Raw genomic sequence first — 222,429 nt, forward strand, 5'->3', positions numbered from 1 at the left:
GGCAGGTATTTTTCCTTCTGTGCCGGCGTTGCCCAGCGGTTGATCTGGTTGACGCAGAGATTCGAGTGGGCGCCGTAGGAAAGGCCGACCGATGCCGAGGCACGCGAAATCTCCTCGACCGCGATCACGTGGGCGAGATAGCCCATGCCGCTGCCGCCGAAATCGGGATCGGCGGTTATGCCGAGCAGGCCAAGAGCGCCGAGTTCTCCCCATAGATGCGCCGGGAATTCGTTCTCGCGATCGATGTCGGCGGCTATCGGCGCGATTCTGTCCTGGGCGAAGCGCCGCACAAGGTCGCGCAGCGCCTCGATGTCCTCGTCATGCCCGAAGCTGAGCGTGTTCGTGTACATGTCGTTCCTCCTGCCGCATGCCTCTCGAAAGCCGACTTCGATTTTCGGAAAGGATCCCGCGCGAAATCAAAATGCTACAGCATCCTTTGCACATCCGAAGGGACGCGCGACGCTGTAGTATCGGTAGCCATCTTCGCGCCGACCAGGCGCATTGTCATCGAAAGGTATGTCTGCGTGACCTCGGCGATCGACAATCGCTCGCCCGGCCGGAACCAGACGATGACGCCGGTCATCATCTGGATCAGAGCCATGGCCGTCAGGCCGGTGTCCTCGATGCTGAAAATACCCGCCTCGGCGCCATCGCGCAGGATCGAACGAAGTTCCTTTTCGTAGGCCGTGCGCATGCGCAGGATCTGTGTCAGCCTGTCGGGCGACAGGCTGCGCAATTCCATGTTCGACACATGCGTGGCATGGCGGCGCTCGATATGAAAGGCGATGTGGTTGCGCACATAGGCGGCAAGCTGCCGCGCCGGATCCGCGCCAGCCGGCCTGGAGTGCTCCCAGGCTTCGCGAAGCCCTTGCATATGTTCGCGCATCAGCGTGAACAGCAGGCCTTCCTTGGTCGGGAAATAGCGGTAGAGCGCGGCGGCCTGCACGCCGACCTCGGCGGCCAGCTGGCGCATCGACATTGCATCATAGCCGTAACGCGCAATCAGGGTGACCGCCGCTTCGCGGATAGCCGCCTCGGTTCGGCCGCCGTCTGATCCCGTGGTGCGTGCCATTGTCACCTCACTGGCAACGTAATAAAACGAACGTTCAATTAATTCAAGTGGCGGAAATCGGTCTGTGCTATGATTCTGAAGTCTCCAGGGGTGGTCCAGGTCTCCAATTCGTCCACATCGATCCGCGAGACAGATGCGCACGGCGGGCCTTGCCGCAGCCGTTCAATCATGGCCGCAATCGCCGCGTCGCCGCCGGTGAGCCATGCCGTCACCGAGCCGTCTCTTTCGTTGCGCACCCAGCCCAATAGCCCGAGCCTTGTCGCTTCACCGCGTGCCCACGCCCTGTAGCCGACCCCTTGGACCGTGCCGAATATGTGCGCCTGCACTGCCCTTTTCCGGTCATTCATGGCTCGCTCCGTTGCATTGAGTCTGGCGCGGCATCGAACGAAGGCAACGGCTTGACAGAGTGACCGCGATGAAATCGACCGGCTTCTGTCTATTTTTGGTCGAGGCGCGGGTGCTGTTCAAGCTCGGCCGTCGCTCCCGCCATGGCGCCAATCGCCCGGGACCTCCAGGTGGAAGCCGCCTATGTTGCGAGAATCATCCGCACATTTTCTGCCGCCGGCCTGACCGAGATGTGCACCGGTCCCGCGCCACTCCGGCCGCGCGTTCTTTCGCTCACCGCGCGCGGCCAGGCCGCGCTTGCGGCACTTGATGCGGCCACGGATCGTGATCTCGCCCGCCTGACCGCTGGCTTGAATGACAGGGAAGCCGCGGAATTTTCGGATGTGCTGGCGCGTGCCGCGCATCTGCTCGGCGCCGCGATGGCTCCCGAGCGCCGCGGAGTGCCCTAGTTTCCGCGCGCCGCTGCCAAGGCGCCAGGCAATTCCTCGGCGAAGATGTCCAGTTCGTGGACGAGACCGACACTGACCCGGATGCAGCGGTCGAGCCGTGGCGCCATCGGCTTGCGGATGAAGACGTCGCGCGACAACAGCCCCTGCAGCACTTTCAGGGCGAAAGCACCGTCATGGCCGCAGTCGATGGTGACGAAATTGGTCGCCGAGGCCAGCGGCTTCAATCCGTTCTGTTCGGCGATATCAGCAATGCGCCGACGTCCGGCGGCGACCCGGGCCACCACCGTCTCGAGATAGGCTTGGTCGGCGAGAGCCTCGACGCCGGCGATCTGCGCCATGCGGCTGACACCATAGTGGTTGCGGATCTTCTCGAAGTCGCTGATCACTTGCGTCTCCGCGACGGCATAGCCGCAGCGTATGCCGGCAAGTCCATAGGCCTTCGAAAAGGTTCGCATGCGGATGACGTTCGGCCGCGAGATGTCGATCGGCGGCAGGGCCGAGGCTGGTCCCAATTCGCCATAAGCCTCGTCGAGCACCAGCATGGTGGTTTCCGGCAAGGCTTCGATGAAGCGGATGACCTCGTCGGCTTCCCACCAACTGCCCATCGGATTGTCCGGGTTGGACAGATAGACCAGCGGCGCCTTCTCCCTGACGACTGCCGCGAGCAGACTGTCCAGGCTTTCCCTGTCATTCTCGTAAGGGACGGTCACCAGCCGGCCGCCGACACCGGCAATGTGGAAGTTGAAGGTTGGATAGGCGCCGAGCGAGGTGATCACCGCATCGCCGGGCGCCACGTACATGCGCGCCACCAGGCTGAGCAGACCGTCAATGCCTTCGCCGACCACCACGTTCTCGACAGCCACATAGTGATGCTCGGCGACCGCGACCTTCAGATCGTAATTGTCCGGGTCGCAATACATCCACTGGTCGCGCGCGACACTCTCCATGCGGGCGATGACGCGCGGCGAAGGACCAAAACTGCTCTCATTGGCGCCGATGCGGGCACGGAAAGCGCGCCGGCGCTCACGCTCCTGCGCTTCGGGACCGACAAACGGCACGGTCGACGGAAGCGCGGCGATGAGTGGTGAGAGGGCAGGGCGTTGAGGCATGTCCGGAAGCTCGCTTGGAAGGGGGCTTCTTGCTAACGTGCGCCACCGGTCGGTGCAAGCTGCGCGATAGAGCATCGCTATAAATACAAAAAGCCCGGCGGTTGCCCGCCGGGTTTCGATTTCAACAAGCCGAAATGTCTTAGAACGAGCACTGGAAGCGGAGAATGCCGCCGATATTGCTCTTCTTCTCGGCGCCGTCCCAGGCCCGCGTCAGATCATCGCTAACGACGATCTGATAGTCGATCTCGGCCGTGACCGTAAAGCCGGGGACCACGTCATGAGCCGGTGGCGTTCAACCACGATGGTACCGGCGAAAGCGCTGTCAGGCTACTATCCCCCAGCGTTGTTGCGCAAATGACACCAATTCGGCCTCACTCAGAAAGCTCTCGTTAACCATCGGACCCGCCGCAACCGGCTTTCCAACCGAATCCGACGACCGGCCCGCGGAATCAAGAGAAGGTCGCCAGTCAGTCGCCAGCGATTTGCCGCATAACCGCCGCATAGGGGACGCCTCTGGGCCGGCGCGCTGTTATTTTTCCATATAATGGCGCAGGCTTGTTGATTGTGCCGGCGCTTTTCTTTATCCAGCGGCGCAACGGAGAGGTGGCCGAGTGGTCGAAGGCGCTCCCCTGCTAAGGGAGTAGAGGTCAAAAGCTTCTCGTGGGTTCGAATCCCATCCTCTCCGCCACCCTACGCCCTGCGGAGTTCTGCAGACCGAGCCTCGCTAACCGGCCCCCAGATCATCTGTCCGGAATAAAAAAGAAAACGGCTCGTCTGGCTGCTTTTCGTCGGCCTTCGCTCACGATTCTGACTGGAGGTCAGAAGATGAACATCAAGAGCCTTCTTCTCGGCTCCGCTGCGGCCCTGATCGCGGTTTCCGGTGCGCGCCCGACGCAACGCGACCATCAATCGAAAGATGGCCGCTCTCAGCAAACTGCTGCGCAAGGCTTACAAGATGGGAGATATTCCACAGCCTGCCCGAGTTTCGCCGCCAGAAGGTGCCGACGACCAGGTCGTGCCGCACATCCTGGGCCACACCTGCGCTTCGCGTCTTGTCCAGGGCGGCATCGACATCCGCAGCGTGCAGATGTGGCTTGGGCACCAGCCCTTGTCGATGACCATGCGCTACGCGCATTCGGCCACCAATGATCTCGATGGCTGCGTTGTCGTGCTGGAGAAGCCTCGCGGCGAGCAAGCGGCCGGCAGCGCGGAAAGCTCGCTGTTTTCGTCGCCGGTGACGACGCCGTCGGCGAAGCGGAGCAGACGGATGTGGGCGCTTCGGCGAAGGCGTCGCCAAAAGCGACCCGCAAAAGCTCTAAGGCCAAGTAGTTCCGACAGTTTGCCTTTGCTGCCGTAACAGCCCCGGGATCTGATCTGGTCTTGGGGCTTATTGCCTCTCGGCGCGATCGAGAAAAGCAGCAACGGTGCTGGGCAGGCTGCCGGTCTCGAGGAAAGGCGCGTGGCCTTGGCCCTCGACCGTGATCGCTTCGAGGTTGGGGTGGCGCTTCTTCATTTCTTCAAGCGTCTCGACGGACAAAAGTCTGGAGTTGGCGCCGCGTATGACAAGCATAGGCATGGCGGCCAGCGCCTCGAACTGCCTCCACAGATCCGGCAGTTTCTTGCTGAGGTCGAGGACGGCCAGCGTTTCAACCAGCCTCGGGTCGAAATCCGGCATCAGCCCCTGATCCGTCTCGCGATAGAGCGCTGACGCCATCCGCTCCCAATCCGCCGAAGCGAGGGCGGGAAAGTCGCCGCCATGGGTGTCGCGCTGGGCGTTGACAGTCTCGGCACGACTCTTCGGTTTTGGCGCGGGATCGAGATAGGTGCGGATGTGGGCAAGGCCGGCGGGTTCGATCACTGGCCCAATGTCGTTGAGCACGATGGCTTTCAGCGCCGCCGGCTGCATCGCGCCAAGCACATGGATGATCAGCCCGCCGCGCGAGGTGCCGATGAAGTCCGCCTGTTGGATGCCGAGCGCCGTCAGCCCGGCAAGGATGTCCCCCGCCTCGACGCCGACATTATAGTGACTGACATCGGGATCGTAGGCCGACTGCCCGCGTCCGCGGTAGTCGAAGGCGATGACCTTGCGTGCTAGGGCGGATCGCGTTGAGAGATAGAGCGCCAGCCCGTGAAAATCCCGCGCATTACGTGTCAGGCCAGGCAAGCAGACGACCGGCCAATGAGCGGAATTCGCTTCGCCATAGACGCGCGCGTGAAGTCTCAGCCCATCTGGCGCGGCATAGAAGAAGTCGGAGAAACCTGGGTCGCTCGACACGGGACGGACTCCTTAGCCGAAGGATCGTCCACGTCTGCTATAGGCGGAGCGCAGGAGGGTCAAATGGGAAAGGCTCCTCCTTGTCGTCACGAGGAAGAGCAAGAGCCTCAGCTGCGCCCGTTCACGAGATCGCCGACGATGTCGTACTTGCCGGAGATACGCATCTTGTAGACCTCGTAGTTCTCCATTACGCGCTGCACGTAACTTCTTGTTTCCGTGTAGGGAATCCGTTCGATCCAGTCCACCACCGCATCGATGTCCTTGCCGCGCGGGTCACCATATTTCGCCACCCACTGGCCGGCCCGGCTCGGGCCGGCATTGTAGCCCGCGAAGGTCAATACGTACGAGCCGTTGAAGCGATCAAGCTGTTCGCCGAGGAAGGCCGAACCAAGCGTTGCATTATAGGCGGCGTCGGTTGTCAGCCTGTTCTGCGAAAACTGCAATCCAGCCTTCTTCGCCAATTGCCTGGCGGTTGCCGGCATCAGCTGCAGCAGCCCGCGCGCGCCGGCACTGGATATGGCGCCAATATTGAATTCGCTTTCCTGGCGGGCGATCGCGTAGGCCAGCGCCTTGCCGGAACCGGAAATATTGGCCGAATCAGGGATGACACCGAGCGGATGCGACAGCGCTCCGACGTCGATGCCCCGCGCGCCGGCGATCTTGCCGATCTTCAGCGCCATGAAATGGTTGTCCTGCTTTTCCGCCAGGACGGCGAGCAGTGCCAGTTCACCCGGGCTGGTCAACTGCCCGGCAAGGTCGCGGTAGAGCGTTTCGGCATAGCGGTCGTAGCCCGCCTCCTGCAGGCGCTTGATGGCGGAGACGGCTTCGTGGCCGGCAAAGCTCTGCCGGTCGGCGGCACTTGGCTGGGGATAGAAGATGTTGAGTGCCTGCCGGCCGACACGTTCGGCGGCGAGCTGGCCGTAAAACGTGGTGCCGTAGGTCGCCGCACGTCCAAAATAGTCCTTGGCATAGCCGGGGCCCCCGACTTCCGCGGCGCGGCCGAGCCAGTAGTAGGCGCGCGACAGGGTCATCGGTCCCTGGGCAAGGTCGGCGATGCGCGTGAAATGCATCGCCGCGAGCTTGGGATCGTTCAGGCCGCGCAGCGCGTACCAGCCGGCATGGAACTCGGCTTCCGCGGCATTGGCCGCGCTTTCGGCGGCATGCGTGGCGACTATCTTGTATGCCGTCTTCATATCGCCCTGGTCGACCAGTTCGCGCGAGAGCACCCGGCGTTCGACCCACCAGGCATCCGGATCGACCAGGGAGTCACGGTCCGCCGGCGCCTTCATGACAACCGCCGCGGCGCCCGCAAAATCCTGCTGCTTGCGCAGATACTCGGCCTGCGCGAAGAAATAGCCGGCCGAATGCTGCGCGGCCGGCACGGCCTTCAGCAGTTTGGCGGCATTCTTGTCGCCCCTGTCGGCCGCCGCCCAGGCGTCGGCAAGCTGCTGGGCGCCGGCGAGGCCGGCGACACGCAAGGCGGAATTCACCCGGTCGGCATAGAACATGCGCTCCATGCGAAAACGGTGATCGGCGGCAGGAACAACGCTGCCGAACTCCTTGATCAGAGCCGTCTCGTCCTTGGCTTCCAGGATCGCGGTGCGCCAGAACGGCGACAGCACCGATCGCGCCGCCTTGGCGTTGCCGGACGACACATAGGCGCGCGCGAGAACCATCACGCCTTCGAATGTCTGCGGCTGGCTGCCGTCGAATGCCTTGACGACGACGTCGGCCGCCGGGTTTTCGCGGTAGAGCGCGCGCTCGCTGTTCTTGCGCAAGGCAACGGTGCCAGGCCAGTTGGGCAGCATCTTCGCGGCCGCCGCGATGTCGCCGCTCGGAACCTTGTCTCCGCCGTAAAGCGCGATCGCCCAGGCCAATATGTGCTGGTCGAGCGATTGTGCGGGCAGTGCATCACGCACGCCGCGCGCGCCGGAAATATCGGCGGCCGCCAGCGCATCCAGCCCACTTTTCAACAGCGCGACGCTGGGTGAGGGTGCCTGTCGCGCCTTGTCCTGTACACCAGGCACCGGGATGGCCGAGGTGACCCGCACATCGACGCTGCCGCTGATCGCCACGCCGGGCATCAGCGCGGCGACGGCGCCAAGCAGCGCGAAGAGATGAGGCCGACTGGTCGGCATGATGACGTGTCTTTCCTTAATCCAGCATTTTACCGGCGGCGAAGAAGCCTTGAAGCCTAAACTTAGGTCGTGAAGGGCTCGTAAACAAAGGGTTATCGAGGCCGTTGGAATTACGCTTGCTGGCACCATGGCAATGCTTGCCGCGCAACAATGTCGAGACTATGGTGCGCGGCTTCGCTTTCGGTTAGAAGGCGCGCACCACGAAACGCCGATGCATGGCGCCCAAAAGTGGATACCGGTTTTGGGGTAACGACATGCATAACCAACAAAGTGCATGGCGCCCAAAAGTGGATACCGGTTTTGGGGTAACGACATGCGTGAACCAAGAAGTCCCAAGGAGTTGGACGACATGCTGAGAGGCTCGCTTACCGCGCTCGTGACACCGTTCGAGAAGAGCGGGCGTTTCGACGAGAAAGCCTTTCGCGTGTTCGTCGACTGGCAGCTTGGCGAGGGCACGACGGGCTTGGTTCCTGTCGGCACGACCGGCGAATCCCCGACGCTGTCGCATGACGAGCACCGCCATGTCGTCAAGGTCTGCGTCGAGGTGGCCAAGGGCCGCGCCCCGGTTGTTGCCGGCGCCGGTTCCAACAACACCGAGGAAGCCGTCGGGCTCGTGCAGTATGCCGAAAAGGCCGGCGCCGATGCCGCCCTGGTCGTCACGCCCTATTACAACAAGCCGACACAGCGCGGCCTCTACGAGCATTTCGCCGCCGTCGCCAGGGCGACCAAGCTGCCGATCATCATCTACAACATCCCGCCGCGCTCGGTCATCGACATGACGCCGGAGACGATGGGCCGGCTGGTACACGACTTCAAGAACATCGTCGGCGTCAAGGACGCTACCGGCAAGGTCGAGCGAGTGTCCGAGCAACGGATGACCTGCGGCAAGGATTTTATCCAGCTTTCGGGCGAGGACGCTTCCGCGCTGGGTTTCAACGCGCATGGTGGCGTCGGCTGCATCTCGGTGACCTCGAACGTCGCGCCACGGCTCTGCGCCGAATTCCAGGCAGCAACGCTTTCGGGCGACAGTGCGAAGGCGTTGGAGCTGCAGGACCGTCTATTGCCGCTGCACAAGGCAATCTTCATCGAGCCCGGTGTATCCGGTGCGAAATATGCACTGTCGAAGCTTGGCAAGGTCGAGAACGTGCTGCGTTCGCCGCTGGTGACTGTCGAGCCGGCAACGGCCGAGAGGATCGATGCGGCCATGAAGCACGCCGGCTTGATCAATTAGCGAGCCCGTTTGGGAAGTCTGCTCCCACGGTGATCTGAAGGCGCCACCTGCGCTTCCGGTGCTCCCGTACTATATGTACGCTCCGCTCCGGTTCTCGGTAGCGCCATCATCTGGCTCGCGGGAGCGAGTTTCGAAACGGACTCTAGACCTCATGAACCAAGTCAGAAAAGCCGATCCCAACAACAAGACCGTTGCCGAAAACCGCAAGGCGCGGTTTTCGTATGAGGTGCTCGACACGATCGAGGCCGGCCTTGTGCTGACCGGAACCGAGGTCAAGTCGCTGCGTCAGGGCCAGGCCAACATCCAGGACAGCTATGCCTCGGTCGAAGGCGGCGAGATCTGGCTGATCAATTCCTATCTGCCGGAATATCTGCAGGCCAACCGTTTCAACCACGAGCCGCGCCGCCGCCGCAAACTGCTGCTCAACAAGCGCGAAATGGCCAAGCTGTCGCAGAGCGTGGACCGCGAAGGCATGACGCTGGTGCCGCTGAAAATCTATTTCAACGATCAGGGACGCGCCAAGCTGCTGCTTGCCGTCGGCCGCGGCAAGAAACTGCACGACAAGCGTGAGACCGAAAAGCAACGCGACTGGTCGCGCGAAAAAGGCCGGCTGCTGAAGGAACGCGGGTGATCGGGAGATAGCCCGGAAAGCCAACGGTCGGGTTTTCAACCTCGAACACCGGCAAGTCCAACAGGGGATGGTCTTGAAGAAGCGGATTGTTCTCTGGGGCGTGGCCACTCTTGCCCTGGGATGTGTCATTGCTTTGGGGGGAGTGGCCTATTTCCGCACCTACTCTCCCGACCGCGACCGATATCCGCTCAGAGGCATCGACGTCTCCCATCATCAAGGCCGGATCGACTGGCGGCGCGTTGCCGCGGATGATGTGGCTTTCGTCGTCATCAAGGCGACTGAAGGCGGCGACCATGTCGACGACGCCTTCGGCGGCAATCTGCGCGAGGCCCGCGCCGCCGGCCTCGCCGTCGGCGCCTATCATTTCTTCACCTTCTGCCGGCCGGGCGCCGACCAGGCGAGGAATTTCATCTCGGTGGTGCCGCACGATCAGCCGCTGCTGCCGCCCGTGGTCGACATCGAGTTCGGCGGCAACTGTCCGCGGCGACCGTCGCCCAAACAGTTGAATGCCGAACTTCAGGCCTTCCTCGGACCTGTCGAGGCGGCATTCGGCAAGCCGGTGATCGTCTATCTGACGGATGAAGCCGAGGCCGCTTATGGCGGGCAAATCGCCGCTCGCCCACTCTGGCTACGCTCACTGCTCATGGAACCGGACCGTCGTGACTGGATCTACTGGCAGTACCACAACAGGGGGCGCGTGAACGGCATCGAGGGGGACGTCGATCTGAACGTTTTGCAGGGCGGGCCGGAGAAGTTGGCGGCGCTGCTCGCCTCCACACCTTAATGAACAGGCCCGATCTGATGCCGGTCCGGTTCTTCGGCAGCCTGCCATGCCCCTGAAACCATTCACGATCCAGCTAAGGTCGAGACAGCCAGATTTTCCCGGTGTCGACCCATCGCCGAATAGCCCATCCCGGCGGCCATGATGGCGATGGCCACGCATTGGATAGCCAGCGGGGTCTCGCCAAGCACGACCATGCCGACCATCACGGTGGCCACCGGCACACCTGGGAGGAATAGCGATGCGGCTTGTGAGCCCAATCGGTCGACAATGTAAGTGTAGAGGAACATTGCGGCAGCGCCCGCGAGAAGACCTTGAATGAAGATCTGGCTGGCGATTTCGGCGCCTGCGGCGGCATGGAGGCCGCTTGGCGCAAAGACATAGAGAAGTGGCAGCGGTAGGCAGGACAAAAGCACGACGCTCGCGGTCGCCGTGACCGGGTCGACACGCCATCGCTGCACAAGGACGGCGTATGTGGAAAACATCGCGCCCGATCCGATAAACAGCAGGTCCCCGAACAGGACATCGCTGGCGCCGGTGCGCGCCGGCGCTATGAACAGCAACAAGCCGGCGATGATCGTGACGACACCAATGATTCGCCGACGCGACGCGCTTTCCCTGAACAGCGACAATAGGAACGAAAAGAACACGATCGAGGCCGGGCAGAGCGCCGCGGCATGGGCGGCGGGCGCGTGGGTCAGGCCCCAGTTGATGATCAGCGGATAGGGCAATCCGGCCAGTGCCGCCAACGTCAGTCCACGCCGCCAGCCCAGCGCCTTCATGGTCGCCAGGCCGCGCCTCCAGACGATCGGCAGGAACACCGCGCCGGCACCGGCAAAGCGCAGGCCGGCCATGTCGGTGGCCGTCAGATGCTCCCTGAGGCTGAAGCGGGCGGCGACGAACTGCGCTGCATAGATGGCGATCATGACAAGACCGGCGATCACCGCCAGTCTTGTGTCTCCGATGTCTCGTCCGTCGGCCATGTCAGTTCCGCCGCATGTTCATGCCGCCAGGACGAGACAGCCCCGACCTTGCGATGAAGCGGAGCCTATTGTCGAAAGGGCCGCGACAAAATACGCTGTTTTTCACAATTTGAAGTGTAATTCACGCAAATAGGATGACTTGAACGTGAATCCTGAATCAGTCGACCTAGACGCCGTCGACCGCGGTCTTCTGCGACTGTTGCAGGAAGATGGACGCCGCACCACGCTCGACCTGGCAGCGCGCGTCGGCCTGTCACCGACCGGTGCCAGCCAGCGCGTGAAACGCCTGTTTCGCGACGGCTTCATCACCGCCGTCAGGGCGGTGCTCAATCCGGCAAAGATTGGCCGCGGCATGCTTGTCTTCATCGAGGTGCGGCTCGATCACGCGGCGCCGCATATCTTTGACCGCTTCGCCGAGGCGGTGGCAAAGGCGCCCGAGGTACTGGAATGCCACATGGTCGTCGGCGGCTTCGACTATCTCGTGAAGGCCCGCATTGCCGAGATGGCCGACTATCAGGACTTTCTCAAACGCGTCATCCTGCCGCTGCCGGGGGTGAAGGAGACACATACCTATGCCTCGATCGGCGACGTGAAGCCGGATGCCTTGCTGCCGGTGTGAGCAGGCACCGCGGACCGCACGGTATCCGAGAGCTCAGTTCTTCAGGAATGCCGCGATCTCGCCAAACACCCTGACGAACATGTCTTCGGTCAACACACCCGTATTGGTGTTGTAACGCGAGCAATGGTAGCTCGAAAACAGCATGATGCCGCCGGCTTCCAACTGGCCGCCATGTTTGAACGGATAGGCGGCGACGCGCCCGCCCAGTGCCCGCACGGTCGACTGGTGCGCGATCGATCCCAGCGCCAGCACGGCGCGCAGGTTGGGAAAGCGAGCGATGGTCGGCACCAGGAATGTCCGGCAGGTGGCGATCTCGGCACCGACCGGCTTGTTCTCCGGCGGCACGCAGCGCACCGCGTTGGTGATCGCCGTGCCGACGAGCTCCAGCCCGTCATCGGGCCGCGCCTTGAACTCGCCGCGTGCGAAGTCGTGGGCAATCAGTGTCGAATAGAGCAGGTCGCCGGCATAGTCGCCGGTGAAGGGGCGCCCGGTGCGGTTGGCGCCCCGCAGGCCAGGCGCCAGACCGACGATCAGAAGCTGGACGGTATCTTCGCCGCCCAGTGGCAGGAAGGTCGGCACCGGGGCGTTGAACCATGACGGCTCGCGCTGCCGCCATTCGGCGATGAAATCATGCAGCCGCGGGCAGAGCGGGCAATCGCGGCTGGGTTCGGAAAGCGAGAGGGCGGTCAAGTCGACCGGCCTCAGTAGTCGTCCTCGTCGACTTCAGCCGGTTCGGGCCGCCGTGCCGGCCGTTCGGAGGGGTCGCGGCCAACTTCGTTCTTCAGCGACGCCAGGTCGATGAAATGGTCGGCCTGCCGGCGCAGGTCGTCTGAGATCATCGGAGGTTGAGAGGACATGGTCGAGACGATCGACACCTTGCGGCCACGCCGTTGCAGCGCTTCGACCAGCGTTCGGAAATCGCCGTCTCCGGAGAATATGACATAGTGGTCGACGACATCGGCGAGTTCCAGCGCATCGACGGTGAGCTCGATGTCCATGTTGCCCTTGATCTTGCGGCGGCCGGTCGAGTCGGTGAATTCCTTGGCGGGCTTGGTGACCACCTTGAAGCCGTTATAGTCGAGCCAGTCGATCAGCGGCCGGATCGAGGAGTATTCCTGGTCCTCGACCAGCGCGGTGTAATAATAGGCGCGCAACAGGTAACCGCGCTTGTGGAAGCTCGCCAGGAGCTTGCGATAGTCGATGTCGAACCCGAGCGCGCGCGATGTGGCGTAGAGATTGGCGCCGTCGATGAACAGGGCGATTTTTTCACGAGGGTCGAACATGGAAATAGTCCTTTTCGAAAAAACGGCCGTCTAAACGAAATGCGGTAGCGACTTTCGGTCAGGCTCATAATAAACCGGCCGACCTTGGACCCACCGAGATAACGCCAGTTTGGTGGCAATCCAAGGGCATGTGGCGCACTGCAAGCAATTGTGATCGTGGCGCCGAACCCTGGACCCGGCTGGCTTTGCCAGATCGGGAGTTCGATGTTGAGATTGAGTGCCCTGTGGGCCCGCATCGCCATGATGCTTGTATTTTGGCCGCGTTCGGGTTAAGGACCGCGCCTGTTTTCCATCAAATCCAGGCATGAAAGGGGCAGTCCATGGCCCGCGTAACCGTTGAAGATTGCATCGACAAGGTCGATAACCGCTTCGAGCTGGTGCTTCTGGCCGGCCACCGCGCCCGTCAGATCAGCCAGGGCGCGCAGATCACCGTCCCGCGCGACAACGACAAGAACCCGGTCATCGCACTGCGCGAGATCGCCGACGAGACGCTGTCGCCCGACGATCTCAAGGAAGATCTGATCCATTCGCTGCAGAAGCATGTCGAGGTCGACGAGCCTGAAGTCGATGGCGAAGTGATCGCCGATCAGACCGGCGGCGCCGTTGCGGCCGCCGAAACCGACGACGCCGAGGAGAACGTCACCTTCGACCGGATGACCGAGGAAGATCTCCTGGCTGGCATCGAAGGCCTGGTGCCCCCGGAAAAGAGCGACGACTACTAAGTCGGCCGTCCGTTCCGGCGGTCGCTGAATCTTCCGGCACTTCCGTCCCGGCGGTTTCGTGGCTATCTATGACATGCGCCGTACAACAGTGCGGCGCATGATTCATTTCATCGCCGAGAGATTTAGCCCATGATGCGTCAGTATGAGCTTGTCGAGCGCGTCCAGCGCTACAAGCCTGACGTCAACGAGGCGTTGCTCAACAAGGCCTATGTCTACGCCATGCAGAAGCATGGCCACCAGAAGCGCGCTTCCGGCGATCCCTATTTCTCGCATCCGCTCGAAGTCGCCGCCATCCTCACCGAGATGCACATGGACGAGGCGACCATCGCCGTCGCCCTGCTGCACGACACCATCGAGGACACGACGGCGACGCGGGCCGAGATCGACGATCTGTTCGGTCCCGAAATGGGCAAGCTGGTCGAGGGCCTGACCAAGCTCAAGAAGCTCGACCTCGTCTCGAAGAAAGCCGAGCAGGCGGAGAACCTGCGCAAGCTTTTGCTGGCGATCTCGGAAGATGTTCGCGTGCTGCTGGTCAAGCTCGCCGACCGTTTGCACAACATGCGCACCCTTGATCACATGCCCGAGGCCAAACGCCTGCGCATCGCCGAGGAGACGATGGATATCTACGCGCCGCTGGCCGGGCGCATGGGCATGCAAGGCATGCGCGAGGAGCTGGAAGAGATCGCCTTCCGCTTCATCAATCCGGAAGCCTACCGGGCCGTCACCGCCCGGCTCGCCGAGATATTCGAGCGCAACAAGGGCGTGCTGACCGACATTGAAAAGGCACTGTCGGCCTTGTTCGAGAAGCACGCCATCAACGCCGGCGTGAAGAGCCGGCAGAAGAAGCCATGGTCGGTGTTCCGCAAGATGGAGGCCAAGGCGCTGTCCTTCGAGCAACTGTCCGACATTTTCGGCTTCCGTGTTGTCGTCGACAGCGTCGAGGACTGCTATCGCGCGCTGGGTGCCATCCACACCACTTGGTCAATGGTGCCCGGCCGTTTCAAGGATTACATCTCGACCCCAAAGCAGAACGACTACCGTTCGATCCACACCACCATCGTCGGCCCTTCGCGCCAGCGCGTCGAGCTGCAGATCCGCACCCGCGAGATGAACAAGATCGCCGAATACGGCGTCGCCGCCCATTCGATCTACAAGGACACCGGCGGCAAGACGAACGGCGCCGGCCATGCGATCTCGAAGGAGACCAACGCCTACGCTTGGCTGCGTCGTACCATCGAGCAGTTGGCCGAGGGCGACAATCCCGAGGATTTTCTCGAGAACACCAAGCTTGAGCTGTTCCAGGACCAGGTGTTCTGCTTCACGCCGAAAGGCATGCTGATTGCCTTGCCGCGGGGCGCCACGCCGATCGATTTCGCCTATGCGGTCCACACCGATGTCGGCGACACCTGCGTCGGCGCCAAGGTCAATGGCCGCATCATGCCGCTGATGACGGAACTGAAGAATGGCGACGAGGTCGAGATCATCCGCTCCAAGGCGCAGGTGCCGCCAGCCGCATGGGAATCGGTCGTCGTCACCGGCAAGGCGCGCGCCGCCATCCGCCGCGCCACCAAGAATGCGATCCGCAAGCAGTATTCTGGCCTTGGCGCGCGTATTCTGGAGCGTGCCTTCGAACGAGCCGGCAAGACCTTCACCAGGGAAAGCCTCAAGCCCGTGCTGCACAGGCTCGCACGCAAGGACATCGAGGATGTGCTGGCATCCGTGGGCCGCGGCGAACTGGCCTCGACCGATGTCATGAAGGCCGTGTTCCCCGACTACAAGGACGAGCGCGTCACGCCGGCGGCGCCCAAGCAGCGCGAGGAAGGCTGGTCGAAGATCCGCAATGCCGCAGGCATGCTGTTCCAGATACCTGGCCGGGCCGCGCGCAAGGACAAGGACCAACCAGGCGCCGGCGCCGTGCCGATCCGCGGCGTGCGCGGGGACCTGCCGGTGCGCTTCGCGCCGGAAGGCGCGGTCCCTGGCGATCGTATCGTCGGCATCGTCCAGCCGGGCACCGGCATCACCATCTACCCGATCCAGTCTCCGGCGCTGCAGGCCTTCGACGATCAACCGGAGCGCTGGATCGACGTGCGCTGGGACATCGACGAGCGCACCAAGGAGCGGTTCCCCGCGCGCGTCTCGGTCACCGCCATCAACGCGCCGGGTTCGCTTGCCGATATCGCCCAGGTCGTCGCCTCCAACGACGCCAACATCCATACGCTGTCGATGGTGCGCACCGCGCCCGATTTCACCGAAATGCTGATCGATCTCGAAGTCTGGGACCTGAAGCATCTCAACCGGCTGCTGTCGCAGCTCAAGGACAATTCGAGCGTCAGCGATGCGCGGCGCGTCAATGGCTAGCGATAGCCGACCATGGGGGACGAGATGAATACCGACGAAGTGCTGGACATATTCCGTGAGGCTGGCGCTGTTCTGGAGGGTCATTTTATCCTGACGTCGGGCCTGCGCAGTCCAGTCTTCCTGCAGAAGGCACGCGTCTTCATGCATGCCGACAAGACCGAGCGGCTTTGCAAGGCGCTGGCCAAGAAGATTCGCGCCGCCGTGCCAGGCAAGATCGACTATGTCGTCGGGCCGGCGATCGGCGGCCTGATCCCTGCCTACGAAACCTCGCGCCACCTTGGCGTGCCAGCGATCTGGGTGGAGCGGGAGGGGGGCGAGTTCCGCCTGCGCCGCTTCGAGATCGATCGAGGCGCCCGCGTCGTCATCGTCGAGGACATCGTCACCACCGGTCTGTCGATCCGCGAAACCATCGATTGCCTGCGCGACGTTGGCGCAGAGGTGTTCGCGGCCGCCTGCATCATCGACCGTTCGGCCGGCAAGACCCATGTCGGCGTGCCGTTGATCGCGCTTGCCGAATATGAAGTTCCAGCCTATCCGCCGGACAGGTTGCCGCCGGAGCTTGCCGCCATCCCGGCCATCAAGCCGGGCAGCCGCAACATCTGACGAGGAGATCGAAATGATCGCCGGCATCGACCATTTCGTGCTGACGGTCCGCTCGGTTGAAGCGACCTGCGACTTCTACCGGAGCGTGCTTGGCATGCGGCGCCTGGATCAGCCGAACCGGCCGACAGCGCTTTTGTTCGGTTCGCAGAAGATCAACCTGCACGAAGTCGGCCGCACTTTCGAGCCAAAGGCAAGGACGCCGACGCCGGGTTCTGGCGATTTCTGCCTCGTGTCGGCGGTGCCTCTCGCCGAAATCCAGGCCGGCCTCGCGGCCGAAGGCGTTGCCATCGAAGTCGGTCCGGTCGAGCGCGTCGGCGCGCAAGGAGCTATGATGTCGGTCTATTTCCGCGATCCCGACGACAATCTGGTCGAGGTCAGCGAATATCTGAAGTAGGCGCCGCGCCGGAAGGATATCGTCTCGACCCCGGATGGCGACCTTGTCGAAGTCGGCTGGAACCCCTGGCGCATATCGGTCATCCGGCTGCGACAATTAGCCGAAACCACTTCTCAAATTCGCCGCGATTATCCGATGTGGAGGAGATGGATCCGAGCAAAAACCTGGCGCTGCGGACGCTGAGCGTAAGGCCTTCGGTTGTCGTTGGGCTTGCGGATGGCTATATCAAAGTCGCGATTGCCTTCTGGCGACCGTAAAGCGCAAGATGTGGCAGTCGAAACCTGGCTGGAAACAGCCGGCGTGTAAGCTGTGAATTGTCTGGAATAGGAATAGAGTGCTTTTTCGTCGCCGCAAGCCTGATGGCCTTTTCGAGCGGGTGCGTACCTATCTGTGGCCGCGCCGTTCGTTTTCGCGCTCGCTTCAATATTTCTCCAAGCGCATTCTGCGGCTGAAGGCCACCCCGCATGCGGTGGCCGCGGGTGTCGCGGCGGGTGTCTTTGCTTCGTTCTTCCCCGTCGGTTTCCACTTCATCATTGCCGCCGTTCTGTGTTGGGTGATCGCCGGCAATCTGGTGGCCGCCGCTCTCGGAGCCGTATTCTTCGGCAATCCGCTTACTTTTCCGCTCTTGTGGGGCGCATCCTGGGAAACCGGCAAGCTCATCCTGCACGATCGCTTGCCGACACACGGTCCGCCGGCGCATCTGGGCGAGATGCTGCACACGCTTTCCTTCGCCAAACTATGGCATCCCGTACTGGAGCCGATGCTGATCGGCGCGGTGCCGCTCGGGCTGGTGTTCGGCCTGGTGTTCTACGGCATCACGCGCTGGGGCATGAATGTCTTCCGCGAACAGAGGCGCAAGCGGCTGGCCGAGCGCGCGAGACGCCGTGAGCATTCGCCTCATTCCGGCGGAAGCGTCGGTTCTGCCGCCCAATGATCATCGGCATTGGCAGCGACCTGATCGACATCACACGCATCGAGAAATCGCTTGAGCGTCACGGCCAGCGCTTCATCCAGAGGATCTACACCGAGGTGGAACAGGCGCGTTCGGAGAACCGGCGCGCCCGCGCGGCTTCCTACGCCAAGCGCTTTGCCGCCAAGGAGGCATGCGCCAAGGCACTGGGCACTGGTCTGGCACAAGGGGTCTTCTGGCGTGACATGGGTGTCGTCAACCTGCCAAGCGGTGCGCCGACGATGGCGCTGACCGGCGGGGCGCTGGCGCGGCTGGAAGAGATCGTGCCTCGAGGCCATCGGGCAGCGATCCACCTCACCATCACGGATGATTTCCCGCTCGCTCAAGCCTTTGTGATCATAGAGGCGCTACCGGTCGAAGAAGCGCCACATTGATTGCATCTGACGACCGGCATGGACGTTGCCCAGCGCGCGCCGAGACTCTATACCATCCAACGCACAATCGAGGACGACATGAGCGTGGCTGAAAAATCTCAGAAGAAATCCGGCGGGCTTGGCGAAACCGTCAGCGTCATCGTCCAGGCGCTTTTGCTCGCCCTGGTCATTCGCACGCTGCTGTTCCAGCCGTTCTCGATCCCGTCGGGCTCGATGCGGCCGACGCTTCTGGAAGGCGACTATCTGTTCGTGACCAAATGGTCCTACGGCTATTCACGCTATTCGCTGCCTTTTGGACCGGACATTTTCTCGGGCCGCATCTGGGGCTCAGTGCCCAAGCGTGGCGACGTGGTGGTGTTCAAGTTCCCACCGGATCCATCCGTCGACTATATCAAGCGCGTCATCGGCCTGCCCGGCGACAAGATCCAGATGAAGGATGGCCAAGTCTTCATCAATGGCGTCGGCGTGCCGCGCGTCAAGACCGGCCAGATCGACAATCCCGACATCACGGAAAAGGATTATCCGATCGACGTCTATCGCGAGACGCTGCCCGATGGTGTCAGCTACGACACGCTCGACCTGTCGCCGAACTCGATTGGTGACAACACCCGCGAATTCGACGTGCCCCCCGGCCACTATTTCATGATGGGCGACAACAGGGACAATTCCGCCGACAGCCGCTTCACCGTCGGTTATGTTCCAGCCGAGAACCTGGTCGGCCGCGCCAACCTTGTCTTCTTCTCGATCGCCGGCAAGGCAAGCCCGCTCGAAATCTGGAAATGGCCGTCGCTGATGCGCGCTTCGCGCCTGTTCCACTTCGTCAACTGATGGCGTTGAAGCGCCCGACAGGCGAGACTCTGGCCGGTTTGGTGATGGCCAAGACCGGGCATGTTTTCAGGGATATCCGCTTACTTGAGACGGCCTTGACGCATTCCAGCGCGGTCAAGGCGGCAAGCAACAATCAGCGTCTTGAATTCCTAGGCGACCGCGTGCTTGGTCTTGTCGTCGCCGATATGCTTTTCGAGAAATTCCCCGATGCACCGGAAGGCGAAATCGCGCCCCGTTTCAATGCGCTGGTCGATGCAAAAACATGCTCGGAAGTCGGCATCGAGATGCAGCTGGAGAATCTGGTTCGGGCCGACGCCGCCTTGAAGACGCGATCGCGCGGCTACGGCGGAAACTATCTGGCTGATGCCGTCGAAGCCCTAATCGCGGCAGTTTACATCGATGGTGGTATCGACGCCGCGCGGCGGTTCGTTCTGCGTTATTGGGAGCCACGTTCGAGCACGGTTGTGACGAAGCCACTTAATCCGAAATCCGATTTGCAGGAATGGATTGCCAAGTCGAGTGACGCGCGACCCGAATATGTGATCGAAAAACGCGAAGGGCCCGACCATCAGCCGGTCTTCACTATTTCTTTGCAGGTTAGCGGCTTTGCACCTTCCATCGGTACCGGCGGCTCCCGCAGAGCGGCCGAAGAAGCGGCGGCTTCGGCATTTCTCGTGCGCGAAGGCGTGTGGGCCAATAAAGGGAGCGCGGCATGACCGCAGAAGATACTGCAGCCGCTCCCGTCACGCACTCCGGCTTCGTTGCGCTGATCGGCGCGCCCAATGCGGGCAAGTCGACGCTGGTCAACCAGCTGGTCGGCGCCAAGGTCTCGATCGTCACCCATAAGGTGCAGACGACACGTGCCATCGTGCGCGGCATCGCCACGCACGACAACGCGCAGATCGTCTTTGTCGACACACCGGGCATCTTCAAACCCAAGCGGCGGCTCGACACCGCGATGGTGACCACCGCGTGGGGCGGCGCCAAGGACGCCGACATCGTGCTGCTGCTGATCGACGCCGAGCGCGGCATCAGGGGCGATGCAGACGCCATCCTCGAACGGCTGAAGGACGTGCGCCAACCGATGGTGCTGATTCTCAACAAGGTCGATCGGGTCAAGCACGAGGCGCTGCTGGCCCTGTCCGCGGCAGCGAACGAGAAAGTGCCGTTCCAGCGCACCTTCATGGTCTCCGCGCTGACCGGTTCCGGCTGCAAGGACCTCCTCGACTATCTGGCGCAGGCGCTGCCGGCCGGTCCCTGGTACTATCCGGAAGACCAGATTTCGGACCTGCCGATGCGCCAGCTGGCAGCCGAGATCACCCGCGAAAAACTCTATCTCAGGCTGCATCAGGAACTGCCCTATTCCTCGCACATCGAAACCGAGAAATGGGAAGAGAAACAGGACGGCTCGGTGCGCATCGACCAGACCATCTTTGTCGAGCGCGACAGCCAGAAGAAGATCGTGCTTGGCCACAAGGGCGAGACCATCCGCGCCATCGGCCAGGCCGCGCGGATGGAAATATCAGGCATACTGGAACAGAAGGTCCACCTGTTCCTGTTCGTGAAAGTGCGCGAGAACTGGGGCGATGACCCCGAGCGCTACCGCGAGATGGGGCTGGAGTTCCCCCGCTAGGCCGAAAAATCCTGGCACGTCATCGGCGCGGTGCTGGCCGACCACAAGCATTGGGCGTGAGGCCAACGCATGTCGCCCGGAAGTGTCCTCGGTTCCGGGACAACGACATGCATAAAATCGGAAGCTTACAGCAGGTCGGCGAATCCGATTCGCCGCTACGAGCTGTAGAGCACGCCGCGGCTTTACGGGAACCGCTCCCCGGGTGCCGGAAAGCAGCTAAGGCGAAGCGCCGGTTCCTCCACGCGGCCCGCCATGGCGCGAGACCAACTCAGATTCTTGGCAAGCCGCCAACGAAGCGGCGACGCGCCATGAGGCCGGCTTTCAGCGCGGTGATCTGGAGCCGCTGATGGTGTTGTTTTCGCGCCGACAGCGATACGAGGACAGAAATCGTAGATTTATCGAGCTATCTTAGATTTATATTTTTAAAGACCGTAATGCACCGAATTGACCGGCAAATGTAGAAGGATAAATCTAATTATTACAAAAATATGACGAAGTTCCATTTGTGCCATTTAAAAAACTCAAGCCAGCATCGCCTAGTGTTATTTGTGCAACACGGATTTAATCTGTGGCGAGAATCCAGCGCATTTATGGAATTGTCATTGAAGGTGGACGATTGGTGGGTATGTTCGCCGCGAAAAGGGGACGCGGTGCGGGCCTTTTTCATTGTGGGGGTGAGGCGGGAAAACATATCCGCCAGCCACAATTCAGAAGCCATTTTTCAAACTTGACTGGAGAGGTCAGAAAATGAACATCAAGAGCCTCCTTCTCGGCTCAGCCGCGGCTTTGATCGCGGTGTCCGGCGCGCGCGCCGCGGACGCGGTTGTCGTCGCCGAACCGGAACCGGCCGAATACGTCAAGATCTGCGACGTCTACGGCGCCGGCTACTTCTACATCCCGGGCACCGAGACCTGCCTGCGCATCGGCGGGTATGTCCGTTACGACATCGGCGTCGGCGATGCCGGTTCGTTCGATGGCGTCAACCACGTTCCGGATCACCAGGACGGCAGTACACATTCGACCTACTACAAGAACACCCGCTTCACACTGAAGACCTGGACGGGGCAGGAAACCGAACTCGGTACCCTGAAAACCTACACGGAGACCCGCTTCAACTACGGCAACAGCTCCGGCGACTACATTAATCAAGGCGCCTCCAACGCCGACGATTGGCAGGGCCGTAACAAGTCTCTCTCGCTGCGCTTCGCCTGGATTCAGCTCGGCGGTCTGCGCGTCGGTAAGGACGATACGGCTTTCGATACGTTCATCGGCTATGCCGGCAACGTCATCCAAGATACGATCGTCCCCTATGGCGGACAGGAGAGCAATGTCGTTCAATACTACTTCGACGCGGGCAACGGCTTCTCGGGGCTGGTGTCGCTCGAAGAAGGCGCTGGCAAAACCGGCACCATCGACAGCTATGTCCCGCATGTCGTCGGCGGCTTGAAGTACAAGGCCGACTGGGGCGCGATCACCGGTGTTGTCGCCTATGACAGCAATTATGAGGAAGTGGCCGGCAAGGTTCGTCTGGACGTCAACGTCACCAAGGAACTGTCGCTGTTCGTCATGGGCGGCTACGGCACCGATGACAACCTCACCGATCCAACCAACTTCATCAACGCCAAAGGTCGCGGCTTCTACAAGCAGTGGGGCGGCAACTGGGCAGTCTGGGGCGGCGGCACCTACAAGTTCAACGCCAAGACTTCGTTCAACGCCCAGGTCTCTTATGACGACTGGAAGAACCTCGGCATCGCCGCCAACATCGCTTATACTGTTGTGCCCGGATTCACGGTCACGGCCGAAGTCGATTACCAGAACGTCGGCAATGACACCCCGGCCAACTCCGTTTGGGCTGGCGCGACTAAGAAAAGCAACGTTGGCGGCATCCTCCGCTTCCAGCGCTCCTTCTAAGGCTTGGACTGACCTCGGCAACCGCCCGCGGCACATCGCTGCGGGCGGCTTTTTTGCCTCGTTGCGAGAGCCGGCACAGGCGCCAGACCCATACCTTGATTTCGCCACCCGTTCGGTGAAAAGCTTCTAGTATGGAATGGCGCGACGAGGGAATCATTCTCGGCACCCGCAGGCATGGCGAAACCAGCGCCATTCTCGAGGTGATGACGCGCGCCCATGGCCGCCATCTCGGCCTCGTGCGCGGCGGCCGCTCCCGCAAGCAGCAGCCCGTTCTCCAGCCAGGCAATCGTGTCGATCTCTTGTGGCGCGCGCGCCTTGACGAGCACCTGGGCACCTTCCAGGCCGAAGCGATCGAGATGAACGCCGCCCGGCTGATGGACAGTGCCATTGCCGTCTACGGCCTGCAGACGATGGCGGCGCATCTGCGCCTGCTGCCCGAGCGCGATGCCCATGGCGGCCTCTACGAGGCGCTTTCGGTGATGATCGTGCACCTCGACGACGCGGATGCCGCCGGCGAACTGGTGGCGCGTTTCGAGCTTCTGATTCTCGATGAACTCGGCTTTGGCCTCGATCTCAGCCAATGCGCCGCCACCGGCACAAGGCAGGATCTGGCCTATGTCTCGCCTAAGTCCGGGCGCGCGGTGTCGCGTGAAGCCGGGGCGCCATGGCACGACAAGATGCTGGTGCTGCCCGCCTTCCTGCAGCGTGGCTCCGGCCAGCGCGCCAATCAGGCGGCGATCGCGGACGCCTTCCGCCTGACCGGCTTCTTCTTCACCCGCCACGTCTACGAGCCGCGCGGCATCGATCAGCCCGACGCGCGCGCCGGCTTTCTGGCCGCACTGCGCAAGCACCACGCAACGCAGAGGCCCATCGCCGGAGAGAGCGCGGCCAGGGAAATCATCCGGTGAGCGAAGTCGAACTCTATCCGGGCCGCCGCTCGGCCTCGGCACCATTCCTCATGCCGACGTCCTGAAATACCCCGGCCTGGAATTGCCGCAGCGAATCGTCGACGGCAAATACCCGGCCCCCCGATCTCCCTCCGGCTCAGCTCGCGTTGACCGAGGTATCGGAAGGTCGCGCCGTGTTCCGCGGCGGCCGAATGAACGCCACCTCAACCCGCTGGGCGGCGTTCACGGCGGCTGGGCGGCGACGCTGCTCGATTCAGCGTTGGCTTGCGGGGTGCGGACCCTGCTAGAGAACGGCGAGGCTTACACGACTGCAGAGTTCAAGGTGACTTAACGCGGCCGATCACGCCCAGGACCGGTGAGGTTGTCTGCGAAGGCAAGGTGGTTCACAAAGGCCGCACGCTTGCCGTTTCGGAAGCGACGCTGAAGGATGCCGACGGCAAGCTGCTGGCTTTCGGTACCGAGACATGTTCGATATTTCCAGCCGCCAATCTGGCGGCACGTTGAATTTTCAGCCGTTTAGCCGCCGTAATTGAATGTCAGTGAGATGAAGCGTCAGTGAAAACTGGCCTGGTTTGGGGGAACCGCCATGTTTGAGAGCCTGATCGGCCTCGTCGCCATCATTGCCTTGTTCGTCATCATTTCGCGTCAGCAGGGCCGCATCGGCCTGATCGAGCGCGAGCTTGGCGCACTGCGCAGCCTCGTGCTTTCGGGCGCGGTATCGCCCACGGTCAAGCCATCGGAACTGGAAGTGGCGCAGGGCACGGCCGACACGGCTCCGGTGGCCGCGCCTGCCGACATCGCCCCGGCAGCAATCGGCGAGCCGGCACCCGCACTACAGGCCACGGAGTCGGAAATTCCGGCAGGAGAGAGTGTGCCCGGCCCTTGGAGCGCGCCCGAGATCACACCGAAAACGCCAGAGGTCGCGCCGGCCGCGGTCGCCAAAGCCGCTCGCCAGTCCGACGTCGAGACCGCGCTCGGCACGCGTTGGGCGGTCTGGGTCGGCGGCATTGCGCTGGCTCTGGGCGGCTTGTTTCTGATCCGCTACACCATCGAGGCCGGCATTTTCGGGCCCGGCGTGCGGCTCACCATGGCGGCGGTGCTCGGGTTGGTGCTGGTCGCCGGCGGCGAGTTCATTCGCCGCACCGGCTTCAAGGTACCGGTGCAAGGTATTGCGGGCGCCTATATTCCGGCGATCCTGACCGCGGCCGGCGCCTTCATCCTGTTCGGCACCGTCTATGCCGCCCATGGCGTTTACGGTTTTATCGGCCCGGCGCTTGCCTTTACGCTGCTCGGTGCGATCGGCATTGCCACCATCGCCGCCGCTCTCGTCCATGGCCAGGCGCTGGCCGGCATCGGTCTCGTCGGCGCCATGGTGACGCCGGTGCTGATCGCTTCGCAGGCGCCCAATCCGTGGGCGTTGTTCGGCTATCTCGCCATCGTGCTCGCCGCCACTGGCGTAATCGCCCGCATGCGCGACTGGAATGCGCTGATGGCGGCCGCTTTTTTCGGCACAGGCGTCTGGACCATCCTCTACATGACCGACGCACCGGGCGCGAACCTCTCCGCCATCTTGCTCATCGACGCCGTGACGCTGGCTGTGCTCGCCCTTGTCTGGCTGAGCAGTCGTGGCGGCCAGACCGGACAAGCAGGGACTTTCGACTGGCCCTCCATCGTGCCTGGACTGTTCGTCGCCTTCTCGGCGCTTGGCCTCTCGGTTGACCCGGTCTTCGCCGCTGCCGGTGATGCTTTGCCGGGCGCGGTGCTGCTTATCGTGATGGTAGCGGTCGCCCTCTACCGCCCACTGGCGCTGCCACTACTTTACGCCGCTGGACTGGTGACGGTGCTTATCTATCTCGGCATCATCCCGCCAACGTCTATCGCTTCCGACTTTTCGGGCGGCGCTTTGGGTGTTGATGGAGCCCCCGTGGCCAGCGCCAACGCGCTAAGCTTGCGTATCGGTATTGGCCTCGGTCTGGTTTTCGTCGCCGCTGGTTTGTGGGCCGCGCGCCGCTTCGTCGCCACGGCGCAGATCCGAGCAGCCTCTTGGGCTGCATGGGGTGTCATCGTGCCGCTGGTCATCCTGCTGGCGCTCTGGTTCACCTTCGGCAATCTCGACCGCGACTTTGTCTATGCCGCCGTCGCGGCCCTGCTGGTCCTGGCCTTCGCCGCCGGCGGCGAGTGGATCGCGCGGGCTGAGGAACCGTCGCTCAAGGGCGGAGCCGCAGTGTCGTTTGTTTTGGGCGGCGCGGCAGTCGCCGGCCTCCTGATGCTGCATATGGCTTTTGATTCCGGTTGGACCACCAGCCTGCTTGGTGCCGCCGCGATCGTGCCGGCGCTCGCCACGCGCTGGCGCTTCTATCCTGTGCTCGGCTGGATTTCGGTCGCCGCTGTCATCGTGGTGCTTGGCCGCGCCGCCTTCGATCCGACGATCGTCGGCGCCGAATTCCTGTCGACGACACCGGTCTTCAACTGGTTGCTGCCGGGCTACGGCGTGCCGGCGCTCGCCTTCGGCTTCGCGGCCTGGCAACTCGCCCGAACCACCGATGGCCGTCCACGCCTGGCCATGGAAGCGGCGGCGGCACTGTTTGCGCTGCTGACGCTCGCCATGCTGGTGCGTCACGCAATGCATGGCGGCGCCATCAACAGCGATGCGCCGACGCTCGCCGAACAGGCGATCTACACGCTGATCGCCATCGGTGCCGGCGCCATCCTGATCGCCATCGACAGGCGCTCGCCAAGCTCGGTGCTGCGTTATGGTTCGATGGCGGTGGGCGTGCTTTCGGCCGCCTTCATCGTCATCCAGCATTTCCTGGTGCTCAATCCGTTGTTCACTGACGAATCGACCGGCCGGATCCCGGTCTTCAACCTCTTGTTCCTCGCCTATCTCCTGCCGGCCGTCGCCGCCGGTGGTCTGGCGCTCTATAGCAGGGGCAAGCGGCCGAAATGGTATTCGGCCATGCTGGCGCTGATGGCGGCGCTGCTTGCCTTCGCCTATGCCACGCTTTCGGTCAGGCGCCTGTTCAAGGGCGAGTTCATCGGCATGTGGAGCGGCCTTGGGCAGTTGGAGACCTATACCTATTCGGCGCTCTGGCTGGTTATCGGCGTGGCGCTGCTCACGGCTGGCGTCTGGCTGAAATCGCAGGTGCTGCGCATCGCCTCCGCCGCGCTGATCGCGGTGGCCGTCCTGAAGGTCTTCCTGTTCGACATGTCGGAACTGGAAGGGGTGCTCAGGGCGCTTTCCTTCATCGGGCTCGGCGCCGTTCTGATCGGCATCGGTCTGTTCTACCAGCGGCTGCTGACGCGGGCGGCAAAGGAGAAATTGCTGGCCGGCGAACAATAATAGCCGGAATTCAACGCTGTGCGGGAATAAACCGCCATCCGCCGGCGTTATCTCAGTGCTTGGGTGACCGGAGCGGTGGACCGCTTCGCGCTGGCTGCTTGCGCCGTGCCGGGAAGGCGCGTTCTATCGGGATCAACAAGGGCGACCTCAGAACCAGCGGTCATGGACGAAAAAAAGGCAGCAATCCTTGGCGAAATACCGCGCCTGCGCCGCTACGCACGCTCGCTTCTGCGCGGCCGTGATGCTGCCGACGACCTCGTTCAGGACTGCCTCGAGCGTGCGCTGTTGCGGCTCGACAACTGGCAGACGGGAGAAAGCCCCAGGAGGTGGCTGTTTACGATCATGCATCATTTGTTCATCGACCAGATGCGCAAGGTGAACCGCCGCGGCGAAGCGGCGATGCTGCCGCTGGAGGCGGGCGAGGCGGTTGCCCAGCCGCCCGAACAGTTGGATGGCATCGCTTCGCGCGAGATCATGGACGCGTTGCAGGCGCTCAGCCCCGATCGCCGCGCGGCCATTGTCATGGTTGCCATAGAAGGCTTTTCCTATGCCGAGGCTGCCAACATTCTGGGCGTTCCCGCCGGCACGCTGATGTCGCGCATCGCGCGGGGGCGTGAGGAATTGCGCGGGCTGCTGGAAGACACAGCGCGCCGCCGCGCCATAAGGATCGTCGAGAAATGATCCGCCGCGATTTTTCCGAACGGGACATCCATATGGCGCTCGACGGCGAACTGCCGGCCGATGAGCGCGCCGCCTACGATGCCTGGCTCGACGCCAATCCCGAGATGAAGGCCAGGAGCGCCCGCTTCACCGCCGACCGGGAGGCGTTGCGCTCGGCCTTTGCCGGCGTGCTGGACGAGGTGGTGCCAGTGCGCTTGCGCAAGGTGGTCCTCGGTGAAGCGCCTGTTAAGCTTGCTGCGCCACGCTCACGCTGGTGGCTTGCCGCCGCCGCGGCCGTCCTTCTCGCCACGGGCGGATTTGGCGGCTACTTTGCGGGTATCGGAGGGATCGGGCAGGAGGATCCGGCGGAGGATCAGCTCGCCGAACAGGCGATCGCCGCCCATGTCATCTATGCCGCCGAGAAGCGGCACGCGGTGGAAGTGCCGGCCAGCGACAAGGATCATCTGCAGACTTGGCTCTCCAACCGGGTCGGCCTGAAACTGGTGGCACCGGACCTGAGCGCGAACGGCTTTCAGCTGGTTGGCGGCCGGTTGTTGCCGGCGGGGGAAAGCAAGGCCGCGATGCTGCTCTACGAAGACGATAAGGGCGAGCGCATATCCCTCTTCGTGACGGCGGAATCGACCGAGAATGCCAAGGGCACCTATGCTTCGGCGCAGGACGGTCCGCAGGCCGTCTACTGGCTAGATAAGGGCTATGGCTGTGCCGTCGTTGGTTCGCTGCCGCGCGAGCAGTTGGCGGCCGTGGCCAAGAGCGCGTATGGCCAGCTTCTGGCCGGTCTGTCCAGCTGAGCCGGCTGCGATCTTGCGCGGTCGGCTGGCATGAAAACAGCGGTTCCGTTCAAAGCTTGCCGGCTTCCCTGCCGTCGCGGAAGCTGTCACAATTCGGCCCTAATCAAGGAGCGATAGCGCTTGGTGAATACCGGCGCTTCGGCCGGTGTCTGCGACGCTTTTCGACCGGGGCCGTTGCCGCAACGCAATCGAGGTTTTCTCAAGCCGCATGCCTGCCGAGATCCGCACGGCCCGCGCGTCTGACGTCGATGACCTCGCCGCCATCGAGAAAGCTGTATTCTCGAGCGACCGCATTTCCCGCCGCTCCTTCCGCCTGTTCATCGAGCGCGAGACCGCCGAGACGCTGGTCGCCGAAATCGATGGCCGCGTCGGCGGTTATGCGATCGTGCTGTTTCGCAAGGGCAGTGGGGTGGCACGGCTCTATTCGATCGCCGTTGGACCGTTTTTCGGCGGGCTCGGCATAGGTCGTCAATTGCTGGCTGCGGCCGAAGAGACAGCCTTCGAACACGACCGCATGATGCTGCGTCTCGAAGTGCGCGAGGACAATGGCCGTGCCATCAGCATCTATGAACAGGCCGGCTACCGCAAGATTGGCCGCGAGCCCGGGTACTACGAGGACGGCGCGACGGCACTGCGCTATGAAAAAACCCTGCGCGGCGACCTTCCGGTCGCCACCAGGGTGCCATTCTATCAGCAGACCTGCGAGTTCACCTGCGGCCCATGCTGCCTGATGATGGCCATGGCCAATTTCGATCGTGGCTTCGTGCCCGACCCCGTGATGGAAATCCGACTCTGGCGCGAGGCGACGACCGTCTTCATGATGTCAGGACCGGGCGGCTGCGAACCATTCGGCCTGGCTGTCTCGGGCTACGAAAGCGGGCTTGCGGCGGAGATTTACGTTTCGTTCTACGGCGCATTGTTCCTGCAGTCGGTGCGCAGCGAGGACAAGCGCCGGGTCATGGAACTGGCACAGGTCGACTTTCGCCGCCGCGCGGAACTTTACGGCATCCCGGTGAATTACCGTCCATTCACCATCGACGATATCAGGGCGGCTCTCGCCGGGGGCAAACTGGTGCTGGTGCTGATCAGCGGCTTCCTGATGTTCGGCAAGAAGGTGCCGCACTGGGTGCTGGCCATCGGCGATGATGGCGATCATATTCTGATCCACGATCCGTGGGTCGAGGATGAAAGGCAGGAAACCATCCTTGATGCCGCCAACATTCCCGTGCCTTACGGCATCTTCATGAACATGGCGCAGTTCGGCCGCGACGGACTGCGTGCCGCCATCACTTTGGGAAAGAGATAATGACCTGGGTCATTCTTACCGGCAGGCAGGGCGATCTCGACCAGGTGGCGACGCCGCACAAGATCATCACCAATCGCGACTATCTCGCGCATCCCTCGCTGTTTCGCGGTCAACGGCCTAAGGTCATCAACCTGTCGAACAACTACGGCTATCAGAGCCGTGGCTACTATGCCTCGCTGCTGGCGAGTTCGCGCGGCCACAAGGTCATCCCGACGGTCGAGACGATGATCGACCTGTCGGAGCGCAAGCTCTACGAGCACGCCTTGCCGGAACTGGAACTGGCGCTCAACAAATGCCGCAAGGATCTCGGCGGCGTATTTCCGGCGAAGGTCTGCATCTTCTTCGGCATCGGCCCGTCCAAGGTCTGGGACCGTTTCGCCAAGCTGTTGTTCGACTGGTTCCGGGCGCCGGCGCTCGAAGTCCATATCAAGGACAGCGCCGAATGGGCTTCGATCCGCAAGATCGGCTTCCACCCCCTGGCTCGGATGACGGAGGACGAGGAAAAAAGCTTCATCCAGTGCCTGGAGACCTACACCAACCGCGAGTGGCGCGACACCAAGGGCCGCACGCCGGCGCGTTACACCTTCGCCACGTTGGTCGATCCGCATGAGGAATTGCCGCCCTCGGAAATCTCTTCGCTGCGCTACTGGGCCAAGATCGCCGAAAAGATGGGGGTCGAAATCGAGCCGATCACCAGAAAGGATCTGGCCAAGCTCGCGAATTACGATGCACTGTTCATCCGCGAGACCACCTCGATCTCCAACCACACTTACCGCTTCGCTCGCCGCGCCCAGCAGGAAGGCATGCCGGTCATCGACGACCCGCTGTCCATGATCCGCTGCACCAACAAGGTCTATCTCAACGAACTGATGGCCTCCAACAAGGTGCCGGTGCCGCCGACGGTGATGATCGCCGGCACCTCTGACCTCGAACTGGCCGCACAGACGCTGGGTTTTCCTCTCGTGTTGAAGATCCCGGATTCGTCCTTTTCTCGCGGCGTCAAGAAATGCGAGAACCTGGAGGAGCTGACGCGGCTCGCGACCGAATGGCTGGAGGAATCCGACCTTCTCATCGCGCAGAAATTCATCCCGACCGAATATGACTGGCGTGTCGGCGTGCTCGGTGGCCAGCCGCTGTTTGCCGTGCACTATCTGATGGCCAAGAAACATTGGCAGATCGTCAACCACAAGGCCAATGGCAAGCCCGACCAGGGCGGCATCAAGACCTTCACGCTGAAGGAGACGCCGGCCCATGTCGTCGAGACCGCCGTCAAGGCGGCGCGTTGCATCGGCGACGGCCTCTACGGCGTCGACCTCAAGGAGACCAAGGACGGTGTCTTCGTCATCGAGGTCAACGACAATCCAAACCTCGATCACGGCTGGGAGGATTCCGGCGAGAAGGACGAGGTCTGGGTGCGGCTGACGCAGTGGTTCCTGGAGCGGCTCGACAGGCCTGGGCGGTAATTCATCCGAGGGGAATATGCAGTTCATCGTCATCGAGGATTTCACCGGCAGCGACCGCAAGGAAATCTACCGCCGGTTCCGCGACCGCGGCCGGCTGAAGCCGGAGGAGCTTGTCGTGCATCACAGCTGGATCGCGGCTGATATGAGCCGCTGTTTCCTGCTGGTGGAGAGCGATGACGTTACGTCGCTGCAGCGCTGGGTCATCGAATGGGCTGATCTGGTCGAGTTCGAGATCGTGCCCGTGGCGACTAGCAAGGATATGGTGGCGGCCTTGAGCGGGCACCTCTGACCATCACCCTCCCGGTTTAGCGCAGCGCCGGCGAGCCAACCGCGTGCTGGCATTCGTTGACCAGCCAATCGCGGAACGCGGCCACGACATCGCGCCTTGCGCTTCGCTCTGGAACCGTCAGGCAATAGGGCTGACGCAATGCAATCGCGCCGACGGCCGGCCGGACCAGCCTGCCATCCTCCACCGCTTCGGCACAATAAATCCCTTGCGCCAGCGCCACGCCCAACCCCGAAATGGCGAGGTCTAGGGCCGCGCGCGACGAATTGGCCGAAAGGCCGCGCCGTGCCGCTCGGCCAGGGTGAGCACCCGCGGCCTCGAACCAGTTGGGCCAGGACGGAAACGATGCGCCTGTCGGCCCCCAGTCGGTGTGGATGAGCGGCAGCCCGGCGAGCGGCTCGCCACCCGCCTTGGTGATGCCGGCAAGCCCTGGCGCGCAGACGGGATAGACGGCGTCCCGGGCGATCTCCTCGGTCGGGTGCTCGCGATAATGCGGACCATAGGAAAGCCTGATGTCGATCAACTCGCGGTCGAACGACACCGGGTCGTCATCGCCCCGGAGCGATATGTCAGCGGCGCCGTGGCTTGCGACAAAGCCGGCGAGGCGGCGCGAGAGCCAGCCCATGGCCATGGATGGCGGCACCGACACCACCAGGCGCGGGCGGAATGCATCGGCGCCCAGTTCGCGCGAGACACTGCCGATCTCCTGGAAGGCCACCGTCAGCCGAGGCAGCATTTCCACGCCGGCCTCGGTGAGGACAACGCGGCGGTTGACCCGATGAAACAGCTTGCGCCCCATCTGCTCCTCCACGGTGCGGATAAGCTGGCTGACGGCGGCGGCCGAAACCGAAAGCTCTTCCGCCGCCGCGGCAAAGCTGCCGGTGCGCGCCGCGGCCTCGAAAGCCTGAAGTCCTTTCAGGGATGGGGATGTGACCATGATCGCTGATAGCTAAGGTAAGCTTATCCAAATCGCAGGAATCGTCGTTTCTGGAAAGCTTTTTCGTCGACTAGAATGGCTTCATCAATCTTCAGCCTGGATCGAAGCCAATGGACCATCGCGACATCATTGCGTCATTAACACCGGAAGAGCGCAACCGCCTGACGGCCAAGTCCGATGTTGCGGGCATGGTCCAGCTTTGCGCTCACTTGGGTGCGATTATCTTCATTGGATCGTTGATCGCGGCCGAGGTCCCATTCTGGCCGTTGCTGATGCTGCCGCAAGGCATCCTGATCGTCTTCCTGTTCACGCTGCTGCACGAGACGGCGCACCGGACGGCTTTCGAAACACAGTGGCTGAACGACGGCGTGGCGCGGCTGTGCAGCCTGGCGATCGCGCTGCCGGCCGATTGGTTCCGCTACTTCCATTTCGCCCACCACCGGTACACGCAGGATCCCGAAAACGACCCCGAGCTTGCCTTCCCGAAGCCCGAGACCCTGCGGCAATACATTGTCCACGTCTCGGGGCTTCCGGTGTGGTGGGGCCATCTCAAGACACTCTACGCCAATGCGATTGGCGGTAGTCAGGAGAACTATGTACCGCCGAAAGGCCGACGCAAGGTGCGGACCGAGGCGCGCGCCATGATTGCCTTCTACGCTGTCCTCATTCTGCTCGCCGTGTATTTCCGGCTCACCGTGCTTTTCTATGTCTGGATCGTTCCCGCTCTGCTCGGACAGCCATTCCTGCGCCTCTATCTGCTGGCCGAGCACGGCCGTTGTCCGTTCGTGGCCAACATGCTGGAAAACACCAGGACGACGCTGACCAGCTGGGCGGTGCGCAAGCTAGCCTGGAACATGCCGTTCCATGCCGAGCATCATGCCTATCCCGGCATTCCGTTTCACCAATTGCCGCTGTTTCATGCGCTGATCGAGCGGCATCTCAAGGTGGTCGAGCCCGGCTATGTCAGCTTCCATGAGAAATACCTGGAAACGCTGCGCTGACCTTGCGCTGACGCCATCAGCCGGTCTGACTGCGTGTCGCACGCGACTTCAGCAGGCGCTGGATGTCGGCCGGCTTCGACGGCACGCCGATCAAATAGCCTTGCGCCTCGATACAGCCATTGTCGCGCAGCATGTCGAGTTGCGCCTCGGTCTCGACGCCTTCGGCCGTGACGACGATGCCAAGCTCGGCACCCAACCCGATGATGGTCCGAACGATCGCCGCCGTGTCGCGGTTGCCCATGTCGCGAATGAATGATCGGTCGATCTTGATCTTGTCGACCGGAAAACGCCTGAGGTAGCCGAGCGAGGAATAGCCGGTGCCGAAATCGTCCAGGGCGATGCGGATGCCGAGCTCACGCAACTGGCGCAGCGTTTTCAGCACGGCCCTGCTTTCGTCCATCAGCACGGTTTCGGTGATCTCCAGCTCCAGCCGTCCAGCCGGAACGCCGGAAAATGCCAGCGCCGAGATCACGCCGCGGGCAAACCCGTTGCTTTTGAGCTGCACGGCCGAGACATTGACCGCAATACGCAAGCCGGGTGGCCAGCTTGCGGCCTCTGCGCAGGCTTTCCTCAGCGCCCACTCGCCGAGCGGCACGATCAGCCCGGTCTCTTCGGCGACCGGAATGAAATCGTCCGGCGCGACAGTGCCACGCCCTGGCGAATGCCAGCGCATCAAGGCTTCCGCGCCGGTGATCTCGCCGGAAGCGATGTTCATGATGGGCTGGAAATGCAGATCGAACTCCTGGCGCGGCAGTGCTGCCTCGAGGTCTACTTCAAGCGCCCTGCGGGCCTGCACGACAGCATCCATTCCGGGCTCGAAGAAGCGATAGAGGTTGCGTCCTTCGCTCTTCGCCCGGTAGAGCGCCGTATCCGCGTTTTTCAGCAGCGTGTCGGCGTCCTTGCCGTCGCCGGGGAAAACGGCAATGCCCATGCTAATGCCGACATGCATGTCCCGGCTCTTGTCTCTAAATGGTTTTGCGATTGCGTCGACGATGCGCTTCGCCAGTTTTTCGGTATCGCCAATGCCCTTGAAATGGAACTGCATGACGACGAATTCGTCGCCGCCGAAGCGGGCGACGATGTCTGTTTCGTTGCGGACGCAATGCCGCAGCCTCTCGGCGACGCTTCTCAGCAGCCAGTCGCCCGCGGGGTGTCCCCAGGTGTCGTTGACCGCCTTGAAGCGGTCGAGATCGAGCGAGAAGATCGCCAACGGCTTGGCTGCCGCGTCCTCCAGCGCAAGATCCAGCCGTTCGCGAAACATCGAGCGGTTGGGCAGTCCGGTCAGCGTGTCGTGATGCGCAAGATGGGTCATGCGCTCTTCGGTCCGGCGGCGCTCGGTCACGTCGTCGAAAGTCACCACCCAGCCGCCGCCGCTCATCGGCCTGCGTGTGACCAGAACCGTCCTGCCGTCGGTCAGATGCCGGTAGGCCGAATGCGTCTTTGCCGCCGCCAGACAGGCTTCGGTTTTGGCGACTTCGCTGTCGACGTCGATCTTCATGTAGATGCCGAGTTCCAGCAATCGTTCGAGCGCGTTGCGGTGCGTCGTTCCAAGCGGGAAGTCCTCCGCGGAGACGTTATAGAGCTCCAGAAAACGTCTGTTGCGCACAATCATCTTGCCGTCGGCGTCGTACATCAGCAGGCCTTGCGACATGTTGGCGAGTGCCGCGTCGAAACGGCGATGCTGCTCCTTGAGATCCTGCTCGGCGCGCCGTTGTTCGGTTATGTCCTCGTAGATCGAGACCCATCCACCCAGGGCCAACGGACGGTGCGAGATGTTGATGATGCGGCCATCCGACAGAGTCTCTTCATAAGTCGAAGGTTTTGCCTGGTCGATATAGGGCTTGCGGATGGCGTAGAGTTCTTCGGCGCTTTGCGAGGCAACGCCGATATCGACGCTGTGCCGCAGGATGTCGACGAAGCAGATGCCCGGCCGTACCACTTTGGCGTCGAGGCGGAAGATGTTGAGATAGTTGCCGTTGCAGATGATCATGCGTTCGTCGGCATCGAACATGCACAGGCCATGCGACATGTTTTCGACAGCAGCTGAAAAGCGTTCGTTCTGCTCGCGCAGCTCATCTTGCATGCGGCGCTGATGTTCCATGCCTCCGGCCGCCCGTTCCGGGACGACCGAACCACCTTTGACATCCAAGACGGGCATGAGGCGCCCCTGCGATGCTTGATCGAACACCACACTGTTGACGCTTCCGGTTAATTTAGCGTTTTCTACCCAAGCGCGGATGTCGGAACGTGATGCCGCGACTTCTCGATCTCCGAAAACCGCTTCAGGAACGCATTCTGCGCTGAGGTCACCGAGCGTGGCGCGAAGTCGAAGCGCTCGGCGGAAAAACCGCGCGGCCGGCCGAAGAACTCGGTCGCCTCGGCGGTCGAAAACCCGGCAAGCAGCGTCGCCTCGAAATAGGCGGCGATCTGGTCGGCGCGCTTGATCTCCTTGCGCAGGATGGCAGCCGGTTCCGGCGGCAGCGAGAAGCGCAGATGGATGGCGCGCTGCAGGCGCACTTCGCAGTCCCTGTAGCTGCCGCCCATCACCGACTTGAATGGCGAGATCATGTCGCCGATGACATATTCGGGCGCATCGTGCAGCAGCGCAGCCAATTGGTCGTCGGCCGAAGCCCGGGGCGCCAGCTCGTTGAACAGTGCCTCGACCAGCAGTGAATGCTGGGCAACCGAAAAAGCGTGCTCGCCGCTGGTCTGGCCGTTCCAGCGGGCGACGCGGGCAAGCCCATGGGCGATGTCCGAGATCTCGATATCGAGCGGCGAAGGGTCGAGCAGGTCGAGCCGGCGGCCGGACAGCATACGCTGCCAGGCCCGTGGCGGCGCACCGGCGCGGTCCGCCGCCATTAGGCTTCCTCCACGCCGGGCGTTTCTTGCGGAAAGCCGAATTTGGCCCAACTGGGGATGGTGAGCGTCACCGGTATGTCACCCGCCAGGATCGGCTGGCCGGCATCAAGCGCCGCCTTCACCCTGTCGATGCGGGCGATGGCGAGCCCTGTCACGGTAGCACTCGAGCCGAGCGTGCCGACCGGCCGCCCACCGACAGTTAGCTCGGCACCCGCAGCGGGCAGGGGAAGCCCAGCCTCGACAATCAGCACGCGCCGCCGGGCGGTGCCTCGATGCTGCATGCGCGAGACGACCTCTTGGCCGACATAGCAGCCCTTCTTGAAACCGACACCGCCCATTTCGTCGAGCAGAACGTCATGCGGGAACGCATCGCCAAGTGCATAATCCGCCCCGCTCTCGGCGACGCCGTGGCCAATGCGGAAGGCCTGCCACGCGCCAATGTCGCCAGCGTCTGGGGCGCCGGCATCGAAGCGCGTGACGCCTTCGTCGCCAAAGCGCCTGTCGGCAAGCGCGGTTGAATCGCTTTCTGAGGCGATTGACTCTTTTCCCCAGGCAACTGTGACAACTGCCTGCCCCAACTTGGCAATCTCAACCTTGGCGCGAAGTTTGTAGAGCATCAGCCGGCGAATGAAATCGTCTGAAATGTCGGCACGGCATTCGATGCGAAAGGCGTTTTCGCCTGCCCGCGAGATCAGGAAGTCGAACAGGATCTTGCCTTGCGGCGTCAAAAGCGCGCCCGGCTTTGCCTCGCCATTGCCAAGCGTATCGAGATCGGTAGTCAGGATGTTCTGCAGAAAATGCTCGGCATCCGGGCCGGAGACGGTGATGAGCGCGCGATCTTTCAGCAGGGCAAAGGGCATGGGGCGGATTAAAAGCCTGATCTTGCAAAACGGTTGGCCATTACGTAAGCCGCTGACACTCCCCCCGCAAGAGAGCATCACCATGACCTACGACCTCATCCTGACAGGCGGCACAGTGGTCAATCATGACGGCGAAGGACTGCGCGACATTGGTGTGAGGGGCGGGCGCATCGCCGCGATCGGCGATCTGCGCCAAGCATCGGCTGGCGAGACGATCGACTGCCGGGGCCTGCATATCCTGCCCGGTGTCGTCGACAGCCAGGTGCATTTCCGTGAGCCGGGACTGGAACACAAGGAAGACCTGGAAACGGGATCGCGGGCCGCGGTGCTGGGCGGTGTCACCGCCGTGTTCGAAATGCCCAACACCAATCCGCTGACTACCAGCGAGGCAACGCTTGCCGACAAGGTCCGGCGCGGCAGCGGCCGCATGCATTGCGACTTCGCCTTCTGGGTTGGCGGTACCCGCGACAACGCCAGGGACGTCGGCGAGCTCGAACGTTTGCCGGGGGCCGCGGGAATAAAGGTCTTCATGGGGTCGTCCACCGGTGACCTGTTGGTCGAGGATGATGAAGGCGTCGCCTCCATCCTGCGAAACACGCGCCGCCGCGCCGCTTTTCATTCGGAAGACGAGTTCCGGCTGCGCGAGCGCGTTGGCGAGCGCATCGAGGGCGATCCGTCATCGCATCCGGTCTGGCGTGATGAGATCGCGGCTTTGCGCTGCACCGAGCGGCTGGTGCGCATCGCGCGCGACGTTCGTGCCCGCATCCATGTCCTGCACATCTCGACCGCCGAGGAGATCTTGTTCCTCGAACAGCACAAGGATGTTGCGACCTGTGAAGTCACGCCGCACCATCTGACGCTGAGCGCCGACGACTATGCGCGGCTTGGCACGCTGATCCAGATGAACCCGCCGGTGCGGGACAAACGCCATCGCGACGTCGTCTGGCATGGCATGGCGCAAGGCATCGTCGACGTGCTCGGCTCCGACCACGCGCCGCACACGCTGGCCGAGAAGGCAAAACCCTATCCGGCCTCGCCCTCGGGCATGACCGGCGTGCAGACGCTGGTGCCGATCATGCTCGACCATGTCAACGCCGGCCGGCTGACCCTGCAGCGCTTCGTCGATCTCTCCAGCCATGGCCCGCAGCGCATCTTCGGCATGGCCAGAAAAGGCCGCATCGCCGCCGGCTATGACGCCGACTTCACCATTGTCGACATGAAGCGGCGCGAGATCATCACCAACGCGCAAGCCGGCTCGAAAGCCGGTTGGACCCCCTATGACGGCAAGCAGGTCACTGGCTGGCCGGTCGGCACGGTCATTCGCGGTCAGCGCATTATGTGGGACGGTGAAATCGCGACGCCAGGCCAGGGCACGGCGGTGGAGTTTTCCGAGGCGTTGCCGGGTTAGCCACCTGTGGCTGTGCGTCACGTCTTTGATTTTTAAGCGTTCCGCACTATGTTCAAGGCATAATGCAGACACATGTCGCACCTATGATTGACCCCGCCGAGTTTCCAGAGCTGCAAGCGCTCTTGTGGAATCGCGATGTCGCGCGACTGATCCCGGCCAACGAAGCATTTGCGTTGTACGAGCGCAATTGGCGCTTTGTCGATCAGACACGGCTTACGACGCGCGAGAAATTGCTTATCCAGAATCTCGCCAGGGAATTCGGTCACGGTATCCTTCTGACTGCCGGCTGAATTGTCCTCCCGTGCTGTTTTTCGCCTCGTATCTGCAACATTAAACCGGACACGTCGCGAGCGAAGGCCATGAAGGAAGTCAGAAAGCCTGAGCACAGGATTATCTCTGAAGCCCTCGCGCTTATGGACCGCGATTTCCTGACCGCGGCCCAATGCTGGTTCGGTGGCGGGACAGCGATAGTGTTGAAACTGGGCGAGTATCGTCGGTCGTTGGATGTCGATTTCCTATGCGCGGATGCCGACGGGTATCGGCAATTGCGAACGTCAGCAGTCGAACGCGGGGTGAGGGCATTCTTTCCTGAACCAGTTGAGGCCATGCGAGATTTTCGTATTGATCAGTATGGCTTGAGGACCGTGGTGCGGTTGAAGGGGCAATTGATCAAGTTCGAAATTGTTCGTGAAGCCCGCATCTCGTTGCAAGGTCATTTCGATGACGATCTAAATGTACCTTCTTTGCTTCTCTCGGACATGTTCGCCGAGAAGTTATTGGCGAATGCCGACCGATGCCAAGACCGTGCTGTCGGCTATCGCGACGCTATTGATCTCGGAATGTTGGTCGGTGCCTATGGGCAGATCCCGAGTGACGCCTTAGCGAAAGCCCAGACTGCATATGGACAGGATATCCAACGCAAGGTTGCGTGGGTGGTCAACAAGCTTCGGGATGGAGAAGAGTTGAGTTACGCAGCCGAGATTCTGCAGATGGACGCTGATAAGGCTAGCGGTGCTATTTCGATTCTTCGAAACGAAAGCATTCGCATTTGGCCGGATGCCGCCATCAGTACAAAACCTGCCGACCCGCTCAAATAGCAACATCGTCTACGATGCTGTTCGCATCCTGGCGCAAACCAGGCAGGGCACCTTCAGTCGCCGGCGACGAAAAAGGTCCACTGCCCGGCTGGCGTGATGCCGACGCGATAGAAGATGTAGGCTCCGAACTGCTTCATGTCGTCGAAATCGCCGGCGGTGACGATCTTGAACAGCTCGACCCGTTGCTTGGAGTCGAGTTTGTCCAGCGGCAGCGCGAAGAAATACGGCCAGACATAGAGGTCCTGTGGCGTGCCCGCATCCACATGGACGTAGCCTGCGGAAAGCACCTCCTCCAGAATGGCCAGGATCTCCTGACCGTCAGGGTCGCCGGACATCCCCTTGAGGAAGGTGATGGCGTCGCCTTCGATGTCGGCCAGCGACAGCTGGGTCATGCTATCGCCCTTGCCGATCAAGGGCCTGAGCTTCTCGATGTCGCCGCTCTTGCAGGCCTCGATGATCAGGTCATGCATGCGCCGCACGGGCTCGGGCAGCTTGCCAAGATCATAGACGACTTCCGGCGGAGGCGCCTCGGGATCGACGCGCGGCCTGTTACTGCCGCCATCCGATGGGCTGTCCGGCTCAGCGGCGTCGGGACCGGCCGGCTGGCTGGCCGAAGGCGGCGTTCCCACCGGGTCAGGCATGGGAATCGCGCTTCCGGGCGGCGAAACATCGTCGTCCGACGGTGTGGCTGGCGCGGGGAGCTCTTCGCGTTTAATCTCGCTCAGTGCATGGGCCGGACTGCTAGCCAGGCAAGTCGTGAAGGCAACCGCGGCACAGCAAGCAGCGAGGCGGATGTAGAGGACCAAGCCCTTCGGCTTGCCTGACACCGGAAAATTCACTGCCCGTATCTCCCTACTTCCGGGCATGACGCCCGAACGGCATTCGATCGTCAGAGAACCTGATATCGGTTCAGTGCCGCAGCCGCTCAGGTTCGAAGGCGCCTGCGATCACCTTCTCGCGCATGCGGTCGAGCAGGGCAAGGGCCGAGGTTTCGCCGTTGGCGCGCAACATTTCACCGAATGCCGTCTCAAGGGCCGCCTCGGCGATAATTTCAGGCTCGATGCCGGCCGAGAGGCCTTCCGCCCAGGCTTCGCTGTGGCTCTCAACCGCCGTCAGGCGCTTCTCTTCCCTGACCAGCGCGTCGATGTCGTTGGCAGCATGTTCCATAAGCGATGTCCACCCTTCCAAGCGGCAACCCATCAGTGTGGATCAGGCTTGATCTGTTCCATTCATACGCAGCTGCAAGTAAGTAACTGTAAATACGACATTTTTTTGATCACTATTTACAGGGACCAACTGTATTTGGCGAAGCTGCGTTTCAACCCGGATCGAACTTAGCCGATTAGGCTGGCCTGCGGGGCGAAAACCTTCAGTTTGAGTTAATTGCGCATTCGCGCGATAACGTTTGATTAACGCTGTTGCAAAAGTGCAACATCAGAATTGCACCAAGGTAAGGCGGGCACAAGCCGGATATATCGAGATCCCTGGCGACGGGCCTGATATCTGTTGATGAATGCTCAGTTGCCATACCGCGAGGCGATATCGCGCGACAGCGTCTCGCCTTCTTTCATGTAACGGCTGATGGCTTCAGTGGCCGAAGCGGTGCACTGGGTGTAAGTGCCGCCGAAAGAACGGTAGCCGCGATTGAAGCTGGCGATGAAGCGGGCGCGGCGCTCTGGGTCCGGGTTTTCCGAATCGAGCAGTTTTTCCATCTCACCACGCCACTGGTCGCCCTTCTCCCCGCACAGATTGCGCAGGAAATGCAGCGACCCAAGAACTTCCGCCAATCGCATCAGCCCCGGCTCGAACGGCGACTCGGCGCTGAAGGCAGTCCGCGCCGGGACGACCGCGCTGACGGCAAGGCAAATGGCAAGGAGCATTGACGGACGGTTCATAAACCTTCTCTACCCGACGGCTTAGGCCTTGTGGTCTGCCTGATGGCCTGAGACGTCGTGGCTGGCGAGACAACATAAACCTTGTGACGAAACAATTTGTCGCCTGCAAGGCGGTTTTTCAGTGCTGCGTCAGCGGGCTTGAACGGGACCGAGGAGTTCCTCGGCCACCGCGAACACCGAGCCGGCGAGCGGCAGCAGCGTCATCTCCTTGAGTGTATAGAAGGCGGCTGTCTCGGCGTCGTCGCTGGCCTCGGCCTCGCCACCGGCATAGGCGGCGCCGAAGACCGTGAGGAGATAATCGACCGGGTGGCTGTCTAGCCTGCCGTCGATGTGGATTTCCCGAAGCGGGCGAAAGCCGTCGGCGAGCAAACCGGTCTCTTCCATCAGTTCACGCCGTGCCGCGTCCTCCAGCGTCTCACCGGCTTCGACCTTACCACCGGGAAAGGCGTAGAGCCCTTGCGAGGGCGGACGCGCCCGCTTGACCAAGAGTACGGTGTCGCCGCGCACGACGGCTACCGAGACGGCCGGAAGTACCTTGCGTGCTGTGTTCATCGATCCCTGATCAACTCATTCGAGACAGGTCTTTTGTGGATCGACAGCATGGGCAAGCTTTAGCGGTTGCGCAACGCCGGTTCGATCGCCACTTTCAACACCGAGCTATTCGAAAGACACAATCGATCATGTGCGGACGTTTTGCCTTGACCGCCACGCCGGAGCAGACCGCTGCCTCGCTGGGCCTTGCGGAACTGGAGGATTTCCCGGCACGCTACAACATCGCACCGACACAGCCGGTCCTGATGGTGACCGCTGGCGTGCCTCGAGCCCCCGGCTCCAATCTGCCGGACAGGCAACCGATGCTGGTGCGCTGGGGCCTGATTCCAGCTTGGGTGAAGGACACCAGGGAGTTTCCGCTGCTGTTCAACGCGCGCTCCGAGGGTGCGATCGAGAAGGCCTCGTTCAAGGCCGCCATGCGCCATCGCCGCGCGCTGGTGCCGGCATCCGGTTTTTACGAATGGCGGCAGACCGGAGGCAAGAAGGGACAACCCTATTGGATCCGGCCCAGGCATGGCGGGTTGATCGCCTTTGCAGGCCTTATCGAAACCTATTCCGAGCCCGGTGGCTCGGAGATGGATACCGGCGTTATCCTGACCGTCAACGCCAACGCCGATATCGCCCATGTCCATGACCGCATGCCGGTGGTGGTCGATATTTCTGACTTTGCCCGTTGGCTGGATTGCCGCACGCTCGAACCGCGCGATGTCGTCAATTTGCTGCGGCCGGCGCGGTCCGATTTCTTCGAGGCGATTCCTGTCTCCGACCTCGTCAACAAGGTTGCCAACACCGGACCAGAGATTCAAGAGAGGGGCGAAATCGGGCCGGAACTCGAGAAGGTGAGGCGCCAGAAACCTGGCGCGGACGACAGTCAGATGACGCTGCTCTAGCGAAACCTATCTAGGTCTATGTTCAGGACGCCTGTTCGCGCGCCCATCGCCGGCGATTGCGCCAGCCGCGTCATTTCAGGCGGCGCGGGGCGATACGATCTTCTGCGCCGGCTTGTTCTTCTTCGCGGTGTGGAGAAGGGCGGCGACGATGGCGGCCGGGCCGATCGCGCGATAGTGGTTGGCCAGCGCCGGTTGCTTGGCGCGGTTGGCTTCCTGCTTGCTTCGAGGCATGTTTCTCTTCCCTGGTAACGTTTCCGTGTCTGCGTTTGCTGGTTGATTCCGACCAAATCGTGACGCGTGGTGATCTAGCCGGCGAATGTTTCATGACTGTGCCGACATGTTTAATAAAATGTTTCACTGACTGATTCCGTCTGATCGGGCGATGCTTTTGCTAGCCCTCGCTACCTTTTTCCCGGGATCAGCGACTTGACGGCAACACTGCTCAGGGCGATAAAGCCGCCGATGAAAACGTCTATCGCCATTTGTGGCATTTGCATTATTGGCTAGCCTCGCGCTGGTCCGGACGTTTTCGCCTCATCTTCCCCAGATTGGACAAACGCCCCGGCCAGCAGGCTGGAACCTGATTGGCGCCTCGGCGCTGGGCTGGCTCCATCCAGACAAGAAGTTCTGAACGGGAAGCATGGAATGTCTGACGCATCAAAGGGCCTGCGCCTCTACAACACGCTGACGCGCATGAAAGAGGGTTTCGTGCCGATCGATCCGCTTGACGTGCGCATGTATGTCTGCGGCCCGACCGTTTACGACTTCGCCCATATCGGCAACGCCAGGCCGGTGATCGTGTTCGACGTGCTGTTTCGCTTACTGCGCCATCTCTACGGCGAGACGCACGTCACCTATGTGCGCAACATCACCGACGTCGACGACAAGATTAACGCGCGGGCGCTCCGCGATTTCGGCGGCGAGATCGCTTCGGGAACCCTTTCGCTCAATGAAGCGATCCGACGGGTGACCGAAAAAACGGCCGGCCAGTTCCACAGGGATGTCGCCACGCTTGGCTGCATTGAGCCGACGGTCGAACCGCGCGCCACCGAATTCGTCGAACCCCGCGCCGACGGCAAGGCTGATATGATCACCTTGATCAAAAGCCTGATCGGACGCGGCCATGCCTATGTCGCGGCAGGCGAAGTTCTGTTCGATACGGCGTCGATGCCGGACTATGGTCAATTGTCGAGGCGCAATCTCGACGAGCAGCAGGCCGGTGCCCGCATCGCCGTCGACGCCCACAAGAAGAACCCCGGCGATTTCGTGCTGTGGAAACTGTCATCGCCGGAAGAGCCCGGTTGGCAAAGTCCATGGGGCAGGGGCCGCCCCGGCTGGCATATCGAATGCTCGGCCATGTCGGCCGCCTATCTCGGCGAGGTCTTCGACATCCATGGCGGCGGCCTCGATCTGATCTTCCCGCACCATGAGAACGAGATCGCCCAGTCGCGCTGCGCCCACGGGACCGATGTCATGGCCAATGTGTGGATGCACAATGGCTTCCTGCAGGTCGAGGGCCAGAAAATGTCGAAGAGCCTCGGCAATTTCTATTCGATCCATGAGTTGCTCGAGACCGAGACCTTCGGCGGCCGCAAATGGCCTGGCGAGGTGCTGCGGTTGGCTATGCTGATGACGCACTACCGCGAGCCGATCGATTTTTCCGTGCGCAAGCTTGAGGAGGCGGAGAATACGCTTCGCAAATGGAAACGGGCGTCGGACCTGGCGCCGGCTGCGGGAGGCCAGGTGCCGGCGGAGGTCGTGGAGGCGCTGTCGGATGATCTTGCGACATACGCGGCCTTCCAGCAACTGACCGAGCTTGCCGGCGAGGCGACCGACTTCAGCGGCGCTGGCGAGAATGGCGCTGCGGCTTCCTTGAAAACCTCGCTCGCATTCCTCGGTTTCGACGTCGGCGCGGCCAAGGTCGACGAGGCCGCGATTGCGGGAACCATCGCCAGGCGCCTGCAGTTCATCGCCGCCAAGAACTGGGCCGAGGCCGACCGCATCCGCGACGAACTCCTGTCGCAAGGCGTGCAGTTGAAAGACGGCAAGGATCCGGCCACCGGAGAACGCGTGACGACGTGGGAGGTAAAGCGGTGAGGGTGGCGCCAGGCACCCCCCCTCTGCCCTGCCGGGCATCTCCCCCTCATGGGGGGAGATTGGCCGGCATTTGGGCTTTCGCCAATCGCCAATGTCACAGATTGTGCGCGACCGGCAAAGCTGCTGATCTACCCCATGAGGGGGAGATGCCCGGCAGGGCAGAGAGGGGGCTCGCGATGACCCATCATCGGGTATCTCCCTTCAATCGCGGCAACACGCGCAAGATGCGCAAGTCAATGACCGAAGCCGAGCTAAAGCTCTTGAAAGAGATCAGGGCCCTTCGTCTCATGGGATTGGCTTTCAGACGTCAGATGCCAATCGCCGGCTGCATCGTCGATTTCGCCTTTCCGAACAAAAAGCTGGTGGTCGAATTGGACGGTTCTCAGCATGCCCAAGTCTCAGTCTCGGAATCGGATGCTGCAAGAACAGCGAGGCTCGAAGCACTCGGCTGGACCATTCTGCGCTTCTGGAACGACGACGTGATCCGCGATATCGACAATGTCTGCCAGCACATCGTCAACTCGGCCGGCATGGCCAACGTGCCGGAACCAGCAACGGAGGAGCTCGTTCCATGATCGACCATCTCGGCATCACGGTTTCCGATTTCGATGCCTCCAAGGCCTTCTATGACAGGGCGATGGCGCCGCTGGGTGGCTCGTTGCTTTATATGGTGCCGCAGGAATACACCGGCGGCGCCAAGGTCGGCGGCTATGGCCGCGACCGGCCGGTGTTCTGGTTGAGCGCGGCCGGGGAAAAGCCCCGAGATCATCAGCACGTCGCCTTCACCGCGCGCAACCGCGCCGAGGTCGACGCCTTCCATGCCGCCGCCCTTGCAGCCGGCGGCAAGGACAATGGCGGACCGGGCCTGCGCCCGCACTATCACCCCAACTATTACGGCGCTTTCGTCCTCGACCCCGACGGCAACAATGTCGAGGCGGTCTGCCATGATCCGGAGTGAAAACCGATGAGCCTCGACAACCGGCCGGTCTACACAGGCGGCTGCCAGTGCGGTGCGGTGCGCTTCCGCCTCGAAGGTGCGCTCGGCGACGCCTCGGTCTGCCACTGCCGCATGTGCCAGAAGGCCAGCGGCAATTTCTACCTGCCGCTGGTTTCGGTGCGCGGCGCCAAGGTCAACTGGACGCGCGGCGAACCGAAGCGGTTCCGTTCCTCCAATGCCGTATGGCGCGGCTTCTGCGCCGAATGCGGCACGCCGCTGACCTTCGAGGCGCCCGACGGCATGGCTCTGGCGATCGCCGCCTTCGATGATCCGGCTGGCATCGCGCCGACCATCCAGTGGGGCACGGAAGCGAAACTGCCCTATGTGGATTCCATTCCGCGATTGCCGGGCGAGGACACGATGGCGGATATCGGCTCCGCTCCTTATCTCGCCGAACTCATCTCCTATCAGCATCCCGACCACGACACCGACCAATGGCCGCCGGAGGAAAGACCATGACCGAAACTGTCCGAACCGGCGGCTGCCAATGCGGCGCCGTGCGCTTCCGCATCAAGGGGGTGCTGGGACGCGCATCCATCTGCCATTGTCGCATGTGCCAGAAACAGTTCGGCTCCTTCTTCGGCGCGCTTGTGACGGTACCCAAGGATGGCGTCGAATGGACCCATGAAGAACCAAGTTATTTCCAATCTTCGGTCAACATCGATCGCGGCTTCTGCGCCCGTTGCGGCACGCCGCTGACCTATCGGCAGCCAGGCGGGCTCGAGATCGCCATCGGCGCCTTCGACGACCGCTCGGATCTGGCGCCGAGGATCCAGGTCAACTATGCGGCACGGCTGCCTTGGGTCGAGACGATCTTCGACCAACCTGTCCACCAGGATCCCGATTATTACGCGCGGCAGGAGCAGATCATCTCCTTCCAACACCCCGATCACGAACACGGCCAACTGGCCGCAACAGGGTCTGAAAATATGAGCTTGCGCACCCTCTACCCGGAAATCGAACCGTTCGACTCGGGGATGCTCGATGTCGGCGACGGCCATATGGTCTATTGGGAGCGGTCGGGCACCAAGGGCGCCAAGCCGGCCGTGTTCCTGCATGGTGGACCGGGCGGCACCATCTCGCCAAAACACCGGCGCCTGTTTGACCCCAACCTTTACGATGTCATCCTGTTCGATCAGCGCGGCTGCGGAAAATCGACGCCGAACGCTTCGCTGGAGGCCAACACGACATGGCATCTCGTTGCCGACATCGAGCGACTGCGCGAAATGGCCGGCTTCGAAGATTGGCTGGTGTTCGGCGGTTCCTGGGGCTCGACGCTGGCGCTCGCCTATGCAGAGACACACCCTGATCGAGCCAGCGAACTGGTGGTGCGCGGCATCTACACGCTGACCCGCGCCGAGCTCGAATGGTATTATCAATTCGGCGTCTCGGAGATGTTCCCCGACAAATGGGAGCGTTTCCTGGCACCGATCCCGCAGGCCGAGCGCGGCGACATGATGGCCGCCTACCGCAAGCGGCTGGTCGGGTCCGACCGAAAGGCGCGGATCGAGGCCGCCCGCGCGTGGAGCCTGTGGGAAGGCGAGACGATCACCCTGCTTCCTGAACCCGAAACGAGCGGTCCGTTTGGCGAGGACGACTATGCGGTAGCCTTCGCCCGCATCGAAAACCACTACTTCGTCCATGCCGGCTGGCTCGAGGAGGGACAGTTGCTGCGCGATGCCGGGAAGCTCAAGGACATCCCCGGCACCATCGTCCACGGCCGCTACGACATGCCGTGCCCGGCGCGCTACGCCTGGGCGCTGCACAAGGCGTGGCCGAAGGCGGACTTTCATCTGATCGAAGGCGCCGGTCATGCCTATTCGGAGCCCGGCATTCTCGACCGGCTGATCCGCGCGACGGACAAGTTTGCGGGCAAATGACGATGAACCGCGAGCGCCTCTATCTCTTCGACACCACGCTCCGCGACGGCCAGCAGACGCCGGGCATCGACTTTTCGGTCGAGGACAAGATCGCGATTGCCAAACTGCTCGACGAGTTCGGCTTCGACTATGTCGAAGGTGGTTATCCCGGCGCCAATCCGACCGACACTGCATTCTTCCAGCAGAAGCGCACGGCACGCGCAAAATTCGTTGCGTTCGGCATGACCAAGCGGGCTGGGGTCTCAGCCTCTAACGATCCGGGGCTGGCGGCGCTTGTCCAATCGAAATCGGACGCCATCTGCTTCGTCGCCAAGAGCTGGGACTACCATGTTCGCGTGGCGCTCGGTTGCACCAACGAGGAGAACCTCGACTCCATAAAAGTTTCCGTCGAGGCGTCGGTCGCTTCGGACAAGGAAGCGATGGTCGATTGCGAGCATTTCTTCGACGGCTTCAAGGCCAATCCGGACTATGCGCTCGCTTGTGCGAAAACGGCCTACGATGCCGGCGCGCGCTGGGTGGTGCTTTGCGACACGAATGGCGGCACGCAGCCCTCGGAAGTCCGGGCAATCGTCAAGAAGGTCATCGCCGCGGGCATTCTGGGCAAGCATCTCGGCATTCATGCCCATGACGACACCGGCCAGGCGGTGGCCAATTCCCTTGCCGCAGTCGAGGCCGGCGTGCGCCAGATCCAGGGCACGCTGAATGGCATCGGCGAACGTTGCGGCAACGCCAATCTGATCTCGATCGTACCCACACTGGCGCTGAAGCCGGCTTTCGCCGACCGCTTCGAGACGGGAATTTCACCCGAAGCACTGACCGGAATTTCGCGCCTGTCGCGCGCCTTCGACGAATTGTTGAACCGCGCCCCGGAAGCGCAGGCGCCCTATGTCGGCTCGTCCGCCTTTGCCACCAAGGCGGGTATCCACGCTTCGGCGCTGGCCAAGGAGCCGGCGACCTATGAGCATGTGGAACCGCAAGCCGTGGGCAACCGCCGCCGCGTCATGGTCTCCGACCAGGGCGGCAAGGCCAATTTCCTCGCCGAGTTGAAGCGGCGCGGCATCGATGTGCCGAAGGAGGACCATCGGCTCGACGCCCTGATATCGGTGGTCAAGGAGCGCGAGGCCTCGGGCTATGCGTACGAGGGCGCCGACGCCTCCTTCGAACTCCTGGCGCGCAAGATGCTGCACGGCCTGCCGGAATTCTTCCACGTCACCTCGTTCCGCTGCATGATCGAACGCCGCTTCGATGCCAATGGGCAGTTGAAGACGGTGTCGGAAGCGGTGGTCAAGGTGCTGGTCGAGGGCGAGGAGAAGATGTCGGTGGCCGAGGGCCATGGTCCCGTCAACGCGCTCGACATTGCGCTCCGCAAGGATCTCGGCAGATACCAGAACGAGATCGCGGATCTCGAACTTGCCGACTTTAAGGTGCGCATCCTCAATGGCGGCACCGAGGCCATTACCCGCGTGCTCATCGAATCGCATGACTCGACCGGCGCGCGCTGGTGGACCGTCGGGGTCTCGGAAAACATCATCGATGCCTCGTTTCAGGCGCTAATGGATTCGATCGTCTACAAGCTGATGAAGAATCGCGAGATGGCGGGGTTGGTGGCGGCCGAGTAAGTTTGAACCATCAGCGAAAGTCCATTGATCCATCAGAACTTTGCGATGGTCTTGCCAAGATTACTGGGTCATAGCGTTGGGCCATGGCCACTGAAGCAATTACCCCCGATGCAGATGGAAAGGCCCGCCGCGGCTTCCTCCTGGCGCTTGGTGCTTATCTCTTGTGGGGGTTGCTGCCCTTCTACATGAAGGCAGTGGCGCATCTGCCGCTTGCCGAAGTGATTGCACACCGCATCGTCTGGTCGGTGCCGATTGCCGCGGCGGTCCTGGTCTGGACCGGCCGCACGGCCGACTTCAAGGTGGCGATCCGCTCGCCCCGCACCATCGCCATGGCGGCGCTGACGGCGGCACTGATCTCGGTCAACTGGGGCATCTATGTCTGGGCGATCGCCGTCGACCGCACCGTCGAGACAGCGCTCGGCTATTATATCAACCCACTGGTAAACGTCGTGGTCGGCGCGCTGCTGCTCGGCGAGCGGCTCGACCGGTTGCAGATCGCGGCGGTGGTGCTTGCCGCGGTCGCCGTCGCCGTGCTGACCGTCGACGGCGGCAAGCTGCCCTGGGTGTCGCTGGCATTGGCGTTTTCCTTCGCCGCCTACGGCTTCTTCCGCAAGACGTTGCCGATCGGCCCCAGCCAGGGTTTCCTGCTCGAAGTGCTTTTGCTGTCGGTACCGGCGCTGGGCTATATCGTCTTCCTGATCGCCACCGGACAGGACCATTTCGTCTCCAGCAATGGCACCGACACCGCGCTGCTCATCGGCTGCGGGCCGGTGACGGCCGTGCCGCTGCTGCTGTTCGCCTTCGGCGCCAAGCTGCTGCGCCTCTCGACCATCGGCATCATGCAGTACATAGCGCCGACCATGGTGTTTCTGATTGCCGTGCTGATCTTCGACGAGCCGTTCGGCACTACGCAGGCCGTCGCCTTTGCCCTTATCTGGGCGGCCCTTGCGGTCTATTCCTGGTCCATGCTGGCGACGGCGCGCCGGGCTACATCTGTCCGAGCCGCCTGACGAAAAGATAGGTCACGCCCGCGATCAGCAGCGACACGGCCGTGACCACCCAAAAACCCAATGGGGTGTTGACCAGCGGCAAACCACCGACATTCATGCCGAACAGGCCTGAGATGATGGTCATCGGCAACAGCACCGCCGTCATCACCGAGAGCACATAAAGCAGCCTGTTAGACTGCGTCGTCAGCTTGGCCATCAGTTCGTCCTGCAGCAGCCGCGTGCGCGCCTGCAACTGCTCGCCGTCATAGTGCAGCGTCTGGGCGCGATGCGAAAGCCGGGCCGCCATGTCGTTGATCGAATCCGGCAGGTCGTTGCGGTGCGAATGGTCGAGATGGCGAAACAGATTGGTCAGCGTCGCCATCTGTCGGTGGATGACCACCAAGTGCCGTCGTGCATCGACCAACGCCTGCCGCTCATTGTGCCATGCGTCGCAGACGATACGGTCCTCGATGCCATCGAGACTGTCGCTGAGTGCCGCGAGTTCCGCCGCCATTCCGTCGAACGACTGGCCGACGACAGCCTCGATCAACTCGGCCGGCGAGCGGAACTTGCGCGATCCGTTTTCGATCGCCTTGCGGATGTTGTCGACCGATTGCAGCGGTTGCTTGCGGGCGCCGACAAGCATCGTGTCGTTGAGGGCGAAGCGGAAATGACCAAGCCCGCCGGCTTCCGCCGAATAGTCATGGCGCAGGTCCGGCAGATCGCCATAGAGCCAGTCATCCTCGAGGTCGATGTGGCAGCCATGGCTGGCGGTCAGGAAAGCTTCGCGCACCGGCGCCGGCAATGCCTGATCGGCGCCGATCTCGCGGCGGGCGCGCATGTCGGACAGCTGGTAGCTGCGCCATGTCCAATGCGCGGCGGCGGCATCCCTGGTGCGAACCCCTTCGGTGGTAAAGTGGTAGATGAAGAACAGCCCGTGCTCATCGGGCAGGTAAGGCGACAGGTCAATGCCTTCGGAGGGGATGGCGATGTTCATGGCGGCTTCGCCGGTCTCTGATGCGGTCGGGGTCGCGGGGGTGGTCAAGCGCGATTTCTAGCATGGCATCCCGGATTTAGTGTGACTGTTTCGTGACGGCGTGCCCTAAAGGACGCAGGTGATCCCGCCATCCACCAGCAGCGTCTGTCCGCTCACGAAACTGGCGGCGTCGGACGCCAGGAACACGGCAGCGCCCGCGAGTTCCCTCACTTCGCCCCAGCGCCGCATCGGCGTGCGGCCGGTCAGCCAGGCGGAGAATGTCTCGTCGGCGACCAGCGCGGCGTTGAGCTCGGTCTTGAAATAGCCCGGCGCGATGGCGTTGACGCGCACGCCGTACTGGCCCCATTCGCCGGCCATCGACTTGGTCAGCATGGTGATGGCGCCCTTGCTCGCCGCGTAGGGCGCGATCGAGGGGCGTGCGAGCACGCTCTGCACCGAGGAGACATTGATGATCGACCCCCTTTGGCGCGCGATCATGCCCTTTACGACGGCCCTGCTCACCTTGAACGCGCCGTCCAGGTTGGTGCCATCAGCGCGTCCCAGTCGGCGTCGCTGAAGGTCTCCAACGGCGCCCGTCGCTGGATGCCGGCATTGTTGACCAGGATGTCGATCGGTGCGGTGCCGGTTTCCGCCGCTGCGATCGCCAAGTCGACCGACTGCGTGTCGGTCACGTCGATCACCGCTTCCGTGATCGAGTGGCCCGCGGCGCGCAGCTTGTCCGCGGCCGCTTTCAGATCGTCGGCCTTGCGGCCGCCGATCGTGACGCGCGCGCCGGCGCTCGCAAGCGCCTCCGCGAAGGCGAGGCCCAGGCCACGGCTGGCGCCGGTGATGAAGGCATGCTTGCCTTCGAGGCCGAACAGTTGGCCGAGATAGTCGGTCGAATGCAATTTGCACCTTCATCGATTGCGATTTATCGCCGTCAGTCGAAGGCTCGTTCGGCCCTTGGCAAGCGGCAGCGCCAGCGTGCCGCGTGGCTTGATGAGATGGAAGGCGCTTGTCGGCCTGGCGGTCTGGCTGACGACCACGATTGTCGCGGTCGTCGGCCTCAGCGCTTCGGCCCAAACCCCGGATAGGGATTGAGTGGTACGATCGCGGCAATGTCCATCATGCCGGCCTTGACCAGGGGCAAGGTGGCGAGATGGCCGCGCACATCGGCATCGCTGCCGACTTCGAACATGATGCCGCTGCCGGGAATGTCGCCGCGGTTCCAGATCTGGCGCACCGCGCCTTCGGCATAGAGGGTGCGACGCTGCTCGGCCTCGCCAGGCAGAAGGGGTGCGAAATCGGCATCGGTGAACTTTTCGGTGTTGCGGGTGAGAAGGGCAAGGAATTGCATTTCGATCTCCTGTTTGTCGGCGGTTGACCACAGGAGATATCGCGCCGGATAGTCAGACTGTCCAAGACTGATTAGGCTAAAGTTGAGACCCAAAAGGGCTTAACGTCGGAGGCAAAAATGTTCGACCTGCGCCAGATCAGATATTTCGTCACCGTCGCCGAAACCGGCAATGTGGGTCGAGCCGCCGAGCTGCTGCATATTTCGCAATCGCCGCTCAGTCGGCAGATCATGCAGCTGGAACAACAGCTTGGCGTCACTCTGTTCGAGCGGGCAAAGCAACGGGTTCATCTCAATGCCGAGGGCCGCGCCTTCCTGACCGAAGCCCGTGCGTTGCTGTCGAACGCGCGGCGGCTGGAGGAGCTTGGCCGCAACCTGGCCAGCGGTTCTGTCGGGCGCCTTGCCATCGGCTATGTCGAGGGTGCGGTCCATGCTGGGCTTGTCGCCGGCATGCTGCGTCAGTTCCGCCGCGACCGGCCGGATTTTCATCTGCAGTTGAGAAGCCTTCGCTCGGCGGCGCAGATGGAGGGACTTCGGCAACGGTCGCTCGATCTTGGTTTGACGTATGCCCCGGCAGCGGCCGACGATCCCGATATCGTCAGCGTGCCGCTGCGCCACGAGCCGCTGGTGCTTGCCATTCCTGAGGACGATCCGCTCGCCGATGTGGCTGATATCCAGCCGCGCCATCTCGACGGCCGCGTCTGGATCACCGTCGTGCGGCAGCCCGACGACACCAATCGTGGCCAGTTCCTCGCCGCTTGCGCCGAGGCTGGCTTCGTGCCCGACATTGCCTATGAAACAGCGGACCCGCTGACCTCGCTCGGGCTTGTCGGCGCCGGCCTTGGTCTCGCCACCGTGCAGGCGAGCCTGCGCACGGCCGCGCCGCCCTCCATCGTGTTCCGCGACATGCCATGGTTCGGCCGCATGGTTTCCATCCACCTCGCCTGGCGGCGGCAGGACCAGCGTGCGGTGATCGCCGATCTGCGGCAGGCTGCTCGGAGGGAGTAGGGGAAAGTGTACGCTCCGACACTGCAACCTACTACTCTATTCCCGTACTTTACATCTTGTCGATCACCGACTGGACGCCCTCGGTCGGCGCGTCGACCGAGGAGCCGGCGACCATGATGGCGGCGACGATTGCCTCGGGGTCGTTGACGACCAGCGGCTTCACACGCTGCGCGGTATGAATGAAGCCTTCCGCCGCCATGTGATCTAGTAGCGCAGTCATCGGATCCCAGAATCCGTTGACATTGCCGAAGACGATCGGTTTGCGGTGATGGCCAAGCTGCGCCCAGGTCATGATCTCCACGATCTCCTCGACTGTGCCGATGCCACCAGGCAGCGCCACAAAGGCGTCGGATTTCTCGAACATCTTGTGTTTGCGCTCGTGCATGTTGTCGGTGATCGACAACTCGTCGAGCCGGTCAAGCGCGGTTTCGGTTGCTTCCTTGTTGATGAGGAAGCGCGGAATGATGCCCGTCACCTTGCCGCCGGCCTTGAGCGCGCCTTCGGCGACGGCGCCCATAACGCCTTTGGTGCCGCCGCCATAGACCAGCCGCAGGCCTGCCCTTGCAATTGAGCGTCCAAGCAGATGGCCGGCCTTGACATAGATTTCATCGCGGCCCGGAGATGAGCCGCAATAGACGCAAACGGATCGAATCGTGTTCATGCCGATGATTGGTGATTGGGTCTGAAAGCGCGGTCAAGCCCTAGGGTTGAGAAGGCCGGGCTTTTTCTTGTCGGTCATGGCAAAACACGCTAGACCGGCGTTAGGTGGCTAAGGGGCAGGGAAATACATGGCAATCAATCCATTGAAGGCGTTCTTGTTCGCGGCGGGTGGGACCGTCGCGGCCGCGGGAACCGCCTATGTATCGGGCGCACTCGACCCGTATCTTCATCGCACACCGCCGGCGGAAGTCGCGGCGTTGACGCCGCCCGCGGCGCCGAAGCCGGCCGATCCTGGCACGGAAGGGCGCCTGCCGGCTCAGGCGGTGCCGGCCGCGCCGGGCGCGGCACCTCAGGCGACGGCCCCGGCAGCACCTGCAACGGACGCTGCGGCTCCGCCCGCAACCGATGCGGCGGCGCCTGCGGCGCCCGCGACGGCGGGTCCGATCGCGCCGACTTTCGATGTCGTGCGGGTCGAGAGCAACGGCTCGATCGTCGTTGCCGGCAACGCGGCGCCCAACTCGAAGGTCGAAATTCTCAACGGCGCGACGGTGATCGGCTCCACGGTTGCTGGTCCCGATGGTGCCTTTGTCATCGTGCTCGAAGATCCGCTGAAGCCCGGCGACTATACAATCGCCCTGCGTTCGACGGTCGGCGCGGTGGTGACCGCCTCGGCGCAGACCGCAGTCGTCTCGGTGCCGGCGAATGCGGCTGGCCAGGTGCTGGCCATGGTCGAGGAGCCGGGCAAGCCGGCCGAACTGCTCACCGTTCCGGCATCTGAGCCAAAGCCAGCCCCGGCAACCGGCGACCAGGCTGCCGCTCCTGCTGCTGAAGCGCCCGCCGCGCCGGCGACGGCCACGCCAGCCGTGGCTGCAGCAAAACCTGCTCCGGCGGCACCGGCCGCGCCCGCGGCAGCCGTGGCCGAACCAAAGATCGTGGTCGAGGCAGTCGAGATCGACGGCAACAAGATCTTTGTCGCCGGCCTCGCAGATCCAGGCCGCAAGGTGCGCGCCTACGCCAACGACATCCTGCTCGGCGACGCGCAGACCTCGTCGGACGGCCATTTCCTGGTCGAGGCGACGCGCGATATTCCGGTCGGCAGCTATACCATCCATGTTGACGGCCTCGACGCCGACGGCGTGAAGGTGGTGGCCCGCGCCGCAGTGCCCTTCGAGCGCGAGCCGGGCGAGGCGGTCGCCGCCGTTGCCCCCGCCGAGACCAAGCCCGCCGAGGCCAAGGCCGCGGCGCCCGCTGTTGCCGCCGCTGCTCCGGGCGAGACCGCGCCGGCTCCCGCCGCGCCAGCCACCGAGGCCCCGGCTAAGGTCGCGGCAGCCACGCCGCCGAGCGACGTGCCCGAAATCGTGTCGCCCAAGCTCGAACATGCCGACAGCGCGGTCATCATTCGGCGCAACGATACACTGTGGCGGATCTCGCGGCGCGTCTATGGTCACGGCATGCGCTACTCCACCATATACCTCGCCAACCAGGACCAGATCAGGAATCCGAACCGCATCTGGCCGGGGCAGGTGTTCAAGGTTCCGGAAAAGTCGAAGGAAGGCGAAGCCGCCGACCTCAAGGCCATGGGCGAGCAGGCGACGACCGCGCCGATGAAGACGGAATAGGGATAGACCGGCAATTCCGGCAATCTACCCATCGGCCTAGCTTGCCCTGTCATCGTTCATCGTCTATCGCCGATGAACGATGACAGAATGCGTTCCCTTACCAGACCATGCCGCCTCGGCACTGCCTGGCTGCATGCCGGACAGCCGTGCTGTCGCGGCGCGGTTCGCTGCACTTTCGCATCCGGCGCGGATCGAGATACTGAGGCATCTGTCGGCCAGCAATTCCTGCTGCTGCCGTGAGGTCGTCGACCGTTTCGCTCTGGCCCAGTCGACGATCTCCCAGCATCTGAAAATACTGGTCGAGGCGGGCCTTGTCCGGTTCGAGCCCGCCCGTCAGCGATCGCGCTATGCGGTCGATCGCGCGGCACTGGCCGACGTGTCGGCATCGCTGGCCGCGCTCATCAATTCCTGCTGCTCCGGCCGCTGACCCTCTCACCTAAAGGCAAGAAAAGTGGCCGAAAAAACCGTCTCCGCCGACACATCCACACTCACGACACTGCGCAATCTCTGGCCCTATATGTGGCCGGCCGACCGCGCCGATCTCAGGGCACGGGTGACGTGGGCGACGCTGCTGCTTGTCGTCGCCAAGGTGACGCTGGTCGCCGGTCCCTATTTCTTCAAATGGGCGACCGATGCGCTGGCGGGCGGCTTCAAAACGCCACCGCCGCTGCCATCGTTCATGCTTGCCCCGGTGATGCTGGTCATTGCCTATAATGTGCTGAGGCTCGTCCAGCTCGGCTTCAACCAGCTCCGCGATGCGCTGTTTGCCCGGGTCGGCCAGCATGCGGTTCGCCAGCTTGCCTTCCGCACCTTCGTGCACATGCATCAGCTGTCGCTACGCTTCCACCTGGAGCGCCGCACCGGCGGCCTGTCGCGCATCATCGAGCGCGGCACCAAGGGCATCGAGACGATCGTCCGCTTCATCATGCTCAACACCGCGCCGACGATCCTCGAATTCGGGCTGACCGCCGGCATATTCGGCTTCACCTATGGCTGGAAATATGTGGCCGTGGTGGCGGTCACCGTCTGCCTCTACGTCTGGTTCACGGTAAAGGCCAGCGATTGGCGCATCTCGATCCGCCGCGACATGAATGACAGCGACACCGACGCCAATACCAAGGCGATCGACTCGCTGCTCAACTTCGAAACGGTCAAGTATTTCACCAATGAGCGCATGGAGGCCGAGCGCTTCGACCGTTCGATGGCGCGTTACGAGGTCGCCGCAACCAAAACCTGGACCTCGCTCGGCTGGCTGAACTTCGGCCAGGGCTTCATCTTCGGCGTCGGCACGGTCGTCGTCATGTGCATGTCGGCGCTGGAGGTGCAGGCCGGCACCCAGAGCGTCGGCGATTTCGTTTTCATCAATGCCATGCTGGTACAGCTTTCCGTGCCGCTCAATTTCATCGGCTTTATCTATCGCGAAATCCGCCAGGGCCTCACCGACATCGAGCACATGTTCGACCTCCTCGACGTGCCGCAGGAGATCGTCGACAAGCCCAACGCCAAGCCGCTGGCCGTCAGCGCCGGCAAGGTCGAGTTCCGCGACGTCCACTTTTCCTATGATCCGAACCGCAAGATCCTGAAGGGCGTCTCCTTCGAGGTGCCGGCCGGCAAGACCGTTGCCATTGTCGGGCCGTCGGGTGCGGGCAAGTCGACCATCTCGCGGTTGCTGTTCCGCTTCTACGACGTGCAGGGTGGCCAGGTTCTGATCGACGGCCAGGACGTGAGGGACGTGACGCAGGACAGCCTGCGCGCGGTGCTCGGCATGGTGCCGCAGGACACGGTGCTGTTCAACGACACCATCGCCTACAACATCCGCTACGGCCGTGTCGGCGCGGGCGAGGAAGAGGTGCGCAAGGCCGCCGAACTCGCCCAGATCGGGCCGTTTATCGAGAAGCTGCCCGACGGCTACAAGTCGATGGTCGGCGAGCGCGGGCTGAAACTTTCCGGCGGCGAGAAGCAGCGCGTGGCGATCGCCCGCACCATCCTGAAGGCACCGCCGATCCTGATGCTCGACGAAGCGACTTCCGCACTGGACAGTCATACAGAGCAGGAGATCCAGGCCGCGCTCGACCTCGTCAGCAAGGGCCGCACCACCATCGTCATCGCTCACCGCCTGTCGACGGTGATTGCCGCCGACGAAATCATCGTGCTGAAGGACGGTCAGATAGCCGAGCGCGGCACCCATGTCGACCTGATGCGAAAGCACGGCCTCTATGCCTCGATGTGGGACCGCCAGCGCGAGGCGACCGAAGCCGAGGAGCGGCTGCGCATTGCCCGCGAAAGCGACGAACTGGGTGTCGTCGTGCGCCGGCGCACATCGGAGATGTCGTAGCTCAAGAAACCTCTTGACCTCAACTTGGGTTGAGATTGTAGACCGTCGCCCGAGAGTCGCAAAACAGCATCGTCGAGGACGGAATCAAATGGATATGAGCACTACGAATCAGGATGTTAGCGGCGGCAGCGTGTTCAGGGTCGACAAGTTCGTGGTGCCCGCCAATGCCCGCGACGAGATCCTCGCAAAGGTGAAGATGACGCATGAGTTGCTGCGTCTGCAGCAAGGCTTCGTCCAAGACTTTCTGCTCGAGCAATTCTCAGGACCGGGCGAGTTCAACCTCGTCACGATCGTCGAATGGGAAAGCCAGGCTGCCGTCGACAATGTGGTGCCGATCGTCAGGGCGGCGCACGAGCGCATGGCCTTCAACCCGCAGGAGACGATCGCCCGGCTCGGAGTGCGAGCTGATATCGCCAATTATCAGCGCGTGGCCGGACTCTAGCCAGGCCAGCCCACGCCCGGCGCCGGCGCTTCGACGCCGAGCACCTGGCCGGTGCGGGCGTCGCTTGTCATATGCTCGAAGCCGCGCCACTCGGCGGCGGTGATGAACAGCGTTTTCCTGTTCGCACCGCCCAGCATGCAGGCAAAGCAGCCGCGATCGGCGGTGACGGTCTGCAAGACGTCACCGCCTTCGCGCACCCGCACGCAGTGCTTGTTGGGAACATCGGCATACCAGACCGCCCCGTCGGCATCGAGGCAGATGCCGTCGGGATATCCGTCGAGCTCGGCCCAAATGCGTCTGTTGGACAAGGAACCGTCGGCGGCAACGTCAAACGCGGTCAGCCGGCTGGCATGGGATTCGGCAATGATCAGCGTCTCGTTGTCCGGGGTCAACGCCATGCCGTTGGCGAAGGCGATAGTGTCCGCCACTTGCCTGATCGCGCCATCCGGTGTGACCAGCACGATGGTGCCGGGACCGAAATGCTGGCCGGCCGCCGGCGCCGGCCCGCCGCCATTGACGTAGATGTTGCCGCGCCCATCGACGACGATCTCGTTCCATGGGCTTTTCGACAAGCCACGCAGATCGGCGTGGGTGACCAGCGAGCCATCGCCATCCTGCCGCAACAGCAAGCCCTCGCGGCCTGAGACAACCAGCAGACGACCATCCGGTAGCCAGTCGATGGAGTAGGGCAGGACAGCCGAAACCGTGAGCATGACCTCGCTGCCCCCGTGCGCATTGACGGCAATAATCTCGCCGGTTCCCCAATTGCAGACCCACAGGCGCCCGTCATGCCAGCGCGGCGATTCGCCGAAGGCGAGGCCTTCCGTGACGATATGCGGTTTGTTGGCGGATGGTGTTCGCATGATCAGGAGCCTCCGTTGCGCGCGTCATCGGCCCTTGGCGATGAGGCGCTTCTCCCCAAGGACGGGCGAGATGAAAGTCTCCCGACAGCGGGCCGGTGTATTTTCGTGCGGGAAGAGCACTCCATCGGCTCACGTTGACGCCGAAGGTGCCGGTCTGCGCGAGGGCGGCGTCGGCGCAGATAGGTTTCTCGGCCTTTCTGGCGGCTCGGCGCAGTCAAAGGACAGCTTCGGCAGCTATGGCACAGGCATGCAATTCGTCTCGACTTCACGAACACCGAGCATAGGGCCATCCCCGGTCATAGGCGATCCGTGCCTGTTCATCCGCGCCGGCGATTGTCGCGTTGCGGGCAGGGGGTGTTTCGGCTATTGAGGCCGGACCTGAAACAGGGACCGCCCCCAGCCCATGAGCCTTGTCGACACGGTCAAGAACGCATTCGTACCGATCCATCGCGAAGGCTACCCCTTCATCGCGGCGTTTGGCGCGGCGACGCTTTTCCTCGGCTATTTCTCCTCGATCCTGTTCTGGATCGGCCTGATCCTGACCGCCTGGTGCGTTTATTTCTTCCGTGACCCCGAGCGCGTCACGCCTGTTGACGACCGCCTGGTGGTAAGCCCCGCCGATGGCATCGTCTCGGCGGTGGGACCTGCCGTGCCACCGCGCGAGCTTGGCCTCGGCAATGTCGAGATGACCCGCATCTCCGTGTTCATGAACGTCTTTTCCTGCCACGTGAACCGCTCTCCGGTGCGCGGCCGCATCGCCAGGATCGAACATCGGCCGGGAAAATTTCTCAATGCCGAACTGGACAAGGCGAGCACGGAAAACGAGCGCAACGGCCTTGTCATAGAGAGCCCCAACGGCACGGTGGCCGCAGTCCAGATCGCCGGCCTGGTGGCGCGCCGCATTGTCTGCTGGACCGAGGCCGGCGCTTCGATCGGCACCGGCGAGCGTTTCGGCCTGATCCGTTTCGGCTCGCGCGTCGACGTGTTCCTGCCCTTGACAGCCACGCCGCGCGTTGCCGTTGGCCAGACGGCGGTCGGCGGCGAAACCGTGCTCGCCGAATTCGGCGGTGTCGCCGGCACGCCCCTCGTGCGGATTTCCTGACGGTGGGCACGCAGTATAAAAAATTCGAGGCCCATGCCAGCGGCGGTCCGCGTATCCGCGAGATACCGATGCGCATGGTGCTGCCCAACCTGGTCACCGTGCTTGCCATCTGCGCCGGCCTGTCCGGCATCCGCTTCGCCTTCGAAAACCGTTTTGAGACCGCGGTGGTGATGGTGCTGCTCGCCGCCTTCCTCGACGGAATAGACGGGCGCCTTGCGCGCATGCTGAAGGCGACGTCCAAATTCGGCGCGCAGATGGATTCGCTGGCCGACATCGTCAATTTCGGCGTCGCGCCGGCATTGGTGCTCTATGCCTTCCTGCTCGATAGAGCCGGCTCGCCGGGCTGGATCGCGGCGCTTCTGTTCGCCATCGCTTGCGGGCTCAGGCTTGCCCGCTTCAACGTGCTCGACGACGAGAAGGCCGAACGTCCCATATGGCAGAGTGAATATTTCGTCGGTGTGCCGGCGCCTGCAGGCGCCGTGCTGGTCATGCTGCCGCTTTATCTCTATTTCCTGCGGCTTGGGCTGGAGCCTAGCCGTCCGGCCGCCTTCGTCGCAACCGGCTTCACCATCCTGGTGGCCTTCCTGCTGGTAAGCCGCTTGCCGGTCTATTCAGGCAAGAGCGTCAAGATTCCCGGGGACAGGGTGCTGCCGATCATCCTCGCCGTCGTCCTCTACATTCTCTTGCTGATGACCTATCCCTGGTACACGCTGACGGCATCGGTCGCGGGCTACCTGGTCTTTCTCCCATTCAGCGTGCGCGCCTACTCCAAGCGTGCCAAACTGGAAGGCGAGAAGGTGCCGCCTTCGGACATAGGTTAGAAAGTCGGCCGAAGTCCCTGATCCGACTTAGGCAGCCACGCCAAGCCCAAGCCGGTCGATCGCCAGCTTGCGCGTCGAGACATAGTCGGTCTTGCCGGAGCCGAGTACCGGGATCTCCTCGACCTTTACGATGTCGTTGGGCACCATCAGTTCGGCCGCGCCAGCCTTTTTGCCGAACTGTCGCAACTCCTCGGCACTGGCATCGTCGGCGGTGGTGACCAGCACGATGCGCTCGCCCCGCCTCTTGTCCGGCACCGCCACCGCCGCATGGCGTTCTTCCGGCCAAAGCGACTGCACCAGCATCTCGACCGCGCCCAGCGACACCATCTCGCCAGCGATCTTGGCGAAGCGCTTGGCGCGACCGCGAATGCTGATGAAGCCTTCGCGGTCGACGGCGACGATATCGCCGGTGTCGTGCCAGCCGGTCAGCGGCTGTAGCTCGCCGGGGCGGTCCGCGGTCATGTAGCCCATCATCATGTTAGGCCCGTCGAGCCACAACTGGCCGGCATCGTTGATCCCTTCGACCGGCTCCAGTTTCATGCGAATGGCCGGCAGAAGCCGGCCGACCGTGCCGTCGCGGCCGTGGATCGCGGTGTTGACGGCAACCACGGGCGCCGCCTCGGTCAGTCCGAAGCCCTCGATGATCTCGGCCTGGAAGCGTTCGCGATAGACGCGGCGAGTATCCGGCTTCACCGCCTCGGCGCCGGCGACGACGAAGCGCAGACTGGAGAAATCCCCGTCCTTGGCGGTGCGCGCATAGTTGGCGAGGAACGTGTCGGTGCCGAACATGATGGTCGGTTTCACCTTGCGCGCGATCTCGGGTATGAGCTTGTAGTGGAGAGGCGAGGGATAGAGGAACAGCTTTACCCCGGTGACAAGCGGCAGGATGGTGCCGCCTGTCAGGCCGAACGAATGGAACACTGGCAGCACGTTGAGCAGGATGTCCGCCGGCGAAATGGTGATCCGCGCCTCGGCCTGCATGGCATTGGCGAGGAGGTTCTTTTGAGACAGAACAACGGCCTTCGGCGTACCTTCGGAGCCGGAGGTGAACAGGATCACGCCGGGCTTGGCCGCGTCCTGCCGCTGCAGCGCCAGGCGCCACAGCAAGGCGGCTGCAAGCTTGTCCAGCGTGGTGACGCTTTCGCGTACATCTTCCAGCCACAGCAGCCTGGCGCCGCCCTTTTCGACCGCAGCGACGATATCGGCGAGATCGGCCTTCTCGACGAAGGCACGTGAAGAGACAACGGTGCGGATGACAGCGGTGCGGACAGCCGCGGTGACGCTTGCCGGCCCGGCCGTGTAGTTGATCATCGCCGCCACACGGCCCGCCGAGAGCAGGCCGACGAGCGACAGCACGACGCCGTTGGCGTTGGGCAGCATCACCCCCACAGCTTCGCCCGGCGCCGTCACCGCCTCGAAGCGCCTGCCCAGCACCCGCGCGCCGATGAACATCTTGCGGTAGCTCAGCGCCCCGGAAATGACGTCCTCGATGATCGGATGCGAAGCGCCGACTCTGGTTGCGGCGTCACGCATGGCCAGGAACAGGCCGCGGTCGAGGTCGGTGCCAAAAAGGCGGGCCTCCGCGACGCGGTCGAACAGCGCATTGGTGTTGGAAGCCTGGTCCGGATTGCGCGCCACCAGTTCGGCGATCGTCATCGGCTCCAGGACACTGACCGACAGCCGTGGAAACCAGTGACGCGGTGCCTTGTCCGCCGGCGTCAGCGACACCGGCAGGTTGCGGGCGCCGGCGACGAAGATCGGCACGATGCGGGCGTCGGCCTGCATGGCGATGCGGGTGACCGCGCGAAACAGCCGAAACGTCTTGACGTCGGGCTCGACCGCGTCCGGCAGATAAACGGCCAGCCGGCCCTTGCCCTTCAGCACGCGCACCAGTCGGCGGCTGACGAAGACATGTTCGGCGTTGAAGGCAATGGTGCGGCCGAGTTCGCGCCAGGGTTCGAGCCAAGGCGAACGGGCCGAGACCCCGTCGAGTATATGCAGCGTGTCGTCGGGCAGCAGCGACAGCATCATCGCCGGCTCGAAGCGCGACTGGTGCGAGATGACATAGATGACCGGCACCTGCGCCTTGCGAGCGATTTTGATGCGATTGTCGCTGATCCGGTAGGCGAGCTTGAACGGTGCGTAGAGCAGCGCCTGGGTGAAGCGCAGGCCCAGGCGGAATTTTTCTATCACGCCGATCAGCAACCAGGCCACAACCAGACCCGCAAGCAGCGCCAGTGTCAGGATCATGCCGCGTCTCTCCCAACGATTTTGTCATTGCGGCTCTTGTGCGACCGCTTCGGGGCAGAGCCTAGCGGAAGTCGAGGCAAGGTCAATGCGGAAGGGGCGCCCTTACGCCGCGTTCAGCCGCCCGCTGATGAAACGGAACTCCTGCGTCTTGCCGCCGTAGCCATAGGCCGCTGCCGGAACCTCATGGACGAAAGTATAGCTCTCCTCGTGCACGCCGCCTAGCAGGCGGCCAAAGGCGTCGAAGATCGCCTTGAGATAGGCCTCCAGTTCGAGCTTTGTGTTAGTGCCGTCGACCACCTTGATATCGAGCCAGAACGTGTTGGTGCCGTGCTCGGCGAGCGACTTGCCGCCGGCGAACCAGTGCTGCGGATCGAGATAGGACACCGCAACGGCTGTGATCGTGGGATCCTTGCGCAACTGCGTGGCGGTGATCTCGGTTATTTCCCTAGCGATGCTGGCTGACAAGGTGGCGTCAGGCTTGCCGGTGACCCTGACATTGATGATTGGCATCTTCTTCTCCTTGGTTTGTAGCGGCGTCGTCGCCGTTGAAAAGACCATGCCACCATCTGTTGATCAAAAAAACTGAATTGTTTTCAACTGATAATTCGATAAAGTCGAATTATGGAAACGCTCGATCCCGACCTGCTTAGAACCTTCCTTGCTTTCGTCGACAGCGGTTCGCTGGCGCAGGCGGCGGCCAATGTCGGCCGCTCACCCTCGGCGGTGACGGCGCAGATGCAGCGCTTGGAAGAGGTGGTCGGTGAGCCACTTCTGGCGCTGCGGGGCAGGGGGCGCGGCCTGACGCCGGCGGGCGAGGATCTTGTCGGGCACGCCAGGCGTATTCTTGCCGTGCATCGCGAGGCTTGGCTGGTGCTGAAGGGAGCACGGGCTGCCGGGCGCGTCGCCATCGGCACGACACAGGATTTCGCCGATAGCGGCCTGCCGGACCTGCTGCGTGCCTTCGCCTCCAGCCATCCCCGCGTCAGGATGGAACTGCGTGTCGGCCGCTCCGCCGAACTGGCGCAGGCGTTACAAGCTGGCAGCCTCGATCTGGCGATCGTCATGCGCCAGGCTGCCGTGCCGGACGAGGTCGGCGTGTTGCGCGAGCCGATGATATGGCTGTGTTCCAACAAGGGACTGGCCTCGCGGCAGGAAGAAGTGCCGCTGGCGCTGCTCGACCCCTATTGCGGGTTTCGCGAGGCGGCGCTCGCCGCGCTCGACGCCGCCGGCCGCCCCTATCGCATCGCTGCCGGCAGCGCCAGCCTGGCCGGGCTGCGCACCGCGGTAAATGCCGGTGTTGCGCTGACCTTGCGAACCCCGCGCTTTGCCCATTCCGGCATCGTCGAAGCGCCCCGCGAACTTGGCTTGCCGCCGGCTCCGACGGCTGAGTTCGCGATCCGGCTGCGCGCCGGTGCCGATGCGTCCGCGGGCGATCTGGCGACATTGCTCGGCGGAAGCCTCGCTTTGTCCGGACCGCTTGGTTAATTGACGAGGCGTGAAGCTCCGCCGCCGGTCTAGGGCATGGAAACCGACTTGCGGTCGGCCGGTCTATGCGAACAAAAAGCCGTTGCAAAGAAAAAGCCGACCTTGCGGTCGGCTTGGAGTAGGACGGGCCGAGGGGTTTGGGGGACTTGGGGGGGTGGCCCGTCGCATCAACAATGTCTGAGCAGGATGATGGTTCCGTGACTTGGAAAATTTTTTACGAACTATTTGAAGACGCTTGCCGGGAGCGTGCCTTCAGCCAGTCGCGGCCGGCATGGGCAAAGACGGCGCCGAGCACGATGGCACCGCCGACCATGCTGGCCATAGGCGGGATTTCGGCCAGGAACAGAAATGCAAACAGGATCGCGAACGGCACTTCGGCCGAACCGAGCAGGCCGGATTCAGGCGCCGGGATCAGCCGCGAGCCTTCCGTCCACAGGATGGAAGCCAGCGCGAAGGACGCGCCGAAGGTGGCAAGCAGGATAGCGTCCCTTGATGAGACCGCCAGGGGATCGGTGACGAACCATCCGAGTATAAACAGCAGGAACGCCGAAACCGCGCCGGCCCACACCACGGGCGTGTCACGGAATGCGCGAACCATGATCATGTACAGCGCGCTGCCGGCCGTCATCAGCAGCGCCAGCCCGTCGCCGAACAAATTGCCAGTGGCAAAACCCGACCACACCATGATGGCGACCCCGCACAGCGACACCGCCGCCGCCACCATCGTCTGCAGCCGGAACGGCTCGCGCACCAGCATCCAGGCCAGTACGGCGGCAATGAAGGGCGACGTCGCGTAGATGACCGCGACATTGGCGACAAAAGTGAACTTGAAAGCGGAAATGAAGGCGATGCTGGCCAGTGCGCCTTCGACGGCCAGCAGCCAGCCGCGCCAGCCAAGCCGCAGCGGTTCACGGTTGCCGGCACGGCGGCGGCGCCACAATACGTAGAGGCTGATCAGGATCGCGCCGACAAAGCCACGCCAGCAGGTGATCGTCAGCGGATCGGCATGGATCGACTTGGTCAGCACGCCGGTCAGCCCGAATACAGCTGCCGAGGATGAGACCAGCAGGATACCCAGCGTGCGTTCGGTGGTTTCCGCGCTGGCCGTGATCTCAGTCATGTTGGCAGCCTACCTTGCCTCGTCCTGACATCGTGGTGTCGTGAGTAATGGCCATCCACGTCAAAGCCGCTTGCGGAAATGTTCACCGCCGACGATCAGCAGGCCAGCGGCGACAATAAGCGCGGCACCCAGAAAGACCTCGCGGCGCGGCACGTCGCCCCAGATCGCGAAGCCGAGCGCGAACGCCCACAATAGTGAGGTGTATTCGAGTGGCGCCAGGATCGATGCCGGCGTGCGCTTCATGCCCTCGAAGAGAAGGTATTGCGCGAGGCCGCCGAGCGCACCGACGCTGGCAAGAAGCAGCAATTGAGCCGGGTCCGGCGTATGCCACCACAACAGCGCCGGCACCGCCGAAAAAACCAGGAAATAGAAATTGTTGAGGAGGAGCTGGATCGTTGAGCGCTCGGCAAGCGCCGTCTTGCGCAGAAGCACGATGGCGATGCCCCACAGGAAAGCCGCCGTCAGTACCAGCAACACGGGCACGGACAGGCCAAGATGGGCGGGATCGCAGGCGACAAAGACGCCGGCAAAGCCGATCAGAACGGCCAGCCAGCGCAGAAGGGGCACCTTTTCGCCGAGCAGGACCACCGATAGCACAGTGACTATGATCGGAGCCGCGTAATAGACGGTGGTCAGTTCGGCGAGTTGCAAGCTGCGGGCGGCATTGTAGTAACAGAGCCAAGCGGCGAGCGTGAAGGCGCTGCGCACCAGCATCGGCCGCACGATCGGCGAACGCACCGTGTCGGCGAACAGCGGCCGCCCGCCGATCACCGCGCAGGCGCCAAGAATGGTGATGCTGCGGAAGAACATGATCTGCCAGACGGTCATGCTGGTGACCAGCAGTTTGATCGAGGCGTCCTGTGTCGAAAACAGCAAATAGGCGGCGCCCGTCAGCAGGATTCCGGCGAAGACCCTTTCGCGTGTATCGAGAATGGCGATATCGGCCATAGGCGTGCGCCTGCTTGAGTGAAGGCGGCCCCAGCCCCTGTCGGCTCCGCACCTGCCAGCTATACGGGCGAAATCCCGCATGGCGCTGCTCCAGCACCGCGTTGCTTTTGGGGCAGGCGGCAGTGGCGCGAAATGCAGCTTGTCCCGGATGCGGCTTCTGGCGCGGCACGGCCGATTGGTTTAGCATCATCTCATAAAGCCGGAGACGAAGGCAGGCGCGCAGAACGCCGGGGGACGGACAGCGAATTGGCGCTCAGCTCATGCCAGATGTAGCATGTACAGGCGCGGCTTGACGGCCGCCTCTGCCAGAGCGGATATTGCGGGGAGAAGGCTGATGCAGAAACTGCAGTCGCAAGGCGTCCATCACATCACGCTGGTGGGTGCCGGTCGCCAGACCTCGATCGATTTCTGGGAAGGTGTGCTGGGCATGCCTTTCATCTTCGAGCAGCCCAATCTCGACAAGCCGAGCGAAAGCCATCTTTATTTCGATCCGGGCGACGGCCGGCTGATCACCATCTTCACCGACGAGACCCGCACGGCCGTGCAGCGCCGAACCCCGACCGACCCGGGCTGCGTGCATCACATCGCCTTTGCGGTGTCCCGCGTCACTTTCCTGCAGGCTGTCGCCCGGCTCGACGAGCGCGCCATCAAGCACAGTGGCGTCAAGGATCGCGGCTTCATGGATTCAATCTATTTCGAGGATCCGCTCGGCCTTCTGATCGAGCTTGCCTCTTATCGTTTCGAGCCGCCTGCAGGGTTCACCCATGCCGATGTTCTGATGGAGGCGCATAAGCTTCGCGTCACGCGTGGCGACTACAACATCGCCGAGGTGCACCTGGCTGATGCGATCCAGGCGCTGGTGGAACGCGCGCGCGCGACATTGTCGGCGGACCGGGCGCCCAAAAATCCATACTGAAGGCTGAACAGGCAAGGGAGGAACACGTGGCAAAAGCAGTGACGAAGAGCGCAGGGAAACCGGCCGCCAAACCAGCGGCAAAAGCGACCGCAAAACCGGCGACCAAGATGGCGTCAAAGCCAGCCGCCGGCAAGGCCGCGGCCAAGGCCAAGGCGAAACCGGCAAGGAAATCGGCGCTGACCATCAGCATGCTGAAGCCGAGCGTCAACAACATGACCGTTCGCGTCTTTGCCCGCGCCGCCGGACTCGACCATGCGGAGACCGATGCGTGGGGGCACACGCGCTCGCCCGAATACATGGCGCGCAATCCGGCCCACCTGACGCCGATGATCGAGGACAAGGGCCTGCCGCGCGGCGTGCTGTGGGAGAGCTGCGCCATCATGCAATATCTATCCAACAAGCATGGGCTGGAGAAATTCTACCCCAAGGCGCCAGCCAAGCGGGCGATGATAGACAGCGCCATGTTCTATCTGATCGGCACGCTCTATCCCTATGTCGCGCGCGCCACCTATCCCGCGCTCGGCTTCCCGCAATATGCCGGCGAAGTCGGTCATAGCGACGCCCACCCCGACAGGAAATCGGAAGCGCAGAGGGCCGCGGTCGCCGCCATTGCCGAACCGCTCGAGGTCTTCCACTCCTTCTTCCGCGACGGCAAGCCGTTCATCGGCGGCAAGAACCCGTCGATCGCCGACATCCGTCTTGCGGCGACGCTCGAATTCCTCGCTGTCATCGACTACGCCCTGCCCAAATGGGCGAAGGAATACGTGGCGGCGATGGAGAAGAAGCTCGGCAAGGCCTATGCTGGTCCGGCCGGCGACGTGCGCGGCTACATCGCCCATGTGAGATCGCAGGCTAAGGCGTGAGTTCAGCCAGTCGATGGGGCGATGAGCTGCGGAAGCGGCCGCGGGACTGATCTCACCGGCGACGTCGCGGTTCCCCGCCAGCTTGAAGTTGGCGGGGCTTGCGTTAGTCTGGACGCGGATGCAGTCGAATTTTTCTCTCGACCGGCTTGAACGCTGGAGTGGTGGCGTGGCCGCCGCGGCCCTGGCGGCAACGCCCGAAGACTTGTCGGCCCGCTTCAGCGCGGCGGCAAGGGTGCTGCTTGGCTCGGATCGTGTCTATGTTGGCTTCTATCGTCGCGACATAACATCCCTGACCATCGACGATGCCGGACCCGATCGCTGGAACCGCGACTATGATGCGCGCGTCTATCGCCAGGATCCGTTCTTTCAGAGGTTCGCCAGCACCAGACGGGATTTCCTGCTGCCGTTGTCGGCTCTCAGCCAAGGCGATTTCGAGCGCACGCCGTATTATCGCGAATTCTACGGGCCCTCCGGCAGCTTCGATGAAATAACCGGTGTGTTCAACCTCGACGGACTGACCGCCGGCTATGTGACCTTTTTGCGCCGCGACGGCGCGCCGCGTTTTGGCGAGCATGATCTGGCTGTGGCCGGCGCTGCTTGCAGCGCGACAAAGCTCATTCTGCAAAGGCTGCTTCATTTGTGCCGTCTTCGGGACAAGGCTTCCGCAATCGAAGCCGCGGGGTCGCAACTCAGCGCCCGGGAAAGGCAGATCGCGCGGCTCCTGATCGAGGGTGGCAGCGCCAAGACGATTTCGCGAAACCTGTCGATTTCACCCGGCACCGTGCGCAACCACATCAAGCAGGTCTACCGCAAGCTCGGTGTGCACTCCCAAGTCGAGTTGCTGGCCGCCGGCTGGAAGGCCAACTGACGGTTCGCCAGCCTCACTGTCCCGTCACGACGCGTGTCCACATACGGTTTTGCAGTCGCAGCAGCTTTGCGTCGTTGTTCTCGACCACGAACAGCTTGGCCTTTACATCATCGGACGGGAAAACGCCGGGATCCTTTGCGACGGCCTGATCCATCAGCGGCAGGGATTCCGGGATGGCATTGGCATAGGAAACATAACTGGAATTGGCCGCTGCGATATCGGGCCGCAAGTTGAAATCGATCCAGGCCTGGGCATTCTCCGGATGCGGCGCATCCTTCGGCACGGCCATCGTATCGAAGTTTATCAGCGTGCCTTCCCTTGGAATGGAATATGCAATCTCCAGCTTCTTCGCGGATTCCGCCGCACGGGTCTTGGCCTGCAATATGTCGCCCGACCAGCCCAGCACGACACAGATGTCGCCATTCGCCAGGTCGTTGATGTATTTCGACGAGTGGAAGTAACGGATATAGGGCCGCACCTTGCCCATCAGCTCTTCGACCTTGGCGAGGTCGTCCGGACTGCTCGACCTGGGATCGATGTGGAGATAGTTCATAGCCATAGGAATGATCTCCGCCGGAGCATCGATCATGGCGACGCCGCAATCGGAGAATTTCTTGACGACGTCGACGTCGAAGACCATGGCGAAGGATCCTGTCGGCGCATCCGGCATGCGTTGTTTGACGGCAGCGACATTGTAGCCGATCCCATCTGTGACGGCCATGTAAGGCACGGCGTACAGGTTCTGCGGATCCGCGCCCGCGATCAGCGACAAGGCTTGCGGATCGATTTTCGAGTGGTTTGAAAGCTTCGATCTGTCGAGCCTCAGGAAAGCGCCTGCCTTCACCTGGTTCTTCAGGAACGGAAAGGCCGAGGGATAGACCACGTCATATCCCGAGCCGCCGGTGAGCAGTTTCGTCTCAAGGACCTCGTTGCCGTCATAGACATCGTAGCGGACCTTGATACCTGTCTCCTTCTCGAATTTCTCAGCCGTGTCCGGCGCGATGTAGTCGGACCAGTTGTAGACGTTGACCACCTTCTCATCGTCCGCCCGGGCGACGCCGAAGCAGATAACGCAGGCAAGCGCGGCGGTCACGATTGGGAAGAGCAGAGCGCGCATGGGTATCTCCTTTTGCCGGGCGGGCCAATGCGGCGCACCGTTCTGATTTCGCTTCGGCACCCTTGCCGCTCAACGCCGTTGCGGCGCATAAACGGGTAAGGTGATACAGGCGACATTGCCGCCTCCGAGCAGAATTTCGCGGGAGTTCTCGATGCCGACGATCTTGTGGTCGGGAAACAGCGTGGCGAGCTGTTGCTTTGCCTTCCGGTCGAGATCGCAGCCGAATTCTGGCACGACCACGACGCTGTTGCCCGGATAATAGTTGATGTAACTCGCCGCGATCCGGTTGCCGGTCGGCCGCGCCCAGGTCGAATCGACCCGGTCCACGCTCTCGCTTTCTTCCATCGTCATCTCGATCGGCAGGGGATGGTGCAGCCGATGAACCTCAAGGCGACTGCCACGCGCGTCACGGGTCGAACGGAGCACCTCTTCGGCTTCGCGTACTATCTCATATTGCGGATCATCCCGCTCGTCGGTCCAGCTCAGCGCCACAACGCCCGGACGAACGAAGCAGCAGAGGTCGTCGACATGGCCATCCGTCTCGTCGAAAGCAAAACCGCGCGGCAGCCAGATGATTTTGTCGACGCCGAGATACTCGCCCAGCTGTTCTTCCACCTTCGCCTTTCCGAGATGGCCATTACGATTGCGATTGAGCAGGCACTGCTCGGTCGTGATGAGCGTACCTTGGCCATCGCATTGCAGTCCGCCGCCTTCGGCGATCAGCGGTGCGCGATAACGGTCCATCCTCTCGATATCGAGGATCTTTCGCGCCACGAGGTCGTCGAGATCCCAAGGCGAGTAGAGGCCGCCGTCGAAACCGCCATAGGCGTTGAAGATCCAATCGACGCCGCGCACTTCGCCTCGATCACTGACGACGAAATTAGGGCCACTGTCGCGCAGCCAGGAATCATTGGTGGACATTTCCACCACGCGCACCTGGCTGGGCAACCGCGCTCTTGCGTTTTGCCACTGGCGGCTGGACGCCGCCACCGTCACCGGCTCGCTTTGCGCGATCGCCGCAGCGACATTGGCGAACAGCTTCTGCGCGGGCTTGGCGCCCAGCCGCCAGGTGTCCGGTCGTTCAGGCCAGATCAGCCAACAGGCCGATTTGGGCTCGAATTCGCCAGGCGCGCGAAACCCATCCTGCCTCGGTGTGGTCGAGAGCGTATGTGACATTGTGGACCGCCGGAAATGGAATGACGAAGCCTTGCCCGATCAGACGGTTTTGGGGCCTTGTCCGTCAATGTCCCATTTGGGACAGCTTGATCACCGCGCCCGCCACCGGGCCTGCACCGGCGCCAGGCCCTGGTTGCCGGAGGCTCGATGTCATGTCGCTTACTGGGTTGCCTGGTAAAGCTCCGAAGCGGCCTGCTTCAGCGCGCGCCGTCCGTCGGGTTCGAGATACATCATGTGCCCACCTTCGACGACGTCGAGGCGGATCGGCCTGGCGCCAGCGAGCGACGGGATCTGGCTGACCAGATAACGCGATGCCAGATAGGGAGTGACGAGATCGGTGTAGCCGTTGACGATGACGACGCCCAGCGCGGGATTCAAGGACCGCGCCCGTTGCAGATCATCCATCACGCCGGCATAGCCCTGGCGCGAGGCGCTCGTCCCATAGTCCCAGTTGTGGCTGATGTCGCCGTTCAGCAAGCGGTAGCTGGCATCGGTGCGAAAGTTCAGCTGGTCGCGCGCGTAAGCGACAAAGGCCGAGGTCAGCGCCGGCACACTACGGTCCAGCACCGGGTCGGGGCCAGCGATACGGGCGCTCTGGGGAGCGATGTCCGCCGTCGCGATCATGCCGTCATAAGGGCTGAGCACCTTGCCCGTGGCACGGCCAAACTCCCGTGCGAAGAGCGAGGTCGGAACGCGGGCGAAGTTGCGGTGAACGAGGTCGAGAGGCAGGCCGGTGATCTCGGCCACGCGATCGCCCGCCAGCCGTCCGCCTTGCTCCAGCCCACTGGTGAGCGCACTGAGGTACTCGCCAAGTGCATAATGCTCGACCTCGGCGAGCTTTTTCCGCAATGTGTCGCCGTTGACGCCTTCACTGCGCAGGCGAACCGCGGCGAGGGAGGGTAGTTCGAGAGCCCAATGCAGCGGCTCGAATTCGTCGGGCTGCACCAGGGTGAATTCCAGCGCTGGCGAGATCAGCACGATGCCGCTCGGGCTGATGCCGATGTCTTCCTGCAGCGTCCTGGCAAGCAGTGCCGCCCGGAATCCGCCATAGCTCTCACCGGCGAGGAACAGCGGAGATCCCATGCGGCCGTTTTGGGCGAGATAGAGCCTGATGAAGGCGCCGATCGAACTGGCGTCCTGGCTGACGCCCCAGAAGTCGTGCGTATCCTGGCCGGGCGCCTCGCGGCTGTAGCCGGTTCCCACCGGGTCGACGAAGACGAGGTCGGTCATGTCGAGCCAACTGTCGGGATTGTCGATGAGTTTTTGCGGCGCGGGGAGGAATTCCCCGCCGGCTCCGGTCGCCACGATGCGCGGTCCGAGCGCGCCGAGATGCAGATAGGCTGAAGCGGCGCCCGGGCCGCCGTTGAACACGAAGGTGATTGGCCGCGGTGCTTCCGTCGCCACGCTCTCCCGCGGCTTCAGCGTATAGGCAACATAGAAGATCTCCGCCGTAACCTCGCCCTTGCCGGAGAGCAGCGGAAGCGTGCCGGCCTTTGCTTGATACTGCAGGCTGCGTCCGCCAATCGTGATCGAATGGTCGGTGATCTCAGGTGACGGCAGCAGTGAAAGCACGCCGCCCGCGGGTGCCGGCCGCTCCGTCGTTTCGGCCAGGAGAGGCCGCGCGAAGCCGGCAAGCATGAAGAGGACAAGGGAGACGAGTTTCAGCTTGGAACGCATGAGACCTCCGCGGAAGGGACTCCCGCATAGCTATGGCCGAGGCGAATGAAGTCAAAGGGAACAGACGATGACGCGCCCAGTGCTGTTCCGCCAAAACCAGTTCCTGACAGCCTGGGTCGTCATGTTCGGATTGCCTCACACGTCTCGCAGGACCATGCTATCACAGCAGAAAGCCGTTCTCGGAGGAACGAAAATGGACGCAACCGAGCTCAAGGCCATGCAGGCGCCGCTGAAGCAGGCCTACCGCGACGACGCCACGCAAGCACTGATCACGCTAAGGGCAAAGGGCTCGATCGACGAACAGTCGGTGGCCTGCAAGGTGGAGACGGGCAGGGCGTTGGCAATCGCCGGCCTTCATCCGGCAACAGGCGGCTCGGGGCTCGAACTGTGCTCCGGTGACATGCTGCTCGAGGCGCTGGTGGCGTGCGCCGGGGTGACGCTGAAGGCGGTGGCGACGGCGCTCGAATTCAAGCTCGGCGCCGCTACCCTTGAAGCCGAAGGCGACCTTGATTTTCGCGGCACGCTTGGTGTCGCCAAGGATGCGCCGGTTGGCTTTCGCGCCATTCGGCTCAATTTCAATCTCGACACGGCGGAGCCACGGGAGCGCATCGATTCGCTGCTGAAGCTGACCGAGCGCTATTGCGTGGTGTTCCAGACCATCAACCAGAAGCCGGAACTGACGGTGAGCGCGCGGTGATGAATCACAAGGCCCGCGGCAGCGGTCGCGGGCCTTGTGATACCTGATGCTTACTGAGCTGCCGGCTCTTCGGCGTCGCCTTCGTCGGTGAAGGGCGAGGCGCTCGGCACGCACTGCACGGACCAGCCGGCGGGTGTCGGCTGCTTCTGATACTCGGTGATGGCGGCGGTGCACTGTTCGCGCTTGTCGAAGGTGCTGGGCAGCACGACCATGCCGCCCTGCGGGCCGGCGATTACCAGATACCAGACCAATGCTGCGGTCGTAGCCATGGAGTTTTCCTTGTTCTGCCCAGCTCGGGCTCTCGTTGCGGGAGTCGTTCGATCCTAACAACTCCTCGGAAATGACGAAAGCATGACCGCCCAGCGGCCTTCTCCCCCAGATCACAGCCGCGTGATGATCCGTCGGGTTTTCTAGCCGGCGTGTTGCCCTCCACTATGGTTCAGTTGGTCGCAAAACAATAGAACAGGCCGTCGCCGCCTGTGCCTTTCAGCGCCTCCTGGCTGCAGCCGCCACGCGAGGCATGCGAGGAATTCCACGACTTCGCCGCCGCCGAATCATCGAGACCGGTGCGGTCGTGATGGCCCATCATCGCCGCCCCATCGGAGCCGCTCATCGTCCAGTCGCCGCAGGTCTGGTCGGCGATCCTGGTGCCGTCGGGCTTGGAGCCGGTCAGCATGTCGTGCCGGTTGGGCGTATCGCCGCGGCCGTTGACCGTTTCACCCTTCTCGTTCAGCGCGGTCTGCTTGGTGATGCCGTTGGCGTCGCCGTGCAGCGAGGCGACATCATCGGCGATCTTGGTGCCCTTGGCGTTGAACCAGGGACCCTTGCCGATGCGATCGCGCGCATCCTCCGCGCTGGTCGAGAGATAGGCGTGCCATGTCTTGCCGGTGACGCCGGCGGCTTCCGCCAGCGACGCGCAATGGGCATCCGCGCCCTTCAGCCCGCCGAGATCGGCCCCCTTGCCGGAGCCGACGCTGGTGACGAAGAAACTCATCTTGGCATCTTGGGAAACGGCCACACCGACCGTAGCTCCAAGAGCGGTGGTAAGGGCGGTGGCGGCAACGATGGCGAGTCTTGGCATGTCGGTCCTCCGGTTTCGAATGTCCTACGTCGGAAGAACGTAGCCGAAGGCTGTTTTAATCCGTTTCGAACCGGCTTTTATTCCGGTTGCCGGTAGGCGACGAAGCGGTTGTGCTTGGCCTGGAAGATCAGCCCGGTCTCTTTGAGGTCCGGGCTGGCCAGCGGCACGATGCGTTTGGCGATCTCGGAGGGGTGCGGCAATGTCTCGGGATCCTCACCGGGCACGGCTTGCGCGCGCATCGCGGTGCGGGTGGGGCCGGGATCGGCTGCATTGACGCGCAGCGGCAGGCTTTGCGTCTCATGCGCCCAGGAGCGCATCATGGTCTCCACCGCCGCCTTGGATGCCGCGTAAGGCGCCCAGAAGGCGCGCGCCGAATGCGCCACGTTGGACGACAGGATAATCGCCCGGCCGGCATCCGAAAGCCGGAGCAGCGGGTCGACCGAGCGGATCAGCCGCCAGGTCGAGGTGACGTTGATGGTCATCACCTTTTCGAAGATCTTGGCCTCGACATGGCCGATCGGCGAGATGACGCCAAGCACGCCGGCATTGGCGACGAGGATGTCGAGCTTGCCCCAGCGCTCGTGGATGGCGCCGCCCAGCCGGTCGATGCCGGCCATGTCGGCGAGATCAAGCGGTACCAATGTCGCCTGGCCGCCGGCCGTCTTGATCTGGTCGTCGAGTTCTTCCAGCCCGCCGACGGTGCGGGCAACCGCGATGACATGCGCGCCGGCGGCAGCCAATTCCCTGGCGATGAAATAGCCAATGCCGCGCGAGGCGCCGGTGACGACCGCAACGCGGCCGGTAAGGTCGAGGGTCATGCGATGGCTTCCGGAACTCTGGCTAAGGCTGATGACAGTCCGGCAATTCTACGCCCCGCTTGTCGCCAGCAGCGACAGCGTGCGCACATTGTCGTGGCCTTCGAAGTCGAGCAGGCGGGTCGGATACTGGCCGGTGAAGCACGCGTCGCAGAACTGCGGCTGCTCATCGTCGCGGCTCGCCTCGCCGACGGCGCGGTAGAGCCCGTTGATCGACAGGAAACCGAGCGAATCGACCCGAATGAACTCGGCCATCTCTTCCACCGACATGCGCGAAGCCAGCAGCTTCGACTTCTCCGGCGTGTCGACGCCATAGAAGCATGATGCGCTGGTCGGCGGCGAGGCGATGCGCATGTGCACTTCCTTGGCGCCGGCGTCCCGCACCATCTGCACGATCTTCTGGCTGGTGGTGCCGCGCACGATGCTGTCGTCGACCAGCACCACGCGCTTGCCCTCGATCATGCGGCGATTGGCGTTGTGCTTGAGCTTGACGCCCATATGGCGGATCGAATCGCCGGGCTGGATGAAGGTGCGGCCGACATAGTGGTTGCGGATGATGCCGAGTTCGAAGGGAATGCCCGCCGCCTGGCTGAATCCGATTGCCGCCGGCGTGCCCGAGTCCGGCACCGGTACGACGATATCGGCGTCGACCGGATTTTCCTGCGCCAGTTCCGCGCCGATGCGCTTGCGCACCTCATAGACATTGCGGCCCTCGACCGAGGAGTCGGGTCGGGCGAAATAGACATATTCGAAGATGCAGAAGCGAGTCTTCTGCGGTTCGAACGGGAACAGGCTCTCAATGCCCTTGGAGGTGACGACGACCATCTCGCCGGGCTTCAGGTCGCGCACGAAACGCGCGCCGATAATGTCGAGCGCACAGGTCTCGGAGGCCAGGATCCAGGCGCCGTCGAGATCGCCCAGCACCAGCGGGCGGATGCCGAGCGGATCGCGGCAGCCGATCATCTTCTTGGCCGTCATCGCCACCAGCGAGAAGGCGCCCTCGACCTGGCGCACCGCGTCGATGAAGCGCGAGTTGAGGTCGCGCTCCTTGCTGGTCGCGACCAGATGCAAAAGCGTCTCGGTGTCGGAGGTGGAGGAGAAGATCGCGCCTTGTTTCTGCAGCGCGCGCTGTACCGTCATGGCGTTGGTGAGGTTGCCGTTATGGGCGACGGCAAAGCCGCCATCGGCCAATTCGGCGAAGAAGGGTTGGATGTTGCGCATGCCGGCGCCGCCGGTGGTCGCGTAGCGCGTATGGCCGATGGCGCGGTTGCCTTGCAGGCTGTCGATGACGCGCTGCTTGGTGAAGGTGTCGCCGATCAGGCCGACATGGCGTTCGACATGGAATTGGGTGCCGTCATAGGAGACGATGCCGGCCGCTTCCTGACCTCGATGCTGCAGCGCATGCAGGCCGAGTGTGACGATGGCCGCCGCGTCCTGCCGGCCAAAGATGCCGAACACGCCGCACTCGTCATGGAAATGATCGTCAGCCTCGGCGGAAAGCACGTCGTCTGCGTCTGCCATCTTAAGCTCCGCTAAAATCGCCATATAAGGCGGTCGCGCGTCGAAAGCAACGCACTGCATGCGATCGTTCACATGGATCGATCGTCAGACGCCGCGTTCGGACCTCAGTTGGCGGGCGCTGGCGCCGGCTTGGCGGTGTTGTCGGCAGGACCGGCGTCGTTGTCATCGGGCGCTGGCGCATTGGCGTCGTCGCCGCCGGCTGGTGCATCCGCCGCCGGTGCGTCGGGCGCGACGGGCGTCTCGACGGCCGGCTGATTCGGATTGAGCTTCTTGAGGATGGCGTTTTCCGGGTCCTCTGGCAGCAGGCTCTCGAGCTTGGCGCCGATCTGTTCCAGCAGCGGCCGCGACTTGGCTTCCGTGACCCAGGCCGGGGCCTTGGCGCCGGCCAGCCAGTTGAAGAACAGCAACGCCACCGCGACGACCAGGACGCCGCGCGCGGCGCCGTAGAGGAAGCCGAGCGTGCGGTCGAGGGCGCCGATGCGCGAATCGATGATCCAGTCGGCAAGCTTCATGGTGATGACCGAAACCACGATCAGCGCGATGATGAAGACCACGCCTGCGGCCGCCGCCATGGCGATCTTCTCATTGTCGACATAGGGCTTCAGGTAGGGCAGGACCGGTTTGTAGAAGAAGAAGGCCGCCGCCGCCGCCGCCGCCCAGGAGACGACCGAAAGCACCTCGCGCGAAAAGCCGCGAACCATGGCGAGCATCGCCGAGACCAGGGTGAAGCCGACGAGAATTCCGTCAAGCAGCGTAATCGGCATGTCTTTGGCCCCACTCCGATCTCTTGTTCACGACTCGACGAGCCGCGTCATTCTTCATCGTCGGCACGGCCCCGCCGTGAGCCGGCTATGCGCGCCACGAGGTCGGCAAGCTCGGTCGGTTGGAAAGCGCCGGCCCCGATCCCCCCAGCAAGTTCCTCGCTGCCCAAGGGCAGAACCGCGCTACCAAAACCCAGCTTTTCGGCTTCCTTGAGACGCTGCTGCGCATGCGCCACCGGCCTCACCGCGCCCGAAAGGCTGATTTCGCCGAAATAGACGCAATCGGCGGGGAGGGCAAGACCAGTGAGCGAGGAAACCAGTGCGGCTGCGACCGCGAGATCGGCTGCCGGCTCGCTGATGCGGTAGCCGCCGGCGACGTTGAGGTAGACGTCATGCTGCCCGAAACGGACACCGCAATGCGCTTCCAGCACTGCCAGGATCATCGACAGCCGCGCGCCGTCCCAGCCGACCACCGCCCGGCGCGGCGTGCCAAGCGAGGAGGCCGCGACCAGTGCCTGGATTTCGACCAGAACCGGCCTGGTGCCTTCCATGCCGGCGAAAACCGCTGCTCCCGGCGATTTCGCGTGCCGTTCGCCAAGGAAAAGCTCGGATGGATTGGAAACCTCGCGCAGACCTTTGTCCGACATTTCGAAGACCCCGATCTCGTCGGTCGGTCCGAAGCGGTTCTTCACCGTGCGCAGGATGCGGAAGTGGTGGCCGCCTTCGCCCTCGAAATAGAGCACGCCGTCAACCATGTGCTCGACCACGCGCGGACCCGCGATCTGGCCTTCCTTGGTGACATGGCCGACCAGCACGATGGCGGCACCCGTGGATTTCGCGTAGCGGATCATCGCCTGGGCGGCGGCGCGCACCTGTGTCACGGTGCCTGGCGCCGAATCGGCCAAGTCGGTCCACAGCGTCTGGATCGAATCGAGGATGACCAGATCGGGCCGCTTGCCGTCGGCGATCGTGGCAAGGATATCCTCGACATTGGTCTCGGCCGCGAGTTCGACCGGGGCCGAGGCGACGCCGAGCCTCTGCGCACGCAGCCTGATCTGGGCAACTGCCTCTTCGCCCGAGACATAGACGATGCGATGGCCCTTGGAGGCAAGGGCGGCCGCGGCCTGGGTGAGCAGCGTCGATTTGCCGATACCGGGATCGCCGCCGACCAGAAGTGCCGAGCCCCGAACGAAACCGCCACCAGTGGCGCGGTCGAGTTCACCGATGCCTGAGATGATACGCGGCGCGTCCTCGATATCGCCCGAAAGCGTTGTCAGCACCACCGCGCGGCCCTTGCGGGCGTTGCGCGAGTTGGCAGGGCCCGAGCCGATGCCGCCAGATGTGCCTTCCTCGACCAGCGTGTTCCACTCGCCGCAGGCATCGCATTTGCCGGCCCAGCGCTGATGCACCGAACCGCAATTCTGGCAGATGAACTGGACGCGGGATTTGACCACGCTTTACCTTCCCGCCCGCCGGCGGGCGCCGCGCGCGACAGCCAATCTCCCCCCGTGTAGAGGAGATGTCCGGCAGGACAGAGGGCGGCGCAGAGCGTCGAGAGCCGTTGCTATTGGCGAGGTCGCTGGCAAGAGGCTACTCAAACCTTTCAGCGATATGGTGCTCTTCCGCGAGATCGGAGAAGCGGGTGAATTCGCCGTGGAAGGCGAGCGTGACAGAGCCAGTCGGCCCATGGCGCTGCTTGGCCACGATCACCTCGGCCTTGCCGCGCATCTCGTTCATGTCGTTTTCCCATTTGACGTATTCCTCGGTGCCGAGCTTCGGCTCGCGGTTCTTGAGGTAATATTCCTCGCGATAGACGAACATGACGACGTCGGCGTCCTGCTCGATCGAACCGGATTCGCGCAGGTCGGAGAGCTGCGGGCGCTTGTCGTCGCGGCTTTCGACCTGACGCGAGAGCTGCGACAGCGCGATGATCGGCACGGCCAGCTCCTTGGCCAGAGCCTTCAGGCCCGTGGTGATCTCGGTGATTTCCTGCACGCGGTTCTGCGAAGACTTGGCGGATGAACCCTGCATCAGCTGAATATAGTCGATGACGATCAGGTCTAGGCCGCGCTGGCGCTTCAGACGACGCGCACGGGCAGACAACTGGGCAATGGAAATACCGCCGGTCTGGTCGATGAACAGCGGGATCTTCTGCATGGTCTGAGAACAGGCGACCAGCTTTTCGAAGTCCATTTCGCTGATTTCGCCGCGGCGGATCTTGGAGGACGAGATTTCCGTCTGTTCGGAAATGATGCGGGTTGCGAGCTGTTCGGACGACATTTCGAGCGAGAAAAAACCGACCACGCCGCCATTGGCCGCCTTGAATGAGCCATCGGCCTGCTGCGCCGGCTCATACATCTCGGCGATGTTGAAGGCGATGTTGGTGGCGAGTGATGTCTTGCCCATGCCTGGACGGCCGGCGATGATGATCAGATCGGACGACTGCAGGCCGCCCATGCGGCGGTCGAGATCGCGCATGCCGGTGGCGAGGCCCGATAGACCGCCGTCACGCATATAGGCGGCGTTGGCCATGTCGACCGCGGTCTTGACCGCGTCGGTGAAGCTCTCGAAGCCGCCGTCATAGCGCCCGGTCTCGGCCAGCTCGAACAGGCGGCGCTCCGCGTCCTCGATCTGTTCGGAAGGCGACATGTCGACAGGGGCGTCATAAGCGATGTTGACCATGTCCTCGCCGACGGTGATCAGCGCCCGGCGCGTCGCCAGATCATAAATGGCGCGGCCGTAGTCGGTGGCGTTGACGACGGTGACGGCTTCCACCGCCAGCCGCACCACATACTGCGCCACCGTCATGTCGCCGACCTTTTCGTCGGCGGGCAGGAAGGTCTTGAGCGTGATCGGCGTCGCCGCCTTGCCCATCCGGATCAGCTCGGCCGCGACATCGAAGATCTTGCGGTGCAGGGGTTCGTAGAAATGGCCGGACTTCAGGAAGTCGGACACCCGGTAGAAGGCGTCGTTGTTGACGAGTATAGCGCCAAGCAGCGCCTGCTCGGCCTCGATGTTGTTGGGCGATTCGCGATAGAGCGGTTGCTCCGCCACGCTGAATTTTCGTGCTGCCTCTGCCATGATGTCCCCGATTTCAATCCCCGTCTGTCGATATCAGAACTGGACAAGTCAGTGCTGACTTATCTGCAACAGCCCGTGAAGAAGCGGCTTTGGTACGCGCGATTCACAGCCAAAATTTTTCGGTGGAAAGAATCGCAATTGACTCGAATCGAGAGTTGCGAGCTTAGCGTTTTTCGCAGGAGAACAAAACAGGAAAGTGAGCGCTGCTGACACCGCATTGCAAGGCTGTCGCGTCTCTTTCATCCTCATGCCATTGCATCGCCCCAATCCGCCCGCCGCGCCACCTTGAACGCGTCACCGTCGCGCTTGGTGAAGAGCCTTTCGCTGGCGCTGCCGTTTGCCTCGCAAAGCTTGAGCACGACCTTGCCGGAACCGGATTTCGGCGGCGCGACGACCCGCGCGGCGCGGAAGGCAGCCGGCTGGCGCGAAGCGGCGACATAGATGAATTTCTCATCTTCCCACGGTACTTCCGCCTCTTTGGCCAGGCGGTGCAGGCGCGAGCGGGCGACGCGGCGGGAAAAGTGGCACCAGTCCGGCGGTTTGAGCGGGCAGGGCGCCTCGTGCGGACAGGGCGCCAGCACATGCGCGCCGGCCGCGATCAATTGTGCGCGTACAGCTAGAATGCGCAGCCAGCCCGCCGGCGTGCCCGGCTCGACGATCAACAGCGTGTCCCTGGTGAGTTGCCATAGCCGGTCGACCATTTTGGGCAGGGACGCCGGCGCGATCTCGTCCAGCACATAGGCGCATGTGACGAGGTCGGCGGACTGGAGGTCGGCAATGTCCGTCGTGACATCGCCGGCCCGCCAGACGGTCCGCGCCGTAATCGCATCGGCGGCAAGCGTCTCACCGACCTTGCGTACCGCGGCACTCGCCTCAAGCAGCGTGGCCAGTTCCAGTTCAGGCCAGAGATCACTGGTGGCCCAAAGCACGGTGCCGGGGCCGGCGCCGACGTCGAGCAAGGTCGCGGGTGCGAAATCCGGCCGGGCTTCGGCGAGCGCATCGAGGCTGGCGCGGACCGCGGCGTAGGTCGCCGGCATCCGCGTCGCCAGATAGGCCTTGACCGCCATGTCCTGCGCCATATGCAGCCGACCGTCGCGCAATTCGGCGCGGTAGCGGTCGGACAGGGTTTTCGCCGCCTGTTTCAGGTCCGGCAGCGGCACCTTTTCCAAAAGGCGATCGACAGCCTGCCGAAGAGCGGCCGGCAGCTCCACGGCTATGCCCCTCTCGGTGCAAGCAGGATGATCGAGGCGCCAGCCATGCAGAGCGCCGCGCCGGCAAGGTCCCAGCGATCGGGCCGCACGCCCTCGGCCAGCCACAACCAGGCGAGCGAGGCAGCGATGTAGATACCGCCATACGCGGCAAAGGCGCGGCCGGCCGCATTGGTGCCGACCAACGCCAGAAGCCAGGCGAACACAATCAGAGAGGCAAAGCCAGGCAGCAGCCAGAGCGGCGACTTCTCCAGCCGCCACCACGCCCACACCGAAAAGCAGCCGGCGATCTCGGCAAGCGCCGCGGCTGTGTAGAGGAGATAGGTCATGAAAAAGGCCTCGCGACGATCACGAGGCCTTTTTCGGGGCAGGAGCCTGCAATGGCAAGCGCCAATAATGCGTCCCGTCAGCGCTGCCCCTATTCCGCCACCTTGCGTCGGCGGGCGGGCTTGGCGGACTTCTCGACAGGAGCCGCCTCGCGGCGGCCCATGTCACGCAACTCCAGCGCCTTCTCGCATTTGCCCATATAGTCGCGCGTCATAGGCAGCGTGTCGTTCTTCTTGGTGATCTGGAACTGGAAAATCACCAAGTCCTGCCAACGGAAGGCAGCTTCCGAGGCGGCCAGATAGAACTCCCACATGCGGCAGAAACGTTCGTCATAGATCGCCTTTGCCTTGTCCCGGTTGGCGGCGAAGCGCTGGCCCCAATGCTTCAGCGTGTCGGCATAATGAAGCCGCAGAATCTCGACGTCGGTGACCACGAGGCCGGACTTTTCGATCGCCGGCAGCACCTCGGACATTGCCGGGATGTAACCGCCCGGGAAAATATACTTGCGGATGAAGGCGCTGGTCGCCCAAGGCACGCCGGAGCGGCCGATCGTGTGCAAAAGCATGACGCCATCAGGCTTCAGCAATGTTGCCGCCTTGTCGAAGAAGGTGCGGTAATGGTTGACCCCGACATGCTCGAACATGCCGACCGAGACAATGCGGTCGAAGCGTTCGTTGAGCTCGCGATAGTCCTTCAATTCGAAATGGACGTGGTTTTCCAGCCCTTGCGCATGGGCCCGGTCGGTGGCGACGCCATGCTGTTCCGTCGACAGCGTCACGCCCTGCACGTCGACATCGAAGGCCTTGGCCAGATAGAGGCCGAGCCCGCCCCAGCCAGAGCCGATGTCGAGCACCGTCTGGCCGGCCTTCAGCCTGAGCTTGGCGGCGATATGACGTTTCTTTGCGGCCTGCGCCTCGTCGAGCGTCATGTCCGGCTGCTCGAAATAGGCACAGGAATACTGCATGTCCTCATCGAGGAAGAGCCGGTAAAGCTCGCCCGACAGATCGTAGTGGCGTTGCACGTTGCGGCGCGAGCGCGCGGCGGTGTTGATCTGCTGTAGGCGGCGGAAGGCGTGGCGAAGGCCCTCAATGGCTTTCGACCATGTCGCGTCGATGCCGCCGCTGCCCATGTTCTGGAAGGCAATGCGCATCAGTCCGAGCACGCCGCCTTCCAGAATGTCCAGCTCGCCGTCCATGTAGGATTCAGGCACCGCCAGCATCGGATCGAAGGTGATGGCGCGCTCGGCATGGCGGGTCTTGATGTGCATGTGCACCAACTCGCCGCTGCCGTCGCCGAAGATGAATGTCGTGCCTTTCGGCCCGGTTACCTTGAGACTGCCCGTGCGCACAAGGCGGTCGAGAACGCGCTTCAACAGAATATTCATGGTCCGGTGTCCCCTCACGGTCAGACAGGCTGTCCTACTCTGCATCAATATATAGGGTTTCGAAAAGTTCCTTTTGGCACAAAAATGCCCGGGCGAGAGGCCCGGGCATTGGTCCAGAAATGACTGGAAATCGACAGCATGATCGGAGCGCCGGTCCGGCGCTCGGAGCGCATGTGATCAGGCGTTTTCTTCGCCGCCTTCGAACTCGGCATTCGGATCGAAGAAGTTTTCCGGCCGCGCATTGTCGTTGATGTCGTCGCCATAAATGGCTTCGGCGGTGGTCAGCGTCTCGCCCTTGGACTGGCGCTCGGCTTCGTCAGCCGTGCGGGCGATGTTGAGGGTGATGGTGACTTCGACTTCCGGATGCAGCGCGATCGCCACATTGGTGACACCGATGGTCTTGATTGGCTGGTTGAGCTGGATCTGGTTGCGGTTGACCGTGAAGCCTTCCGCGATCAGCAGGTCGGCGATGTCGCGCGTCGACACCGAACCGTAGAGCTGACCGGTTTCACCAGCCGAGCGAACGGCGATGAAGCTCTTGCCGTCGAGCTTTTCGGCAACCTCTGCGGCTTCCGACTTGCGCTCGAGGTTGCGGGCTTCGAGCTGGGCGCGCTGGCCTTCGAACTTCTTTTTGTTGGCTTCGTTGGCGCGCAACGCCTTGCCCTGCGGCAGCAGGAAGTTGCGGGCAAAACCGTCCTTGACCTTGACGGTATCGCCCATCTGGCCGAGGCGGGAGACGCGTTCGAGAAGGATGACGTCCATGATTATGTTCCTTTTGGTTGGGCGTCCGCCCACAAGGCCAACGCCGAATTCTCTGGAACAGGTCAGGAAGCAAAAGGGCGTTGCCGCCGGTGTCGCTGTCCTGCCTGTCGCGGCAGTTAGAGGTTTTGACCCCAACTCGGGATTTGATGCTAACCGGTCATGCCCGTCATGGCCGGTGACAGGAACGGGCGGCGAACCGCCCGTTCGGAAGACTTAGCGAACCACGTAGGGCAGCAGGCCGAGGAAACGGGCGCGCTTGATCGCCTTGGCGAGCTCGCGCTGCTTCTTCTGGCTGACGGCGGTGATGCGCGACGGCACGATCTTGCCGCGCTCGGAAATGTAGCGCTGCAAAAGACGCACGTCCTTGTAGTCGATCTTCGGGGCATTGGCGCCGGAGAACGGGCAGGTCTTGCGGCGGCGATGGAAAGGGCGCCGGGTCGGGATCTGGTTGATGTCGACCATTATTCTGCACCCCCTTCAAAACCTTCGCGCGGACGGCGCGGACCACGGTCGCCGCCTTCGCGATCGCCGAACGAACGCGGGCCACGATCGCCGCGGTCGCCGAAGCTGCGGGCCGGCCGATCGCCACGGTCGCGATCGCCGAAGCCACCGCGCTCGGAGCGCTCTTCGCGCTTCTGCATCATGGCCGAAGGGCCTTCCTCATGCGCCTCGACCTTGATGGTCAGGAAACGCAGCACGTCCTCGGACAGGCCCATCTGGCGCTCCATCTCGTTGAGCGCTGCCGGCGGGCAGGTGAGGTCCATCAGCGTGTAGTATGCCTTCCGGTTCTTGTTGACCCGGTAGGTGAGGGACTTCAGTCCCCAGTTCTCGACCCGGCCGACGGACCCGCCATTCGCTGAGATGACACCCTTGTACTGTTCGACAAGCGCATCGACCTGCTGCTGCGAGAGGTCCTGCCGGGCAAGAAACACATGTTCGTAAAGAGCCATTATGGTTCAGTGCCTTTCTTCGTTTCTCTCCCGGTTCCCGGCGGCAAAAGCCTCTGCAACTTCTCTGACCCGCATGTGCCTCAAAGGCGCGGGGAAGAAAGGAGCATGACGAGACGGTCGAGAGCGGAGACACGGGAGGCGGAAGCGCTTCTGGCTTCACACGAAGGTTTTCAAAAAACCTCCGGCCCTCCGTTCAGCCCCCAGCTGGGACCGGCAGATTGGCGGCGTCTATAAAGCAATCCGCTGATAAAGCAAGGCCAAGCGCCATTCCCTGATGTCGCAGGCCGCAAGGACGAGGTGGCAGCGCCGGCAAGGCCTGGCGATTTCCCGGCAACCGGCCCTTAACCACAATGTCAGGTTGTGCAGGGTTGAGCCACGCCGTCAACGGTCGATTCATCATGCAAGGCGCAAAAGCCCGATAACCGCGCATATCGAGCGGCAAGCATTTGCGGGGTAAGGATGCTTCTCAACAGATTCTGGCGCTCGAAGAGCGGCAATTTCGCGCTTCTGATGGGATTGGGGCTGCCGGCCATTCTGTCGGCCGTGGCCTTCGCGACCGACGTCTCGACCATGATGCGGGCAAAGAGCAACCTGCAGAATGCACTCGATGCGGCAAATCTTGCCTCTTCCCATCTTGGCGATCTGGACATTACCCGCACCGATGCTTTCGACCGCTATTTCCAGGCCAACATCGCCGGGCATGGTGAACTCGTCAACGCCAAGGCGACCCTGGCCGTCGACCGGGGCGTCAATTTCATCAAGACCAAGGCGGTGGCCTCGGCCGACGTCGGCTTGAATTTCGCTTTCCTGTTTGGTCAGAGCAAGCACATCGTGGTCGATGCCTCGGCGGTCGAATCGAACAATCAGCTCGAAGTCGTGCTGGTGCTGGACAATACCGGTTCTATGGCAGGCGTCCGCATTGCCGCGCTGAGAACAGCGACGAAATCGTTGCTGGACACGCTTGAAGCGACAAAGTCGCCGACGCGCGAGGTCCGCGCCTCGCTGGTTCCTTTCGTCACGGCCGTCAACGTCAATGGCGACGAATTCGATCCGTCATGGGTCGACATGGACGGTAAATCCTCAACCAATGGCGTCAATTTCCCAGTCGTAGATGGCAAGCGGCCCAATCATATGGCGCTGTTCAAGCAGCTCAAGGAGAATGGATGGACCGAGCCCGGATGGAACGGCACAGGATGGAAGGGCTGCGTCGAGGCGCGACCGGGCGCTTACAATATTTCGGACACCCCACCCGATCCGGCCAAACCCGACTCTCTGTTCGTTCCGTATTTTGCACCGGACGACCCGGAAGATGCCCAGATGCCGTCAGCGTCCTATGGCAATTCGGCTAAATATTACAATAACTCCTATCTGGACGACGTCAGCGACAAGGCCAAGCTCGCCAAGCAGAAAGGCAACCTCCTGCGTATCGATTTCAGTGATCTTCTTGGCGATGTGTTGGCGCCTGGAAATTCCGCCAAGGAAAAGATCGCCAAATATGTCGCGCCCGCCAGGGAACTCATCACCGAGACCGGCTCCGCCATCACCGTAGGCCCGAACCGTGCGTGTCCGACACCGGTGGTTCCCCTGACCGGCGATTTCGACAAACTGCGCAAGGCAGCCAGTCAGATGACTGAGTGGAACGGCTCGGGGACCAATGTTTCCGAAGGCCTGTCATGGGGCATGCGCGTGCTCTCGCCTGGCGCGCCGTACACCGACGGCGCGCCGTGGAAAACACCAGGCGTTAGCAAGATCGTGCTGCTGCTCACCGACGGCGAGAATGTCGTTTATGGCGCCAGCGAACAGCCAACCAAATCCGACTACACATCTTATGGCTATCTCGCGGGTGGCCGTTTCGGATCGGACAACCAGACGGCAGCGGCGCGCAACGTCGACGGGTGGACCAAGAGCGTCTGCACTCAATTGAAGGATGAGGGCGTGCAAATCTACACCATGGTGCTACAATCCGACACCGCCGCCAACCGCACCCTTTACAGCGCCTGCGCCTCGACCCCCAGCGACTATTATGCCGTCAACGATCCGGCCAAGCTGCCGAACGTGTTTCTGCAGATCGCCAACAAATTTTCGAAGCTGCAACTGACGAACTGAGTTGGCTGATCCGAAGGCGGGCGGCAGGGAAATCAATTGCGCGCCGATCGGTTCAACTCGTATGGGCGACGACCTTGTCGACCGTTTCGGGGAAGAAGTCGGGCGCGGCATGGCGCTTGCCGAACATCATGTCATACTGGATCAGCTGGAAATCGCGGATCGCCGGGTCGATCTCCTTCTGACGCGACCAGTCGGGCGTGGCCGCGCCGGCCGGGGTGAGCAGCAGGTTGCGGTCGACAACGCGATAGCGCTCCCGCATCTCGCCCAGGAAGCCGGTGTAGTAAGGATGGGTGATGCCGGCGGCGGTGAGGATATGATAGGGCAGGAACGCGGGGCTGACCGTGCCCAGGTTCTCGACCGGGCCCGAGCGGTTCGACCAGATGATCAGCGGTGTCGCGTGATGTTCGAGGGCGGCTTCCGGCGTCGGTTCCTTGCGCGGTGCGACGTTGTCCTTCAGGAAGCCGGTCTCGACATAGACCGGTCCGAGCGGCGGCAGGTGGTCACCGAAAAACGCGACAATCGTCGGCCGCTCGCGCGTCTTGGCCCATTCGATCAGCCGTTCAAGGCCGCGGTCCGCGTCGGCTGAACCTTCGGCGTAAGAGAGCAGCGAGTCGCGCGCCCACTGGCTGATCGGCGCTTGCACCGAATGGGTCGGGTTCGAATAACGGTTCGGTTCATAGGGGCCGTGGTTCTGCAGGCTAACGGCGAAGAAGAACACCGGGTCCTCGCTGGCGTCCGCTCCGCGTATGATCTCGTCGGTCATCGCCGCGTCGGATGCCAGCGGTCCGCGCTTTTCCATGGGCGGCAGCGTCTCTTCCGATTTGAAGTCGTTGAAACCGAAATCGGCATAGACCGCCCCGCGGTTCCAGAACCAGTTCGTGCCTGGATGGATGGCGCGTGCCCTATAGCCTTCGCTCTTCAAGAAGGTCGCCATCGACGGCGTCGGGGTGCGGACATATTGCTGGTAGGGGATGCTGCCGGCCGGCAGGAAAGCATTGGAAAAGCCGGTCAGCGCTTCGAATTCGATGTTGGCGGTCATGCCGCCGAATTCGGGCGAGAACATCGAGCCCGAGCGGAGCGCCCGCACATTGGGCATCGGATCGGGGTTAATGGTGACTCCGGGCAGCTTGGTTGGATCCCAGAAGGATTCGCTCATGACGATGATGATGTCCGGCTTCTGGGCCGGCACCGAGGCGGTCACCTCGGGCCGCTCGATCGCCGCGATCGCCTTGTCGGAATAGCCCGGCGGTGCCGAGACATGCGCCATCGGCACGTTGAGCGCGAAGGCGAGCGCGAAGCCGTTGGAGGCGTAGTTTTCCTTCTGGTCCCACATGATCGGGATGATCTGCAGCCGGTCCCTGGTCCACGAGAAGGTGGCGTAATCCATGATCGAGACGAAGAAGGCGAGCAGCGGCACCGCCAACGTCAGCCGGGCAAGGCGGCCCTTGCGGCTGAGGGCCGGAATCTTGCGGCGCCATAGCCGCCAGCCATAGACGAGCAGGGACAGGCCGGCGACGATGCCCGCGACCATGGCCAGCGCCGTCATTGGCCGCTCACGCACCAAGAGCGGCAACAGGGCGAAGATCTGGCGGGCGTAGAGGAAATCCGTCGGGTAGAGCGGATCGCCGAGATAATGCGACTTCTGGTGGCCGACAAAGGCCAGCGACAGGGTCAGCGGCGCAACGATCATCAGGCTCTGATGACTGCGGCCGAGCACCGCGTCGAGACCGATCAGGACCAGCGCGAAGACGACGATGGTTGTCCAGCCCGGCTTGAACGGCTGCAGGAAGAAGGAAACGGTGCCGGCGATATCACCGCGCACGATCAATTCGATGGCGAACACTAGGACGGCCGAGATCACTAGGCTGATCAGCCCGTAGCGGACAACAGGCCATCTACGACCCGGCAGATAGCCGGTGGACGGATCGTCTTCCAGGAACTGCGGCGCCGCGTTGCCGGCACGTTTGAAACTCTTTGCCACTTTAACTTCCCGCCCGAAGACAACCCACGTCATTCGATTGTCATATAATTGTCACGCAAAGCTAGCGCCTGTGGCGGAAATAAGAAGAGCCAGCGAACGATTCGTGAGCGGTTTTCATCAGGTGTGATCGCCAAAAAGCCTTTCGGAACAGGCACTCACACATGGATAGGCCCATTGGCATGGGCTGAAGTGGCTTGACTTGGCGGCCTGCCTTGCGTCACAGGCAGGAAAAATTCGTAGTATCAGGCAAGCAAAACCAGTCAGGGGAGCCCTCGCATGGCCGTTGCATTCACCTTTCCGGGACAGGGTAGCCAGGCTGTCGGCATGGGCAAGGATCTTGCCGATGCCTTTCCGGAGGCACGCAGGATTTTCCAGGAAGTCGATGACGCGCTCGGCGAAAACCTGTCGAAGCTGATCTGGGAGGGTCCCGAAGAGACGTTGACGCTGACGGCCAATGCGCAGCCGGCGCTGATGGCGGTGTCGCTGGCGGCGATCAGGGCGCTGGAAACGCGCGGTTTCTCGCTGAAGGACAAGATCGCTTATGTCGCCGGCCATTCGCTGGGCGAATATTCGGCACTCGCCGCCGCCGGCTTCGTTTCCGTTGCCGATGCCGCCCGTCTGCTGCGCATCCGCGGCAACGCCATGCAGGCAGCGGTGCCGGCCGGCGAGGGCGCCATGGCGGCGATCATCGGGTTGGAGCAGGCCGATGTCGAAGCCGCCTGCGTTGAGGCCGCCCTGGGGGCTGGCAAGGGGGCCGTCTGCCAGGTGGCGAACGACAATGGCGGCGGCCAACTGGTCATATCGGGGGCGAAGGCGGCGGTTGAACTGGCAGCGAAACTGTGCACCGCAAAAGGCGCCAAACGGGCGCTGATGCTGCAGGTTTCGGCGCCCTTCCATTCCGCGCTGATGACGCCGGCGGCCAATGTCATGCGTGAGGCACTTGCCGGCGTGACAACGACCGCGCCCATCGTTCCCGTGGTGTCCAACGTATCGGTGCAGCCGTCCACCGATCCTGACGGGATCGCCGGGCGCCTGGTCGAGCAGGTGACCGGTCGCGTCCGCTGGCGCGAAACGGTGGAATGGTTCGGCGCCAACGGCGTCACCACGCTTTACGAGATCGGTGCCGGCAAGGTGCTTTCAGGATTGGCTCGTCGCATCAACCGCGACATCGCCACCGCCTCCGTGGGTTCCGCAGCCGAGGTGGAGGCGGCTGTGGCTGCGCTGTGACTTGAATTCTTCGCCGCCGACATCTTCTTTGACGACTTTTTGGAGATATCGGATTGGGGATTACCGCGTAATCTGCGATGTACAGGACAGGCGGCTGGTCATTCTGGTGGTAACGATTGGCCATCGGGGTGATGTTTATCGATAACCGTCCGTACGATTTGAGAAGAGGACAAGAGATGTTCGAACTGACCGGCCGCAAGGCGCTTGTCACCGGCGCATCGGGGGGCATCGGCGAGGCGATCGCCAGGGTGTTGCATGCGCAAGGCGCGACCGTCGGCCTGCACGGCACGCGTGTCGAGAAACTGGAGACGCTGGCCTCCGAACTGGGCGACCGGGTCAAGCTGTTCCCGGCCAACCTGTCGAACCGCGACGAGGTCAAGGCACTCGGCCAGAAGGCGGAGGCCGATCTGGAGGGCGTCGACATCCTGGTCAACAATGCCGGCATCACCAAGGACGGCCTGTTCGTGCGCATGTCGGACGCCGACTGGGATACGGTGCTGGAGGTCAATCTCACCGCCGTTTTCCGGCTGACCCGTGAACTCACTCACCCGATGATGCGCCGCCGCCATGGCCGCATCATCAACATCACTTCGGTGGTCGGGGTGACCGGCAATCCCGGCCAGGCGAATTACTGCGCCTCCAAGGCCGGCATGATCGGCTTGTCCAAATCGCTGGCGCAGGAGATCGCCACCCGCAACATCACCGTCAACTGCGTCGCGCCGGGCTTCATCGAATCGGCAATGACCGACAAGCTCAATGACAAGCAGAAAGAGGCGATCATGGCGGCGATCCCCACCAGGCGCATGGGCACCAGTGCCGAAGTGGCATCCGCCGTTGCCTATCTGGCTTCGAATGAGGCAGCCTACGTAACCGGGCAGACCATTCATGTGAATGGCGGTATGGCGATGATCTGAGCGAGGTCCGAGAGCAACACCGACGGGCTGTGAAAACCCACCATTTCGGCTTGGACCTCGGCTATTTTTCGTGTAATGCGGCCCGCAACCCGGCGGTTCGGGCAAAACCGGTCCGTGGCCGTTGCGTTTCCGGCAGGACCATCTTTCAGCTTGATTAGCGGCATTCCGCCCGCTAACGAAGACAGACAAACAAAAGACGAGGATGCCCCAAATGAGTGACACCGCAGAGCGCGTCAAGAAGATCGTCATCGAGCACCTTGGCGTCGATGCCGACAAAGTGACGGAGCAGGCGAGCTTCATCGATGATCTGGGCGCTGACAGCCTCGACACAGTTGAACTCGTCATGGCGTTCGAAGAAGAATTCGGCGTCGAGATCCCCGATGACGCGGCCGAGACCATCCTGACGGTCGGCGATGCGGTGAAGTACATCGACAAGGCTTCGGCCTGACGCTTTTCGCAGTCGTCACCGGGGAGGACCTGCGATGAGGCGTGTCGTCGTCACGGGCCTTGGCCTGGTTTCGCCGTTCGGTATGGGCTTCGAGCACGGCTGGAAGGAACTGCTGACCGGCCGCAGCGCTGCCAAGCGCGTCACCGAGTTCGAGGTGGACGATCTTGCCTGCAAGATCGCCCACGTCATTCCGCGCGGCGACGGCTCCAACGGCACGCTCAATCCCGAAGCCATTCTTGAGCCGAAGGAACTTCGCAAGATCGGCGACTTCATCCTGTACGGGATCGCGGCCGCCGATGAGGCGCTGAAGGATTCGGGCTGGCAACCTTCAACCGAGGAGGAGCGTTGCGCCACCGGTGTGCTGATCGGCTCCGGTATCGGCGGTCTTGAGGGCATCGCCGAGAACGCGATCATCCTCAAGGAACGCGGCCCGCGCCGCATCAGCCCGTTCTTCATTCCCGGAAACATCATCAATCTCGTTTCGGGCCAGGTTTCGATCCGGCACGGGTTGAAAGGCCCCAACCACGCTGTCGTCACCGCTTGCTCGACCGGTGCGCACGCCATTGGAGACGCCGCCCGGCTGATCATCTTCGGCGATGCCGACATCATGCTGGCTGGCGGCGCCGAATCGCCGGTGACCCGGCTGTCGCTCGCCGGCTTCGCCGCGTGCCGGGCGCTGTCGACCGAGCGCAACGATACCCCGCAAACGGCCTCTCGGCCCTATGACCGCGACCGTGACGGCTTCGTCATGGGCGAGGGCGCCGGCGTACTCGTGCTGGAGGAGCTCGAGCATGCCAAGGCGCGTGGCGCCAAGATCTATGCCGAGGTGACCGGCTACGGTCTGACCGGCGACGCCTATCACATCACCGCACCGGCTGAAGATGGCGACGGCGCTTTCCGTTGCATGACGGCGGCGTTGAACCGGGCAAAGCTTACGCCGGCCGATGTCGACTACATCAATGCGCACGGCACCTCGACCATGGCCGATACGATCGAACTCGGCGCTGTCGAGCGGCTGGTCGGCGATGCGGCGTCGAAGATCTCGATGTCGTCGACCAAATCGTCGATCGGCCATTTGCTGGGAGCGGCAGGCGCGGCCGAGGCGATCTTTTCGATCCTCGCCATCCGCGACAATATCGCACCGGCGACCATCAACCTCGACAATCCAGAACGCGAAACCGCGATCGACCTGGTGCCGAACAAGCCACGCGCCCGCCAGATCGACGTGGCACTGTCCAATTCCTTCGGCTTTGGCGGCACCAACGCCTCGCTCGTCTTCCAGCGGTATAATGGCTGACGGTCCGGTTGCCGGACAATGCTTTGGCGTGTCGTGAATTTTGCCATATTCACCCCTACTCTGCCGCAGGGGATTCGTTGAGAGATCGAACGGTAGGGCGACATGAACACTAATCCGTCGGGCAACGGAGAATTCGGGCAAAGGCCGGCGAACACCGGGCCAATCGTGCCGAAGACGGCCAGCGAAGCCTTGCGGCCGGAAGCCGGAACACCGCCGCCGAAACGCTCGCGCGCTTCGCGCAGCCAGGTCGTCGTGTTCATGAACTTCGTCCTCTCCGCGGTGATGCTGATGGTTCTGGCGGCGGGCGTGGCCCTCTATTTCGGCAAGCAGGAATTTACCGAACCCGGCCCATCCGCTAATGGCGACACTTTCCTTGTCAAGCCCAGCACCGGGGTCCAGGACATTGCCGACCAGCTCGAGCGCCGCGGACTGATCAGCGACGCCCGCGTGTTCCGCCTCGGCGTGCGTGCCTTCGGCAACGATTCCGCGCTCAAGGCCGGTGAGTACGAGATCAAGCCCAGGGCATCCATGCGCGACATCATGGAACTGCTGAAGAGCGGCAAGTCGGTGATGTATTCGCTGACTATTCCCGAGGGGCTGACGGTCGAGCAGGCCTTGCAGCGCATCGCCGACGAACCCGCTTTGAGCGGCGATATGCCGGCGAAGACGCCCCCCGAGGGCAGCCTTGCCACCGACACGCTACGCTTCACGCGTGGCGCAACGCGTCAGCAGATGGTCGACAAGCTGCTCGCCGATCAGAAGAAACTGGTCGATGAGGTGTGGCAGCGGCGCGCGCCGGATCTGCCCCTGGCCAGTGTCGAGGACTTTGTCACCCTGGCCTCGATCGTCGAGAAGGAAACCGGCAAGGGCGATGAACGCTCACGCGTGGCCGCCGTCTTCCTGAACCGGTTGGCCAAGGGCATGCGTCTACAGTCCGATCCGACCATCATCTACGGTCTGTTTGGCGGCAAGGGCAAGCCGGCGGATCGCCCGATCTATCAGTCCGACATCCAGAAGCAGACGCCTTACAACACCTATGTGATCAGCGGCTTGCCGCCGACACCGATCGCCAATCCGGGCCGCGCGGCCCTTGAGGCCGTGGCCAATCCGTCGAAGACCGAAGATCTCTATTTTGTCGCCGACGGCACGGGCGGTCACGTCTTTGCCTCGACACTGAACGAGCATAATGAAAACGTCGCCCGCTATCGCGCGCTGCAGAAGAAGCAGGCCGATGAGGCAGCCAAGGCTGCTGCTGCCGCCGGTACCGGCGGCAGTGCCGACAAGCCTGCTGACGACAAGCCTGCTGACGACAAGCCTGCTGACGACAGGCCTGCCATTGACAGCGGCACCGATGGCGACAATGGCGATGCGGGCGGTGATGCGGGCGCGGCCCAGTAAGGCTAAGAAAAGCGTTGCCTGGAAGGCGGCGGCCTGACATTTGAAGGAACGCCAGGCGTCCGATTTCGACGTATTCGCGGAGTGATCATTTTAAGCCGCACTTGTCCCTCCGGAAAACCGGTTTCGGGGTGAGGCGCCAGGGATGTGCAGGCGACATGAATTTGCAGAGCATGACCGGTTTTGCGCGCGCCGTCGCCGAGCATGACGGCACCTCCATTGCCTGGGAAGTCAAATCCGTCAACGGCAAGAGCGTTGAGGTGCGGTTGCGGCTGCCTCAGGGGTTCGAGCGGTTGGAGCCTGTGCTTCGGCAAACGCTGCAGAAGCGTTTCGCGCGCGGCAACTTCCAGGCGACGCTGACCATCGGCCGTGCCGCCGGCGCCCAGACGCAACCAGTCGTCAACGAGGTGTTTCTGAAAGATCTCGCCGGCCTGGCCAAGCGATTGCAGGAACAGTTCGGCGTTGCGCCCGCGACGGCTGACGGATTGCTGTCGCTGCGTGGTGTGCTCGACGTTCCCGAAACCATCGAAACCGACGAGGCGCGGGCCGCGCTCGACACCGCCATCATGGCCGCGCTCGACGTGGCGCTGAACGGCCTGGAACAGGCCCGGCAGGGCGAAGGTGCCGCACTGGCCCTGCTGTTGTCAGGTCATATCGACACCATCGAGACACTGACGCTGCGCGCGGAAGCGGACCCGTCGCGCGAGACGGTGGCGATCCGCGAACGCATCGCCGAGCAGGTCAGGCTGTTGATGGACGCATCCGCCAATCTGGATGCAAGCCGATTGCACATGGAGGCGGCGTTTCTTGCCACCAAGGCCGATATTCGCGAAGAAATCGACCGGCTGAAAACGCACGTCGCGTCTGGCCGGGCCTTGCTCGAGGGCGGCGGCGCCGTTGGCCGCAAGCTCGATTTTCTGGCACAAGAATTTAACCGTGAATCGAATACGCTGTGTTCGAAGTCGAATGCCGCCGCCGTCACCGCGATCGGGCTGGAACTGAAGGCGGTCGTCGACCAGTTTCGTGAACAGGTCCAGAATCTGGAGTAGCCGATGGTTGCCAAGGAACCGATGGTTGCCAGGGATTTGGGATCCCGCATCCGCCGCCGGGGCTTGATGCTCGTCCTGTCGTCACCATCGGGTGCCGGCAAGTCGACGATCGCGCGCAACCTTCTGGAGAGCGATTCCAGCCTCGAACTGTCGGTCTCGGTCACCACAAGGCCTCGCCGCGGCTCGGAAATCGAGGGCGTTCACTACCATTTCCGCACGATGCGCGAATTCGAGCGGCTGCGTGATTCCGACGCGCTGCTCGAGTGGGCCGAGGTGCATGGGAATTGCTATGCGACGCCGCGCGAGCCTGCCGAACTGGCGCTGGCGCAGGGACGCGACATGCTGTTCGACATCGACTGGCAGGGCGCCCAGCAGCTCAAGGAGAAGATGCGCGCCGACATCGTCTCGATCTTCATCCTGCCTCCGTCGATGAAGGAATTGAAGGCTCGGCTGAAGCGCCGCGCCGAGGATCAGGAAGCAGTGATCGAGACGCGGCTCAAGAACGCCCGCAACGAGATCGAGCACTGGAAGGAATATGACTTCGTCATCGTCAACGACGATCTAGACCGTGCTTTCGCTGAAGTGCGCGGCATCGTCGTGGCCGAGCGGCTGCGCCGCGACCGCCGGCCGGGTCTTTTCGATTTCGTATCGGGCTTGCTCGACGAGAAGACGGATTGACCGCTTTTTCCTTCTCTCCAGACAGCCCTGCGTGAGCGGGGAGGAGAGAGCTAGACCGCATTGGTCAACCGCACGAACTCCTCGACGCTAAGCGTTTCGGCGCGTCGTGTCGGGTCTATCCCCACTCGTTCGAGCAAGGCCTCGCCGCCAAGGCTTTTCACGCTTTGCCGCAACATCTTTCGGCGTTGGCCGAAGGCGGCTTCCGTGACCCGACCGAGTTTCTTCACATCGCCGGGCAGGGGTGTCGCGCGGGGTTCGAGATGCACCACCGAAGAGGTGACCTTGGGCGGTGGCGTGAAGGCCTGAGGCGGCACGTCGAAGGCGATCCTGGCCTGCGTGCGCCAGCCGGCGAGCACACTCAGCCTGCCATAGGCGTCGCTGTCGGGCGCTGCGACGATGCGCTGGGCGACCTCGCGCTGGAACATCAAAGTCATCGAGGCGTAGAAGGGCGGCCAGTCCGTGACCGTCAGCCATCGAACCAACAGTTCCGTGCCGATGTTGTACGGCAGATTGGCCACGATCCGCACCTGCCCACTATCTCCAGCCGCCGCCGCGACGAGAGCGGCGAAGTCGGTCTTCAGCGCGTCGCCCGAAATCACCTCCAGCCGGCCGGGGTAATGAGCCGAGATTTCGGCAAGCGCTGCCAGGCAGCGTTCGTCGCGTTCTATGGCGACGACCCGGCGGGCGCCGTTGGAAAGCACCGCCCTCGTCAGTCCTCCGGGCCCAGGCCCGACCTCGATCACCGTGGCATTTGTCAGGTCGCCGGCGCTGCGCGCGATCTTGCCTGTCAAATTGAGGTCGAGCAGGAAGTTCTGCCCAAGCGCCTTTTTCGCCTGCAGTCCATGACGCTCGATGACGTCGCGCAGCGGCGGCAGCCCATCGATGCTCATCAGGCCCCGGCCTTCGCGTCGGTGTCGGCGAGTTTTCTGGCGAGCTTCAGCGCCGCGATCAGGCTGTCGGGCCGCGCAATGCCCTTGCCGGCGATTTCGAAGGCGGTGCCGTGGTCGGGCGAGGTGCGGATGAAGGGCAGCCCCAGCGTGACGTTGACCGCGTCGTCGAAGGCCAGCGCCTTGGCCGGGATCAAGGCCTGATCGTGATACATGCAAAGTGCCGCGTCGTAGCCTGCTCGCGCCCGGGCATGGAACAGCGTGTCGGCGGGCAGGGGGCCGAAAGCATCGATGCCTTCGGCGCGCAGGATGTCGACCGCCGGGCGCACGACATGCTCGTCTTCCGTGCCCATGGAGCCGCCTTCGCCGGCATGCGGATTGAGGCCGGCAATGGCGAGCCTCGGCTTGGCGATACCGAAGCGGCTGGCAAGGCCGGCCGCGGTGATGCGCGCGGTAGCGACGATCAATTCGGTGCTCAGGGCCTTCGGCACCTCGGCCAGGGCGATGTGGATGGTGACGGGAACCGTGCGCAGGTCCGGGCCTGCCAGCATCATAACCGGCATCGCCTCGACGCCGCTGTGCCGAGCCGCGAGATGCGCCAGATATTCGGTGTGGCCGGGAAAAAGGAAGCCCGCATCGTAGAGCGGCTTCTTGGCAATCGGGCAGGTCACGACGGCGGCGGCCTCACCGGCAAGGCAGGCGGCGACCGCTCGGTCGATCGCTTCGACGATGCCGGCCGCATTGGCCGGGTCCGGCCGGCCGGGGCTGTCGATGAAGCGGGCCGTCAGCGGGACGATCGGCAAGGCGTGGCCAAAGACCTCGGTCGCCTGCACCGGCGTCACCTCCTCGACGGGCAGCAAAACGCCGAGGTGGCGCGCGCGTGTGGCGACCGCAGCCGGGTCGGCCAGCAGATAGAAGGGGGGCAAGCCGACATCGTCACGCGCAAGGAAGGCGGCGATGGCTATTTCAGGGCCGATACCGGATGGGTCGCCGACACTCAACGCCAGCGCGGTCATCGCGCTACCCACGTCAGCGCTTGACGATGCGGGCTTTGGCCTTCAGCTCGTCGACATATTTCTTGCTGAGATCGTCTGCGGCCTTGTCGTTGGAACCTTCGCTCTGGAACACCATCTGGGCGGTCTTGTCGTCGGACACTTCGCGCGAAGAGCAAATGCCGATGAATTCGACGCCGCGTTCGGTCTCGCGCGTAACGGTGGCGCCGCCGACCTTGGTCGCTTTGATCTGCTCGGCCCAGTCTGGCGGCAGTTGCGGTGCCAGAATCCGGCCGAGATCACGAACCGTGACGTCGATAAGGCCCTTGGCGAACTCGCGCGTCGTGTTGCAGCCGTTGAAGCGAGCGCGCATGGCGTCGGCCTCGCGCTTGCGCTTGGCCAGCGTCGCGCTGCGTTCGGCCGCGGGCACGACGAAGATGACCTGCTGCAGCATGTATTCCATGGCGCTCGGCTTGGCGCCGCCCTTGTCGAGCATGCGTCGCACCGCGTCCTGTTCGGTCACGCTGCCGCCTTCGCCGGAACGGTAGCGCGCGCTCAGGGCCTGATTCCAGGCCATCTGGGCGCGGATGAACTCCTTGAAATGATCCTTGCCGACACCGGATTTTTCCATGACGCCGTCGAGTTGGCCGAGCTGCATTTTGTTGTTGGTGGCAAAGCGCTGATAAGCGGCCTCGACCTGGGCATCGTTGATGCGGATGCCAAGCCGCCTGGCCTCGGCGAGGCGCAGCGTTTGGTCGATCATTTCCTGGCCAGCATCACCCTTTTTGCGCTGCAGCTTCAGGAAGGCGGCACGATGGGCGATATCACCGGTAGTGATCGGTATGTCGTTGACGACGTATTTGATCTCGCTGGCGAAAGCCGGCGGCGTCATGACGGTCATCGACACGGATGTCGCCGCCACAAGCAACGCGAACCCTGCTGAAAAGAGGTATTTCCTCATCCTTGGCATCCCAATTCTATTCCCGGCTCCGCCCGTTCCGTCCCCTTCCGGATGCGCGAATCCGTGCCAGCCCTATGCGGCGAAACGATGTCGCCGCCTATTGGATGGTGTCGACTCCGTTGCTCGACGAGCCGAAGTCGCCGAGGGTACGGAACGAGAGGTTGAATCCGATGCTCTGCGTCACTTCCCTGGTGTTCAGGTCACGCGACTGCGCGTACGTCATCAGATAGGTGAAGCAGGAATCGTTGTAGGCGAAGCCCACCCCGTCCTTGACCAGCAGGCCCTCCTGCAAATCGTAGGTTCCTGTCCCGAACACGCGCCAGTTCTCGGCAAGATGCGTGGATGCGCCGAGCGTGACCTCGTGACGGTCGCTGGTGAAACCGTAGAGCGGCTGGGCCTGGATGAAGGCATACTTGGCGCTCAACGACACCGGCAGGCCGGAATAGGCCGCTTTCAGCTCGGCGCGGCGGATCTCGAAGCTCTGTTCGTCGAACCGGCCGCTCACCGATGCCGCGAATCCATTGGGGCTGGTTATGCCAAACAGGCCGACATAGTCGGACTTGGTGGTCTCAAGGCCTGAATTTGCTCCGACATTGACGAGGTCGGGTGCCGCGAAGGAGTTCTCGCCGCCAATCTGATAGGATTGGCCGAAGATGGCATTGGTGCCCCAGCCATTGATGTAGGAGCCGGAATAGCGCAGCCCGACATTGGCACGCGAGCCACCCTCGATACGGTCATAACCGGAGAACTTGTCGCGCTCGAACAGCGTGGTCGCATCGAAAACCATGCTCTGCGCGTCTTCGTTCGGAACGGAGAGGCCGCCGACATACTGTTCGTTCGGACGCAGGAACACCTGCGCCATCGGCTCGACAACGTGGCTCGACCCGCTGGCCAGCGAGAACAACAGGGGCCAGCTCATCTCGAGCCCGGCAGTCGCCATGTAGCGGGCAAAGGACGAGCGCATGTCTTCGCTGGTATTTATCACAGGGTTGGCGGCCATCTCCTGAATGGCCGCGAGCGAAGCTGATGAAGCTCGGACGTAGTCAACGTCGCCCTGGAATGCCAGCAGCGGTGTCAACACCAGCCCGTCATCGGTGACGAAGCTCCGTTTCCACTCCGCCTCAGCGGTGAGGCGGCCGGACTCGCCTTCGATACCGCGCACGCGCTGCGCAAACGTAGAAGAGTCGTATGGCGTGTTGAAAGCCTCGTCGAGATCTTCGCGGCGGATGACGCGCGTATTGACGTTGAGCGACAACTGGCCGCCGGCGACCGATGTGTCGGGGATATAGGCATAGTCGAGCGAGGGCAGCACCCAGGGCTGCTGACCGCTTCGCGCGGCGGGATTGTCGTTGGGCGTATCTTCCTGGACCTCGAAATGCATGGCGCGCACGTCGAAATAATTTCGATCATTGAGGCCCGTGAGGTAGACCGAGGACTGATGGACGTACGAATTGTACTTGGCGATGTTGTAGGTATTCGAGAAGTTCTTGTCGGTCTGCAGCAACACGTCCCAGCCGAAATTCCAGCGTTCGTTGATGGCGAACTGCCCTTGCGTGCCCATCATGCCGCGGAACTTGTTCGGATCGCCCACCGCACCGGAATCGATATTGTGGCCAGCGGTCGAGGGGAACGCGGCGCCGTCGAGGAAGTCGTCCGGATTCTGCTGCTGGATCCCGGCGACCTTAAATGTGTATTCGCCGTTGTTGAAGCGCTGGCGCCATTCGGCTTCGCCAAGGAAGCCCTGCTTGGTGTAACCGCTTCCGGTCACAGTCAGATCATATGTCGGCGAAAGGGCGAAATAATAGGGAACCTTGACGCTGTACCCCAGATGGCTGTTGTAGCCGATGCTGGGGATCAGGAAGCCGCTCTTGCGCTTCACTGTGGGATCGGCGATCTCGAACGCCGGCAGGTAGGCCAGTGGAAAGCCGAAGAACTCGAAATTCGCGTTCTCGAAGCGAACAGTCTTCTTCTCACCGTTCCAGATGATCTTCCTGGCTTTGACGCGCCATGTCGGCGCCTTGTCGGGCTTGTCCTCGCAAGGTTCGCAGGCGGTGTAGACGCCATTGTGGAAGGTGGTCAGCACACCGCCCATGCGTTCGGCGCTTTCGGCGGCGAAATAGGCCTTGTCGACCGTTTCAACGCGCAGCGCGTTGACGAAACCGTCGGCGAAATCGTCGGTGATGTCGATGTGCTGCGAATTGATCTTGGTGCCGTCGCTGTTGACGATCTCGACATTGCCGCTGGCAACCATCCGCTTGGTGTTGCGGTTGTAGACGACCTTCTGGGCGACGAGACGGTTGCCGCCATAGTCGATCTGCACGCCGCCGACGGCGGTCACGGTCTGGTTGTCGTTGTTGTATTCCAGCGTGTCAGCGGCCAGCAGCATCTGCGAACCGGATGGAACGGTGGTCGCCAAGTTGCCGACCTCCTGCGCGAAGGCCGGCAGCGGGACGCCGCAGGCAAGCAGGCACGCCAAGGCGCTCGCCGCATAAAGGCGCGCCAAATGGGCCTGCCTGTCGCTGGGCAAAAACGCCTCCCTCACTAGCCGTCTTCCTTGTATAGCAGGAAAGTCACCCCGAAGAACATAGCTACCACGACCGGCACCCAGGCGGCTATGGCTGTCGGCACGAACCCCGCCACGCCGAACGCCTTCACCAGCACCGAAACGACATAAAGCAGAAACCCGGCAACGACGCCACCCAGAATCATCGTTGCCGATTGTCCCATCCTCGCAAACCGCATTGAAACTGTTGCAGCAATCAGCGTCATGGCGACGAGCAGGAACGGCAACGCCACCAGCGAATCAAACTGCATGGCAAAGGCATTTGCCTTGAGGCCGAAGGAACGGGCAACCTCGATTTTTCCGGGCAGGTCATAGAAGGGAATTGTCTCCGGGCGCGCCAGCCGCTCCTGCACGAATTCCGGCTTCAGATTGGTCGGCACACGATCGCTCGCGACGGGCTGGATGGTGCCGTTCCTGAAGGTCTTTACATCCTGCAATTCCCAATAGCCGTCGCGCAGGTAGGCCCGTGCGGCGTCCTTGCGCTCGACGATGTTGCCTTGCTGGTCGAGGATGAAAAACACGGCATCGGCCATCTCCAGGCCCTGGTCGAGGATGGCCCGCGCGCCGATGATCGTGTCGCCGGAACTGGTTTTCTGGCGAATCCAGGGCGCGGCATCGGCTGAAACGGTATTGGACTTGCCGGAGCGCAGCTCGGTCTCGATCTGTTCGGACAAGGAGAAAGCGTGGGCGGCAAGCGGGTTGATGATCCCGACCGACACGACGCCGAACAGCAATGCGCCGATGCAGCACGGCAAAAGGAACTGCCAGGCGGAAACGCCCGCGGACCGCGCGATGACGAGTTCGTAACGTCGGTTGAGCGAAACCAGCGTCGCCATCGCCGAGAACAAGCCAACAAACGGCACCGTCTGCAGCATGATCATGGGCATTCGAAGGCCTGAAATGGCCATCGCCGTCCCATAGGTGAAGCCCGGCAGGCCAGTGGTGCGGCCCGACAATTCCGTGAAATCGATCAGGAATACCAGCGCCAGAAGGCCGATGAAGAACCAGATCGTGATCGCCACGTAACGGAAGAAGAAGTAACGGCCCAGCGTCCAGCCCATCAGCCGACTCCCTGGCCCGAGGTGTCGCGCCTGGACAAACGCGCCTTGAGGGCATTCCACCCTTCACCGATGCGGCCGGCCAGGTTTGTCATCCAGTCCGCCCAGGCAACCGGCAGTTCCATGGTCCTGTTCGACACGATGAACCAGATCGCCACCGCGGAAGCCGCGATCGGTATGCCATAGACCACATAGGAATATTGCGGCACCTCGTCGGCCTTGCTCGCGGCGAAGAATCCCAGCCAGCGTACGAACAGCGATATCGCGATGGCGGTGATCAGCGGATTGACGCGCGCCTCGCGATGCGAGCGCGCGTCTCCCGCGACCGCGAGCGCGATCAGTGCGAAAACCATGGAGTATGTCCATTCCGAAAACCGCTGGTCGACCTCCGCCCGGTACTCCTGCGGACTTTGCTGGTAGTTCTTGTCGTTGGGGCTTGGATTGAGCAGGTACTGGGTGGTCTGGTCCTTTGGCAGGAGCGTTACCTGGTTGGCCGCCGACATAAAGGCCGACATGTCGAAGGCATAGGACGTGAACCGGATGACACTGAGGTCGCCTGTCAGCGTCTTGCGATGGATGACGCCGTCATTCATCATCAACACCTTTTCGCCGCCCCGCTCGATGATGCTGCCGGTCTTGGCATAATAGACGAGATTGACGCCTTCCTCACGGGAATCGGCGACGAAGATGCCACCCAGCCGGTTGTCGGGAAGCCGCTCGCCAATCTGCAGGAACAGTCCTTCCTCGATCTTGCGGAAGGTGCCTTCCTGAATGATCAGCGACAAAAGGTCGGCGCGCGACTCCGCCACCAGGGCGCGGTTCTTTTGTCGTGCATAGGGGTCGATGCCGTTGTCCACGGCGAACGAAAAGACGCTCGCGGCCAGCGCCAGCAGCATGATCGGCCGCACGATGGTCCAGCGCGAGGCACCCGATGCATTGACCACCGCGAGTTCCGAATCCGAATTCATCACGCTGAGTGTCTGCGCGACCGCCACCACGAGCGCGAAAGGTACGACGATCGGAACGATGGACGGGAGAATGAGAGACGCGACCTCGAAGAAAGTCAAAGCCGACTGGCCGCTGTCGGTGACCAGATTGATCTTGGCCAGCACCTGCGTCGTCCACACGATGGCCAGCGTCCAGACCAGCGCTGCGATGAAGACAACGAAAGTGCGGCGCATGATGTAGCGTTCAATGACCTTCATGAAGGCTTTACTCGATTTTCTCGAACGGCATCATGCCACCACGCTAAGGGTAGCTGTCCGGCCACGCCCGCACAACTGGCTCCGTTGGGCTGCATCAGGCAGGCGATCCGGTTCCCGTCCCACGTCGCGTGCCGCAGCGGGTCGGAGTGTCGGCGGCAATGGATAAGAAAGGACGAACATCGATGGTTAACAACAGGTTGCGGCATGAAGCGGGGCCGTGCCGCGACGAATCGCCTTCGATTCCACGTCACATATGGGTAGCCATTTTGGCAAAGTCTTGCCAAATGCAGGAAAACGACCAAATGTCGCGGATCGCTTCAAACCGCTTCGCGCAAAATCGCCCAATCCCCGAAAGCAGGACATGATGAACCCGAGACCGTCGATCGCCTTTGCGAAATTCGCCGCGCCCCAGGCGGCGGCGAGCAGGAAGGGCACGGTCTTCGTGCTGTCGGCGGATAATGGCGGCCTGAGCGATGCGGCCAGGGCTTACGACCCGGGCAAGACGCTGGATCGGGCTTTCCCGATCGCGGAGTTTACCGGCAAGCTCGCCGGCATCGTCGAAATCCTGGCGCCGCAAACAACGTCGCTCGACAGGTTGGTCGCGATCGGCGCCGGCAAGGTCGCTGGGCTCGACGAATATGCCTGGCTGAAGCTCGGCGGCACCGTTGCGGCATCGCTGCGCAAGGCAACCGACGTGGCCGTGGTGCTCGACCTTGCCGGCGCCTCGCCCGATGGCAAGGACGCCGCGAACCTCGCGGCGGGCATTCTTTTGCGCAGCTATTCCTTCGACAAGTACAAGACCAGGAAGGATAAGGACGACGGACAGGGGGGCGGTCAAGGGAGCGGCCAAGGGAGCGGCCAAGGGAGCGGCCAAGGGAGCGGTAAGGCCGACCCGAAAAGGCCCGTCAAGGTGACCATTCATACCGCCGATCCTGCAGGCGCCAAGAAAGCTTTCGCCGATGCCGAGGCGGTGATCGACGGTGTGCTTCTGGCGCGCGATCTCGTCAACGAACCGGCAAACGTGCTGGGACCTGTCGAGTTCGCCGCCCGCGCCAAGGAACTCGAGGCGCTCGGCGTCAAGGTCGAGATCCTGACCGAGAAGGAGATGAAGAAGCTCGGCATGGGCTCGCTGCTGGGCGTCGCGCAAGGCTCGCCCCGAGGCGCCCGCATGGCTGTCATGCAGTGGAACGGTGGCAAGCCCAAGGACAGGCCTGTCGCCTTCGTCGGGAAGGGTGTCACATTCGACACCGGAGGCAATTCGATCAAGCCGGCATCGGGCATGGAGGATATGAAGGGCGACATGGGCGGGGCTGCCGCCGTGACCGGGTTGATGCATGCGCTCGCCGCGCGCAAGGCCAAGGCCAATGTCGTCGGCATCATCGGTCTTGTCGAAAACGCCGTCGACGGTCATGCCCAGCGCCCCGGCGATATCGTCACCTCCATGTCGGGACAGACCATCGAGGTGCTCAACACCGACGCCGAGGGGCGCCTCGTTCTGGCCGACGCGCTGTGGTACTGCAACGACCGCTTCCAGCCAAAATTCATGGTCAACCTGGCAACGCTGACCGGCGCCATCATGGTTGCGCTCGGCCTGCATTATGCCGGCCTGTTCTCCAATGACGACGAACTGGCGCAAAGGCTGACCGCGGCCGGACACTCAACGCAGGAACGGCTGTGGCGCATGCCGCTCGGCGCCGAATATGACAAGCTGATCGATTCCAAGAACGCCGACATGAAGAACATCGGCGGCCGCTACGGCGGCGCGATCATTGCCGCGCAGTTCCTGCAGCGCTTTGTCAAGGACACGCCCTGGGCGCATCTCGATATTGCCGGGACCGCGATGGGCTCGCCGTTGAACGAGATCAATCAGTCCTGGGGTTCGGGTTTCGGTGTTCGGCTGCTGGACCGGCTGGTGCGTGATCACTACGAGAGCTGACGTTCATCCATGGCCGATGTGCTGTTCTACCATCTGACCGAATCGACGTTGGAGGATGCGCTGCCGGGCCTGCTCGAGCGCAGTGTCGATCGCGGCTGGCGCGCCGTGGTGCAGACCGGCACCGAGGAGCGGCGCGACGCGCTCGACCAGCATCTGTGGACTTTCCGCGACGATTCCTTCCTGGCGCACGCGACCGATCGCGAAGCTTACCCCGGTGAACAGCCAATCCTGTTGACCACCGGCGACGGCAATCCCAACCAAGCCAAGATCAGGTTCCTCATAGACGGCGCGGCGCCGCCCGACCTCGGCGGCTATGAGCGTGCGGTGTTCCTGTTCGACGGCCATGACGCGGCCCAGGTCGAGATGGCCCGGGCGCATTGGAAGACGATGAAGGACGCGGGCCACGCCGTGACCTACTGGCAGCAAACCGCGGACCGCCGCTGGGAGCGCAAGGCGTAGGGCAACCCACGGAAAGTGTGGACCTATCCCGGGAAAAGCGCGCAGCGCTTCGCGTGGCGAATTGCACAAGAACGAAGCGAGAAACGATGAACAGCTCCAGCCCGGCGGCTTTCGCATGACAGTTCTAAAGCCTTGCCCTGATCCGGTTCTGTTTCCGGGTGACGTAGTCGCCGTATTCAACTTCATGGACTCGTCCGACCGGTTCCGATGCGAGCTCCTGAAAACGTGCCACTCGCCATCGGGCGACTTGCGCTTGTGGATCGCCTTGCCGGTCTGGGCGATGCAAAAACAAGAACGGAGCAGGCGAAGGGGCAACCAGCCTTGCGGCTGACATCGACTTCGCGCTCGTAAGCGAAATCCAGTCCTTGGGTGCCCAGTTGGCCCAGGTGAAGCCACCGCTCTTGTCTACCATTTCCTGCACCCAGCTCGGGGCGGGGTGATGCGCCAGTCCTTCGACCTGGTCCACGGCTCGATCGTGATTAACAGCGAGCGCCCGCGCTGCTGGGCATAGGCAGAGGCAGCGTCGAAGGTGGGCGCAGAGTTGCGCCCTATCTCTTGCCCTTCGACCGCCATGGGCTCGGGGCTATGGAATATCCATGGCGTTCCGATCTCCTCATGAAGGTCGGCCCGGGCGGAGCCAGCCGTCATCGTCGCCGGGCGTCGGCCGTGGACGCGCGACATAGGCCGATGATCCGTTGGCCTCGTGATAGACGCGGGCCAGCATTTCCGCCAGCACGCCCGACGTCACCATCTGCACTCCAGCTATCAGCAGAAAGAAGCCAGTGAACAGCATCGGCCGTGTTCCGATGTCTTGCGCGAAAAACAGCTTCAGGCAAAGCAGATAGGCAAGTATGAGCGAACCCAGCGCGCCGAGCGCGATGCCGATGCCGCCGAAGAAATGTCCGGGCCTTGTGCGATAGCGCATGAAGAAATACATGAACACCAGATCGAGCACGACCCTGAAGGTGCGCGAAATGCCGTATTTGGACTGGCCGTGGATGCGGGCATGATGCGTCACAACCTCCTGCGCGATGCGTCTGGGGGTGGTCACGGTAGCGAGCCATGCCGGGATGAAGCGGTGCATCTCGCCATAGAGCTTGACGCTGCGGATGACGCTGCCGCGATAGACCTTGAGGCTGCAGCCATAGTCCTTGAGGCGCACGCCGGTGACGCGCGCAATCAGCGCATTGGCGATACGTGAAGGGAGTCTGCGCATCAAAAGCCCCTCCTGGCGGTCCTTGCGCCAGCCGACCACCAAATCGAGATCCTCGCTCAGCAGGCGGTAGACCATGCGCGGGATGTCGAAGGGATCATTTTGCAGGTCGCCGTCGATGGTGGCGATGACATCGCCGCGCGCCGCGTCGATGCCGGCCTGCATCGCGGCGGTCTGCCTGTAATTGCGCACGAGTTCGACCGCATGCACATGGGGGCCGTAATGCGCAGCCAGGCGCCTGATCTCGCTCACCGTCGCGTCTGTGCTGCCGTCATCGACCAGCACGACCTCCCACGGCTGCTCGTAGCGTTCCATCGCTTGGTGTATCCGTGTCAGCAGCGGCTCGACGTTTTCGGCCTCGTTGTACATGGGCACGACGATGGACAGCGTATGGTCCGGCATCACCGCGCCGTCCGGCAGCCCCGAAGCAGGGATGGGCAATATGTTCATTGGGATGGCTTCCTTGCAGGTCCGACGGCCGGAGTCCCTGACAGCGTCGATTTCGAGGGAAACAGCCAGGCTATAGCGCCGGTAGCGATAGCCGAGCAGAAGATGAACAGGTGCAGCGCCAGTGCCGCCTGCAGACCACTCTTCATCGCGATTCCGGACGTGAGCAGCGCTGCCGCCGCTCCCGCTTCATAAGTGCCGAAGCCGGCGACGCCTTGCACCGGCAATATCGCGGCGCCTTCGGCCCCGACGACGCCTGGAAAGGCCGTCGTGAAGGATGTTCCCAGTATCAGGGCCAGCAGCCATCCCTGCACGGCGAGCTTTAGCGACCAGTTGGCGATCGTCCACCACCAGCCGTAACGCGAGCGCCCGGTCGCCTCGGTGAAGGTGTCGCGAAGCAGGCCTAGCTTCGACACGATCCTGCCGCGCCCGGCCCAGTCGTGCGGCGCGCGCGCCCAGCGCGGCAGGTACCAAGCGGCAGCGATCAAGGTGGCGATTCCAGCGATCCTTATCGCCGCATGCAGGCCCGGCCACACCGCCAGGGCCAGCACGCCGACGACGAAAGCGTCCTGCAGCCTGAACCACAGCAGCGAGGCGCTGGCGCGCATGATCGGCACGCCGAAGACCTGGCGCAGGAGCAAGGGAAAGGCCGTCTCGCCGCCCCGGAAGGGTACGACGTTGATCATCGCATTGTGGATCAGAATGACGCGCAGGCAGGCTCCGAAACGGCCATTCACCTCGTCGCGGAATTCATCGCAGACGCGCAGCGCCCGCAAGACATAGGTAACGAACAGAGCGAGCGTGACAGTCACGAACGAACCAGGCGTGATGCTGCTGAAGGCATCGCCGACCATCTTCCAGCGGGAGTCGCTGACGAGCCAGGCCAGCAGCGCCAGTGTCACGACTATGGAGATCACTCTTTTCAACCAATTCTCCGTTGGCTTTCACCGCCGCGTTCCGCGGCAGCGTCCGCGTGGTGCGCGAGTATTCACGGCGTCATGCGGCCCGCTGCCTTGCCGTCGGGCGAATGCGGCCGTCGACCGTTGGCGCCACCTGTCCAGGACCCGCCGGCCTGAGACAGTCGCGGATCTCTCGGTGGGTGATCCTATAGATCAGCAAATCATCCGAATCCACAAGCTTGACCCCATCATGGTGCTCGACGAGCAGCCGCCAGAGTGGCCGGGGTAAAATGGCTGGTGCCAGGGGACGGCTCGCGGCTGCCGGCGGTCCCTGGCAGGACAATGACAAGACGGTCGCTCGTTCGGGACCGTAAGCGGCTTACTGCCGGCCCATTTCCTTCTTGAATGTGTCGAAATCGACCTGCATGCCGTTGAAGATAGTGCTCCAGTGGCGAGTCAGCGCCGCCATCGCCACGGCTTCCTGGATCTCCTCGTTGGTAGCGCCGGCGCGCTTGGCGTCCTGTGTGTCCGACCAGATGCAGTAGGTGCAAGGAATCTGCGCCGCCACGGCCAAGGAGATCAACGATTTGACCTTGGGCGGCAGCGCCGTCTTGTCGCTGAGCTCGATGGCCTTGACCTCGGCCCAGGCACCGGGCAGACCGGTTTTGGGAAACTGTTTTACAAAGCTTGGTACGCCGCCCATGGTCGACTGTATGTCCTTGAGGGTTGCATCATAGTCGTCGGCATGGGCAGGCGCGGAGCCAAGCGACAGGACACAGGCCGCGGCGGCGGACAGGAACACATGCTGGGACGAAGACTGCACGGATTTGACGATGCGATGGTACGACATGGTTTTCTCCTCTGGTCTTTGTTAGCCTTACGATGTAAGGTGACGGCGAAAATGAACCTTACACTGTAAGTTGTCAAGCGGCGCTATGGATCAATCAATCACGAAACAGAGAGCGCGCGGGCGTCTGTCGCGCGAAATGATCGAGGACGCGGCCTTCGAGGTGATCGAGAGGGAGGGCCTTTCCGGCTTTTCGATGCGCAAGCTCGCCGCCGCGCTCGGCTGCGAGGCCATGAGCATCTACCATCACTTCCCCTCGGTGGCGCATCTGCACGAGGCGCTGATCGACCGGCTGATTGGCGCCCTTGAAGTGCCCGACGCCAGCCTTCCCTGGCGGCAAAGAATGCGTGTTGCCGCCGACGATTTCCGCCGCATCGGCCGCGAGCATCCCGCCTATTCCACTTTCATTGTTACCTACCGGATGAATTCCCCGACTTGCCTTGCCTGGTTGAACGGCATTATCGGCTTGTTCAAGGATGGCGGCTTCGATGCGGAACGCGGTGCGCGGCTCTTCCGCGCCGTGGGTTATTATCTGATGGGCGCGGTGCTGGACGAGAACGCGGGCTATTCCAGAGGCCCGTCCGCGGTGAACACGGTCAGCGACGATCAACTTGCCAGGGACTATCCAAACGTCGTGGAGGCCGGGCGTTTTTTTGGCGCCGCCGAATTCGACAAGACCTTCGAACTCGGCCTCGACATGCTGCTGGACGAAATGGAACGCCTGCGCGACGGTGCCGATATAAGCCGACCGTCCGGCAAGGTTTGATTGCAAGGTGACCGCCTGAATGCGCTTTCTCTTCGTCCTGATCCTGTTGGCCGGCACCGGCATCGGTCTCATGTATCCCTGGGCAATGGCAAATTTTTCCGGCCGGGAAATCGGCACCTGGCGGGTCTACGGGCAGGGCCGATTCAAGCCGCTGACCGTATCGCTTAGGGGTCGCGATGCGCCGGTGCGGGTGCTGGTGGACCTGACCGCGAGGGCCGAACGCATCGTTTCGCAGCAGCGCACGGTGTTGACGCTGACCGCGGCCACCAATGGCCACACGGTGCTTGCGTCGACGCTGCAGTTCAACCACGTGGACAATCCGCGTCAGGCCAGCCCGCAACTGCCCGACAAGATCTTCCGCGACGAGGCTGGCCTGATCGCCACCGTCAGCCCTGGCGCTTACGTCTTCACGGTCGGCCCAGGCGATGCGGAGGACATACCGATGCGAGCGGTCGACCTTGTCTTGCGCTCCGGTGCCGGGGAAATCGACGGCCGCGCGCGGCCGATAGGCTTCTCGCTGATGGCGGTCGGCCTGATCGGTTTCTTGCTGTCCTTGCGTTCTGCTGGCGGGCGACCGGAAAATCCGAATTCGCAGCCGCCGCCGCCACGTTGGGGCAGGGGGCCCACGTGAACTACCGCCACGCCTACCACGCCGGCAATTTTGCCGATGTCGTCAAGCATGTCGTGCTGACGCGCCTGCTCGACTACCTGAAGCAGAAGGACAAGGCGTTTCGCGTCATCGACACGCATGCCGGAATTGGCCGCTACGATCTGTCGTCACTCGAAGCGCACAAGACCGGCGAGTGGCAGGGTGGCATAGGCAGGCTGGTCGATGCCTCTTTCGACGCGAAGGCGGCGGCGTTGCTGGCGCCTTATCTGGCGGCGGTGCGCTCGCTCAATCCCGAGGGCGGCGTGAGGAAATATCCGGGCTCGCCGCTGCTCGCGCGCAATCTCCTGCGCAAACAGGACCGGTTGTCGGCGATCGAACTGCACCCGAAAGACGCCGCCAGGCTGAAGACGGAGTTCGCCGGCGATTTCCAGACAAAGGTGATGGAGCTGGACGGCTGGCTTGCGCTCGGAGCGCACCTGCCGCCGAAAGAAAAGCGCGGTCTGGTGCTCATCGATCCGCCCTTCGAGGAAGAGGGTGAGTTCGGCCGCATCGTCGACGGGCTGGTGAAGGCGCACAGGCGCTGGCCCAGCGGCATCTACGCGCTGTGGTATCCAATCAAGGACCGCAAGGCGGTGATCGCCTTCAGGAAAGCGCTGAAGCAATCCGGCATCTCGAAAATCCTCGACATAGAATTCGAGATCAGGCCGGCTTCTTCCGATCCCAGCCTCGATGGAACCGGCATGGTGGTGGTCAATCCGCCCTTCACGCTGGAAGGCGAACTGCAAACCATACTGCCGGCACTGCACAAATTGCTCGCCGTGGGCAAGCCGGCCCATTGGTCGCTGGAATGGTTGGCCGGCGAGCAGGTCCCGCCGGGATAGTCAGTTTCCATCGCCGCGTTCCATCCGACCGCACGATCAGTCCGCGGGGAACCTAGCCGTTACCTGCGGGTTGCTGCTTACAGCAACTGCCCGGCGCCGGTTTCTGGAAACCATTGTTTCGGCAACCGCTTGACCGCCGCCGAGCGAATCCGCACAGTGCACGCAATCGACATCGAGAGGCTGCCATGACTCGCTTCGCCAAATCCGCACTTGCTGCCCTGATTTCGCTCTGCACGCCCCTTGCCGCGCCTCTCGGTATCACCCGGGTGGTCCAGGCGGCCGACCTCGGCGTCTATACTGAGGACGATGGCAGCGTCTGTGGCGACACATGGGTGCTGAGCAAGATCACGCATCGGTTCTCCTACCAGGTGCATCACGTGCCTCATCTGCCTGACGTCGCCATCACCGATTTTCGCGACATTCGCCAGCACCGCTATCAGCAGGCGAGCGAGGAATGGCCGATCGGCCGTCACTATTGCCGGGCAACCGTCAGCCTGTCGGATGGCCGGGACCGGTCGATCTTCTATCTGATCGAGGAAGGCCAGGGCTTTGCCTCGATCGGCGACAATGTCGAGTTCTGCGTCTCTGGCTTCGACCGCTGGATGGTCTATAACGGCCTTTGCCGCGTCCTGCGCTGAGGGTTCTCTCAACCTGATCCAGCTAAACCGGAATGGACATCCGTCCCAGTTTCGTGATGGTGCGTTCGATCCAGTCGATCACCGTCGCGTCGCGTGCGAGGTGGCGAAGGTCGGGATGTATCGTCAACCAGATTTCACGTTCGGGCAATCGACCGCCGTCGCGATCGGCGTTCGTGCGGCGGGCAATGTCGGCGCCTATACCGCCTGGGTCCTGCTGGCTATGGCGCATTGCTGCCGGCGATCTTCATCGCCTTTCGCTGCAACCTTGTTGTCGATGCTCGGGCACCGGAAACCTGGAAGGCGCTGGGCGGCGGCCTGTTTGCGCTTCTGGCGTATGGCGTCGTGGTGGCCGCCTTCGCGCTCGGGCCTGCCGGTCCGATCGCCGCGATCCGCGCACGGGCGGCTCACCGTATCGTGAGGCGGTGAGCCAAGGCTCGTCGCTTGTTATTTTCTACGACGCGTTGCCTCTGCCTGATCGATGATCTTGCGAAGATAGGCAATGTGACCGCGAAAGGCCCGCCGCCCGGCCGTCGTGGCCTTGATCCGTGTCTGCGGTCGACGTCCGACGAAAAGCTTTTCAATATCGACATAGCCAGCCCTGGCCAGCGTATCGAGATGTGCTCCGAGATTGCCGTCGGTGACTTCGATCATGGCTTTCAACTGGATGAACTCCAGGGCCTCGCGCCTTTCCAGCGTGTTCAGGACGGCCATGATCCTGAGCCGTGTACTCTGGTGGATAATGTCGTCGGCGCTCATCAATAGGCTCCAATGCGGCAAAGCCTTCGGTTGTGGCAATATGGCTTGGCGACTTTGCTGTGTCACTTGCTTCTGTATGGCCGAAACCGAAGGCGATCATATCTCGTTGACAGAATATTCTGTACCACAGAGTATTCTGTCAGTCGGAAAGCCGATGCTCGGAACATGCTTGACAAGGTGATCTTCAGGTCGAGCGTCGCATCGCGCTCGTGATCCGCGCGAACCGCGCACCTGCAAAAGATGATCACCTCGATGACGCGGCGGGTCATGATGTTCACCCCCAAAGATCATGCGTGAAGCGGCTCGCTAATCTTCGGATCTTGATGGCGAGATCGCATCGGGAACGCCGGCATCGATTTGCTGGCGACGTCGGAAGATCAGCAGCGGATTTTGCGATGATGAGTGTGATTGTGTATGGATCGCAACCAAAATTTAAGTTGAGAAAATCATACCATTGCTTCGCTGGCTAGCGAGACGCGAGTCAGATATGCATTGCGCGCCGGGGTCATTCACGGCCATCGGCATAACGTGAAGGGGCATGACATGGCTAAGCAGTCATCTAAAGCGCCGGCATCCAAGGCACCGGCAAAGAAAGCACCCGCAAAAGCGGTCGCGGCGAAGGCCGCAGCTGCAGTGAAGAAAGCAGCGCCTGCCAAGGCGCCGGCAAAGCCGGCAGCGAAGGCAGCACCGGCTAAGAAGCCGGCGGCAGCCAAGGCTGTCGCGAAGCCGGCAGTGAAGAAGGCAGCGCCAGCGAAAGCCGCGGCGAAGCCGGCGCCGGCCAAGAAGCCTGCAGCCAAGGCGGCGGCCAAACCCGCAGCCAAACCCGCTGCCAAGAAGGCGGCTCCCGCGAAAACTTCGGCGAGGCCGGCAGCAAAAGCGGCACCGGCCAAGAAGCCGGCGGCCAAGCCAGCTGCGAAAGCAGCCGCCGCCGCGACCAAGCCGGCGGTGAAGAAAGCCGCGGCGCCGAAGGCAAAGGCAGCGCCTGCGAAGGCGAAGGCTCCGACCAAGAAGTAGACGGATCGTTGGGGCGTCGCGTGTCCTTCGGGATCCGGCAAGGACGCTCTGACGCTCAGTATGTTCGGCAACGGGTTCAGCCCTCTGGGCTGAGCGTCGGGAAGGGGCCGAGGGGCAAGCAAAGCGAGGCGCCGGTTGGCTGCCTCGCTCGCCCAACTCTTTCGCTCCTCGCGGCGGTTGGCGAAGGTATCGGCGTGACGCTTAGCGCCTGCGAAGCATGGGTGCCAGGGCAGTGTGGGCGCACGTTCGAATCGGCGGCTTGTTGTCGTGGCCTGCTGATACTTTCCACAGTACCGGTATCAAGCTTGTCGTGATGCCACGGCGGAAACCGCAGCCGGTTTCTGGCCGCTGTTTTTTTGCAGTCTGGCAATTGATCGCGACAGTCCTGCGGTCAACACTGTATGCTTGCAAACAGGAAACGGATCATGCCGAAGCTGCTCTACGCGTCCAGCTCTCCCTACAGCTCCAAGGTAAGGATGGCCGCGGCCTATGCCGGGATCACCCTCGATGAGGTGCCGGTCAAGACCGAGGACAGGCCGGCCGAACTGATCGGCGCCAATCCGCTCGGCAAGATCCCGGTGCTGGTGCTCGACGATGGCCGTTCGGTTCACGACAGCCGCGCCATCACCCAGCACCTCAACCGGCTTTCGAAGAACGCGTTGTTTCCGCGCAATCCCGACAAGCGTCTGGAAGCGGAAGTGCTGGAGGCGCTGGCCGACGGTATCTGCGATTGCGCGCTGTCGATGGTCTACGAACGCCGCACCCGGCCTGAAGAGATGGTCTATCAGCCCTGGCTCGATCGCCAGTGGGCGAAGATCACGGCAGCACTCGATCTGCTCAATGCCAATCCGCCAAAGCTGCCGAAGAAGATCACGGCCGGTCAGTTGGCATTGCGTGCCTGCCTCGGCTATCTCTCGCTGCGCTTTGGCGGTCGGTGGGAGAAGGGGCGCGGCCGGTTAACCCGCTGGGCGGCGCGTTTCGACGAAAAATTCCCGGAGCTGAAGTCCGCCGTTCCGGCCTGAACGACCGGCATAAAAAAGCCGGGCGCGAAGCCCGGCTTTTCGTGTCGTGGCTTGAACGACTTAGAACTTCATACCGAGGCCGAAGGTGACGCGGTTGTCCGTCGCCTTGACCTTGCCGATACCGTCGAAGCTCTTGCTGCCGAAGTCGGTGTAGCGATACTCGACGCGGCCGAAGACATTGTCGGTCAGCTTGATGTCGGTGCCGATGCCAGCGGTCCAGCCGAGCATGGTGGCGGTGTCGCTGGCAGGAATGACCGAGTCTTCCACCTTCAGGCTTCTGCCGGCGAGACCGCCGGTGCCGTAGAGCAGGATTTCCGGGGTCACGGCGTAGCCGAGACGGGCACGCAGCGAGCCTTCGATGCCGCCCTTGGAGTGGATGCCGTTATCGTCACCCTTGACGCCGTTGTAGCCGAGTTCGGCTTCACCGCCGTACACGAAGTTCTCCTGCTGCCACTGATAGCCGCCGAAGACACTGCCGACAAAACCCTTGGTATCGGTCGAAACGCCGAAATCCTTTTCCTTGGTCTTGCCGCCGAAGCCGTAGCCAAGGTTGATACCGGCATAGGGACCGGCCCACGAGGCGACCGGAAGTTCGACAACCGGAGCGGGTGCCGGCGGCTCTTCCGAAACGACGTCCGCAGCATAAGCGGTACCACCGAGGGCGAAGAGCCCAAGCGCAACAGCCAGCGGCCGTGCGAATTTGAGATTGGCTTGCATTGTTCTTTACTCCTTAAGCCACAGGACACAGGCTTGTTTCTCACGATCGCCATCGACCCGTCCGGGGGGTGAAACGGATCTGGCGTTCGTCGGTTCCAAATGTCGTGTCAAAATGCGGCTGAACCGAACCTGAACTTGGGTCATTCCCCGGCGCGAATGAGGCAGAACCTTGACGTTGCATCTTCGCAACAGCGAAATGTCAGCAGCAAGTTCGTGCTGCGCTGCACGCGGCTTGGTGCAAGGACTCCAGCGACCTATATTGCGGTCCTGCGGTTCCGAGTCCAAGACGACCCGGCACCTCGAACTAGGCACTTCGCCACAATGTTGCCCCAGGTGCGAACGCCGTTTAACGCATGGCGGGCCATATTTCGTCGGCGTCGCGTTTTCGGCCGAAATTGAGGATTGACACATATGAGCAAAGCCACTGCCGTGGCGCTGGTGACCGGTGGGGCGAAACGGATCGGCAAGGCGATTGTCGAGGACCTCGCCAGCCATGGCTTTGCGGTCGCCGTCCATTCCAATCGCTCGCACGATGCGGCGGATGCGCTGGCGGCGGGGATCAACCGGTCGGGCGGCCGCGCCGCCGTGGTTGCGGCCGACCTGACCGACATGGATGCCGTCGGCGACCTCGTCGGCCAGGCGGAGGCCGCTCTGGGCCCAATCTCGCTGCTGGTCAACAATGCTTCGCTCTTCGTCGATGATTCCGTCGAGGATTTCGACTGGCGCGCCTGGGACCGCCATTTTGCCATTCACCTGAAAAGCCCGGCGCTGTTGGCCCAGAACTTCGCCCGCTCCTTGCCGGAAGGGCAGGAGGGGATGATCGTCAACATCATCGACCAGCGCGTCTGGCGGCCGACGCCGCGCTATTTTTCCTATGCGCTATCGAAATCGGCATTGTGGACGCAGACGCAGATGTTGGCCCAGGCGCTCGGGCCGCGCATCCGCGTCAATGCGATTGGGCCAGGCCCGACGCTGAAGAACGTGCGCCAGGACGATTCGGATTTTGACGCGCAGGTCGCTGGCCTCATTCTGAGGCGCGGCCCGGAATTGCCTGAATTCGGCGCCACCATCCGCTATCTCTGGCAGGCGCGCTCGGTCACCGGTCAGATGATCGCGCTCGACGGCGGCCAGCATCTTGCATGGCAGACGCCCGATGTGACAGGCATGGCGGAATGAGTCATTTGGATCACAAGAACAAGGCGCGCGGCGGCGCCGATGATCTTCCACCCGAAATCGACCTTGAGGACGAGGCGCTGGAGGAGATCGTCGAACCGGTTGGCCCGGATGTCGCCTTCACGGCCATCGACTGGACGCCGCATGCAGGCGACGCCGAAGGCATGGTCGGCGCCGAGGTGATCCAGACGCTGGTCAAGCGGCTGCCCAATGCGCCCGGCGTCTACCGGATGATGAACGCCGCCGGCGACGTGCTCTACGTCGGCAAGGCGCGCAGCCTGAAGAAGCGTGTCACCAACTACGCACAAGGCAGATTCCACACCAGCCGCATCGGCCGCATGGTGCGCGAGACGTCGACGATGGAGTTCGTCGTCACCCGCACCGAGATCGAGGCGCTGCTGCTCGAAGCCAATCTCATCAAGCGTTTGCGGCCGCGATTCAATGTGCTGATGCGGGACGACAAGTCGTTCCCGTATATCCTTTTGACCGGCGACCATGTCTCGCCCGGCATTTACAAGCATCGCGGCGCGCGGTCGCGCAAGGGCGACTATTTCGGCCCCTTTGCCTCGGCCGGTGCCGTCGGCCGCACCATCAATTCCCTGCAGCGCGCCTTCCTGCTCAGAAGCTGCACCAATTCTTTCTACGAGAACCGCACGCGGCCATGCTTGCTCTACCAGATCAAGCGCTGCGCGGGTCCGTGCACCGGCGAAATTTCGCATGAGGGCTATGCCGAGTTGGTCGCCGAAGCGAAGGACTTTTTGTCCGGCCGCAGCCAGAAGGTGAAGACCGAGATTTCGGCTGCCATGCAGCAGGCTTCGCAAGACCTCGATTTCGAGCGCGCCGCCATCTATCGCGACCGTCTGGCGGCCCTGTCGCACGTCCAGAGCCATCAGGGCATCAACCCGGCGACCGTCGACGAGGCCGATGTGTTCGCCATCCACCAGGAAGGCGGCCAGGTCTGCATCCAGGTGTTTTTCTTCCGCACTGGCCAGAACTGGGGCAACCGCGCCTATTTCCCGAAGGCCGATCCGGCGCTGGAGGGATCGGAAGTGCTGGGCTCGTTCCTGGCGCAGTTTTATGACGACAAGCCGACACCACGTGCCATTCTCTTGTCGCGGCCCGTCGATGACCAGGACCTGCTGGCCGAGGCGCTCTCGACCCGCGCCGGCCGCAAGGTGGGGATTTCCGTACCACAGCGCGGCGAGAAGAAGGACCTGACCGACAACGCCCTGCAGAATGCGCGTGAGGCCCTCGGCCGTCGGCTGGCCGAAACCTCGACGCAAGCGCGGTTGCTTGCCGGTTTCGCCGAGACCTTTGGCCTCGCCAAGCCGCCGGTGCGCATCGAGGTTTACGACAATTCGCACATCATGGGCACCAACGCCGTCGGCGCCATGGTCGTCGCCGGGCCGGAAGGCTTTGTGAAAAACCAGTACAGAAAATTCAACATCCGCTCGACCGAGATCACGCCGGGCGATGATTTCGGCATGATGCGCGAAGTGATGGAGCGGCGTTTTTCGCGGCTGCTCAAGGAGCATGGCGATGTCGCCATGGCTGAGGATGCGGCAGCGGGTGAAGCGAGGGCGGCCGAGGCGGGCGACGATATCGAGGACGACATTTCCGGCAGCTTCCCGGCATGGCCGGACGTCATCCTGATCGATGGCGGTCAGGGCCAGATGACGGCGGTGCGCAAGATCCTGTCGGATCTCGGCATCGAGGACCGGGTCGTCGCCATCGGCATCGCCAAGGGCCAGGACCGCGACGCCGGCCGCGAGCGTTTCTTCGTCAGGGGCAGGGACTCGTTTTCATTGCCGGTGCGCGACCCCGTGCTCTATTTCGTCCAGCGGTTGCGCGACGAAGTCCACCGCTTCGCCATCGGCTCGCACCGGGCCCGCCGCAAGAAGGAGATGGTCAAGAGCCCGCTCGATGAAATCGCCGGCATCGGTCCCGGCCGCAAGCGTGCCCTGCTGCTGGCATTCGGAACCGCCAAGGCGGTCAGCCGCGCCGCCATCGAGGATCTAAGGAAAGTCGACGGCATTTCCGAGCAGGTTGCCAAATTGGTCTACAATCATTTCCACGATAGTTGAAAAAATTCGCCACTTTCAGCTGGCCAGTCGAATCTGGCCTGTTGACCCCCTACAACAGCTTCTGATTTGAGTACGCAGGCAGAAAGAGTCCACCAGACATGGCCCAGCGCGCGTTCAACCTGCCTAATATACTGACCTACGCCCGTATCGTCGCGGTGCCGCTGGTCGTGTTGTGCTTTTTTCTCGAAGGCCATCTGAAATCGAGCGACTTCGCTCGCTGGTCGGCGCTGGTCATTTTCCTGCTGGCGTCCGTTACCGATTATTTCGACGGCTATTTTGCGCGTGCCTGGCAGCAGACCTCCAACATCGGCAAGATGCTCGACCCGATCGCCGACAAGCTGCTGGTCGCCACGTGCCTCTTGCTGCTTGCGGCCGACACCGACCGCCATGCCGGCATCGCCGGCTGGTCGTTGTGGGCGGCCATCATCATCCTGTGCCGCGAAATCCTGGTTTCTGGCCTGCGCGAATATCTGGCGGCACTCAAGGTCTCGGTGCCGGTGACGCAGCTCGCCAAGTGGAAGACCACCATTCAGATGGTCGCAATCGCTTTCCTGCTGGCGGGGCCGGCGGGCGACAAGGTCTTCCCGCTGACAACGCAGACCGGTCTCGTGCTGCTGTGGATCGCGGCCCTCGTGACGCTCTACACCGGCTACGACTATTTCCGCGCCGGCCTCAAGCACATCATGGACGAGTGAGATGACGACCCGTCTCATCTACTTTGCCTGGGTTCGCGAACGGATCGGCATGCCGGAAGAAGATGTTGAACTGCCGGCCGGCATAGAGACGGTCGCCGACCTCTTGCGCTGGCTGCGGTCGCGCGGCGAAGGCTACGAACACGCACTGCAATATCCCGACGTGATCCGCGTTGCCATCAACCAGGAACATGTCGACCACCGCGAGAAGATATCGGGCGCGCGCGAAATCGCGCTGTTCCCGCCGATGACCGGGGGCTGACACTCATGTCGGCCGTCCTGGTAGCGACCGTGCGCATTCAGCGCCAGGATTTCGACGTCGCCGCCGAGATCGCCGCACTGACCCAAGGGCGCGTCGACATTGGCGCGGTGGTCACCTTCTCAGGCCTGTGCCGCGACGAGCAGGGCGCGCTCTCGGCACTTGAACTTGAGCACTATCCGGGCATGGCTGAAGCCGAGATCGGCCGCATCGCGACCGAAGCTGGCGAACGCTGGCCGCTGCAAGGCCTCACCGTCATCCATCGCCATGGCAAGATCGCGCCGGGGGAGAACATCGTGCTGGTGGTGGCCGCTTCGGCGCACCGCCAGGCGGCGTTCGAGGCGGCGGACTTCCTTATGGACTACCTCAAGTCGCGTGCACCCTTCTGGAAGAAGGAACATCGCACCGACGGCTCCGAAGGCGGCTGGGTCGAGGCCAAGGAAACCGATACGCAGGCAGCCCGGCGCTGGAAGCGGCCGCCATCCGAATAATACCGTGCTGGCGTCACGGTACGACAGCAATCCTTCCCCCAACTGGCCACGTGACTGATCTGGGCAAGGGAAACGGTCATGCTGGACAGGATCGCCGACTTCTTCGTCTTCGGCTTGGTGCCCGACCTTGTTGGTCCATGGCAACCGCGATCGCTCGGCGCCCATCGAATTGACGGGCATTCCGTCGGCCCGGCTCATTCCGGACTGCCGTTCCTCGTTCATGAGGCCGCCGCATGGCCTCATGTCCACGCATATGGATCGGCTGCATGCCGATATGCTGCGATTCGTGCGCGAGAATTGACCGCCAGCAAAGAAAAAGGCCGGCGAAACACCGGCCTTCTCGCATGCAACGTGCAGTGTCGGCTCAGCCGACGATCTCGGTATCGGAGAACCAGTACTTAATCTCCTGCGCGGCCGTTTCCGGCGCATCCGAGCCGTGCACCGAGTTCTCACCGATCGAGAGTGCATGCACCTTGCGGATGGTGTCTTCGGCGGCACTGGCCGGATTGGTGGCGCCCATCACTTCGCGGTTCCTGGCGATGGCGTTCTCACCTTCCAGCACCTGCACGATGGTCGGGCCCGAGGACATGGAGTCCACCAGCTCGCCGAAGAACGGGCGCTCCTTGTGGACGGCGTAGAAGCCCTCCGCCTCTCGGCGGCTCATCCACACCCGGCGCGAGGCGATAACGCGTAGGCCGGCCTCTTCCAGCATCCTGGTGATGGCGCCGGTGAGATTGCGCCGCGTTGCATCCGGCTTGATCATGGAAAAAGTGCGTTCGAGCGCCATGGGTCGTCCTTGTCTGAATTCGAATTGAGAGTGGCGGGCTCTATACAAGCCGCCCGGCTGATTGCCAAGAGGGGTGAGGAGCGGGGGTGAGGAGTGGTCCGGCAGGCATCCGGAAAGCCAATTGCTTGGCTTACCGGACGACAAACGCCCGGAGCGACAGCGCAGCGCCGGAATGGTCGGTGCTTCCGTGGCTGATCCCGTCGGCCGGTGGGATCAGACGGCTGCACAGCAACAGTTTGCTTGCTATAGTCGCCAGGTCGGCGCCGCGCTGAAGTCGGCCCGAATGGAGACAACATGACCATGACAGACGATCGTCAGGAGCGCATTCGCAACCGTGCACATCAGATCTGGCAGGAAGAAGGGCACCCGCCCGGTCAGCACGAACGCCATTGGCACCAGGCGGCAGCCGACGTCGACCGGGAGGACGCGGGGAAGCCGACGGTGGGCAAGAAGCCGGCCAAGAAGGCATCTGGCGCCGGCAAGGCAAAAGCCCCGCCCAAGCAAGAAAAGCTCATCGCCAAAGCCAGCAAGCCGAAAGCCAGCAAGCCAAAGTAGGCTGCGAAGTAAGGTCAGCTGTTCGGCCCCTGATTTCGCAACAGGTTGACGGTGCTCGAGCTGCCCTGCGGATAGAAGGCCGTTGCGGCGTCACGCCGCCGCCGAAACCTTTCGTCCAACCCCGCCATGCAGGTCGAGGCAGCGGGTGAACCACTGCGCCACCACGTCGCTGTCTTCGAGCAACTTGTAAGGCGATGCGATGCGCGCCCATTGCAGTGCGCCGAAGACGATATAGTCGGCGAACAGCGGCGAGGCGCCGCCGATGAACGGCTGGTAGCTCAACATGGAGCGCAGCGGCTCCAGCACCGCCCGGAAGGTTGCCAGGCCGGCGTCGCGTGCGGCGACGACGTCCTCCAGCCGCTTGCGGAAGCGCTGCTCCCGGCTCTTGCGGAAATACGAGCCATTCTGTTCGTCTTGCATGGCATGAAGGTCGACGAGCGCCGCTGTGGTGACGTAAGGGTGGATGTTCGATTGCGACCAGCGCTCGATGAAGCGCGCCATCGCCTTGCCGCCTTCGCCGCCAAACAGGCTAGGCCGATCGGGATAGGCCTCTTCGAGATAGAGCGCGATGGCAAAGGAATCGGTGACGACCTTGTCGCCGTCGCGGATCACCGGAACGGTTTTCGAAACGCCGCCCTCGACGGCGGGCACTTCGAGAAAACGCGTCGGCGCGGTCGAGATATCGAGCCCCTTGTGGGCCAGCGCCATTGTTGCCTTCCAGCAGTGCGGACTGAACGGACGGCCCTCGTCACGCCCGACGAGATCATAAAGCAGAATGGTCATTGGCGCGGGTTCCTTTGCAGTCTAGGTATCGCTCCCGACACCCGAAACAGGCCCGGCGGGAAAAAATGAAACAGCACTTCACGATGTTTGCGGCATACAATCAATGGGCCAACGGCCGCATCTACGATGCCGCCGACGATCTCAACGACGAGGAGTTCAATCGCGACGTCGGCGCCTTCTTCGGCTCGCTGATGGGCACGCTCAACCACCTGCTCGCCGCCGATCGCATCTGGATGAAGCGCTTCACCGGCGAAGGCGCCGCGCCGACGACATTGGACGCTGTATTGTTCCGGGCCTTGCCTGTCCTGAGGACAGCGCGCGAGGCCGAGGACCGGCGGATTATCGACTGGCTCGGCGGGTTGGGCGACAAGGCGCTGTCGGGTCGTTTCACCTATATGACCGTATCGGACATGCGCACCGTCTCGCAACGCCTGGCGCCCGCGCTGGCTCATGTCTTCAATCACCAGACCCATCACCGCGGCCAGGCGCATATGATCCTGACGGTCCTGGGCCGCCCCTCAGTGCCGCTCGATCTGGCGCATTTCCAGCGCACCGAAGAGGGCAGGGCTTTCGCCTGATCCAGATGGTTTCGTTCTAAATTCGACAGCGAACGGTTGGAGCGGACTATCGCAGCATTTTCAGACAGCCGCCGAAGCCAGGCCGGAGACTTCGCCATCCAATTGGCTCTGTGTCTGAGCCGCTTCCGCCATCACCCATTGCTTGAACCGCAGCACCTTGCGCGTGGCAAGGCTCTTGTGGGGCGAGACGAAATACCAGCCGGCCGTGTTCGGATGATGGACCGCAAAGGGCGCGACCAGCCTCTCGGCGCGGATGTCGCTGGCCATATAGGCACGGTTGGCGATGGCAAAACCCATTCCGGCATTGGCCGCCTCGTAGGACATCATGCACGAGTCGAAATAGATGCTTTTGGTCTCGCTGAGCACAAAACTGGCCCCGGCGAAACCAAGCCAGGATTGCCAGTTCTGGGTGCAGGTGTCGGAATGCAGCAGCGTGAAGTGCTTGAGGTCGTCCGGCGTCACCTTCGACACCGGCTTGTCGCCGAGAACCTCATGGAACAATTTGCGGCTGCACACCGGGGTCAGGTCTTCCCGAAACAGCAGGTCGGACGGCAGTCCGTTGAAATGGCCGTCGCCATAGCGGATTTCCAGATCGAATTCGGAAGTCGTGAACTCATGCGTCGCGTACGAGGTCGAAACCCGCATCACGATATCGGGATGTTGCTGCTGGAACAGCGGCAGGCGCTGAAACAGCCAGCGCGCGGCAAATGTCGGCAGCACGGATATTTTCAGCACATGTTCCTGTGATTGCCCGGTCGCTTCCATGCTGGCGGCGACGATACGCTCCAGCGCCTCGCGAACGCGCGAGACATAGGTCTCGCCCTCCGGCGTCAGCGACACCGCATTGCCGCCTCGCTGGAAAATCTTGAAACGCAGCTGGTCCTCCAGGCTCTTGACGCGCTGGCTGACCGCCGAAGCGGTGATGAACTGTTCTTCTCCGGCACGCGTGAAATTGCCGTGCCTCGCAGCACTCTCCACGATTTTCAACGAATTGAGGTTGACCTGACTGAGCAGACGCACGGTTTCGACCTTAAGCTTGGCTTACGGTAGCACTAGCATTCCTAATTTTACAGGGGGTGCTAATTTAATTGACTGTTAACCAAGTGTTTGCCCCCACTTGGAGAAGTACAATGAACGCCCATACGATACCCGAATTGCGCTATGCGATGAGCCGCGAGGCCATTATCGGCCACGAAACCGCCTGGAAGGTGTCGAGCTTCGGCGTTGCGCAGTATCTGCACGGCTATGATCCGGCACTGCTTGCCGCGATCGAGGAGGCCGCCCTGAAGCTCAAGGCCAGCCATGCCGTGCACAAGCACCTCGATCTGACCTTCATCACCGGCGCCGACCGTTTCATACCTGAAATCAAGGAGTTGCTGAACGACAAGTTGCGCTTGGAGAGCCTGTCCGACATGATGGGCACGAAGCTGGAACCCTATCCGCTGTCGATCGTGGGTTCGACCGTCACCTTCATGAATCCCAGGGATGGCGCCGTCGAATGGCATTGCGACGGCGTTCCGGTCACCGAACTCATTCCGCTGTCGATCAGCGATCCGCTGGTCGGCGGCCATCTCGAAATCTATTGCGACGATTCCGAGACCGGCCGCGCCATTCTCGAATCCGGCCGCGAGATTCCGCGCAACCGCATCATGCGCATCGATCACAAGATGAGATATGCGACGCTCGGGCAGTTCCTCGGCGTCCTGCACCGCACGGCGCCGATCCAGTTCGGCGAACGCGTCACCCTGGTGCTCAACCAGCGCTCCGTGGCCAAGCCCTATGTCGACGACAACAGGATGTTTTACCTTGCCGCCGACAACGATCACGACCGCGAATGGGTCAATGAGCTGGCCGAGGACGTGTGGACCAATCAGCTGCCGGCCTATCGCCGGTTCGAGGCGGAACATCCGACGCCGGCCCCAGCCGAAGGACCGGTTCCGGGTGGGGCTAGGGAATCATGGTGACAGTCCATGATCCGGAAAAAAGGGAGCCGGTTTTCGGAAAGGATCATGGCCGAGCGCAGAGATAGAGCCCCATGGCGCTTTTTTCGGCATGGATCAGGCTCGATGTCCGCGCTGGTCTTCGCCACCGGCGCGGTAGCGTTGTGGTCGACAAATGCGCTGGTCGGCAAATCCCTGCTGGCCAGTCACCCGGTGTCGCAGGTGCAGTTCCTGCAATTTGTTGGGGCCGCACTGGTCTTCGCGGCCATCCGGTTGATGAGCCGGGAGAAAGCCACGGCAATCACGGCGAGCACCGCGCTGGTGCCGCTCGCGGTCGGCTTCATCGGTCTGGTCGGCACCATGGTGCTGCAATATATCGCCTTCGCCTCGATGCCGGTGATCGAAGCCAATCTCGTGGCCTACACCTGGCCCTTGATGGTTGCCGCGGCAGTGATCGCCTTCGAAAATCCCCGGCGTCCGGCTTTGCTGGGCCTTGCAGCGGCCCTTGGGTTCGTCGGCGTCGCACTGGTGATTTCGGGAGGCCGCGACCGCACCTGGTTTCAGGGTGATCTCGCCGGCTATTTATGCGCATTCGGGTCCGCGCTGTGCATGGCTTTCTATTCGGTGATGGTGGGACGGCTCGCCACTTCGCCGGACCGCCTGTTGCTGCCATCGTCGCTGGTTGGCGTCGCGTTGACGCTTATATGGTCCGCTCGCGAAGGCATCGCCTGGCCCACCGGAGTGGATCTGGCCCTCGGGCTCTATCTCGGTGCCGGCCCTATGGGGCTTGGTTATTACTTCTGGTCGCGGGCCCTGAAACTTGGAGGCAGCGCGAAGGTGGCTGTCATCGCCTATCTCACGCCGATCGCTTCGACACTGCTGCTGACCTTGTCCGGCGAACGGCTGACGACGACAGCCATTGCCGGAGCCGTCCTTGTCGTCGGCAGTTGCATCGCTGTTGGACTGGAGCGTTCGGAGGCGGAAAATTATGTTTGACGACAATGAACGTCTCGCCAGGCAGGAAGCGCATTGGCTCATCGAGGAATTTGGCGCCGAGGCACCACTTTACGCCGCGATGAGGGCCGAAAAGGCGATCGAGCAGAAGGATTTCGGGCGTTGTGCCCGCTGGAAGCGTATTCTTGAGATATTGGCTGACAGCCGTTCAACCAAGTCTGCCGTATACAAGTATTAGATTTTCTAATTTGCACGACGTCGATTTCGCATAAAAGTAGTTGACGCCAAGTCTTGATTCGTTTTGGGACTTGGCGGGCCCGTTGGGGGCGCGGTTAAAGAGATACATCGACAAAAGTCTTCACTGGGTAGACGACTTTGTCGCAAATAGGGTGAAAGAATTGTCAAATATCGAGGATAAGATCGTTATCGAGCTAACCGCCGATATTGTCTCGGCTTATGTAGGCAACAATCCGCTACCGGCTTCGGGCCTCCCTGACTTGATTGCCAGCGTCAGCGCCTCGGTCCGAAAGCTGGCTGGTGCGGCTGTCGTGGAAAGCCCGAGCCTTGTTCCGGCCGTAAATCCGAAAAGGTCGGTGTTTCCCGACTACATCATCTGCCTGGAGGACGGAAAGAAGTTCAAGTCGCTCAAGCGACACCTCAGGACGGACTACGGTTTGAGCCCTGACGACTATCGCGCCAAATGGGGCTTGCCGCCGGACTACCCGATGGTCGCGCCGAATTACTCCGCGACCCGGTCGGCCTTGGCGAAGTCGACGGGACTTGGCCGCAAGCCGGCCGCTGCGCCGGCAGTCGTGGCCAAGGCGACAAAGCGCGGCAAGGCTGCTGCCTGAAGCCTTGTCGGCTGGCACGGCAGGCCGCTGTCGCGGCTCTGACGGCGCGGTTGTGGGCGCCGTTTCCAGGCCTTGTGCGGCCAACTGGCCCGCAAGGTCTTGCGAAGCGTTGATGTCCAGTGCAAAAGCGCGGCCATGCTTATCATCAACGACCTCTCGCTCCGCATGGCGGGGCGCCTGCTACTCGACCACGCCTCGCTCACCCTGCCGGCCGGCACCAAGGCCGGTCTTGTCGGCCGCAACGGGACCGGCAAGACGACGCTGTTCAGGGCCATAACAGGCGATTTCCCCTCCGAGACGGGTTCGATCAGCCTGCCGAAGAATACGCGGATCGGTCAGGTGGCGCAGGAAGCGCCCGGCACCGAGGACCCGCTGATCGAGATCGTGCTCAAGGCCGACCTCGAACGTTCCGCGCTCCTCGACGAGGAAAAGACCGCCACCGATCCGCACCGCATCGCCGACATCCACATGCGGCTGGCCGATATCGACGCCCATTCAGCCGAGTCTCGCGCGGCCACCATCCTGGCCGGCCTAGGCTTCGACGACGCCGCGCAGCGCCGTCCGGCCTCGTCCTTCTCCGGCGGCTGGCGCATGCGCGTTGCATTGGCCGCAGTGCTGTTTTCAGAGCCCGACCTTCTGCTGCTCGACGAACCGACCAACTATCTCGACCTTGAAGGGACGTTGTGGCTTGAGAACTATGTTTCAAAGTATCCGCACACGGTGCTTCTGATTTCGCACGACCGAGATTTGCTCAACCGTGCCGTCAATTCGATCGTTCATCTCGACCAGAAGAAGCTAACGTTCTGGCGCGGCGGCTACGACCAGTTCGAACGCCAGTATACCGAGCAGAAGGAATTGCAGGAAAAGGGCCGGGTCAAGCAGGAAGCCGCCCGCAAGCACATGGAATCCTTCGTCGAGCGTTTTCGCGCAAAGGCATCCAAGGCAAGGCAGGCACAGTCGCGCATCAAGGCGCTGGAAAAGATGAAGCCGATCTCGGCCATCGTCAACGACACGGTACGGCCATTCTCTTTCCCCGAGCCTGTGAAGACCGTGGCCTCGCCGATCGTGGCGCTGAACAACGTCAATGTCGGCTATACCGAGGGTCAGCCTATCCTGAAGAAGATGACGTTGCGCATCGATGCCGACGACCGCATCGCGCTGCTCGGCGCCAATGGCAACGGCAAGTCGACCTTCGCCAAACTTCTGTCGGGTCGTCTGAAGCAGGAGACCGGCACCATGACGGTGGCGCCGGGTTTGAAGGTGGCGATCTTCGCCCAGCACCAGCTCGACGATCTGCGTCCTGAGGAAAATGCCTATGAGCACGTCCGCCGGCTGATGCCGGAGGCGCCCGAATCGAAAGTGCGCGGCCGCGTCGCCCAGTTCGGTCTCACGACCGAGAAAATGAATACGCCCGCCAAGGATCTGTCCGGTGGCGAGAAGGCGCGCCTTCTGATGGGCTTGTCTGCCTTCGAGGGGCCGAACCTGTTCATCCTCGACGAGCCGACCAACCATCTCGACATCGATAGCCGCGAATCGCTGATCCATGCGCTGAACGAATTCCCCGGCGCCGTTATCCTGATCTCGCACGACCGCCATCTGCTGGAAGCGACCGCCGACAGGCTGTGGCTGGTCAAGGACGGTGCGGTCAATCCCTATGACGGCGACCTGGAGGACTACAAGACGCTGGTCACCGGCGTCTCCGGCGACCGCCGTGGCAAGCGCGAAGCGGACAAGGCGTCAAAAGCCGACCGACGCCGCGACGCGGCCGCACGCCGCGCCGCCTTTGAGCCGCTGGCCAAGGAAATCCGCGCCACCGAAGCGCTGATGGAACGCATCCGCAAACGCATCGATGGCATCGAGGACGAGCTGTCCAATCCGGCGGTCTACGAAAAGGATCCCTCGACCGCGACGCGGCTCGCCAAGGAGCGCTCGCAGCTTGCGCAGACGCTGGCAGGCCACGAGGAAAAATGGCTGACCATGTCGGCCGAATATGAGCAAGGCACGGCGGAGTAGGATGAGCGCTTCTCCTTCTCCCGTTGGGGGAGAAGGTGGCCTCGCGAAGCGAGGTCGGATGAAGGGTATGCCAGGGAACCGCCAGCGTCTCATCCGCTAAGACGCCCTCAACATCTCGACGCTATCACGCCGATCCACCTTCTCCGCAAGGGGAGGAGGGAAGGTGCTATCTGGCCCTACACCTGACCGTCATAAACGGGTAGTTTGCTCCCATGAACCAGCACGCCAACCTCCGCATCGGCCATTCGGCCTGTCCGCATGATTGCCCGTCGACCTGTGCTCTCGAGGTCGAACTGCTCGACGGCAACCGCATCGGCCGGGTCCATGGCGCGAAGGCCAACAGCTACACGTCGGGCGTCGTCTGCGCCAAGGTCGCCCGCTATGCCGACCGCGTCCATCATCCCGATCGGCTGCTGAAGCCGCTGGTGCGCAAGGGCGCCAAGGGCGAGGGCGTCTGGCAGGAAGCGAGCTGGGAGGCCGCTCTCGACCTCATCGCCGAGAAATTCGACGCGGCCGAAGCGAAGTACGGCTCGGAGACGGTCTGGCCCTATTACTATGCCGGCACGATGGGGCTGGTGCAGCGCGACGGCATCGAGAGGTTGCGCCACGCGAAAAAGTACTCGGGCTTCTTCGGCTCGATCTGCACCAATCTCGCCTGGACCGGCTGGATGATGGGGGCAGGCGCGCTGCGAGGACCGGACCCGCGCGAGATGGCGAAATCCGATTGCGTGGTGATCTGGGGCACCAACGCCGTGGTCACGCAGGTCAATGTGATGACCCACGCCATCAAGGCGCGCAAGGAACGCGGCGCGAAGATCGTGGTCATCGACGTTTATGAGAATGCGACGATGAAGCAGGCCGACATCGGTCTGGTCCTGAAGCCCGGCACCGACGGCGCGCTCGCTTGTGCCGTCATGCATGTCCTGTTTCGCGAAGGCCTGGCCGACCGCGCCTATCTGCAGAAATACACGGACGATCCGAAGGGCCTGGAGGCGCATCTCGTTACCCGCACGCCGGAATGGGCGGCTGATATCACTGGTTTGACGGTCGCCGAGATCGAGACCTTCGCGCGCCTCGTCGGCACGACGAAAAAGACCTATTTTCGCCTCGGCTACGGCTTTGCCCGCCAGCGCAACGGCGCCGTCAACATGCATGCCGCGTCCTGCATCGCCGCCGTCACCGGCGCCTGGCAGTATGAGGGTGGCGGCGCCTTCCATTCCAATTCCGGCATCTTCAAGCTCAACCAGGAGGTGCTGGAGGGCACGCGCATGCGCGATCCCTCGATCCGCTATCTCGACCATTCCCGCATCGGCCCGGTGCTGACCGGCGCCAGTGACGCGCTCTATGGCGGACCGCCGGTGACGGCGATGCTGATCCAGAACACCAATCCGGCGAATGTCGCGCCCGAGCAGCGGCTGGTGAAGCAGGGCTTCCTGCGAGACGATTTGTTCACCTGCGTGCACGAGCAGTTCATGACCGACACGGCCAAGCTGGCCGACGTCGTGCTGCCGGCGACGATGTTTGTCGAGCATGACGATATCTACAAGGGTGGCGGCAACCAGCACATCACCCTCGGCCCCAAGCTGATCGAACCGCCGGAAGGGCCGCGCACCAACCATTTCGTCATCGAGCAACTGGCCGGGCGCCTTGGTGTCGCCGACAGGCCGGGCTTCGGGCTGACCGAGCAGCAGCATATCGACATCATCCTCGGCAAGCGCGGCTTGGGCAGCTTCGCCAGCTTGGAAGAGCAGAAGTGGATTGATCTGCAGCCGGATTTCGACACGGCCCATTTCATCCGGGGCTTTGGCCATGCGGATGGCAAATTCCGTTTTCGCGCCGACTGGACCGGCCAGGCGGCCCCCAACCGGCCGCCGAAGAGCATGGGCCTGTTCGGCCCGGTGGTGCGATTGCCCGAATTTCCCGATCATGTCGACCTGATCGAGGTGGCTGACGAAGCCCATCCGTTCCGGCTGACGACCTCGCCGGCGCGCAACTTCCTCAACTCGACCTTTTCCGAAACACCGGTGTCGAAGGCCAAGGAGGGCCGCCCGGAAGTCCTGCTGCATCCCGATGACGCGGCGGCTCTAGGGCTGGCCGAGGGCGACCGTGTCGAAATCGGCAACACGCGCGGCGAGGTGGTGCTGCACGCCAGATTGTTCGGCGGCGTCAAGCGCGGTGTCGTGATCGCCGAAGGTATCTGGCCGAACAGCGCGCATGAGCGCGGCGAGGGCATCAATGTGCTGACCGGCGCCGACGCCCCGGCACCCTACGGCGGTGCTGCCTTTCACGACAACAAGGTCTGGCTGCGCCGGGCGCAAGAGCTGAGTCCATAGCGACCGCGATTATCGATTGCGCCTGATGTCAATTTGTCCGTCGTAATGGGAGAGTGTCGATGGCAGGCGCGATTTCGCTTCTGGGAATACCGCATGACGAGAATTCGTCCTACCTCCAGGGTGCGGCCAAGGCGCCGCCGCTCATCAGGCGCGAACTCGCCAGCGATGCTTACTCCTCATGGAGCGAGACCGGCTTCGACCTGACCGGCCGCTTCGTCGATCATGGCGACATCGGCTTCGACAAACCTGGCGATCCCTGGCAGCGCATCGAAAGCGAAGTCGGTCGCGCCCTGGACGCTGGCCACCCGCTGATCAGCCTTGGGGGCGACCATGCGATCTCCTGGCCGGTGCTGCGCGCGGTGCGCCGTCGCCACCCGAGCCTGACGATCGTGCATATCGATGCTCACCCCGACATTTATCATGCCTACGGTGACAATCCGCGTTCGCACACCTCGCCATTCGCGCGCATCATGGAGGAACGGCTAGCCGACCGACTGATCCAGATCGGCCTGCGCACCGTGAACGACCATCACCGTGATCAGTTCAAGCGCTTTGGCGTCGAGGCCGTGGAGGCCGCTCATTTCGGCGAAAGCCCGTCGCTTGATCTCAAGACGCCGGTTTATATCTCGATGGATCTCGACGGGCTCGATCCAGCCTTTGCGCCCGGCGTCTCCCACCGCGAGCCTGGCGGCCTGTCGACGCGGCAGGTTATCAACCTGATTCAAGGCATCAACCAGCCGATCGTTGCCGCTGATATCGTTGAATACAATCCGAGCCAAGACCTCTCCAACATGACGGCGCTTGTCGCCGCCAAACTGACGAAGGAGATCGCCGGCATGATGCTCAGGACATCGCCCGCGGTGGATTGAGGGCGCGGTCTGGGATCACACCGGCAGGGTTTCGGCCACCTTTTTCCTGTTTTGCCGCTGGCGGATGTCGTCGGCGACCGCCTGGGCTTCGATGCCGATTTCGCGCAACAGCCCGGTGACCGCATTGTGAAAGCCGACCAGATAGAGGCCGAGATCCGAAGCTCGGGCATTGACGCCGCTGGGGGCGGGCTCCACGCCGGGTTCGAGGAACCTGGCATAGCCTGGCCGGTAGCCGGTGGCGAAGAGGATGGCGTCGAATTCGCCGTGCTTGCCGTCCGCAAAACGCGCACCGCTTTCCGAGATTTCGGCGATGTCGGGCGCCACCTTGATCGCACCTTCCCGGATCTTGCCGATGGTGCCGACATCGATCACCGGAATGCGCGACGCAAGGGCGATCTGCTGCAGCAATCCCTGCTTCGGCCGTCTGAGCCCAAACTTTTCCAGCCTTCCCAGCACCAGATCGAGGATGACGGGGAACAGCGCGTCGTTGATGCGCCGCGGCCCGAGCCGCGTCGCCATACCGACCATCTGGATCGGCACGCCGAACAGTTCGCGCGGCACGATGTGAACGCCGCCGCGCACCGAGATCGTCGGTCGGGCGCCGCCTTCCACCAGATCGAGCGCAATCTCCGCGCCGGTATTGCCCATGCCGACCACCAGCACCTGCTGGCCGGCAAAAGGCGCGGCGTTGCGATAGTCGGCGCTGTGCAGCGTCTTGCCCTTGAAGGCGTCGATACCGGCAAATCTGGGCAGCAAGGGTTCGGCATTGTAGCCGCACGCGATCACCACATGCGAAGCGCGTAAGGCGCCGGAGGTCGATTCCACCCGCCAACCGCGGCCCTCCCGGGCGACCGCCCGCACCGTTTCGCCGAAACGGGGCTCCAGGTCGAAGCGTTTTGCATAGGCGTCGAGATATTCGACCACGAGGTGGCGCGGCACATAGCGCGGATAATCCCTTGGGAAGGGAACGAAGGGCAGCGATGAGTAACGCTTGGTCGTATGCAGATGCACGCGGTCATAGTGACGCCGCCAGGCTGGCGCGGCCTGCTGCTCCTTTTCGAGCATGACGAAATCCTGCCCGGCCTGGCGAAGACACGCGGCAACCGCCAGGCCCGCCGGCCCGGCACCGATGATCGCGACTTTCGTGGTTTCGTCCATGCGCGCCTCCCTCCAATGGCGATCCAGAATGTCAGAAACGTGGCAAGGGTGCCACCGGCTCATCCAGGCAGGGGCACCGTCAACCCGACCTTGGCGCGGTCCATGGCGACGAAGGTGCGGAACTTCCGCACATTGTTGCTGCCGAAGAACAGTTTTCGCGTCAGCGCCTCGTAGGCACCCATGTCGGCCACGGTGATGACGAGGATGAAGTCGGCCTCGCCGGTGACATAATAGCATTGCTGAACTTGCGGCTCCGCCGAGAATTGCCGCTTGGCCTCGTCGATCAGTTCGGTGCGTTCGCTCTCGAGCTCCACCTCGACGAAGATAGTGATTGGCTGGCCGACGGCCGCCGGCTCGACAATGGCGACATTGCCGGCAATGACGCCGGTCTGCTCCATGCGGTTGATGCGGCGCTGCACCGCCGGCGCCGACAGGTTCACCGCCTCGCCGATCAGCCGTTGCGGCGTCGTGTTGTCCCGCTGCAGGATGGCAAGGATGGCCAGATCGAAGCTGTCGAGTGAGGCTGGCCACCGAGACATTGTTATCCTAACGAAACAAACTTGCATTTCGAGAGCCAAAATACGGCGCTTTTTGCGCAAGGTTTGCAATATCTTCTCTTGGACGACGCCAAGGAGAGCCGCCAATGTTCCTGCCCAATCGCCATGCCTTGCATCGCCAGCCGCTGGACGAGGCCGATGCCGAAACCGTCGGCATCGCCGGGGCGGATACTGTCGAGCGTTTCCTTGCCTGCCGTGACAATCACCTGACGACGCCGCTGCACGCCCTGCCGGCATTGGCTGGTGAACTCGGTCTCGGCACCTTGCATGTCAAGGATGAGGGCTTTCGCCTCGGCCTAGGCAGCTTCAAGGCGCTGGGCGGCGCCTATGCGGTCTTCCGTCTGGTCCTGGAGGAGGCAAGCAAGCGGCTCGGCCGATCCGTCGATGTCGGCGATCTCGATCGGCCCGAGGTCCGGTCGGTCGCGGCGACCATGACGGTTGCTTGCGCTACCGACGGCAATCATGGCCGCTCCGTCGCGCAAGGCGCCGAGCTTGTCGGCGCAAAGGCAGCGATCTTTGTCCATGCCGGTGTCAGCGACGGGCGCGTCGCTGCCATCGCCTGCTATGGGGCGGAGATGATCCGCGTCGACGGCAATTACGACGATTCGGTCAGGCAGGCGGCGCGCGTTGCCGCGGAGAAAGGCTGGACGGTGGTTTCCGACACGTCATGGCCGGGCTACGAACGCATTCCGGGCCTCGTCATGCAGGGCTACACGGCGATCGTGCGCGAGGCGCTGGGCCAGATCTCCGAACCGCCGACCCATGTCTTCGTGCAAGCCGGCGTCGGCGGCATCGCGGCGGCGGTCGGCGGCCATCTCGCCATAGTGCTTGGCGAAGCCAGGCCGGTTTTCACGGTGGTGGAACCCGCACGTGCCGCCTGCGTTTTCGGCGCCGCCAAGGCCGGGCATCCGATCAAGATCACGCATGGCGAGGCGACAGTCATGGCGATGCTCGAATGCTACGAGGCGTCGCCGGTCGCCTGGCGCGTGCTGGCACGCGTCGCCGATGCCTTCATGACCGTCGACGAGGACGAAGCCATCGCCGTGATGCGGCGGCTGGCACGCCCGGCCGGCAACGATCCGGCCATCGTCGCCGGTGAAAGCGGCGGCGTCGGCCTTGCCGGGCTGATCCGGGCGATGGCCGATCATAAGGCCGAGCTTGGCCTCGACGCCACTTCGCGCGTGCTGGTCGTCAACACCGAAGGCGCGACAGATCCCCACCGCTATGCCGAACTCGTCGGCACGAGTCCGGCGGATGTGCTTGCCGGTAATGTGCTTTCTGGAGCGACGCCATGACCTTGATCGATCCAATGACCTTGATCGATGCAATGACCTCGATCGACGCACAAAGGCTGCTTGGCCGCATCCTCGAGCTCGGCGGCATCGGTCGTGATGGCGAGGGCCGATTGGTGCGGCTGGCCGCCTCCGACGCCGACAGGCTGGGTCGCGACCGCTTCGTCGGCTGGCTGCGCGAGGCCGGTCTCGAAATCGCCATCGATCGCATGGGAAATATCTTCGGCGTCTGGCAGGTGCCGGAGAATGCCGGCCATGCGCCGATCCTCATCGGCTCGCATATCGATACCGTCATCGATGCCGGCATCTATGACGGCTCCTACGGCGTGCTCGCCGGGCTGGAGGTGATCGAGACTCTGAAGGCGTCGGCTCTTGTCCCGTCGCGCCCGCTCGCGGTCGCCGCCTTCACCAACGAGGAAGGGGTTCGCTTTTCCCCCGACATGATGGGTTCACTGGTCCATGCCGGCGGCGTCGGTATCGACGAGGCGCTGGCGGCCGTCGGCACCGACGGCAGCGTGCTGGGAGAGGAACTGGCCCGCATCGGCTATGCCGGCGACGAGGAGCCGGGCTTCCTCAAGCCGCATGTCTATCTCGAATTGCATATCGAGCAGGGCCCGGTTCTGGAACGCGAAGGCGTGCCGATCGGTGCTGTGGAAAACCTGCAAGGCATCTCCTGGCAGCGCATCACCATAGACGGCGTCGCCAACCACGCCGGCACCACGCCGATGTCGATGCGCAATGACGCCGGGCATGCGGCTGCGCGTGTCGTCACGTTCCTGCACGACCGCGCCAAGGCCTCGAACACACCGACCGTTGCAACGGTCGGCACGATGCGTTTCGAGCCAAACGCCATCAATGTCATTCCCTCCCGCGCCGTCTTCACCGTCGACCTGCGCGACCCTTTCGAGCATCGCCTGCAAGCCGAGGAAGCCGCACTCGCGGCGTTTCTTGAGGACCTCGCGGCCGACGATGGCGTCACTATCTCGATCGAGCGGCTGGCCCGCTTCGAGCCGGTGATCTTCGATGTCAGCATTGTCGAATTGATCGAGACTGCCGCGAAAAAGCGCGGGTACGCATCGAAGCGCATGACCTCAGGCGCCGGCCACGATGCGCAGATGATGGCGCGGCTCGCGCCCGCGGCGATGATTTTCGTGCCGAGCGCCGGCGGCATCAGCCACAATCCGCGCGAACATACCGCCGATGCCGAGCTTGTCGCCGGCGCCAACATCCTGCTTGATATCGTCGCCCACCTTGCGGATCCGGAGGTATCAGGCAATGGCTGAAATCGATCGTGATGTGCTGAAGCTGGAGATGACAGGGTGGCGGCATGATCTGCACGCGCACCCTGAATTTGGCTTCGAGGTGGAGCGCACCGCGGCCTTCGTTGCCGCCAAGCTGCGCGAATTCGGCCTGGACGATGTCGCCGAGGGTGTCGGCGGCACCGGCGTCGTCGGGACTTTGAAGCGCGGCAGCGGCAACCGCGCGATCGCGTTGCGGGCCGACATGGATGCTCTGCGCATATCAGAGCAATCGGCCGCGCCATACCGCTCCGGCAATCCCGGAATCATGCATGCCTGCGGCCATGACGGCCACACGGCGATGCTGCTCGGTGCGGCCAAGCTCCTGGCCGAGGAGGGCGGTTTCGACGGCATCGTGCGCTTCATCTTCCAGCCGGCGGAGGAATGGGGAAAGGGCGCGTTAGCGATGCTCGACGACGGCCTGATGCAGCGCTTTCCCTTCGACGAGATCTTTGGCCTGCACAACATGCCGGGCTTGCCGATCGGACATTTCGAGACCCGCGTCGGCCCGGTCATGTCGGCCGAAGACATCTTCGAGATCGTGCTCAGGGGATTGGGCGGCCACGCTGCGCGGCCGCATTCGGGTCAGGAAACGCTGGTCGCCGCCTGTGCGCTGGTTACCAACCTGCAGACCATCGTCTCGCGCCGGCTGAGTCCGGCCGACATTTCAGTGGTTTCGGTGACCGAACTGATCACCGACGGCACCCGCAACGCACTGCCGGGCCTTGCCCGCATCCTTGGCGACGCGCGCAGCTTCCGCTCCGAGGTCAGCGCCGAGATCGAATGCCAGATGCGCATCATCGCCGAAGGCATCGCTACCGCCTACAATGTTGCCGCCGAGGTCAACTACACCAGGGAATTCGTGCCTTTGCGCAACGATGCCGAGCTGGTCGACGCGGCCTTTGCCGCGGCCGGGACTGTTTTCGAACGCGGCAATATCGCGGTCGCCCGCGAGCCGATGACGGCGTCGGAGGATTTCGCCCGCTTCCTCGACCACGTGCCGGGCTGCTTCGTCTTCCTCGGCAACGGCGAGGCCTCGGCACCGCTTCACAATTCCAGCTACGACTTCAACGATGACGGGCTGTTGTTCGGCGCCAATTTCCATGTCGCCATCGCCAGGCAGCGGCTTGCGACTTGAAATCCGCGGGCGCTTTTCGCGGCATTTACCGGGGGAAAAACGCCCGGGAAGGCCGAAATACTTGATCTCGCATGACGCTGCGGCAAGACTCAGCTAGCCTCGCTCACGCGGCGGACCTGATATCCGCCTGGCCGGCGCTATCAGATTACCTCCCAAGCGGCGCCGGCCTTCTCCCCTCTGCGCTAAATTAGATTTTAAAGTTAGAGCGCTCGCGCTTGGCGGAAGTTAGGGTTTTGCTGTCATGGCTGTGGCACGCTTTGGGGTGCTGCGGCTTCATGGATGCGCGGGCGGAGCTGGATAAAGGCGGTGCGTGAGGATCAAGCGCGGCGGGAGCGCGCCCGCATCTCTCAACTCGAACAAGATTTGACCGCCGCCTCGGCGCGGACACGACAGCTGCGCCAGGACGCAGGCCCCGAGTTGCGCAATGCCAAGTTCCGCCTCGAGCGTATCGATGAATGCATCGCGGCAATGCGTTGAAGATCCCGCAATCGTTTTTTGCGCAAGATTCACTGGCTGGCAATGGCATTGTTCACGACAGGAATGGCGAGATCTTGATCGGCCCCAGTTGCCTTTGTCGGCGGCAATTTGTTGTCGCAGGCCGAGAAAGCCAAAGTCACCAGCGCGAGGATCAGTCCCAGCTTTTTCATGGCTCCTTCCTCCACCCGCGGAACGAGGTGGTGTCGGTTTGGTTGCACGATTGCGCCGAGGGAACAAAATCCCCCGCCTCAGGTTGACCCAGCGAAGGAGGACCGCCGCATGATCCGTTTGCTTCTGGTTGGCACGCTGGCCTTTGTCACTTACCGTCTCGCCCGCAAGATGATCGACGAGGTTCCCGACAGTGTCGATCCGCTCTTGCTGCCGGCGCCCGCAAACGACCGCGAGGCGCTGCGCCGGCAGTCGGCGTCGATGGGCGTTGACCCGAAGCGCTGATTGCTCCCGCTATATCGGCGGAGTTGCTTCTCTGTTGCGAACAAAGCGGAAACGATGCTTGATGGGCGATGAACCTCGCCGCCCATGATTCGACGTTTTTGGAACAGACCGTCCAGCCGGCTTATCTTGCCCGGCTGAACGACGCCCAACGGCAGGCGGTCGAACATGGCGACGGCAAGATTGCCGGCCCGCTGCTGGTTATCGCCGGCGCCGGCTCCGGCAAGACCAACACGCTGGCGCACCGTGTCGCCCATCTGATCGTCAAGGGAGCCGACCCGCGCCGCATCCTGCTGATGACGTTTTCGCGGCGCGCCGCTTCCGAAATGGCGCGACGTGTCGAGCGCATCGCCGGCGAAGTGCTCGGCCGCGACGCCGCGGTAATCACGGACGCGCTGACCTGGGCCGGCACTTTTCATGGCATCGGCGCGCGGCTGCTGCGGGATTATGCGCTGGAGATCGGCCTCGATCCGGCCTTCACCATCCATGATCGCGAGGATTCCGCCGATCTGATGAATCTCGTGCGCCACGAACTCGGTTTCTCCAGGACGGAAGCGCGCTTTCCGACCAAGGGCACCTGCCTTGCCATCTATTCGCGCGCCGTCAACGCGCAGGCGCCGCTGGGTGAGGTACTGGGGTCTGCCTTCCCCTGGTGCGCCGGCTGGGCCGAGCAGCTCAAGCAATTGTTTGCCGGTTACGTCGACGCCAAGCAGGCGCAGAATGTGCTCGATTACGACGATTTGCTGCTCTACTGGGCGCAGATGACGGCCGAGCCTGAAATCGCCACGCATCTGGGCGGACGGTTCGACCATGTGCTGGTCGACGAGTATCAGGACACCAACCGGCTGCAGGCCTCGATCCTGATGGCGCTGAAGCCCGACGGTGCCGGGCTGACGGTCGTCGGTGACGACGCGCAGTCGATCTATTCGTTCCGGGCCGCCGAAGTGCGCAACATTCTCGACTTCCCCAGACAGTTCGCGCAGACCGCCGATGTGGTGATGCTGGAGCGCAACTATCGCTCGACCGAGACCATTCTGGCGGCTGCCAATGCGGTCATCGGCGAAGCCTCGGAGCGCTTCACCAAGAACCTGTGGTCGGAACGCAAATCCGCCGATAAGCCAAGACTAGTGACCGTGCGCGACGAGGTCGAGCAAGCGAACTTCGTCTGCGACACCATCCTTGCCGAGCGCGAGGTCGGTACCGCGCTGAAGTCACAGGCGGTGCTGTTTCGCGCCTCGCACCACAGCGGGCCGCTGGAGATCGAGCTGACGCGGCGCAACATTCCCTTCGTCAAGTTCGGCGGCCTGAAATTCCTCGATGCCGCGCATGTCAAGGACGTGCTGGCGGTGCTGCGTTTTGCCGAAAATCCGCGCGATCGTGTCGCCGGCTTTCGCGTGCTGCAGCTTCTTCCCGGCATCGGCCCTTCCGCCGCCGCGCAGATCGTCGAGGCCATGACGTCGGCGCTGGACGAGGCGATGGGCCTGGCCGGCTGGCGTCCGCCGCAGCGTGCCGCGGACGATTGGCCCGGCTTCGTCTCGCTCTATTCCGGCTTGCGCGCCGGCGCCAAATGGCCGGCCGATCTCGAACAGATCAGGCTGTGGTACGAACCGCATCTGGAGCGCATCCACGAGGACGCGATCACGCGCCGCGCCGACCTGCTGCAACTCGAGCAAATCGGCTCGGGCTATGCTTCGCGCGAACGCTTCCTGACCGAGCTGACGCTCGATCCGCCGGATGCAACCAGCGACCAGGCCGGCCCTCCGCACCGCGACGAGGACTATTTGATCCTGTCGACCATCCACTCGGCCAAAGGCCAGGAGTGGAAGAACGTCTTCGTGCTGAACACGGTCGACGGCTGCATTCCGGCCGATCTCGGTGTCGGGACCAAGGAAGATATCGAGGAGGAGCGACGGCTGCTCTACGTGGCGATGACACGGGCCAAGGACAGTCTCAACCTCGTCATGCCACAGCGCTTCTTTCCGCATGGCCAGGCGGCACGCGGCGACCGCCATGTCTACGCCTCGCGCACCCGTTTCATTCCGGCCTCCATCCTCGCCGCGTTCCAGCAGCTTTCGTGGCCGGCCGCGCAAGCGGCGCAGGGCAGGGCGCCTCGGCCGGAGGTGCGCGTCGACATCGGCGCGCGCATGCGCGGCATGTGGAAATAGCAGGAGCCGATGCCGCAGCCGCCGATCAGGATCGCCATTTCTGGCGCTCTCGGCCGCATGGGTCGCCAGATGGCGGATGCGGTGCGGGCCGATGCGCGTCTGGCGCTCGCCGGCTGCTTTCACCGTCCGGGCAGTGTCGGCGATGGGCTGGTGAGCCGCGACGAGGCAATTGCCATGGCCGACGTGGTCGTCGACTTCACCACGCCGGCCGCCTCCGCGGAACTGGCCAGATTGTGTGCCGAAAGGGGCGGGCCAGCCTTGGTGATTGGCTCGACGGGTTTCGAGGCCGCCGAGATAGCCACCATCGCCGATGCCGCGAAAGCCATTGCCATCGTGCGCTCCGGTAGCTTCTCGCTCGGGCTCAACATGCTGGTCGGATTGGTCGAACAGGCGGCGCGGGCGCTCGACCCCGACGACTGGGATGCGGAGATTTTCGAGGCGCATCATCGCCACAAGATCGACGCGCCTTCGGGCACGGCGCTGATGCTGGGGCAGGCGGTTGCCGGCGGACGCGACGTCCGGCTGGACACGGTTGCGAGGCGCGTCCGCGATGATGTCACCGGCGCGCGGCCGGCGGGCGAGATAGGCTTCGCGGTGGCGCGCGGCGGCAGCATCGTCGGTGAGCACAGCGTCAGCTTCCGCGCCGAGGGCGAGACCGTCACCGTGTCGCATTCGGCTGGCGACCGCATCATGTTTGCACGCGGCGCCATCGCCGCGGCACTCTGGGTGGCGGGCCGTGCTCCCGGCGAATACGACATGCGCGACATGCTGGGGCAGAGCGCTCGGGCGTGACGCTGCGAACGTTTTTGCCTCGCGGCTGAAAGCCAGCTGAAAGCTTGGGCATGTCATGACGGTTTTGCGGTGTCACCGCATGTCCGACCCGCGACGGTCGGCGAGGGAGGAATGCGGCGCGGCTTCACAGCCCGCCGCCCAAATGGAGGAAGTTTTGTGACCGGTTTCATCTCGAAGCGTGCCTTGCGCACCGCTGCCTTGACGCTTGCCATCACCGCCACCGGCGCCACAGTGGCATCGGCGGCCGACGAAAAGATTTCCATCATGGTGGGTGGCTACGAAAAGCAGATCTATCTGCCCGCCAAGCTCACCGAGGCCCTGGGCTATTTCAAGGACGAGGGTCTCGACGTCGAGTTGCTGAACGAACCGGCCGGCGTCGATGCCGAAAACGAGATGCTGGCCGGCGCCGTGCAAGGCGTTGTCGGCTTCTACGACCATTGCATCGACCTCCAGGCCAAGGGCAAATTCGTCGAGTCCATTGTCCAGTTCAGCCAGGCACCCGGCGAGGTCGAACTGGTTTCGACGAAGCATCCCGAAATCAAGTCACCGGCCGATTTCAAGGGCATGAGCCTTGGTGTCACCGGCCTCGGCTCCTCGACGAACTTCCTGACTGAATACCTCGCCGTGAAGAACGGCTTGAAGCTAGGTGAATTCACCTCAATCCCCGTCGGCGCCGGCGATACGTTCATCGCCGCGATGCAGCAGGACAAGATCCAGGCAGGTATGACGACTGAACCGACCATCACCCGGCTCCTCAAGACGGGTGAAGCGAAAATCCTTGTCGACATGCGTACGATAGAAGGCACCAAAGCCGCGCTCGGCGGCACATACCCGGCCGCCTCTCTTTACATGCAGACGGACTGGGTCGAGGCCCACAAGGATGTGGTGCAGAAGCTGACCAATGCTTTCGTCAAGACGCAGAAATTCATCAATACCCATAGCGGCGCTGAAATCGCCGACAAGATGCCGAAGGACTACTATGTCGGTGACAAGGCAGGCTATGTGAAGGCTCTTGATGACGGCAAGGCGATGTTTACCGCCGACGGTATAATGCCCGAGGGCGGCCCCGAGACGGTGCTGACTGTGCTGTCCGCCTTCAAGAAGGAACTGCAAGGCAAGCAGATCGACCTGTCGAAGACCTACACGACGGAATTCGTCAAAAACGCGAAGTGACCCGTCTGCCGGCGCGATGCACCGCCTCGCGCCGGCATCGTCTGGTTTTCACGCCCGGAGGCCTTGGCCGACGGCGGTCCTTCGTTCGAACCGGGAGTTAGCCCAGCATGACACAAGAAAACAGCGCACCGGCAATTGAGCTGATCAATGTCAGCCGCCGCTTCCTGTCCCCCACCGGCAAGTCGCTGACCGCGATCCGTGATTTCACCATGACCGTCGAGCGCGGCGAATTCGTCGCCGTCGTCGGCCCGACCGGCTGCGGAAAGTCCACCACCCTCAACCTCGTCACCGGATTGGCGAGCCCAAGCGCGGGCGAGGTCCGGGTCATGGGTGCACCCGTCAAGGGCATCGATCCCCGCATCGGTTTCGTCTTTCAAAGTGATGCGCTGTTTCCATGGCGCACGGTGATCGAGAACGTCATGGCCGGGCCGCTCTTCCGTGGCAGGGCCAAGTCAGAAGCGACCGCCGCGGCGCGCGACTGGCTGGCGCGCGTCGGCTTGGCGCGCTTCGAGCATCACTATCCGCACCAACTCTCCGGCGGCATGCGCAAGCGAGTCGCCTTGGCGCAGACCTTCATCAACGGCCCCGAGATTCTGCTGATGGACGAGCCGTTTTCCGCCCTCGACGTGCAGACACGTGTTCTCATGCACGAGGAACTGCTCCGTCTGTGGTCCGAAGCCAGGGCCTCGGTCGTCTTCGTCACACATGATCTGGAGGAAGCAATAGCGCTGGCCGACAAAGTCTACGTGCTGACCGCCGGGCCGGCGACGGTGAAATCGGTCTACACCATCGACCTGCCGCGCCCGCGCGTCGTCGCCGACATCCGTTACGAGCAAAGCTTCATCGACTATTCGCGAACCATCTGGGCCGATCTCAAGGAAGAGGTCGAGACCAGCTACGCCCGCGCTGCCGCGTGAGGGAGGACACAATGACCGATGCCACCATCGACATCAGGGCAGGAAGTTTCAGGCCGGGAACCTCGGACGCCGAAATAGAAGCCGCCGCCGCCAAGGCCGCGCAGCATCGCCGCCGCACGGTGATCTTCTGGCGGTATGCCATCCTCATCGTCTTCCTCGCCGCCTGGGAAATCGCCGGGCGCAAGGCCTGGATCGATCCGTTCTTCTACGCCACGCCAAGTGCGATCGCGCAGAGGCTCTATGAGTGGATGACGGAAGGTACGTCCGAAGGGCCGCTCTGGTACCATCTGTATGTGACGATGGAGGAGTCCGTCCTCGGCTTCGTCACGGGCTCGGTTGCCGGCATCATCATCGGCGTCGCGCTTGGCCGCAACCGCATGGCCGCCGACATTTTTTCCATCTACATCAAGGTTATCAACTCCATCCCTCGCGTGGTGCTGGCGCCGATCTTCATCATGATCCTCGGCCTTGGCCTTGCTTCGAAAGTGGCGCTGGCCTTCATCATGGTGTTCTTCGTCGTCTTCCACAACGCCTTCCAGGGCGTGCGCGAGGCCGACCGGGCGATGATCGCCAATGCCCGCATCCTCGGCGCCTCCGACTGGCAGCTGACCCGCTCGGTGATCGTGCCGTCGGCGATGAGCTGGATCTTCGCCAGCCTGCATGTCAGCTTCGGCTTCGCCATCATCGGCGCCATCGTCGGCGAGTTCGTCGGCTCACGCTACGGTATCGGGCTCTTGATCAACATCGCCAAGGGTTCCTTCGATGCCGCGGGCATGTACGCCGCGATCGTCATCATCATGGTAGTGGCGCTGGGCGCGGAATATCTGATGACGATGGTCGAGAACCGGCTGGCGAAATGGCGTCCGCAGCCGCTGCACGAGACGCAGTAAGCAGATCCGAGTGGGCAGCCTAGCCGCTGGCCAACGGCAGGCGCACCTCGACCACCAGGCCGCCGGTCGCGCCATCCGCTAGGGTGATGCGACCGCTCGCATTTTCGACCACCTCGCGCACGATGGCGAGCCCGAGGCCGCTGCCTTCGTCGGTCTCGCCGGTCAGCCGATAGAAGCGCTCGAAGACATGGTCGCGCTCGTCGGCAGGTATGCCGGGCCCGTCGTCGGTAACGGTCAGCACGGCCTCGCCGCCGGCGGCGGCGAGCTTGACGGTGACGGTGCCGCCTGCCGGTGTGTAGCGCAGGGCGTTGTCGACGAGATTGACGATCATCTCCCGCAGCATAGTGCCGTCCCCGATGACCGGTACGGCGCCAGTCTCATCGAGACCTAGATCGACGTTGCGATCAATGGCCCTCGGCGCATGCGTTTCCAGCACTTGGCGCGCGGCTTGCGTCAGGTCGATGCGATCGGCGCGCGGTCGCCGGCTGCCCGGTTCGGCGCGGGACAAGGTCAAGAGCTGTTCGGCCAGCCTCGCCAACCGGGCGGAGCTTGCCTGCAGGGCGATGAGCGCTTCCCGGCGCGCATCGACAGCGTTTTCGCGCAGCGCGTAGCTCGCTTGCGTCGACAACAGCGCCAGCGGCGTGCGCAATTGATGCGCGGCATTGGCGATGAAACGGCGCTGCGCCGCCATCTGCGCCCGCACCCGTTCCATATAGGCGTTGAGCGCATCGACCAGCGGCCGGATTTCGCTCTGCGCACCGGCGACTTCGATGGGGTCGAGTTCGCTGCGTTTCGGTGAGCGCACCGCATCGCGCAGCCGGATGAGCGGCGTCAACCCTCGCCGCAGGCCGAGCAGCACGAAGACGCCGGCTATCGCCACCAGCGCCAGTTGCTGGGTGAAGGCGCTGAACCAGAGATGCCGCACCATCGCGTCGTGCCCGAAAAGCGTGACCCCGACGGTGACGGATATCGGCGAGTCTTCGCCGGCGCCGACCACCGCATGCGTAATTGTCAGCAGCCGCAGCGTCTGGTCGCGATAGGTCGCTTCCATGCTGGGGCGTCCGGGTGTCCTGGGCAGCCCGGGATAGCCTGTCAACAGCCGCCCTCCAGCTGCCTCGACACCGTAGTAGACCCTGTCGCGGTCGCCCGTGTCGAACATCTCGAGCGCTGCCGGCGGCACCGTGGCGTTGATCACCCCGTCGGTCATTGCGACCTGCTCGGCAATCATTCGTGCCGATCCGACCAACATGCGATCGGTGATCAGATCGGCGGTCGCCAATGCGTTGCGCTGGCTGGTCCACAGATTGATGGCCGCAAGCCCGGCGAGAGGGAGCACGACCCAGGCCAGCAATTGCAGGCGCAGGCTGCGCGTTCTCATGGCACGCGGTCGTCATGGCGCAAGAGATAGCCGAGGCCGCGTAACGTGGTGATCTGGACCCGCGACCCTTCGAGCTTCTTGCGCACACGGTGCACATAGATCTCGATGGCGCTTGGATCGGCGTCGGTCTCGAAATCGTAGATCGCCGCCGATAGTGCTGCTTTGCTCACCGTGCGTCCCGCCTTGATCATCAATTGTTCAAGCACGGCATGTTCGCGTGGTGTCAGGGCCAGTGTTTCGCCACCGAGCGAGAACAGCCTGGTGTTGGTGTCGAAGACGAGGTCTCCGCAGGCAACGACAGGTGCCGTCCGGTCATTGGCGCGGCGCAGTTGCACGCGGATGCGCGCTTCGAGCTCCTCTACCTGGAAGGGCTTCGGCAGATAGTCGTCGGCGCCTTCGTTGAGGCCTTTGACCCGGCCATCGAGACTGGCATTGGCGGTCAGTATGATCACCGGCACCCGGTTGCCGCGGGCTCGCAGCATGCGCAGCACTTCCAGTCCGCCCATGCGGGGCAACGCGAGGTCGAGAATGACAAGCGCGTGGTCGCCGGCGGCAAGCGCGTGCTCGACATCCTCGCCGTCATGGACGACGTCGACGACATAGTTCGCCTGGCGCAAGGTCTTGCCCAGCCAGTCCGCCAGTTCGCGATTGTCCTCCACAAGCAGCAATCGCATGTCTATTGCCGTTCCAGCATCGCCCACTTTCGGTCTCAACGGCCACCAAGGCTCGATCGACGATCCCATTCGGCAATCGGACCCGGATGATCGATAGTATCGATCGCAACGCAAGGCAAATGCGGCTTGGCTGCGGCCGGCGATGTTTTTCGCGGGCTAGATGCCCCTGTTTTGAAAGTTAAACACGAGACCGCCGACAAGCCCGCCACCGACTGGCCTGAGCCTGGCCAGGGCATCTGGGGTAACTGATGTCGCGGGTGCGGCGGGTCTGATCTTCCGCACCCGCGACATCAGACTTCTAGCTCAGATCCTTCGGCCGCAGGCTATGTGTCAGCCTGGCGGCCGACAGACCGGACCAATCGTCTTCAAGGACGAAGCGCGCGAGGGCTGCTGTCGGAAACTTTTTCTCGAGCCTCTTGCGCGCCTTCGCCTCCGATCCCGATCCGGCAAGCCGTTTTGCCAGCTCCTCAAGGCCTGGATTGTGGCCGAGAACCAGCAGGCAGCCGCTCGACGGGTCCGCTTTGCGTAGCTGACTCAGAATATCCGCCGCTGCAGCATCGTAGAGCGCCTCGGCAAACGCGACCCGGGGATGCACTGGCAGTTCCGCCGCCACCAGCCGCCAGGTATCGCGGGTGCGCAGCGCCGGCGAGACCAGCACCTGATCCGGCAGCCAGTCGCGCGCGGCAAGCTCGCGGCCGATCAGCCGGGCCGCCTTCAACCCGCGTTCCGCCAGCGGTCGGTCGAAATCGTCGAGGTCAGGGTCGTCCCAACTCGATTTGGCGTGACGCAGCAGGAGCAGCTGTTTCATCGCTGCGCTCTTCGCTCAGGGCGTGATCCGCGCCAGATGCTCGAGGTCGGCTTCCTCGCGCAGCGGATCGGGCGCCATCACCACCGAGGTGCCGTTGTCGGCATCGTCGGCGAAGTGGGCAAGAACCGTATGCCCGGCCTCCATGCGTGCCTTGCCATCGGCGACCAGGCCAAGCGCCAGAGGGTAGAGCCGGTGCTCAGCCTTGAGCACGCGGGCGGCCAGCGTATCGGCATTGTCTCCGACCATCACCGGCACGGCCGCTTGCGCGATGATCGGGCCATCATCCATCTCGGATGTGACGAAATGCACCGTGCAGCCATGGATGCGGATGCCGGCGGCCAATGCGCGCGCATGGGTGTCGAGCCCCTTGAAGGCCGGCAGCAGGGCAGGGTGGATGTTGATCATGCGGCCCTGCCATTTCTGGACAAAGCCGGGAGTCAGGATGCGCATATAGCCGGCCAGCGCCACGATGTCGGCGTTGAAGGCCGCAAGTGCCGCGTCGATCGCCGCGTCATGCGCCTGCTTGCTGGCATGGTCGGCGCGGGAAATGACCTGGGTGGCGATGCCGCGTGCCTTGGCGATGCCGAGGCCGGCGGCGTCCGCCTTGTCGGAAATGACGCCGGCAATCTCGGCCGGGAAGGCCGGATCGTTGGCTGCCGCGATCAGCGCGGTCATGTTGGAGCCGCGCCCCGAAATCAGGACAACAGTGCTTTTTCTCTGCGTGCTCATAGGCCGATCGAACCCCGATAGATGACGCCGGCGTCGCGCCGCGGCACGATGCGGCCGATCGGCGTCACCGTCTCGCCGGCTTCCTGCAACACGGCCGCGACCTGCGCCGCCTGACCGGAAGCGACAGCCAAAATCATGCCGATGCCGCAATTGAAGGTGCGCATCATCTCCTCCGGCGCCACGCCGCCTGTCTTGGCCAGCCAGGAAAACACCGGCGGCACGTCGATGGCTTCGAGATCGAGCTCGGCCGAGAAATCCTTGGGCAGCACGCGCGGAATGTTTTCCGGAAAGCCGCCGCCGGTGATGTGCGCCAGCGCCTTGATGCCATGCGTGTTGCGGATCGCCTTGAGGATCGACTTGACGTAGATGCGGGTGGGTTCGAGCAGTGCCTCGGCAAGCGTCGCCTCGTCGTTGAACGGTGCCGGATCGTTCCACGCCAGACCGCTGGCGGCGACGATGCGGCGCACCAGCGAGAAACCATTCGAATGCAAGCCGGAAGAGGCCAGCCCGAGCAGCACGTCGCCCTCGACGATGTCGTCGGTGGGCAGGAGTTGGCCACGTTCGGCCGCGCCCACGGCAAAGCCAGCAAGGTCATAATCCTTGCCGTGATACATGCCCGGCATTTCCGCCGTCTCGCCGCCGATCAGCGCGCAGCCGGCCTGGCGGCAGCCTTGCGCGATGCCGCCGACGATCGCGGCACCCTGATCGGGATCGAGTTTGCCGGTGGCGAAATAGTCGAGGAAGAACAGCGGTTCGGCGCCCTGCACGACGATGTCGTTGACGCACATGGCGACAAGGTCGATGCCGATCGTGTCGTGTTTCCCCGACTCGATGGCAATCTTGAGCTTGGTGCCGACGCCGTCATTGGCTGCTACCAGCACCGGATCGGTGAAACCGGCCGCCTTCAGGTCGAACAGGCCGCCGAAGCCGCCGATCTCGCCATCCGCACCCGGCCGGCGCGTGGCGCGCACCAGCGGCTTGATCTTCTCCACCATGAGATTGCCGGCATCGATGTCGACACCGGCCTGCGCATAGGTGAGCCCGTTTCCGCGCTTTGATGCGTCGCGCTTGCTCATCGCATTTTCCCTGCTCGTTTGCGGGCTCTTCGCATGAATGGTTTCGGGGGGCAAGGATAACGGCCGAACCGGGTTCCGTTTGGCCCGACAAAAGCGTGGATAGCCGGGGCATCGCACTCAGTGCTTGCGGCTGGCCCAGCCGGCTCTCCCTTGCCTCGGCCCTCCATCGCCCTCATCTATCTCAACGCATAATACGGCGGGACAATGCGTTGACCATCCCCAACCTGATCACCATGCTGCGCGTTGTCCTGGTGCCTGCCGTGGTGATGGCCATGCTGCAGGCTCGTTGGGACTGGGCCTTTGCCGGCTTCGTCGTTGCCGGCATTTCCGACGGCGTCGACGGCTTCATAGCCCGCCGGTTCAACCAGCAGTCCAGGTTCGGCGCCTATCTCGATCCGATCGCGGACAAGCTGCTGCTGGTTTCGGTGTTCGTCGTCATGGGCATCATCGGGCAGTTGCCGCTCTGGCTGGTCGTCACCATGGTGTCGCGCGACGCGTTGATCGTCTGCGCGGTCCTGTTGTCCACGGCGATGGCCCATCCGGTCGAGATGAAACCGCTTTTGGTGTCGAAGGCGAATACCGCCGTCCAGATCGTGCTGGCGGCGGTTGTGCTGGGCGAACTCGCCTTTGCCGTGCACTTCGACCCTGTGCGGCCAGGCCTCATATTGCTGTCCGGGGTCTTGACCGTGGCTTCGGCCGCGGCCTATCTCGTGGCTTGGCTGAGGCATATGAGCGGCTATGGCGAAGGCGGTAAATCAGGCTGACAAGCCCATCGACGGCAAGCCTGCCCGCAAGCCGGCCGCCCGCAAGGCGGCGGCGCTGGGCAAGGCCGACGACGGCCAGATGGTTGTGGTCGTGCCGGAAGGCGAGACGGCGGCAGAGGCAGAGGCGTCTTCCGCGTTCCGCCGCCAGATATTCTTCTGGCTGGCGGGGGCCGCGATCCTGGCGCTCTTCCTTTATGTCTTCAGCGACATCCTGCTGCCCTTCGTCGCCGGCATGGTGCTTGCCTATTTCCTCGATCCGGTCGCCGACCGTCTGCAGCGGCTCGGCCTCAGCCGCTTCATGGCGACCGTGGTCATCCTCATCACCTTCCTGATCGTGCTGGTGCTGGCCTTCGTCATCCTCATCCCGGTGCTGGCGACGCAGATGGCCGATTTCGCCAGCAAGCTGCCGGAATACCTGACCCGGCTGCAGAGCCTGATCACCTCCTTTGATCCGAAGTGGCTTGAACAGAAATTCGGCGTCAACGCCAACGGCTTGCGCGATGGGTTGAACTCGCTGCTGACCTCCGGTTTCGGCCTGCTCACCACGGTTTTCACTTCGATCTGGAGTTCGGGCGTGGCCCTGGTCTCGGTGGTCAGCCTGTTCGTGGTGACGCCGGTCGTGGCCTTCTACATGCTGCTCGACTGGGACCGCATGGTGGCGGTCATCGACAGCTGGGTGCCGCGCGACAACGTCGCCACGGTCCGCGCCATCGCGCGCGACGTCAACACCGCCACAGCCGGCTTCGTGCGCGGGCAGGGCACGCTCTGCCTGGTGCTGGGCGCCATGTACGCCACCGGCCTGACGCTGACCGGGCTGAACTTCGCCATCCTCATCGGCCTGTTCGCCGGGCTGATCTCCTTCATTCCCTATGTCGGCTCATTGACCGGGCTGGTGCTGGCCGTCGGCGTCGCCTTCGTCCAGTTCTGGCCGGACTGGACGATGATCGTCGCGGTTGCGGTGGTCTTCTTCATCGGCCAGTTCATCGAAGGCAACATCCTGCAGCCAAGGCTGGTCGGCAAAAGCGTCGGCCTGCATCCTGTATGGCTGATGTTCGCGCTGTTCGCCTTCGGCGCGCTGTTCGGCTTCGTCGGCCTTTTGATTGCCGTGCCGGCTTCAGCGGCGGTTGCGGTGCTGGTGCGATTTGCCATCGCCCGTTATCTTGAGTCGCCGCTCTACAAAGGCCATGCCACAGAACCCGCGCCGCCACTGCCAGCCGATCGCGGCGGCGGCCACCGCTCGCAACCGCGTCGCTGAAGTGACCGCGCAGCGAACCGACCCGCCACGCCAGTTGCCGCTCGATCTCGGCCATGGCACCGGTTACTCGCGTGATGAGCTGGTCGTCTCCGGCACCAACAACCAGGCGGCCGCACTGGTCGACCGCTGGCCGGATTGGCCAGCACCGGTGGTGGTGCTGGCAGGCCCAGCTGGCTCCGGCAAGACGCATCTGGCCTCGATCTGGGGTGCGCGCGCCAAGGCGGTGACTGTCGACGCCAGGCGCATTGGCGACAGCATCGCAAATCTCGGTGCCCGCCCGGCCCTGATCGATGACGTCGACGCACGCGCGGTCGACGAACTGGGCCTGTTCCATCTCATCAATGCGGTGCGTGGCGCCGGCTCGACGCTGCTTTTGACCGCACGCCGCTTTCCCTCGGCCTGGGGTGTATCGCTGCCCGATCTTGCATCGCGGCTCAAGGCGGCGGCGACAGTCGAGATCCATGAGCCCGATGATCTCCTGCTCGCCGGCGTCATCACCAAGCTGTTCGCCGACCGCCAGGTCGAGGTCGAGCCGCATGTCGTGCAGTATTTGGTGCGGCGCATCGAGCGTTCTCTGGCAACCGCGATGCGTGTGGTGGAGCGCCTGGATCGTACCGCGCTGGAGCGCAAGATGCCGATCACCAGGGCATTGGCCGCCGAAACCGTCAATGCCATGGACGAGGGGCAGGGCGAGTTCGCGATTTGATGACTTCAGGTTTCCAGAGGTCTCCGTCTCGACCAGAGTCCCATTTTGGGAAACAAAACTGGCACTCATCTTGCTGCGTGAGCTTGCCGGCTGACCCCGGTCCTGATTGCGTTCCAAATCAGGTTGTAGGCTCGCCGGGAATGAGGCGGTTGGGGTTCTCGCCCGGCGAGCTTGCGTTCAAAATGCGTCGAGCGGTTGCGCCGCAGCGGACATTCACCCCGACGACAGTGACCGCCCAGCATCGTCGAAACTCTTCAAGCGGACCACTCGACGGTCTATTTCTCGATTGAAACTTGGACCAGAGACTGGTCCATGCGCAGTAATCGATGCAGGTATCCGTTACCGATGCCAAGGGACAACTGACCGAACTGGTGCGCCGCGCGGAGGCGGAGCCGATTTTTCGAAAACCGATATCGAGGGTGTGCTCTCAACGTAGCACTGTTGGCGGTGAGCTTGCGGCCAATCACAGCCACATTCTGACGAAATACCGGACCAACAGATAGACGGCTGAGTGCACGGCGATATAGCAGGCGGCGACCAGCACAAAAATTCTGATGCTGGCTGCCCACGAACGGGAGGCGACGACGCCAGGTGCGAGCCTGCCAAGCCTGCGGCTCTCGCGATTGTTCCACATCGCCAAGGCCGCACAGGCGATCGCCCATGCCACCATGAACGGAACCGTCACGCCCGCATAGGCAAAATAGGCCGGCCCGAACAGCGAGACCCAAGCATCGATCCCAAGCACCGCAAACCCCCGTTTGCCGCAGCTTAAGCCTGCAATGGCGATGGAAGCGAGCATGAAATAGCGACACGCGGATAGGGGCCAAAACCCCTTCGGTGCCATCGGTGTCGCATTTTAAAGAGAAATGGTCGGAGTGGAGAGATTCGAACTCCCGACCCTCTGGTCCCAAACCAGATGCGCTACCAGGCTGCGCTACACTCCGAACGGTCTGTTGCCTATTCATTTCGGTCGTACATGGCAAGTGCAAAAACCTTGCCGCCGCTGCCAATGCGCAGTAATGACGGCGAAGAGGGCGGCGATGCCGCCTTGCCAACAAAGAGGTGGCCATGTCCGCGCGCATTTTCAGCCCAGCCAAAACCGCGATGCAGTCCGGCAAGGCCAAGACCGGCCATTGGGTGCTGGAGTTCGACCCCGAGATGCGCAAGAAGATCGATCCCCTGATGGGCTACACCACGTCGGGTGACATGAGAAGCCAGATCCGGCTCACCTTCGACACGCGCGAAGAAGCGGTCGCCTACGCCGAAAAGGAAGGGCTTGCCTTCCGTGTCGAGGAACCGAAAGAGACCAAGCGCCGCCAGATTTCCTATGCGGAGAATTTCCGCTATGACCGCAGGACGCCCTGGACGCACTGAAGGGCGCAGGCGCCAAGCATCCAGCCGGCCGTGGCCGGCCGACGGTCCCGTAGCTCAGCTGGATAGAGCACCGGCCTTCTAAGCCGATGGTCACAGGTTCGAATCCTGTCGGGATCGCCATAATTTCAATGGCTTATATTGCATGACCTCACGCGGTCACTTGACCCTACCCCTGCCAGTGCTGCCACGCCGTTTACCGGAAGGTGAACAGAGGTCCGGTCCGCGCAGGGCTCTGGAATTATTTCGTGATCCGACCCTGTTGGAACCTTGGCCAAAACTACGCGTTCGGGGCCTTGTATTCGTGGAGCCTCATAAAGGCAGCATGCGGGCAAACGAACGGGTGGGGCAAAACAAGCGCGGGTTGGTGGAGGAGAAACAAGGCTATGTCGAAACGTGAAATTGGAACGTCCCCAGCCTTGGGGCGGCGTATCGCCGATCTCAGGGCCCGAATGCAAGACGCCGAAATATCCGGCCATGAAATGCAAACCTTTCACAAAGTCGCCGCCATCATGGGATCTGGCGACGGTTCCTTGCAACTGGATGCCGACGACCTGATCGCGGCATCCTTCGTCGCCGAGGCGGTCGGGCCGGCGCCTAGCCGCTGACTTCGGAATTTCCATGTCCGAAATCCGGTGAGCAAGTTGCGTCCAACCATCGGGGCACGGCCGCCTGTTGGCGATCGTGCTCCATCTCCCGGCCCCCTGATCTCGTCTCGTCGCCACCTGAACTCGAATTGAAAGGAAAGTCTTATCATTTTGTTTGCGTTGGCACGTCATAGTAGGGACGGCTAACGGAGTGAAAAGGGATGAAGCTGGACCTGTCGCCCACCAGCTGGGGCAGGGTGATGGCCGTCACCGCCGCCGGCACGGCATTCTTCATTGCCGTGGCGTTTTTCGTCGATTCGTTCAATTTCCCCTATCTTTCGCCCGAGTCTGTCTGGCGCGCCAAGCTGACCGACCTCCTGCTGCCCTTGGTGCTCGGCGGCTCGTTTCTGTTTTTCCTGATGTGGAAGATCCGCCAACTGGCGATAGCCCAGCGCGACCTCAGCGTCATTGCCGCGACGGACAGCCTGACGGCGGTGCTGAACCGCGGCGCCTTCTCGATGCTGGTCGAGGCCTATCTCGAACAAACCCGCAAGCAGGAAGAGACCCGTACCGGCGCGCTGCTGATCATCGATGCCGACCACTTCAAGTCGATCAACGACCGCCTCGGCCATGATTGTGGCGACCAGGCGCTCAAACTGATCGCGCAGGCGATCAAGGGCCAACTGCGTGGCACCGATATCGTCGGCCGGATCGGCGGCGAGGAGTTCGGCGTGTTCCTTCCCGGCGTCGACCCCTCGCAATCCTGGCTGGTTGCCGAAGGCATCCGCCGACGGATACGCGAAATGGACTTTTCGCCCGATGGCCGGTCCTGTCCGCTTTCCGTCAGCATCGGCGGCACCAGCTTCAGCGGGCCGACGACCTACGAGGCAATATTCTCCGCCGCCGACAGACGGCTTTATGCCGCCAAGTCGAATGGACGCGATCAGGTCAGCTTCGATCCGGCGGAAGCCGCTCTAGCGTCTCCGCTCAGCGCCGCCACCGTTCATTGAAAGCAGCCTCGCAGCCGGGCTGGCACCGACCGCTTCCTTGACGCATACCTGTCTGTGTGCTTCCTCCGCGCAAGTGATGTATGGAGCATCGCCAGAAACAGTCCTGCTTTCTCGAGTCCCTCGATCGTGCGGTCCGCGGGCACGGCACGGCCCCCGGATGCAGGGAATTGAATGGCCAAACGCCCGGGCCCGATAAGCACCGCGATCATGATCCACTTATTCAACGGCTTTCAGAACCCGTTTGGCGGCAGTGAGCGCGAAACCCTGGAGTTGTATCGGCTGTTGAGCGCCGACTCGCAGGTGCGCCTCTGGGCAACCTCGTCGCGCGTATCCGAAGACCTGATGCAGGAATTTCCGATACGCCGCGTCTCGCCGGCAACACGCAATGTGCCGGCTGGCGGCACCTATGTCTTTCTCGGTGCGCACTGGCGCAACAAGACGTGGCCTTATCTGATCCCGCGACCGCGCCGGCTGATCTATGTCTTCAACACCTTTCATCCCAAGATCATCGCGCTGACGACACGCAGACCGCGCCTGCTGGGTTGGCCCGGTGCCGAACTGGTGCTGATCTCCGACTTTCAGAAGCGCATGCTGCGGGTTGAGGGCGTCGTGCATCCGTCACCCATCGATATCGAGCGCTTCTCGCCACGGCAGGCAAGGCCAAACCGTCCGTTCACGGTGGGGCGGCTGAGCCGCGATACGGCGGACAAGCATCATCCTGACGATGTGGCGCTCTATGAGGCATTGCTGGCCGACGGCGATGCGGTGCGGATTCAGGGCGGCATGCCGCTCAAGGACAGGCTCGCGCCGCATACGCAACTCGAGCTCCTGCCGCAGGGTGAATTTGCCGCCGAACAGTTTTTGCCGACGCTCGACGTCTTCTATTATCGCACCGGCTCGCATGTGGAGACGTTCGGCCGTGTGGTCTTCGAGGCGATGGCCTGCGGCCTGCCGGTCGTTTGCCATTCGCATGGCGGCTACGCCGATCATATCAGGCATGGCGAAAACGGTTTCCTGTTCGAAACGACGCAACAGGCGGCACGGATCCTGGCCGAGCTTAAAGCCGACCCGGCACTGCGGTCGGCCGTGGGTCAGAAGGCGCGGCAAACCGTCGAGCAGCTGTTTTCGCCACAGGCGGTGCAACGGCGGTTGGACTTCTATCGGCGTTAGCGGCGCCACGCCGTCCGGCTTTCCAAACACCCTCGGCCAGCAATCCACGTACCCCGTTTGGCATCGATGCCGACATCGCGCTAAAGCTGGCATCACGTGAATCGCGGGGCGGCCGGCATTGGCGCGCGGACAGATCGAGCAGGGCTTCTACCGATGACATTGACCGGCGCCGCGGCACTGCTGATCCTGATCTTGACTTATGCCGGCGTCGCAATCGGCCGCATACCTGGCTTGCGGCTCGACCGGGCAGGTATCGCGCTGCTTGGCGGCGCGGCGATGATCGCCATCGGCGCGCTCAGCATGGAGGATGCCTACCGGGCCATAAATTTCGACACCATCACGCTTCTGCTCGGCATGATGATAGTCGTGGCGCATCTGAAGGTGTCGGGTGCCTTTCGCGGTCTTGGCGCCATCGCCATCGAGCACGCACATGCACCGTTCATGCTGCTGGTGATGGTGACGCTCCTCACCGGCGTGCTGTCGGCCTTCCTGGTCAACGATGCCATCTGCCTGGTCATGGCCCCGATCGTCGTCCACGTTACCCGCGTTATCAACCGCAATCCGATCCCTTATCTGATCGCCACCGCCACCGCTTCGAACTGCGGCAGCGTCGCCACCATCACGGGCAATCCGCAGAACATGGTCATCGGCGCGCTGTCGGGCATTTCCTATCCCGCCTTTTCGGCGGCGCTCGCCCCGGTCGCCTTGTTCGGCCTTGTCGCGGTGATCGTCATCGTGCGCATCGTCTACCGCGCCGAATTCACCCGCAACGGCGAACTGACGCCACACATTTCGCGCGGCCGCATGCATCGCGGCCAGGTGCTGAAGGCGGTGGTAGTCTGCATCGGGCTGGCGATCGCCTTCTTCGCCGGTGTTCCCGTAGCCAAGGCGGCGCTCATCGGCGGCGCCATTCTGCTGCTGACCCGCGCCATCAAGCCATCGCGCATCTACCGCGAGATCGACGGACCGCTGCTGTTCATGTTCGCGGGCCTGTTCGTGGTGGTTGCCGGCGCGGAAAAGACGCTGCTGACACCTGACATGATCGCCTCGGCCAAGAACATCGGGCTCGACGATGTCTGGCGGCTGTCGGGTTTCACCGCCGTGTTGTCCAACATCATGAGCAATGTTCCGGCCGTGCTGGCGCTCAGGCCTTTCATACCCGGCCTGGAAAACCCCGAGCGCGCCTGGCTGGTCGTGGCCATGAGCTCGACGCTCGCCGGTAATTTCACGCTGCTCGGCTCGGTCGCCAATCTGATCGTCGCCGAGCAGTCCAAGGCCGCAGGCACGCCGTTGTCTTTTGGCGCCTTCTTCAAGGTCGGCCTGCCGCTGACGTTGATCACGCTGTTGGCCGGTACGGGGTGGCTGGCGTTCGGCGGATAGCCCTAGGCCTGGCTGCCCGACATTCGCGCCCTGACCAGCGTGGCCGCGGCTCGTCCGGCTGCGTCGACGTAGTCGGGGTTGCGATGGATGAGCATGATCGAAAAGCAGCCATCCATCAGCAGCACGATCTCGCGCGCCAGCGCCTGCGGCCCCTCGATATGGTGGCCGGACAATTCTGCCGCCAGCCATGTCTCGAAATTGCTTTTGTGCCGCGCCCCGACCTTGACCGCCGGGTGCCCTGGCATCGAGGCAAGCTCCGCAGCGGTGCGCAGGAAGCCGCATCCCTTCCATTTCGGATGGCGCGTGGCCCGGGCCAGGTTGGCGAAGATGGCTTCGACCTTGCTGTCCACGCCCCCTTGTTCAGCCTCGAACCAGCCTGCCATCCGTTTCAGATTGGGCTGATCGCGGCCGTCGAGATAGGCTGCGATGAGGTCGTCCTTGCTCTTGAAGTGGTAATAGAGCGTCCGCTTCGTAAGACCCGCTTCCTCGGCGACGGCATCGACGCTGACACGGCCGATCCCCTCCGCGTAAAACAATCTGGTTGCTGCGTCGACAATGCGCTTGCGGGTAGGACTTTGTGCTTCGGGCATGGGTCTAAGTATACCGACTAGTGAATATACACAAGCCGCGAATGGCGTAACCTCCCATCTCGTCACCATGCTGGAGGAAGCCATGACCGATCTTGTCCTGAACGAAAACAGGGAAGGCATTGCCGTCCTTTCTCTCAACCGCCCGGAAAAGCTGAACGCGTTGAACTATGCGCTGATCGATCGCCTGCTCGCGACACTCGACGACATTGAAGTCGACGACCGCATCCGCGCGGTCATTCTGACCGGGGCCGGCGAGCGGGCCTTCTCGGCGGGCGCCGACATAGAGGAGTTCTCGGCAAGCGTGGCGCTGGGCGCCGAGATAGCGCTGCGAGACTTCGTCATGCGGGGACAGCGGCTGACGGCGAGGCTAGAAGCCTTTCGCAAGCCTGTCATCGCAGCCGTCAACGGCCTCGCCTTCGGCGGCGGCTGCGAAATCACGGAAGCCGTGCCGCTTGCAATTGCCAGCGACCGCGCGCTGTTCGCCAAGCCGGAGATCACTCTGGCAATGCCGCCGACTTTCGGCGGAACGCAGCGCCTGCCCAGGCTCGCAGGCCGCAAGCGCGCGCTCGAACTGCTTTTGACCGGCGACTGGTTCCCGCCACAGCGGGCTCTTGACCTTGGCCTCGTCAATCAGGTGGTTCCGCACGACGATCTGATGCCGGCTGCGTTCCATCTGGCCAGGCGTATCCTTCGGCACTCCGGACTGGCGGTCGCGGGCATCCTTACGGCGGTGACGAGAGGGCTCAATCTGAGCATCGCCGAAGGCTTGCTGGCCGAGGCCGAGCAGTTCGCCCGTATGGCCCCGTCAGCCGATTTGCGCGAGGCGCTAGATGCCTGGATCAGCAGGCACAGGCCCGGACACGACGGATCGTGGACGCATGTCGCGAGACCCGATGAGGCAAGACGGGCCTCCTCGGCCTTGGATCACGGCGCCACCAGCAAGCGTCCCTTCATGTTGGGATGGAAGCGGCAGAAATAGTCGACCGTTTGCGACGTCTTCAGCGTCATGCTTGCCGACTTCTTCGGCGGGATTACCACCTCCCAGCCGCCCTTCACGGTGGCCGTGTGGGCGATCACGTCCTTGTTCACCCACTCGATCGTGTCGCCGACCTTGGCATCGACGCTAGCCGGTGAAAAGACGAGTTTGTCGACGGTGACCTGGATGGTTGCCGCCGCTGCCGGCGCTGTGGATACCAACGCCAGCACGACCAGCCGCGCCAGATGATCCAAGGCGCCCGCTTTCATTTCAGCATGCCGGCGACGTGTTCGGCATGCTGCTCATGGCCTTGGAAGATCTTAAGACCGGTCTCGAGCAGGCTCTTCAGCTCGGCATTGCTGGCCGAGGGAATGAGCAGGGTTTCGAGCGCGCCATTGACCTGTTTGTGATAGGCGACCTCGTTTTCGATATAGGCCTTGTCGAAGGCAGCGCCTTTCAGCTTGGCGAGCTTGGCACGTTCCTCCTTCGCCGCCTTCGTCAGCGCCTGGCTGGTGGCGTTGTCCTCGGGCTTCACCTTGAGCTTCTTGACGAGATCGAGCGCCTGCTTGTTCACCGCTTCATGGTCGCGCTCCATGTCCTTGGCGAAATCGACGACCTCCTTGCTTTTTGACTTCTTGATCGCCTGCTTGGCCGCCTCGATGTCGAGGACGCCTGCCGTATAGGCGATATGGGCGATCTGCGGGTCGGTCGGCTTGTCGGCGGCTTTCGAGACCGGGGCAGCGCCGACGAGAAGCAGGGCTGCAAGGGCAACGGTATATCGGGTGAACATGGCATCCTCCTTGGCCCGGCCTCGCGGAGGCGCCGGGCTCGAATTTGCAGTTGACGCTCATTGGATGCGGGGCGGAGAGAAACGTTCCCGGAAAATCGGGACGGCATCATTCAAAACCCAGCCGTCCCATCACCGCCTGGGTCAGTCGATCGCAGCGCCGACCCGCGAAGGGGAAGGCATCCAGCAGCACAGGGCCGATTTCATCGTCCAGCGCCTTGCGCAACAGGGCGCGCGCCCGATGCAGTCTCGTCTTGACGGTTTCTGGCCGCAGGCCGAGCAAATCGGCGGTTTCCTCCATGCTTAGGCCCTCGATGACGCGGGCGACGAAGACCATGCGGTAGATGTCGGGCAGGCTGTCGGTCGCCCGTTCGACAAGTGCGAGAATCTGCCGCTGCGCCATCGTCCGCTCCGGATCGTCGTTGGATTTGAGGGGAAACCTGATTATCCGCGCTTCCGGATCGGCAGGCATCTCCACCGTGCGACGTCTCTTGCGCAGGCGGCCGAGCGCTTCGTTGATGACGATGCGCGACAGCCAGGTGGCGAGCGTGGATTGGCCGCGAAACGCCGCCAGGCTGGCGAAGGCGTTAACATAGGCCTCCTGGACGACGTCCTCGGCTTCGGCGTCGTTGCGCAGAATGCCGCGCGCGATGCGGTAGAGCCGCTGGTTGTGTACCTTCATGATGGCGCGAAAAGCATCCGGCTCGCGCGCCAGCGCGCGGTGGACAAGCAGCATGTCGCCGGAAGGGCTTTCGGCAATCGCCGGCACCGTGGCGGGCATTGGCTGCTTGCTCATCGCGACCGGATCTCCTCGTGCAAATGCTGCGCATTGGATGCGCCTGCCGGCAAAAGGTTCCCGGACCAGAGGGATCCGGGTTCGGTATTCTAGGCTGCCGCCAATCCCTTGTCTGCCCTCTGCACGCGTGCGGCCGCCGCCAAGAGGTCGGTCTGCGTGATCAGGCCGAGAATATGCCGCTCGCCGTCGACGATGACCACGGCATGGCTGCGCCCGTCGGTCAGCACCGGGAGCAAGCTCATCGCCGGTGTCTCGGGCCAGGCGGTGCCGGCTTTTGCCATGACGCTCTTCACTGTGTCGGTGGCTTTCGTCAGCTCGCGCAGGCCAACGGCGCCAACCAGCCGGGCATCCGCGTCGACCACGGGCAAGGTACGGATATTATGATCGAGCAGTTGCTGGCGCGCCTCGTCGGCGGTGGCTTGCTCGGACACCGAAACCACGTCGCGCGACATGATGTCCTCGCACAGCAGCGTGCGGTGTGAGCGCACCATGGCCTGCAGTTCGACTTGTCTCAGCAACCGTTCGAGGTCGTCGCGGTCGATGTCGAAGGTCTCGTCAAGTGTGGTCAGCGCCGCGTCGATATCCTCGGGCCGGAAGCCGACGCGCTGCTGAGCCGGCGCATCGGCAGTGCCGTGGCTGTTGGCGGCTGGTGTCGCGACATGCGGGTAATTGCGCCGCGCCAGCTTGTGGAAAAGGAAGCCCAGCGCCACCAGGATGGTCGAATTCAAGGCCACCGGCACGAACGGGAACAGGAAGCCCGCGCTGATGACGGCCGGGCCGCCGAGCACCGCCGTCAGCGCGGCGGCACCGCCTGGCGGATGCAGGCAGCGCGTGAACGACATCGCGGCGATGGCGAGCGCCACCGCGAGCCCCGAGGCCATCACCGGATCATGGATGAAATGTGCCACGGTCACCCCGACCAGCGCCGATATGGAATTGCCGCCGATGATGGACCAGGGTTGCGCCAACGGGCTGGCCGGTACGGCGAACAGAAGCACTGCGGATGCGCCCATCGGCGCCACCAGCAGGGCCACATGCGGGCCGCCGCCCATCGCCAGCCCGCTGATCGCGCCCGTCAGCGCGATGCCGATCGTAGCGCCGATACACGCCAGGATGCGTTCACGCAGCGTGGCGCCGGCGAGGATGGGGACAAAAAGACGAAAGGCCATTGGAGAACTTTGCGAGGACTGGATCTGTCGAGATGAGCGGCACGCATGCAGGCGAATTCGCCGATTTGAAAGTCAAACAAATCCGTAAAGTCATGATGTAAGAGAATAATATTGCGCACCGGCCTTCGCCGGAGTGCTGGCAGCGCCTCGCGTTTTGTCATCAGCGACAAGGGCTTGCGGCCCCTTTGCTGACTTTGTTTGAGGTCAGCCCGCGCGCGCCGCTGCCGCAAGCCCGCTCCGAATGTCGGCTTTCAAGTCGTCGACATCCTCTAGGCCGATCTGCAGTCGTATGAGTGGACCTTCATAAGGGCCTTTCGCAACGACGCGGTCGCCAAGCCAGACCGGCACCGCGAGGCTCTCATAGCCTCCCCAGGAGTAGCCGAGACCGAAGATCCGCAGTGCGTCGAGGAAAGCGTGCTGCTCGTGCTGGCCCCCACCGGCCAGCACGATGGAAAAGATGCCGCTCGAACCGCGGAAGTCGCGCTTCCAAAGATCGTGGTCCGGATGGCTTGGAAGGGCAGGGTGGAGCACGCGCGCCACGCCTTCTTCGCCTTCGAGCCACGAGGCGATGGCTAGCGCGCTGCGCTGGTGACGGTCGAGCCGAACACCCATCGTGCGCAGGCCGCGCAGCACTTGGTATACGTCGTCGGGTCCAGCACAGCAGCCAAGCGTGCAAAAGCTCTCGTAGAGTTGCCCCCAGCAGGCCTCATTGGCCGAGACCGTGCCGAGCAGCACGTCCGAATGGCCTGCAGGATATTTCGTCGCCGCATGGATCGAGATGTCCACGCCATGGTCTAGCGGCCGGAAATAGAGCGGCGTCGCCCATGTATTGTCCATCATCACGATGGCGCCGGCCGCATGCGCCGCCTTGGCGATCGCCGGGATGTCCTGCACCTCGAACGTGTTGGAGGCCGGCGATTCGGTGAACACCACTTTGGTGTTCGGCTTGAGCAACGTCGCGATGCCGGCGCCGATATTGGGAGCATAATATTCGACCTCGACGCCGAGCCGTTTCAGCATCGTGTCGGCGAAGTTTCTCGTGGGATGATAGACGGAATCGACGATCAGCAGATGATCGCCCGCCGATACGAAGGCCAGCAGCGGCACGGTCACAGCCGCAAGGCCCGACGGCACCGCGATCGTGCCGGCCGAGCCTTCCAGCGCGTCAATGGCATGCGCAAGAGCGTCCGTCGTCGGTGTGCCACGCGTGCCGTAAGTGTACTTCTGGCTGCGTGCGGCCATCACGGAGGCATTTGGGAATAGCACGGTCGAGGCATGCACGACCGGCGGGTTGACGAAGCCGAAATAGTCATGCGGGTTGTTACCCGAATGGGCGAGCCGCGTGTTGATGCCCATCGTGCCGGAACCCTGCTCGCTGCCGTCTTTCGCCATTCTTGGTCGCCTTGTTTGACAAGGCGCTAGCCATAATGCGGCGTCGTGGACCGTGCAACAGCCCACCGTTCGCCAGGAATGGACTTCGAATATGCCAATTCCTGGTCCCGAAGACAGCCCGCGATCTGATCCGGATTCGGACCAGCGACGCGCGGCGGCGCCCTGTCGAAAGCTTGCTCGCCAGCTGGTGAACCTATTGTAGCCGGCTGTGAAAGGTATATGATAAATTTCTAATGATAATCGCCGGATGCTTCGATCAGATGCTGCCGGATGGTTCTTGCCGGCTACCTCCTGGTCCCGATCCGGGTATCCCGCTCCAGCGAGCGGAAAGGGGAGGAATGTCATGCCTGACGTCAAATGGACGATGAAGGCGCGCGAATTCATCAACTGCAATTGTGCCTATGGCTGCCCATGCCAGTTCAATGCCATGCCGACATACGGATTCTGCCAAGCCGTCGCCGGCATGGAGATCGAGACCGGCCATCACGGCGACACCAAGCTCGACGGGTTGCGCTTCGTCGGCATCTTCAGCTGGCCCGGCGCGATACACCAGGGCAGGGGGGAGGCCGCGGTGGTTATCGACGAGAGGGCCAGCGAAGCCCAGCGTGAAGCCCTTCTCCGCATACTGGGCGGTCAGGACACCGAACCGGGCGCGACAATATTCCAGGTCTTTTCAACCACCTTGGAGAAGTTCCACGATCCGATTTTCGCCGCGATCGATTTCGAGGTCGACGTCGATGGGCGAACGGGCCGGCTGCACGTCAAGGGCGTAACCGACGGCCGCGGTGAGCCGATCAAGAACCCGGTCACCGGCGCCGAGCATCGGGCGCGCATCGACCTGCCGCACGGCTTCGAATACGCCATCGCCGAGGTCGGGCGCGGCTGGACCAAGACGACGAGCCCGATCAAATTCGAGGTGGCGGACACGCATAGCCATTTCGCCAACCTGCATCTCACGCAGAGCGGCATCGTGCATTGATCTGATCCGATGGGCGACACGGCTCTCGAGGCGGTGCTGCGTCACGACCGCGCGGTCGTGACGGCCGCGCTCGCCGTAATTGCCGTGTTCGCCTGGGCCTATGTTCTTTGGCTCGCCGCCGACATGGCCATGCCTGGTAGCCCCATGTCGGGCGGCGAGGCAGGCGACATGGCCGGGATGGACATGGCCGGGATGGACATGGCGAGCATGGATATGGGCGCTGCCGTGGCGCCGGGTTTCCGGGCGTGGGCATCGGTCGATTTCGTCTTCACCTTCACGATGTGGGCCGTGATGATGGTCGGCATGATGACGCCGTCGGTCGCGCCGATGTTGCTGCTCTATGCCGGCGTCGCCCGCAAGGCGCTGGCGGACAGCCGGCCTATCGCTTCGACGGCATGGTTTTTTACCGGCTATCTCGTCGTCTGGGTCGTCTTCAGCATCGTGGCGACGGGTGCGCAATGGCTGCTCGTCCGTTTCGGGATGCTTGATCCCTTGATGGCGGCGCACAGCGCGGTCCTCGGCGGTGTCATCCTGATCGCCGCCGGCCTCTACCAATGGACGCCGATCAAGGGCGTGTGCCTGCGCCAATGCCAGGCGCCGGTCGCGTTCCTGGCGAGCCATGGCGGATTCCGCACAACCGCGCCCGGCGCACTTCGGCTTGGCATGGATCACGGCGCCTATTGTCTCGGCTGTTGCTGGGCGCTGATGACCCTGCTGTTCGTCGGCGGTGTCATGAACGTGCTGTGGATCGCCGGCATCGCCGTCCTTGTTCTTGTGGAGAAGGTGGTTCCGGCCGGGCAATTGATCCCGCGCATCTCCGGTGCATTGATGGTTGCGGTCGGCATCTGGCTGGGCCTTCCCGCGCTTTGAGACCGCGCGCCACTTTGTCCACAAGCAATATCGACCGGCAATCATGGGGTAATCGTCGGCCGAAAGTATTCCGTTACGTCAACGTATTTCGTGCCGGGGGCAGTAACGCCGAGGTATTGCCCGGAACGGATTCTACAGCGCCGGCTCACATCTGCGTCAAATGAGCTTTGCCGATTCAAGTCGCGCTTCTGACCAGATCGCGTGCACGTTTGTCTGCAATTTAGCCATTTCAGGCAATCGATTTTCAAACCCGGTCGGATTCGGTCATTTTCCTTGACCTCACGGGAATTATCGCCTTCGATGCTGTTCGTGAATGGAAAGGCGGCGCGTCGGTTTGCGATGCGGGGTTTCGGGAATGGGACGGGATGGGAGCTGCGTTCACAAGGGAAAAAAGATCAGGGTTTGCCTGAAAAAACAGAAAAGGGTCTGTGGGTTATGAAACACATTGCTATCGGCATTCTTGGCGCCGCTACGCTCGGATTGATGGCGTCTGCCGCGTCGGCGGGCACGCTTGACACCGTCAAGGCGAAGGGCTTCATCCAGTGCGGCGTCTCGACCGGTCTGGCCGGCTTCTCCGCGCCGGACGACAAGGGTGACTGGCAGGGCATCGACGCCGATTTCTGTCGCGCGGTTGCCGCCGCCGTCTTCGGTGATGGCACCAAGGTCAAGTTCACGCCGCTCAGCGCCAAGGAACGCTTCACCGCGCTGCAGTCCGGCGAGGTCGACATCCTCTCGCGCAACACCACTTGGACGATCAACCGCGATACCGCGCTCGGCCTGAATTTCATCGGCACGACCTACTATGACGGTCAGGGCTTCATGATCAACGCCAAGAAGCTGCCCGGCGTCAATTCGGCGCTGCAGCTTTCGGGCGCCGCCGTCTGCGTGCAGAGCGGCACGACCACCGAGCTCAACCTCGCCGACTACTTCAAGGCGAACAAGATGGAGTACAATCCGGTCGTCTTCGAGAAGCTCGAAGAGGTCAATGCCGCTTATGATGCCGGCCGCTGCGACGTCTACACCACCGACCAGTCGGGCCTTTACGGCATTCGCTTGACGCTCGGCTCGCCGGCCGATCACGTCGTGCTGCCCGAGATCATCTCGAAAGAGCCGCTCGGACCTGCCGTTCGCCAGGGCGACGACCAGTGGTACCACATCGTCAAGTGGACCTATTTCGCTCTGCTCGACGCCGAGGAGCTCGGCATCACCAAGGCCAATGTCGACGAGATGAAAAACTCCGCCAGCCCGGAGATCAAGCGTGTGCTCGGCCAGGAAGCAGACACCAAGATCGGCACCGACCTTGGCGTCTCCAACGACTGGGTCGTCAACATCGTCAAGGCCACCGGCAATTACGGCGAAATGTTCGACCGCAATGTCGGCTCGGGCAGCCCGCTCAAGATTGCCCGTGGCATCAATGCGCTATGGACCAAGGGCGGCCTGCAATACGCGCCGCCGATCCGCTGATCGAAACGTGATCCGGAAGGCAGGCTCCTGCCTTCCGGTTTCTCTTTCACAGGGGACGTGACATGGCATCGCAGGAAATCCTACGCGAGGAGCCGAGCCGCGGCTCCTTCGTCAATGACCCGAGAATCCGCGGTCTCTTCTTTCAGACGCTGGTCGTCATCGTTCTGTTCGGCTCCATCTGGTGGATCGTGCAGAACGTCATCGACAATCTGCAGCGACTGCACATCGCCTCCGGCTTCGGCTTCCTCAAGGGGCGCGCCGGCTTCGATATCTCGGACACGCCGATCGCCTATACGTCGGACTCGACCTATGGCCGCGCAATTGTCGTCGGCCTGATCAACACCATCATCGTTGCCGTCGCCGGCATCATCACCGCCACCATCATCGGCTTCGTCATCGGCATCGGCCGGCTGTCGCAGAACTGGCTGGTCCAGAAGATCTGTACGGTCTATGTCGAGATCTTCCGCAACATCCCGCCGCTGCTGGTCATCTTCTTCTGGTATTCCGGCGTGCTCGCCGTGCTGCCGGCGCCGCGCGATTCCTATCATCTGCCCTTGGGCTCCTTCCTCAACCAGCGCGGCTTCTATTTTCCGCGCCCGGTCTGGGGCGACGGCTCCTGGCTGATCCTGGTCGCCCTTGTCGTGGGCATCGCGATGTCGTGGTTCGTCGCTCGCAGGGCGCGTCAGCGGCAGATGGCGACGGGCCAGCAATTTCCGGTGTTCTGGACCTCCGCCGCGCTGATCGTCGGCCTGCCGCTGCTGGCTTACGTGCTGAGCGGCTTTCCGCTGAGCTTTGATTTGCCCAAACAATCGACCTTCAACCTGACCGGCGGCTTCCAGGTCAAACCGGAATTCCTTTCGCTCTATCTGGCGCTGTCCTGCTACACGGCGGCCTTCATCGCCGAAATCGTGCGCGCCGGCATCAGGGGCGTCAGCAAGGGCCAGACCGAGGCGGCGGCCGCACTTGGGCTGCGATCCGGTTCGATCCTGCGGCTGGTCGTGGTGCCGCAGGCCATGCGCATCGTCATCCCGCCGCTGACCAGCCAGTATCTCAACCTGACCAAGAACTCCTCGCTGGCGATCGCCATCGGTTATCCCGACCTGACGGCAACGGCCGGCACCGTTCTGAACCAGACCGGACAAGCGGTCGAGGGCGTGCTGATCATGATGATCGCCTATCTCATACTCAGCCTGGTGACCTCGGCCGTGATGAACGTGGTCAACGCCAGGATGGCGCTGGTGGAGAGGTAGGACCATGCAGGAACACGATCTGTCCTGGGTGCGCACCGAAATGGCGCTGGCGCAGCCCGCGCCGGCGAGCGTCAGCGGCCCCATCGCCTGGGTGCGCAAGAACCTGATCGGCTCGGTCGGCGACACCATCCTCACCATCCTCGGCATCGTCATCGTCGCCTGGGTTCTGCCGCAGGTCATCAACTGGGCGTTCATCAACGCACAGTGGACCGGACCGGACCGCACGGTCTGCGCCACCGTCGCGCAAGGCGGCATTCAGCCCGATGGCTGGAGCGGAGCCTGCTGGGCTTTCGTCAACGCCAAGTTCGGCCAGTTCATGTTCGGCACCTATCCGGTCGAGGAGCGCTGGCGGCCAATCCTGGTCGCCATCCTGTTCGTGGCGCTGCTGGTGCCGATGCTGATGCCGCGTGTGCCGCGCAAGGGGCTGAACGCGATCCAGCTTTTCCTGGTGCTGCCGATCGTTTCCTTCTTCCTGCTGGTCGGCGGCGTATTCGGCCTGCCGCATGTCGAAACCTCGCGCTGGGGCGGGCTGCTGATCACGCTGAGCCTGTCCTTCGTCGGCATCGCCGTATCGCTGCCGCTGGGCACCGTGCTGGCGCTCGGGCGGCGCTCGAAGATGCCGATCGTCAAGATGCTGTGCATTATCTTCATCGAAGCCGTGCGCGGCATACCGCTGATCACCGTCCTGTTTTTCGTCAGCGTCATGCTGCCGCTGTTCCTGCCGGCCGGCGTCAGCTTCGATAAGTATCTGAGGGCGCTGATCGGCGTGTCGCTGTTTGCCGCGGCCTATATGGCCGAAGTGGTGCGCGGCGGCCTGCAGGCGATCCCCAAGGGCCAGTATGAAGGTGCCGATTCGCTCGGTCTCGGCTACTGGCAGAAGATGAGCTTGATCGTGTTGCCGCAGGCGCTGAAGCTGGTCATACCCGGCATCGTCAACACCTTCATCGGCATGTTCAAGGACACCAGCCTGGTCCTCATCATCTCGATGTTCGACCTGCTCGGCATCGTCAAGCAGAACTTCTCCGACGCCAACTGGGCTACGGCGCAGACCGCGAAATCCGGTCTTGTGTTCGCCGCCTTCGTCTTCTGGCTGTTCTGCTTCGGCATGTCGCGCTATTCAATGTACACGGAACGCCGGCTCGACACCGGCTACAAACGCTAAACAAAAGAACAAGGGGACCCCAGCCATGGCCACCGAAAATGCCGTCAGCGCGGAGGAGATCAAGGTCAACGCGGCCAAGATGCATATCTCGACCACCGATGTCGCCATCGACATCATCGCCATGCATAAATGGTACGGCGAGTTCCATGTGCTGAAGGACATCAATCTGAAGGTGATGCGCGGCGAGCGTATCGTCATTTGCGGACCGTCCGGGTCGGGCAAGTCGACCATGATCCGCTGCATCAACCGGCTGGAAGAGCACCAGAAGGGCAAGATCATCGTCGATGGCAAGGAACTCACCAACGATCTGAAGAAGATCGACGAGGTGCGCCGAGAGGTCGGCATGGTGTTTCAGCACTTCAACCTGTTCCCGCATCTGACCATCCTCGAGAACTGCACGCTGGCGCCGATCTGGGTGCGCAAGACGCCGAAGAAGCAGGCCGAGGAAATCGCCATGCATTTCCTCAAGCGCGTCAAGATCCCCGAGCAGGCCAACAAATATCCGGGTCAGCTTTCCGGCGGCCAGCAGCAACGCGTGGCGATCGCCCGCTCGCTGTGCATGAACCCGCGCATCATGCTGTTCGACGAGCCGACCTCGGCGCTGGACCCGGAAATGATCAAGGAAGTGCTGGAAACCATGGTGGGTCTGGCCGAGGAAGGCATGACCATGCTGTGCGTCACCCACGAGATGGGCTTTGCGCGGAAAGTCGCCAACCGGGTGATCTTCATGGATCAGGGCCAGATCGTGGAGCAGAACACGCCGGCCGAGTTCTTCGACCATCCGCGCCACGAACGCACGAAGCTGTTCCTGTCGCAGATCCTGCACTGAGCGGACTGACGCCAACTCGAGAAAGCCCGGTCGCGCCGCGGCCGGGCTTTCTTGCCTCTGGCCGATCGGGTAATGATCTTCTTCATTGAGCCGCGAATGGACACGCGAAGCCGCGCCGATGAGAAAACTCCTGCGTTTCCTGGCCATGCTGGTTGCAGCACTGGTGCTCGCCGTGTCGCTCGGCACGCTGGTGCCGCGCCCGCTCTGGCCGGCAGCCGCAGCGGGCGAGGGCATCATGCACATATTGGTGCTGAAAAATCCGATCCACACCGACATCGCCATTCCGGTGGATGACGAGGTGCGCCGGCGCTTCCATTTTCTGGCCGATGCCGGCCTGCCTTCAGATGCGCCCGATGTGCGCTACCTCGTCTTCGGCTGGGGCGGGCGCGCCTTCTACCTGGAAACGCTGACATGGTCGCAATTGAAGGCGCTGCCCGCATTCAAGGCTTTGACGCTCGATGCGTCGGTGATGCATGTCGACGTCGCCGGCAATATTCCCGAGCCGCACCCCGATGTCGCAGGCTTCGACGTGGGCGAAGACCGTTTTGCCGCATTGCTCGATTTCATCGAAGCGAGCTTTCAGCAGGGGCCGAACGGCCCGATCGTCGTCGACAATGCCGGCTACTCCAATTTCGACCGCTTTTATGAGGCGAATGGCCATTTCAACGCGCTGATCGGTTGCAACACCTGGACGGCGGCTGCACTGCGCACTGCCGGCCTGCGCACCGGCTGGTGGAACCCGCTGCCGGTTTCGCTTGGGCTGTCCATGCGGCTGTATAATTAGCTTTGCCGCTGGCTCCTTTCACCGAGGGATGATCCGCTGCTGCTCCCACCCGTAAAGCCAGTCCAGATCGGCGGCGAGCTTCTCTCCCGGTCGCGCCGCCAGAAACAGATTGCGGGCCAACGCCACCGGGCCATGGGCATGCCAGGCAAGCCGGTTGAGCGCGCCGCGACGGATGACCTTGGCGATGCGCGACCGCCGCAGGTTCTCCCAGATGATGAGGCTTTGCGTCAGGTCGCCGGGGATGTCGGCGACGAGGTTGGCCAGCGTCGCGGCGTCCTCGATCGCCATGGCAGCACCTTGCGCCGCGAACGGCGTCATCGCGTGCGCGGCGTCGCCGATCAGCGCGATGCCTTCCGGCACAGTCCAGCGTCGCTGCTCGACCGTGTGGATGGGGAAGGCGGTCCACGGGCCAGCGAATTCCACTAATTGCGCCAGCGCCGGCGCGGTGCGGCGCATGGCGCCCGAAAGGATGGCGGGGTCGGCACTGCGTGACCACCCCTCGGCGATGCGCTCGCCCCGGGTGAAGGCGGCAAGGTTGAAGGCGCTACCCCTGCTGACGGGGTAGGCGACCATGTGGAATCCCGGGTGCAGGAAGGTGGTGACGCAGTCGGTGGCGCCGATCGCGGCGAAGGCTCGCCCCGCCTCGTTGTCCGCGCTCACCGTCGCCCGCCAGGCCAGTTCGCCGGAGAAATGGCTGTTCGCGAAGCCGGCTCCGCTGCCTGGACTGGCAAACCTCCGCACCGCTGACCAGACGCCATCGGCGCCGACCAGCAGAGATCCTTGGATATCGATGACCTTGCGGCCGACCCCGTCTGTCCTGGTGATAACGAGTGAACCGGAGGCCACGCTGCTGACCTGCGCACCGGTGGTGAGATGGATGTCGGGCAGTTGCGCAACGCGCCCCATCAGGGCGTCTTGCAGATCCGCCCGGTGCGCCAGGAGATAGGGCGCACCCCAGCGTTCCTCGCCGGCTCCGCCAAGCGGCACGCGTGCCAGTTGGCGCAGGCTCGCGGCGTCCTTCAGCACCACGGCTTCCGGCCGGACGGCATTGGCAAGAAGCGTGTCGAGCACGCCAAGCTGGCGCAGTATGCGCGTCGCGTTAGGAGAGAGCTGGATGCCGGCGCCCGCCGCTTCAAGGCGCTGCGCCTGTTCGAACACCCTCACGGAATAGCCGCGTTCGGCAAAGGCAATCGCTGCTGTCAGCCCGGCGATGCCAGCCCCGGCGATCACGACCTGCCGGGACTGCGTCTCGCTCATGATCGGAAGGTCAGGCGGCCTGGTCGATGTAGAGACAGCCCGCCGGCAGCGTTTCGGTCGCCTTCAGCTTCGGCGAATAGCGATAGAGGGTCGAGCAGTAAGGGCAGACTTTCTCATTGTCGTCGCCCATGTCGAGAAAAACATGCGGATGGTCGAAAGGCGGGTTGGCGCCCGTGCACATGAATTCCTTGACCCCGATGTCGATCGCCGGGTGGCCCGCATCGTTCTGGAAATGGGGAATGGAACCGCCTGCCATCGTCGTCTCCTTAACGCAGTCGCTCTGCATCTGGATCATATCAAGTCTGTTTGCAAGTTCGATGAAATCAAACTGTCGCAAAAGCCTGTCAGAGAACTGTCGCAAAAGCCTGCCACAGGATAAGTTAAGCCGGTTAACCGGCTGAGGCGGGCGGAAGAGCAGGAATCATGAACGAACTGAAGCCGGTACAGAGCGAATTCAACAATGTCGCGGCAGCGAGCCCGGAAGGCAATCCGGACCGCTTCGTCAATCGCGAATTCTCCTGGCTGCAGTTCAATCGCCGCGTTCTCGAGGAATCGCTGAACACCCATCACCCGCTGCTGGAGCGCGTCCGCTTCCTGTCGATCTCGGCCGCCAATCTCGACGAATTCTTCATGGTGCGCGTCGCCGGCCTTGCCGGCCAGGTGCGCGAAGGCATCGTGCTGAAGAGCCCGGACGGACGCACTCCCGAACAGCAGCTCGAACAATTGCTGCGTGAGGTCGAGCGGCTGCAGGAGGACCAGCAGAAGAGCCTGTCGGCCCTCACGGTGCTGCTCAACAAGGAAGGCATCGAAACCATCACCCGCGACGCGCTGACCAAGGACGAGAAGGTCTGGCTGGAAGACCATTTCCAGGAGCAGGTGTTTCCCGTGCTGACCCCGCTCTCGATCGACCCGGCGCATCCGTTCCCGTTCATTCCCAATCTCGGCTTCTCGATGGCGTTGCAGCTTCGCCATCGCAAGAATGGCGAGGAGATGAGCGCGCTCTTGCGCCTGCCGGTGGCGCTGAAGCGCTTCATCCGCCTGCCGGACCGCAAGCACCATGTCCGCTTCATCCCGCTGGAGGAGGCGGTCGGCCTTTACATCGGCAAGCTCTTCCCCGGCTACGAGGTCAAGGGTTCCGGCACGTTCCGCATCATTCGTGACAGCGACATCGAGGTCGAAGAGGAATCGGAAGATCTCGTGCGTCTGTTCGAAACGGCGCTGAAGCGCCGCCGCCGCGGTTCGGTCATCCGAATCGAATTCGACAAGCTGATGCCCGGGGAATTGCGCGATTTTGTCGCCGGCGAGCTTGGCGTCTCGTCGAGCCGCATCAGTGTGCTCACCGGGCCGCTGGCGCTCAGCCAGATCTCCGAGATCGTCTCCGTTCCCCGCGACGACCTGAAATTCATCCCCTACAACCCACGTTTTCCCGAGCGTATCCGCGAGCATGGCGGCGACTGTTTCGCCGCCATTCGCGAGAAGGACATCGTCGTCCATCACCCCTATGAGTCGTTCGACGTGGTGGTGCAGTTCCTGCGCCAGGCAATGGCCGATCCCGAAGTGGTGGCGATCAAGCAGACGCTCTATCGCACCTCCAACGACAGCCCGATCGTGCGTGCTCTGGTTGATGCGGCCGAAGCCGGCAAGTCGGTGACGGCGCTGGTCGAGCTCAAGGCGCGTTTCGACGAGGAGGCCAACATCCGCTGGGCGCGCGATCTCGAACGTGCCGGCGTCCAGGTCGTGTTCGGGTTCCTCGAACTCAAGACCCACGCCAAGATGTCGCTGGTGGTGCGGCGCGAGGACGGCAAGCTGCGCAATTACGTCCATCTCGGCACCGGCAACTACCACCCGGTCACCGCGCGCATCTACACCGACCTGTCCTTCTTCACCACCGACCCGACGATCGCCCGCGATGTCGCCCAATTGTTCAATTTCATCACCGGCTATGCCGAGCCGACCGCCGAGATGCGGCTGGCGATCTCGCCGTTCACGCTGAGGAACCGCATCCTCCAGCACATTTCGGACGAGGTCACCCATGCGTTGGAGGGACGGCCGGCGCGTATCTGGATGAAGATGAACGCGCTCGTCGATCCCATCATCATCGATGCGCTCTACGATGCAAGCCGCGCCGGAGTGGAGATCGACCTCGTCGTGCGCGGCATCTGCTGCCTGCGGCCGCAGGTGCCGGGCCTGTCGGAAAACATCAGGGTCAAGTCGATCGTCGGCCGGTTCCTCGAGCACAGCCGCATCTACTGCTTCGGCAACGGCCACGGCCTCCCGTCGGACGAGGCGATCGTCTACATCTCCTCGGCCGACCTCATGCCGCGCAATCTCGACCGCCGCGTCGAGACCATGGTGCCGATCACCAATCCAACTGTGCATGAACAGATTCTGGGCCAGATCATGCTGGGCAACATCATGGACAATCAGCAAAGTTTCGACGTATTGGCTGATGGAACCTCCCGGCGCGTGGTGCTGGAGGAGGGCGAGGAACAGTTCAACGCGCAGGAATATTTCATGACCAATCCGAGCCTGTCGGGACGGGGTGACGCGCTGAAATCGCATGCGCCCAAGCGAATAGCCCAGTTCAAGCGCCGCAAGAAGAACGCCACCACCTGATGCTGTCCAATTCCCAGGGCCGGCTGCAGGACCGCCGACCGCTGTCCATCATCGACATCGGCTCCAATTCGATCCGTCTCGTCGTCTATGAGGGGCTGGCGCGCTCGCCGACCATGCTGTTCAACGAAAAGATGCTGGCCGGCCTCGGCCGCGGCATCGTGTCGACGGGGAAGCTAGACCCGGAGGGGGTGGCGCGCTCGATGGAGGAGTTTCGCCGTTTCCGCGCGCTCTCCGACCAGGCTGGCGCCGAACACATGTACGTGCTGGCAACCGCCGCCGCCCGCGAGGCGATCAACGGTCCTGATTTCATCCATCGCGCCGAGGATGTGCTCAAGACCGAAATCCGTGTGCTCTCCGGCCGCCAGGAAGCGCATTATTCCGCGCTCGGCGTCATCTCCGGCTTCCACCCGGCCAACGGCATTGCCGGCGACCTTGGCGGCGGCAGCCTCGAACTCATAGACATTGATGGCGAGGCGATCGGCGACGGTATCACGCTGCCGCTCGGCGGCCTGCGCCTGCAGGACATGGCGAAGAACTCGCTCGTCCAGGCACAGAAGATCGCGCGCCAGGAACTGGCCCGGGCCAAGCTCTTGAAGGGCGGACAAGGCAGGACTTTCTACGCTGTTGGCGGCACTTGGCGAAACCTCGCCAGGCTGCATATGGAGATGAACAACTACCCGCTCGGCGTCATGCACCACTACGAAATATCGGCCGAGAGCGCTCAGAACTTCCTCAAGCAGGTGACCAGGGGCGAAGTCGAAAAGGTGAGGGGTATCGAGGGTGTCTCCAAGAACCGCCGCTCGCTGCTGCCCTATGGCGCTCTCGTGCTGCAGGAGATCATGACGGCGATGCAGCCGTCCAGGATCATCGTTTCGGCGCAAGGCGTGCGTGAGGGTTTCCTCTATTCGCTCCTCGATGCGGCCGAGCAGAAGGCCGATCCGCTGATCTCGGCCGCCGAGGAGCTTGCGCTTCTGCGCTCGCGTTCGGTCCATCACGCGCATGACCTGGTCGAATGGACCGGCAAGGCTTTCAAGGCGTTCGGCATCGACGAGACGGAAGACGAAGCGCGCTATCGCCATGCCGCCTGCCTGCTCGCCGATATCGGCTGGCGCGCTCATCCGGAATATCGCGGCAAGCAGTCGCTCAACATCATCGCGCATGCCTCGTTCATCGGTGTCGATCACCCCGGCCGCGCCTACCTGGCGCTGACCAACGCCTACCGTCATGATGGCGTCTTCAATGAATTGGTGGCGCCCGAAATCAAGGCGCTGGCGCCGCCGCGCCTGCTGGAGCGCGCCCGCGTGCTGGCAGCGATGATGCGCGTCGTCTATCTGCTGACGGCAGCCATGCCCGGCATCATGCCGAGGCTGAAATGGGAAAGCCGCCCGAACGGCGCGCTGGCGCTAGTACTACCGGCTTCGCTCTCCAACCTGTACGGCGAGCGCCCGGCCGGCCGGCTGGCGCAACTGGCGCGCATCACCAACCGCCGTCTGGTGCTGGCGGTCGAGGGAGGGCAGAGCGTGTCGGCGAAATAGTCAAGTCGCGTCGGCGCCGATGCCGAAGCCGCGACTGTCGGCCGACCATGCGCCGGCGCCGGCCATGGCAAGCGCGAGGAAACCACCCGATATCGCGATATCCTTCATCAGCATCTGCTGGTGCAGGAAGGCGAGCGTCGCATCCTCGGCGCCTTGGCCGAAATGGCCGATATAGCCGGCCGCGATGCAGAAGCCGGCAAGCAGGAGTGCCACGATCCGCGTCTGCAAACCAACGAGGATCAGCAGCCCCGCGATCAACTCGAAAAGGCCAGTGCCCCAGGCGGCGAGCGCCGGCAGCGGCAGGCCGAGACTGGCGAAATAGCTGGTGGTGCCGGCAATGTTGGCGAGCACCTGGAAGCCGGACGGCACGAACAGCACGGCAAACAACAGCCGCGAAACCAGAAGCAATGCACTGCGACCCATGGCTCCCTCCCTTGCCGGCACGGTCGCCGGCGCCGTTGCAATCTAATGCATGTTGCCCGGGAGTGTCCTCGGTTCCGGGACAATGACATGCATAAAATCACAAGCTTACAGCAGGGTGGGCGAATTGCCGCGACATGCTGTAGGCCTGTGATCCCATAACGAAAAAGCGGCGCGGAAAATTCCGCGCCGCTCATTTCAGGTCCTTGGAGGAAAACCTCAGCCGCGCTTGGCGTCGATCGAATATGCGCCGGCACCCGAGGAGGCCAGCAGCAGGAAACCGCCGGTGATGGCGACATTCTTGAGGAACTGGATCATCTGCATCTGGTCGGCCCAGCCGGTGTGGGCGACCAGCCCGGTCGCGATCGTGAAGATCGCGAGCACCCAGGCGGCGACCCTGGTCTGGAAACCGACGAGGACGGCAAGGCCGCCAAGCAGCTCGATCAATCCGACGATGACGGCCGTCGCCGTTGGTGCCGGCAGGCCGAGGCCGCCGAAATAGGCGGCGGTGCCGGAAATGGCTGTGAGCTTGCCGAATCCGGAAAGCAGAAAAATGACCGCGAGCAGGATACGGCCGATGAGGATGGTGACGGAGCTGTTCGACGCGGTGCCGCTGCCGGCGAAGGAGGTGTTTGTGGACATGGTGGCTCTCCGAAAGAGGTTGATGCCCCATCAGATAGACCATGCCGACTGTTCACCAAAGCCGCCTGTCCGGCGACACATTGTTCACAGGGCATACGTTTCTGTGAGCCGGTAAAAAACGGAAATTCGTGTCAATCGATGCGCTGGAGTGAGGACATTCTCCCGCCGAAAAATGCCTTCACCCCGGATGCGTCATGTCCTGCGGCCGCACCAGGCGGTCATAGTCGGCCTCGCTGACCAGTCCGGTTGCCAACGCTTCCTCGCGCAACGTCGTGCCTTTCTTGTGCGCGGTCTTGGCGATCTTGGCGGCGTTGTCGTAGCCGATGGTGGGCGCAAGCGCAGTCACCAGCATCAGCGAACGGTCGAGTGCCGCCTTGATGTTGTCCTCTCGCGCCTCGATGCCGACGACGCAATTGTCGGTGAAGGAGACCGAAGCGTCGGCGAGCAACTGCACCGACTGCAGGAAATTATAGGCCATTAGCGGATTGTAGACGTTGAGCTCGAAATGGCCCTGGCTGCCGGCGAAGGTCAGCGCCGCATTGTTGCCGAACACCTGCACGCAGACCTGCGTCATCGCCTCGCACTGGGTAGGATTGACCTTGCCCGGCATGATCGAGGAGCCCGGTTCGTTTTCCGGCAGCGACAATTCGCCGAGGCCCGAGCGCGGGCCGGAGCCGAGGAAACGGATGTCGTTGGCGATCTTGAACAGTGCCGCGGCCGCTGCGTTGATGGCACCGTGCGAGAACACCATGGAATCATGGGCGGCGAGCGCCTCGAACTTGTTCGGCGCGGTGACGAAGGCGACGCCGGTAATGGCGGCGATGCGATCGGCCACCCGCTCGGCGAAACCGACCGGCGCATTGAGGCCGGTGCCGACGGCGGTGCCGCCCTGCGCCAGTTCCTGCAAGCCGGGCAGCGTCTGCTCGATGCGCTTGATCGAGGAGGCGACCTGCGCCGCATAGCCGGAGAATTCCTGGCCCAGCGTCAGCGGCGTGGCATCCTGCGTGTGGGTGCGGCCGATCTTGATGATGTGGTTGAAATCCCGGCTCTTGGCGGCGAGCGCCTTGTGCAGGTGGTGCAGCGCGGGGATCAGGTCATGTATGATCCGCTCGGCGCAGGCGATGTGCATGGCCGTCGGATAGGTGTCGTTGGAGGACTGGCTCATATTGACATGGTCGTTGGGGTGGACCGGCTTTTTCGAGCCCATGACGCCGCCCAGCATCTCGATCGCGCGGTTCGAGATCACCTCGTTGGCGTTCATGTTGGACTGCGTGCCCGAGCCGGTCTGCCAAACCACCAGCGGAAAGTGGTCGTTGAGCTTGCCGTCGATAACCTCCTGCGCGGCCTCGATGATCGGTTTGCCGATGACCGGATCGAGCCGCTTGAGTTCCATGTTGGCTTCCGCCGCCGCCCGCTTGACGATGCCCAGCGCGCGCACGATCGAAGCCGGCTGCTTCTCCCAACCGATCTTGAAATTGCCGAGGGAACGCTGCGCCTGCGCGCCCCAATAACGGTCGGCGGCGACCTCGATGGGGCCGAACGTATCGGTTTCGGTTCTCGTCTTTTGCGTGCTCACGGCAAGGCTCCGGTCTATCGATTTGGGCAACGGCGTATCGCGTTGCACATATGGCTTCAAGCGGAGAATGCGAACGGTAAGGATGCAAATCGGTTGAAGCTATAGCCAGTCTCCCCTATCGCGGCGGAGATGACTCACCCCGCCGTATACCCCCCGTCAATCGCAAAGATGCCGCCGCTGGTCCAGGCGGCATCATCGCTGGCGAGATGGACCGCCATCCCGGCGAGGTCGTCAGGGCGGCCGATGCGGCCGAGGGGATAGCTGCGCTCGACATAGGCTTTCAGTTCCGCCTGTGCCTCGGCCGGCAGGTTGTCGACAGTCTTGCGCCGCATTGCCGTGTCCACCGTACCGGGTGCGATTGCGTTGACGCGGATGCCGCGCGGGCCGAGTTCGAAGGCCAGCGATTTGGTCAGCGAGTTCAACGCGCCTTTGGACAGGGAGTAGAGGCTTGATGGCCGCTTCGGGATCATCTTGTTGGCGAAATAGGAGGAGATGTTGATGACGGATGCACCTGCACCGAGATGCGGCAGCAGCCCCTGGGTGAGGAAGAAGGCCGCCGTCACATTGAGCGCGAAAGAGTGCTGGAACTGTGCCTCGCTGACACTCTCGAACGGCACGAGACAGGCGACACCGGCATTGTTGACGAGAACGTCGAGTGGCCGGCCGGATTCTTTCACCTGCTCGACGACCGCTGCGAGGCCGGGGCTGGTGGCGAGATCGGCCGACAATATCGCCACCATGCCATTCGAGCCGAGGGCCGTCAGCTTATGGCGAGCGGTGTCGAGTTTGCCCGCGTCGCGGCCGACGATCAGGACATCGGCGCCCTCGTGCAGGAATGCCTCGGCGATCGCCAGGCCGATGCCGTCCGATCCGCCGGTGACCACCGCCCGCTTGCCGCGAAGCCTCATCACGCACCTCACCATGCGTTTGCCCTCAAACAGAGGGATCGCACCGCAAGTCCGTGACGGGGTCAAGCCATCAGGCTATCTCAGGGTATGAACTTCGGCCGACGTTCGGCGCAAGCGCCCGACCGGATCCCGTCTCGTCTGGGCGCAAAATTGCGGTCGCAATCCCCATTGGGAGGACCCGGCCTTTGTCGCCTCGGCGATGACGGGACAGTTGACCGGCCGCTGATCACCGCAACAGCGACCGGGCCGTGGGCGCCAGCCGCAATGTCTCGACCGGCTTTATGCTGATGGCCTGCATGTTCTGGCCAAGCGCCTGCCACACCGGCGAAGTGGCGAGGCGATGGCTGGCATGGGCATCGCCGTCGGGGAAGCCGATAACGGTGATGAAGACGTTTTCGCCGGCGCGCACGGGAAGTCGCGGGAAGGTGTTTGCGGCCGGCTCCGTCAGGAAGGCGCCGAGCAGACGCACGCCGGTCTGGGCAAGCCGCGCAACCATCTCCACCCGGAAGCGCCCGGCGAGGTCGGCGCCGATGCCCGACCGCAAATGATGAATCGAAATCTCAACCGGGCTGGGCAACCCGCTCCGTTCGCTTGTGCTTTTGGCCGTGTCGGCCGTTGGCCGGTGCAATCCTGACAGAACGAAACCGGCATCCGGCCACGCCGGCCGCAGCAGCAGCACATCGTCGGAATCGATCATCGTCGCGTTTGCGGCGTCGCGGTGCGCCGCCCATACCGGGCCGTCATAGAACGCAATCAGAGCGTCCTTGCGCGCATCCATGCTCTCGAAACCGCGCATCCAGACGAACATATCGGGGCGGTCTAGATCGCGGAACTGGCCGATGATGGTCATCCCCGCGTCTTCCTGGCTTTCGATGAACTGCGTGTCGAAGATATCGATCAACGTTTCGCGCCGGCCCGGCTTCAACGTGTACTGCCGCAATTCGACGATCGGCGAGGCGAGTACCGCCGGCTTAGGCGTGGCATTCGGGATCGGGTTCATCCGCGGAGTCTCCAAAACAGGTTGATCATCCTGTTTATAAACAGACCGGTTGCCCTGTTTTGTCAACATGCTATCCTTCGACAATGTCAGCAGAGCTCAACATCCGGCCGCGGCGAGTCCGAGGTAAACGCATCAATGACCCCGAAGGCATGCGCCGCAAAGTGCTCGATGTCGCCGAGGCGGCATTTCAGGCACGCGGCTACCATGCTTCCAGCCTCGGCGACCTGATGGCGGCGGCAGGCGTCAGCGGTGGCGCCTTGCATCATCATTTCGCGACCAAGAAGGCGCTGGCGCTGGCGGTCATCGACGAGCGCGTGGCGGCGGCGGTCGAGGAGACGTGGATCGCGCCGGTGCGGCAGGCGGTTTCGGCCCGCGAGGGCGTGCGTCAAGTGTTCGACGCCATGGCGGCGGAACTGGAACGGCAAGGTTTCGTGCGCGGTTGCCCTCTCAACAATCTGGCGCATGAACTGTCGCTCGCCGATCCCGAATTTCGGAATGCCCTTGCCGGCGTCTTTTCGGCCTGGCGCCAGGCGATCGCCGACAAGATCAGGGCCGACCAGCGGGAGGGCAGGGATCAAGGCACGGATCCCGAGCATTTTGCGGTGTTGGCGGTCGCCACCTATTCCGGCGCCATGTCGATGGCCAAGACAGCGCAGGACGCCGGCTCCTTGCGCGATTGCCTTGCGGCGCTGGAGCGGAGCGCCTCGCTCGCCGCATCACCGCAGGGCGAGCCGGTGGCGAGGCGACGTCGCAGGGTGCTGCGCCGGCACGGCGCTACTTGAGGCAGGTGAATCGCTAGGGCCCGGCTATGTGGCCGATGTCTCGACCAACTGGACGGACAGACGCCGCTTGTGCTGAATTCCCCGATGATGAATCGACTTCCGTCCCTATTGTTTTCACGACGTGGTTTTCTGGTGTGCAGCGATGCGGACCGCCAGGCCTTGCTGGCCGCCCTGACGGGCAGAACGTCGTTGCCGTCTTCCGCGGTCACCAGCACGAGGTGCCGATGATCTATCAACGCGCCGGCCTCGATCTCTTCAAGCCGAAAGCCGCCTATATGGCGGCTTCGCCTTGGCACGTGTCACCGGCAACAGCCTGGATGTCGTGCTGGGCGAAGCCGGCGACGATCATGGCGACGTGATTTTCACCAACGCTTTCAGCAAATCGCTGAAGACGTGAAAAGGGCCGCTCGACGCGGCCCCTTTCCTCAGCGGTCAAGCGATTTCTTGACCTTGTCCTTCGCGTCGCCATAGGCCTTCTGCACCTTGCCGGTGGCCTTGTCTGCCATGCCTTCTGCCTGCGTCTGCCTATCGCCGGTCACTTTGCCGGCGGCTTGCTTGACCGAGCCTTTTACCTGCTTGGCCGCACCGGCGACCTGATCCTTGTTCACCATTTTCTCATCTCCCGGGTTTGGTTCGCCTTGGCAAACGAGCCGGCACGGTTTCGGTTCCAACAGCCGCCGCTTATGTCGGCGAAACAGGGTGTCTTTCGGGCGCCGCGCCGGCAGGCTAGGGTGCCGGCCAGCGCACTCCGCAAGGAGCAAACCGCCAAGGGGGACAAATGTCGGAATTCACGCTCTATATCGGCAACAAGTGCTTCTCGTCCTGGTCGCTCAGGCCCTGGGTGGCGATGCGGCACCTGGAGATACCGTTCGAAGAGGTCTTGGTGCGGCTGCGCACCCCCGAGACCGCCGCCAACCTGGCGAAAGTGTCGCCGACAGGTCAGGTCCCTGTCCTGGTTCACAAGTCCTCGAATCACACTGGCGGAATGGTCTGGGAAACCCTTGCCATCCTTGAATACCTCGCCGATCTCTTTCCGGAGAAAAAGCTCTGGCCGGCCGATATCGGCGCCCGGGCGCTGGCGCGTTCGGCGGCGACCGAGATGCATTCCGGTTTTCGCGAAGTCCGCTATGGCTGGCCGATGAACTTGCGCCGACCGAGGGCCCACAAGCCACTCGACGCCGAGGGCGAGGCGCAATGCGCCCGCATCGAAGCGCTGTGGCGCGAGTGCCGCGAGAAACACGGCAAGGGCGGCCCGTTTCTGTTCGGCCATTTCACCGCGGCCGATGCCATGTATGCGCCTGTCGTTACCCGCTTCGACACCTATGGCGGGGATCTGGCGCCCGATACCAGGGCCTATGTCGACGCCATCCTCGCGCTGCCGGCGATGCGCCAGTGGTATGCGGAAGCGGCGAAGGAGCCGTGGCCGGAGCCGGGGCCGGACGAATAGGACCTCTCTGCGAAGCCGCCTTCCCCGTTTATCGGGACGGCCTATCTAGGAGCATTGGCGCGGCGCCTTTTGGAGATGTTGCAATGACCGTTTCTTCCATGCTTGCCGGCAAGGTTGCTCTCGTCACCGGCGCCTCCTCGGGCATTGGCGAGGCGACGGCTGCGGCATTGGCCGCTGCCGGGGCAAGGGTGGCGGTCGCCGCCCGTCGGGTCGAGAGGCTCGAAGCTCTGGCCGCCCGCATCGAAAAAATCGGCGGAACGGCTTTGCGCATCGAGGCCGACGTCACCAGCAGTGACGATGTCGCGGCCATGGTCGGGAGGGTCGTGGCCGAATGGGGTCAGCTAGACATCCTCGTCAACAATGCCGGCGTGATGCTGCTCTCGCCGGCAGCGGAGGCAACGCTCGACGACTGGCGCCATATGGTGGAACTCAACCTGCTGGCGCTGATGGGCGTCACCAAGGCGGCGCTGCCGCATCTCAAGGCTGCCAAGGGCCATATCGTCAATGTCTCGTCGGTCGCCGGCCGCGTCGCCAATCCCGGCGCCAGCGGTTACGCGGCGACGAAATTTGGTGTCGTCGGTTTTTCGGAATCACTGCGGCGCGAAGTTTATGCCGACAAGGTTCGCGTCACCGTGATCGAGCCCGGCCTCGTGCGCACGGAGCTTGGCGACCATATCACCAACGCTGCCTCGAAGGCGGGGCTGGACCAGCGCCTCGCCACGATGGAAGCGCTGACCGCCGAGGATGTCGCCGCCGCCATCCTCTATGCCGTCGGTCAGCCGGCGCGCGTCAACGTCAACGAGATCGTCATCAGACCGACCGACCAGGAACGCTGAGCGGCCGCCGGCAACGCTCAGGTGCGGGCGCTTGTTCACCATGGATGTTGGCCAGATGACGCGCTTTCAGCCGTCGAATTCTCGGATCGATGGCGCAACATTTGACAGGCGTCTGAAACACGCGTAGAAGAAAGTTGTCGATATTTGTTTGACTGACTTTTGTTATCCGCGCTTCCGAGCGCGCCTTTGACGAACTTCCCACATCAAAAATCGAGACAAACGACGTTGTGCATCCGCATAACGGCGAACGAATATTTGCCATGGAAAGGGTTCGTCATGAGCACCGGCACAGTTAAGTGGTTCAACGCCACCAAGGGTTTTGGTTTTATTCAGCCTGACGACGGCTCCGCCGACGTTTTTGTTCACATCTCGGCCGTGGAACGCGCCGGTATGCGCGACATCGTCGAAGGCCAGAAGCTCGGCTACGAGATGGTCCGCGACAACAAGTCGGGCAAGATGTCCGCCGACCAGTTGAAGGCGGCCTGAAGAAAGAATTCAGCCGTCCCGGTGACCACGGATGTACTGGCACCGGTGAACGGCGAATTCGGGCGCATGGCCACGGGAACCTGAGTTTCCACGGCCTGTGCTGCCCATCAGGAGCTAGCCATGTGCATCCAGTTGGATGCGCGGCGCTCCCAGGGAAGGTCAGGCGGTGCCTGGCCTTTTTCATTTTACGCTTGTTGCCGCCGAAAATGCGCTGCGCATTGGGCCGAACGTGCTAAGGGACGCTCCAGCATCTTGAATCCGCTGCCGCATCGCTTTGTGCATGGTCCGGACCGAAGACCCGGTCTCGTCCTATCGGCACCAGGCTCCTGACAGGAGAAAGATTTTGACCGCCCATTCGAAGACAGCCGTCGATCCGGCCGTGTCGCTGTTCAGCAAAACGCAAACCCAGTCGATGTCGCTTAACCGCATCATTTCCGAACGCGACGCCGTCAGCGAAGCGCGGGAAGCCAAGACCGCGCGCCTGCGCGAGTTGCGGCTGGAGAAGGAGGCCGACGCGATGGCGGCGGCGGCGGCACTCGCGGCGCTGCCGAAACGAGCCGGAAAACGCTGATGGCCACCAAGCGCGTACCGCAAACGCCAATCGCGGCCGATGTGACCATCGCCGATATGGTCGAGACCTTGGACAAGCCGGTCGAATATGTCCGGCGCGTGCTGGAAAAGCTCGAACGCTGCAAGCGCGCCCATGGCGATGCCCAGGTGCGCGTCGGCGTGCGCGGCCGGGCCGAGTGCCCGAACTACCTCATCGAGTATGTCCGCGAAGACGCCAAGACCCGTGAGCGGGTCACCTATCAGGATGCCGCCTATAGCGGCAGCACGCATCGTGAGCTGGCGGCGCACCACATCGCGGAAGCCAGGAATTGGTCGCCCGAGGAAATGAATATCACGGCGGTTTCGGCGTTGATCGGCCGCTTGCGCAATCCGCGCGCACCATCATCGCGTTTCGCCGACGAGGATTGAAATGGCCATAAAATTCTCCGCCAAGGACCAGCCGGCAGCACCGGCTCCCGCCCCAAAGCCGGCCAAGCCGGTTGCCGCGCCGAAGGCCGCCGAGGCCGACCAGGCAGCGACCGATCTTTTCAAGTCGCCAGCGGACGCACCGAAGGGCAAGACCGGCAAGAAGAAGTAGCGCCTTGCCGCGGGACACCGATCGCAATCTTGCGAAGCCGGGGCTGATTGCCCAGCCAGCCACGACCAGCCTGCCGTCGGCTCAACCAGGCATCGCTCCCATGTTCGATTGCCAGAGCTGCGGCGCGTGCTGTTCCTATTCAGCCGACTGGCCCCGCTTTTCGACCGAGGACGATGCGCAGCTCGACCGCATTCCGGAAAAATACGTGGCGGCCGACCTGTCGGGCATGCGCTGTGACGGCGTGCGCTGTTCGGCCCTGTCTGGCGAAGTCGGCAAGTCGACCGCTTGCACCATCTATGACCTTCGCCCGGATGTTTGCCGCGCCTGTATGCCTGGCGATGACGAGTGCCTGACGGCGCGCCGGGCGCTCGGATTTTCCGCCTCTTAACGGCGGCTTCCTGGCGGCGAATGCATGTCGCCCGAAGCGTCCTCGGTTCCGGGACAACGACATGCAGAAAATCGGAAGCTTACAGCAGGTCGGCGAATCCTGTCGCCGCGACAAGCTGTAATTACTGTCGCTTGTGCACACCCCGCTTGCTGGCTAGGCTGCGTCAGGGTAGGGCGCCGGAGGAAATCATCGTGAGCATCGAATTTCTGTTGACGTCGCTGATCGTCGTGGCTTCGCCGGGAACCGGCGTACTCTATACGCTGAGCGCCGGGCTTTCGCGTGGTGCGCGGGCCTCGATCATTGCCGCCTTCGGCTGCACGCTCGGCATCATCCCGCATATGGCGGCCGCCATCACCGGCCTGGCGGCGCTGCTGCACACCAGTGCTGTCGCCTTCGAGACGCTGAAATATCTGGGCGTCGCCTATCTGCTCTACATGGCCTGGAACACGCTGAAGGAAAAAGGCGGCCTGAGCGTCGACGACAATGTCGCGCCGCGCTCGGCTGGCAAGGTGATCGCCACCGGCATCCTCGTCAACGTGCTCAATCCGAAACTGTCGATCTTCTTCTTCGCCTTCCTGCCGCAATTCGTCAGCACCACCGAACCCAACGCACTGTCGAAGATGCTGGAGCTCAGCTCGGTCTTCATGTTTTTGACCTTCGTGGTTTTTGTCGGCTACGGCATCTTCGCGGCGTCGATCCGCAGCCATGTCGTGTCGCGGCCAATGGTGCTGACCTGGATGCGCCGGACTTTTGCCGGCGCCTTCGTCATGCTCGGCGCGAAGCTGGCGCTGGCGGATAGGTGATCGAGGCGCTTGGTCTAGCCCTTGACATAACCCATCGCCTCGACGATCCGCCCGTCCGCGACGCGCATCAGGTTGACGCCGCGCAGCGAATTGCCGTCGGCCATCCAGTAGCGCCAGCGGACCGTGGCGCGGTCGCCGGCCACGAAAGTCTCTTCGAGGTCGAAGCGCGTACCGGGTGCGGTGGCGATCGCCGACCACAGCTCGACGCATGCTGCCTTGCCGGCGCGGTGCGCGCCGTCCGGTGCCGGCGTGGTGTTCTCGATCACGCAGTCCTGCGCCACCAGATCGTCGAGAGCCGAGGGATCGTGACGCTGGAACACATCGTTATAGCGCCGCATGATTTCAGCCGTTTCGCCCGAGCGGTTGGCCGTGGTGATGTCGATGATCAATTCCTGGGTCATGCGATTTCTCATTCCGTTCAGTGACTTATAAGCTTCGCTTTCAGCGTGATCGTGGCGACGCCGGCCAGCGCCCGCGAGACGAGGCATCGCGCCTTGGCCGACTGCGCCAGCCGCTCGACGTCGGCGGCGGCGAGCCCGGGGACGTTCGCCTCCGTCTCCAATTCAATGCGGGTAATGGTCGGCCCGGCCGCGGTGGCGCCCAGATGCACCTTGGCGATCGTGTGGATGTCGCTTGCGATGTGACCTTCGCTGCCGAGGATGGCGGTGAGCGCCATCGAGAAGCAGCCGGCATGGGCGGCCGCGATCAGTTCCTCCGGATTGGTGCCGGGCCCGTTTTCGAAGCGGGACGGGAATGAGTAGGGACCCTCGAACGCGCCGCTGCCCAGCCGGAGCCGTCCGGAACCTTCCTTGAGCGGGCCGTGCCATTCGGCCGATGCTTCGCGAATTGTCATTGCTACGTCTCCTCTGCTTGATGAAATGAAGGCTCCGCGACCGCTTCGCGAGCCAGGACGCCGTCTTGCCCTTCCCGCCAAAACATCTATCTCTGCCCCAATATGTAGACCGATTTACATATTATGTAGACCGATTGTCATATTGCGGGCAAGCCCTATAATGCGCACTCCTGACAGAGGTTGACATGGCGACGGACACACGCACGCGGATGATCGAGGCGACGGCACTGCTGTTGCGGCGGCGCGGCTATCACGGCACGTCGCTCAACGATATCTTGAGCGCCAGCGGCGCGCCGCGCGGCTCGCTTTACTTCCACTTTCCCGGTGGCAAGGATCAGCTGGTCGTCGAGGTGACGCGCGCCAGCGTCGCCGAGGTAACCGAGCGTCTGGGCGAGGCTTTGGCCGCCGAACGCGACCCTGCGGTCGCCGTCCATCACATCTATCAATCGGTGGGACGCATGCTGGAAGACAATGAGTTCTCACTGGGCTGCCCGGTCGCGCCGGTCGTGCTGGACTCGCCAGGCGATGTGCCCGACCTTGTCGAACTGTGCCGCTCTGCATTCGAACAGTGGATCGGCTTGCTGCGTGAGGCTTTCGTCAGGGCAGGAGTGCCCGAGCGTCGCGCGCAGGCACTGGCGCTGCTGGTCGAGTCTTCGCTGGAAGGCTTGATGGTGATTGCCCGCGCCACCCGCGACCGCTCATCGCTCAACGCCGTTGCCGATGAGGTGGCCGTCCTTATCGAGCAGGCCGTGCTCGCCGGCAAGGCGCCCAAGCAAGCGGAGACTGCCGCTGTCTGACCGGTAGTCCCAACTACCGCGGTGGAGCACCAGCCTCAAGACGCAAAGAAAAGGGCGACCACTCGGCCGCCCTTTCAATAATTGTCGAGGATGGACTTCTTAGAAGTCCATACCGCCACTCAAGCCCGCTTGCGGGCTTGAGCAACTTGGATTCATGGGCGTGCTTTATGGACTTCTTAGAAGTCCATACCGCCCATGCCGCCCATGCCGCCGCCGCCCATGCCGCCAGGCATGCCGCCGGCGCCAGAGTCCTTCTTCGGAGCTTCGGCGATCATGGCCTCGGTGGTGACGAGCAGGCCGGCGACCGAGGCCGCGTCCTGGAGGGCCGTGCGCACGACCTTGACCGGATCGACGATACCCATGACGATCATGTCGCCATATTCGCCGGTCTGGGCGTTGTAGCCGAAGGTCGCGCCCTTGTTCTCAAGGATCTTGCCGGCAACGATCGAGGCTTCCGCACCAGCGTTGGCCGCGATCTGGCGGGCCGGAGCCTGCAGCGCACGACGCACGATGTTGATGCCGGCGGCCTGGTCGGCGTTGACGCCGGTCACCTTGATGTTGGCCGAAGCGCGCAGCAGGGCAACGCCACCGCCAGCAACGATGCCTTCTTCCACGGCCGCGCGGGTCGCGTTGAGGGCGTCATCGACGCGGTCCTTCTTTTCCTTGACTTCGACTTCCGTCGCACCGCCGACGCGGATCACCGCAACGCCGCCGGCGAGCTTCGCCAGACGTTCCTGCAGCTTCTCCTTGTCGTAGTCCGAGGTGGTCTCCTCGATCTGCTGCTTGATCTGGGCGACGCGGCCCTGGATCTCGGCTTTCTTGCCGGCGCCGTCGACGATGGTGGTGTTCTCCTTGGAGATCGACACCTTCTTGGCGCGGCCGAGCATGTTGAGGCCGACATTCTCGAGCTTGATGCCGAGGTCTTCCGAAATGACCTGGCCACCGGTCAGGATGGCGATGTCTTCCAGCATGGCCTTGCGGCGATCACCGAAGCCCGGCGCCTTGACGGCGGCGATCTTCAGGCCACCACGCAGCTTGTTGACGACCAGCGTGGCGAGCGCCTCGCCTTCGACGTCTTCCGAGATGATGAGCAGCGGCTTCGAGGTCTGCACGACGGCTTCGAGGACCGGCAGCATCGCCTGCAGGTTGGAGAGCTTCTTCTCGTGCAGGAGGATGTAGACGTCCTCCAGCTCGGCAACCATCTTGTCGGCGTTGGTCACGAAGTAGGGCGAGAGATAGCCGCGGTCGAACTGCATGCCTTCGACGACTTCGAGTTCGGTCTCGGCGGTCTTGGCTTCCTCAACCGTGATGACCCCTTCGTTGCCGACCTTCTGCATCGCTTCAGCGATCATCTTGCCGACCGACTCGTCGCCATTGGCCGAGATCGTGCCGACCTGGGCGACTTCCTCGGAAGTCTTGATCTTCTTGGCGGCCTTGCCGAGAGCAGCGACCACTTCGGTGACGGCGAGATCGATGCCGCGCTTCAGGTCCATCGGGTTCATGCCGGCGGCAACCGACTTGTGGCCTTCCTGGACGATCGACTGCGCCAGAACGGTCGCGGTCGTGGTGCCGTCGCCGGCGATGTCGTTGGTCTTCGAAGCAACTTCGCGGACCATCTGCGCGCCCATGTTCTCGAACTTGTCTTCAAGTTCGATTTCCTTGGCGACGGTGACGCCGTCCTTGGTGATGCGCGGGGCGCCGAACGACTTGTCGATGACGACGTTGCGGCCCTTGGGACCGAGCGTGACCTTCACCGCGTCGGCGAGGATGTTGACGCCGCGCAGCATGCGCTCACGGGCATCGCGGGAGAATTTTACGTCTTTGGCAGCCATGTTTTAGCTCCTGGCAGGGGCTCGGATAGAGCCCGAAAAATTCGAGTTGAGGGTGAGGCCGATAATCAGCCGATGATGCCCATGATGTCGGATTCCTTCATGATCAGAAGGTCTTCGCCATTGAGCTTGACTTCGGTGCCCGACCACTTGCCGAACAGGATGCGGTCGCCGGCCTTGACGTCCAGCGGGACCAGCTTGCCAGCTTCGTCACGAGCGCCGGAGCCGACGGCGATGATCTCGCCTTCCTGCGGCTTTTCCTTCGCCGTGTCCGGGATGATGATCCCGCCGGCGGTCTTGGATTCGGATTCGACCCGGCGAACGACCACGCGGTCATGAAGCGGGCGGAACTTCGACTTTGCCATTTTTTCTTCCTCGAATGAGAACGGTGAGAAACAGTTCCTCCGTCCGGCGAAGCCGGACAACCTACAACATCCGGCGGCGCCGGAGCTGTGGTTAGCACTCACCAAAGGCGAGTGCTAACGTGGCGCTGAAATAGGCCGCCGGCCTGCCAGAGTCAAGGCGCGTGAATCGCCTCTTGATAGGATGGCGATGAACTTATCGAAGCTTGGCAGAACCGAGCACCAGGAGCGGGCAACGTTCCGCCAGGGGATAGCTGCCGCTTGGCACGACGCGCACCTGGTCGAACCACCCTCGCGCCTCGTCCACGAGCATGGCCAGCGTCGCGAAGCTGTACCTCGTTTCGGAGCCCGCATAGACATCGATCGTGTTGATGGATGCCATGCTCCATCCCGTGTCTGCCGCAAGAGCCTCCCGATCCGGAAACAGCTTGTCGAATGCCGCACGGACTGCCTGCACATCGACGCTGCTGTCGCAATCGACGGTCGTGCACGCCATGGCGATCCGCCATTTGAGCGCGTGGAAATTCTCGATTCCGCCGGCTCGGACCAGAGCTTCGATGCCGCGCAGGCCGTCCACGGTTTCCGGCCGAGCGAACACGCGGATCGCCGCGTGCCCGCCAGGCTTCATTACCCTTGCGATTTCACCGAACAGCGAACCGCGCGCGGCCTTGGTATCGACCGCCGACAGGCAGCCGTCACCGATGACCGCGTCGAAACTTTTCTGCGCGACCGGGAGGTCAAGCCAGTTGCCGGCCATCGCCCTTCGCGATGTGTTGTCGCCGGCCCATAGGCCAGAAATCATGGTGGCCGATTGATCGATCGCCAACATCGATCTGCCTAGAACAGCCAGTTCAGGTGTCACCCCAAGCAGAAGGACATCGGCATTTCCGAGATCGAGTTCGCGCTCGAATATGCCAACGGTTTCCGGCGTCGGCCGGAGGGGGGCGTCCAGGAGCTTCCAGTGTCGATGATAATTATCCCAATGATTCGTCATGCAGACCCGTTGGAGTCCAGGAAAGTCTGGCATTGATTGATTAGAGCCGCTTAATGGAAGTGGGGATGGAAGCCAAGGGGCTAGCTGGTGGCGCGCATCATTGTCATAACGCATGAGCATGACCGGTTCCTGGGTCACCGCGGCCTTCTGCTGCGCCGGAATAGCCGTTACATGCTTTTCGATGTTCTGGAGGACCTGAAAAGGAGGGGCCATTCAGTCCGGATTCAGCCTGGCCTCTCCGGACAATCCAGCGCCGATGTCGCGGTTCTGCACGTCGATGCGACAACGACGCCGGCAGATTATCTCGACTATGCGCGGAGTTTTCCCTTATGCCTCAATGTCGGGGCCGCCGACATATCGAAACGGCGGGTAAGCGGAGCGCTTCTGGCCAAGGGCAACGGCTGGCTGGGCCCGGTCATCGTCAAAAGCAATCTCAACAACCAGGGCATTCCGGAGACACGGCTCAATCGGCGGTCGAGGCGTGCCGGCCAACCGGCACCTTTTGCGCACGTGCCGGCCATGCCGTCCTACGAGGTCTACCAATCCCGGGACGACGTTCCCGATGGCGTCCTTGATCGGGATGATCTGGTCGTGGAAAAGTTCATCCCGGAAAAAGAACCTGACGGCTTTGCGGTGCGCTTCTGGGTGTTTTGCGGAGAGCGCGAGCGCTGCACCCGCTACGTCTCGCCAAACAGCATGGTCAAGGCATCGGAAACGATCCGGCGCGAGCCCGCCGCTGTTCCCGACGAACTGCGCGAACGGCGGCGTGAACTCGGCTTCGACTATGGGAAATTCGATTTCGTCATGCATGAGGGCAGGGCCATCCTCCTCGATGCCAACAAGACGCCCGGCCGCCCGCAGAACCTGGTGAAGATGTTCGCGGCCGGCGCTTCCGACCTGGCCGATGGTTTCGAAGGCCTCATCCGCCGGGCGAGATAGGTCCCCAATTGCCGGTCGCTAAAGAAACAGCCGCAACTGAGTGTGGATGATCGATCGGTAATCCTCGATGGTCCGGCGACCTTCCGCTTCGCCCTGCGCAAGCGCCAGGCGCACAACGCCGCCGGCGAGCTGGAAGATCAGCAGAACCATGCGTTCGAATTGCTCGTGCTTTTCCGGCTCGAGCAAGGCGATGACGTGGTCGCAGAACATTCTTGCTTGATGCCGGGTTTCGGCGATGTCGAGATTCTTCAGCGCCTTGTCGGCCTGGATGGCGTTCTGGAGATCTTGGATGGCCGGATCCCCGGCGACCCGGCCGAGGTAGTCGTCAAGCAACCGGTCGGACGCGGTGATGACGTCGGGCGCTTCGCGGACATCGGCGACGATCGCCGTCAATCGCGCGCGGCTGGCTTCGGAAAACCGCTCATAAAGCATTGCCAGGATCGCCGACTTGTTGGGAAAGTAGTGGTAGACGGTGGCGATCGGCCCGCCCGCATGCATGCCGACCTCCTTCATGGTGACGGCGTCGATGCCCTTCTCGCCGATCAGCCGCATGGTGGTCGACAGGATGGCGTCGATGCGCTCGCGGCTGCGCTCCTGCTTGGGCCTGCGCCTGGGCTCGGTGATCGTTCGACTTGCTTGGTTCATGCACCGATCTTTCGCACGAGTTCCCAAATTCCGGTTGACAAGAAATATGATCAAGTATCAGTTTCTGGAATGCTGACAGACTGTCAGCTTTTTTGGCGTGCGGCAAGGACGTTGGGAGGCGCCTTTGACTTCGACAAGCGCTGGTCTTCAGGGCGAAGGCGACTGGCTGGTCGGCAATCCCAGCGGCGGGCAGCTCGCCTCGGCCCTGTGGATCGGGTCGGTCGGCCTGCTCATTCTCGGTCTGCAGCCCGTCCTGCTCGGCGCCCTCTATACCGAGGGCCATGTCAGCGGCGACGAACTGGCGCTGGTCGCCACCGCCGAGATGATCGCCATCGCGATCGGTTCGGCGATCGTAGCGATGCTGCTTTCCGTCCACAACATGCGCTGGAAAAGTGCCGTCCTCCTGCTGCTCTTGGCGCTGGCCAATGTGTGGACCGCCTATGCCGCCGGCCCCAACACGCTGATGGCGGCCCGCGCGCTGGCCGGCCTTGCCGAAGGCGGCCTTGTCGCGGTCGCCACCGAACTGATTGCCCGTTCGCGGCGCGCCGAACGCATCGGCGGCTATTTCGTCACCATGCAGACCCTGGCGCAATGCGCTGTTGCCCTGGTGCTGGCGCTCTATGTCATTCCAGCCGCCGGGTCGGCGGGCGGCTTCCTCGTTCTTGCCGTCGTCTGCGTCGCGTCGCTGGTGGTCGCCTTTGCTGTCCCCGCCGAATATGCCGATCTGCCGAAGGACGAAAACCTCGCCAATGTGCTGACGGTTCCCTCGATCACCGCGCTGTTGTCGGTCTTCTGCTACTTCATGTTCTTCGGCGCCGTATGGGCTTTTCTGGAGCCGCTTGGCGTCCAATTCGGCATCGATGGCCGCACGGTGGGGCTGATCGTCTCGGCCAGCCTCGCGGCGCAGGTCCTAGGCGCCATGACGGCGACCGTGTTCGAGGCGCGGATCGACTATCGCCTTGCCATCGCGGCGATCGGCATCGTCGCGCTTGTCGCCTCGCTCGTGCTTGCCAGCGGACCTGGCCTCACGACATTCTGGGGCGTCGCCCTGGTCATGGGTTTTATCCTGCTGTTCATCGTGCCCTACCAGATCCGCCTGGCGATCACCGCCGACGAGACCCGCACCGCCGTGCTGCTGGTGCCGGCTGCCCAGCTTTTCGGCCTGGCGATCGGACCGGTCGCGGCGTCGCTGCTCGTCGACGGCAAGGAGTTTCGCCCGGTGCCCGAGTTCGCCGCCGCAAGTGCTGTCGCCAGCGTGGCGTTGCTCGGCCTGTTTGTCCTGGTGGCGCGGCGTCGCCGCGCGATTGCGTGAGCACCATGTCGAACGGCTGGAGCAACTGGTCCGGCTTTGTCACCGCCGAGCCGCGGCTGCTTGCCAGTCCGGCCGACGCCGGCGAACTCGGCGATCTCATTCGCACCGCACCCGGCCCGGTCCGCGTCGTCGGCGCCGGTCACTCCTTCACGCCACTGGTGAAGTCCCAAGGCACCATCCTGTCCCTGGAGAAGCTTGAAGGGCTGGTTGCTCATGACGCGAAAAAAAACCAGGCGCGCGTGCGGGCCGGGACGCGGCTTGGTCCGCTCATGCACATGCTGCAAGGCATCGGCCAGGGCCTGCCCAATATGGGCGACATCGACCGCCAGGCCATAGGCGGCGCGCTGGGCACGGCCACCCATGGCTCGGGCCCGACGCTGGGTGCCTATCACACACAGCTGGAAACGGTGCAGATCGTCGACGGGCTTGGCAAGGTCCGCGACTTCAAGCGGGAAGGGGATCAGGAAACGATCCATGCGATCGGCGTTGCGCTTGGCGCCTTCGGTGTGCTCAGCGAAGTGACGTTGAACAACATCGCGACCTACCGGCTGCGGCGCCGCAAATGGGTGCTGCCGATAGCCGACATGCTGCGCGATTTCGAAACGATGATGAACGAGCACCGGTCGGCCGAATTTTACTACATCCCATTTTCAGGCTACGCGCAGTTCATCGCCAGCGACTTCAGCACCGAGGCGACCACCCCGCGCCCGACCGACGATGACGAGGGCTCCCTGCGCACGCTGCGCCGCTTGCGCACCGGGCTTGCCTGGCTGCCGTCGCTGCGCCGCGGGCTGATCCTGGGCGCGGTCGCCAAGGTGCCGGCCGAGGATTACGTGCAGGACTGGCTCAACGTCTATGCCAGCGACCGGCAGACCAGGTTCAACGAGATGGAATATCACCTTCCGTTCGAGGAGGGGCCGAAGGCGCTGGCCGAGATCATCCAACTGACCGAGAAGCATTTCCCGGAAGTCTATTTCCCGATGGAGGTGCGGTCGGTGGCATCGGACGAATTCTGGCTCTCGCCTTTCCACAAAAGGCTCACCTGTTCCATCGCCATCCACCATGACGCGGCGAGCGATCCGTTGCCGTTCATGCGCGCGGCCGAGCCGATCTTCCGCAGATATGGCGGCAGGCCCCATTGGGGCAAGATGCACAGCCTGAAAGCGGCCGACCTGAAAAAGCTCTATCCGCGCTGGGACGATGCGATGGCGGCGCGCCGCGACATAGATCCGCAGAACCGCTTCGTCTCGCCCTACATGGCCGACCTGTTCGGCATCGAACCCAGTTCTTTCGGCATCCAGCCATGAAGGCGTATTTCGCCACGCTTTCGGATGCGCTGAAAGAGGCGGGCATTTTCCAACCCTGCCTGCTGCTCGACCTCGATCGGCTGGATGGCAACATTGCCCTGGTGAAGCAGAGGCTTGACCCCAGCCTTGCCGTGAGGGTGGTCGACAAGTCGCTCGCTTGCCTGCCGCTGCTCTCCCATATCGGCAAGGCGCTTGGAACCCACCGCCTCATGACCTTCCATCCGCCGATCACCGAGGCGGTGCTGAGGGCGTTCCCGGATGCGGATCTGCTGTATGGCAAACCGATTCCGGTTGGCGCGGCAAGGGCGGTGCTTTCCAGAGGCGGTTTAGCCTGGTCGCGGGTCTGTTGGCTGATCGATACACAGGAGAGGCTGGCGGAATATGGCGTGCTCGCCGACGAACTCGGCGTCGAATTGCGCGTCGCATTCGAAATCGATGTCGGACTGCATCGCGGCGGCTTTACCGAACCGGCGGCCCTGTCGCGGGCGCTGAATGCCCTGCCCACCCACAAAGCGCTGCGCTGCGAAGGCGTCATGGCCTATGAGGCGCATGCGCCGCACATACCCGGCCTGTTTGGTGGACCGGCCAAGGCGTTGGCGCGAGCCTCCGAACAGGCCGCCGCTTTCGTCGCACGCCTTGGCGCGGACCAGCGCCATATCCTGAACATCGGCGGCAGCAAGACCGCGCTGCTTCATCATGGCGGCATTGCCAATGAAGTGTCGATGGGCTCGGCCTTCGTCCTACCCGTCGATTTCGACACGCCCGGCCTTGATGGCTTCCAGCCGGCGGCCTTCATCGCGACGCCAATCCTGAAAGTGGTCGAGCCGATGCTGCCTGGCCCGCCGGCGGTCTCACGTCTGCTGCAGGCGCTCGGCCGGTTTCCGCGCAAGGGCTGCTATGTCTATGGCGGCAAGTGGATGGCCGAACCGTTGTTTCCCGAAGGCATGAGGACAAACGGCCTGATTGGCCTATCTTCCAACCAGCAGTTCATGGGTCTGCTCGCCCAGGCCGTCGTCAGCCCCGGCGACTATGCGTTCCTGCGGCCGACGCAGAGCGAGGCCGTGCTGCAGCAGTTCGGACCGATCGCGGTGCTTTCCGGTGGCAGGATCGTCGACCGCTGGCCGGTGTTGCCGATGATGTAGGCATCTCGGGCACCTTCCTTGATAGTTGACTCCGTCAAGTAAATGATCGATCCTGTGCCGGCAGGAGATGACTCGAATGACAATCCACCATCAGCCAGACAAGGCTGCGCCGAACAAGGACCTGATCGATGCGGTGCGGGCGTTCAACCGCTTCTACACCCGCCAGATCGGACTGCTTGATGAAGGGCTGCTGAAGAGCGCCTTCTCGCTGACCGAGGCACGCGTGCTCTACGAACTGGCGCATCGTGACGGACTGACCGCGACCGATCTCGGGCGCGATCTCGGTCTCGACGCCGGCTATGTCAGCCGTTTGCTGAAGAAGTTCGAGCGCCTTCACCTCATCTCCAGGGCCACCCTGGCTTCGGACGCTCGGCAATCGTCGATCGCGCTGACGCCGGCGGGCAGGAACGCCTTCGCGCCGCTTAACAAGGGTTCGCACGATCAGGTCGCGGCGCTGCTCGATCGTCTGCCTGCGTCGGAGCAGGACCGGCTGGTCAAGTCTATGCGGACCGTGCAGCGTCTGCTGGATGTCGATGGCGCGCTCAAAATCCCTTATCTGCTGCGGCCGCTGCAGGTCGGCGACATTGGCTGGATCATCCGCCGGCAAGGCATGCTCTACGCGCAGGATTATGGCTGGGATGCAACCTATGAGGCGCTGGTCGCCGAAATCCTCGCGGCGTTCGTAAAATCCTACGATCCGAAATGGGAGCGCGGCTGGGTCGCCGAGCGGGAAGGCGAGGTCGTCGGCTCGGTCTTCGTCGTGCGCAAGTCGGATCAGGTGGCCAAGCTGCGGCTGCTCTATGTCGAACCTTCGGCACGGGGTCTCGGCATCGGCAAGCGCCTAGTCGAGGAATGCATCGGCTTTGCCCGCGCCAGGGGGTACAGAACGCTGACCCTATGGACCAACGACATTCTGACCGCCGCCCGGCACATTTACCAGGCGGCCGGTTTCAAGCTGATCGAGGAAGAGCCTCACCATTCCTTCGGCAACGATCTGATCGGCCAGAACTGGGAACTGGAGCTGTAGCGGCGCGTCATGCCTTGACCGGCACCCAGATCTCCAGCCCGCCATTGCCGGTGCGGGCATCGAATTCAGGCCCGTAGCGCTCGAATTCCGGCGCATCGGCAACCTCATGGCCGGATGCGGGCAGCCAGCTGTTCCAGATGGTGTTGATCGTGCGCCGGATGGTCGAGATGTGTTCGCGATGCGTGAAAGCGGCGTATTTCCGCGCCGGCACCCGCACCCGTTGGAATTCCTTCGGCAGATCGGCGAAGTCGCGCACCTCGACGCCGACGACATAATCGAAATTGCCGGCATCGTCGCCGTTGAGGCAGACGCCGTAGAAAACGCCGGCCACTTGCCCGGGGATGTGGCCGATATAGGGAGCGAAGCGCTGCCATTGCATCGGAATGCCGGCGCTGGACTCACAACTGTAGCGCTCGCCCAGTCCGGCGATGAGGAATGGCCGGCTGGTCTCGAACCGCGGTGGTTCAAGTGTGGTCAAAAGCGAATTGTCCATCAGGATGGGCTCCACAAGGTCGAGGGTCTCAGTCGAACCTTGCGCGCGCACCAACTCCGGCGTGGTGCCGAACTGGTCGCGGAAGGCCCGGGTGAATGCCTCATGCGAGTTGTAGCCGGCGTCGAGCGCGACGCACAGGATGTCGGGCGCGCCGCCGGCCAGCCTTCGCGCCGCCTCGGTCAGCCGGCGCGAGCGCATGTAACCCATGACGGAGCGGCCGGTGGCGGCGCCGAAGGCGCGCGTCACATGAAAGCGCGACGCGCCGCTGCTTTGGGCGACGTCGTCGAGCGTAACAGCCTCCGGCAGGTGGCTTTCCACAAACCATAGCGCCTTCTCGGTCGGGTTCATGTGTTCCTCGCATGTGGCGTCCTCACTCTGGCGCCTCGTTGCCCGGCCAGCTTGATCGAAATTGCGCATCGCGCAAATAGGCGATCGGGCCGCGCGGTGTCGTCCGAGCGGCCTGTCGTCTATCGTTGGCTCGGATCGCCAGCCGGCTGGTTCAGCGGTAGCGCGCCTGGTTCCATTTGTGGCCAAGCAGGGAGAGGATGATGATCAGCCCGTTGAAGAACTGGACGTAGAAGCCGCTGAGGCCAGCCGCCACGACGCCGGTTTGGATAAACGACACCGTGACGGCGCCGATCGCGCCGCCGGCCACGGTGCCGATGCCACCCCAGGTCGGCGTGCCGCCGACGAACACCGAGGCCAGCACCGGCAAGAGATAACCGTCGCCGGCGGTTGGCCACCAGGTGAAGTTGATCATCACCGAGAAGGTGCCGGCGATCGCGGCCCCGATGCCGACGAAGACGAACACTTTCACCCGCACGCGCTTGACGTCGATTCCCATCTGCTGGGCACTGTCGGGATTGTCACCGACCACCTTCACCTGCGCGCCGAAGCGGTGGCGGTTGTAGAGCATCGCCGAAAAGACGACGAAGGCGATGGCCCAGAAAATTTGCACCGGAATGCCCAGGACCTGGCTGGAGAAGATCCTGTAGGCCCAGCTGTCGGCAAGGCTGGTCAGCGAAGTCGATCTGCCCTCATTGATGATCTGAATCAGGCCGCGCAGCAGGAAATTCATGCCGAGCGTGGCGATCAGCGACGACAGCCCGCCATAGACCACCAGCGACCCGACGAGGAAGCCGAGCAGCGTGCCGGTGACCAGCGCCGCCGCGATGCCGAGGAACGGATCGTAGCCCGCCTGCACCACCAGCGCGAAGACCCAGGAGGCAAACCCCATCGTCGCGGGAAACGACAGGTCGATCTCGCCGCAGGTGACGACGAAGACCAGCGGCACGACCACGAACAGCGCCACCGGAAGCGTGGTGAGCACGGCGCTGTAGAGATACCAAGTTGTGAAGACCGTCGGGTTGGCGATCATGAAGACCGCCATCATGACGACGAACACGCCGAGCGTGCCAAGCGAGGCGCGGTTGTCAAGGATGAAGCCGCGCATCCAGTGATCGGACGGGTGCTTCCACTCGTTCTGAGAACTGCCTTGGCGGGAAATGCCGGCCGACGGCTCGTGCAGATCGGGCTGCATGGTCTTGCTCATCGTGCTCTCTGCTCCGCGTCGCCGGTGTCGTGCAGCCCAGCCAACCCGCCCGGATGCGCAACGTCTTCCATGAAGTTGATGAGGTCTTCGGCCGACTTGACCTCGCCGCGGTCGGCGGTGAGCGCGACCTTGCCGCGATCCAGCACCACGAAGCGATCGGCGATGTCGAAGACATGATGGATGTTATGGCCGATGAACAGGATGGAGCGGCCGCTCGCCCGCACCTGGCGCACGAAATGGAAGACCTTGGCGGTCTCGGTCAGAGACAGCGCCGTCGTCGGTTCGTCGAGGACGATCAGTTCCGCCTGCTTGTAGATGGCGCGCGCGATCGCCACGCCCTGGCGTTCACCGCCCGAAAGCTGGCCGACGATCGAATGCGGCGTGAACACTTTCGAGGTGAAGCCGATCTCGCGCATCAGCCGGCTCGCTTCCTCGATTTCCTTGCCGACCTTCAGCCAGCCCAAAGGGCCGGTGAGTTCGCGGCCCATGAAGATGTTGCGGACGATCGTTTGCTGCACGGCCAGCGCCCGGTCCTGGAACACCGTTTCAATGCCGGCCTCGCGCGAACGTGCCGCATTCCATCCGGTCACCGGCTTGCCGCGGATGAGGATCTCGCCGCTGGTCGGCTTGACCACACCGGAGAGGATCTTGATCAGCGTCGACTTGCCGGCGCCGTTGTCGCCGATGAGGCCGACCACCTCGCCGCGATCGACGCTGAGGTTGACCCCGCCAAGTGCGTAGACATGGCCGTAGGACTTGGCGATATCGCGCAGTTCTATGAGACGTTCGGCCATCGCATCCTCGCTTGATTGTCTGGCACCAGCCTTCTCGCCAGCGGCCCCGCCGGCCGGGCCTGATCCCGGCCGGCGGCTTGGGAGGTCAGCGCAGCGCCTGCTTGGCGAGTTCTGCGACGATCTCGTAATTTTCGGGCGTGACGAAACCGGCGCCGGTGTCGACATTCATAGGCGCCAGACCCAGCACCACCTGCTGGCACAGGCTGAGGATCGGCAGATAGCCCTGCAGGAATGGCTGCTGGTCGGCCGTCAATTGCACCCAGCCCCCCTTGAAGCCCTCGACGATCTGCGGACTGGTGTCGAAGCCGAAATTGAAGATGTCGCCAGGCTTTCTGCCAGCTGCCTGCATGTAGGTGGCGACATTGCCGAGCATCTGTCCGCCGGGATAGCCGACGGCCTTGACATCAGGATTGTTGAGCAGCGCTGCCGTAAGCACCGGTATCGCCAGATTGGGGTCGGAAGCCCATTCGCCGCTCGGCGGCGACGACAGCTGGATGACTTCGACGCCCGCCTCCTTCAAGGCCGCCACCGTGCCGCGCTCGCGTGCGCCGCGGCTCTCGTTCTCGAACGGGCCGATCATGATCGCCTTGTCGCCTGCCTTCAGCTTGCCGAGCTTGAACGCTTCGGCGCCGAGTGCGCGGCCCTGCTGTTCCTGCTGCGCGCCGATATAGCCGCCACCGAATGCCGCCGTCACCTTCGGCACCGGGACGTTCTGGTACATCATCTTGATGCCCTCCTTATGCGCCTCGTCGGCGAGCGGCATGATCGCGGCGTCGCCCGGATGGCCCATCATGGCGATGCCCTGGGGCTTGACCGCGACCGCTTCGCGCAATTGCTGCACCATCTTCTCCGCGTCCCACTGGGAGAAGATGTAGTCGACCTTGGGCCCGAGATCGGCCGCTGCCTGCTTGGCGCCATTGTAGACGATGGTGCCGAAGGCGTCGCCCTCGGCGCCGCCGACGAAGAAGCGGATGTGGACGTCCTTGCACCATTGGGCGTCGAGCGCCTGCGCCGGCAAGGTGAAGATTGCGGCGGTAAGCGCCGTGGCTGCTGCCACGACGGTCGTGCGCAGAAGTGTCGTCCTGATCGCGATGCTCATGCACGTTCCTCCCATGTTTTCCTCGTCAGCCGAGGGCCTTTGAACGATTGCTTTGGCAATGCCACTTGCGGCCGGCTCCTCCCGCCGACCGATCCTCACGCCGGATTTTGCAGGTAGCTCGCACCTCCCCGGCATAGTTTGAGATACTCCAGGGCGCGTGCCTGCCCCGTGATCTCGAGGTCGCCGCGATAGACCGGGTCGTGCCAGCCTTCGATGTCGATGGCGCCCTTGTACCCGGCCAGCCTGAGTTCACTGATCACCCGGGTCCAGTCGCTGTCGCCGAAGCCGGGCGTGCGCATCTGCACGAAGGGCAGGCGGCCGAACACGCCGTGCTCGCGGATGACGTCCCAGCGCACCGTGGCGTCCTTGCCGTGGACATGAAAGATGCGATGCGCCCATTTGCGGATCTGCGGCATCGGATCGATCAGGTAGACGAGTTGGTGGCAGGGCTCCCATTCGAGACCGAGATTGTCATTGGGCAATTCGTTGAACATCAGCTCCCAGGCATCCGGATTGTGGGCGATATTCCAGTCTCCGCCGGCCCAATTGCCGTCCATGGCGCAATTCTCGAAGGCGATGCGCACGCCCTTGTCGGCGGCGCGTCTGGCCAGTTCGCCCCATACCTCGCGATAGCGCGGTAGGCTGTCGGTCAGCGGTTTCCCGCGGATGCGGCCGGTGAAGCCGCTGACCAGCGTGGTGCCGAACAGATGGGCGTTGTCGATGACCGTTTTCCAGGCATCGAGCACGCCGCGGTCGGTGTCGCCGCTCTCGAGCGGATTGCCGAACATGCCGATCGAACTGACGGTGACGTCGGCATCGCCGATCGCCTCTTCGATCTCTCCGGCGAGCCGCGCCAGATCCTTGCCGCCGAGCGTCTGCCAGAAGAAGGGCTGGATGCTCTCGAAGCCGAGCGGCAGGATTTGCCTGACATAGGCGGCCGGGTCTTCGAGATTGGCCCGCACCATGGTGCCGATCCTGATGTCGAGAAGCGGGTTCGGCATGGTCATCCTTCCTGCGATGCGATGTTCACGCGACGACCGGTCTCGGCGCTCTCGATCGCCGCGAAGACCATGGCCAGGCTCTTGATGTTGTCCGAGCCCCGCGTCTCCGGCTCGGTGCCGGTTTTCACGGCTTGCACGAAGTCGGCAATGACCCCGAGATGCCCGCCGATACGGTCGGACGGATCGAGGGGAGGCACCGTCACCGGCCCGACCTTGTCGATCAGGCCTTCGCGCTCCGGCAGCACGACTTCCGCCTTCACCTCGTCATGGCCGTCCCAGATCAGGCTGCCGCGCTCACCGACGATACGCCAGCTGCCCTCCCAACTGGTGCGAAAGCCGTCGGCGCACCAGCTGCCCCGATAGGTGAACATCCTGTTTCGGCCAAGCTCGAAAGTGGCGCTTGCCGACGACCCTTGCCGATACCAGGAATTGGCCGGCTCCCATTCCTGGCAATAGACGTCGGCCGGTTCGCCGTTGACCATGTAGCGAGCGGCATCGAAGGTGTGGATCGCCATGTCGAGCAACAGCACGTGACGCATCTCTTCGCGAAAGCCGCCAAAATGCGGCGCCACGAAAAAATCCGCGTGGATGCTGGTCGGCGCGCCGATGGCGCCGGAATCGAGAAAGCGACGGATGCGCCGGACATTGGCGACATAGCGGCGGTTCTGAACGACGGCGTGGACGCGGCCGGCGCGCCGCGCGGCGTCTACGATGGCGCGGGCGTTGGCCGGACTGTCGGCGAGGGGCTTTTCCGTCAGCAGGTGACAGTGATGGGCAAAGGCCGAATTGGCCACCTGGCGGCGGGCGGCCGGAACGACCACGTCGAACACCGCATCGGCTTTGGTCTGATCCAGAATGACGTCGAGATCGGTGCCGATCGCGACCCCTGCAAGTTCGTATTCGCGGGCTCGCTGGCGTGCCCTGTCGGCGTCGAGGTCGACGAGACCGGCAATCCTGATTTCAGGGGACTGACGGGCGGCCTCGAGCCACGTTTTGCTCATGGCTCCGCACCCGACCAGGACGACGTGCAGCATCCGGCGCTCCTCCGCCAACCCCTCCCGGTTGGCATTCACGGCCCTTCCGTAAACGTTTACGATGACACACCCGAAGGCGTAGAATGTCAACCGGATTTGTGGGCCGTTCGTCTGTGTGGCCTTGGCCGCAAGGTCCGCTAATGTTAGCGGGAACGGAAGGGGATTGGTCTTGGCATCCAGCATTCACGATCTTGCGCGTCATTTGAATATTTCGATCGGCACGGTGTCCCGCGCGCTCAATGGGCGCGCCGATGTCAATGCCGAGACGCGGCAGCGCGTGCTCGATGCGGCGCGCCTACTCAACTATTCACCCAACCAGTCGGGCAGGAACCTGCGCCGAGGCACCACCCATGCCGTTGCTTTCATGCTGCAGCCCCACCCGGGCGATCAGCAATATGGCGAGCCGTTTTTCATTCCGTTTCTGAGCGGGCTGCAAGCGGCACTGGCCGAGCACGGGCTCGACCTGATCATCGTCATGGGCGCGCCCGCCGATTATCAGCAGGAGCGCCTGCGACGGGTCGTCGAGACACGCCGCGCCGATGCCGTGCTGCTGGCCTGGACCCGGCGTGAGGACGATCGCATCGACTATCTCAGCAGCGCCGGCTTTCCGTTTGCGACGCTTGGCCGAAGCCAGTCGGGTGACGAGACCTATCCCTCGCTCGACCTCGATTTCGAGAAGGCGGGCGCCGACGCAGTCGACCGCCTGGTTGCACGCGGCCACCGCCGCATCGCCGCCATCCGGCCGTCGCTCGACCTAAACTTCGGCTATCTGTTTCTTGATGGCTATCGCAAGGCGCTGCGGCGGCACGGCATCGACATCGATCCCGAGCTGATAGCCGACGGCTTCATCAACGAAGCCGGCGGGTACGCGGTGACGCCGCAAGTCATGCGCTCGAAGGATCCGCCCACAGCGATCATCTTCAACAATGACGCGATGGCGCTCGGCGGCTGCAAGGCGCTTGCCGAGATGGGGATCATGCCCGGCCAGGGCATCGCGGTGATCGTCATCGTCGATACGCCGCTCTGCCGCTATTTCTCCCCGGCGCTGACCGCTTTCCGTCCGGCATTGGAGCCGATGGGACGGCGGCTCGGCGAAATCCTGCTCGCCTCGTTGCCGGCTTTCGCCGGCAGCGAGGGGCCGCAGACCATCCGGGAAGTCTGGCCGCTGGAACTGGTCGCGCGTGACAGTGACTGACCACATGCCTGTATTGTTACAACATGACAAAGACCGCCGCCTTGGCTCGCCGCCGCGCGCGGCCTAGGCTGCGGCTCGTGATGGTCCCAGGCCGAAAGGCGAGGGGTCAAAAAGGGAACGCGGTTAGACCGTCGGCAAGATCGTCGTCGACCTGCGGCTGCCGCGCACGATCCTGGCGATCTGTGTCGGACCGATGATCCCCCATCTGTCGCGGCCGCTGCCCGGTCCCTTGCATCTGCGCCTGATCGCAAGCAGCGCGCTGTTCGGGGCGGTGCTCCTTTTGGCAAGCGATCTTCTGGCTCGGACCTTGCTGCCGCCGCAGGAACCGCCGATCGGCATCATCACCAGCTCGTTCGGCGCGTTCTTCGTCGTTATCATGATTGTCTGAAACCGCCTTTGACAAAGGCATCTTCCGTGGCTTTCAGGCGTTGTCGCGGACGGGTACGGCGTTCACGCGGCGCCAACCAGGATCGAGTTGCAGGTCCGCCACACGTGTTTGCCGGCTTTCATCGCGAAATGGCATCTTGAATAGTAAGCACGCTTATTATATATATCGCTCATGGTTTCAGATGGCATCGATAGATTGGGATTTTTGATCCACGACGTGCAACGCCTGATGCGCAAGCGCTTTGAGGCGCGTGCCAGCGGGCTCGGCCTGTCTTCGGCGCAATGGCGGCTTCTGGTCCGCGTTGCCAAGGAGGCGGGCGTTGCACAGGCGCGGCTCGCCGAACTGCTCGAAATCGAGCCGATCAGCGTTTCACGCCTGGTCGACCGGATGGAGGAGGGCGGCTGGATCGAGCGCCGCTCCGACGCGGCCGACCGGCGCGTACGCATGATCTTCCCGACCGAGAAGGCGAATGCGGCCTATGCGGAGGTCAAGAGCCTTGCCGGCGAGGTCTATGAGGAATCGCTGAGCGGCGTTTCGCCGGAAGACCGGCGCGTCCTGATCCGGGCGCTGGATGTAATCGTGCAAAATCTGACGGAAAGCGAAGCTTCGTCGCTTGAAAAGATCAAGAGTGCGGAAGGTGCGACAGCATGAACGCGGTAGCCAAGGTAGAAGAAAACGCTCCCAAGGTGGAGATGGAAAAGCCGGTCCAACCGGCACCAACCCCGGTCGCGGTCGCTCCTCCCGTGCAACCCGCACCGGCGCCGAAGAAGAAGCGCCGCATCGGCCGCTTCTTCTTGATGTTCGCCTTGCCGGCGGCATTGATCATCGGCGGCGGCTATGTCTGGGTGACTGGCGGGCGCTACCAGGAAACGGAAAACGCCAATCTGCAGCAGGCCAAGGTGTCGATCGCCTCTGATACGGCCGGTCGCATCGTCCAGGTCGCCATATCGGACAACCAGACGGTCAAGCACGGCGAGCTCCTGTTCGCCATCGATCCCGAGCCCTACCGGATCGCGCTCGCCCAGGCGGACGCCGCGGTCGCTACCGCGCGCCTCAATGTCGAGCAGTTGCGCGCGGCCTATAGCCAGGCGCTGTCGCAGCAGAAGTCCGCTGCCAGCGAGGTCGACTATGCGCAGTCGCAATTCGATCGCGCCGCCGATCTTGCCCAGAAGGGCATCAACGCCAAGTCGTCGCTGGATCAGGCCAAGAACGATCTCGACAAAGCCAGGCAGCAACTGGCTGTTGCCGAGCAAGGCATCGTCAGCGCCAAGGCGGCACTCGGCGGCAACCCCGACATCAAAACCGACAAGCATCCGACGGTGATGTCGGCGCTCGCGGCGCGCGACAAGGCTGCCTATGATCTGGAGCAAACGACGGTGAAGGCGCCTGCCGATGGTGTCGTCTATCAAGCCGCGTCCTTCAAGGTCGGCCAGTATGTCGGCTCCGGCACGCCATTGTTTGCGCTGGTCGAGACCGGCGACACCTGGGTCGACGCCAATTTCAAGGAAACCCAACTGACCAACATGAAGCCGGGCCAGAAGGCGGAGATTGTGGTCGACACCTATCCGGGCAGGACCTTCGAGGCGACGGTCAGGGCTATCGGTGCCGGTACCGGTGCGGACTTCTCGCTGCTGCCCGCCCAGAACGCCACCGGCAACTGGGTCAAGGTCACCCAGCGCATCCCGGTGCGCCTGGAACTGACCGACCCCGACGCCAAGATGGCGCTGCGCACCGGCATGAGCGCCTCTGTTACGGTCGATACGGGCGTCGCGCGTGGCTGGCCGTCGATCTTCGGTCACGCTACGGCCGGCGAGCCCGCGAAGTAGTCGGCGGAAGCCCGCGGGCACCAGGCGGGTTAAAGCGAGTTGGAGGATTGGTCTGACGGGAGGGGTGGGAAGGATCAGCGTTTGGGCCGAGCCGCGTGGCAGGCGTCCAAAATCTGAAATCTTCGACACGGACCTGTCGGTCCTCAGGTTTCCGGGCGGCAGGCATCCGCTCATCAGAGACTTTCAGTCGATGTAACCCCCACATCGACAATCGCGTCCCACCGCGACGAAGGTCTCTCGACGGAAGGCTTCGCCGCCCGGAAACCCGTTGTACACGTTTCTGTTACCTTCTGGAAGTTCTGCCCCATGAGCACGTCCGAACCATTCAAAGAAGTGCCGCATCGTGGCTTGATCACGGTCGCGCTCATGCTGGCGACGATCATGCAGGCGCTTGACACCACCATCGCCAACGTCGCGCTGCCGACCATGACCGGCGATCTCGGCGCCTCGCCCGACAACATCAACTGGGTGCTGACCTCCTACATCGTCGCCGCCGCCATCATGACCCCTGTCACCGGCTGGCTCGCCGACCGTTTCGGCCGCAAGGAACTGTTCCTGACGGCGGTGGTCGGCTTCACCATCTTCTCGATGTTGTGCGGCCTGGCGTGGAGCCTGGAAACCATCGTGCTTTTCCGGCTGATGCAAGGTGTGTTCGGCGCCGCGATCGTGCCGCTGTCGCAGACTTTCCTGCTCGACATCAACCCCAAGGAGCGCCATGGCCAGGCGATGGCCATATGGGGCGCCGGCATCATGCTGGGACCGATCCTCGGCCCCACGCTCGGCGGCTGGCTGACAGAGAATTTCAACTGGCGCTGGGTGTTCTTCATCAACCTGCCGGTCGGCATCGTCGCCTTTCTTGGCATGGCGGCCTATCTGCCGGCGGTCGCCCGGCGGGTGCGCAGCTTCGATTTCTTCGGCTTTGCCATGATATCGCTCGGCGTCGGCGCCCTGCAGCTGATGCTCGATCGCGGTGGCGAGGTCGACTGGTTTTCCTCGGTCGAGATCTGGATCGAGCTTGGTCTTTCGCTCACCGGCTTCTGGGTGTTCATCATCCACACGATGACATCGGAACATCCCTTCATCGATCCGAAGATTTTCCTCGATCGCAACTTTGTCACCGGGCTGGCATTCATCTTCGTCATGGGCGTGCTGATCCTGGCCTCGATGTCGCTGCTGCCGCCGATGCTGTCGACCATCTTCGGCTATCCGACGGTCACCATCGGCATCGTCATTGGGCCGCGCGGTGTCGGCACCATGATTTCCATGCTCGTCGTCGGGCGCATCATGGGCAAGGTCGATGCCAGGATTCTCGTTGTCATCGGTTTCCTCCTGACCGCGCAGTCGCTCTACACCATGGCCAGCTTCGCCCCGCAGATGGACAACTGGCTGATCCTCAGCTCCGGCGTGATCCAGGGCCTGGGCATGGGCATGGTGTTCGTGCCGCTGTCGACGGTTGCCTTCGCCACGCTCGACGCCCGCTACCGCACCGATGCAACCTCATTGTTCAGCCTAGTGCGAAATCTTGGCTCGTCGATCGGCGTGTCGGTCGTGACCGTGCTGCTGGTGCGCAACACGCAGATCAACCATGCCGAGCTTTCAACCTTCATCAACCCGTTCAATCCCAATCTCTGGGCGGTTTCGCCGGCGGCCGCCGGCGGCGATCCGACGGCACTGTCGCAGGTCGACCGCATGGTCAATCTGCAGGCCATGATGATCTCTTACGTCAACGACTTCAAAATTCTGATGATCATGACGCTGGCCGCCATCCCGTTCGTCTTCCTGCTGCGCAAGCCGAAAACGGCGCCGGCCGGCGGCGCGCCTGCCGCCCATATGGACTGATGTAGCGGCTGTTCGTCAGTGGATGGCCGCTGCCGGCGATGTCTTTGCTACCTGCCGAGCACCAGCGACCAGTAGCGCAGGTTGGGGTCGCGGCCGTCACGAACATAGGCAAGTCCAAAGCGGCTGAAGTCCGGATCGAGTATGTTGCGCCGGTGCCCCTGCGAATGCATCCAGATATCGAACAGCTTCTGTTGGTCGAAGCGGCCGGCCGCGATGTTCTCGGCCGCGGCGCCGTGCACGCCATTGTCCCTCATGCGCGAGGCGAAATCCTTGCCCCAGCCGGTGGTGTGGCTCATGTTTTCACGCTTCGCCATGTAGCCGGCCTGCTGCAATGCTGCTTGCTCCAACTGCGCGTCCGGGGTCAGCGGGCCGCGCCCGGCCGTGGCGCGCAGGCTTGCCAGCGTGCCGGTTGCCGAGGAGGAAACCCCGGCGCCTTGCCCTGTCGGCAGCGAGACGGTGCTGCAGGCGGCAAGCCCAAGCAAGGCCGCCAGCCCAGCCGCCTTGAGCCCAGCCGCCTTGAGCCCAGCCGCCTTGAGCCCAGCCGTCTTGAGCCAGGTGCGCCTGTTCAAGTTCGCGATCCGATCGCAATCGATTTTCGAAGTGGTCATGAGTGCCTGACTCGGTCGCGATCATGGCTTTTGCCGGGCAGGCGGTGAAAAATCTCGATCGAAGCGGCCATTGGCCGCTAGTTCACAAGTGTGATGAGGCGGCTGGAGTACATCTCTCGATTTCCGAACACCGCCGTGCAGTCGGTCTTGATGGAAGAGTTGCCTGTCATCTGCACGGTCAAGCCAACAAGCCTCAGGCAGTCCCCTTGACCACTCATATCCGAGTTGCCGGCAAACGAAACGGCCGCGTCAGGCGCATAGACGAATCCGCTGATCACCGAATTTGCGCCGCCATTCAGGGTCAAGGCCGAAATGTTCCCGCGGCTCTGGAAGATCGTGATGCCAGCGTAAGGCCCGCTGGTCGGCGGGGAAAGGTTCACCTTTTCATTTGCGTTTATGGTGATCTGTGCCCCTTCCGTGAGGAATATGGTTACGCCCTGGCCGGTCAGGCTGCCATTCCCGCCCGGCTTCAGGGTGACGCCGCGCAAGATGTAGACGCCCGGGTTGAGCGTGATGTTTCCTGACAATATCTTGTCGCAATAGGTGCCGGGCGACAGCGTGTAGGTTTTGCCGTTCGGCACCGGCAGGCAAAGTGTGTAGGGGGGAGGGACGATGTCGGCCAGGGGATCGAAGGACGCATATTGATGTTCGAGCGGCGCGCCGCAGGTGAGATCGGCAGCGGGCGGAGAAAGCCCGGAAGTGCCGCCGACGGCCGATACGCAGCCCGCCGAAACCTGCGCGGAACCGCCCCTGCTGACGGCATCGGATGCGTCCGAGTTTGCCGCGATCACGCAGTTGCTCATGGCGACATCGGTCGAGCCTTGCAGGCTCACCGCCGCCGACGCATGCGGATCGAGCGCCAGCACGCAGGCCTGCGCGCCCGGGTGCATCTTGACCGTCGCCGACCGTTGAGCTGGCCAGGGGGCAGCGCCATTGATGAAGCTCGGACGGTTGATGCCGGACGACAGCGAGATGTAATAGGCGCTCGGATCGCCGCTGGCGGTGGCCGAAAAGGCGGAAACGCTGTCTGAATATTCCTGCTGGTCGGCAATGCTCACATTGGCCGCGAAGAATGTCAGCCCAAGCCCCTGGACATCGCTCGCGCTCATGCTGGGCAGGTATTTGGTACCGACGGCAAGGCCAGCCGCGTCGAGCGAGTTCTGCAGTTGCGCGGCGTCATCGCTCGTCCCCGTCAGGTCGAGGGTGCCGGCGACGACAGCCATTATCGGCAGCAAGGCTACGGCGGTCGCCATGGCGAAATTGCCGCGTTCGCAAGACCAGAAGCCCTTCAATGTGAACATCGCCCCACGCCAACGTTTGTAAAGCTCAGGTGATACGCTGTGGGTCTCTACGAGTAATTTAAGCAATAGCTAAAATGCATGGATTCTGAAATGAACTCAGTGGTTCGCCAGACGAGTGAACCTTATGAGGCGCGGCGACAATCCCGGGAAGATCGGCTATTATGCGAGCGTTCTTGAAGTGGCAGCTACGGGCAGCCACCCTAGGCGGTGACCGCCCCCCGAGAAAAACGGAGGAAGGTTATGGCCGGCTTTCATGTCATGGCGGACGCGTACGGGATGCATGTGCAACCAGCGGTCCGCCGAATTTCCACGGCGGACCTCTGGGACGCGCTCAGGCTTGGCGCCGAGGACTTCTGGGCCAAGCCCTCGCATTACGTGTTCCTGTGCCTGATCTATCCGGTCGCCGGCCTGATCCTGACGCAGTGGACGTCCGGCTCCAACGCCATCCAGCTCGTCTATCCCTTGATGTCGGGCTTTGCCCTGGTCGGACCGTTCGCCGCGATCGGGCTCTATGAGATCAGCCGCCGGCGCGAGCTCGGCATGAACACCAACTGGCGGCATGCGCTCGATGTTCGTCATTCATCGGCGCTGCCATCGATAGCGGTTATCGGCATCATGCTGTTCGCGCTGTTCCTGTTGTGGCTGTTCACGGCGCAGTCGATCTACACCAGCCTCTTCGGCGGCGAGCCGCCGGCTTCGGTCGGGGCCTTCCTGCGCGATGTGCTGACGACCAGCAAGGGCTGGAGGCTGATCCTTCTCGGCAACGCGGCCGGCCTGGTCTTCGCGGTGGTCGTGCTGGCGACCACGGTCGTTGCCTTCCCGCTCTTGCTCGATCGGGATGTCGGCGCCGTTTCGGCGATAGAGACCTCGGCGCGCGCGGTCATGGCAAATCCGCTGCAGATGGCGCTATGGGGCCTCATCGTCGCGGTGCTGCTGGTGATCGGCTCGATCCCGCTGTTTGCCGGTCTGGCCGTCGTCATGCCGATCCTCGGCCACGCGACCTGGCATCTCTACCGCAAGGTGGTCGAGCCGGCCCAGATCCGGCCGCCGCGCCGGCCGATGTGACGCTTCAGCGCTGCGCGTCGGTCGCCATCTTCAGCGCCAGCGCCGTCAGCACGGTTCCCATCAACCAGCGCTGGATGACCAGCCATAGCGGTCGTCCGGCGAGGAATGTGGCGATCGAGCCGGCCGTCAGCGCGATGACGGCGTTGACGCTGAGGCTGATCGATATCTGCGTCGCGCCCAGCACCAGAAGCTGCGACAGGACATGGCCCCTGCCGGGGCTGATGAACTGCGGCAGCAGCGACAGATAGAGAACGGCCACCTTGGGATTGAGCAGATTGGTCATCAATCCCATGGCGAACAGCTTGCGCGGCCGGTCTTTCGGCAGGTCGCGCACTTGGAATGGCGAGCGTCCGCCCGGTTTCACGGCCTGCCAAGCCAGCCACAAGAGGTAGAGTACGCCGGCAAAGCGCAGCACATCATAGGCATAGGGCACCGCGATCAGCAGCGCCGTGATGCCGAACGCTGCCGACAGCACGTAGAACAGGAAACCGACCGCAACCCCGCCAAGCGAGATCAGTCCTGCCTTGGGCCCTTGCGACAGTGAGCGCGAGATCAGATAGATCATGTTCGGACCCGGCGTCAGCACCATGCCGAGGCAGACCAGCGCGAAGGCAAGATGGTTGCCGGTGTCGGGCATTGTTCGTTCCCCAGCCTGCCGCGATGATGAGAGACCATGCGAGCGGCCAATCTGTGCCTGTCACGGCAGGCGCCCGCAAGGGCTTGACGGCGTCGGGCGTTGCGCCAGGGGAAGGAACTCGGGTTAGCCGACCACGCGCAGGTTGGACAGCTCGTTGCCGATTTCCTTGAAATCGTTTGCGAGGCTGGCGCCGGTCGCATTCCAGAACAGCTTCGCCGGTTTGCTCGGATCCGTCGCATCCTTGCGGAAGCGCGAATTCGACGAGCAGGATTTCAGCGCATCGATCGCCAGCTTGTCGCTGGTCTTGGTCGTCGACAGGTCGAGCGCCACCGTCATCACCATGATGTTGGCTGCCTTGGCGTTGTTGCAGAGCGTGGCCATCTGCTCGTTGAGGGCATTGGTATAGTTGCCGTTCGAATAGTCGAACTGACCGATGGCGCTCGATGTGCCCATGAACAGGCGTCCGATTGGGGTGCCGTTGTATCCGGGGTTGAGGTAGCCGAAGGACGCGTAGGTCGATTTCGAATTGGCGGGGTCGGAGTAGCCCAGCGAGGATGGCGTATAATAGGTGTTGGCGCCGTCGGTCAGCACGATCACCACCTTGTCGTTGCCTCTTTCGGTTTCCGGGCGCCCTTGCGTGAACGGCTCTCCGCTCGAGACCACCCGCCAGCCCCAGGCCATACCCTCGGGAACATTGGTGCCGCCATTCGGCTGCATCAGGTCGATCGCCGCCTTGATCGAGGTGAGCCCGTCGGCGACGCTGACGTCGGTCAGCGGCGTGATCGGGTTGGTGGTGCAGCTGTAATTCGGCCCGTTGCCGGCGGGCAGCGCCGGCGCATCGATCGGCCGCGGTTGGAAATATTTGGCCATGTTGCGCAGCCGAGATTGGCCGCTGCTGCTCGATGGATCGTCGTTCCACCAGCTGTTGATGGCTCCATAAGTTACCGGTGCGGCCTCGTCGGGGTCCTGGGTGAGCTTCCAGTGATTGCCGGGTTCGTCGGGGGCGAACATCGGCACGAACATCGTTGCCGGATCGCCGACGGCGATGCCGGTATTGGCCGAGCCACCGGACGGCGTGGCGTCGTTGATATTGTAAGGGTAGGGCCGCGCCTCGACGCAGCCCTGCCAGCTGGCGAACGGTCCGTAGGAATCGACATAGTCGTATTCGTTGTGGCTGCTTTTGCAGGTGTTGTTCGAATTGTATTCGTCGCAGACCACGCGCTTGCTATTGACGACACGCTCGTGGTTGGTGACGACCTTCATGTCGCGGTAGAGCGAAAACCGGGTCAGCATCTGGCCTTCCTCGGTTCCCCAGCCGGTGCCGCGCTTGTACCAGATGCCGTTGGTCTGCTGGGCGTATTTGTTGGCCGTGTTCAGCGTCGACCAGTCGAAATTCTCGTTCGATACCGGCGATAGACCCTCGGTGTCCATCCACGAGGCGTTGCCGTTGCCGGGGCCGACATTGACGGAGGCGGCAAAGGGCACGAGGCCGAATTGCACCGGCCTGTCGACCTGCTTGATCATCGCGGCCTGCTGGGCAAGCGTGTCGACCAGTTGCTTGGCCGCTGTTTTGAGCAGATCGATGCGCATCTGTCCTGAGCCGGTGCCGGGCGTGACCATCGATCCGGAATTGTCGAGCACCAGGGCAACCTCCAGCGTGTTCTTCAGCCGTACTTGCGAGGTAACGTTGACGCTGAGCCTCTGGTTGGCATCGGTCGCCGATTTGCCGACGAACTGGGCGAAGGCGGGGTAGAAATACGGTTTGTAATTGAGTTGGGCGGTCATGGTCAGCAGGCCGCCGCCGCTGGTGTTGCTCGGCAAGGTGACGTTGAGCGTCGCGCTGGCGGGATCGATGTCGTTCAAATTGGCGTTGAAAAAGTCGAGCGCGTAGGCTCTCAACTGGTCGTCGGTGGCGCCTTCCGTCAGCCGGCGGGCCGTGGCGAAGTTGGCGGCGTCGAGCGCGTTCATCACCATCTGCTTTTCACGGTTCATTTCCGTGAAATCGACCGCGATCGCCAGGCCGCCCATCAGCGGCACCATCGCCACAGCCGTCATGAGAGCATAGTTGCCGCGCCTGTCGCGGCGGAACTGACGCCAGATTTCAAACATGCTTGCAGCGGCCCCCGCCGACGGATTCTCGGCCGGCGCCAGCTTTCCACGAAACGCTGAAAGACGGGTTTGGGAAACCGCTCTATTGCTTGGTCGGCGCTTCACCAACCGCTAACCAATCAAGGCCGCGGCTTGCGCCGCAATTCGCGCCGATCAAGGCGAAAGCTGGTGACAGCATGGGCCGGTTCGGATAATTCGAACCGGCCGCGGAGAACCGTCGGCCGCTGTAACCGCAACGATCATACTGAAGGAAACGGCATGGCGGATTCGCCTGAAATCGTCGGCTCGCTCGAAGATGTCTCGAAAGCCTATTCGGCAATTCTCTGCGATGTCTGGGGCGTGGTGCACAATGGCGAATGGCATTTTCCGGCTGCCGCGGCTGCGCTGGCGGCGGCAAGGGCGGACGGCACTCCTGTCGTTCTGATCACCAATTCGCCGCGCCGCAGCGCCGATGTCGTGGCGCAGATGAGCGTGATCGGCGTCCCACCATCAGCCTATGACCGTGTGGTGACCTCGGGCGACGTGACCCGTGATCTGATCGCGGAGGGCCCGCGCAAGGTCTTCCACATCGGCGCCGACCGCGATCTGACCCTGTATGACGGCCTCGATGTCGAACTCGTCGAGGAGTTCGAGGCCACCGGCGTCGTGTGCACCGGGCTGTTCGACGACGAGGTCGAAAAACCCGACGACTATACGGAACTGCTGCGCCGGTTGCGCGCCAGGAACCTGCCGTTCATCTGCGCCAATCCCGATATCATGGTGGAACGCGGCGAACGGATCATCTGGTGCGCCGGCGCGCTCGCGCGCGACTACGCGCAGCTCGGCGGTCGCACGCTGATCGCCGGAAAACCCTACGCGCCGATTTACGAGGTCGCGATGAAGGAGGTGGCCGAGATACTCGGCCGGTCGGTTGGGCGTTCGCGAATACTGGCAATCGGCGACGGCATGATGACCGACGTCAAGGGCGCTGCCGACAATGGTTTCGACGTCCTCTATGTCTCTGGCGGCATTCATGCCCGCGACTATGGCGATCCATCCCGGCCGGATCCGGCAAAGCTCGGGCTCTTCCTGGAGCGGCACGGCTTTCGTCCGGTGGCAGTGATCGCAAGACTGCAGTAGGTGGCAATGGTCGCGTTCCAGCATCTTACGACAACCGCGCCGCTACCCGCAGATCTGCGAGAGGGCGTGGTCGCGATCGGCAATTTCGATGGCGTCCACCGCGGCCATCAAGCCGTGCTCGAACGGGCATTGGCGGAGGCCGTGCGGCGTGGCGTACCGGCCCTGGTGCTGACCTTCGAACCGCACCCGCGAACGGTTTTCAGGCCTGATCTGCCGCTTTTCGTGCTGACGCAGCCGCCGATGAAGGCGCGCCTCCTGTCGCTGCTGGGCTTTGCCGCGCTCGTCGAGCAGCCCTTCACGCGCGACTTCGCCTCGCTGTCGGCGGAAGCCTTCGTCACCGATGTGCTGGAGAGGGCGCTGGGCATCACCCACGCCGTGACCGGTTTCGATTTCCATTTCGGCAAGGACCGCCAGGGCGGGCCGGCTTATCTGATGGCTGCCGGCGAGCGCCACGGCTTCGGTGTTACCCTCGTCGACGCCTTTCGCGACGAAGGCGCCGAGGTGGTTTCGTCGAGCCGCATCCGTGCCTTGCTTTGCAAGGGCGAGGTGGCCGAGGCCGCCGGTCTGCTCGGCTATCGCTTCACGGTGGAAAGCGAGGTTGTCGGCGGCCAGCAGCTCGGGCGAACGCTTGGCTTTCCCACAGCCAATATGAGGCTTCCGGCGGAAGCCACGCTCAAGGAAGGGATCTACGCCGTCCGCTTCCGTCGCGCGGACGGTACGCTGCACGACGGCGTCGCCAGCTTTGGCCGCCGCCCGACCGTCGACGACAATGGCGCGCCGCTCCTGGAAACCTTCGTCTTCGATTTTTCCGGCGATCTCTATGGCGAGACTTGCGAGGTGTCGTTCTTCGGGTTCCTGCGCAGCGAGATCAAGTTCGACGGGCTCGACGCACTGGTCGTGCAGATGAAGCGCGATGAAGCCGAGGCCCGCGCGCTGCTTGGCGGCGCCAAGCCGCTCTCCGGCCTGGACGCCGCGGTGGCGTTCTGAAGCCATGATCCCGAAAGGGGAAACGAGTTCCTATTTCCTCAACGCAAGACCGACGGCTATGAAAGTCCAGCCCTGGAAGATCAGGTCGATCGCCAGGAACAGTCCGAGCACCCACAGGCTGTTGACCGGCCAGCCCATGGCGATGATCAGGCCCGCGAGCACGCTGATGACGCCTGCCGCGACAATCCAGCCCCAGCCGCGCTCCGGACGGTGGCTGTAGCCGACCCAGGCCCGCAGCGCGCCGGAAGCGACGAGCGCGATGGCCAGCAGGAAGGTCAGCACCGCCGAGGCGAGCAGCGGATTGTCGAAAGCGAAGAACCCTGCGACGGCATAAAGCAGTCCGCTGAGCAGCCAGTAGAAGAAGCGGCCCCAGGTCTTGACCCCGAAGGCATGCATGATCTCGATGATGCCGGCCACCAGCATCAGCCATCCGACAACGTAGACGGAAGCCACGGTGGCGATGAACAGATTGCCGAAGGCAATGCCGCCGAGGATCAGCAGCACCACGCCCAGACCGACGAACCAGCCCCATTTGTCGCGAGTCTGGCCGATCGCGTTCTTCAGAGTATCGCCGTGCAAGGTCATGTCGCCACCTCCATGGAGGACCGCCAGCATGCAGGAGGTTACCCTCGGCGCCGACCCGCGTCCAGCCGATGGCGGGCGCGACGGCGCAGGCAACACGCGCCGGATGTCTCGCCCTTAAATCAAATTTTACCAAAGCCTCGTCAAAGCTGTCGCCGCAGGACAGTTGTATCGTGTTAGTGGAGTGACCATGAGTCAGGTCGGGAAGATTTCTGTAGCCCTAGCCACTGTCGTGCTCGCTATGTCAGGCGCGGCCGAAGCCGGTGATGGCGCTTTCGGCTGGTTGTCCGGCGACTGGTATCTGACGGTCGGCGCGACCGGCTTGGTGGCGCCCAATTTCGAGGGCGGCAAGAAATACATGCTGAGCGCCCAGCCTATCATTTCGCTTGGCAAGGCCGGCCCTGCTGCTCGCTTCACCTCGCGCAACGACAATATTTCGCTGGCGCTCGTCGACGATGGCGGCGTCCGCGCCGGTCTGACCGGCAAGTTCCTGTTCTCGCGCGACGACGGCGATGCCGACGAACTCAGGGGGCTCGACCCGGTCCGCTGGGGCGGCGAGGTCGGCGGCTTCTTCGAAATTTATCCGACGGACTGGATGCGCGCGCGTGCCGAGTTGCGGCATGGCATCCGAGCCCATAACGGCTTTGTCGCCGACATCGCCGCCGATGCTTTCTACGATGTGACGCCAACCGTCAGGATCTCGGGTGGCCCGCGCGTGTCGTTTGCCTCGGCGAACTATTTCGATGCCTATTACGGTGTCAACGCGCAGGAAGCCGTGGCCTCGGGCCTGAGCCAGTACAATCCCGGCGGCGGCCTGAAATCCGTTGGCCTCGGTGGCGCGGTGACCTGGAAGGTGACCGATCCAATGACCGCCAGCCTGTTTGGCGAATATTCGCGCCTCAAGGGTCCGGCCGCCGATTCCAGCCTGGTCAGGGAGCGTGGTGACCGCAACCAGTTCATGGTCGGCGTGTCGACCACCTACCGCTTCGACTTCAACATGTAAGCGAATCGAACGAGACGCTTTATTCCTGCGCTCTTCTCCGCTAAAAGCCCAGCAATGACGAGCTTTTTGCGCCTTCACGCGCCGACGATACGAATTACCAGCCCGGTGTTCCCAGCAGCCTGAAGGCTGTAGGAGCCGCCGGGAATAGTGCGCGCGGCCTCTCGCGCTTTTCCAGATCATCAAAGCATGTCGCCCCCGAGTGGGCCCCGTTTTTGGGAACGGCATGCGTGTAAAATAGAATTTCACGCCGCAAGCCACGTGGCCCGGCATGCACATGGCAGACCAATGACCGACGAAACCCAATCGACCATCGACTATTCGAAGACCCTTTATCTGCCGCGGACGGAGTTTCCGATGCGCGCCGGCTTGCCCGAGAAGGAGCCGGTGCTGGTCAAGCGCTGGCAGGACATGGACCTCTACCGGAAGCTGCGCGAGAGCGCGGCGGGCCGCACAAAATACGTGTTGCATGACGGACCGCCCTATGCCAACGGCAACATCCATATCGGCCACGCGCTGAACAAGATCCTCAAGGACGTCATCACCCGCTCATTCCAGATGCGCGGCTATGACTCGAACTATGTGCCCGGCTGGGACTGTCACGGCCTGCCGATCGAATGGAAGATCGAGGAACAATACCGCGCTAAGGGCAAGAACAAGGACGAGGTGCCGGTCAACGAATTCCGCCAGGAATGCCGTGAATTCGCCGCGCACTGGATCTCGGTGCAGGGTGGAGAGTTCCAGCGTCTCGGCGTCGTCGGCGATTTCAAGAACCCTTATACGACCATGGCCTTCCACGCCGAGTCGCGCATCGCCGGCGAATTGTTGAAATTCGCCATGTCCGGCCAGCTCTACCGTGGTTCGAAGCCGGTGATGTGGAGCGTCGTCGAGCGGACTGCGCTCGCCGAGGCCGAGATCGAGTACCAGGACTACGAGTCCGACACGATCTGGGCGAAGTTTCCGGTGGCCAATCTCGTCGTCGCCAGTGTCGTGGACGGGCAGCCGGCGGAGCTCGATCCGGACCTGAGTGGTCGGTCGCTTGACCTGCTGGATGCTCATGTAGTCATCTGGACGACGACGCCCTGGACCGTCCCGGGCAACCGCGCCGTCAGCTATTCGCCGCGTGTGTCCTATGGCCTCTACGAGGTGGAGGCGGCCGAGAATGCGTTTGGCCCGCAGCCAGGCGAGAAGCTGATCTTTGCCGATGCGCTGGCCGAGGAAAGCCAGACCAAGGCCAAGGTCATCTTGAAGCGTCTTCACGGCATCAGCGCCGAACAGCTTGGAAATCTTGTGCTTTCGCATCCCTTCAAGGGCCTCGGTGGTGGCTATGAATTCCCGGTTGCGATGATTGCCGGCGACCACGTCACCGACGATGCCGGCACAGGCTTCGTGCACACCGCTCCCGGTCATGGCCGGGAGGATTTTGATGCCTGGATGGACGCCGCGCCCGCGCTGCGCCAACGTGGGATCGACACCGAAATCCCGTTCACCGTCGACGACGCCGGCTTCTTTACCAAGGATGCGCCGGGCTTCGGCCCGGACCGCGAAGGCGGACCCGCGCGCGTCATCGACGACAATGGCAAGAAGGGCAACGCCAACCAGGCGGTCATCGACGAGCTGATCAAGCGCAATGCGCTGTTCGCGCGCGGCCGGCTGAAGCACAGCTACCCGCACTCATGGCGTTCGAAGAAGCCGGTCATCTTCCGCAACACGCCGCAATGGTTCGTCTACATGGACAAGGACCTCGGCGACGGCAGCACGCTGCGCGGCCGCGCGCTGAAGGCGATCGACGAGACGCGCTTTGTCCCGGCCGCCGGCCAGAACCGCATCCGCGCCATGATCGAGGAGCGCCCGGACTGGGTGCTGTCGCGCCAGCGCGCCTGGGGCGTGCCGATCGCCGTCTTCGCCGACGAGGATGGCAATGTGCTGAAGGACGAGGCCGTCAACCGACGCATCATGGACGCCTTCGAGGCGGAAGGCGCCGACGCCTGGTTCGCGCCCGGCGCCAAGGAGCGCTTCCTCGGCAATCACGATGCCTCCAAATGGAAGCAGGTGATGGACATTCTCGACGTCTGGTTCGATTCGGGCTCGACACATGTCTTCACCCTGGAAGACCGGCCCGACCTGAAGTGGCCGGCCGACGTCTATCTCGAAGGGTCCGACCAGCATCGCGGGTGGTTCCACTCCTCGCTGCTCGAAAGTTGCGGCACCAGGGGCAGGGCGCCTTACGACACCGTCGTCACCCATGGCTTCACCATGGACGAGGATGGGCGCAAGATGTCGAAATCACTCGGCAACACGGTCGTGCCGCAAGATGTGATCAAGCAGTCCGGCGCCGATATCCTGCGGCTCTGGGTGGTGACGACCGACTATTGGGAAGACCAGCGGCTCGGCAAGAACGTGCTGCAGA

General features: G+C 63.0%; 227 protein-coding genes, 3 tRNA genes and 9 pseudogenes (2 of these 239 running past the window's edge). 137 read left to right on the forward strand and 102 right to left on the reverse strand.

Annotation, left to right across the window (positions count from 1 at the left end):
- The 3 genes from ACVWWD_RS16950 to ACVWWD_RS16960 all read right to left on the reverse strand — a co-directional run.
- On the reverse strand, window positions 1-350 hold the beginning of the coding sequence (locus tag ACVWWD_RS16950; protein ID WP_352548186.1) for an isovaleryl-CoA dehydrogenase. 814 nt of this gene lie to the left of the window's left edge; 350 of the gene's 1,164 nt are visible here — the first part of the coding sequence; its start codon is at window positions 348-350; its stop codon lies beyond the left edge, outside the window.
- A 74-nt stretch (window positions 351-424) separates the two neighbouring features.
- The gene (locus tag ACVWWD_RS16955) at window positions 425-1,072 is read right to left on the reverse strand and encodes a TetR/AcrR family transcriptional regulator (protein WP_352548187.1); all 648 of its coding nucleotides are present in this window, start codon (window positions 1,070-1,072) and stop codon (window positions 425-427) included.
- A 38-nt stretch (window positions 1,073-1,110) separates the two neighbouring features.
- Window positions 1,111-1,419 (reverse strand): acylphosphatase, encoded by a 309-nt coding sequence (locus ACVWWD_RS16960; protein WP_352548188.1) that lies wholly within the window; start codon window positions 1,417-1,419, stop codon window positions 1,111-1,113.
- A 141-nt stretch (window positions 1,420-1,560) separates the two neighbouring features.
- Here ACVWWD_RS16960 and ACVWWD_RS16965 point away from each other — a divergent pair, with 141 nt between their 5' ends.
- A complete protein-coding gene (locus ACVWWD_RS16965; RefSeq protein WP_352548189.1) occupies window positions 1,561-1,866 on the forward strand; it encodes a MarR family winged helix-turn-helix transcriptional regulator in 306 nt (101 codons plus the stop codon).
- On the opposite strand, the gene ACVWWD_RS16970 is transcribed toward ACVWWD_RS16965, so the two are convergent.
- Window positions 1,863-2,975 (reverse strand): pyridoxal phosphate-dependent aminotransferase, encoded by a 1,113-nt coding sequence (locus ACVWWD_RS16970; protein ID WP_352548191.1) that lies wholly within the window; start codon window positions 2,973-2,975, stop codon window positions 1,863-1,865. The genes ACVWWD_RS16965 and ACVWWD_RS16970 overlap by 4 nt on opposite strands.
- A gap of 139 nt (window positions 2,976-3,114) precedes the next feature.
- Window positions 3,115-3,249 (reverse strand): hypothetical protein, encoded by a 135-nt coding sequence (locus tag ACVWWD_RS16975; RefSeq protein ID WP_352548192.1) that lies wholly within the window; start codon window positions 3,247-3,249, stop codon window positions 3,115-3,117.
- Window positions 3,250-3,572: 323 nt separating this feature from the next.
- On the opposite strand from ACVWWD_RS16975, the gene ACVWWD_RS16980 reads away from it, so the two are divergent.
- Together ACVWWD_RS16980 and ACVWWD_RS16985 are read left to right on the forward strand one after the other, a co-directional pair.
- Window positions 3,573-3,663, forward strand: a tRNA-Ser gene (locus tag ACVWWD_RS16980).
- Between the two features lie 306 nt (window positions 3,664-3,969).
- Window positions 3,970-4,332 (forward strand): annotated as a pseudogene (locus tag ACVWWD_RS16985) (tyrosine-type recombinase/integrase); the annotation flags it as partial.
- A 30-nt stretch (window positions 4,333-4,362) separates the two neighbouring features.
- On the opposite strand, the gene ACVWWD_RS16990 reads toward ACVWWD_RS16985, so the two are convergent.
- Together ACVWWD_RS16990 and ACVWWD_RS16995 are read right to left on the reverse strand one after the other, a co-directional pair.
- The gene (locus tag ACVWWD_RS16990; protein ID WP_352548194.1) at window positions 4,363-5,250 is read right to left on the reverse strand and encodes an alpha/beta fold hydrolase; all 888 of its coding nucleotides are present in this window, start codon (window positions 5,248-5,250) and stop codon (window positions 4,363-4,365) included.
- 107 nt (window positions 5,251-5,357) lie between these two features.
- Window positions 5,358-7,388: a lytic transglycosylase domain-containing protein gene (locus tag ACVWWD_RS16995; protein ID WP_457103209.1), complete on the reverse strand. Its 2,031-nt coding sequence runs from the start codon at window positions 7,386-7,388 to the stop codon at window positions 5,358-5,360.
- Between the two features lie 349 nt (window positions 7,389-7,737).
- Here ACVWWD_RS16995 and dapA point away from each other — a divergent pair, with 349 nt between their 5' ends.
- The 3 genes from dapA (at window position 7,738) to ACVWWD_RS17010 (ending at window position 10,034) form a co-directional block, all read left to right on the forward strand.
- A complete protein-coding gene (gene dapA / locus ACVWWD_RS17000; RefSeq protein ID WP_023794885.1) occupies window positions 7,738-8,619 on the forward strand; it encodes a 4-hydroxy-tetrahydrodipicolinate synthase in 882 nt (293 codons plus the stop codon).
- Between the two features lie 151 nt (window positions 8,620-8,770).
- Window positions 8,771-9,250: an SsrA-binding protein SmpB gene (smpB, locus tag ACVWWD_RS17005; RefSeq protein ID WP_006202221.1), complete on the forward strand. Its 480-nt coding sequence runs from the start codon at window positions 8,771-8,773 to the stop codon at window positions 9,248-9,250.
- Window positions 9,251-9,323: 73 nt separating this feature from the next.
- Window positions 9,324-10,034: a glycoside hydrolase family 25 protein gene (locus tag ACVWWD_RS17010; protein WP_352546658.1), complete on the forward strand. Its 711-nt coding sequence runs from the start codon at window positions 9,324-9,326 to the stop codon at window positions 10,032-10,034.
- 62 nt (window positions 10,035-10,096) lie between these two features.
- Here the strand turns inward: ACVWWD_RS17010 and ACVWWD_RS17015 are convergent, their stop codons facing one another.
- Complete coding sequence (locus ACVWWD_RS17015) at window positions 10,097-11,014, reverse strand: DMT family transporter (protein WP_352546657.1); 918 nt, start codon at window positions 11,012-11,014, stop codon at window positions 10,097-10,099.
- Between the two features lie 145 nt (window positions 11,015-11,159).
- Between ACVWWD_RS17015 and ACVWWD_RS17020 the strand changes: the two genes are divergently transcribed.
- The gene (locus ACVWWD_RS17020; RefSeq protein ID WP_352546656.1) at window positions 11,160-11,633 is read left to right on the forward strand and encodes an Lrp/AsnC family transcriptional regulator; all 474 of its coding nucleotides are present in this window, start codon (window positions 11,160-11,162) and stop codon (window positions 11,631-11,633) included.
- 33 nt (window positions 11,634-11,666) lie between these two features.
- On the opposite strand, the gene ACVWWD_RS17025 is transcribed toward ACVWWD_RS17020, so the two are convergent.
- Complete coding sequence (locus ACVWWD_RS17025; RefSeq protein ID WP_023771625.1) at window positions 11,667-12,323, reverse strand: uracil-DNA glycosylase; 657 nt, start codon at window positions 12,321-12,323, stop codon at window positions 11,667-11,669.
- An 11-nt stretch (window positions 12,324-12,334) separates the two neighbouring features.
- On the reverse strand, window positions 12,335-12,916 hold the full coding sequence (locus ACVWWD_RS17030) for a LabA-like NYN domain-containing protein (RefSeq protein ID WP_023794883.1): 582 nt from the start codon (window positions 12,914-12,916) through the stop codon (window positions 12,335-12,337).
- Between the two features lie 320 nt (window positions 12,917-13,236).
- On the opposite strand from ACVWWD_RS17030, the gene rpoZ reads away from it, so the two are divergent.
- From rpoZ to ACVWWD_RS17120, 18 genes are all read left to right on the forward strand, one after another.
- Window positions 13,237-13,638, forward strand: a complete 402-nt coding sequence (rpoZ, locus tag ACVWWD_RS17035; RefSeq protein WP_023771626.1) for a DNA-directed RNA polymerase subunit omega — start codon at window positions 13,237-13,239, stop codon at window positions 13,636-13,638.
- Window positions 13,639-13,767: 129 nt separating this feature from the next.
- Window positions 13,768-15,996: a RelA/SpoT family protein gene (locus ACVWWD_RS17040; RefSeq protein ID WP_023771627.1), complete on the forward strand. Its 2,229-nt coding sequence runs from the start codon at window positions 13,768-13,770 to the stop codon at window positions 15,994-15,996.
- A gap of 24 nt (window positions 15,997-16,020) precedes the next feature.
- On the forward strand, window positions 16,021-16,599 hold the full coding sequence (gene pyrE, locus ACVWWD_RS17045; RefSeq protein ID WP_352546654.1) for an orotate phosphoribosyltransferase: 579 nt from the start codon (window positions 16,021-16,023) through the stop codon (window positions 16,597-16,599).
- A 13-nt stretch (window positions 16,600-16,612) separates the two neighbouring features.
- Window positions 16,613-16,993, forward strand: a complete 381-nt coding sequence (locus ACVWWD_RS17050) for a VOC family protein (protein ID WP_352546653.1) — start codon at window positions 16,613-16,615, stop codon at window positions 16,991-16,993.
- A 334-nt stretch (window positions 16,994-17,327) separates the two neighbouring features.
- Window positions 17,328-17,927, forward strand: coding sequence for a DUF2062 domain-containing protein (locus ACVWWD_RS17055; protein ID WP_023771631.1), 600 nt, complete (start codon window positions 17,328-17,330; stop codon window positions 17,925-17,927).
- A complete protein-coding gene (gene acpS, locus ACVWWD_RS17060; RefSeq protein ID WP_023771632.1) occupies window positions 17,924-18,337 on the forward strand; it encodes a holo-ACP synthase in 414 nt (137 codons plus the stop codon). Before ACVWWD_RS17055 ends, acpS begins: the two co-directional genes overlap by 4 nt.
- Window positions 18,338-18,415: 78 nt before the next feature.
- Window positions 18,416-19,165: a signal peptidase I gene (gene lepB, locus ACVWWD_RS17065; protein ID WP_023794881.1), complete on the forward strand. Its 750-nt coding sequence runs from the start codon at window positions 18,416-18,418 to the stop codon at window positions 19,163-19,165.
- Window positions 19,165-19,881 carry a ribonuclease III gene (gene rnc / locus ACVWWD_RS17070; RefSeq protein ID WP_352546666.1) on the forward strand — a complete coding sequence of 239 codons (717 nt, stop codon included), beginning with the start codon at window positions 19,165-19,167 and terminating at the stop codon, window positions 19,879-19,881. The genes lepB and rnc overlap by 1 nt, the downstream gene beginning before the upstream one ends.
- Complete coding sequence (gene era, locus ACVWWD_RS17075) at window positions 19,878-20,798, forward strand: GTPase Era (RefSeq protein ID WP_023771635.1); 921 nt, start codon at window positions 19,878-19,880, stop codon at window positions 20,796-20,798. The genes rnc and era overlap by 4 nt, the downstream gene beginning before the upstream one ends.
- Window positions 20,799-21,545: 747 nt before the next feature.
- Window positions 21,546-22,709 carry a porin gene (locus tag ACVWWD_RS17080; RefSeq protein WP_023771636.1) on the forward strand — a complete coding sequence of 388 codons (1,164 nt, stop codon included), beginning with the start codon at window positions 21,546-21,548 and terminating at the stop codon, window positions 22,707-22,709.
- Between the two features lie 131 nt (window positions 22,710-22,840).
- A complete protein-coding gene (gene recO / locus ACVWWD_RS17085) occupies window positions 22,841-23,617 on the forward strand; it encodes a DNA repair protein RecO (RefSeq protein ID WP_023771637.1) in 777 nt (258 codons plus the stop codon).
- 378 nt (window positions 23,618-23,995) lie between these two features.
- Window positions 23,996-24,121, forward strand: coding sequence for a hypothetical protein (locus ACVWWD_RS17090; RefSeq protein ID WP_352546651.1), 126 nt, complete (start codon window positions 23,996-23,998; stop codon window positions 24,119-24,121).
- Between the two features lie 82 nt (window positions 24,122-24,203).
- Window positions 24,204-26,957 (forward strand): DUF2339 domain-containing protein, encoded by a 2,754-nt coding sequence (locus tag ACVWWD_RS17095; protein ID WP_352546650.1) that lies wholly within the window; start codon window positions 24,204-24,206, stop codon window positions 26,955-26,957.
- 162 nt (window positions 26,958-27,119) lie between these two features.
- Window positions 27,120-27,638, forward strand: a complete 519-nt coding sequence (locus ACVWWD_RS17100; RefSeq protein ID WP_352546649.1) for an RNA polymerase sigma factor — start codon at window positions 27,120-27,122, stop codon at window positions 27,636-27,638.
- Complete coding sequence (locus ACVWWD_RS17105) at window positions 27,635-28,426, forward strand: anti-sigma factor family protein (protein ID WP_352546648.1); 792 nt, start codon at window positions 27,635-27,637, stop codon at window positions 28,424-28,426. Before ACVWWD_RS17100 ends, ACVWWD_RS17105 begins: the two co-directional genes overlap by 4 nt.
- Window positions 28,427-28,634: 208 nt before the next feature.
- Entirely contained in the window at window positions 28,635-29,732 is a 1,098-nt protein-coding gene (locus ACVWWD_RS17110) for a peptidase C39 family protein (RefSeq protein ID WP_023784347.1), read from the forward strand.
- The gene (locus tag ACVWWD_RS17115; RefSeq protein WP_352546646.1) at window positions 29,732-31,195 is read left to right on the forward strand and encodes a RimK family protein; all 1,464 of its coding nucleotides are present in this window, start codon (window positions 29,732-29,734) and stop codon (window positions 31,193-31,195) included. Before ACVWWD_RS17110 ends, ACVWWD_RS17115 begins: the two co-directional genes overlap by 1 nt.
- 16 nt (window positions 31,196-31,211) lie before the next feature.
- On the forward strand, window positions 31,212-31,484 hold the full coding sequence (locus ACVWWD_RS17120) for a DUF3303 domain-containing protein (protein WP_352546645.1): 273 nt from the start codon (window positions 31,212-31,214) through the stop codon (window positions 31,482-31,484).
- Between the two features lie 16 nt (window positions 31,485-31,500).
- Here the strand turns inward: ACVWWD_RS17120 and ACVWWD_RS17125 are convergent, their stop codons facing one another.
- Complete coding sequence (locus tag ACVWWD_RS17125; RefSeq protein WP_352546644.1) at window positions 31,501-32,418, reverse strand: LysR substrate-binding domain-containing protein; 918 nt, start codon at window positions 32,416-32,418, stop codon at window positions 31,501-31,503.
- A 110-nt stretch (window positions 32,419-32,528) separates the two neighbouring features.
- On the opposite strand from ACVWWD_RS17125, the gene ACVWWD_RS17130 reads away from it, so the two are divergent.
- On the forward strand, window positions 32,529-33,419 hold the full coding sequence (locus ACVWWD_RS17130) for a fatty acid desaturase family protein (RefSeq protein WP_352546643.1): 891 nt from the start codon (window positions 32,529-32,531) through the stop codon (window positions 33,417-33,419).
- Window positions 33,420-33,435: 16 nt separating this feature from the next.
- Here the strand turns inward: ACVWWD_RS17130 and ACVWWD_RS17135 are convergent, their stop codons facing one another.
- From ACVWWD_RS17135 to ygfZ, 3 genes are all read right to left on the reverse strand, one after another.
- On the reverse strand, window positions 33,436-35,577 hold the full coding sequence (locus ACVWWD_RS17135; RefSeq protein ID WP_023771646.1) for a putative bifunctional diguanylate cyclase/phosphodiesterase: 2,142 nt from the start codon (window positions 35,575-35,577) through the stop codon (window positions 33,436-33,438).
- Window positions 35,578-35,642: 65 nt separating this feature from the next.
- Window positions 35,643-36,278: an HD domain-containing protein gene (locus ACVWWD_RS17140; RefSeq protein WP_023784349.1), complete on the reverse strand. Its 636-nt coding sequence runs from the start codon at window positions 36,276-36,278 to the stop codon at window positions 35,643-35,645.
- Window positions 36,278-37,138: a CAF17-like 4Fe-4S cluster assembly/insertion protein YgfZ gene (ygfZ, locus tag ACVWWD_RS17145; protein WP_352546642.1), complete on the reverse strand. Its 861-nt coding sequence runs from the start codon at window positions 37,136-37,138 to the stop codon at window positions 36,278-36,280. Before ygfZ ends, ACVWWD_RS17140 begins: the two co-directional genes overlap by 1 nt.
- Before the next feature lie 82 nt (window positions 37,139-37,220).
- Here ygfZ and ACVWWD_RS17150 point away from each other — a divergent pair, with 82 nt between their 5' ends.
- The 3 genes from ACVWWD_RS17150 to ACVWWD_RS17160 all read left to right on the forward strand — a co-directional run bounded on the left by ACVWWD_RS17150 (window position 37,221) and on the right by ACVWWD_RS17160 (window position 39,643).
- Window positions 37,221-38,546, forward strand: a complete 1,326-nt coding sequence (locus ACVWWD_RS17150) for a dihydroorotase (protein ID WP_435053974.1) — start codon at window positions 37,221-37,223, stop codon at window positions 38,544-38,546.
- An 83-nt stretch (window positions 38,547-38,629) separates the two neighbouring features.
- Window positions 38,630-38,836, forward strand: coding sequence for a hypothetical protein (locus ACVWWD_RS17155; RefSeq protein WP_245273871.1), 207 nt, complete (start codon window positions 38,630-38,632; stop codon window positions 38,834-38,836).
- 69 nt (window positions 38,837-38,905) lie between these two features.
- A complete protein-coding gene (locus ACVWWD_RS17160; RefSeq protein ID WP_352546641.1) occupies window positions 38,906-39,643 on the forward strand; it encodes a nucleotidyl transferase AbiEii/AbiGii toxin family protein in 738 nt (245 codons plus the stop codon).
- A 53-nt stretch (window positions 39,644-39,696) separates the two neighbouring features.
- Here the strand turns inward: ACVWWD_RS17160 and ACVWWD_RS17165 are convergent, their stop codons facing one another.
- The 4 genes from ACVWWD_RS17165 to ACVWWD_RS17180 all read right to left on the reverse strand — a co-directional run bounded on the left by ACVWWD_RS17165 (window position 39,697) and on the right by ACVWWD_RS17180 (window position 42,090).
- Entirely contained in the window at window positions 39,697-40,482 is a 786-nt protein-coding gene (locus tag ACVWWD_RS17165; RefSeq protein WP_023771651.1) for a hypothetical protein, read from the reverse strand.
- A gap of 70 nt (window positions 40,483-40,552) precedes the next feature.
- Window positions 40,553-40,810, reverse strand: a complete 258-nt coding sequence (locus ACVWWD_RS17170) for a hypothetical protein (protein WP_015318556.1) — start codon at window positions 40,808-40,810, stop codon at window positions 40,553-40,555.
- A 350-nt stretch (window positions 40,811-41,160) separates the two neighbouring features.
- On the reverse strand, window positions 41,161-41,538 hold the full coding sequence (locus tag ACVWWD_RS17175) for a TIGR02301 family protein (RefSeq protein ID WP_023771652.1): 378 nt from the start codon (window positions 41,536-41,538) through the stop codon (window positions 41,161-41,163).
- Window positions 41,539-41,667: 129 nt separating this feature from the next.
- The gene (locus ACVWWD_RS17180; protein ID WP_352546640.1) at window positions 41,668-42,090 is read right to left on the reverse strand and encodes an NUDIX hydrolase; all 423 of its coding nucleotides are present in this window, start codon (window positions 42,088-42,090) and stop codon (window positions 41,668-41,670) included.
- A gap of 128 nt (window positions 42,091-42,218) precedes the next feature.
- On the opposite strand from ACVWWD_RS17180, the gene ACVWWD_RS17185 reads away from it, so the two are divergent.
- On the forward strand, window positions 42,219-42,980 hold the full coding sequence (locus ACVWWD_RS17185; protein ID WP_457103210.1) for an SOS response-associated peptidase: 762 nt from the start codon (window positions 42,219-42,221) through the stop codon (window positions 42,978-42,980).
- Window positions 42,981-43,055: 75 nt separating this feature from the next.
- Here ACVWWD_RS17185 and ACVWWD_RS17190 read toward each other — a convergent pair whose 3' ends face one another.
- Entirely contained in the window at window positions 43,056-43,211 is a 156-nt protein-coding gene (locus tag ACVWWD_RS17190; protein ID WP_023771655.1) for a hypothetical protein, read from the reverse strand.
- 414 nt (window positions 43,212-43,625) lie between these two features.
- On the opposite strand from ACVWWD_RS17190, the gene cysS reads away from it, so the two are divergent.
- The 8 genes and pseudogenes from cysS (at window position 43,626) to rarD (ending at window position 50,583) form a co-directional block, all read left to right on the forward strand.
- Entirely contained in the window at window positions 43,626-45,077 is a 1,452-nt protein-coding gene (cysS, locus tag ACVWWD_RS17195) for a cysteine--tRNA ligase (protein ID WP_352546638.1), read from the forward strand.
- Window positions 45,078-45,253: 176 nt separating this feature from the next.
- Window positions 45,254-45,652 (forward strand): endonuclease domain-containing protein, encoded by a 399-nt coding sequence (locus ACVWWD_RS17200; RefSeq protein WP_352546664.1) that lies wholly within the window; start codon window positions 45,254-45,256, stop codon window positions 45,650-45,652.
- Complete coding sequence (locus ACVWWD_RS17205; RefSeq protein ID WP_352546637.1) at window positions 45,649-46,035, forward strand: VOC family protein; 387 nt, start codon at window positions 45,649-45,651, stop codon at window positions 46,033-46,035. The genes ACVWWD_RS17200 and ACVWWD_RS17205 overlap by 4 nt, the downstream gene beginning before the upstream one ends.
- A 6-nt stretch (window positions 46,036-46,041) precedes the next feature.
- Window positions 46,042-46,533: a GFA family protein gene (locus ACVWWD_RS17210; RefSeq protein ID WP_352546636.1), complete on the forward strand. Its 492-nt coding sequence runs from the start codon at window positions 46,042-46,044 to the stop codon at window positions 46,531-46,533.
- Window positions 46,530-46,793 (forward strand): annotated as a pseudogene (locus tag ACVWWD_RS17215) (GFA family protein); the annotation flags it as partial. The gene ACVWWD_RS17210 and the pseudogene ACVWWD_RS17215, both read left to right, overlap by 4 nt.
- A gap of 210 nt (window positions 46,794-47,003) precedes the next feature.
- Window positions 47,004-47,954 (forward strand): prolyl aminopeptidase, encoded by a 951-nt coding sequence (pip, locus tag ACVWWD_RS17220; protein WP_031252064.1) that lies wholly within the window; start codon window positions 47,004-47,006, stop codon window positions 47,952-47,954.
- Window positions 47,951-49,573 (forward strand): citramalate synthase, encoded by a 1,623-nt coding sequence (cimA, locus tag ACVWWD_RS17225; RefSeq protein ID WP_352546635.1) that lies wholly within the window; start codon window positions 47,951-47,953, stop codon window positions 49,571-49,573. Before pip ends, cimA begins: the two co-directional genes overlap by 4 nt.
- Before the next feature lie 83 nt (window positions 49,574-49,656).
- Window positions 49,657-50,583, forward strand: a complete 927-nt coding sequence (rarD, locus tag ACVWWD_RS17230) for an EamA family transporter RarD (RefSeq protein ID WP_352546634.1) — start codon at window positions 49,657-49,659, stop codon at window positions 50,581-50,583.
- Here the strand turns inward: rarD and ACVWWD_RS17235 are convergent.
- From ACVWWD_RS17235 to ACVWWD_RS17245, 3 genes and pseudogenes are all read right to left on the reverse strand, one after another.
- Window positions 50,561-51,559, reverse strand: coding sequence for a transporter (locus ACVWWD_RS17235; protein ID WP_457103635.1), 999 nt, complete (start codon window positions 51,557-51,559; stop codon window positions 50,561-50,563). The two genes, rarD and ACVWWD_RS17235, sit on opposite strands and share 23 nt — an antisense overlap.
- Window positions 51,560-51,664: 105 nt before the next feature.
- A pseudogene (locus ACVWWD_RS17240) lies at window positions 51,665-52,446 on the reverse strand (glucose 1-dehydrogenase).
- Between the two features lie 158 nt (window positions 52,447-52,604).
- Complete coding sequence (locus ACVWWD_RS17245; protein ID WP_023771667.1) at window positions 52,605-52,895, reverse strand: muconolactone Delta-isomerase family protein; 291 nt, start codon at window positions 52,893-52,895, stop codon at window positions 52,605-52,607.
- 117 nt (window positions 52,896-53,012) lie between these two features.
- Between ACVWWD_RS17245 and ACVWWD_RS17250 the strand changes: the two genes are divergently transcribed.
- On the forward strand, window positions 53,013-53,900 hold the full coding sequence (locus ACVWWD_RS17250) for a LysR family transcriptional regulator (RefSeq protein ID WP_023794874.1): 888 nt from the start codon (window positions 53,013-53,015) through the stop codon (window positions 53,898-53,900).
- A gap of 49 nt (window positions 53,901-53,949) precedes the next feature.
- Here ACVWWD_RS17250 and ACVWWD_RS17255 read toward each other — a convergent pair whose 3' ends face one another.
- Window positions 53,950-54,561, reverse strand: a complete 612-nt coding sequence (locus ACVWWD_RS17255; protein WP_352546633.1) for an LOG family protein — start codon at window positions 54,559-54,561, stop codon at window positions 53,950-53,952.
- Window positions 54,562-54,688: 127 nt separating this feature from the next.
- Between ACVWWD_RS17255 and ACVWWD_RS17260 the strand changes: the two genes are divergently transcribed.
- The 4 genes from ACVWWD_RS17260 (at window position 54,689) to ACVWWD_RS17275 (ending at window position 58,956) form a co-directional block, all read left to right on the forward strand.
- The gene (locus tag ACVWWD_RS17260) at window positions 54,689-56,179 is read left to right on the forward strand and encodes a LysM peptidoglycan-binding domain-containing protein (RefSeq protein ID WP_457103211.1); all 1,491 of its coding nucleotides are present in this window, start codon (window positions 54,689-54,691) and stop codon (window positions 56,177-56,179) included.
- Window positions 56,180-56,258: 79 nt separating this feature from the next.
- Entirely contained in the window at window positions 56,259-56,606 is a 348-nt protein-coding gene (locus ACVWWD_RS17265; RefSeq protein ID WP_457103212.1) for an ArsR/SmtB family transcription factor, read from the forward strand.
- A gap of 24 nt (window positions 56,607-56,630) precedes the next feature.
- Window positions 56,631-58,514 carry an ABCB family ABC transporter ATP-binding protein/permease gene (locus tag ACVWWD_RS17270; protein ID WP_352546630.1) on the forward strand — a complete coding sequence of 628 codons (1,884 nt, stop codon included), beginning with the start codon at window positions 56,631-56,633 and terminating at the stop codon, window positions 58,512-58,514.
- Window positions 58,515-58,608: 94 nt separating this feature from the next.
- Complete coding sequence (locus ACVWWD_RS17275) at window positions 58,609-58,956, forward strand: hypothetical protein (protein WP_023782871.1); 348 nt, start codon at window positions 58,609-58,611, stop codon at window positions 58,954-58,956.
- On the opposite strand, the gene ACVWWD_RS17280 is transcribed toward ACVWWD_RS17275, so the two are convergent.
- Window positions 58,953-59,819 carry an SMP-30/gluconolactonase/LRE family protein gene (locus ACVWWD_RS17280; protein WP_352546629.1) on the reverse strand — a complete coding sequence of 289 codons (867 nt, stop codon included), beginning with the start codon at window positions 59,817-59,819 and terminating at the stop codon, window positions 58,953-58,955. The genes ACVWWD_RS17275 and ACVWWD_RS17280 overlap by 4 nt on opposite strands.
- 403 nt (window positions 59,820-60,222) lie before the next feature.
- Here ACVWWD_RS17280 and ACVWWD_RS17285 point away from each other — a divergent pair, with 403 nt between their 5' ends.
- Together ACVWWD_RS17285 and pssA are read left to right on the forward strand one after the other, a co-directional pair.
- Complete coding sequence (locus ACVWWD_RS17285; RefSeq protein WP_015318533.1) at window positions 60,223-60,921, forward strand: phosphatidylserine decarboxylase; 699 nt, start codon at window positions 60,223-60,225, stop codon at window positions 60,919-60,921.
- A 2-nt stretch (window positions 60,922-60,923) separates the two neighbouring features.
- Window positions 60,924-61,742: a CDP-diacylglycerol--serine O-phosphatidyltransferase gene (gene pssA / locus ACVWWD_RS17290; RefSeq protein ID WP_023773368.1), complete on the forward strand. Its 819-nt coding sequence runs from the start codon at window positions 60,924-60,926 to the stop codon at window positions 61,740-61,742.
- Window positions 61,743-61,769: 27 nt separating this feature from the next.
- Here pssA and ACVWWD_RS17295 read toward each other — a convergent pair whose 3' ends face one another.
- Together ACVWWD_RS17295 and ACVWWD_RS17300 are read right to left on the reverse strand one after the other, a co-directional pair.
- Window positions 61,770-63,992: an AMP-binding protein gene (locus tag ACVWWD_RS17295; RefSeq protein WP_457103213.1), complete on the reverse strand. Its 2,223-nt coding sequence runs from the start codon at window positions 63,990-63,992 to the stop codon at window positions 61,770-61,772.
- A gap of 102 nt (window positions 63,993-64,094) precedes the next feature.
- The gene (locus tag ACVWWD_RS17300; RefSeq protein ID WP_352546627.1) at window positions 64,095-64,502 is read right to left on the reverse strand and encodes a tautomerase family protein; all 408 of its coding nucleotides are present in this window, start codon (window positions 64,500-64,502) and stop codon (window positions 64,095-64,097) included.
- A gap of 111 nt (window positions 64,503-64,613) precedes the next feature.
- On the opposite strand from ACVWWD_RS17300, the gene ACVWWD_RS17305 reads away from it, so the two are divergent.
- Window positions 64,614-65,477 carry a LysR substrate-binding domain-containing protein gene (locus ACVWWD_RS17305; protein WP_352546626.1) on the forward strand — a complete coding sequence of 288 codons (864 nt, stop codon included), beginning with the start codon at window positions 64,614-64,616 and terminating at the stop codon, window positions 65,475-65,477.
- 214 nt (window positions 65,478-65,691) lie between these two features.
- Here the strand turns inward: ACVWWD_RS17305 and ACVWWD_RS17310 are convergent, their stop codons facing one another.
- Together ACVWWD_RS17310 and ACVWWD_RS17315 are read right to left on the reverse strand one after the other, a co-directional pair.
- Entirely contained in the window at window positions 65,692-66,597 is a 906-nt protein-coding gene (locus tag ACVWWD_RS17310; RefSeq protein WP_352546625.1) for a DMT family transporter, read from the reverse strand.
- A gap of 60 nt (window positions 66,598-66,657) precedes the next feature.
- Entirely contained in the window at window positions 66,658-67,545 is an 888-nt protein-coding gene (locus ACVWWD_RS17315) for a DMT family transporter (protein WP_352546624.1), read from the reverse strand.
- Window positions 67,546-67,879: 334 nt separating this feature from the next.
- On the opposite strand from ACVWWD_RS17315, the gene ACVWWD_RS17320 reads away from it, so the two are divergent.
- The 3 genes from ACVWWD_RS17320 (at window position 67,880) to ACVWWD_RS17330 (ending at window position 70,192) form a co-directional block, all read left to right on the forward strand.
- Window positions 67,880-68,461 carry a VOC family protein gene (locus ACVWWD_RS17320; protein ID WP_023773374.1) on the forward strand — a complete coding sequence of 194 codons (582 nt, stop codon included), beginning with the start codon at window positions 67,880-67,882 and terminating at the stop codon, window positions 68,459-68,461.
- Between the two features lie 26 nt (window positions 68,462-68,487).
- The gene (locus tag ACVWWD_RS17325) at window positions 68,488-69,324 is read left to right on the forward strand and encodes a glutathione S-transferase family protein (protein ID WP_352546623.1); all 837 of its coding nucleotides are present in this window, start codon (window positions 68,488-68,490) and stop codon (window positions 69,322-69,324) included.
- Between the two features lie 166 nt (window positions 69,325-69,490).
- Complete coding sequence (locus tag ACVWWD_RS17330) at window positions 69,491-70,192, forward strand: response regulator transcription factor (protein WP_352546622.1); 702 nt, start codon at window positions 69,491-69,493, stop codon at window positions 70,190-70,192.
- 13 nt (window positions 70,193-70,205) lie between these two features.
- On the opposite strand, the gene ACVWWD_RS17335 is transcribed toward ACVWWD_RS17330, so the two are convergent.
- The 3 genes from ACVWWD_RS17335 to ACVWWD_RS17345 form a co-directional block, all read right to left on the reverse strand.
- Window positions 70,206-71,309, reverse strand: a complete 1,104-nt coding sequence (locus ACVWWD_RS17335) for a polyamine ABC transporter substrate-binding protein (RefSeq protein ID WP_352546621.1) — start codon at window positions 71,307-71,309, stop codon at window positions 70,206-70,208.
- A 69-nt stretch (window positions 71,310-71,378) separates the two neighbouring features.
- On the reverse strand, window positions 71,379-72,485 hold the full coding sequence (gene aguA, locus ACVWWD_RS17340) for an agmatine deiminase (protein WP_352546620.1): 1,107 nt from the start codon (window positions 72,483-72,485) through the stop codon (window positions 71,379-71,381).
- 159 nt (window positions 72,486-72,644) lie between these two features.
- A complete protein-coding gene (locus ACVWWD_RS17345) occupies window positions 72,645-74,162 on the reverse strand; it encodes a S10 family peptidase (protein ID WP_352546619.1) in 1,518 nt (505 codons plus the stop codon).
- A 193-nt stretch (window positions 74,163-74,355) separates the two neighbouring features.
- On the opposite strand from ACVWWD_RS17345, the gene ACVWWD_RS17350 reads away from it, so the two are divergent.
- Complete coding sequence (locus ACVWWD_RS17350; RefSeq protein ID WP_352546618.1) at window positions 74,356-74,859, forward strand: OsmC family protein; 504 nt, start codon at window positions 74,356-74,358, stop codon at window positions 74,857-74,859.
- 50 nt (window positions 74,860-74,909) lie between these two features.
- Here the strand turns inward: ACVWWD_RS17350 and ACVWWD_RS17355 are convergent, their stop codons facing one another.
- The 13 genes from ACVWWD_RS17355 to rpsF all read right to left on the reverse strand — a co-directional run bounded on the left by ACVWWD_RS17355 (window position 74,910) and on the right by rpsF (window position 86,749).
- The gene (locus ACVWWD_RS17355; RefSeq protein WP_015318519.1) at window positions 74,910-75,128 is read right to left on the reverse strand and encodes a hypothetical protein; all 219 of its coding nucleotides are present in this window, start codon (window positions 75,126-75,128) and stop codon (window positions 74,910-74,912) included.
- 170 nt (window positions 75,129-75,298) lie between these two features.
- Complete coding sequence (locus ACVWWD_RS17360) at window positions 75,299-75,940, reverse strand: hypothetical protein (RefSeq protein ID WP_352546617.1); 642 nt, start codon at window positions 75,938-75,940, stop codon at window positions 75,299-75,301.
- A 77-nt stretch (window positions 75,941-76,017) separates the two neighbouring features.
- Window positions 76,018-76,758 (reverse strand): SDR family NAD(P)-dependent oxidoreductase, encoded by a 741-nt coding sequence (locus ACVWWD_RS17365; protein ID WP_352546616.1) that lies wholly within the window; start codon window positions 76,756-76,758, stop codon window positions 76,018-76,020.
- A gap of 48 nt (window positions 76,759-76,806) precedes the next feature.
- A complete protein-coding gene (purF, locus tag ACVWWD_RS17370; RefSeq protein WP_023773383.1) occupies window positions 76,807-78,276 on the reverse strand; it encodes an amidophosphoribosyltransferase in 1,470 nt (489 codons plus the stop codon).
- Between the two features lie 104 nt (window positions 78,277-78,380).
- Complete coding sequence (locus ACVWWD_RS17375; protein WP_023773384.1) at window positions 78,381-79,040, reverse strand: CvpA family protein; 660 nt, start codon at window positions 79,038-79,040, stop codon at window positions 78,381-78,383.
- 47 nt (window positions 79,041-79,087) lie between these two features.
- Complete coding sequence (radA, locus tag ACVWWD_RS17380) at window positions 79,088-80,491, reverse strand: DNA repair protein RadA (RefSeq protein ID WP_023782881.1); 1,404 nt, start codon at window positions 80,489-80,491, stop codon at window positions 79,088-79,090.
- A 136-nt stretch (window positions 80,492-80,627) separates the two neighbouring features.
- Window positions 80,628-82,118, reverse strand: coding sequence for a replicative DNA helicase (locus ACVWWD_RS17385; RefSeq protein WP_023782882.1), 1,491 nt, complete (start codon window positions 82,116-82,118; stop codon window positions 80,628-80,630).
- A 245-nt stretch (window positions 82,119-82,363) separates the two neighbouring features.
- Entirely contained in the window at window positions 82,364-83,329 is a 966-nt protein-coding gene (locus ACVWWD_RS17390) for a small ribosomal subunit Rsm22 family protein (protein WP_352546615.1), read from the reverse strand.
- 2 nt (window positions 83,330-83,331) lie between these two features.
- A complete protein-coding gene (locus tag ACVWWD_RS17395; protein ID WP_352546614.1) occupies window positions 83,332-83,655 on the reverse strand; it encodes a YnfA family protein in 324 nt (107 codons plus the stop codon).
- Window positions 83,656-83,744: 89 nt separating this feature from the next.
- Window positions 83,745-85,037, reverse strand: a complete 1,293-nt coding sequence (locus tag ACVWWD_RS17400; protein WP_023795299.1) for an SAM-dependent methyltransferase — start codon at window positions 85,035-85,037, stop codon at window positions 83,745-83,747.
- A 177-nt stretch (window positions 85,038-85,214) separates the two neighbouring features.
- On the reverse strand, window positions 85,215-85,799 hold the full coding sequence (gene rplI / locus ACVWWD_RS17405) for a 50S ribosomal protein L9 (RefSeq protein WP_023773390.1): 585 nt from the start codon (window positions 85,797-85,799) through the stop codon (window positions 85,215-85,217).
- Window positions 85,800-86,012: 213 nt separating this feature from the next.
- Window positions 86,013-86,261, reverse strand: coding sequence for a 30S ribosomal protein S18 (gene rpsR / locus ACVWWD_RS17410; protein WP_006203718.1), 249 nt, complete (start codon window positions 86,259-86,261; stop codon window positions 86,013-86,015).
- Window positions 86,261-86,749 carry a 30S ribosomal protein S6 gene (gene rpsF, locus ACVWWD_RS17415; protein ID WP_015318508.1) on the reverse strand — a complete coding sequence of 163 codons (489 nt, stop codon included), beginning with the start codon at window positions 86,747-86,749 and terminating at the stop codon, window positions 86,261-86,263. The genes rpsR and rpsF overlap by 1 nt, the downstream gene beginning before the upstream one ends.
- 459 nt (window positions 86,750-87,208) lie before the next feature.
- Here rpsF and ACVWWD_RS17420 point away from each other — a divergent pair, with 459 nt between their 5' ends.
- Window positions 87,209-88,855: a pilus assembly protein gene (locus ACVWWD_RS17420; RefSeq protein ID WP_023773391.1), complete on the forward strand. Its 1,647-nt coding sequence runs from the start codon at window positions 87,209-87,211 to the stop codon at window positions 88,853-88,855.
- A gap of 52 nt (window positions 88,856-88,907) precedes the next feature.
- Here ACVWWD_RS17420 and ACVWWD_RS17425 read toward each other — a convergent pair whose 3' ends face one another.
- Window positions 88,908-90,869, reverse strand: coding sequence for an LTA synthase family protein (locus ACVWWD_RS17425; protein ID WP_352546613.1), 1,962 nt, complete (start codon window positions 90,867-90,869; stop codon window positions 88,908-88,910).
- A gap of 243 nt (window positions 90,870-91,112) precedes the next feature.
- Here ACVWWD_RS17425 and fabD point away from each other — a divergent pair, with 243 nt between their 5' ends.
- The 8 genes and pseudogenes from fabD to gmk all read left to right on the forward strand — a co-directional run bounded on the left by fabD (window position 91,113) and on the right by gmk (window position 97,844).
- Window positions 91,113-92,063, forward strand: a complete 951-nt coding sequence (fabD, locus tag ACVWWD_RS17430; RefSeq protein WP_023773393.1) for an ACP S-malonyltransferase — start codon at window positions 91,113-91,115, stop codon at window positions 92,061-92,063.
- A 22-nt stretch (window positions 92,064-92,085) separates the two neighbouring features.
- Window positions 92,086-92,208 (forward strand): annotated as a pseudogene (locus ACVWWD_RS17435) (type II toxin-antitoxin system RelE family toxin); the annotation flags it as partial.
- A 31-nt stretch (window positions 92,209-92,239) separates the two neighbouring features.
- On the forward strand, window positions 92,240-92,977 hold the full coding sequence (fabG, locus tag ACVWWD_RS17440; RefSeq protein WP_023782888.1) for a 3-oxoacyl-[acyl-carrier-protein] reductase: 738 nt from the start codon (window positions 92,240-92,242) through the stop codon (window positions 92,975-92,977).
- A 211-nt stretch (window positions 92,978-93,188) separates the two neighbouring features.
- Window positions 93,189-93,425, forward strand: a complete 237-nt coding sequence (locus ACVWWD_RS17445; protein WP_006203723.1) for an acyl carrier protein — start codon at window positions 93,189-93,191, stop codon at window positions 93,423-93,425.
- Between the two features lie 34 nt (window positions 93,426-93,459).
- Window positions 93,460-94,722 (forward strand): beta-ketoacyl-ACP synthase II, encoded by a 1,263-nt coding sequence (gene fabF, locus ACVWWD_RS17450; protein ID WP_023773396.1) that lies wholly within the window; start codon window positions 93,460-93,462, stop codon window positions 94,720-94,722.
- Window positions 94,723-94,824: 102 nt separating this feature from the next.
- On the forward strand, window positions 94,825-96,120 hold the full coding sequence (mltG, locus tag ACVWWD_RS17455; protein WP_352546612.1) for an endolytic transglycosylase MltG: 1,296 nt from the start codon (window positions 94,825-94,827) through the stop codon (window positions 96,118-96,120).
- Window positions 96,121-96,275: 155 nt separating this feature from the next.
- A complete protein-coding gene (locus tag ACVWWD_RS17460) occupies window positions 96,276-97,166 on the forward strand; it encodes a YicC/YloC family endoribonuclease (RefSeq protein ID WP_352546611.1) in 891 nt (296 codons plus the stop codon).
- A gap of 21 nt (window positions 97,167-97,187) precedes the next feature.
- Window positions 97,188-97,844: a guanylate kinase gene (gmk, locus tag ACVWWD_RS17465; protein ID WP_023773399.1), complete on the forward strand. Its 657-nt coding sequence runs from the start codon at window positions 97,188-97,190 to the stop codon at window positions 97,842-97,844.
- Between the two features lie 50 nt (window positions 97,845-97,894).
- On the opposite strand, the gene rsmA is transcribed toward gmk, so the two are convergent.
- The 6 genes from rsmA to lptF all read right to left on the reverse strand — a co-directional run bounded on the left by rsmA (window position 97,895) and on the right by lptF (window position 105,510).
- Window positions 97,895-98,734 (reverse strand): 16S rRNA (adenine(1518)-N(6)/adenine(1519)-N(6))-dimethyltransferase RsmA, encoded by an 840-nt coding sequence (gene rsmA, locus ACVWWD_RS17470; protein ID WP_352546610.1) that lies wholly within the window; start codon window positions 98,732-98,734, stop codon window positions 97,895-97,897.
- Window positions 98,734-99,747 carry a 4-hydroxythreonine-4-phosphate dehydrogenase PdxA gene (gene pdxA, locus ACVWWD_RS17475; protein ID WP_352546609.1) on the reverse strand — a complete coding sequence of 338 codons (1,014 nt, stop codon included), beginning with the start codon at window positions 99,745-99,747 and terminating at the stop codon, window positions 98,734-98,736. The genes rsmA and pdxA overlap by 1 nt, the downstream gene beginning before the upstream one ends.
- A gap of 13 nt (window positions 99,748-99,760) precedes the next feature.
- Complete coding sequence (locus ACVWWD_RS17480) at window positions 99,761-100,693, reverse strand: peptidylprolyl isomerase (RefSeq protein ID WP_023773401.1); 933 nt, start codon at window positions 100,691-100,693, stop codon at window positions 99,761-99,763.
- 88 nt (window positions 100,694-100,781) lie between these two features.
- Window positions 100,782-103,226, reverse strand: coding sequence for an LPS-assembly protein LptD (locus tag ACVWWD_RS17485; protein ID WP_023773402.1), 2,445 nt, complete (start codon window positions 103,224-103,226; stop codon window positions 100,782-100,784).
- Window positions 103,226-104,311 (reverse strand): LPS export ABC transporter permease LptG, encoded by a 1,086-nt coding sequence (lptG, locus tag ACVWWD_RS17490; RefSeq protein WP_023795292.1) that lies wholly within the window; start codon window positions 104,309-104,311, stop codon window positions 103,226-103,228. Before lptG ends, ACVWWD_RS17485 begins: the two co-directional genes overlap by 1 nt.
- The gene (gene lptF, locus ACVWWD_RS17495; protein ID WP_023782896.1) at window positions 104,308-105,510 is read right to left on the reverse strand and encodes an LPS export ABC transporter permease LptF; all 1,203 of its coding nucleotides are present in this window, start codon (window positions 105,508-105,510) and stop codon (window positions 104,308-104,310) included. The genes lptG and lptF overlap by 4 nt, the downstream gene beginning before the upstream one ends.
- A gap of 364 nt (window positions 105,511-105,874) precedes the next feature.
- Between lptF and ACVWWD_RS17500 the strand changes: the two genes are divergently transcribed.
- Together ACVWWD_RS17500 and ACVWWD_RS17505 are read left to right on the forward strand one after the other, a co-directional pair.
- Complete coding sequence (locus ACVWWD_RS17500; RefSeq protein WP_352546662.1) at window positions 105,875-107,446, forward strand: leucyl aminopeptidase; 1,572 nt, start codon at window positions 105,875-105,877, stop codon at window positions 107,444-107,446.
- A gap of 9 nt (window positions 107,447-107,455) precedes the next feature.
- Window positions 107,456-107,905: a DNA polymerase III subunit chi gene (locus ACVWWD_RS17505; RefSeq protein WP_023773406.1), complete on the forward strand. Its 450-nt coding sequence runs from the start codon at window positions 107,456-107,458 to the stop codon at window positions 107,903-107,905.
- Window positions 107,906-108,133: 228 nt separating this feature from the next.
- Here ACVWWD_RS17505 and ACVWWD_RS17510 read toward each other — a convergent pair.
- The 5 genes and pseudogenes from ACVWWD_RS17510 to ACVWWD_RS17530 form a co-directional block, all read right to left on the reverse strand.
- A pseudogene (locus tag ACVWWD_RS17510) lies at window positions 108,134-108,220 on the reverse strand (hypothetical protein); the annotation flags it as partial.
- A gap of 2 nt (window positions 108,221-108,222) precedes the next feature.
- Window positions 108,223-108,436: pseudogene (locus ACVWWD_RS17515) on the reverse strand (beta-mannosidase); the annotation flags it as partial.
- 82 nt (window positions 108,437-108,518) lie between these two features.
- Window positions 108,519-109,520, reverse strand: a complete 1,002-nt coding sequence (locus ACVWWD_RS17520; protein WP_352546661.1) for a glycosyltransferase family 2 protein — start codon at window positions 109,518-109,520, stop codon at window positions 108,519-108,521.
- Window positions 109,521-109,564: 44 nt separating this feature from the next.
- Complete coding sequence (locus ACVWWD_RS17525; protein ID WP_352546660.1) at window positions 109,565-110,482, reverse strand: lysylphosphatidylglycerol synthase domain-containing protein; 918 nt, start codon at window positions 110,480-110,482, stop codon at window positions 109,565-109,567.
- 361 nt (window positions 110,483-110,843) lie between these two features.
- On the reverse strand, window positions 110,844-111,314 hold the full coding sequence (locus tag ACVWWD_RS17530; protein ID WP_352546608.1) for a carboxymuconolactone decarboxylase family protein: 471 nt from the start codon (window positions 111,312-111,314) through the stop codon (window positions 110,844-110,846).
- A gap of 85 nt (window positions 111,315-111,399) precedes the next feature.
- Here ACVWWD_RS17530 and ACVWWD_RS17535 point away from each other — a divergent pair, with 85 nt between their 5' ends.
- The 5 genes and pseudogenes from ACVWWD_RS17535 to ACVWWD_RS17555 all read left to right on the forward strand — a co-directional run.
- On the forward strand, window positions 111,400-112,077 hold the full coding sequence (locus tag ACVWWD_RS17535) for a TetR/AcrR family transcriptional regulator (RefSeq protein WP_023782902.1): 678 nt from the start codon (window positions 111,400-111,402) through the stop codon (window positions 112,075-112,077).
- 19 nt (window positions 112,078-112,096) lie between these two features.
- Window positions 112,097-112,708 carry a hypothetical protein gene (locus ACVWWD_RS17540; protein WP_352546607.1) on the forward strand — a complete coding sequence of 204 codons (612 nt, stop codon included), beginning with the start codon at window positions 112,097-112,099 and terminating at the stop codon, window positions 112,706-112,708.
- Window positions 112,705-113,568, forward strand: a complete 864-nt coding sequence (locus ACVWWD_RS17545; protein WP_352546606.1) for a 23S rRNA (adenine(2030)-N(6))-methyltransferase RlmJ — start codon at window positions 112,705-112,707, stop codon at window positions 113,566-113,568. Before ACVWWD_RS17540 ends, ACVWWD_RS17545 begins: the two co-directional genes overlap by 4 nt.
- Before the next feature lie 185 nt (window positions 113,569-113,753).
- Window positions 113,754-114,206: a hypothetical protein gene (locus ACVWWD_RS17550; protein ID WP_352546605.1), complete on the forward strand. Its 453-nt coding sequence runs from the start codon at window positions 113,754-113,756 to the stop codon at window positions 114,204-114,206.
- Between the two features lie 148 nt (window positions 114,207-114,354).
- Window positions 114,355-114,599 (forward strand): annotated as a pseudogene (locus tag ACVWWD_RS17555) (EamA family transporter); the annotation flags it as partial.
- Window positions 114,600-114,650: 51 nt separating this feature from the next.
- On the opposite strand, the gene ACVWWD_RS17560 reads toward ACVWWD_RS17555, so the two are convergent.
- Window positions 114,651-114,962: a transcriptional regulator gene (locus tag ACVWWD_RS17560; protein ID WP_023773416.1), complete on the reverse strand. Its 312-nt coding sequence runs from the start codon at window positions 114,960-114,962 to the stop codon at window positions 114,651-114,653.
- Between the two features lie 633 nt (window positions 114,963-115,595).
- Here ACVWWD_RS17560 and ACVWWD_RS17565 point away from each other — a divergent pair.
- Window positions 115,596-115,976 (forward strand): hypothetical protein, encoded by a 381-nt coding sequence (locus ACVWWD_RS17565; RefSeq protein ID WP_457103214.1) that lies wholly within the window; start codon window positions 115,596-115,598, stop codon window positions 115,974-115,976.
- Window positions 115,977-116,401: 425 nt separating this feature from the next.
- Complete coding sequence (locus ACVWWD_RS17570) at window positions 116,402-116,998, forward strand: glutathione S-transferase family protein (RefSeq protein ID WP_023773419.1); 597 nt, start codon at window positions 116,402-116,404, stop codon at window positions 116,996-116,998.
- Between the two features lie 60 nt (window positions 116,999-117,058).
- On the opposite strand, the gene ACVWWD_RS17575 is transcribed toward ACVWWD_RS17570, so the two are convergent.
- Window positions 117,059-117,715 carry an outer membrane protein gene (locus tag ACVWWD_RS17575; protein WP_352546603.1) on the reverse strand — a complete coding sequence of 219 codons (657 nt, stop codon included), beginning with the start codon at window positions 117,713-117,715 and terminating at the stop codon, window positions 117,059-117,061.
- A gap of 411 nt (window positions 117,716-118,126) precedes the next feature.
- Between ACVWWD_RS17575 and ACVWWD_RS17580 the strand changes: the two genes are divergently transcribed.
- The 5 genes from ACVWWD_RS17580 to ACVWWD_RS17600 all read left to right on the forward strand — a co-directional run bounded on the left by ACVWWD_RS17580 (window position 118,127) and on the right by ACVWWD_RS17600 (window position 122,414).
- Window positions 118,127-118,891 (forward strand): SDR family oxidoreductase, encoded by a 765-nt coding sequence (locus ACVWWD_RS17580; RefSeq protein ID WP_352546602.1) that lies wholly within the window; start codon window positions 118,127-118,129, stop codon window positions 118,889-118,891.
- On the forward strand, window positions 118,888-120,972 hold the full coding sequence (gene uvrC / locus ACVWWD_RS17585; RefSeq protein ID WP_352546601.1) for an excinuclease ABC subunit UvrC: 2,085 nt from the start codon (window positions 118,888-118,890) through the stop codon (window positions 120,970-120,972). Before ACVWWD_RS17580 ends, uvrC begins: the two co-directional genes overlap by 4 nt.
- A 98-nt stretch (window positions 120,973-121,070) precedes the next feature.
- Entirely contained in the window at window positions 121,071-121,667 is a 597-nt protein-coding gene (pgsA, locus tag ACVWWD_RS17590; RefSeq protein WP_023773423.1) for a CDP-diacylglycerol--glycerol-3-phosphate 3-phosphatidyltransferase, read from the forward strand.
- Between the two features lies 1 nt (window position 121,668).
- Window positions 121,669-121,926 (forward strand): molybdopterin converting factor subunit 1, encoded by a 258-nt coding sequence (moaD, locus tag ACVWWD_RS17595; RefSeq protein ID WP_023773424.1) that lies wholly within the window; start codon window positions 121,669-121,671, stop codon window positions 121,924-121,926.
- Between the two features lie 5 nt (window positions 121,927-121,931).
- Entirely contained in the window at window positions 121,932-122,414 is a 483-nt protein-coding gene (locus ACVWWD_RS17600; protein ID WP_023782909.1) for a molybdenum cofactor biosynthesis protein MoaE, read from the forward strand.
- 364 nt (window positions 122,415-122,778) lie between these two features.
- On the opposite strand, the gene ndk is transcribed toward ACVWWD_RS17600, so the two are convergent.
- Entirely contained in the window at window positions 122,779-123,201 is a 423-nt protein-coding gene (gene ndk / locus ACVWWD_RS17605) for a nucleoside-diphosphate kinase (RefSeq protein WP_023773427.1), read from the reverse strand.
- A gap of 294 nt (window positions 123,202-123,495) precedes the next feature.
- On the opposite strand from ndk, the gene ACVWWD_RS17610 reads away from it, so the two are divergent.
- Window positions 123,496-123,756: a DUF2934 domain-containing protein gene (locus ACVWWD_RS17610; protein ID WP_352546600.1), complete on the forward strand. Its 261-nt coding sequence runs from the start codon at window positions 123,496-123,498 to the stop codon at window positions 123,754-123,756.
- A 90-nt stretch (window positions 123,757-123,846) separates the two neighbouring features.
- On the opposite strand, the gene ACVWWD_RS17615 is transcribed toward ACVWWD_RS17610, so the two are convergent.
- Window positions 123,847-124,539 carry a glutathione S-transferase family protein gene (locus ACVWWD_RS17615; RefSeq protein ID WP_457103215.1) on the reverse strand — a complete coding sequence of 231 codons (693 nt, stop codon included), beginning with the start codon at window positions 124,537-124,539 and terminating at the stop codon, window positions 123,847-123,849.
- A 65-nt stretch (window positions 124,540-124,604) separates the two neighbouring features.
- On the opposite strand from ACVWWD_RS17615, the gene ACVWWD_RS17620 reads away from it, so the two are divergent.
- Window positions 124,605-125,117 (forward strand): DinB family protein, encoded by a 513-nt coding sequence (locus ACVWWD_RS17620; RefSeq protein WP_023773430.1) that lies wholly within the window; start codon window positions 124,605-124,607, stop codon window positions 125,115-125,117.
- Between the two features lie 60 nt (window positions 125,118-125,177).
- On the opposite strand, the gene ACVWWD_RS17625 is transcribed toward ACVWWD_RS17620, so the two are convergent.
- The gene (locus tag ACVWWD_RS17625; protein WP_457103216.1) at window positions 125,178-126,137 is read right to left on the reverse strand and encodes a LysR substrate-binding domain-containing protein; all 960 of its coding nucleotides are present in this window, start codon (window positions 126,135-126,137) and stop codon (window positions 125,178-125,180) included.
- A gap of 110 nt (window positions 126,138-126,247) precedes the next feature.
- On the opposite strand from ACVWWD_RS17625, the gene ACVWWD_RS17630 reads away from it, so the two are divergent.
- From ACVWWD_RS17630 to ACVWWD_RS17660, 7 genes are all read left to right on the forward strand, one after another.
- Complete coding sequence (locus tag ACVWWD_RS17630; protein ID WP_023782915.1) at window positions 126,248-127,081, forward strand: hypothetical protein; 834 nt, start codon at window positions 126,248-126,250, stop codon at window positions 127,079-127,081.
- 45 nt (window positions 127,082-127,126) lie between these two features.
- Complete coding sequence (locus tag ACVWWD_RS17635; protein WP_352546596.1) at window positions 127,127-128,053, forward strand: DMT family transporter; 927 nt, start codon at window positions 127,127-127,129, stop codon at window positions 128,051-128,053.
- Window positions 128,046-128,249, forward strand: a complete 204-nt coding sequence (locus ACVWWD_RS17640) for a hypothetical protein (RefSeq protein WP_023773434.1) — start codon at window positions 128,046-128,048, stop codon at window positions 128,247-128,249. Before ACVWWD_RS17635 ends, ACVWWD_RS17640 begins: the two co-directional genes overlap by 8 nt.
- 160 nt (window positions 128,250-128,409) lie before the next feature.
- Window positions 128,410-128,862 (forward strand): MucR family transcriptional regulator, encoded by a 453-nt coding sequence (locus ACVWWD_RS17645; protein WP_023773435.1) that lies wholly within the window; start codon window positions 128,410-128,412, stop codon window positions 128,860-128,862.
- 135 nt (window positions 128,863-128,997) lie between these two features.
- Complete coding sequence (locus ACVWWD_RS17650; RefSeq protein ID WP_352546595.1) at window positions 128,998-130,875, forward strand: ABC-F family ATP-binding cassette domain-containing protein; 1,878 nt, start codon at window positions 128,998-129,000, stop codon at window positions 130,873-130,875.
- Window positions 130,876-131,087: 212 nt separating this feature from the next.
- On the forward strand, window positions 131,088-133,208 hold the full coding sequence (locus tag ACVWWD_RS17655; protein WP_352546594.1) for a molybdopterin-containing oxidoreductase family protein: 2,121 nt from the start codon (window positions 131,088-131,090) through the stop codon (window positions 133,206-133,208).
- Window positions 133,209-133,267: 59 nt separating this feature from the next.
- Complete coding sequence (locus ACVWWD_RS17660) at window positions 133,268-134,077, forward strand: agmatinase family protein (RefSeq protein ID WP_352546593.1); 810 nt, start codon at window positions 133,268-133,270, stop codon at window positions 134,075-134,077.
- 15 nt (window positions 134,078-134,092) lie between these two features.
- On the opposite strand, the gene ACVWWD_RS17665 is transcribed toward ACVWWD_RS17660, so the two are convergent.
- Window positions 134,093-135,235 carry a flavin-containing monooxygenase gene (locus ACVWWD_RS17665; protein ID WP_352546592.1) on the reverse strand — a complete coding sequence of 381 codons (1,143 nt, stop codon included), beginning with the start codon at window positions 135,233-135,235 and terminating at the stop codon, window positions 134,093-134,095.
- A 59-nt stretch (window positions 135,236-135,294) separates the two neighbouring features.
- Entirely contained in the window at window positions 135,295-135,774 is a 480-nt protein-coding gene (locus ACVWWD_RS17670) for an Lrp/AsnC family transcriptional regulator (protein ID WP_023782921.1), read from the reverse strand.
- A 104-nt stretch (window positions 135,775-135,878) separates the two neighbouring features.
- Between ACVWWD_RS17670 and ACVWWD_RS17675 the strand changes: the two genes are divergently transcribed.
- The 4 genes from ACVWWD_RS17675 to ACVWWD_RS17690 all read left to right on the forward strand — a co-directional run bounded on the left by ACVWWD_RS17675 (window position 135,879) and on the right by ACVWWD_RS17690 (window position 139,997).
- On the forward strand, window positions 135,879-137,087 hold the full coding sequence (locus tag ACVWWD_RS17675) for a diaminopropionate ammonia-lyase (protein ID WP_457103217.1): 1,209 nt from the start codon (window positions 135,879-135,881) through the stop codon (window positions 137,085-137,087).
- Between the two features lie 32 nt (window positions 137,088-137,119).
- Complete coding sequence (locus tag ACVWWD_RS17680; RefSeq protein WP_352546659.1) at window positions 137,120-138,367, forward strand: Zn-dependent hydrolase; 1,248 nt, start codon at window positions 137,120-137,122, stop codon at window positions 138,365-138,367.
- Complete coding sequence (locus tag ACVWWD_RS17685) at window positions 138,360-139,520, forward strand: M20 aminoacylase family protein (protein ID WP_457103218.1); 1,161 nt, start codon at window positions 138,360-138,362, stop codon at window positions 139,518-139,520. Before ACVWWD_RS17680 ends, ACVWWD_RS17685 begins: the two co-directional genes overlap by 8 nt.
- A gap of 306 nt (window positions 139,521-139,826) precedes the next feature.
- Window positions 139,827-139,997 (forward strand): hypothetical protein, encoded by a 171-nt coding sequence (locus ACVWWD_RS17690; protein ID WP_352546590.1) that lies wholly within the window; start codon window positions 139,827-139,829, stop codon window positions 139,995-139,997.
- A gap of 29 nt (window positions 139,998-140,026) precedes the next feature.
- On the opposite strand, the gene ACVWWD_RS17695 is transcribed toward ACVWWD_RS17690, so the two are convergent.
- Window positions 140,027-140,167 (reverse strand): hypothetical protein, encoded by a 141-nt coding sequence (locus tag ACVWWD_RS17695; protein WP_023782926.1) that lies wholly within the window; start codon window positions 140,165-140,167, stop codon window positions 140,027-140,029.
- A 109-nt stretch (window positions 140,168-140,276) separates the two neighbouring features.
- Between ACVWWD_RS17695 and ACVWWD_RS17700 the strand changes: the two genes are divergently transcribed.
- From ACVWWD_RS17700 to ACVWWD_RS17725, 6 genes are all read left to right on the forward strand, one after another.
- Complete coding sequence (locus ACVWWD_RS17700; RefSeq protein ID WP_015318449.1) at window positions 140,277-140,450, forward strand: hypothetical protein; 174 nt, start codon at window positions 140,277-140,279, stop codon at window positions 140,448-140,450.
- Window positions 140,451-140,518: 68 nt separating this feature from the next.
- Window positions 140,519-142,612, forward strand: a complete 2,094-nt coding sequence (locus ACVWWD_RS17705; protein WP_023773444.1) for an ATP-dependent helicase — start codon at window positions 140,519-140,521, stop codon at window positions 142,610-142,612.
- Window positions 142,613-142,621: 9 nt separating this feature from the next.
- On the forward strand, window positions 142,622-143,404 hold the full coding sequence (dapB, locus tag ACVWWD_RS17710) for a 4-hydroxy-tetrahydrodipicolinate reductase (RefSeq protein WP_352546589.1): 783 nt from the start codon (window positions 142,622-142,624) through the stop codon (window positions 143,402-143,404).
- A 168-nt stretch (window positions 143,405-143,572) separates the two neighbouring features.
- The gene (locus ACVWWD_RS17715) at window positions 143,573-144,577 is read left to right on the forward strand and encodes an ABC transporter substrate-binding protein (RefSeq protein ID WP_435053975.1); all 1,005 of its coding nucleotides are present in this window, start codon (window positions 143,573-143,575) and stop codon (window positions 144,575-144,577) included.
- A gap of 107 nt (window positions 144,578-144,684) precedes the next feature.
- Window positions 144,685-145,494: an ABC transporter ATP-binding protein gene (locus ACVWWD_RS17720; protein WP_023773447.1), complete on the forward strand. Its 810-nt coding sequence runs from the start codon at window positions 144,685-144,687 to the stop codon at window positions 145,492-145,494.
- Window positions 145,495-145,505: 11 nt separating this feature from the next.
- Window positions 145,506-146,384, forward strand: a complete 879-nt coding sequence (locus ACVWWD_RS17725; RefSeq protein ID WP_352565173.1) for an ABC transporter permease — start codon at window positions 145,506-145,508, stop codon at window positions 146,382-146,384.
- 19 nt (window positions 146,385-146,403) lie between these two features.
- Here ACVWWD_RS17725 and ACVWWD_RS17730 read toward each other — a convergent pair whose 3' ends face one another.
- From ACVWWD_RS17730 to purM, 5 genes are all read right to left on the reverse strand, one after another.
- Window positions 146,404-147,762, reverse strand: a complete 1,359-nt coding sequence (locus ACVWWD_RS17730; RefSeq protein WP_023773449.1) for a sensor histidine kinase — start codon at window positions 147,760-147,762, stop codon at window positions 146,404-146,406.
- Entirely contained in the window at window positions 147,759-148,436 is a 678-nt protein-coding gene (locus ACVWWD_RS17735) for a response regulator (protein WP_023773450.1), read from the reverse strand. The genes ACVWWD_RS17730 and ACVWWD_RS17735 overlap by 4 nt, the downstream gene beginning before the upstream one ends.
- 298 nt (window positions 148,437-148,734) lie before the next feature.
- A complete protein-coding gene (locus ACVWWD_RS17740; protein ID WP_352551315.1) occupies window positions 148,735-149,244 on the reverse strand; it encodes a SixA phosphatase family protein in 510 nt (169 codons plus the stop codon).
- Window positions 149,245-149,259: 15 nt separating this feature from the next.
- Window positions 149,260-149,973 carry a phosphoribosylglycinamide formyltransferase gene (purN, locus tag ACVWWD_RS17745; protein WP_352551313.1) on the reverse strand — a complete coding sequence of 238 codons (714 nt, stop codon included), beginning with the start codon at window positions 149,971-149,973 and terminating at the stop codon, window positions 149,260-149,262.
- On the reverse strand, window positions 149,970-151,049 hold the full coding sequence (gene purM / locus ACVWWD_RS17750; RefSeq protein WP_023773453.1) for a phosphoribosylformylglycinamidine cyclo-ligase: 1,080 nt from the start codon (window positions 151,047-151,049) through the stop codon (window positions 149,970-149,972). The genes purN and purM overlap by 4 nt, the downstream gene beginning before the upstream one ends.
- Window positions 151,050-151,258: 209 nt before the next feature.
- Here purM and ACVWWD_RS17755 point away from each other — a divergent pair, with 209 nt between their 5' ends.
- The 4 genes and pseudogenes from ACVWWD_RS17755 to ACVWWD_RS17770 form a co-directional block, all read left to right on the forward strand.
- A complete protein-coding gene (locus ACVWWD_RS17755) occupies window positions 151,259-151,813 on the forward strand; it encodes a CDP-alcohol phosphatidyltransferase family protein (protein ID WP_352551311.1) in 555 nt (184 codons plus the stop codon).
- Complete coding sequence (locus ACVWWD_RS17760) at window positions 151,788-153,068, forward strand: AI-2E family transporter (RefSeq protein WP_435054030.1); 1,281 nt, start codon at window positions 151,788-151,790, stop codon at window positions 153,066-153,068. Before ACVWWD_RS17755 ends, ACVWWD_RS17760 begins: the two co-directional genes overlap by 26 nt.
- A gap of 1 nt (window position 153,069) precedes the next feature.
- Window positions 153,070-153,774: a DnaA regulatory inactivator HdaA gene (gene hdaA, locus ACVWWD_RS17765; protein ID WP_352551309.1), complete on the forward strand. Its 705-nt coding sequence runs from the start codon at window positions 153,070-153,072 to the stop codon at window positions 153,772-153,774.
- Between the two features lie 326 nt (window positions 153,775-154,100).
- A pseudogene (locus ACVWWD_RS17770) lies at window positions 154,101-154,163 on the forward strand (type II toxin-antitoxin system prevent-host-death family antitoxin); the annotation flags it as partial.
- A gap of 74 nt (window positions 154,164-154,237) precedes the next feature.
- On the opposite strand, the gene ACVWWD_RS17775 reads toward ACVWWD_RS17770, so the two are convergent.
- The gene (locus ACVWWD_RS17775) at window positions 154,238-154,519 is read right to left on the reverse strand and encodes a hypothetical protein (RefSeq protein WP_352551308.1); all 282 of its coding nucleotides are present in this window, start codon (window positions 154,517-154,519) and stop codon (window positions 154,238-154,240) included.
- A gap of 122 nt (window positions 154,520-154,641) precedes the next feature.
- Window positions 154,642-154,718, reverse strand: a tRNA-Pro gene (locus ACVWWD_RS17780).
- 124 nt (window positions 154,719-154,842) lie between these two features.
- On the opposite strand from ACVWWD_RS17780, the gene ACVWWD_RS17785 reads away from it, so the two are divergent.
- The 6 genes from ACVWWD_RS17785 to ACVWWD_RS17810 all read left to right on the forward strand — a co-directional run bounded on the left by ACVWWD_RS17785 (window position 154,843) and on the right by ACVWWD_RS17810 (window position 159,292).
- Entirely contained in the window at window positions 154,843-155,148 is a 306-nt protein-coding gene (locus tag ACVWWD_RS17785; protein ID WP_015318428.1) for an ETC complex I subunit, read from the forward strand.
- A 43-nt stretch (window positions 155,149-155,191) separates the two neighbouring features.
- Window positions 155,192-155,268, forward strand: a tRNA-Arg gene (locus ACVWWD_RS17790).
- A gap of 263 nt (window positions 155,269-155,531) precedes the next feature.
- Window positions 155,532-155,753: a hypothetical protein gene (locus ACVWWD_RS17795; RefSeq protein ID WP_023773459.1), complete on the forward strand. Its 222-nt coding sequence runs from the start codon at window positions 155,532-155,534 to the stop codon at window positions 155,751-155,753.
- Between the two features lie 200 nt (window positions 155,754-155,953).
- Complete coding sequence (locus ACVWWD_RS17800; protein WP_023773460.1) at window positions 155,954-156,742, forward strand: GGDEF domain-containing protein; 789 nt, start codon at window positions 155,954-155,956, stop codon at window positions 156,740-156,742.
- 171 nt (window positions 156,743-156,913) lie between these two features.
- Window positions 156,914-157,912, forward strand: a complete 999-nt coding sequence (locus ACVWWD_RS17805; protein ID WP_352551305.1) for a glycosyltransferase family 4 protein — start codon at window positions 156,914-156,916, stop codon at window positions 157,910-157,912.
- Window positions 157,913-158,065: 153 nt separating this feature from the next.
- Entirely contained in the window at window positions 158,066-159,292 is a 1,227-nt protein-coding gene (locus tag ACVWWD_RS17810; protein ID WP_352551303.1) for an anion transporter, read from the forward strand.
- A 2-nt stretch (window positions 159,293-159,294) separates the two neighbouring features.
- On the opposite strand, the gene ACVWWD_RS17815 is transcribed toward ACVWWD_RS17810, so the two are convergent.
- Complete coding sequence (locus ACVWWD_RS17815; protein WP_023773462.1) at window positions 159,295-159,882, reverse strand: TetR/AcrR family transcriptional regulator; 588 nt, start codon at window positions 159,880-159,882, stop codon at window positions 159,295-159,297.
- Between the two features lie 82 nt (window positions 159,883-159,964).
- Between ACVWWD_RS17815 and ACVWWD_RS17820 the strand changes: the two genes are divergently transcribed.
- On the forward strand, window positions 159,965-160,861 hold the full coding sequence (locus ACVWWD_RS17820; protein ID WP_352551301.1) for a crotonase/enoyl-CoA hydratase family protein: 897 nt from the start codon (window positions 159,965-159,967) through the stop codon (window positions 160,859-160,861).
- On the opposite strand, the gene ACVWWD_RS17825 is transcribed toward ACVWWD_RS17820, so the two are convergent.
- The 5 genes from ACVWWD_RS17825 to ACVWWD_RS17845 all read right to left on the reverse strand — a co-directional run bounded on the left by ACVWWD_RS17825 (window position 160,807) and on the right by ACVWWD_RS17845 (window position 165,002).
- Window positions 160,807-161,127 carry a cupredoxin domain-containing protein gene (locus tag ACVWWD_RS17825; protein ID WP_023773464.1) on the reverse strand — a complete coding sequence of 107 codons (321 nt, stop codon included), beginning with the start codon at window positions 161,125-161,127 and terminating at the stop codon, window positions 160,807-160,809. The genes ACVWWD_RS17820 and ACVWWD_RS17825 overlap by 55 nt on opposite strands.
- Window positions 161,124-161,648: a DUF4142 domain-containing protein gene (locus tag ACVWWD_RS17830; protein ID WP_023782940.1), complete on the reverse strand. Its 525-nt coding sequence runs from the start codon at window positions 161,646-161,648 to the stop codon at window positions 161,124-161,126. The genes ACVWWD_RS17825 and ACVWWD_RS17830 overlap by 4 nt, the downstream gene beginning before the upstream one ends.
- Window positions 161,649-161,754: 106 nt before the next feature.
- Window positions 161,755-162,441, reverse strand: a complete 687-nt coding sequence (locus ACVWWD_RS17835; RefSeq protein ID WP_352551299.1) for an RNA polymerase sigma factor — start codon at window positions 162,439-162,441, stop codon at window positions 161,755-161,757.
- Between the two features lie 89 nt (window positions 162,442-162,530).
- Complete coding sequence (locus ACVWWD_RS17840; protein ID WP_023773467.1) at window positions 162,531-163,610, reverse strand: HPP family protein; 1,080 nt, start codon at window positions 163,608-163,610, stop codon at window positions 162,531-162,533.
- Between the two features lie 204 nt (window positions 163,611-163,814).
- A complete protein-coding gene (locus ACVWWD_RS17845) occupies window positions 163,815-165,002 on the reverse strand; it encodes a cystathionine beta-lyase (protein ID WP_023795274.1) in 1,188 nt (395 codons plus the stop codon).
- A gap of 343 nt (window positions 165,003-165,345) precedes the next feature.
- Here ACVWWD_RS17845 and ACVWWD_RS17850 point away from each other — a divergent pair, with 343 nt between their 5' ends.
- The 7 genes from ACVWWD_RS17850 to ACVWWD_RS17880 all read left to right on the forward strand — a co-directional run bounded on the left by ACVWWD_RS17850 (window position 165,346) and on the right by ACVWWD_RS17880 (window position 172,340).
- Window positions 165,346-165,981, forward strand: coding sequence for a DUF1326 domain-containing protein (locus tag ACVWWD_RS17850; protein WP_023773469.1), 636 nt, complete (start codon window positions 165,346-165,348; stop codon window positions 165,979-165,981).
- Window positions 165,982-165,990: 9 nt separating this feature from the next.
- Complete coding sequence (locus ACVWWD_RS17855) at window positions 165,991-166,851, forward strand: DUF2182 domain-containing protein (protein WP_352551294.1); 861 nt, start codon at window positions 165,991-165,993, stop codon at window positions 166,849-166,851.
- A gap of 435 nt (window positions 166,852-167,286) precedes the next feature.
- Window positions 167,287-168,315 (forward strand): amino acid ABC transporter substrate-binding protein, encoded by a 1,029-nt coding sequence (locus tag ACVWWD_RS17860; protein WP_015318414.1) that lies wholly within the window; start codon window positions 167,287-167,289, stop codon window positions 168,313-168,315.
- Window positions 168,316-168,377: 62 nt separating this feature from the next.
- Window positions 168,378-169,565, forward strand: coding sequence for an amino acid ABC transporter permease (locus tag ACVWWD_RS17865; protein WP_352551292.1), 1,188 nt, complete (start codon window positions 168,378-168,380; stop codon window positions 169,563-169,565).
- A 4-nt stretch (window positions 169,566-169,569) separates the two neighbouring features.
- Window positions 169,570-170,727, forward strand: a complete 1,158-nt coding sequence (locus tag ACVWWD_RS17870) for an amino acid ABC transporter permease (protein WP_352551290.1) — start codon at window positions 169,570-169,572, stop codon at window positions 170,725-170,727.
- A gap of 79 nt (window positions 170,728-170,806) precedes the next feature.
- Window positions 170,807-171,556, forward strand: a complete 750-nt coding sequence (locus tag ACVWWD_RS17875; RefSeq protein WP_031240865.1) for an amino acid ABC transporter ATP-binding protein — start codon at window positions 170,807-170,809, stop codon at window positions 171,554-171,556.
- 118 nt (window positions 171,557-171,674) lie between these two features.
- The gene (locus tag ACVWWD_RS17880; protein ID WP_352551287.1) at window positions 171,675-172,340 is read left to right on the forward strand and encodes a TIGR02117 family protein; all 666 of its coding nucleotides are present in this window, start codon (window positions 171,675-171,677) and stop codon (window positions 172,338-172,340) included.
- Between the two features lie 18 nt (window positions 172,341-172,358).
- Here ACVWWD_RS17880 and ACVWWD_RS17885 read toward each other — a convergent pair whose 3' ends face one another.
- On the reverse strand, window positions 172,359-173,597 hold the full coding sequence (locus ACVWWD_RS17885; RefSeq protein ID WP_352551285.1) for an FAD-dependent monooxygenase: 1,239 nt from the start codon (window positions 173,595-173,597) through the stop codon (window positions 172,359-172,361).
- Window positions 173,598-173,607: 10 nt separating this feature from the next.
- On the reverse strand, window positions 173,608-173,853 hold the full coding sequence (locus ACVWWD_RS17890; protein WP_015318409.1) for a zinc-finger domain-containing protein: 246 nt from the start codon (window positions 173,851-173,853) through the stop codon (window positions 173,608-173,610).
- Window positions 173,854-174,020: 167 nt separating this feature from the next.
- On the opposite strand from ACVWWD_RS17890, the gene ACVWWD_RS17895 reads away from it, so the two are divergent.
- A complete protein-coding gene (locus ACVWWD_RS17895) occupies window positions 174,021-176,213 on the forward strand; it encodes an RNA degradosome polyphosphate kinase (protein WP_023795269.1) in 2,193 nt (730 codons plus the stop codon).
- Entirely contained in the window at window positions 176,213-177,748 is a 1,536-nt protein-coding gene (gene ppx / locus ACVWWD_RS17900; RefSeq protein WP_352551282.1) for an exopolyphosphatase, read from the forward strand. Before ACVWWD_RS17895 ends, ppx begins: the two co-directional genes overlap by 1 nt.
- Here the strand turns inward: ppx and ACVWWD_RS17905 are convergent, their stop codons facing one another.
- From ACVWWD_RS17905 to ACVWWD_RS17925, 5 genes are all read right to left on the reverse strand, one after another.
- Window positions 177,749-178,171 carry a DoxX family protein gene (locus ACVWWD_RS17905; RefSeq protein ID WP_352572893.1) on the reverse strand — a complete coding sequence of 141 codons (423 nt, stop codon included), beginning with the start codon at window positions 178,169-178,171 and terminating at the stop codon, window positions 177,749-177,751. It lies immediately after the preceding gene.
- Window positions 178,172-178,387: 216 nt separating this feature from the next.
- A complete protein-coding gene (locus tag ACVWWD_RS17910) occupies window positions 178,388-178,810 on the reverse strand; it encodes a DoxX family protein (RefSeq protein ID WP_023773477.1) in 423 nt (140 codons plus the stop codon).
- Between the two features lie 178 nt (window positions 178,811-178,988).
- The gene (gene fumC, locus ACVWWD_RS17915) at window positions 178,989-180,386 is read right to left on the reverse strand and encodes a class II fumarate hydratase (protein WP_023773478.1); all 1,398 of its coding nucleotides are present in this window, start codon (window positions 180,384-180,386) and stop codon (window positions 178,989-178,991) included.
- A 134-nt stretch (window positions 180,387-180,520) separates the two neighbouring features.
- Window positions 180,521-181,294, reverse strand: coding sequence for an SDR family NAD(P)-dependent oxidoreductase (locus ACVWWD_RS17920; RefSeq protein ID WP_352551318.1), 774 nt, complete (start codon window positions 181,292-181,294; stop codon window positions 180,521-180,523).
- Window positions 181,295-181,520: 226 nt separating this feature from the next.
- Window positions 181,521-182,294, reverse strand: a complete 774-nt coding sequence (locus ACVWWD_RS17925) for an NIPSNAP family protein (protein ID WP_352551277.1) — start codon at window positions 182,292-182,294, stop codon at window positions 181,521-181,523.
- A 149-nt stretch (window positions 182,295-182,443) separates the two neighbouring features.
- Between ACVWWD_RS17925 and ACVWWD_RS17930 the strand changes: the two genes are divergently transcribed.
- Window positions 182,444-183,076 carry a TetR/AcrR family transcriptional regulator gene (locus ACVWWD_RS17930; protein WP_352551275.1) on the forward strand — a complete coding sequence of 211 codons (633 nt, stop codon included), beginning with the start codon at window positions 182,444-182,446 and terminating at the stop codon, window positions 183,074-183,076.
- Between the two features lie 425 nt (window positions 183,077-183,501).
- Here ACVWWD_RS17930 and ACVWWD_RS17935 read toward each other — a convergent pair whose 3' ends face one another.
- Window positions 183,502-183,687, reverse strand: a complete 186-nt coding sequence (locus ACVWWD_RS17935) for a CsbD family protein (protein ID WP_015318399.1) — start codon at window positions 183,685-183,687, stop codon at window positions 183,502-183,504.
- A 167-nt stretch (window positions 183,688-183,854) separates the two neighbouring features.
- On the opposite strand from ACVWWD_RS17935, the gene ACVWWD_RS17940 reads away from it, so the two are divergent.
- From ACVWWD_RS17940 to ACVWWD_RS17975, 8 genes are all read left to right on the forward strand, one after another.
- Window positions 183,855-184,523: a glutathione S-transferase family protein gene (locus ACVWWD_RS17940; protein WP_352551273.1), complete on the forward strand. Its 669-nt coding sequence runs from the start codon at window positions 183,855-183,857 to the stop codon at window positions 184,521-184,523.
- Window positions 184,524-184,606: 83 nt separating this feature from the next.
- Window positions 184,607-185,359: an SDR family NAD(P)-dependent oxidoreductase gene (locus ACVWWD_RS17945; RefSeq protein WP_352551271.1), complete on the forward strand. Its 753-nt coding sequence runs from the start codon at window positions 184,607-184,609 to the stop codon at window positions 185,357-185,359.
- Window positions 185,360-185,635: 276 nt separating this feature from the next.
- Window positions 185,636-185,845 carry a cold-shock protein gene (locus tag ACVWWD_RS17950; RefSeq protein WP_010915421.1) on the forward strand — a complete coding sequence of 70 codons (210 nt, stop codon included), beginning with the start codon at window positions 185,636-185,638 and terminating at the stop codon, window positions 185,843-185,845.
- 343 nt (window positions 185,846-186,188) lie between these two features.
- A complete protein-coding gene (locus ACVWWD_RS17955) occupies window positions 186,189-186,416 on the forward strand; it encodes a hypothetical protein (RefSeq protein ID WP_023773486.1) in 228 nt (75 codons plus the stop codon).
- Window positions 186,416-186,823 (forward strand): hypothetical protein, encoded by a 408-nt coding sequence (locus tag ACVWWD_RS17960; RefSeq protein WP_023773487.1) that lies wholly within the window; start codon window positions 186,416-186,418, stop codon window positions 186,821-186,823. Before ACVWWD_RS17955 ends, ACVWWD_RS17960 begins: the two co-directional genes overlap by 1 nt.
- A 1-nt stretch (window position 186,824) precedes the next feature.
- Entirely contained in the window at window positions 186,825-186,992 is a 168-nt protein-coding gene (locus ACVWWD_RS17965; RefSeq protein WP_352551268.1) for a hypothetical protein, read from the forward strand.
- 100 nt (window positions 186,993-187,092) lie between these two features.
- Window positions 187,093-187,380, forward strand: a complete 288-nt coding sequence (locus tag ACVWWD_RS17970) for a YkgJ family cysteine cluster protein (RefSeq protein WP_352551317.1) — start codon at window positions 187,093-187,095, stop codon at window positions 187,378-187,380.
- A 191-nt stretch (window positions 187,381-187,571) separates the two neighbouring features.
- The gene (locus ACVWWD_RS17975) at window positions 187,572-188,183 is read left to right on the forward strand and encodes a LysE family translocator (RefSeq protein WP_023795263.1); all 612 of its coding nucleotides are present in this window, start codon (window positions 187,572-187,574) and stop codon (window positions 188,181-188,183) included.
- Between the two features lie 14 nt (window positions 188,184-188,197).
- Here ACVWWD_RS17975 and ACVWWD_RS17980 read toward each other — a convergent pair whose 3' ends face one another.
- Both ACVWWD_RS17980 and ACVWWD_RS17985 read right to left on the reverse strand, forming a co-directional pair.
- On the reverse strand, window positions 188,198-188,584 hold the full coding sequence (locus tag ACVWWD_RS17980; protein ID WP_352551266.1) for a nuclear transport factor 2 family protein: 387 nt from the start codon (window positions 188,582-188,584) through the stop codon (window positions 188,198-188,200).
- Window positions 188,585-188,601: 17 nt separating this feature from the next.
- Window positions 188,602-189,036, reverse strand: coding sequence for an OsmC family protein (locus tag ACVWWD_RS17985; RefSeq protein ID WP_352551264.1), 435 nt, complete (start codon window positions 189,034-189,036; stop codon window positions 188,602-188,604).
- 185 nt (window positions 189,037-189,221) lie between these two features.
- On the opposite strand from ACVWWD_RS17985, the gene ACVWWD_RS17990 reads away from it, so the two are divergent.
- Window positions 189,222-189,833 carry a TetR/AcrR family transcriptional regulator gene (locus ACVWWD_RS17990; protein WP_457103219.1) on the forward strand — a complete coding sequence of 204 codons (612 nt, stop codon included), beginning with the start codon at window positions 189,222-189,224 and terminating at the stop codon, window positions 189,831-189,833.
- A gap of 176 nt (window positions 189,834-190,009) precedes the next feature.
- On the opposite strand, the gene groL is transcribed toward ACVWWD_RS17990, so the two are convergent.
- From groL to ACVWWD_RS18005, 3 genes are all read right to left on the reverse strand, one after another.
- The gene (gene groL, locus ACVWWD_RS17995; RefSeq protein WP_352551260.1) at window positions 190,010-191,665 is read right to left on the reverse strand and encodes a chaperonin GroEL; all 1,656 of its coding nucleotides are present in this window, start codon (window positions 191,663-191,665) and stop codon (window positions 190,010-190,012) included.
- A gap of 65 nt (window positions 191,666-191,730) precedes the next feature.
- On the reverse strand, window positions 191,731-192,027 hold the full coding sequence (groES, locus tag ACVWWD_RS18000; protein WP_006203049.1) for a co-chaperone GroES: 297 nt from the start codon (window positions 192,025-192,027) through the stop codon (window positions 191,731-191,733).
- Between the two features lie 193 nt (window positions 192,028-192,220).
- Window positions 192,221-193,138, reverse strand: a complete 918-nt coding sequence (locus ACVWWD_RS18005; RefSeq protein ID WP_457103220.1) for a class I SAM-dependent methyltransferase — start codon at window positions 193,136-193,138, stop codon at window positions 192,221-192,223.
- 51 nt (window positions 193,139-193,189) lie between these two features.
- Here ACVWWD_RS18005 and ACVWWD_RS18010 point away from each other — a divergent pair, with 51 nt between their 5' ends.
- Window positions 193,190-193,957 (forward strand): ATP-grasp domain-containing protein, encoded by a 768-nt coding sequence (locus tag ACVWWD_RS18010; RefSeq protein ID WP_245273930.1) that lies wholly within the window; start codon window positions 193,190-193,192, stop codon window positions 193,955-193,957.
- An 18-nt stretch (window positions 193,958-193,975) separates the two neighbouring features.
- On the opposite strand, the gene ACVWWD_RS18015 is transcribed toward ACVWWD_RS18010, so the two are convergent.
- A complete protein-coding gene (locus tag ACVWWD_RS18015) occupies window positions 193,976-194,602 on the reverse strand; it encodes a TetR/AcrR family transcriptional regulator (protein ID WP_023774570.1) in 627 nt (208 codons plus the stop codon).
- 124 nt (window positions 194,603-194,726) lie between these two features.
- On the opposite strand from ACVWWD_RS18015, the gene ACVWWD_RS18020 reads away from it, so the two are divergent.
- From ACVWWD_RS18020 to ACVWWD_RS18035, 4 genes are all read left to right on the forward strand, one after another.
- Window positions 194,727-195,914 (forward strand): MFS transporter, encoded by a 1,188-nt coding sequence (locus ACVWWD_RS18020; RefSeq protein ID WP_352553627.1) that lies wholly within the window; start codon window positions 194,727-194,729, stop codon window positions 195,912-195,914.
- A gap of 5 nt (window positions 195,915-195,919) precedes the next feature.
- A complete protein-coding gene (locus ACVWWD_RS18025) occupies window positions 195,920-197,221 on the forward strand; it encodes a D-arabinono-1,4-lactone oxidase (protein WP_352553632.1) in 1,302 nt (433 codons plus the stop codon).
- Window positions 197,218-198,363: an alanine racemase gene (locus ACVWWD_RS18030; protein ID WP_352553625.1), complete on the forward strand. Its 1,146-nt coding sequence runs from the start codon at window positions 197,218-197,220 to the stop codon at window positions 198,361-198,363. Before ACVWWD_RS18025 ends, ACVWWD_RS18030 begins: the two co-directional genes overlap by 4 nt.
- A 76-nt stretch (window positions 198,364-198,439) precedes the next feature.
- Window positions 198,440-199,390, forward strand: coding sequence for a bifunctional helix-turn-helix transcriptional regulator/GNAT family N-acetyltransferase (locus ACVWWD_RS18035; protein ID WP_352553624.1), 951 nt, complete (start codon window positions 198,440-198,442; stop codon window positions 199,388-199,390).
- Between the two features lie 7 nt (window positions 199,391-199,397).
- Here ACVWWD_RS18035 and ACVWWD_RS18040 read toward each other — a convergent pair whose 3' ends face one another.
- The 6 genes from ACVWWD_RS18040 to ACVWWD_RS18065 form a co-directional block, all read right to left on the reverse strand.
- The gene (locus tag ACVWWD_RS18040; RefSeq protein ID WP_352553622.1) at window positions 199,398-200,231 is read right to left on the reverse strand and encodes an AraC family transcriptional regulator; all 834 of its coding nucleotides are present in this window, start codon (window positions 200,229-200,231) and stop codon (window positions 199,398-199,400) included.
- Window positions 200,232-200,382: 151 nt separating this feature from the next.
- Window positions 200,383-201,435 (reverse strand): ABC transporter permease, encoded by a 1,053-nt coding sequence (locus ACVWWD_RS18045; protein WP_352553620.1) that lies wholly within the window; start codon window positions 201,433-201,435, stop codon window positions 200,383-200,385.
- Window positions 201,432-202,229, reverse strand: a complete 798-nt coding sequence (locus tag ACVWWD_RS18050; RefSeq protein WP_023774563.1) for an ATP-binding cassette domain-containing protein — start codon at window positions 202,227-202,229, stop codon at window positions 201,432-201,434. Before ACVWWD_RS18050 ends, ACVWWD_RS18045 begins: the two co-directional genes overlap by 4 nt.
- Window positions 202,230-202,314: 85 nt before the next feature.
- A complete protein-coding gene (locus ACVWWD_RS18055) occupies window positions 202,315-203,328 on the reverse strand; it encodes a substrate-binding domain-containing protein (RefSeq protein ID WP_023774562.1) in 1,014 nt (337 codons plus the stop codon).
- A 95-nt stretch (window positions 203,329-203,423) separates the two neighbouring features.
- On the reverse strand, window positions 203,424-204,329 hold the full coding sequence (locus ACVWWD_RS18060) for a sugar phosphate isomerase/epimerase family protein (RefSeq protein ID WP_352553845.1): 906 nt from the start codon (window positions 204,327-204,329) through the stop codon (window positions 203,424-203,426).
- A 2-nt stretch (window positions 204,330-204,331) separates the two neighbouring features.
- A complete protein-coding gene (locus ACVWWD_RS18065) occupies window positions 204,332-205,363 on the reverse strand; it encodes a Gfo/Idh/MocA family protein (protein ID WP_031248395.1) in 1,032 nt (343 codons plus the stop codon).
- Window positions 205,364-205,532: 169 nt separating this feature from the next.
- Between ACVWWD_RS18065 and ACVWWD_RS18070 the strand changes: the two genes are divergently transcribed.
- The 5 genes and pseudogenes from ACVWWD_RS18070 (at window position 205,533) to ACVWWD_RS18090 (ending at window position 210,611) form a co-directional block, all read left to right on the forward strand.
- On the forward strand, window positions 205,533-206,558 hold the full coding sequence (locus ACVWWD_RS18070; RefSeq protein ID WP_023782971.1) for a LacI family DNA-binding transcriptional regulator: 1,026 nt from the start codon (window positions 205,533-205,535) through the stop codon (window positions 206,556-206,558).
- Window positions 206,559-206,742: 184 nt separating this feature from the next.
- Window positions 206,743-206,946: pseudogene (locus ACVWWD_RS18075) on the forward strand (iron chelate uptake ABC transporter family permease subunit); the annotation flags it as partial.
- Window positions 206,947-207,117: 171 nt separating this feature from the next.
- The gene (locus ACVWWD_RS18080) at window positions 207,118-207,597 is read left to right on the forward strand and encodes a MarR family winged helix-turn-helix transcriptional regulator (RefSeq protein WP_023774557.1); all 480 of its coding nucleotides are present in this window, start codon (window positions 207,118-207,120) and stop codon (window positions 207,595-207,597) included.
- Window positions 207,594-208,772, forward strand: a complete 1,179-nt coding sequence (locus ACVWWD_RS18085; protein ID WP_457103221.1) for an HlyD family secretion protein — start codon at window positions 207,594-207,596, stop codon at window positions 208,770-208,772. The genes ACVWWD_RS18080 and ACVWWD_RS18085 overlap by 4 nt, the downstream gene beginning before the upstream one ends.
- Before the next feature lie 306 nt (window positions 208,773-209,078).
- Window positions 209,079-210,611 carry a DHA2 family efflux MFS transporter permease subunit gene (locus ACVWWD_RS18090; RefSeq protein ID WP_457103222.1) on the forward strand — a complete coding sequence of 511 codons (1,533 nt, stop codon included), beginning with the start codon at window positions 209,079-209,081 and terminating at the stop codon, window positions 210,609-210,611.
- A gap of 47 nt (window positions 210,612-210,658) precedes the next feature.
- Here ACVWWD_RS18090 and ACVWWD_RS18095 read toward each other — a convergent pair whose 3' ends face one another.
- Complete coding sequence (locus ACVWWD_RS18095) at window positions 210,659-211,219, reverse strand: CAP domain-containing protein (protein ID WP_352550380.1); 561 nt, start codon at window positions 211,217-211,219, stop codon at window positions 210,659-210,661.
- 77 nt (window positions 211,220-211,296) lie between these two features.
- Window positions 211,297-212,520 (reverse strand): TadE/TadG family type IV pilus assembly protein, encoded by a 1,224-nt coding sequence (locus tag ACVWWD_RS18100; RefSeq protein ID WP_352550381.1) that lies wholly within the window; start codon window positions 212,518-212,520, stop codon window positions 211,297-211,299.
- Window positions 212,521-212,760: 240 nt separating this feature from the next.
- Here ACVWWD_RS18100 and ACVWWD_RS18105 point away from each other — a divergent pair, with 240 nt between their 5' ends.
- Window positions 212,761-213,585, forward strand: coding sequence for a DUF2189 domain-containing protein (locus ACVWWD_RS18105; protein WP_015318368.1), 825 nt, complete (start codon window positions 212,761-212,763; stop codon window positions 213,583-213,585).
- A 4-nt stretch (window positions 213,586-213,589) separates the two neighbouring features.
- Here ACVWWD_RS18105 and ACVWWD_RS18110 read toward each other — a convergent pair whose 3' ends face one another.
- Together ACVWWD_RS18110 and ACVWWD_RS18115 are read right to left on the reverse strand one after the other, a co-directional pair.
- Entirely contained in the window at window positions 213,590-214,222 is a 633-nt protein-coding gene (locus tag ACVWWD_RS18110) for a LysE family translocator (RefSeq protein WP_352550382.1), read from the reverse strand.
- Between the two features lie 123 nt (window positions 214,223-214,345).
- A complete protein-coding gene (locus ACVWWD_RS18115; RefSeq protein ID WP_352550383.1) occupies window positions 214,346-216,331 on the reverse strand; it encodes a TadE/TadG family type IV pilus assembly protein in 1,986 nt (661 codons plus the stop codon).
- A gap of 258 nt (window positions 216,332-216,589) precedes the next feature.
- Between ACVWWD_RS18115 and ACVWWD_RS18120 the strand changes: the two genes are divergently transcribed.
- Both ACVWWD_RS18120 and ACVWWD_RS18125 read left to right on the forward strand, forming a co-directional pair.
- Window positions 216,590-217,450: a TIGR01459 family HAD-type hydrolase gene (locus ACVWWD_RS18120; protein ID WP_352550384.1), complete on the forward strand. Its 861-nt coding sequence runs from the start codon at window positions 216,590-216,592 to the stop codon at window positions 217,448-217,450.
- 6 nt (window positions 217,451-217,456) lie between these two features.
- The gene (locus tag ACVWWD_RS18125) at window positions 217,457-218,437 is read left to right on the forward strand and encodes a bifunctional riboflavin kinase/FAD synthetase (protein WP_352550408.1); all 981 of its coding nucleotides are present in this window, start codon (window positions 217,457-217,459) and stop codon (window positions 218,435-218,437) included.
- 30 nt (window positions 218,438-218,467) lie between these two features.
- On the opposite strand, the gene ACVWWD_RS18130 is transcribed toward ACVWWD_RS18125, so the two are convergent.
- The gene (locus ACVWWD_RS18130) at window positions 218,468-219,022 is read right to left on the reverse strand and encodes an HdeD family acid-resistance protein (RefSeq protein ID WP_023795547.1); all 555 of its coding nucleotides are present in this window, start codon (window positions 219,020-219,022) and stop codon (window positions 218,468-218,470) included.
- Window positions 219,023-219,209: 187 nt separating this feature from the next.
- On the opposite strand from ACVWWD_RS18130, the gene ACVWWD_RS18135 reads away from it, so the two are divergent.
- Both ACVWWD_RS18135 and ileS read left to right on the forward strand, forming a co-directional pair.
- Window positions 219,210-220,022 carry a MipA/OmpV family protein gene (locus ACVWWD_RS18135; RefSeq protein ID WP_352550385.1) on the forward strand — a complete coding sequence of 271 codons (813 nt, stop codon included), beginning with the start codon at window positions 219,210-219,212 and terminating at the stop codon, window positions 220,020-220,022.
- A 285-nt stretch (window positions 220,023-220,307) separates the two neighbouring features.
- Window positions 220,308-222,429, forward strand: the 5' portion of a protein-coding gene (gene ileS / locus ACVWWD_RS18140; RefSeq protein ID WP_457103223.1) for an isoleucine--tRNA ligase. 863 nt of this gene lie beyond the right edge of the window; the window shows 2,122 of its 2,985 coding nt (coding positions 1-2,122); its start codon is at window positions 220,308-220,310; its stop codon lies beyond the right edge, outside the window.

Source organism: Mesorhizobium sp. URHB0026 (assembly GCF_054059755.1).

Coding starts and splice junctions, on each gene's coding strand:
- ACVWWD_RS16955 (WP_352548187.1), bottom strand. CDS start 1,072: ATGGCACGCACCACGGGATCAGACGGCGGCCGAACCGAGGCGGCTATC.
- ACVWWD_RS16960 (WP_352548188.1), bottom strand. CDS start 1,419: ATGAATGACCGGAAAAGGGCAGTGCAGGCGCACATATTCGGCACGGTC.
- ACVWWD_RS16965 (WP_352548189.1), top strand. CDS start 1,561: ATGGCGCCAATCGCCCGGGACCTCCAGGTGGAAGCCGCCTATGTTGCG.
- ACVWWD_RS16970 (WP_352548191.1), bottom strand. CDS start 2,975: ATGCCTCAACGCCCTGCCCTCTCACCACTCATCGCCGCGCTTCCGTCG.
- ACVWWD_RS16995 (WP_457103209.1), bottom strand. CDS start 7,388: ATGCCGACCAGTCGGCCTCATCTCTTCGCGCTGCTTGGCGCCGTCGCC.
- dapA (WP_023794885.1), top strand. CDS start 7,738: ATGCTGAGAGGCTCGCTTACCGCGCTCGTGACACCGTTCGAGAAGAGC.
- smpB (WP_006202221.1), top strand. CDS start 8,771: ATGAACCAAGTCAGAAAAGCCGATCCCAACAACAAGACCGTTGCCGAA.
- ACVWWD_RS17015 (WP_352546657.1), bottom strand. CDS start 11,014: ATGGCCGACGGACGAGACATCGGAGACACAAGACTGGCGGTGATCGCC.
- ACVWWD_RS17030 (WP_023794883.1), bottom strand. CDS start 12,916: ATGTTCGACCCTCGTGAAAAAATCGCCCTGTTCATCGACGGCGCCAAT.
- rpoZ (WP_023771626.1), top strand. CDS start 13,237: ATGGCCCGCGTAACCGTTGAAGATTGCATCGACAAGGTCGATAACCGC.
- ACVWWD_RS17040 (WP_023771627.1), top strand. CDS start 13,768: ATGATGCGTCAGTATGAGCTTGTCGAGCGCGTCCAGCGCTACAAGCCT.
- pyrE (WP_352546654.1), top strand. CDS start 16,021: ATGAATACCGACGAAGTGCTGGACATATTCCGTGAGGCTGGCGCTGTT.
- ACVWWD_RS17050 (WP_352546653.1), top strand. CDS start 16,613: ATGATCGCCGGCATCGACCATTTCGTGCTGACGGTCCGCTCGGTTGAA.
- acpS (WP_023771632.1), top strand. CDS start 17,924: ATGATCATCGGCATTGGCAGCGACCTGATCGACATCACACGCATCGAG.
- lepB (WP_023794881.1), top strand. CDS start 18,416: ATGAGCGTGGCTGAAAAATCTCAGAAGAAATCCGGCGGGCTTGGCGAA.
- rnc (WP_352546666.1), top strand. CDS start 19,165: ATGGCGTTGAAGCGCCCGACAGGCGAGACTCTGGCCGGTTTGGTGATG.
- era (WP_023771635.1), top strand. CDS start 19,878: ATGACCGCAGAAGATACTGCAGCCGCTCCCGTCACGCACTCCGGCTTC.
- ACVWWD_RS17080 (WP_023771636.1), top strand. CDS start 21,546: ATGAACATCAAGAGCCTCCTTCTCGGCTCAGCCGCGGCTTTGATCGCG.
- recO (WP_023771637.1), top strand. CDS start 22,841: ATGGAATGGCGCGACGAGGGAATCATTCTCGGCACCCGCAGGCATGGC.
- ACVWWD_RS17095 (WP_352546650.1), top strand. CDS start 24,204: ATGTTTGAGAGCCTGATCGGCCTCGTCGCCATCATTGCCTTGTTCGTC.
- ACVWWD_RS17100 (WP_352546649.1), top strand. CDS start 27,120: ATGGACGAAAAAAAGGCAGCAATCCTTGGCGAAATACCGCGCCTGCGC.
- ACVWWD_RS17105 (WP_352546648.1), top strand. CDS start 27,635: ATGATCCGCCGCGATTTTTCCGAACGGGACATCCATATGGCGCTCGAC.
- ACVWWD_RS17110 (WP_023784347.1), top strand. CDS start 28,635: ATGCCTGCCGAGATCCGCACGGCCCGCGCGTCTGACGTCGATGACCTC.
- ACVWWD_RS17115 (WP_352546646.1), top strand. CDS start 29,732: ATGACCTGGGTCATTCTTACCGGCAGGCAGGGCGATCTCGACCAGGTG.
- ACVWWD_RS17120 (WP_352546645.1), top strand. CDS start 31,212: ATGCAGTTCATCGTCATCGAGGATTTCACCGGCAGCGACCGCAAGGAA.
- ACVWWD_RS17125 (WP_352546644.1), bottom strand. CDS start 32,418: ATGGTCACATCCCCATCCCTGAAAGGACTTCAGGCTTTCGAGGCCGCG.
- ACVWWD_RS17130 (WP_352546643.1), top strand. CDS start 32,529: ATGGACCATCGCGACATCATTGCGTCATTAACACCGGAAGAGCGCAAC.
- ACVWWD_RS17135 (WP_023771646.1), bottom strand. CDS start 35,577: ATGCCCGTCTTGGATGTCAAAGGTGGTTCGGTCGTCCCGGAACGGGCG.
- ACVWWD_RS17140 (WP_023784349.1), bottom strand. CDS start 36,278: ATGGCGGCGGACCGCGCCGGTGCGCCGCCACGGGCCTGGCAGCGTATG.
- ygfZ (WP_352546642.1), bottom strand. CDS start 37,138: ATGCCCTTTGCCCTGCTGAAAGATCGCGCGCTCATCACCGTCTCCGGC.
- ACVWWD_RS17150 (WP_435053974.1), top strand. CDS start 37,221: ATGACCTACGACCTCATCCTGACAGGCGGCACAGTGGTCAATCATGAC.
- ACVWWD_RS17155 (WP_245273871.1), top strand. CDS start 38,630: ATGATTGACCCCGCCGAGTTTCCAGAGCTGCAAGCGCTCTTGTGGAAT.
- ACVWWD_RS17160 (WP_352546641.1), top strand. CDS start 38,906: ATGAAGGAAGTCAGAAAGCCTGAGCACAGGATTATCTCTGAAGCCCTC.
- ACVWWD_RS17170 (WP_015318556.1), bottom strand. CDS start 40,810: ATGGAACATGCTGCCAACGACATCGACGCGCTGGTCAGGGAAGAGAAG.
- ACVWWD_RS17175 (WP_023771652.1), bottom strand. CDS start 41,538: ATGAACCGTCCGTCAATGCTCCTTGCCATTTGCCTTGCCGTCAGCGCG.
- ACVWWD_RS17180 (WP_352546640.1), bottom strand. CDS start 42,090: ATGAACACAGCACGCAAGGTACTTCCGGCCGTCTCGGTAGCCGTCGTG.
- ACVWWD_RS17185 (WP_457103210.1), top strand. CDS start 42,219: ATGTGCGGACGTTTTGCCTTGACCGCCACGCCGGAGCAGACCGCTGCC.
- ACVWWD_RS17190 (WP_023771655.1), bottom strand. CDS start 43,211: ATGCCTCGAAGCAAGCAGGAAGCCAACCGCGCCAAGCAACCGGCGCTG.
- cysS (WP_352546638.1), top strand. CDS start 43,626: ATGTCTGACGCATCAAAGGGCCTGCGCCTCTACAACACGCTGACGCGC.
- ACVWWD_RS17200 (WP_352546664.1), top strand. CDS start 45,254: ATGACCCATCATCGGGTATCTCCCTTCAATCGCGGCAACACGCGCAAG.
- ACVWWD_RS17205 (WP_352546637.1), top strand. CDS start 45,649: ATGATCGACCATCTCGGCATCACGGTTTCCGATTTCGATGCCTCCAAG.
- ACVWWD_RS17210 (WP_352546636.1), top strand. CDS start 46,042: ATGAGCCTCGACAACCGGCCGGTCTACACAGGCGGCTGCCAGTGCGGT.
- pip (WP_031252064.1), top strand. CDS start 47,004: ATGAGCTTGCGCACCCTCTACCCGGAAATCGAACCGTTCGACTCGGGG.
- cimA (WP_352546635.1), top strand. CDS start 47,951: ATGACGATGAACCGCGAGCGCCTCTATCTCTTCGACACCACGCTCCGC.
- rarD (WP_352546634.1), top strand. CDS start 49,657: ATGGCCACTGAAGCAATTACCCCCGATGCAGATGGAAAGGCCCGCCGC.
- ACVWWD_RS17235 (WP_457103635.1), bottom strand. CDS start 51,559: ATGAACATCGCCATCCCCTCCGAAGGCATTGACCTGTCGCCTTACCTG.
- ACVWWD_RS17245 (WP_023771667.1), bottom strand. CDS start 52,895: ATGCAATTCCTTGCCCTTCTCACCCGCAACACCGAAAAGTTCACCGAT.
- ACVWWD_RS17250 (WP_023794874.1), top strand. CDS start 53,013: ATGTTCGACCTGCGCCAGATCAGATATTTCGTCACCGTCGCCGAAACC.
- ACVWWD_RS17255 (WP_352546633.1), bottom strand. CDS start 54,561: ATGAACACGATTCGATCCGTTTGCGTCTATTGCGGCTCATCTCCGGGC.
- ACVWWD_RS17260 (WP_457103211.1), top strand. CDS start 54,689: ATGGCAATCAATCCATTGAAGGCGTTCTTGTTCGCGGCGGGTGGGACC.
- ACVWWD_RS17265 (WP_457103212.1), top strand. CDS start 56,259: ATGACAGAATGCGTTCCCTTACCAGACCATGCCGCCTCGGCACTGCCT.
- ACVWWD_RS17275 (WP_023782871.1), top strand. CDS start 58,609: ATGAGCACTACGAATCAGGATGTTAGCGGCGGCAGCGTGTTCAGGGTC.
- ACVWWD_RS17280 (WP_352546629.1), bottom strand. CDS start 59,819: ATGCGAACACCATCCGCCAACAAACCGCATATCGTCACGGAAGGCCTC.
- ACVWWD_RS17285 (WP_015318533.1), top strand. CDS start 60,223: ATGAGCCTTGTCGACACGGTCAAGAACGCATTCGTACCGATCCATCGC.
- ACVWWD_RS17295 (WP_457103213.1), bottom strand. CDS start 63,992: ATGATCCTGACACTGGCGCTGCTTGCGGGTCTGGTTGTGGCCTGGTTG.
- ACVWWD_RS17300 (WP_352546627.1), bottom strand. CDS start 64,502: ATGCCAATCATCAATGTCAGGGTCACCGGCAAGCCTGACGCCACCTTG.
- ACVWWD_RS17305 (WP_352546626.1), top strand. CDS start 64,614: ATGGAAACGCTCGATCCCGACCTGCTTAGAACCTTCCTTGCTTTCGTC.
- ACVWWD_RS17310 (WP_352546625.1), bottom strand. CDS start 66,597: ATGACTGAGATCACGGCCAGCGCGGAAACCACCGAACGCACGCTGGGT.
- ACVWWD_RS17315 (WP_352546624.1), bottom strand. CDS start 67,545: ATGGCCGATATCGCCATTCTCGATACACGCGAAAGGGTCTTCGCCGGA.
- ACVWWD_RS17320 (WP_023773374.1), top strand. CDS start 67,880: ATGCAGAAACTGCAGTCGCAAGGCGTCCATCACATCACGCTGGTGGGT.
- ACVWWD_RS17335 (WP_352546621.1), bottom strand. CDS start 71,309: ATGCGCGCTCTGCTCTTCCCAATCGTGACCGCCGCGCTTGCCTGCGTT.
- aguA (WP_352546620.1), bottom strand. CDS start 72,485: ATGTCACATACGCTCTCGACCACACCGAGGCAGGATGGGTTTCGCGCG.
- ACVWWD_RS17345 (WP_352546619.1), bottom strand. CDS start 74,162: ATGCGTTCCAAGCTGAAACTCGTCTCCCTTGTCCTCTTCATGCTTGCC.
- ACVWWD_RS17350 (WP_352546618.1), top strand. CDS start 74,356: ATGGACGCAACCGAGCTCAAGGCCATGCAGGCGCCGCTGAAGCAGGCC.
- ACVWWD_RS17355 (WP_015318519.1), bottom strand. CDS start 75,128: ATGGCTACGACCGCAGCATTGGTCTGGTATCTGGTAATCGCCGGCCCG.
- ACVWWD_RS17360 (WP_352546617.1), bottom strand. CDS start 75,940: ATGCCAAGACTCGCCATCGTTGCCGCCACCGCCCTTACCACCGCTCTT.
- ACVWWD_RS17365 (WP_352546616.1), bottom strand. CDS start 76,758: ATGACCCTCGACCTTACCGGCCGCGTTGCGGTCGTCACCGGCGCCTCG.
- purF (WP_023773383.1), bottom strand. CDS start 78,276: ATGGCAGACGCAGACGACGTGCTTTCCGCCGAGGCTGACGATCATTTC.
- ACVWWD_RS17375 (WP_023773384.1), bottom strand. CDS start 79,040: ATGCCGATTACGCTGCTTGACGGAATTCTCGTCGGCTTCACCCTGGTC.
- ACVWWD_RS17385 (WP_023782882.1), bottom strand. CDS start 82,118: ATGGCAGAGGCAGCACGAAAATTCAGCGTGGCGGAGCAACCGCTCTAT.
- ACVWWD_RS17395 (WP_352546614.1), bottom strand. CDS start 83,655: ATGACCTATCTCCTCTACACAGCCGCGGCGCTTGCCGAGATCGCCGGC.
- ACVWWD_RS17400 (WP_023795299.1), bottom strand. CDS start 85,037: ATGAATATTCTGTTGAAGCGCGTTCTCGACCGCCTTGTGCGCACGGGC.
- rplI (WP_023773390.1), bottom strand. CDS start 85,799: ATGGACGTCATCCTTCTCGAACGCGTCTCCCGCCTCGGCCAGATGGGC.
- rpsR (WP_006203718.1), bottom strand. CDS start 86,261: ATGGTCGACATCAACCAGATCCCGACCCGGCGCCCTTTCCATCGCCGC.
- rpsF (WP_015318508.1), bottom strand. CDS start 86,749: ATGGCTCTTTACGAACATGTGTTTCTTGCCCGGCAGGACCTCTCGCAG.
- ACVWWD_RS17420 (WP_023773391.1), top strand. CDS start 87,209: ATGCTTCTCAACAGATTCTGGCGCTCGAAGAGCGGCAATTTCGCGCTT.
- ACVWWD_RS17425 (WP_352546613.1), bottom strand. CDS start 90,869: ATGACGTGGGTTGTCTTCGGGCGGGAAGTTAAAGTGGCAAAGAGTTTC.
- fabD (WP_023773393.1), top strand. CDS start 91,113: ATGGCCGTTGCATTCACCTTTCCGGGACAGGGTAGCCAGGCTGTCGGC.
- fabG (WP_023782888.1), top strand. CDS start 92,240: ATGTTCGAACTGACCGGCCGCAAGGCGCTTGTCACCGGCGCATCGGGG.
- ACVWWD_RS17445 (WP_006203723.1), top strand. CDS start 93,189: ATGAGTGACACCGCAGAGCGCGTCAAGAAGATCGTCATCGAGCACCTT.
- fabF (WP_023773396.1), top strand. CDS start 93,460: ATGAGGCGTGTCGTCGTCACGGGCCTTGGCCTGGTTTCGCCGTTCGGT.
- mltG (WP_352546612.1), top strand. CDS start 94,825: ATGAACACTAATCCGTCGGGCAACGGAGAATTCGGGCAAAGGCCGGCG.
- ACVWWD_RS17460 (WP_352546611.1), top strand. CDS start 96,276: ATGAATTTGCAGAGCATGACCGGTTTTGCGCGCGCCGTCGCCGAGCAT.
- gmk (WP_023773399.1), top strand. CDS start 97,188: ATGGTTGCCAGGGATTTGGGATCCCGCATCCGCCGCCGGGGCTTGATG.
- rsmA (WP_352546610.1), bottom strand. CDS start 98,734: ATGAGCATCGATGGGCTGCCGCCGCTGCGCGACGTCATCGAGCGTCAT.
- pdxA (WP_352546609.1), bottom strand. CDS start 99,747: ATGACCGCGCTGGCGTTGAGTGTCGGCGACCCATCCGGTATCGGCCCT.
- ACVWWD_RS17480 (WP_023773401.1), bottom strand. CDS start 100,693: ATGCCAAGGATGAGGAAATACCTCTTTTCAGCAGGGTTCGCGTTGCTT.
- lptF (WP_023782896.1), bottom strand. CDS start 105,510: ATGAAGGTCATTGAACGCTACATCATGCGCCGCACTTTCGTTGTCTTC.
- ACVWWD_RS17500 (WP_352546662.1), top strand. CDS start 105,875: ATGAACCCGAGACCGTCGATCGCCTTTGCGAAATTCGCCGCGCCCCAG.
- ACVWWD_RS17505 (WP_023773406.1), top strand. CDS start 107,456: ATGGCCGATGTGCTGTTCTACCATCTGACCGAATCGACGTTGGAGGAT.
- ACVWWD_RS17520 (WP_352546661.1), bottom strand. CDS start 109,520: ATGCCGGACCATACGCTGTCCATCGTCGTGCCCATGTACAACGAGGCC.
- ACVWWD_RS17530 (WP_352546608.1), bottom strand. CDS start 111,314: ATGTCGTACCATCGCATCGTCAAATCCGTGCAGTCTTCGTCCCAGCAT.
- ACVWWD_RS17535 (WP_023782902.1), top strand. CDS start 111,400: ATGGATCAATCAATCACGAAACAGAGAGCGCGCGGGCGTCTGTCGCGC.
- ACVWWD_RS17540 (WP_352546607.1), top strand. CDS start 112,097: ATGCGCTTTCTCTTCGTCCTGATCCTGTTGGCCGGCACCGGCATCGGT.
- ACVWWD_RS17550 (WP_352546605.1), top strand. CDS start 113,754: ATGACTCGCTTCGCCAAATCCGCACTTGCTGCCCTGATTTCGCTCTGC.
- ACVWWD_RS17560 (WP_023773416.1), bottom strand. CDS start 114,962: ATGAGCGCCGACGACATTATCCACCAGAGTACACGGCTCAGGATCATG.
- ACVWWD_RS17570 (WP_023773419.1), top strand. CDS start 116,402: ATGCCGAAGCTGCTCTACGCGTCCAGCTCTCCCTACAGCTCCAAGGTA.
- ACVWWD_RS17575 (WP_352546603.1), bottom strand. CDS start 117,715: ATGCAAGCCAATCTCAAATTCGCACGGCCGCTGGCTGTTGCGCTTGGG.
- ACVWWD_RS17580 (WP_352546602.1), top strand. CDS start 118,127: ATGAGCAAAGCCACTGCCGTGGCGCTGGTGACCGGTGGGGCGAAACGG.
- uvrC (WP_352546601.1), top strand. CDS start 118,888: ATGAGTCATTTGGATCACAAGAACAAGGCGCGCGGCGGCGCCGATGAT.
- pgsA (WP_023773423.1), top strand. CDS start 121,071: ATGGCCCAGCGCGCGTTCAACCTGCCTAATATACTGACCTACGCCCGT.
- moaD (WP_023773424.1), top strand. CDS start 121,669: ATGACGACCCGTCTCATCTACTTTGCCTGGGTTCGCGAACGGATCGGC.
- ACVWWD_RS17600 (WP_023782909.1), top strand. CDS start 121,932: ATGTCGGCCGTCCTGGTAGCGACCGTGCGCATTCAGCGCCAGGATTTC.
- ndk (WP_023773427.1), bottom strand. CDS start 123,201: ATGGCGCTCGAACGCACTTTTTCCATGATCAAGCCGGATGCAACGCGG.
- ACVWWD_RS17610 (WP_352546600.1), top strand. CDS start 123,496: ATGACCATGACAGACGATCGTCAGGAGCGCATTCGCAACCGTGCACAT.
- ACVWWD_RS17615 (WP_457103215.1), bottom strand. CDS start 124,539: ATGACCATTCTGCTTTATGATCTCGTCGGGCGTGACGAGGGCCGTCCG.
- ACVWWD_RS17620 (WP_023773430.1), top strand. CDS start 124,605: ATGAAACAGCACTTCACGATGTTTGCGGCATACAATCAATGGGCCAAC.
- ACVWWD_RS17630 (WP_023782915.1), top strand. CDS start 126,248: ATGAACGCCCATACGATACCCGAATTGCGCTATGCGATGAGCCGCGAG.
- ACVWWD_RS17635 (WP_352546596.1), top strand. CDS start 127,127: ATGGCCGAGCGCAGAGATAGAGCCCCATGGCGCTTTTTTCGGCATGGA.
- ACVWWD_RS17640 (WP_023773434.1), top strand. CDS start 128,046: ATGTTTGACGACAATGAACGTCTCGCCAGGCAGGAAGCGCATTGGCTC.
- ACVWWD_RS17650 (WP_352546595.1), top strand. CDS start 128,998: ATGCTTATCATCAACGACCTCTCGCTCCGCATGGCGGGGCGCCTGCTA.
- ACVWWD_RS17655 (WP_352546594.1), top strand. CDS start 131,088: ATGAACCAGCACGCCAACCTCCGCATCGGCCATTCGGCCTGTCCGCAT.
- ACVWWD_RS17660 (WP_352546593.1), top strand. CDS start 133,268: ATGGCAGGCGCGATTTCGCTTCTGGGAATACCGCATGACGAGAATTCG.
- ACVWWD_RS17665 (WP_352546592.1), bottom strand. CDS start 135,235: ATGGACGAAACCACGAAAGTCGCGATCATCGGTGCCGGGCCGGCGGGC.
- ACVWWD_RS17670 (WP_023782921.1), bottom strand. CDS start 135,774: ATGTCTCGGTGGCCAGCCTCACTCGACAGCTTCGATCTGGCCATCCTT.
- ACVWWD_RS17675 (WP_457103217.1), top strand. CDS start 135,879: ATGTTCCTGCCCAATCGCCATGCCTTGCATCGCCAGCCGCTGGACGAG.
- ACVWWD_RS17680 (WP_352546659.1), top strand. CDS start 137,120: ATGACCTCGATCGACGCACAAAGGCTGCTTGGCCGCATCCTCGAGCTC.
- ACVWWD_RS17685 (WP_457103218.1), top strand. CDS start 138,360: ATGGCTGAAATCGATCGTGATGTGCTGAAGCTGGAGATGACAGGGTGG.
- ACVWWD_RS17695 (WP_023782926.1), bottom strand. CDS start 140,167: ATGAAAAAGCTGGGACTGATCCTCGCGCTGGTGACTTTGGCTTTCTCG.
- ACVWWD_RS17700 (WP_015318449.1), top strand. CDS start 140,277: ATGATCCGTTTGCTTCTGGTTGGCACGCTGGCCTTTGTCACTTACCGT.
- ACVWWD_RS17705 (WP_023773444.1), top strand. CDS start 140,519: ATGAACCTCGCCGCCCATGATTCGACGTTTTTGGAACAGACCGTCCAG.
- dapB (WP_352546589.1), top strand. CDS start 142,622: ATGCCGCAGCCGCCGATCAGGATCGCCATTTCTGGCGCTCTCGGCCGC.
- ACVWWD_RS17720 (WP_023773447.1), top strand. CDS start 144,685: ATGACACAAGAAAACAGCGCACCGGCAATTGAGCTGATCAATGTCAGC.
- ACVWWD_RS17725 (WP_352565173.1), top strand. CDS start 145,506: ATGACCGATGCCACCATCGACATCAGGGCAGGAAGTTTCAGGCCGGGA.
- ACVWWD_RS17730 (WP_023773449.1), bottom strand. CDS start 147,762: ATGAGAACGCGCAGCCTGCGCCTGCAATTGCTGGCCTGGGTCGTGCTC.
- ACVWWD_RS17735 (WP_023773450.1), bottom strand. CDS start 148,436: ATGCGATTGCTGCTTGTGGAGGACAATCGCGAACTGGCGGACTGGCTG.
- ACVWWD_RS17740 (WP_352551315.1), bottom strand. CDS start 149,244: ATGAAACAGCTGCTCCTGCTGCGTCACGCCAAATCGAGTTGGGACGAC.
- purN (WP_352551313.1), bottom strand. CDS start 149,973: ATGAGCACGCAGAGAAAAAGCACTGTTGTCCTGATTTCGGGGCGCGGC.
- purM (WP_023773453.1), bottom strand. CDS start 151,049: ATGAGCAAGCGCGACGCATCAAAGCGCGGAAACGGGCTCACCTATGCG.
- ACVWWD_RS17760 (WP_435054030.1), top strand. CDS start 151,788: ATGGCGAAGGCGGTAAATCAGGCTGACAAGCCCATCGACGGCAAGCCT.
- ACVWWD_RS17785 (WP_015318428.1), top strand. CDS start 154,843: ATGTCCGCGCGCATTTTCAGCCCAGCCAAAACCGCGATGCAGTCCGGC.
- ACVWWD_RS17795 (WP_023773459.1), top strand. CDS start 155,532: ATGTCGAAACGTGAAATTGGAACGTCCCCAGCCTTGGGGCGGCGTATC.
- ACVWWD_RS17800 (WP_023773460.1), top strand. CDS start 155,954: ATGAAGCTGGACCTGTCGCCCACCAGCTGGGGCAGGGTGATGGCCGTC.
- ACVWWD_RS17805 (WP_352551305.1), top strand. CDS start 156,914: ATGGCCAAACGCCCGGGCCCGATAAGCACCGCGATCATGATCCACTTA.
- ACVWWD_RS17810 (WP_352551303.1), top strand. CDS start 158,066: ATGACATTGACCGGCGCCGCGGCACTGCTGATCCTGATCTTGACTTAT.
- ACVWWD_RS17815 (WP_023773462.1), bottom strand. CDS start 159,882: ATGCCCGAAGCACAAAGTCCTACCCGCAAGCGCATTGTCGACGCAGCA.
- ACVWWD_RS17820 (WP_352551301.1), top strand. CDS start 159,965: ATGACCGATCTTGTCCTGAACGAAAACAGGGAAGGCATTGCCGTCCTT.
- ACVWWD_RS17825 (WP_023773464.1), bottom strand. CDS start 161,127: ATGAAAGCGGGCGCCTTGGATCATCTGGCGCGGCTGGTCGTGCTGGCG.
- ACVWWD_RS17830 (WP_023782940.1), bottom strand. CDS start 161,648: ATGTTCACCCGATATACCGTTGCCCTTGCAGCCCTGCTTCTCGTCGGC.
- ACVWWD_RS17835 (WP_352551299.1), bottom strand. CDS start 162,441: ATGAGCAAGCAGCCAATGCCCGCCACGGTGCCGGCGATTGCCGAAAGC.
- ACVWWD_RS17840 (WP_023773467.1), bottom strand. CDS start 163,610: ATGGCCTTTCGTCTTTTTGTCCCCATCCTCGCCGGCGCCACGCTGCGT.
- ACVWWD_RS17845 (WP_023795274.1), bottom strand. CDS start 165,002: ATGGCGAAAGACGGCAGCGAGCAGGGTTCCGGCACGATGGGCATCAAC.
- ACVWWD_RS17850 (WP_023773469.1), top strand. CDS start 165,346: ATGCCTGACGTCAAATGGACGATGAAGGCGCGCGAATTCATCAACTGC.
- ACVWWD_RS17855 (WP_352551294.1), top strand. CDS start 165,991: ATGGGCGACACGGCTCTCGAGGCGGTGCTGCGTCACGACCGCGCGGTC.
- ACVWWD_RS17860 (WP_015318414.1), top strand. CDS start 167,287: ATGAAACACATTGCTATCGGCATTCTTGGCGCCGCTACGCTCGGATTG.
- ACVWWD_RS17865 (WP_352551292.1), top strand. CDS start 168,378: ATGGCATCGCAGGAAATCCTACGCGAGGAGCCGAGCCGCGGCTCCTTC.
- ACVWWD_RS17870 (WP_352551290.1), top strand. CDS start 169,570: ATGCAGGAACACGATCTGTCCTGGGTGCGCACCGAAATGGCGCTGGCG.
- ACVWWD_RS17875 (WP_031240865.1), top strand. CDS start 170,807: ATGCATATCTCGACCACCGATGTCGCCATCGACATCATCGCCATGCAT.
- ACVWWD_RS17880 (WP_352551287.1), top strand. CDS start 171,675: ATGAGAAAACTCCTGCGTTTCCTGGCCATGCTGGTTGCAGCACTGGTG.
- ACVWWD_RS17885 (WP_352551285.1), bottom strand. CDS start 173,597: ATGAGCGAGACGCAGTCCCGGCAGGTCGTGATCGCCGGGGCTGGCATC.
- ACVWWD_RS17890 (WP_015318409.1), bottom strand. CDS start 173,853: ATGGCAGGCGGTTCCATTCCCCATTTCCAGAACGATGCGGGCCACCCG.
- ACVWWD_RS17895 (WP_023795269.1), top strand. CDS start 174,021: ATGAACGAACTGAAGCCGGTACAGAGCGAATTCAACAATGTCGCGGCA.
- ppx (WP_352551282.1), top strand. CDS start 176,213: ATGCTGTCCAATTCCCAGGGCCGGCTGCAGGACCGCCGACCGCTGTCC.
- ACVWWD_RS17905 (WP_352572893.1), bottom strand. CDS start 178,171: ATGGGTCGCAGTGCATTGCTTCTGGTTTCGCGGCTGTTGTTTGCCGTG.
- ACVWWD_RS17910 (WP_023773477.1), bottom strand. CDS start 178,810: ATGTCCACAAACACCTCCTTCGCCGGCAGCGGCACCGCGTCGAACAGC.
- ACVWWD_RS17920 (WP_352551318.1), bottom strand. CDS start 181,294: ATGAGGCTTCGCGGCAAGCGGGCGGTGGTCACCGGCGGATCGGACGGC.
- ACVWWD_RS17925 (WP_352551277.1), bottom strand. CDS start 182,294: ATGAACCCGATCCCGAATGCCACGCCTAAGCCGGCGGTACTCGCCTCG.
- ACVWWD_RS17930 (WP_352551275.1), top strand. CDS start 182,444: ATGCGCCGCAAAGTGCTCGATGTCGCCGAGGCGGCATTTCAGGCACGC.
- ACVWWD_RS17935 (WP_015318399.1), bottom strand. CDS start 183,687: ATGGTGAACAAGGATCAGGTCGCCGGTGCGGCCAAGCAGGTAAAAGGC.
- ACVWWD_RS17940 (WP_352551273.1), top strand. CDS start 183,855: ATGTCGGAATTCACGCTCTATATCGGCAACAAGTGCTTCTCGTCCTGG.
- ACVWWD_RS17945 (WP_352551271.1), top strand. CDS start 184,607: ATGACCGTTTCTTCCATGCTTGCCGGCAAGGTTGCTCTCGTCACCGGC.
- ACVWWD_RS17950 (WP_010915421.1), top strand. CDS start 185,636: ATGAGCACCGGCACAGTTAAGTGGTTCAACGCCACCAAGGGTTTTGGT.
- ACVWWD_RS17960 (WP_023773487.1), top strand. CDS start 186,416: ATGGCCACCAAGCGCGTACCGCAAACGCCAATCGCGGCCGATGTGACC.
- ACVWWD_RS17965 (WP_352551268.1), top strand. CDS start 186,825: ATGGCCATAAAATTCTCCGCCAAGGACCAGCCGGCAGCACCGGCTCCC.
- ACVWWD_RS17970 (WP_352551317.1), top strand. CDS start 187,093: ATGTTCGATTGCCAGAGCTGCGGCGCGTGCTGTTCCTATTCAGCCGAC.
- ACVWWD_RS17980 (WP_352551266.1), bottom strand. CDS start 188,584: ATGACCCAGGAATTGATCATCGACATCACCACGGCCAACCGCTCGGGC.
- ACVWWD_RS17985 (WP_352551264.1), bottom strand. CDS start 189,036: ATGACAATTCGCGAAGCATCGGCCGAATGGCACGGCCCGCTCAAGGAA.
- ACVWWD_RS17990 (WP_457103219.1), top strand. CDS start 189,222: ATGGCGACGGACACACGCACGCGGATGATCGAGGCGACGGCACTGCTG.
- groL (WP_352551260.1), bottom strand. CDS start 191,665: ATGGCTGCCAAAGACGTAAAATTCTCCCGCGATGCCCGTGAGCGCATG.
- groES (WP_006203049.1), bottom strand. CDS start 192,027: ATGGCAAAGTCGAAGTTCCGCCCGCTTCATGACCGCGTGGTCGTTCGC.
- ACVWWD_RS18005 (WP_457103220.1), bottom strand. CDS start 193,138: ATGCTCATGCGTTATGACAATGATGCGCGCCACCAGCTAGCCCCTTGG.
- ACVWWD_RS18010 (WP_245273930.1), top strand. CDS start 193,190: ATGCTTTTCGATGTTCTGGAGGACCTGAAAAGGAGGGGCCATTCAGTC.
- ACVWWD_RS18015 (WP_023774570.1), bottom strand. CDS start 194,602: ATGAACCAAGCAAGTCGAACGATCACCGAGCCCAGGCGCAGGCCCAAG.
- ACVWWD_RS18025 (WP_352553632.1), top strand. CDS start 195,920: ATGTCGAACGGCTGGAGCAACTGGTCCGGCTTTGTCACCGCCGAGCCG.
- ACVWWD_RS18030 (WP_352553625.1), top strand. CDS start 197,218: ATGAAGGCGTATTTCGCCACGCTTTCGGATGCGCTGAAAGAGGCGGGC.
- ACVWWD_RS18035 (WP_352553624.1), top strand. CDS start 198,440: ATGACAATCCACCATCAGCCAGACAAGGCTGCGCCGAACAAGGACCTG.
- ACVWWD_RS18040 (WP_352553622.1), bottom strand. CDS start 200,231: ATGAACCCGACCGAGAAGGCGCTATGGTTTGTGGAAAGCCACCTGCCG.
- ACVWWD_RS18045 (WP_352553620.1), bottom strand. CDS start 201,435: ATGAGCAAGACCATGCAGCCCGATCTGCACGAGCCGTCGGCCGGCATT.
- ACVWWD_RS18050 (WP_023774563.1), bottom strand. CDS start 202,229: ATGGCCGAACGTCTCATAGAACTGCGCGATATCGCCAAGTCCTACGGC.
- ACVWWD_RS18055 (WP_023774562.1), bottom strand. CDS start 203,328: ATGAGCATCGCGATCAGGACGACACTTCTGCGCACGACCGTCGTGGCA.
- ACVWWD_RS18060 (WP_352553845.1), bottom strand. CDS start 204,329: ATGCCGAACCCGCTTCTCGACATCAGGATCGGCACCATGGTGCGGGCC.
- ACVWWD_RS18065 (WP_031248395.1), bottom strand. CDS start 205,363: ATGCTGCACGTCGTCCTGGTCGGGTGCGGAGCCATGAGCAAAACGTGG.
- ACVWWD_RS18080 (WP_023774557.1), top strand. CDS start 207,118: ATGGTTTCAGATGGCATCGATAGATTGGGATTTTTGATCCACGACGTG.
- ACVWWD_RS18085 (WP_457103221.1), top strand. CDS start 207,594: ATGAACGCGGTAGCCAAGGTAGAAGAAAACGCTCCCAAGGTGGAGATG.
- ACVWWD_RS18090 (WP_457103222.1), top strand. CDS start 209,079: ATGAGCACGTCCGAACCATTCAAAGAAGTGCCGCATCGTGGCTTGATC.
- ACVWWD_RS18095 (WP_352550380.1), bottom strand. CDS start 211,219: ATGACCACTTCGAAAATCGATTGCGATCGGATCGCGAACTTGAACAGG.
- ACVWWD_RS18100 (WP_352550381.1), bottom strand. CDS start 212,520: ATGTTCACATTGAAGGGCTTCTGGTCTTGCGAACGCGGCAATTTCGCC.
- ACVWWD_RS18105 (WP_015318368.1), top strand. CDS start 212,761: ATGGCCGGCTTTCATGTCATGGCGGACGCGTACGGGATGCATGTGCAA.
- ACVWWD_RS18110 (WP_352550382.1), bottom strand. CDS start 214,222: ATGCCCGACACCGGCAACCATCTTGCCTTCGCGCTGGTCTGCCTCGGC.
- ACVWWD_RS18115 (WP_352550383.1), bottom strand. CDS start 216,331: ATGTTTGAAATCTGGCGTCAGTTCCGCCGCGACAGGCGCGGCAACTAT.
- ACVWWD_RS18120 (WP_352550384.1), top strand. CDS start 216,590: ATGGCGGATTCGCCTGAAATCGTCGGCTCGCTCGAAGATGTCTCGAAA.
- ACVWWD_RS18125 (WP_352550408.1), top strand. CDS start 217,457: ATGGTCGCGTTCCAGCATCTTACGACAACCGCGCCGCTACCCGCAGAT.
- ACVWWD_RS18130 (WP_023795547.1), bottom strand. CDS start 219,022: ATGACCTTGCACGGCGATACTCTGAAGAACGCGATCGGCCAGACTCGC.
- ACVWWD_RS18135 (WP_352550385.1), top strand. CDS start 219,210: ATGAGTCAGGTCGGGAAGATTTCTGTAGCCCTAGCCACTGTCGTGCTC.